Consider the following 227988-nt stretch of genomic DNA (forward strand, 5'->3'; position numbering starts at 1 on the left):
GAAGTCCTCGCCAACCTCGCCGCCAATGGCGACAAGCCGATGATCCCGCGCGCCGTGGACGTCAGCTTCAAGGGCAATGACAAGGATTTCGACCGCGTCCTGGAAATTGCCAGCCAGTTCGGCATGGTCGAACTCGACCGCGAAGAGGATGAGGATGGCGACCTGTTCCTGTTCCTGGAATGCGAACAGGCGGTGGATGAGGCGTCAATCAAGGCGTTGACCAAGAAATGCCTGCAGATCGAGATATTGTGCGGCGTCGAATATGACGGCTGGGGGTGCGAGGCCCGGACGGGGGCGGTGCATTGATGAGCCGGGCGATTCCTTTCGCAGCGCCCATACTTATTGTCGCTTCGGGTTGCAGCGCTGCCTCGAATTCCGTGGAATATATGATTGGGGCGTTCGCAAGTGCCGGTGTCCAGTCAGATGCTGAAGGGGCCATTGTCCCAGATGCTGCTACAAGATTACCTGCTCTTTTGAAAAGGTGCGGGGTGTCGAAATATGAACCTATCGAAGCGTCGGATAGCTTCGTTGGCTTCACGTTTCGGCATTATTCGTCCGATGCACGGACGCTCGACTGCATTAACGCCGCTTTACCAGTGGGCACTACATTGACCGATAACAGGCTGAACTAATGCCTAAACGCACCGAGATCTCAATTATCCGCAGCATCGGCATTGGTCAGATCATCATCGGCCAGGCGTGCGAGATTGATTGTTCGCGCGCGCAGGCGCTCATGGCTCCCAAGGATTGATGATGGCGGCACCTGTCCGGGCGAAGTCTGATACGTTGCGGGTGACGACTGGTATACCGGCTGCAATTGCTTGCGATGCGATCAGCAGGTCCATGTCTGCGATTATCTGTCCGGCGCGTTCCAGTTCGGCCTTCAGGCGTCCCCATACAACGGCTGTTGCCTCATCGGGCTTTATGATCCGGTCGATCAATAGTGTTTCGATCCGGTTTCTGAAGGCGATAAGGCGCGACCGATGCGTGGCGTCGATCGCTTTGGCGATGCCATATTCCATTTCTGCTAATACGATGGTGGATAATGTGCAATTTGCGCGATTGGCGGCCAGAAAGGCGATCACCTTGGGCTCCGGTCTGGGCCGGGCGAGTACGCTCCAGACGTTCGTGTCAATCAGCACCAAAAATCTCGCGATCAGCGGGATGATCTTGCCGAGCCGGCAGTTCCAGCCCTGCGCCGCCTGCAATCGCAATCAGGTCATGAACCCAGTCGTCGCCCGTCAGATCGCGAATTTGCGCGGCATCGGGTGCCGTCGGCGCATAAGTCTGTTCGAGCAAAATTCGCAGTTCGGCTTCCAGCGAACGCCCATTTTTCGCCGCCGACAATCGAGCGCCTTCCTTAACGGCATCATCGATGTTGCGGATCGTAACGCTACCCATCGCCCGTCTCCCATGATTGCATTGCAATCAACCTATTCAATGAGAGCACTCTAAACAATGCCCAAACGCACCGACATCTCCTCCATCCTCATCATCGGCGCTGGCCCGATCATCATCGGCCAGGCGTGCGAGTTCGATTATTCGGGCACGCAGGCGGTCAAGGCGTTGAAGGAGGAGGGCTATCGCATCATCCTCGTCAATTCCAACCCGGCGACGATCATGACCGACCCGGAATTTGCCGACGCGACCTATGTCGAGCCGATCACGCCCGAAATCGTGGCGAAGATCATCGAGAAGGAGCGGCCGGATGCGGTGTTGCCGACGATGGGTGGGCAGACGGCGCTGAACACGGCGCTGGCGCTGTTCAACGACGGGACGCTGGCGAAGTACGGCGTCCAGATGATCGGCGCGGATGCAGAAGCGATCGACAAAGCGGAGGACCGGATCAAGTTCCGCGATGCGATGGACAAGATCGGGCTGGAATCGGCGCGCTCGCGCATTGCGCATACGATGGAAGAGGCGCTGGAAGGGCTGGAATTTACCGGGCTTCCGTCGATCATCCGGCCGAGCTTCACCATGGGCGGCACGGGCGGGGGCATCGCCTATAATCGCGACGAGTTCATGACCATCGTGCGCGGCGGACTGGATGCGTCGCCGACGACCGAAGTGCTGATCGAGGAATCGCTGCTTGGTTGGAAAGAATATGAGATGGAGGTCGTGCGCGACCGCAACGACAATTGCATCATCATCTGTTCGATCGAGAATGTGGACCCGATGGGCGTCCATACCGGCGACAGCATCACCGTCGCCCCGGCGCTGACGCTGACCGACAAGGAATATCAGATCATGCGCAACGCATCCATTGCGGTGCTGCGTGAAATCGGCGTGGAAACAGGCGGTTCCAACGTACAGTTCGCGGTCAATCCCAAGGATGGGCGCCTGGTCGTGATCGAGATGAACCCGCGCGTGTCGCGCTCGTCGGCGCTGGCATCGAAGGCTACTGGCTTCCCGATCGCCAAGGTCGCGGCGAAGCTGGCGGTTGGCTATACGCTCGACGAGATCGAGAATGATATTACCGGGGCGACCCCGGCCTCGTTCGAACCGACGATCGACTATGTCGTGACCAAGATCCCGCGCTTCGCGTTCGAGAAGTTCAAGGGTGCCGAGCCGCTGCTCGGCACCGCGATGAAGTCGGTCGGGGAAGTGATGGCGATCGGCCGCAACATCCATGAATCGATGCAGAAGGCGCTGCGCGGCCTCGAAACCGGGCTGTGCGGCTTCAATGATGTGGATCATCTGGCGGGCGCGCCCAAGGACGACATCGTCGCTGCCCTGGCGCAGCCGACGCCCGACCGGCTGCTGGTCGCGGCGCAGGCGTTGCGCGAAGGGCTGACCGTCGCGGAGATCCACAATATCGCCAAGTTCGATCCCTGGTTCCTGGAACGGATCAAGGAGATCGTCGAGGCCGAAGCGCAGGTGCTGGAGAATGGCCTGCCGCGCGATGCCGATGGCATGCGGCACCTCAAGTCCATGGGCTTTTCCGACAAGCGCCTGGCCTATCTGGCGCTCAAATCCGCCAATCTGCGCGGCATGGAGCGGGGCATTGCGCGTGGGTCGGGCCTGATCCACGAAGCGGTCAAGGCGATGACCGGCGGCGTGACCGAAGCGGAGGTGCGCAAGCTGCGCCATAAGCTCGGCGTGCGACCGGTGTTCAAGCGGATCGACACCTGTGCGGCCGAGTTCGCGGCGAAGACGCCGTACATGTATTCGACCTATGAAGCGCCGATCTTTGGGGAAGCGGAGAATGAATCCGCCCCGACCGATCGCGAGAAGGTCGTGATTCTGGGCGGCGGGCCGAACCGGATCGGGCAGGGGATCGAGTTCGACTATTGCTGCGTCCATGCCTGTTTCGCGCTGTCGGAGGCGGGCTATGAGACGATCATGGTCAACTGCAACCCGGAAACGGTGTCGACCGACTATGACACATCGGACCGCCTCTATTTCGAGCCGCTGACCGCTGAGGATGTGCTGGAAATCTTGGCCATCGAAATGACCAACGGGACGCTCAAGGGCGTGATCGTGCAGTTCGGCGGGCAGACCCCGCTCAAGCTGGCACAGGCGCTGGAGGATGCGGGCATCCCGATCCTGGGCACCTCGCCCGATGCGATCGACCTGGCCGAGGATCGCGAGCGGTTCGCCGCGCTGATCGACAAGCTCAAACTGCGCCAGCCCGCCAACGGCATTGCGCGCAGCCGGGAGGAGGCGATCGCGGTCGCCAACCGCATCGGCTATCCGGTGCTGATGCGGCCGAGCTATGTGCTGGGCGGCCGGGCGATGGAGATTGTCGACGGGCAGGCGCAGCTGGAGGAATATATCACCACCGCCGTCCAGGTCTCGGGCGAATCACCGGTGCTGATCGACCAATATCTGCGCGACGCGATCGAGGTCGATGTCGATGCGCTGTGCGATGGCGAGGATGTCGTCGTCGCTGGCGTGTTGCAGCATATCGAGGAGGCGGGGGTCCATTCGGGCGACAGCGCCTGCTCGCTGCCGCCCTACAGTCTGTCCGACGAGATCATTGCCGAGATCGAACGGCAGACCGAGGTATTGGCCCATGCGCTGTCGGTGCGCGGCCTGATGAACATCCAGTTCGCGGTGAAGGATGGGATGGTCTATCTGATCGAGGTCAACCCGCGCGCCAGCCGCACGGTGCCCTTCGTCGCCAAGGCGATCGGTACGCCGATCGCAAAGATCGCCGCGCGCGTGATGGCGGGCGAGAAGATCCGCGACCTGCCCAAGATCGACCGCAATGCGATCGACCATGTCGCGGTCAAGGAAGCGGTCTTCCCGTTCGGGCGCTTCCCCGGTGTCGATCCCGTCCTGTCGCCGGAAATGAAGAGCACCGGCGAAGTCATGGGAATCGATAGCAATTTTGCTACTGCCTTCGCCAAGGCGCAGATCGGCGCGGGGACGCTGCTGCCGACGAGCGGCACGGTGTTCATCTCGCTCAAGGATAGCGACAAGCCGGTGATCCTGCCCGCCGCGCGCAAGCTGGTCGATATGGGCTTTACGCTCATCGCGACGGGCGGCACGGCCGATTATCTGGCGGACCATGGTATTGCGGTGGAAAAGGTGAACAAGGTCGCCGAGGGGCGTCCGCATATCGTGGACAAGATCACCGATGGCGACGTGCAGTTGATCTTCAACACGACCGAGGGCTGGCAGTCGCTGAAGGACAGCAAGGCGATTCGCACCAGCGCGCTGCGCGGCAAGGTTGCCAGCTTCACCACGGCGGCCGCCAGCGTCGCTGCGGCCGATGCGATCGAGGCTTTGCGGGAGCATCCCCTTGAAGTGCGCTCGCTCCAGTCCTATTATCCCCTGTCGCACGCCTGATCCCCTGCACAAGGAAGCATGCTGCGGGCGGCCCGCTGTTCGGGCCGCCAAAGGGAAGTTTTGACGAAGGATTTGCAAAATGGCGACCGTTGAGAAGATGCCGATGCTGCAGATGGGCTATGACAAGCTCAATGCGCAGCTGCGCGAACTCAAGGCCGAACGGCCCCTCATCGTGGACGCCATCGAGGAAGCGCGCGCCCATGGCGACCTGTCCGAGAATGCGGAATATCACGCCGCCAAGGAACGGCAGGGCCAGGTAGAGGCCACGATCAACGATCTGGAAGACAAGCTGTCGCGCGCGCAGATCATTGATCCCGCGACGCTGTCAGGCAACAAGATCGTGTTCGGCGCGACCGTGACCTTGCTCGATGAAGATGACAAGCCGGTGAAATATCAAATCGTCGGCCAGGCCGAGGCGGATGCCAAGGCGGGCATGATCTCGTACAACAGCCCGCTGGGGCGCGCGCTGATCGGTCGTACCGTCGGCGAAGATGTCGAGGTATCGGTGCCGTCGGGTGACAAATTCTACTCGGTCGAGAAAATCGAGTTCATCTGATCCCGTGAAATTGCCCGCTGGCCCCATGACGAACGGGATCGCGGCGATCAGTTTCGCCGTGTTCCTGATCCTGTATCTGACGGGTCATATCGACAATGCAGCCGTGCTGGGCGGGTTCATCCCCGCGCGCGTGGGCGATCCCGACCTGCTGGCTGGACTGGCGGCGGTGCCGTGGTGGCTAACGCCGCTCACCTGCACGCTCATCCATGCCGGGTGGCTGCATGTCGGCTTCAATATGTTGATGCTCGTCTTTTGCGGGCGGCATGTTGAACATGTGCTGGGCAAGGGACCAACGCTGTTGCTTTATGGCGTGGGCGCTTATGCGGCTTGCGGGGCGCAGTGGCTGATCGATCCGGGTTCGACCGGTCCTATGGTAGGCGCGAGCGGGGCCATTTCGGCTGTCGTGGCGACCTATGCCTTGCTCTATAGCCAGCAACAGGTACGCCGGATCGGGCCGTTTTCGGCCAATATCGTGCGGTTGGCTTGGCTGGCTGGCGGCTGGATCGCGCTGCAACTGATGATCGGATTCGCCACCGCCGGGGGCATGGGCGATCTGGGACAGATTGCGGTCGCCGCGCATATTGGCGGCTTTCTTGCCGGGCTGGCTTTGACTCGGCCGCTGCTCCGCTGGCGCTTCCGCAAAAGGCCGCGCGCGGTTAATTAGTTACTAGAAAATAGCCGTTCCCCGGTTTCATGCGAGGAACGGCTATGGTCAGTTTCAGTCCGCCTTGGGCAGTTCGGGTTCCAGCAGGCGATGCAGATGCACGATCACATAACGCATTTCGGCGTCGTCCACCGTGCGCTGCGCCGCGCCGCGCCAAGCCTTTTCGGCCGAGGCATAGTCGGGAAACACGCCGACCAGGTCGACTTTGCTGAGGTCTTGAAATTCGAGCGTCTGCGGATCGGTTACGCGACCGCCCAGCACCAGATGCATTTTGCTCATGGCGTTTTATTATCTCCCTTGGGTGGGCGGCGACCCTAGCAGCGCCGCACGCCCCATCCAAGGGGGACTAAAGCCGTGTTGGCATGCTTTTCACGTCGTTGCGATTAGCTTTTGGGCAACCGCGCCTTGATCGCATCGCCCAGCGCTTCAATACGGTGCGCCACAAGCGAGGTCACGTCATCGGCTAGCTTCGATGCCTTGGCCGACAGATCGGCCGAAGTGAGATTATCGCGTGCATGCGAAGCGGCGTCGCCCGCGCTGTGCAGGGCATGGGCGGCATTGGTCTTCACCGTTTCAGCGCCCTCGGCTGCCGCCGCGCGGGCGGCGAGCGCCGCTTCGGCAACCCGCGATCCGGCGGTAACGGCAAGACCCGGCAAGGCCTTCATCATCGCGCGGCTCTTGGGGAACATCCACGCCACGACGGCACCAACGGCGATCGCACCAGCAACCGCGGCGACCGGATGGTCCTGCACGATCTGGTTGGCGCGGCTTGCGGCGCGCTGCGTCTTGTCGCGCGCGTCGCCATAGGCCATGCCCGCCTTGTCGCGGCCGGTCTGCACCAGTTCGCCAGCGCCTTCGCGCGCCTTGGCCGTGGTTTCACGGATGCGGTCGGTTGCGGTCGAGGCGGCGTCATTCGCCGCTTCACGGGCACGGTTCACTTGGGCACGAATGTCAGCCATGGTCATTCTCCGGCATATCTGTTGGGGTGTTCCTGAAACGAACGTATAAGCGTTGGAAAAGTGCCGTGATCGGCCCCCGCGCCAGAAAAAGCGCGAACGCGGCAGCGGCTGCTCCAACGGCAACGGGGCGTTGCTGCGCCTTGGCTGCGCCGAGAGCCACCGCGCTCGATACCGCGCCTGAAACGCTGTCGATCGCCTTATCCTTGGCGTCCTGAATCAGAAGTGCAGGCGCGATCCGCGCCTTCGCTTGCGCGGCGCTGATCTTCATCTGCGCGCGGGCCAGGTCGGCGCGGGCGCAGGCCTCTCGATAAGCCAATTCCTGCGTCATGGCGTGATCGCCTTCTTCATGCGGGTGATGCAGCCTTTGGCCATCAGCAGCAGCAGGATCGTCACGAGCAGCCCGCCGCCGGCCACGATCAGCGTCGCCCACAAAGGGTCGAGATGGCGGGACAAGGCCACGACAAGACCGACCAGCAACGCCACGATGCTGGCAAAGGCGAGCATGAGCGCCACTAGTCCCAACACCGCCGCATTGCGAACGCCGACGCCGACGATGCTGAGCCGCAGTTTCTGCTTGTCCGCCTCGGCCGAGGCATAGGCCCGGCCATCGGCGTACAGGCGGGCGAAGGCGTCACGCACGCTTTCGGTGCGTGCGCCCTCTTCCGGACCGCCTGGCTCCAATCCTTCGGCGTGCGGCGTAACCGCCGTTTCCGTTGGCTCTTGTGTCAATAGATCCTCCGCCCCGAAACCGGAGCCTTTCGTTTCAGTGACGGGAAAGCCGGAACGGCAAACCCTCAGGCCTTGTCGTCCGACCCTTTGGCAAGGCGCATCAACACGAAGCCGACAACGGCGGCCGCGCCGATCGCGACAGCCGGGCTCTTACGCACGAAATCGCGCGCTTCGGCCATCAACTGATCGACATCCTTATTGTCGAGGCTGTCTGCTGCACCGGCAACCTGTTCGGCGGCCTGACGGGCATAATCGCCATATTGCGGGCCGAGTTTTGCGTCGACCGTGGCAGCCGTGTCGGCGATCAGCTTGGACAGGCTCTGCATGGCCGTGCCGGTCTTGTCCTTGGCGACGCCCGCGGCGGACTTGGCGGTCTTGCCAGCCTGTTCCTTGATCGGGTCGATATGGGCTTTCCAATCAACCGCGTTCAACTTCTCGGCCGCAGCCTTGGCTGCCTTCTCGGCTTGCTCCTTGATCGGCTTGATCTGTGCGCTCAGACCCTTTGCAGCGCTCTCCACGTCAGCGGCGGCGTCTGAGGCCGCTTCCGTCGCGGCTTTCTTGAGCGGCTCGGCCTTCACGGCGACGGCGCTGGCGGCGGTATCCAGGGTCTTGGCCTTGGGGGGGCGTCCGCGCTTGGCGGCCGGCGTTACCGGGGTATCAACCATCGTCCTCAATCTCCCTCTTGATGCAGCATGGTGCGCCGCGCGAGGCGGCAGGTGGTTATATTCCAAATGCTCCGCAGCGGCATGCAGTTCCGTTGCCGTCACATTTTCGACCATCGGCATTTTTCCGATGCGTGCAAGCCCTGCATTGCCAATAGCCGGGCTGCTGGCTAAGCGGAGCGCGGAAAAACAGGGGAGGGGCCGCCATCAGGGTTGCCCGCCCATTGTCAGTGCAGGGAGCGATCATGACCGCCATTCTCGACATTCACGCCCGCCAGATTTTCGACAGCCGTGGCAACCCCACCGTCGAAGTCGACGTCATGCTGGAGGATGGCAGCTTCGGCCGCGCGGCGGTGCCGTCGGGCGCATCGACTGGTGCCTATGAAGCGGTGGAAAAGCGCGACGGCGACAAGAGCCGCTATATGGGCAAAGGCGTGTTGAAGGCGGTCGATACCGTCAATGACGAGATTGCGGGCGAACTGATCGGCTTCGATGCCGAAGATCAGGGCGAAGTCGATGCCGCGATGATCGCGCTCGACGGCACCGACAATAAGTCGAACCTGGGCGCCAACGCGATCCTGGGCGTCAGCCTGGCGGTGGCAAAAGCCGCTGCCGATGCGCGAGGCCTGCCGTTCTATCGCTATGTCGGCGGCGTGTCGGCGCATGTGCTGCCAGTGCCAATGATGAACATCATCAACGGCGGCGAACATGCCGACAACCCGATCGACTTTCAGGAATTCATGATCATGCCGGTCGGTGCTGAAAGCATCGCCGATGCCGTGCGGATCGGGTCGGAAATCTTCCACACGTTGAAGAAGGGCCTGCACGACAAGGGGCTGGCGACGTCGGTCGGTGATGAAGGCGGCTTCGCGCCCAACATCGCCTCGACCCGCGATGCGCTCGATTTCATCATGCTGTCGGTCGAAAAGGCTGGCTACAAGCCGGGCGACGACGTCATGCTGGCGCTCGATTGCGCCGCGACGGAATTCTTCAAGAACGGCAAGTACGAGATTTCGGGCGAAGGTCTGTCGCTCAGCCCCGTTGAAATGGCCGACTATCTCGCCGCCCTGTGTGCCGACTATCCGATCAAGTCGATCGAGGATGGCATGAGCGAGGATGATTTCGAAGGCTGGAAGGCGCTGACCGACAAGATCGGCGGTTCGGTGCAGCTGGTCGGCGACGACCTGTTCGTAACCAACCCCAAGCGCCTGTCGATGGGCATCGACATGGGCCTGGCCAACTCGCTGCTGGTGAAGGTCAACCAGATCGGCACGCTGACCGAAACGCTGGCGGCCGTCGATATGGCGCACCGCGCCCGCTACACTGCCGTCATGTCGCACCGGTCGGGCGAGACCGAGGACGCGACCATCGCGGACCTCGCCGTCGCCACCAATTGCGGCCAGATCAAGACCGGCTCGCTCGCGCGGTCGGACCGGCTTGCGAAGTATAACCAGCTCATCCGCATCGAGGAAGAACTGGGCGATGTCGCCGTCTATGCCGGACGCTCCATCTTCCGCTGATCGGCTTTCCTTCGGTTGGCCGCAAGTTCGACAAAATTCGCTTGCGGCCGACCTTTTCTTGTGATTCTTGTGGGCGATGGCGCACATCGCGAAGCTACGTCTCCTTTTATTCTCGGCCCTTGGCCCTGCGATCGCGCTGCTTCTGCTGCTGTCCTTCGCGGGCTATGTCGTCGTGGGGTCGAACGGCATCCTCGCCTGGGGCGACTATTCGCGTCAGCTCGGCGCGGCCAACGCTGAACTCAAGCGGGTGCAGCAAGCGCGCGCCGACTTGCGCAACCGGGTCGACCTGCTCAACCCACGCCGTGTCGATCCCGATCTGTCGGACGAACTGATCCGCCGCCAGCTTGGCGTCATTCACCATGATGAAGTGATCGTGCCGCTCAACTGAGCCTTCGCCGCGACCAATATTAGCCCAAGATGATAGCTTTGGCCCGGATTCCGTCGGGTCCGCCGTTGCAATATATGCAACTCTGCCGCTATATCGGGCTTCCTTCCATCCTACCCCACGCAAGAGGATAAGAGCCTTGGCGAAACCAACGACGCCGCGCCCGACCCGCGCAGAGGCCGAGGCGAAAAGCCCGGTCGGCGCGGACCATAACCGGCCTCGCCCCGACACTCCGACCGATTACAAGGCCAGCAAGGAAGAGTTGCTGGAATTCTACCGGCAGATGGTCCTCATCCGCCGCTTCGAAGAGAAAGCGGGCCAGTTGTATGGCCTCGGTCTCATCGGCGGCTTCTGTCACCTCTATATCGGCCAGGAAGCGGTTGCGGTCGGCATCCAGTCGGCACTCGTGCCCGGCAAGGACAGCGTTATCACCGGCTATCGCGACCACGGCCACATGCTGGCCTATGGCATCGATCCCAACGTCATCATGGCCGAACTGACCGGCCGTGGCGCGGGCATTTCGCGCGGCAAGGGCGGTTCGATGCATATGTTCAGCGTCGAACATAAATTTTTCGGCGGCCACGGCATCGTCGGCGCACAGGTATCGCTCGGCGCGGGCCTCGGCTTCGCGCACAAATATAATGGCGATGGCGGCGTGTGCGTCGCCTATTTTGGTGATGGCGCGGCCAACCAGGGCCAGGTCTATGAATCCTTCAACATGGCCGAGCTGTGGAAGCTGCCGATCATTTTCGTTATCGAGAATAATCAATACGCCATGGGCACCAGCGTCAACCGTTCTTCGGCGGAAGACCAGCTCTATCGCCGGGGCGAAAGTTTCCGCATCCCCGGCATCCAGGTCAACGGCATGGACGTGCTGGCCGTGCGCGGCGCAACCGAGGAAGCGTTGAAGTGGGTGCAGGGCGGCAATGGCCCGATCCTGCTGGAAATGAAGACCTACCGCTATCGCGGCCACTCCATGTCCGATCCGGCCAAGTACCGGTCGCGCGAAGAAGTGCAGGCGATGCGCGACAAGTCCGACCCGATCGAGGGCGCCAAGGCCTATCTCGCCGAACATGGCGTGGGTGAGGACGAACTCAAGAAGATCGACCAGGACATCCGCAAGATCGTCAGCGAAGCGGCCGATTTCGCCGAATCTTCGCCTGAGCCGGACATGGCCGAACTCTATACCGACGTGCTGGTGGAGCAATATTAATGGGTATCGAAATCAAGATGCCGGCGCTCTCGCCGACGATGGAAGAGGGCACGTTGGCCAAGTGGCTGGTGAAGGAAGGCGACGAAGTGAAGTCCGGCGATATTTTGGCCGAGATCGAAACCGACAAGGCGACGATGGAATTCGAAGCCGTCGATGAGGGCAAGATCGGCAAGATCATGATCGCCGAAGGGTCCGAAGGCGTGAAGGTCGGCACCGTCATCGCGACGATGGCCGGTGAAGAGGGCGAGGACGAAGCACCCGCGCCCAAGGCGGCGGCTGCGCCTGCCAAGGCTGAAGCCGAAGCGCCCAAAAAGGCCGAAAGCGGCACCGCCAAGCTGGCGTCGGAAGCCAAGGCGACCGTCGCTGACCCGGACCTGCCCGAAGGCACCGAGTTCGTCAAAACGACGGTCCGCGAAGCCCTGCGCGACGCGATGGCCGAAGAAATGCGCGCTGATGAGCGCGTGTTCGTGATCGGCGAGGAAGTGGCCGAATATCAGGGTGCCTACAAAGTAACCCAGGGTCTGCTGGACGAATTTGGTGGCAAGCGCGTCATCGACACGCCGATCACCGAATATGGCTTTGCCGGCATCGGCACGGGCGCGGCTATGGGCGGCCTGCGCCCGATCGTCGAGTTCATGACGTTCAACTTCGCCATGCAGGCGATCGACCACATCATCAACTCGGCGGCCAAGACCAACTATATGTCCGGCGGCCAGATGCGCTGCCCGATCGTGTTCCGTGGTCCCAACGGCGCGGCCAGCCGCGTCGGCGCGCAGCATAGCCAGAATTATGCACCCTGGTATGCCGCCGTCCCCGGCCTGATCGTCATCGCGCCTTATGACGCGGCCGATGCCAAGGGGCTGCTCAAGGCGGCGATTCGCTCGACCGATCCGGTCGTGTTCCTGGAAAACGAACTGCTCTACGGCCGCAGCTTCGACGTGCCCAAGGTCGATGACTATGTCCTGCCGATCGGCAAGGCGCGGATCATGCGGCCGGGCAAGGATGTGACGCTGGTCAGCTATTCGATCGGCGTCGGCCTCGCGCTCGATGCAGCTGAAACGCTGGCCGCAGAGGGTATCGACGCGGAGGTCATCGACCTGCGCACGCTGCGCCCGCTCGACACCGCGACCGTGCTGGAAAGCCTCAAGAAGACCAACCGCATCGTCGTGGTCGAAGAAGGCTGGCCGACCTGCTCGATCGCGTCGGAAATCGCCGCCGTCGTCATGGAAAAGGGCTTCGACGATCTCGACGCCCCGGTGCTGCGCGTCACCAACGAAGACGTGCCGCTCCCCTATGCCGCAAACCTTGAAAAAGCCGCGCTGATCGACGCCGCACGCGTGGTCGAGGCGGCAAAGAAGGTCTGCTATCGCTGAACCAAAATACCTACGCCGCCGTCAGGCGGCGTAGGTAGTGCAGGGCGAATTGGTGCCATTCGTCAATAGATCGTTGGCCGTCCGTTCGCGGACGGCCATAGCGGCATAGGCCGACATTTGCGGCGTGCCGAAGAAAGATGCCGAAATGAGCGGTCGATAGGTATAATAGACCTCGACGAAGATCAGTTCGCTACCCTTCGTGGCGGCGATTTTTCGGTTTTCCGGTCCCATACCGTCGACGCCGATATTGCTGTTCTCTGTGGTCGCGAAGGCCGATGTCTTGACCAACGCCCCGGAACAACGCTGCCAGCGCAGTTTTTGATTGGTGACAGTGTTGGAATTGTCCAGCACCGGCGCGATGCTGGACACGATGATCCGACCATTATTGCGCAGATCGATGCTATCGCCCAATATTTTGATGCCGCCTAGAGCATCGGACACGTCGCCGTTCGAGATGCTGAGCCGAATGCGGGAAATGCTGTCTGCGGTCAGGGTCGCAATGTCGCCTATCTTTTGCGAGGTGTAGGCCATATTCGCCGCCTCGGCACCATAGAGGGTAAGACCCATGAGAACAGGCAGCGCCAGCGCGAACTCAATCGCCGCAACCCCTCTGATATTGCGCCTAATCTCGCGAAAGGACTGGCGAAGCCGCTTGCCGATGGCCATGGTCATGCCTTGCACTTGGGGGTTAGGACGCTCTGCAATTCATAGGGCTGCCGGCGTGTCATTGTAGTCGCTGTCAGCGTGACGCTATTGCCGATCCCGACGAAACGATAGATCGGCACGATGCGATCGTAGGTGACAACGGTGTTGTACCGGACGATGTCGTCCGCGCCGCCGATGCCGGTCTTGCCCTCCGTCACCACATTGCGCTCGCCATTGTCATCGACATCTTCCCAGCAATCGCCGCTGTCGAGCGTGCCATTATTGTTCGAATCCTTGGTCAACCGTTCCATCGCGTTTATCTGGCTATATTGCAGGAAACTGCCCTTGGTCGTGCGGACCGTCGCGTTAGGAGCCAGGCGCTGGACGGTTGCTTTAATGTCGTCCTCAACCGCTGTGCTGTCCACGGTCTGCAATGTCGTGAGGCGGGTCGCGCGCTCCATCGCGCCCAGTAGTACCGACCGCACATAGATTTGATATCCCATGTCCAATCCGCCGAACAGAATCAGGCATAGCGGTATCAGGATGAGCGCGAATTCCGGCACGGACGCGCCCCGCTGATCTTGGGACAGCCTAGGCGAAAGGCGGGAGAAAACGGTCACTGCGCCAACCTCAAAGACCCGATATTTTCGCCGATGTCGCGGAAGACATTGTTCAGATCGGAGGCATTAGCCGCCTCGAACGCATATTCATTTTTTGCGCCGGATGAGCAGTCGATGAGATCCTGACTGAGCGGTGCTCCGGCACCGAAGGAGATGGTATAGATTTTTGTGCTCGCCATATTCTTGATGGCGGCACAGGTGATGAGCATGCGGGCGGTGTGATTAGTGTTGGAAGTCGCTACGGTGCCATTGGCCGCGACCCGCCGCCATGTCGTTTCCTGCGCATATGCACCATAGCCTGTATTACCCGTTTCCATCTGACCATCAGTCATGAAAATGACATAGCGATTCACGGGATAAGTATTGTAGGTGGCTGGATTGTCCGACGCCCAATTGCCATTGCGCGATAGCAGTCGGGCCGCCCACAACAAACCGATGTCGAGATAGGTGCCGCCATTGGCCGCGAAGCCATTTGTCAGACTGAAATAATCGTTGAACTGGGAAGCCGTCATTTGCTGCATTTCGCGCATGGCTTTAGGGCACGCATATTGGGCGGTGCCGACTTTTGAAGGATCGGCAACCGTCCAGCGTGTGGCAGTAGATGTCGGCACCGTATTGTAGTTCATATCGTAGGCCGTCGCAGGAACCGTGCTGGATGTCGATGTGATACTATTGCTGGTGCTTTGTTCTTCGACGCAGCCATCCCAGGTGTCGCGCATCCAAGTGCTGTCGTGGGACACGATATTGTCGGGATAGCTGCAATAATACCAACCGCAGGTGTAGGCGCGATATGTGCCCGTCGTGTTGAACCAACCTGGCTGCCGCGCGTAGAGTGTCGTTCCGGCAGAGCCTTTGCTGAAACCGGGATTGACCATCTGCGAAAAAGGAATGATCGACCAGCGCACGCGTTTGCGCTTGCCCTGTTCGGTCATGTTGAACTGGCTTTCGATCGTTGCCATCTGCGTTTGCAAGTTAGCCAAGGCGGTGCGCAGCGCCTGCATCCGCGAGATATTTGCGCCACTATTCGTTTGTTCGAGGACATAGGTAACGGTCTTGCCGTCCACCGTCATGGTTTTGCCAGCCCGGTTGTTATTGTTGATCCAATTCGAACATTCGGTGGCCGTGAACTCCGGCTTGCACGCCATTGAACCGGTCGTATCCAGCACCAACACGATATCGATGTTCGAATAATCGTTACGCCCGCTACAGGTGGCGGAAACAGCCATGTCGTCCTTGCCGAACAATTTCATGATGACGGTTGGCACGGTGGTGGAAACGGTCAGGACGATCTGATCGTTCGCGCCCAGTGTCGGGACGATATTGGCGTCTTGAAGCGTCGAACCCAGATAGTTGTCAGGATAGTTGAATTTGACATATTTGCGGACTTCATCGGTCACCGCGCTGGTCAACACGCCGCTGGTACCCATCAATTTGCGTCCTGCCAGTACGCCAGCGTCACAAGCTTGTTGCAGGCGGGTCTGGCCCAGATAGCCACGGCTGATATCAAGGCCACCCCCGATCATCCCTGCAAGCGGGATGAGCGCTGCCGCGACGATCGCCAGCGTATTGCCCGCCTGGTTCTTCGCCAGCCGTGCCAACAACCCTACAGGATGTTCGATCTGCTTGCCCATTTGTCCGCCATCACCCATGTCGTGCCCGTCGCCCCCCATTTCGGGCCGGACAGATTATTTTCGCCTATGCAGGCGCACTCGTTAGAATGTGTATGAGGAAGATGGTTAAAGGACCGATAACCCGCCAATCCCGCCTGCTCTGCGGCTGTGCGCACCGATGAGCGGCCTGGCGCAGGAATTGCCGCCGCTGGTCGATGTGCTGGTAGCCCATGCCGGGCCGGGCGCGGAACGGCACCGGGCGCTCTGGGCGTTCGACGCGCGGCTCGCCCATGTTGCGCGCACGACCAGCGAGCCCGCGATCGGGCAGATGCGGCTCGCCTGGTGGAATGACGTCATCGATGACGCCGACGCGCGCAAGGGGCGGGGTGAGCCTGTGGTCGATGCGCTGCGCGCGACGGGCGCGATGGCCGCGCCGGGGCTGGTCGCGATGATCGATGGCTGGGAAATATTGGTGGTCGAACCGGAGATCGATGTGGAAGGTCTGCGCGCCTATGCCGTGGGCCGGGGCGGCGGACTGTTCCGCGCGCTGGCCGATGTCGCCGACGCGCCGGACTGGCTGGACGCGGCGGGGCAGGTCTGGGCCTTGTGGGATATGGCCGGCCATGTCGGTGACGCCGCGCTGGCCGACGCCGCGCTGGCGCTGGCGCGGGAGATCGCGCCACGGATGGACGGCGCGCGCTGGCCGCGTGCGTGGAAGCCGGTGCGGATAGTGGCCACGCTGGCGCATCAGGATGTGCTGGCCGGACGGCGCGCGCCCACCGGCATGCCGCGTTCGCTCGCCTGGCGGCTGCTGCGGATCGCACTTGTCGGGCGATAGGCAGACGCGATAGGCTGCGCACCGCATGGGCTAGGGAGCAGGCATATGGGGCGATTGCTGGCAGGGGGCATGGCGGCATTGCTGCTGATTGCGGGCGGCCTGTTCTGGTGGTCGGGGCAGGCGAGCAGCGATCCCGCGCCGCAACTGGCAATGGCCGCGCCACCGCCGCCTGCTATGGAGAATCTGCCGGAAGGCAACCCCGATGCCGTGGGGGCCGCGCCGCCCATGCCTGCCGAGGCCAGCCCGCAAAGCCGCGAACAGCGACGCTTTGCCCGCTATGACCGCAATCGCGATGAGTTCATCACCCGCATCGAAATGCTGGGCAGCCGGACCAAGGCGTTCAAGGCGCTCGACACAAATGGCGACAATCTGCTGTCCTTCGAGGAATGGGCCGTGGCGACATCCGACCGCTTCGGCGCGGCGGACAAGGATGGCGACGCCAAACTGACCCCCGCCGAATTTGCCACGACCGCGCCCAAACGCGCCGCCAAAGCCAAATGCCGCTGCTGAGCCGTTCAGGCCTCAGGCCGGGTCCATATCCACGTCCCGCCAATCAAAGCGGCGGCGATCGGGATCAGGAACCAGGGAAAGGGGGAGAAGATCAGCGCCAGCACGACGCTGAAGGCAAAAGCGCCCAACGCCGCCTTCTTGCCCCGCCGACTGATCGCTCCGCCTTCGCGCCAGCGGCGGATATGCGCGCCGAAATGCTTGTGGTCGAGCAGCTTGGCCTCCAGCGTTGGGCTGGACCGGGCAAAGCAAAATGCCGCGAGGATCATGAAGGGGACGGTCGGCAGGAGGGGAAGGAACGCGCCGATCGCGCCGAGGCCCAGCGACGCCCAACCAGCGATGAAATAGAGATATCGTCGCATGATCGGTCCTGTGGGAACGGGGGTGTTTCTAGTGTTTCGCAACCGCGACCCGTGGTGGCAAGGAAAAGATCAGGCCGCAGGTAACCGCAAACGCGCCAGCAACCCGCCCAGATCCTCGCTTTCCTCCAATAGCACCGACCCGCCATAGATTTCCGCGACATCGCGCACGATGGCTAGACCAAGACCGGTGCCGGGCTTGCCCGAATCGAGCCGCACACCGCGATCGAAGATGCGGACGCGCTCCTCCAGTGGGATGCCCATGCCATCATCCTCCACCAAGATCTCGACCATGTCGCCCGCGCGTTTCACCGTCGCAAACACCGATCCGCCGCCATATTTCGCCGCGTTCTCGATGAGGTTGCCGAGCATTTCGTCCAGATCCTGCCGCTCGACACGCACCGCCGCGCCCTTGTCGCCATCCATGTCCACCCGCGCCTGCGGATAAAGGCGCTGCACCGCGCGCTCGACGGCGGTCAGGCTCGCCCAGACCTCCGCCCGGCTCTGCGCCGCGCCGCGCCGTCCGACGGCGCGGGCGCGGGCGAGGTGATGGTCGACCTGCCGCCGCATCGTCGTCGCTTCGCGGATGACGGCTTCGCCCAGGTCGGGCGATTGTGCGGTCGCGGCGTTCATGATGACGGTCAGCGGCGTCTTGAGCGCATGGGCAAGGTTGCCCGCATGGGTGCGCGCCTCCTCCGCCTGCCGCTCATTATGGGCGAGCAGGGCGTTCAATTCCTCGACCATCGGCAGCACTTCGGCGGGCATCGGCTCGGTCAGGCGGCTTTTCTGCCCATCGCGCATCCGCACGATTTCCTGCCGCACCTTGCGCAGTGGCCGCAGCCCGTAAAAGGTCTGCAACGTCGCCAGCACGAACAGCCCTAGCGCCAGCAGTGCAAAGCTCTGGAACAGCGTGGCGCGCAGCGTCTTGATCTGCGCATCCAGCCCGGACCGCGCCTGGCCGACCATGAACAGCCAGCGGCTATCGGAGCCAGGCAGCACCACGGTCCGCTCCATGATGCGCAGATCCTCGCCGGGGAATTGCTTGCTGTCATAGACATGCAGGTGCCGGTCGCGATGCTCCTCCGGCACTTTGAGCGCACGGTCCCACAGCGAGCGCGAGCGCCAATCCTCATGCCCCTTGGCACTGACCTGATAATAAAGCCCGCTATTGGGTTCCAGAAACCGCTGATCGGCGAGTTCGCGGTTGAACAACACCTCGCCTTCCGGCCCGATCTCGGCCGCCGCGATCATCGCGGTAAGCACATAATTCATGCCATCGTCGAAATTGCGGGTGATCGCGTCGCTCAACACCCGGTCCAGCGCCACCCCGCCGCCGATCAGCAACAGGCTGATCCACAGCGCGGCGATACCCATCATCCGGCGGCTGATGGACCCGGTGGAGCGGACGGGGGGAGGGGGCGCAGCGCTATCCATTATTTACTCCCCGTTCGGTTCGAGCAGCTTCGAGCGAAGTCGAGAAGCGCCCGTCGAGAACAGGAGCGCCAAGCCCCGTTCTCGACAGGCTCGAACCGAACGGGTGGAAAGGACCGCGACTATTACCGCCCCGGCTCGTCGAGGCTGTAGCCCAAACCACGAATGGTGGTGATCACATCGGCACCCAGCTTCTTGCGGATGCGCGTCACGAACACTTCGATCGTGTTGGAATCGCGGTCGAAATCCTGGTCGTAAATATGTTCGATCAATTCGGTGCGGCTGACCACCTTGCCCTTGTGATGGAGCAGGTAGGACAGCAATTTATATTCCTGCGCAGTGAGTTTGACCGGATCGCCGGCCAGCGTCACCTTGCCCGACCGCGTGTCGAGGCGCACGTCGCCAGCGGTAAGCTCGCTCGACGCATTGCCCGATGCGCGGCGGATGAGCGCGCGCAGCCGGGCGATCAGTTCCTCGCTCTGGAACGGCTTGGCGAGATAATCGTCCGCGCCTGCGTCCAGGCCCGCCACCTTGTCCGACCAGCTGTCGCGCGCGGTCAGCACCAACACTGGAAAGGCACGGCCTTCCTTGCGCCAGCGGTCCAGCACCGTCAGCCCGTCGATCGTCGGCAGGCCAAGGTCCAGCACGACCGCGTCGTAATTTTCAGTGGAGCCGAGAAAATGGCCGTCCTCGCCATCGGTGGCGAGGTCGATGGCATAGCCTGCGCCCTCCAGCGTGTTCCTGAGCTGCTGGCCCAGATTCGGTTCATCCTCGACGATCAGCAGACGCATGGGCTTTCCGTTTCTATTATAAAGCGAGCGCGGTCAGCGCGCCCAGCCGATGATATCGCCTGTCCGGCCGTCGGCATCAACCCATACCACCTTGCCGTCCTTCACATATTTCAGGCGATAGCGGTTGGCACCGGGGTTGAATTCGCTGCCGACATAGGTAGCCCCGCCCATCTGGGCATCGACCCGCCGCTTGATCATGGAAAAGGGCATGACATGCCCGTCCAGCATCGCACGTCGGGCGGCGTCCTGTTCGTCACGGCGACCGCCCGCCTGCGCGACGGGCATCGTTGCCACCAGCGCGAGCGCCGTGCCGATCCCGATCATCATGGAGGCTAGCCGGATTTTCCACTTCATAAGCATGGGCATGGCATAGGCGCAGGGCATTGAACAGGTGGTGAATGATGGGGATTGTTTCGCGGCGTGCCCGTCACGCCTGCGGATGCAGGCATGACGGGATAGACGAAACCTTATTTATCCAATGCATATTGCACGGTCAGCGTCACCGAAGCGCTGACCTGGCCGGGTTCGACCGGAGTCGCGGCGACCGAATCCGCCTTGAAGCGGGCGCTCTGGAGCATCGGCATGGGCGGCTGGCCACCGCTGTTGCTTTCGCTGATCGCAATCAGCCGCGCGGTGCGGAAACCGGCTGCCTGGGCATAGAAATCCGCCTGCGCCTTGGCGCTCTTCAACGCCTGCCCACGGGCCTGCGCCAGCATCGGCGCGGGATCGTCGATCGCAAAGCTCGGACCATTGACGTTGGTCGCTCCCGCCGCGACCATCGCATCGAGCAGCGAGCCGACCTTCTTCACGTCGCGCAGCTTGACGGTCAGCGTGTTGGACGCTTCATAGCCCATGAAGCGCGGGCCGGTGGGTTCGCCATCGCGCTGATTATAGTCATATTGCGCGTTCAGGTTGATGCCGCTCGTCTGGATGTCCTTCTTGGCGATACCCGCACGGGCCAGCGCCGCGATCAGCTTCTCCGTCTTGGCGGCATTGTCCTGCATTGCGGCCTGCGCGGTCGGCGCGCGGGTCTGGACGCCCGTGCCCACGGTCGCGATGTCGGGCGATCCTTCCACGCTTTCGGTGACGTTCAGCGTCACGACCGGCGCGGTCTCGGCGATGGTCACATTGGTCTGGGCGGCCGCGATGGCGGGCAGGGCGGCACTGGCCAGGGCCAGAAGAACAAGGGCGGATTTCATGAAGGGTAACTCTCCAGTGGGGATGCCGGTCTTTTGTATCGGCTGCGATGAATGGACGCTGACATGCGTTGAAAGCCGTGGGACAGCTTCCGGTTCCTTCGCCCTTGCCCCCCGGCGCGCTAACGCCTAGCTGCACGGCCATGGCAGCACCTCTTCTTTCCTATGAAAATCTTGGCCTCTCCCAGGGCTCCCACTGGTTGTTCGAGGGGATCGACATTCATGTCGGTCAGCGCGACCGATTGGCGCTGATCGGGCGCAACGGCGCGGGCAAGACGACCCTGTTGAAACTGGTCGCGGGCCTGATCGAGCCGGACCGTGGCACGCGATCGGTCCAACCGGGCGCGCGGGTCATCATGCTGGAGCAAGATCCCGACGTCACGCCCTTCGCCACGCTGCATGACTTTGCGCTGGCGGGCGAGTTCGCGCCTGCGCCGCATGAAGTAGAGGCGATCGCCGACCAACTCGGCATCGACCTGTCGCGCGAAGCGAAGACGGCAAGCGGCGGCGAACGGCGGCGCGCCGCCATCGCCCGTGCGCTGGCGAGCGAGCCGGACCTGCTGCTGCTGGACGAGCCGACCAACCATTTGGACATCGCCGCGATCGATTGGCTGGAAAATTGGCTGGCGCGCTATAATGGCGCGTTCGTCGTCATCAGCCATGACCGCGCCTTCCTGACCCGGCTTACCCGCCAGACCCTCTGGCTCGACCGGGGCGTCATGCGTCGCAGCGAAATCGGTTTCGGCGGCTTCGAACAATGGATGGAAGCGGTCTATGCCGAAGAGGCGCGGGCGGCCGAAAAGCTGGACGCGAAACTGAAGATCGAGGCGCATTGGCTGGAACGCGGCGTGACCGCGCGTCGCAAGCGCAACCAGGGGCGGCTCGCCAAGCTATGGGAAATGCGCGAAACCCGCGCCGCGATGCAGGGGCCGCAGGGCACCGCGAAGATCGCCGTGGCCAGCGACGACAGCAAGACCAAGAGCGTCATCAAGGCCGAGCATGTCACGAAGCGCTTTCCTAAATCTCCGTTCGCCTCGAGCGAAGTCGAGAAGCGGCAGCGCGAAGGTGTCTCGACTTCGCTCGACACGAACGGAAGTGATGAAAGGGTCATCATCGACGACTTCACCCTGCGCATCCAGCGCGGCGACCGGATCGGCATCGTCGGCGGCAATGGCGCGGGCAAATCGACGCTGCTCAAGCTGCTGACCGGTGAACTCGCGCCTGACAGCGGCAGCGTGACGCTGGCCCAGACGCTCGACATGATCTTCATCGACCAGCAGCGCAGCCTGATGCAGGGCGACAAGACGGTGCGCGACGTGCTGGCCGAGGGCGGCGACTGGATCGACGTGCGCGGGGTGCGCAAGCATGTCCACGGCTATCTCAAGGACTTTCTGTTCGATCCCAGCCTTGCCGAAGCGAAGGTCGCGACCCTCTCCGGCGGCGAACGCTCGCGCCTGTTGTTCGCGCGCGAATTCGCCCGCGAATCGAACCTTTTGGTGCTGGATGAACCGACCAACGATCTCGACCTCGAAACGCTCGACCTGTTGCAGGAAGTGATCGCCGATTATGACGGCACGGTGCTGATCGTCAGCCATGACCGCGACTTTCTCGACCGCACGGTGACGGTCACGCTGGGGCTGGACGGCACCGGCGTCGTCGATGTGATCGTCGGTGGCTATGCCGACTGGATCGCCAAGCGCGACCCGCGCAAGGCCGCCAAGGCCGAGAAGAAAGCCGCCGCCGCGCCCGCACCACCCAAGCCCGTCTCGGCCAAGCTGACCTATAAGGACCAGCGCGACCTGGAACTGCTACCCAAGCGGGTCGAGGAATTGGAAGCGGCCATCACCCGCGACGAAGAGGCGCTGGCCGACCCGGCGCTCTACTCCCGCGACCCCAAGAAATTCGCCGCGCTGACCGGGGCGATCGACAAGGCGAAGGCGGAGAAAGAGGCGGCGGAAATGCGCTGGCTGGAATTGGCGGAAAAGGCCGAAGGGTTGGCGGGCTAAGCCATCTGTTTCCGTTCGGTTCGAGCGCAGTCGAGAACCCATAGCGCAAACGCTTCTCGACTTCGCTCGAAGCGAACGGCAGTTATGGGAAAAGATTGAAACGGGGACGGACCGATGAACGCACAGACCGACATGGCAATCGACCAGCCCCACCACGCCGTCCATTATGTCAACCGCGTCGGCTGGCTGCGCGCCACGGTGCTGGGGGCCAATGACGGCATCGTGTCCACCGCCAGCCTGATGACGGGCATCGCCGCGTCGGGCGCGAGCAGTCAGACGATATTGCTGACCGGCATCGCCGCCTTGGTCGCCGGTGCCATGTCGATGGCGGCGGGCGAATATGTGTCCGTCAGCGCGCAGTCGGACACCGAACGCGCCGATCTCGCCAAGGAACGCAACGCGCTCGCCACCCAGCCGCACGCCGAATGGATCGAACTGCGCGACATCTATGTCGAACGCGGGCTGACCGCTGATCTGGCCGGGCAGGTGGCGGAGCAATTGATGGCGACCGACGCGCTGGGCGCCCATGCCCGCGACGAATTGGGCATTTCGGACATGGCGACCGCGCGCCCGGTACAGGCGGCGCTGGCCTCGGCCGCGAGCTTTGCCGTGGGGGCCACGCCGCCAGTGCTGGTCTCGGCGATCGTCCCGGCTGGCAGCGCGCTGGTCGCGATCGTGGGCCTGTGCCTGCTTTGCCTGGCGCTGCTCGGCTATGTCGGCGCGCGGCTGGGCGGGGCGAGGCCGCTGCGCTCTATCCTGCGCACCCTGTTGTGGGGCGCGCTGGCGATGGCGATGACCGCCGGCGTAGGCCATCTTTTCGGCGCGACCATATAGTGGCAGGGTTCGTGCCAACCATAGGAGACCAAGCATGACCGACATTCAGCAAATCCCGCTCAAGACGATCAAGGGTGCCGACACCAGCCTCGCCGACTATGCGGGCAAGGTGGTTCTGGCCGTCAATGTCGCCTCCAAATGCGGGCTGACCCCGCAATATGAAGGGCTGGAGCAGCTGTACGCCGCCTACAAGGACAAGGGGTTGGTGGTCGCGGGCTTCCCCGCCAATGATTTCGGCGCGCAGGAGCCGGGCAGCAATGACGAAATCGCCACCTTCTGCACCACCAATTTCGGCGTCGATTTTCCCATGTTCGAAAAGATCGTGGTGACCGGCCCGGACAAGCATCCGCTCTACGCCGCCCTGACCAGCGCGGTGCCGGAAGCGCAGGGCGAGGGCGATGCCTTCCGCGAAAAGCTCAAAGGCTATGGCATGACCCCCAATCCGGTGCCGGAAGTGCTGTGGAATTTCGAGAAATTCCTGATCGCCAAGGATGGCAGCGTCGCCGCCCGCTTTGCGCCAACCACCGCGCCCGACGATGCGGCGCTGGTTGCGGCGATCGAAGCGGAACTCGCTAAGTGATGAAGGCAGGCCTGATCGCGGGCGCGCTGCTGCTGGCGGGCACGCCCGCTATGGCGGCGCTGTCGCCCGCCGAACGCGCCATGACGCAAAGCGTCGAGGCGGGCTATGAGCCCGCGATCGGCCTGCTCGAAACCCTGGTGAACCAGAATAGCGGATCGATGAATTTCGCGGGCGTGAAGGCCGTGGCCGACATGCTGCGCCCGCAGTTCGAGGCGCTGGGCTTCACCGTGACCTGGCAGCCGATGGACGCCGCCAAACGCGCCGGGCACCTGATCGCGGTGCATAAGGGCCGCGCCGGGACCACCAAGATGCTGCTCATCGGCCATCTCGACACGGTGTTCGAACCCGACTCGCCCTTCCAGACATTCGAGCGCAAAGGCGATCTGGCCAAGGGACCGGGCGTGGCGGACGACAAGGGCGGCGTCGTCACGATGCTGCTGGCGTTGAAAGCGATGCAGGCGGCGGGCACGCTCAAAAATGCCAATATCGAAGTCGTGCTGACCGGTGACGAGGAAGATTCGGGCGAACCCATCGACATCGCCCGCGCCGACCTGATCCAGGCGGGCAAGCGCGCGGATGTGGCGCTCGATTTCGAAGGGCTGAGCCAGGAAAATGGCAAGGATATGGGGTCGATCGCGCGGCGATCCTCCAACAGCTGGACGCTGACCGCGACCGGCAAGTCTGGCCATAGTTCAGGCATCTTCTCCGCCAGTGCGGGCGATGGCGCGGTCTATGAACTGGCGCGCATCATCGTCGCCTTCCGCAAGGAACTGCCCGAACCCAATCTGACCTTCAATGTGGGCCTGATCGGCGGCGGACAAAGCGCGGACGTGGACAAGGACGGCGTGCGGATCGCGGTGACGGGCAAGACCAACATCATCCCGCCCATCGCTGTCGCCAAAGGCGATTTCCGCACGCTGAGCGAAGAGCAGACCGCCCGCGTGCGCGCCAAGATGCAGGCGATCGTCGGGGCAGGGCATCTGCCCGGCACCTCGGCCAGCATCGCTTTCGACATGGGCTATCCCTCCATGGCCCCGACGGCGGGCAACCGCGCGCTGCTGGCCAAGCTCAACGGCGTCAACACCGATCTGGGGCTGGCGACGATGCCCGAACTCGACCCGCTCAAACGCGGCGCAGGCGATATCAGTTTCGTCTCGCAGGATGTGGACGGCCTGATCGGCCTCGGCGTCACATCGACCGGCGACCACAGCCCGGCGGAACAGGCCGACCTGTCGAGCATGAAACGCCAGGCCAAGCGCGCCGCGATCCTGATGAGCCGCCTCGCGACCGAAAAAGGGCGGAAATAGACTCTCGAAACCGAACCTCGTCATCCCCGCGAAGGCGGGGACCCATCTCCCAACCTCGCGCCTGACGATAGCGTAGGAGATGGGTTCCCGCCTTCGCGGGAATGACGGAAATATGATGAGGTTCGCTCGACACAAGCGGGTGAGCAGCGTTAGATCGCGCTATGCTTCCCCCCGTCGCCTCACTCGCCACCACCATCGGCCCGGTGCTCGAAACATTGAGCATCGTCGGCACCTTCGTGTTCGCCGCATCCGGGGCGCTGGCCGCTGCGCGGTTGCAGCAGACGCTGGTGACCTTCGCCTTCTTCGCGCTGGTCACCGGCGTCGGCGGCGGCACAGTGCGCGATCTGCTGATCGACGCACCGGTCTTCTGGGTCGCTGACCCCATACCCGCCATCGCCTGCATGGTCGCGGCGCTCATGGTCTGGTTCACCCCCCGCAAATTTTGGAGCGAACGCGCGCTCGACTGGCTCGACGCGATCGGGTTGGCGGCCTTCGCCGTGTTCGGCGCGGCCAAGGCGATGAGCTTTGGCGTGCCGCCCTTCGTCGCCGGGATGATGGGCGTCGTCACCGGCTGCGTCGGCGGCATCATGCGCGATCTGCTGGCGGGCGAACCGTCCATCCTGTTGCGCCCCGAACTCTACGTAACCGCAGCCGCCGTCGCCTCCGGCCTGTTCGTGCTGCTGCGCGCCATCGGTCTGGACGTGCCGGTCGCAGGCCTGATCGCCGCGCTGCTGGGCTTCACGCTACGCGCCGTGGCGATCCGCCGCGGGCTGGGATTGCCGGTGTATCGGGATGGGGAGTAGCCCCAATACCCCTCTCCCTTGAGGGAGAGGGCTGCGAAGACTTGGCAGCTTGCTGCCTAGTCGCAGCTGGGTGAGGGGGCAGCGCCCTCACAGAAGCGCGCTACATCAGCGTCGAACCCCCTCATCCAACTTCGCCTAACCTCACTATGTTCGGCAAGGCTTCGTATCCTTCTCCCCATTGGGGAGAAGGGACTGGGCGTTACCCCCACAACCCCGCCAGCATCGCCATCAGCCCGCGTTCTTCCGCCGCATTGCGCGTCCTCGGCGCGCCATAGCCACGGCATTCCAGGCAATCCGCGCGCACGCCCGCGCCCATGACCAGCGCCTTGACGTCCGCAACCGCCTGCATCGCCCAGCCGCGCTGGACCATCGCCTGGCGCGCCAGCATGTCGCGCGGCGCGTTGGCATCGTCGCTATCGCGCTCCGCCATCGCCTCGATCCATTCGGCCCATTTGTCCGGCGCCTTCTCGATACGATAAGCGCGCGCTGTCTTGGGGTCGATCTTCGCCCGGCGCGCCGCTTCGGCGATCGCGTCCTCCAGCCCGCCGAAGCGATCGACCAGGCCGTTCTGGCGCGCGGTGCCGCCGTCCCAGACGCGACCCTGTGCGATGGCGTCGATCTGCTCGGGTGTTTTGCGGCGCGATTGCGCAACCACGCCGACGAAGCGGCGATAAATATCCTCGACCCCCATCTGCATGATCGCGTCGAACTGCGGCGATGTGCCGCCAGCGAGGTCCGGCTGGCCCGACAGCGGCGTCGTCGCCACGCCATCGGTCGTGACCCCCATCTTGGCGAGCGTCCCTTCAAAGCTCGGCAAAATGCCGAACACGCCGATTGATCCGGTTATCGTGTCCGGCTCGGCAAAGATCATGTCCGCCGGGGTCGACACCCAATAGCCACCGCTGGCCGCGACATTGCCCATCGACACGACGACCGGCAGTCCGTCCGCCTTGGCGGTCATGATGGCGTTGCGGATCTTTTCCGACGCCATGACCGAACCGCCCGGCGAATCGACCCGCACGACCAGCGCCTTCAACTCCTTTTCGTTGAGCGCGGTCAGCAGCAGGTCGGAGATGGTATCCCCCGCCGCCGTGCCGGGGCCAGCCTCGCCATCGACGATATTGCCTGCGATCGTCAGCACGCCGATCTGCCCGTCATTGACGGGCTTGCGCGCCTTCACATAAGCGGCCAGGTCGATCTTCGCGAAACTGCCCGCCTTGGCATCGGACGGCTCACCCGCAATCTCGGCCACGCGCGCACCAAAGGCGGTGGCGTCGCCCAGCTTGTCGACCAGCCCCGACGTCAGCGCAGCCTTGGCCATATTGCCTCCTGCCGCGCGGGCCGCAGCGACCGGGTCGGCGGCATAGGCCGCGATCTTCGCCTTGGGCCGTGCCTTGGCGACATCATCCTGCCAGTTGCGCCACAGTATGTCCGCCAACGCCTGATTTGCTTGCTTGGCTTCGGGCGACTGGTCGGCGCGGATATAGGGTTCGACGAAGCTCTTATAGGTGCCGACGCGATAGACATGGGTGTTGACGCCCAGCTTGTCGATCAGCCCCTTATAATAGAGGCTCGACCCGCCCCGTCCCATGATCGCGACGCCGCCCAGCGGATCGCTCCACGCCTCGCTCGCATGGGCGGCAAGCTGATAGCTGTCATCGGTATAGAGGGTGGCATAGGCCAGCACCGGCTTCTTGGCGGCGCGTAACCCGTCCAGCGCCTCGCCGACCCGCGCGATGGCGACCTGACCCCCGCCCATGAAGCCATCCAGGTCCAGCACCACCGCCTTGACCTTATCATCCGTCCTGGCCGCTTCCAGCGCCGTCACGATGTCCGACAGGCGATATTCCTTCATATCGGGACCGGAACCGGACAGCAGCGAGAAGGGATCGACCTCGGCGGGTTGCTCGACGATCGTGCCATCCAGGTCGAGCAGCAGCGCGCCTGCGCTCACGCTGGCGGCGGGCTTGGGCGAGAAGGAGAGGGCGGCATAAAGCGCGCCGAAGAACAGCAGCAGGAACAGCAGCACCAGCCCGTCCTTGATCGCCACCAAGATGCGCCACGCGCCCTTCACAAATGCCAAATGCCGGTTCCTTCTGCCCTGTGCGCCATGGCTACCCCATCGCCCGATCGACTGCAATGTGGGCGCGATGCGGGCGGCTGCAACCTTGCGCGCCCGATTTTGGTCGCTATGGGGATCGTTGCATAATCGCGGCCTACCTTTCCCCGTTCGCCCTGAGCCTGTCGAAGGGCTGCACTTCTTGAAGAGAAGGACAAGGCTTCGACAAGCTCAGCCCGAACGGGTTTAGGGGGGCGATTTATGCGATAATCCCGTCATGGGACTTACATGTTCGCTCTTGTGCAGGAGACGTGCCCGATGCCCACTCTCGTCCTTATCCGCCACGGCCAGTCGTCGTGGAACCTGGAAAACCGCTTCACCGGCTGGTGGGACGTCGACGTGACCGAAAAGGGCGTGGGCGAAGCGCGCGCCGCGGGCCAGTTGATGAAGGAAAAGGGGCTGGATTTCGATCAATGCTACACCTCGCTCCAGACCCGCGCGATCAAGACGCTCAATCTGGCGCTGGAGGAAATGGGGCGGTTGTGGCTGCCAGTCGAAAAGGACTGGCGCCTGAATGAGCGCCATTATGGCGGCCTCACGGGCCTCAACAAGGCGGAGACGGCGGCCAAGCATGGCGACGATCAGGTGAAGATCTGGCGCCGCAGCTTCGACATTCCGCCGCCGCCGCTGGAAGCGGGCAGCGAATTCGACCTCAGTCAGGACCGCCGCTATGCGGGCATCGCCATTCCCGCGACGGAAAGCCTCAAGGACACGATCGCCCGCGTCCTGCCCTATTGGGACGCGACGATCGCCCCGGACCTCAAGGCCGGCAAGCGCGTACTGATTTCCGCCCACGGCAATTCGCTGCGCGCTTTGGTCAAGCATCTCTCCAACATCCCCGATGACGAGATCACCCATCTGGAAATCCCCACCGGCCAGCCCATCGTCTACGAACTGGCCGACGACCTGAGCGCCATCGACCGCTATTATCTGTCGGAACGGTGATTTTTCTCCATCCTCCCCTGGCAGGGGAGGTGGCTGGCCGTAGGCCAGACGGAGGGGGGTCCCGCTATCGATAGGGTAACACCCCTCCACCACTTCGTGGTCCCCCTCCCCTACCAGGGGAGGATTTGCGGTTTGATCAACGTCTCGACTGCCGCTAAGGGGCTTTGCTTTCCGGGCGGCACCGTAACGGCCGCGCCATGAGGGGAACGCACGGGCATGAGCGGGGCAATCGAGGTCGGCATCATCATGGGCTCGCGGTCCGATTGGGACACGATGCGCCACGCCGCCGACACGCTCGCCGCGCTCGGCGTCGCTCATGAATGCAAGGTGGTGTCGGCGCACCGCACCCCCCAGCGTCTCTATGATTATGCAACCAGCGCCGTCGGTCGTGGCCTCAAGGTCATCATCGCCGGAGCGGGCGGCGCGGCGCATCTGCCGGGAATGTGTGCGTCGATGACGCGGGTGCCGGTGCTGGGCGTGCCGGTCGAATCGAAGGCGCTCAAGGGCATGGATTCGCTGCTGTCGATCGTCCAGATGCCGGGCGGCATCCCTGTGGCGACACTGGCGATCGGCAAGCCCGGCGCGATCAATGCCGGGTTGCTCGCCGCCGCCATTCTCGCCACCAACGATCCGGCGCTCGCCGACCGGCTCGACGCCTGGCGCGCCAAACAGACCGACGCGGTCGCCGAAACGGTCGAGGACTGATCGCACCCATGACGACCATCGCGCCCGGTTCGACCATCGGCATCCTCGGCGGCGGCCAACTCGGCCGGATGATCGCCATCGCCGCCGCGCAGCTTGGCTATCGTACCCATATCTTCGCGCCGGAAGACAGCGGCCCCGCCGCCGACGTGTCGCCGCGCTGGACGCGGGGCGAATATGACGATCCGCACGCGCTGGCGGCCTTTGCCGATGGCGTGGACGTCGTCACTTATGAATTCGAGAATATCGCCCCCTCGGCGGTCGAAACGCTGGCGGGCCATGGACTCGTCCGCCCCGGCGCGCAGGCGCTGCGCGTGGCGCAGGACCGGCTCGCCGAAAAGCGCTTCGTCTGCGACCTGGGCGGGCTGACCGCCCCCTTCGCCCCAGTCGACAGCCTGGACGATCTGGAAGCGGCGATCGCGACGATCGGCAGCCGCGCGATCCTCAAGACCAACCGCATGGGCTATGACGGCAAGGGGCAGGCGCGCCTGAACGAGCCGGGCGACGCGGTCGGCGCCTGGAACGCGATCGATCGTCAAAGCGCGATCCTCGAAGGCTTCGTGACCTTCGCGGAGGAATTTTCGGTCATATTGGTGCGCGGCGTCGATGGCGAAGTGCGCTTCTGGGACAGTTCGGCCAACGTCCATGTCGACGGCATTCTCGATACGTCGATCGCGCCCGCCGGGCCGCTGATCGAGGGGCAGGTGCCCGCCGCCCGCGCCCTGGCGCGCCAGATCGCCGATGCGCTCGACTATGTCGGCGTGCTGACCTGCGAATTTTTCGCCAGCGCCGACGGCCCGGTGTTCAACGAAATGGCCCCGCGCGTCCATAATAGCGGCCACGGCACGATCGAGGGTGCTCTGACCAGCCAGTTCGAAAATCACGTCCGCGCGATTTGCGGCCTGCCGCTTGGCGACACCGCGCTCGCCGCGCGCCGGGTGGAGATGTGCAACCTGATCGGCGACGCCGCGCATGACTGGGCCGCCATCCTCTCCGACCCGGCCAATCATCTGCACCTCTATGGCAAGGACGAGGCGCGGCCGGGCCGCAAGATGGGCCATGTGACACGGCTTAGCCTTTAAAGAAAAGTTATCCCCAATTCATCCACAACAAAATCCGGCTGGGTGAAGGGGGAGGGACGTGTGGGCTATCGGGGGCAAGCCAAGTCTCCTACCCTCGTCATAAATTCGGAAAAGGCCATCATGAAGCGTTTGACCTCTATCGTTGCAGTGAATAGCCAAGGCGCGATTGGCTGTAATAATGAACTGCCATGGCGGATAAAGACCGATTTGCGCTTTTTTAGGGACCAGACCCTAGATCAGGTCGTGATCATGGGGCGTAAGACGCTTGATTCTATGGGTAAGGCACTGCCTAAAAGGCACAACATCGTACTATCACATAACTCTGTTTTATTCCAAAAAACGGATAATAGTGAAGTAGCTACGAATGTTGCTGAGGCTTTGATATTTGCTGAAAAATGCAAAGGCAAAGAGGTATTTGTTGTAGGTGGAGCTGCTACCTATAAATTATTCTCGCCACTTGTAGATCGATACCTGATTACGATGGTTGATAAGTTTGTTCCAAATGCAGATGCATATTTCGACCAAGAAATTTTTAGAAACGAAGACGACTGGATTCTTCGTTGCCGTGATGACGTTAAATTCTCTCCTGAAGACGATGAATCTCCATTTCAAGTTTTCGAAATGTTGCATAAGCGTCCGCGCGAGATCAAAGCAGCACGAGATGCCTTGATACTCGAACACAAATCAAAATCGCTCAATCGTGGCAGAAGCAGTACGAATCATTTCGCTGATTTGATGGCGTCCAAAAATCTTCAAATGCAGTATCGATAAGAATGGGCGATTGCGTTGTGGCGCGCTTGATCCCTAATTGCCACACCCATCCCACCCCCCTATAGGCCGCGCCATGGAGCGGTTGACAAGCAGCGCCCCGGTTCCGGCGCATCTGCGCGGGGCCGTCATGGCGCTGGGCAATTTCGATGGATTTCATGCCGGGCATCAGGCCGTGGTCGGCCACGCCATCGCGCGCGCGCGGGCGGAGGGGCGGCCGGTCATCGTCGCGACTTTCGATCCGCACCCGATGCGCCTGTTCCGGCCCGATACGCCCCATTTCCGCCTGACTACGCTGGACCAGCGGCAGGCGCTGTTCGCCGCCGCCGGGGCCGACGCGATGCTGGTCTTCGCCTTCACGCCGGAGCTTGCCGCACTCGACCCGCAGGCCTTCGTCCGCCTCCTGGCCGATGATATGGGCGTGGCGGGCGTCGTCACCGGACAGGATTTCACCTTCGGCCGTGGCCGCGCCGGATCGGTCGCTGTGCTGGCAGAACTCGGCGCAGCTTCGGGCCTATGGACGCAGGCGGTCGCCCCGGTCGCCGACGCCAGCGGCGACATCATCTCCTCCACCCGCATCCGCACCGCATTGCAGGGGGGCGATTGCGCCACCGCGACCCGGCTGCTGACCCGGCCCTTCATCATCGAAGGCGTGGTCCAGCATGGCGACAAGCTTGGCCGCACTATCGGTTTCCCCACCGCCAATATCGACATGGGCGACTATCTGCGCCCGGCCTATGGCATCTACGCGGTGCGCGGGCTGCTGCCGGACGGGCGAGTGCTGGACGGCGCAGCGAACCTTGGCATCCGGCCTATGTTCGACCCGCCCAAATTGCTGCTGGAACCGCATTTCTTCGATTTCGCCGAAAATCTCTATGACCAGCGGATCGCGGTGCAACTGATCGCCTATCTTCATGCCGAACGCGCCTATGACGGGCTGGACGCCCTGATGAACGGCATTGCCCAGGACTGCGTCGATGCACGGCAAATCCTTGCGGGCCAAAACCTTGCGGGAACGCCCCACCTCGCCTAATGCGGCCAGCTATTCCTAACCCCGTTCGCTTCGAGCGAAGTCGAGAAGCGATACGCGCCGTGCCAGCGTTTCTCGACTGCGCTCGAAACGAACGGATGTTTGCAGATACCGGAACCCCATGACCGACGCACCCGACTATAAGTCCACCGTATTCCTGCCGCAGACGGACTTCCCGATGAAGGCGGGCCTCGCGCAAAAGGAACCGGCGATCGCCGCGCACTGGGAGGCGATGGACCTCTATGGCAAGCTGCGCGAAAAGCGCGCCGGGCGCGAACGTTTCATCCTGCATGACGGCCCGCCCTACGCCAATGGCGACATCCATATGGGCCATGCGATGAACAAGGTGTTGAAGGACATCATCGTCCGCAGCCAGTCGCTGCTCGGCAAGGATGCGCCCTATGTGCCCGGCTGGGACTGCCACGGCCTGCCGATCGAATGGAAGATCGAAAAGGAATATCGCAAGAAGAAGCTGAACAAGGACGAGGTGCCCGCCCAGGAATTCCGCGCTCAATGCCGCGCCTATGCCGACCGCTGGGTGGGCGTGCAAAAGGAACAGTTCAAGCGCCTGGGCGTGATGGGCGACTGGGCCGATCCGTACCTGACCATGAAATTCGACGCCGAAGCGACCATCGTCGGCGAGTTGCTGAAGTTCGCGGAAAGCGGGCAATTGTACCGCGGTGCCAAGCCGGTGATGTGGTCGCCCGTGGAGAAGACCGCGCTGGCCGAAGCCGAGGTCGAATATGAGGACGTGACGAGCACCCAGATCGACGTGGCGTTCGAGATCACGCACGCGCCCAATGCTCCAGAATTGGAGGGGGCTTATGCGGTGATCTGGACTACAACGCCTTGGACGATCCCGGTGAACCAGGCGATCGCTTATGGGGAAGAGATTGAATACCTCGCTATGCGGGCAGGTGACCGAGTTATTCTGACAGCTGCAGAGCTTTGGAATGATTTTGCTGAGCGTGCAGGTAAAACGCCTTGGTTATCGGAAGGCTCTGGTTGGACAGTTGTTTGGACTGGCAAAGGAACCGACTTAGCCGGAGCCATCGCGCGCCACCCCATGGCCAATTCCCTCCGTCATCCCGGCGAAAGCCGGGATCCCGCTTCTTCTTCTGCGCCGACGCCAGAAGGCAGCGGGACCCCGGATCAAGTCCGGGGTGACGATAAGGCGAAACTCGGCTTCTTCGATCGCCCACGTCCTTTCCTCCCCGCCGACCACGTCACCACCGACGCGGGCACCGGCCTTGTCCATATGTCCCCCGACCATGGCGAGGAGGATTTCATCGCGTGCAAGAAGCTCGGCATCGACCCTGTCTTCGCGGTCAATGACGCGGGCTTCTACCGCGACGATTGGGAATGGCTGCCGGGCCAGGGCAGCGTCATCAACACCAAGTTCAACGGCGTGGACGGCCCGATCTGCACCGACCTGCGCGCCGCCGGTGCCTTGCTCTCCGCCAGCGACTTCCGCCACAGCTACCCCCATAGCTGGCGGTCGAAGGCGCGGATCATCTACCGCTGCACCCCGCAATGGTTCATCCCCATGGATAAGCCATCCGGCAACACCATGCCCGACTATCCGCTCCCGCCACTGGAGCCGATCACCGGCGCGCTGGCGACGGCTTTGCCGACCAACGGCCCGACCCTGCGCGGCGTCGCCCTCGACGCGATCCAGAACACCCGCTGGGTGCCGGAACGCTCGCGCAACCGCATCAAAGCGATGGTCAGCGATCGTCCCGACTGGGTGATCAGCCGCCAGCGTGCCTGGGGCGTCCCGATCGCCCTCTATGTCCATCGCAAGAGCGGCGAGTATCTTGTTGATCCGGCAGTCAATGCCCGCATCATCGGCGCCTTCAAGGCGGCGGGTGCCGACGCCTGGTTCGGTGCCGATCATCAGGCGCTGCTCGGCCCCGATTATGATCTGGCGGACTATGAGGTCGTGACCGACATTCTCGACGTCTGGTTCGATAGCGGTTCGACCCATAGTTTCGTCGTGGAAGCCCGCTATGGCGAAGGCACTCGCGCCGACCTCTATGTCGAAGGGTCCGATCAGCATCGCGGCTGGTTCCAATCCTCGCTGCTCGAATCGAGCGGAACGCGCGGCCGCGCACCCTATGACGCGGTCCTGACCCATGGCTTCGCGCTCGACGGCACGGGCAAGAAAATGTCCAAGTCGCTCGGCAATGTGGTCGATCCGCTCAAGATCATGGCCGAAAGCGGCGCTGACATCTTGCGCGTCTGGGTCGCCAGCACCGACTATTTCGACGACGTCCGCATCGGCAAGGAAGTGCTGGCCGGTTCGTCCGACGCCTATCGCAAATTGCGCAATACTTTCCGCTACATGCTTGGCGCTCTTGCCGATTATGATGAGGTGAACGAAGCCGTTTCCTACGCCGAAATGCCCGAACTGGAACGCTATATGCTCCACCGGCTGGCGGCGCTGGATGCGGAATTGAAGTCGGTCGTGGACAAGGCGTCGGACAGCGACAATTGGCTCGAATTCAGCCGCTACACCCGCGCCTTGTTCGACTTCGCCAATAGCGACCTGTCGGCCTTCTTCTTCGACATCCGCAAGGACTGCCTCTACTGCGACGCGCCGTCCGACCCCAAGCGGCGCGCCTATCGCACCCTGCTCGACACGCTGTTCCACGCGCTCGTCCGCTACGCCGCGCCGATCATCCCCTTCACCGCCGAGGAAGTGTGGCAAAGCCGCTTTCCAAGTAACGAAGATAGCGTCCATTTCCTGGAATGGCCTGAGATCGACCATCACTGGCTGGACCGCGATCTCGACGACAAATGGCGCGAATTGCGCACCCAGCGCGAACAGGTCAACGAAGCGATCGAGCCGCTGCGCCGCGAAAAGATCGTCCGGTCCAGCCTCGACGCCGACGTCACCATGGGCGAACTGCTCGCGGTCGGCGATGTCGACTTCGCCGAAGTGGCGATCGTCGCGCGCGTGACCATGGGGCAGGGGGATGGCATCACCGTCCAACCCAGCACATGGCATAAATGCGGCCGCTGCTGGCGCAAACTGCCCGAAGTCACCACCGACGGCACGCTCTGCAACCGCTGCGACGCGGTGCTGGCCGGCTGAGCGATGTTTCCCCATGTCGTCATCCTGAAACAAGTTCAGGATGACGACGGTTTTTTAGGCTAGAGAGCGCAGGCATGCCCACCCCCATCAACCACCGCCCGCTGGGCCTGACCGTGGCGATCGTGACGCTCGCGCTCGATCAGCTCATCAAATATACCGTCACCTATCCGCTCGCGCTGAAAAGTCGCGCGGATATCGGCATCGAAATCCTGCCGATCTTCCGCCTGCGCTGGCTGGAAAATCGCGGTGTCTCGATGGGCTTCTTCCACGCCGATACCGACCTGATGCGCTGGGCGCTGGTGGGCATGACCATCCTGATCGCCGGGTTCGTGGCCGTGTGGATGTGGCGCGAAAAGGCGCGGCAGGATGTCGCCGCGCTGGGGCTGGTGCTGGGCGGGGCGATCGGCAACATCGTTGACCGGATGCGGCTCGGCTACGTCATTGATTATGCCGATTTGCACTTTGGCGAATGGCGGCCCTTCCTGATTTTTAACCTGGCCGACGCGGCCATCACCATCGGGGTGCTGATCCTGCTTGCGCGGGCGTTGCTGCTGCGCGACAAGGACGCAAAGACGGAGACTTTGAAGTAATGCGTAAATTGATCCTCGCCGCTGGTCTGCTCACCACCCTGTCCGCCTGTGGCGGCGGCGGTGGCCTGTTCAACCGCGAGCGCCCCGACGAATTCGCCGTGTCGCGCCAGGCGCCTTTGGTAATCCCGCCTGATTTCGCGCTGGTTCCGCCCGCGCCCGGCTCCCCGTCGGCCGCCTCGGTTGATTCGGGCAAGGCCGCGATGGACGCCATGTTTGGCGGCCCCGCCCAGCGCAGCGCTACCGAAACCGCGACACTCGACGCTGCCGGCCGCGCCAATGCGGCAGCGGGCATCCGCTCCTCGGCCGGTGACCCCGCCACCGAAGTCGTGGAAAAGGGCGCCACCACCCGCGACATCATCGCCGCCCCCGAAGGCGACGGCCAGGACGCCAGGGCGGTAACGCCGCAACCGTAAGCGACAAAAAAAGGGGCCAATCGGCCCCTTTTTCATTGCAGCATGGCGCGGGCGTTAAGCCCGCGCTTCCGTGCCAATCCCCGCACTATTATGCCGCAACGCGGTCAACACCGTGTCAATGATCGCATCGGCATCCAGCCGCGCATCGGCATATTGTTTTTCGGGCTTGTCCTGATCCTGGAAAATGTCGGGCAGGCGCAAGGTGCGGATCTTCAGCCCCGCATCGGTCAGCCCCAGGTCGCTCGCCAGCGTCAGCACATGCGCGCCAAGGCCACCGATCGCACCTTCCTCGATCGTCACGGCAACCTCATGGGTCGCCAGCAACCGGCGGATCATCGCTTCATCGAGCGGCTTGGCGAAGCGCAGGTCGGCAACGGTGGTGGACAGCCCCTTGGCCTCCAGCACCTCGGCGGCCTTGAGTGCCTCCTCCAACCGCGTGCCGAGCGACAGGATCGCCACCTGCCGCCCTTCGCGCATGATCCGGCCCTTGCCGATTTCCAGCCGTTCAGGCGTCTGTGGCATCGCCACCCCGGTCCCATTGCCGCGCGGATAGCGCAGCGCGATCGGCCCGCTATCATGCATCGCGGCGGTATGCGTCATATGCACCAATTCGGCCTCATCCGCCGCCGCCATCACCACCATATTGGGCAGGGTGGCGAGGTAAGTGACGTCGAAACTGCCCGCATGGGTCGATCCATCCGCGCCGACCAGCCCGGCCCGGTCGATCGCGAAACGCACCGGCAGGTTTTGGATCGCGACATCATGCACCACCTGGTCATAGGCGCGCTGCAGGAAGGTCGAATAAATGGCGCAGAAGGGCCGCATCCCCTCCGCCGCAAGCCCCGCCGCGAAGGTCACCGCATGTTGCTCGGCAATGCCGACGTCGAAGATGCGATCGGGGAAGGCGAGGGCGAATTTGTCGAGGCCGGTGCCCGACGGCATGGCCGCGGTAATCGCGCACAACTTCGGGTCACGCTGCGCCTCGGCGATCAACGCTTGGGCAAAGACATTGGTGTAGCTTGGCGGGCCGGGCGGGGCTTTTGCCTGCGTGCCCGTCACCACATCGAACTTTTGCACGCCATGATATTTGTCGTCGGCAGCCTCGGCCGGGGCATAGCCCTTGCCCTTCTTGGTCACGACATGGACTAGGCACGGCCCCTCGGCCGCGTCGCGCACATTTTCCAGCACCGGGATCAACTGGTCGAGATTATGACCGTCGACCGGCCCGACATAATAAAAGCCCAGTTCCTCGAACAAGGTGCCGCCCATCGCCATGCCGCGCGCAAACTCGTCGGTCTTGCGCGCCGCATTGTGCAGCGGCCGGGGCAGCTTGCGTGCCAATTTCTTGGCGAGATCGCGCAGCCCCAGAAACTCCCGACTCGACACCAGCCGCGCGAGATAGCCCGAAAGGCCGCCCACCGGCGGCGCGATCGACATGTCATTATCGTTCAGGATGACGACTAGCCGATTGCCCGCCGCCTGCGCATTGTTCATCGCCTCATAGGCCATGCCCGCCGACATCGCGCCGTCGCCGATGACGGCGATGCCCTTGCCGGGCCGGTCCTGCATCTGATTGGCGATGGCAAAGCCCAAGGCGGCGCTGATCGAGGTCGAGCTATGCGCCGCGCCGAACGGATCATAATCGGATTCGGCCCGCTTGGTGAAGCCCGACAGCCCGCCACCCTGGCGCAAGGTGCGGATGCGGTCGCGCCGCCCGGTCAATATCTTGTGCGGATAGCATTGGTGGCCGACATCCCACACCAGCTTGTCGCGCGGCGTGTCGAACACATAATGGATCGCCGTGGTCAGTTCCACCACGCCCAGCCCCGACCCTAGATGGCCGCCCGTCACACCCACGGCGGAAATCACTTCCTGCCGCAATTCATCGGCCAGCTGCCGCAACTGTTCGGGCTTCAGGGTGCGCAGGTCAGAAGGCCAGATAACCTGGTCGAGCAACGGCGTTTGCGGGCGATCATTCATGAAAGGGATAGACTCATATAGGCGCTGGAGCGGGTGGGCGAACGGCGTAAAGCCGCGGTCACGCCGCGCATTTCGCGCAGGTGCCCAATATCTCGATGACCGGTCGTTCGGGCTTGAAGCCTTCCTGCTCGGCGACGGCACGGACCTGGTTGGTCACCTTGTCGTCATCCAGATGCGTCGCCTGCTTGCAATTGCGGCACACCAGGAAGATGCAGTCGTGATGACAGCCCGGATGCGCGTTGGCGATATAGGCGTTGGCGCTTTCCACCCGCATCGCGATATTGTTCGTCACGAACAGGTCGAGGATGCGATAGACGCTGTTGGGCGCCACCCGCTTGCCCCGCGCCTTAGACACCGTATCGGCAATGTCATAGGCGGATGCGGGCTTTTCCTCGGCCGACAGCGCATCGAAAATGGCGGCGCGCATCGGCGTCCACTGTTCGCTCTGGGCTTCCAGCGTGCGGCGCGCGGCGTCGGCCAATTTGGTGCCGGTCGGCTCAATATGATGATGTTTATGGTCGGCCATCGGACCAATCTAGGCCGGGGCGGGGCCGGGGGCAAGGGCAGGCTGTCAGCGCTGCCCGAACTGCCATGCCGCCCATAGCCAGCCGCCGATCATCAGCACGCCGCCGATCGGCGTGATCGCCCCCAGCCAGCGCGGCGCGCCCAGCGCCATGGCATAGAGCGTCAACGCAAAGATTGCCGCGCCGATCAGCAGCAGCACCGCCGCCCCGCGCGCCACGCCCATGATCGCGATCGCCGCGACGGCATGGATCAATTGATAGGTGCCACCGGTGCGCAGCCATTCCACCGCTTTGGGATCGCTCACGCCATGCGCGCCGAACGCGCCCGCGCCAATGGCGAGCGCAGCGGACAGGGCCGCCAGAACAGCAATCATGTCTTTTCTCCATCGCCGCGGGTCAGCAGCCGCATCCCCTTGCCGGGGCGGTAGATCAGATCCTTGGCCGCGATCAGGTCACCATGCTCGATCTGCAACGCCAGCCGCTGTTCGTCATTGGCGCGATATTGGCGCTCGACCTCCTCGACTTCCTCGTCGGGCACGCCCAGCGCCTGCATCGCCTGCACCCCCATGCAGATCGCCGATTCATAGACTTCGCGCACCACCCCGGCCAGGTCCATATTCTGCAGCGCCAGCAATTGCCTGCGGTCGAACGCCCGCACCATCAGCGCGGCCTGCGGAAAGGCCTCGGCGATCGGCTGCAGCGCGCGGCTGTCGAGCGAAGGATCGTCGATGCAGAAGGCGATCAGCCGGGCATCGTCGGCCCCGGCGCGATGGAGCAGGTCGATGCGCGTGCCATCGCCATAATAGACTTTCGTGTCGAACCGCTGCGACACTTCGATCTGGGCGGGCTTCTTGTCGATCGACACGACGGCAAAGCCATGGCCGATCAGCATTTGCGCCACCGTCTGCCCGAATCGGCCATAGCCAACGATGATCGCGGTGCCGCGCGGTGCCTCGTCCGGGCCGGGCAGGTCAGCGCCATCGCGCGACGCGGCGAACTCGAACCGGCGAGCGAACAGCATCAGGAACGGCGTCGTCGCCATGGAGAAGGTGACGATCGCGCTGAACAGGCTCGACGCTTCGGGCGCGATCAGCATCGCGCTCTGCGCCTGCGCAAACAGCACGAATCCAAATTCGCCGCCCTGCGAGAGTAGCAGCCCCGCGCCCAGCGCCGGTCGCCAGTCCATGCCGAACAATCGCGCGAGGCCAGCGATGATCGCCGCCTTGGTCGCCACCAAAATCAGCGCCATGCCGATGACGAACACCGGATTGGCCGCGACGGTCTTGAGGTCCAGCACCATGCCGACCGCCAGGAAGAAAAGGCCGAGCAGGATCGAGCGGAAGGGTTCGACATCGGCTTCAATCTCATGCCGATAGGGCGAATCGGCCAGCATCACGCCCGCCACGAACGCCCCCAGCGCGGTCGAGAGATGCAGGCTGTGCATCAGCGCCGCCGCCGCCAGCACGGTGAACAGCCCCACCACCACGAACAATTCGCGTTCGCCCAGCCGCCCGACCAGCCCCAGCAAGGGCCGCAGGATGAACCGCCCCGCTAGCACGAGGCCCGCAATCGCCGCGACCGTATAGCCCGCCAACACCCATCCCGGCGGCCCGGCCGCATCGGCAGGATTGCGCGACAGCGCGGCGATGATCGTGATCAGCGGCACGATCGACAGATCCTGAAACAGCAGGATCGAAAAGGCTTTCTCACCAAAGGGCGAGTTGATCCGGCCGCTGGATTTCAACCCCGGCAACACCTGCGCCGTGGACGACAGCGCCAGCGGCAGGCCAAGCGCGATCGCCGCGCCCCAGGTGAAGCCGGTGGAATAGAAGATGATCGCCGTCAGTACGCAACCGCACAACACCACCTGCGCCAGCCCCAGCGCAAAAATGTCGCGCTTCAACCGCCACAGCCGCGCCGGATGCAGTTCCAGGCCGACGAGGAAGAGCAGCAGCACGATGCCGATTTCAGCAATCGCCAGCTTCGATTCGCCGCCGCCGACCAGCCCCAGCCCTTGCGGCCCGACCAGCGCACCCGCCACCAGATAGCCCAACACCGCACCCAGCCCGAACCGGCGGAACAGCAGGACGAACAGGACGGCGGCCCCCAGCAGGATGACGCCTTCCGACAACAGCATGTCGGTGGCGCTGACCGGAACGGGCAGGGGGGCAGGCACGCTCTGCATCAGGCGTCCGCCATCCGCGCGGCTTCGGCTATCGCTTCAAAACCCAGCCGAATGGACGCATGGCGCGCCGGATAGCCGCGCGCCGGGGCCAGCACCGCCAGGCCCGGCCAGAAATCCAGATCCTCGCTCGCGCCCGACAGATAAGCGGTCAACTTGTCGCGCGCCTCGGCGAGTTCATCCGCGCTCATCCCGATCGCCTGCGCCGCCATCAGCGACGCCGAAGCCTGCCCCAGCGCGCAGGCCTTTACGTCCAGCCCTATCTGCGCCAACCGCCCATCCGCCATCGCCACATCGACCACGATCCGCGACCCACAGGTCGGCGACCGCTTCTCCACACTCGCCTGCGGTTCGGCCAAGCGGGCATGGTGCGGGATGCTGGCGGCAAGCCGCAATATGTCTTTGTTATACAGGGGAGCGCTCATCCCATCCCATGTAGGACAGGATCGTCGCGGGGTGAAGGCGGGGAATAGGGATGCGGGAAATAAGCCGGCAACACGCAATCCTGATGGCCCCTTCCAATGTAGGAAAATCCCTGATCTAACCCGCCGGTGCATCAGCCGCCCGCCACCTCCGACCCCAGTCAATCCCTGTCGCGTCACCGCCGCGTCAGAGTGACCCAACCGGCGCGTCACAGGCGCGAACCTGTCGCGTCACCGTCGCGTCGCGGCGGCTTCCCCGTCGCAATTCGCCCGAATCCTCCCCAAAAATCACGCCTGCGACATTGTGAACTTCGCCCTGTCGCGTCAGCGGCGCGCCGCGCACATCCCTTCTTGCCGCCCCCCAAGCAAATCCATCGCTTGCCTGCGCGCCGTCACCGCCTATCTCTCCCCTCACCACGAATCGCAGCCGGAAAGCCCCGTTCATGACCGCCACCCACTCGACCCGCATGCTCATCCTTGGTTCCGGCCCCGCCGGTCTGTCCGCCGCCATCTATGGCGCGCGCGCTGGCCTCGCGCCGATCGTGGTGCAGGGGATGCAGCCGGGCGGTCAGCTCACCATCACCACCGATGTCGAAAATTATCCGGGCTTCAAGGATGTGATCCAGGGGCCATGGCTGATGGAACAGATGCAGGCGCAGGCCGAACATGTCGGCGCCAAGATGATGTATGACCAGATCGTCGATGTCGACCTGTCGCAGCGTCCCTTCCGCCTGACCGGGGATGGCGGCATCGTCTATGTCGCCGACACGCTCGTCATCTGCACCGGCGCGCAGGCGAAATGGCTGGGCGTCGAAGGCGAGGAGCATCTGCAGGGCAAGGGCGTGTCCGCCTGCGCCACCTGCGACGGCTTCTTCTATCGCGGCAAGAAGGTCGTGGTGATCGGCGGCGGCAATACCGCGGTCGAAGAAGCGCTCTACCTCACCAACCACAGCCATGACGTCACCCTGATCCACCGCCGCGACACGCTGCGCGCCGAAAAGATCCTGCAGGAACGGCTCTTCGCCCATCCGAGCATCAAGATATTGTGGAACAAGGCGGTCGACAAATTCGTCGGCGGCGGCACGCCCGAGGGGCTGGTCGGCGTCGACCTCATCGACACCGTCACCGGCGAACGGTCGCATGAACCCACCGACGGCGGTTTCGTCGCGATCGGCCATCACCCCGCGACCGAATTGTTCACCGGCAAGCTGCCGATGGACGAAGGCTATCTGCTGGTCGACAAGGGCACCACCCACACCGCCATCCCCGGCGTCTTCGCTGCGGGCGACGTCACCGATAAAATCTACCGCCAGGCCGTAACCGCCGCCGGCATGGGCTGCATGGCCGCGCTCGATGTCGAGAAGTTCCTGGCCGAAGCGGACTTCGAAGCGATGGCGGCCGAATGAAATGATCTCCGTTCGTTTCGAGCGAAGTCGAGAAACGAGGCAGAGCCGAGTTCAGCGACGCTAAACGCTTCTCGACACGCTCGAAGCGAACGGACCTTATTGGGAGACCTTACCCCGCGCAAAGGCCACCAGCGACCCGAATGTCTCGAACGTATCGCCGTCTATATCGTCATCCTCGATCAGGATATCGAAGCGATCCTCCATCTCGGTCAGCAGCCCCGCGACCGCCATGGAATCCAGTTCCGGCAGCGCGCCGAACAACGGCGTGTCCGCCTCGAACGCATCGACCCGCTCCTGGGACAGGCCCAGAACGTCGCGAAGCAATGTCCGCGTCAGACGGTCGATGCTATCGGCCTGATCGACCGGCGAAGGATGATTGGCCCGCATAAGGGCGCTTTCCTAGTCATTCATGCCCTATCCGACAAGCGCGGAAATAGCCGTCCGCGCCGCCGGCAGCCAGCTCGATGCAAAGCGCGGGTTGAAGGCGTCGATCCGGTGCAACGCGATCCGCTCCTCCATCCAGTCGGCCTTATAGCCATTGTCACCAGTGCCATAGTCGATCAGCGCGACCCGATCCTGGTCGATGGCCTGCGCAAACATGGCGTGGCTTAACAAGGTGCCGGGCGACCCGGCATCGTGGGCGCGATCATGGGAGAGTTTGTGAATAAGCGCGACGCCATGCTCCACCGTCCAATATTGCGTCGCCACCGCCCGCCCGTCGAGCCGCGCAAAGCCCAGCCGCAACGTCCCCGCATCGCTCTCCCGTTCCGCAAGCGCGCGCAGGAAGGAAAGCCCCGGTTCCGCCGCCTTCCAGCTACGGTCATGCACATCGACATAGTCCTGCCACAGATCGTCGGTCAGCCGGTCGCTGATGGAGAGCGTATAGGGACTATTGCGCGCCTTGCGCCGCACCAGCGTCCGCAACCGCCCCGGCCGCGCCGCCCAATAGGTCGCGAAATCGCGTCCCGCCGGGCGCAGCAGATAGCGCCCCCCCATCGGCCGCGACAGCGCAAACCAGCCCGCCCGCCGCAAACTGGCGCGCAGTGTGCCACTATCCTCCAGCGGATAAAAATCCATCTGGCCATGCCCTGCCAACAAATGCCGCGACAGCGCATCGAGCAACCGACCCTGTTGCACCGCGTCGGGGTCGCCCAGAAATATCGGCGCCCAGGCAAAACTATACCAATTGGCCAGCGCAGACACGCGCCGCGCTTCCGGCTGCATCAGGACCATCCACGCCTGCACGCCCATATCCTCCGCCACCAGCACGCGCACCGGCGCGGCGGCAAAGCAATGCTGATGCAGCAGCGCATACCAGTCGAACCGGTCGAACAGGGAAGGCATGGCCATCCGATCGGCACGGCCCTGCAGCGCGTGCCCGACTTCGGCCAGGCTGTGATATTCCCTTGTCGTCGGCAACCGACTATCTCCGCAACCAGAAGAGGAACGCTTAGGTGCAAAGTCTGGAAATGGAGTTAAGCCCGACAGGCCCGTCTGCGGGCAGCCTGCCGATCGATCATGTCCTACTGCGTGGCGATTCGCTCCGCCCGGCGCTGGACGGGCGATCGGGCACTTATACTTTCGCCGAACTGGAAGAAACGCTGGGACGGCTGGCGGGCTGGCTGGCCGGGTTCGGGCTGGAACCGGGCGCGCGCGTCGCGAGCTGGATCGCCAAGGGGCCGGTCGCAGCCTTGATGCCGCTCGCCGCGCCCCGCGCGGGCCTCGTCCATGTGCCAATCAACCCGTTGCTCAAACATGCCCAGGTCGCCCATATCCTGTCCGACAGCGGAGCCGCGATGCTGATCGGCACAGCGCCGCGACTCGACAGCCTGTTGCCCAGCGACGTGCCGCCCGATTGCCATCTGCATCGGGAGGAGGACGCCGCCTGCGCCATGAGCGGCGGCGATCCGATCGGCCCGTCCGACGCTGCGCCCGACACGCTGGCCGCCATCCTCTACACCAGCGGATCGACCGGACGGCCCAAGGGCGTGATGCTCAGCCATGCCAATCTCTGGCTGGGCGCGGTCGCTGTGGCCGATTATCTGGGGATGGGCGCGGACGACCGGACCGCCTGTGTCCTGCCGTTCAGCTTCGACTATGGCCAGAACCAGCTCTTCTCGACCTGGACCGCGGGCGGCTGCGTCTATCCGCTCGACTATCTGACCCCGCGCGATGTGATGAAGCTGGTCGACCGACGCGACATCACGACGCTCGCCGGGGTGCCGCCGCTCTGGGTGCAACTGACCGAACTGGACTGGCCGCCGGAGGTCGCCGCCAAGCTCAAGCGCCTGACCAACAGCGGCGGCGCGCTGACCCGGCCGCTGGTGGCGAAGCTGCGCGCCCTGTTCCCCCGCGCTGACCTCTATCCCATGTATGGTCTGACCGAAGCCTTCCGCTCCACCTATCTGCCGCCCGCCCTGGTGGACAGCCACCCTGATTCGATGGGCTGCGCGATCCCCTTTGCCGAAATCCTCGTGCTGCGCCCCGATGGCAGCGTCACGGACGATGACGAGCCGGGCGAGCTTGTCCATTGCGGCCCCTTGGTGGCGCAGGGCTATTGGCGCGACGCCGCCCGCACCGCCGAACGCTTCAAGCCCGCGCCTTCGGCCTCCCGCTATGGCGGCATGGCGGTCTGGTCGGGCGACACGGTGCGGCGCGATGCGCAGGGACTGCTCTATTTCGTCGGTCGCGACGATGCGATGATCAAGTCGGCGGGCAACCGCATCAGCCCGACCGAGATAGAGGAAGCCGCCGTCGCCGTCGCCGGTGTCGCCGAAGCGGTGGCGCTGGGGGTGAAGGATGATCGGTTGGGCCAGGTGGTCCGGCTGCTGCTCCGCGCCGACGATCCGGCGGTCGCGCAGGCGGTCGTCGCCCACCTCAAAAGCGAACTGCCCAATTATATGCAGCCAAGGGACATCCTTGTGCTGAACGAATTTCCCAGCAATCCCAACGGCAAGACCGATCGAGTCGCCCTCACGCACCAACATGGTGCTCCTGCGAAAGCAGGAGCCTAGGGTGAGGCGGGTGACCTATCGCCCTGGACTCCTGCTTTCGCAGGAGCACATATGAAGCTGAGAGGGTTTTACAGATGAAGCCGATGGGACCGATCCCGCCCTGGTTCGCGGGCGAGGAGGGCATGTTGCTGATCGGCGGCTATGGCGCGGCCAGCCTGGTGGATGAGGCAGGCGACACGCCGCTCTTCGCCTATGACATGGCGATCGTTGAGGCGCAGGTCCGGCGCTTCCGTGCCGCGATGCCGTCCGCCTTGCACCTTCATTACGCGATCAAGGCCAACCCCTATGCTCCCTTGCTTGCCCGCATGGCCGAGCAGGTCGACGGCTTCGACATTGCGTCAGGCGGCGAACTCGCCATGGCGCTGGCGGCGGGCATGGACCCGGACCGGATCAGCTTTGCAGGGCCTGGCAAGCGCGACGACGAACTGACCGCTGCTATCTTCGCTGGCGTGACGATCAACCTGGAGTCCGAAGGGGAGGGGCGTCGCGCGCTCGCCATCGGCCAGCGGATCGGCAAGACCCCGCGCGTCGCGGTGCGGGTGAACCCCGACTTCCATCTCAAAGGCTCCGGCATGCGGATGGGCGGCGGGGCCAAGCCGTTCGGCGTCGATGCCGATCGCGCGGCGGCGCTTGCCCACGCGATGATCGACGGCGGAGCCGACTGGCGCGGCTGGCACATTTTCGCGGGCTCGCAAAATCTCGACGCCATGGCGATCATCGAGACGCAGGCCGCCACCCTCGCGCTGGCGGCGCGGCTGTCCGAAGCGGTCGGCGCATCGCCCCCGCTGGTCAATCTGGGCGGCGGCTTTGGCCTTGCCTATTTCCCCGGCGACGTCCCGCTGGACATCCGCCCCATCGGTGTCGCCCTCGACAGCGCGCTCGACACGCTGCCCGATATCCTCAAACCTACCCATTTCGCGATCGAACTGGGCCGGTGGCTGGTCGGGGAGTGCGGCGTCTATCTGACCCGCGTCATCGACGTGAAGGTCAGCCAGGGCGAAACCTTCGTCGTCGTCGATGGCGGCTTGCATCATCAACTTGCCGCCAGCGGCAATTTCGGCACCGTCGTCCGCCGCAACTATCCGATCGCCATCGCCAACCGGTTCGGCGCGGACCCGGCGGCCGATCCCGTGACCGTCGTCGGCTGCCTCTGCACCCCGATCGACCGGCTCGGCGACAAGGTGGCGTTACCCCCGGTACAGGAAGGCGACCTCATTGCCATCTTCCTTGCAGGGGCCTATGGCGCATCGGCCAGTCCAACCGCTTTTCTTGGCCATCCAAGTCCTCGTGAAGTTTTACTTGGCTGAATTACTCTGCACATAACTCCTAACGGTATCTTTACCCTTTGACGGCATGAAGAGGTCCGAAGCCCTGTGCTGAACGGCCTTGCCACCCCTCTTTGGCGGCCGGTCGCGCAAGGCCGCACAAAGAGGTGAGAATATGCGTTTCCTGTCCGTTTCCAGGCTCCTGATCGGTGCATCCTTGCCCGCCGTCGCCCTGTCGGGCTGCGCCACGGTGCCTGCCGGGCCGCAACTGCCCCCGGCATCCTTCGTGTCGACGCAGGAAGGACCGGGCGAGGAATATATCATCGGCCCGCTCGATGACCTCACCATCTTCGTGTGGCGCAATCCTGAACTGGGGGCCAAGGTCCAGGTGCGGCCCGACGGGCGCATCACCACGCCGCTGATCACCGACATGCCGGCCGTGGGCAAGACGCCGCGGATGCTGTCGGACGACATCAAGCTGGCGCTCACCAAATATATCGAAAATCCGCTCGTTTCGGTCATCGTCAACAATTTCAGCGGCACGTTCAGCCAACAGGTGCGGATCGTTGGGGCGACCGACAAGCCCGCTTCCATTCCCTATCGTGCCAACATGACCTTGCTCGACGCGATGATCTCGGTCGGCGGCTTGTCCGAATTTGCCGCAGGCAACCGCGCGCGTCTGGTCCGCTTCGACAAGGATAGCGGCAAGCAAAAGGAATATCAGGTCCGGCTGAACGACCTTCTCAAGAAGGGCGACACGCGCGCCAACGTCATGCTCGCCCCCGGCGACGTCATCATCATCCCTGAAAGCATGTTCTGATATGGCCGGTCTCTACGACGAATTGCTGGTCCTGCTCCATGGCATATGGAGCCGCCGCTGGATCGCGCTGGGCGTCGCTTGGGGCGTGGCCATGCTTGGCTGGCTCGGCGTGGCGCTGATCCCCAACAGCTATGAGTCCAAGGCGCGGGTCTATGTCAGCACCCAGTCGCTGCTTGAGGACAAGGTCGGCATCACCCAGGTCCAGTCGCAGCAAGAACTGGAGCGCGTGCGCAGCACGCTGGCGAGCGCCGAAAATCTCGAAAAGGTCGTGCGCGAAACCGATCTGTCGCAGGGCGTCTCCGGCCCGCGCGATGTCGCCGCCAAGATCACGACGCTGCGGGAAAATATCACCGTGATGGCGCAGGCCGACCCCAGCATGATCGACATCAGCGCCGTATCGGCTGATTCGAGCCTGTCGGACGGTGCGAATGCCCGCATCGCGCAGCAGGTGGCGCAAAAGCTGATCGACATCTTCCAGGAAGAAAATCTCTCCGGCGACCGCACCCAGACCCGGCAGAGCCTCGCCTTCCTCGACCAGCAAATTGCTGCACGCGGCAAGCAGATGGAGGCCGCTGACCAGCGCCGCGTCGAATTTGCCCAGCGTTATGTCGGGCTGTTGCCCGGCGCAGGCTCCATCAGCCAGCGCATGGACGCCGCCCGGACAGAGATCAACCAGATCGATTCGCAGCTGGTGCAGGCGCAAAGCGCTTTGAGTGCGATGAACGGCCAGCTGGCGGGCACCCCGCAAAGCCTGCCGGGCGTCGGCGCGGCGGGCGGCCCCTCGGCGCTTAGCCAGGCCCAGTCGAACCTTGCCGGGATGCGCGCGCGCGGCTGGACCGCGAATCATCCCGACGTGATCGCGGCGCAACGCGAAGTCGATGCCCTGCGCCGTCAGGGTGGCGGCGGCAGCGCGGGCGGCGGCGGTGGCACGCCTAATCCCGCCTATCTGTCGATCAAGTCGATGCAGGCCGAACGCGCCGCCACGGTGCAGGCGCTCTCCACCCGCAAGGCACAGCTCCAGGCCGACCTCAACGCCACGATGGCTAAGCAAGTCGACGAACCCGGCATCGCATCGGAGCAAGAAAAGCTCGACCGCGACTATGAAGTGCTCAAGACCCAATATGACAAGCTGCTCGCCGACCGCGAGGAAATCCGCCTGCGTGGCGAGGTGAAGTCGGAAACCGGATCGGTCCAGTTCCGCGTCATCAACCCGCCCAGCGTCCCCACCGCGCCGACCGCACCCAACCGGCCGCTGCTGCTGCTCGGCGTGCTGATCGTCGGCATCGGCGCGGGTGTCGGCGTCGCCTTCGCCATGGGCCAGCTCAAGGGAACATTCCCCACCGCCGCCCGTCTGGAACGCGCCATCGGCCTGCCGGTCGCCGGATCGATCAGCCAGGCGGTCAGCGCGACGCAGGTCGCCGTCGAAAAGCAGCGGATGAAGTGGTTTGCGGGCGCCAGCGGCGGTCTGGCGGCGGTCTGCCTGCTGCTGATCGTCGTCGAATTTGTCCAGCGCGGCATGGCTTGAGATGTGGGCGTGAAGGAACCAGGAAACATGAACCAGCATAGCCCCATCAAAGGCGGTTCGCTGATCGAGCGCGCCACCGAAATCTATGATTTCAGCGCCGCGCTGCGCGGCCGCGCCGCGCCTGCGGTCGCAATGCCAGCTGATGCCCCGCCGCTGGCCGAGCCGGTCGCCATCGCGCCCGCCGCGCTGGCCCCGGTGCCGACGGGCTTCCGCGCCTTGCCCTGGACCGGCCCCATCCAGCCGATCGACCGCATCGCGCTCGCGGAAGCTGGCCTGCTCCAGCCCGACGGCCCCGTCACTGCGATGAGCGAGGAGTTCCGCCTGCTCAAGCGCGACCTGCTGGCGCAGCTACAGGATAATAAGCGCGGCAACCGCATCCTCGTCTGTTCGCCCCATAGCGGCGATGGCAAGAGCTTCTGCGCGATCAACCTGGCGCTCAGCCTCGCGGCCGAAAAGGACCGTGAAATCCTGCTGATCGACGCCGATTTCGGCAAGCCCGGCATCCCCGCCGCGCTGGGCCTCGATGCTGGCCCTGGCCTCATGGACGCGCTCGCCGATCCGATGGTGGCGATCGAGGATTGCGTGATCCGCACCGATATCCCCTCGCTCTCGATCCTCCCCGCCGGACAGCGCAGCAACGCGGACACCGAATTTCTGTCCTCCGCGCGCACCGAACAATTGCTCGCGCGCCTGACCGAGGGACGGCCCGACCGCATTCTCGTCTTCGATTCGCCGCCGCTGCTCGCGGCCTCGCCCGCTGCCGTACTAGCCAGCCATGTCGCCATTGCCCTGCTGGTGGTGCGCGCCGACAAGACCAGCGAAGCCGCCGTGCGCGATGCCGTCGGCCTGCTCAAAGGCGGGGCGCAGGTCCAGCTTCTGCTAAACGCCGTCCGCTTCACCGGCGGCGGCCGCCGTTTCGGCAGCTATTATGCCAAGGGGGAACCCCGCTCATGACTCGTTTCTGGATTGGCGGCGCATCGCTGGTCGCGCTGGCCACCGCCGCCGCGCCCGCGCTGGCGCAGGATACGGACCGCCGCATGGACGTCACGCCCTATATCGGCATCGATCAGGTCGTGACCGGCCCGCTCAAGGGCGGCGGCGACGTGTTGACCTATACCAATGTCACCGCTGGCCTGACCGCCGAAGTGCAGAACCGCCGGGTTGAGGCGGTGGTCGATGTCCAATATAATCACAGCTTCGGCTGGAGCAGCCAGGCACCCGACCAGGACGTGCTGAGCGGCATCGCCAGCGCGCGCGTCAACCTGGCGCGCGGCCTCTCGCTCAATGCTGGCGGCTTTGCGACGCGGGTGCGGACCGATGGTCTGTCGGGTGCGACCTCGCTCAACGACAATAGCTTCACCAGCCAGGTCTATGCTGGTTATGTCGGCCCGTCCTACACGACGCAGGTCGGCGATTTCACCGTCAACGGCTCCTATCAACTGGGCTATGCGCGGGTCGAAGACAGCGTCAACGCCGATTTCCTGGGCGGGCAGGGCGGCTCCTTCGCCGATAGCTGGACGCACAGCCTGTTGGGGTCGGTCGGCTTTGCCCCCGGCACGCTGCTGCCCGTGGGCCTCACCGCCAGCGCGGGCTATAATCGCGAAGACGCCAGCCAACTCGACCAGCGGTTCGAAAATGCCTGGGGTCGGCTCGACGCCACCCTGCCGGTCTCGCGCACCGTCGCGCTGATCGGCGGCATCGGCTATGAAAAGATCGAGATCAGCCAGCGCTCGCCGCAACGCGCGGACGATGGCACACCGTTCATCCGCAACGGCCGCTATGTCACCGACAAAAGCTCGCCGCGCGCGCTCATCTATAATTTCGACGACATCATCTGGGATGCGGGCGTCCTGTGGCGGCCCAGCCGCCGCACGTCGCTGACCGCGCGGGTCGGCGAACGCTATGGCGGCATGACCTATCAGGGCAGCTTCACCTGGCAGGGTCAGGACAGCAGCTTCGGTGTCATGGTCTTCGACGGCATCGACAGTTTCGGCCGCATGATCATGGCCGATGTCGCCGCCGTTTCGGGCAGCAGCCTCAATGTCGTGCGCAATCCCTTCACCGGCGACCTCACCGGCTGCGCCTTCTCGACCACCGGCGGGGGCCAATGTTTCAACGATTCGCTGTCGGGCATCACTGACGCCAATTTCCGCTATCGCGGTGTCGCGGCGCAATATGCGCTGCGGCGTGGCCCATGGGGCTGGGGCCTTGGCGCTGGCTATTCGCAGCGCAAGTTCATCACGCCGCAGGGCCAGAGCGTGCTGATCAGCGGATCGCGCGACGAAAACTGGTATGGTAACGGTTCGGTCAGCTACATGTTCAACGACAGCGACAGCATGGATCTGGTCACCTACATCAACTATTTCGATGCCAGCGGCGATCGGCCGGACGTGCTGAACTTCGGCGCGTTCACCAGCTATTATAAGAGCCTGACCCGGCGCTTGTCGGCCTCGGCCTCGGTCGGTGTGGACGGCGTTCAAGCGGACGATTTCGAAACCATCATCAGCGCGTTGGGCCAGGTCGGCCTGCGCTACAGCTTCTAACGGGTCGGCCTGGGGAGACGAAGATATGTATGATCAATTCTACGGATTGCAGGGTCGCCCGTTCCAGCTGACGCCGGACCCGCATTATTATTTCGAAAGCGCCACCCATCGCAAGGCGCTGTCCTATCTCGGCTATGGCCTGGCGCAGGGCGAAGGCTTCATCGTCATCACCGGCGACATCGGCGCGGGCAAGACCACGTTGGTCGGCCATCTGATGCAGACGATCGACCCTTCGCGTCTCACCGCGGTCAAGATCGTCTCGACCCAGGTGCAGGGCGACGACATGCTGCGCCTCGCCGCGCAGAGCTTCGGCCTCGCGACCGAAGGCATGACCAAGGCGGCGACGCTGCAACAGGTCGAAGCCTATCTCCACATGCAGGCGCGCGCCGGACGGCGCACCCTGCTGATCGTGGATGAGGCGCAGAATCTCGCCGTCTCGGCGATAGAGGAACTGCGGATGCTGTCCAATTTCCAGTTGGGCGGCCAGTCGCTGCTGCAGATTTTCCTGCTCGGCCAGCCCGAATTTCGCGACCTGCTCAAATCGCCGCAGCTCGAACAATTGCGCCAGCGGGTCATCGCGACCCATCATCTCGAACCGATGATGGCCAATGAAGTCGAACCCTATGTCATTCACCGCCTGACCGTGGCGGGCTGGGACGGTCGCCCGATCTTCAGCCGCGACGCCTTTGCCGCACTCTATGCCGCGACCGGCGGCGTGCCCCGTCGCCTCAACGCACTGGTCAGCCGCGTCCTGCTGATGGGCGCGATCGAGCAGTTGGAAGCGATCGACGCCGATGTGGTGCAGGCGGTCGTCGCCGATATGGGTCTCGACATCGACGTCACGCCAACGGCGATGACGCCCTCCGCGCTGGACGACGTCGAAGATGTCGAGAACGACAGCACCCCAATCGCGCCGGAAGTCGAAGCAGAAGCCGAAGCGGACGTGGCAGACGACATCGCACCGCTCGAATTGGAAACAGTCGAAGAAGCGAACGAGATCGTCGCCGAAGTCGAGGAAGAGCAAGATATGATCGACGCGACTTGGCCCTTGGCCTCCGACCCACAGGATGCCGAGATCGAAGACGCGCCGATCGCGCTCGAAGACAGCCCCGCACAGGATGACGCTACCCTTGGCGACTTCACCTCGCCCTACGACCAGCAGGACTGGTCGATGCAGCGTGCGCCTTTCGCGCCGCCTGTTGGGGTGGAAGCCATCGAAGAGGATGACGATCAGCTCGAAGCCGACGTCGTCGAAGAATTGGCCGACGAACTCGACGCCAAGATCGCCGACCTGCACGAAGCCGAAGCGGAACAGCCCGACACCATCGACGCCCAGGCCGTCGAAACGCTGCGCCACGACATGCTGGGCGAGATCGAAGCGCTGCGCGCCGAAATCGCCTCGCTGCGCGCGGTGCAGGCGCATGTCCCCTTCGTCCCCGCCCAGACCATCGATCCCGAAGCGCTCAAGGATTGCTTCACCCTGATCGAGGAGCGGCTGTCGTCGCTGGAATTCCGCGCAGAAGAACAGGACACCGCACTGCGCCGCGTCCTGACCCTGCTGGTCGATTGGGTCGAACGCGAAGATCGCATGGCGGGGGTGACGCAGGACAGCGTCGCCGCCTGACTGCAAGACGCGCTGGGATCACCGGAATGATGCAGAACGCCCTGTCGGTCGATGTCGAGGACTGGTTCCAGGTCGGGGCGTTCGAGCGCACGATCCGTCGCGCCGATTGGGACGGGCTGACTCACCGGGTCGAGGGCAATACCGACGCCGTGCTGGACCTGTTCGCGCAGGCGGACGTCAGGGCGACCTTCTTCACCCTGGGCTGGGTGGCGGAACGCTATCCAGCTTTGATGCGGCGCATCGCCGACGCGGGGCATGAAGTCGCCAGCCATGGCTATGACCATGCCCGCGTCTTCACCTTCACTCCCGAAGCCTTCCGCGCCGACCTGCGCAAGGCGCGCGCCATATTGGAGGATGCCAGCGGTCAGGCCGTGACCGGCTATCGTGCGCCGAGTTTCTCGATCGACACGCGCACCCCTTGGGCGCATCCCATATTGGCGGAGGAAGGCTATCGCTATTCCTCCAGCGTCGCGCCGATCCGGCATGATCATTATGGCTGGCCGGAATCGCCGCGCTTCGCCTGGAAACCCGTGTCGGGGTCCGATCTGGTCGAACTGCCGGTGACGACGGCTAAACTGGGCAATCGCACACTGGCCGCGGGGGGAGGCGGCTTTTTTCGTCTGCTGCCCTATGGCTTTTCGCGCTGGGCGATCCGGCAAGTCAATCATCAGGCCGGGCGACCTGCGATCATCTATTTCCACCCGTGGGAAATCGACCCGGACCAGCCGCGCGTCGCTGACGCACCGCTGCGCTCTCGCCTACGCCATTACAGCAACCTGTCCGTCATGGCGGCCAAGCTGCGCAGCCTGACGCGCGACTTCGCCTGGACGCGGGTCGATGCGCTGGCCGACGCCGAAGCGGCACGCGCGTCCTGACCATGGGGCAGTCCGCCACCCTCTTCGTCACGATCATGGACCTGGCCGACCCGGCACAGGCGCGGGCGGTTGACGCCTATGTCATGGCTCATGCCGACGGCACCCCCTTTCACCGCCCGGCCTGGTTGCTGGCCGTGCAGGACGGCACCGCCAATCCGGCCCTGCTACTCGCAGCGGTCGGCCCTTCGGGCGGCATCAGCGGGCTCTTGCCGCTGCATCATGTGCGCAGCCGCCTGTTCGGCCAAGCGCTCGTTTCGACCGCCTTCGCCGTCGATGGTGGTATATTGGCTGACAATGATCGCGCCGCCACGGCCCTCGTCAGGGCGGCGGAAGATCTGGCGCGCGATCGCGGCGGCCTGTCGCTGGAACTGCGCGGCGGCCCGGTGCCCGGCGGAGCCTGGGAACAGCGCGCCGACCAGCATGTCGGCTTCGTCCGGCCGATCGCCGCCGACGACGACGCGGAACTGCTCGCCATACCGCGCAAGCATCGCGCCGAACTGCGCAAGGCGCTGGCGAACCCCGCCTTGGCGATCGACATCGGCCGCAGCCGCCAACATCTGCGCGACCATTATCGCGTTTACGCCACCAGCGTCCGCAACCTCGGCACCCCGGTCTTCCCCGCGCGCCTGTTCCGCGCCGTGCTGGAGCGGTTCGGCGAGGATGCGGACATATTGATCGTGCGCAATGGCGACCGGCCGGTATCCGCCGTGCTGACTCTCTATCATCGGGGGCGGGTGATGCCCTATTGGGGCGGTGGCGTCGCCGACGCACGGCGGCTGCGCTCGAACGAAATCATGTATTATCGCCTGATGGGCCATGGCCGCGCACGCGGCATGACGATGTTCGATTTTGGCCGGTCAAAGGTCGGCAGCGGGCAGGCGGCCTGGAAAAAAAGCTTCGGTTTCGCGCCCCATCCTCTGGTCTATCATGAATGGGCACCCGATGGCGCGCGGCGGGACGTGAACCCGCATAGCGAAAAATATCAGCGCCGCATCGCGCTGTGGAAACGGCTGCCGTTGCCGGTCGCCAATCTGGTCGGCCCGCTCATCGCGCGCGGCCTGGGATGATATCTGGGATTTATGCTATGCCGGTCCATGGGGTCGGCTGGGGTCGGGGGGATTAGGACGCCGTGTTCATGCAAGGGATAACCGAGGTCGGCCTCATCGTGGAAGAGGCGCGCCTTACCGACACGGCGGAGGTCGCCGCGATCGACGCCTGGGTGCGCGCGCATCCGGCATCGACGCCGTTCCAGCGCCCCGGCTGGATCATGGGGGTCGAACATGGCACGGGTCAGAAAGCCCGGATGCTGGTCGCACGGCTCGGCAGTCAGATCGTCGGCGTCTTGCCGCTCACCTATATCCGCTCGATGTTGTTCGGCCGCGCCCTCGTCGGCAGCGGCTTCGCGGTCGATGGCGGCATCCTCACCACCCATCGCAAGGCCGGTGAGATGCTGGCCGACGCCGCTTGGACGCTGGCCGAAAAGCTCGGTTGCGCCACGCTCGAACTGCGCGGCGGCGAAGCGCCAGCCGGTCTCGCCTGGCAGGCAAAGGCCGACGCCTATCTCGGCTTCTCGCGTCCGCTCGCTGCCGACGATGAAGCGGAACTCAAGGCTGTCCCCAAGCGCCACCGCGCCGAAATCCGCAAAGGCCTAGCCAACGACCTGACCTTCGAGAGTGGCCGCGACAGGCGGCTGCGCGACATCCATTACCGTCTCTACGCCCATAGCGTTCATCATCTGGGCACCCCGGTCTTTCCCCGCGCCCTGTTCGACGGTGTGCTGGATCGCCTTGGCGATGACGCCGACATCGCCCTCGTGTCGAAGGACGGCACGCCCCTGTCGGCGGTCATCAGCCTCTATCATGGCGGCGCGTGCATGCCCTATTGGCATGGCGCGGCGGAAGGCGCGCGGACGATGCGCTCGAACGAAGCACTCTATTTCCTGCTGATGCGCCAGGCGCGCGAACGCGGCTGCACGACCTTCGATTTCGGCCGGTCAAAGGTCGGCACCGGCCCCGCCGCCTGGAAAAAGACCTGGGGCTTCGAAGGCGAACCGCTCGGTTATCATCTTCGCACCGCGCCGGGCAAGGAGACGCGCGACGTCAATCCGCTCTCGCCCCAATATCGGCGCAAGGTCGAATATTGGAAGAAACTGCCCGAAAGCCTCGCCACGCTCATCGGCCCGCATATCGCGCGGGGCCTTGGATGACGGGCGACATCCTCTTCCTCTGCCATCGCATCCCCTTTCCTCCGGACAGGGGCGACAAGATCCGCTCGTGCAACCTGCTCAAGCGCTTGGCGCAGGTCGCCCCCGTCCATGTCGGCTGCTTCGCCGATGATGATCGCGACATGGGCTTTGCCGGAGAACTAGCCGCCATCGCGCAGAGCCACTGCCTGCTGCGGCGCGACAGGTCCAGGATCGTGGCGGGCCTTACCGGCCTCGCCAAGCGCGAACCCTTGCTCGTGTCGCTGTTCGACCATCCCGGCCTGCACCAATGGGTCGCCCAAACGCTCACCGACCGCCCGATCCGCGCGGTCGTCGCCTATTCGGCGCAGATGGCGCATTTCGTCCCCGCTCTCCCGCCAGGCACCCGCTTCCTGATGGATTTCGTGGATTTCGATTCGGCCAAATATGCCGCCTATGGCGCGCAGGGGTCCGGCCCAATGGGCTGGATCAACCGGCGCGAAGGCCGCGTGCTGCTCGACTTCGAACGCAGCGTCGCCGCCCGCGCCGACATCTCCACCTTCGTCAGCGAAGCAGAGGCAGCGCTGTTCCGCGCCGCCAGCGGCCTTGGCCCCGACCGGATCGTGCCGCTCGAAAATGGCGTCGCACTCGACTATTTCGACCCCGCCGCTGATTTTCCCCCGGTGGATCATGGCGACGGCCCCTTGCTCGTCTTCACCGGCCAAATGGACTATCGCCCCAATGTCGAGGCGGTCGAAAGTTTCGCGCGCCAGACCTTGCCCGCCATCCGCACTGTTCATCCCAACGCCCGCTTCGCCATCGTCGGTCGCAACCCGTCCAAGGCCGTCGAAGCGCTTGCCGCCCTGCCCGGCGTGATCGTCACCGGCGGCGTGCCCGATGTGCGCGGCTGGCTGGCGGCGGCCGATATCGTCGTCGCCCCCTTGCGCATCGCGCGCGGCATCCAGAACAAGGTGCTGGAAGCGATGGCGATGGCCCGCCCGGTCGTCGCCTCGCCTCAAGCCGCCGAAGGAATCGACGCGCAGGATGAAATGCACTTCCTGATCGCCGCCAACCCGGCCGAAGAAGCCGCGAAGATCAACGCCTTGCTCGCCGATCCCGCCCGCGCCGCGCAACTCGGCATCGCCGCCCGCGCCGGGATGGAGGCCCGCTACCGCTGGTCTGCCACGCTCGCGGACCTGCCCGACCTGCTGTTCGGTCCCCAAGCGGACAGCCGCGCCGCATGACCGGACAGACGCTGTCGATGGCGCGCACCCCACTTGTTGATCTGACCGGATGGCGTGGCCATTTGACCGCGCTCGGCGTCGTCGCCTTCGCGATCCTGGCGCTGTTCTTTGACGATGTGCATTCGATGGTGTCGATCTGGTGGCATTCCTCCACCTTCGGCCATTGCCTCTTCATCCCGCCGCTCATCGCCTGGCTGGTCCAGCAACGCCTGCCCGGCCTGCGCCAGATGGAGCCGGTAGCCTGGACGCCGGGCCTCCTCTGGCTGGGCCTTGGCGCGCTCGCCTGGCTGCTAGGTGCGGCGGCGGGCGTGGCGATGGTTCGCCATGGCGCGCTGATCCTGATGCTCCAAGGCGCGACCGTCGCGCTACTTGGCCCAGCGGTGGCGCGCGCACTCATCTTCCCACTCTTCTACGCTTTCTTCATGGTGCCTTTTGGCGAAGAACTCGTGCCGCCGCTGCAATTGGTGACAGCGCAACTCACGATGCTCTTCCTCGACCTGTCCGGCGTGCCCGCGCATATGGAAGGCATCTTCATCACCACGCCGACGGGCTATTTCGAAGTGGCGGAGGCCTGTTCTGGCGCGAAATTCCTCATCGCCATGACCGCCTATGGCGTTCTCGTCTGTAATGTCTGTTTCAAAAGCTGGCCGCGCCGCATCATCTTCTTGGGCGGCGCGCTGCTGCTCTCCATCCTCGCCAACGGCGTGCGCGCCTTCGCCACTATCTTGGTCGCGCATTTGACCACCATCGATGCGGCGGTCGGCTTCGATCATGTCGTCTATGGCTGGGTCTTCTTCGCGATCATCATGGTCGTGGTGATGGCCACCGCCTGGCCCTTTTTCGATCGCAAGCCCGGCGACCCCTGGTTCGACCCGCAGCGCCTGCAAAGCCCCGTCGCTCAAACCGGATCGGCAGGGCGGATTGCGGGCGTTGCACTGGCCCTGATCGTCGCCGCGCCGCTGTGGCTCGCCGCCACCGCCGCCAATGCCGATCCCTTGCCCGCGCGCATCGACCTGCCCTCGGTGCCCGGCTGGACGCGCAGCGCGACGCCGATGGCCTATCCGTGGAAGCCGCGCTTCGACGGCGCGGACCATGCCACCCTAGGCCGCTATCGCAATGCTGACGGCCAGATCGTCGATCTCGCCATCATCGCCTATGAACGGCAGGACGAAGGCCGCGAACTGGTCGGCTTCGGCCAGGGCGCGGCTGATCCCGATGGCCAATGGGTCTGGTCCTCGCCCGCACCTGCGCCACGGGGCGCGCGCGGTGAACAGGTCACCGCCCCCGGCCCGGTCGTGCGTCAGGTGGTGAGCTATTATGTCGTGGGCGGCAATGCGCCGACTGGCAGCCGCCCGCAGGTCAAGATCGCCACGATGAAAGCCCGGCTGATGGGCCAGGACCAGCGCGCCGTCGCCATCCTCATCTCCGCCGAAGAAGGGCAGGGGCGTCCCGCCGATGCGGCAATCCGCGCCTTCCTGACCAATATCGGCGACATACAGCTTTTGGCTGACCGCAGCGCGGGCATCCGCTAGGGAGGTTCGCATGTGCGGCATAGCGGGTATCTTTCATCTGGAAACGGCCAAGCCGGTCGATCCCGCGCGGGTCCGCGCCATGCTCGATGCGATGCCGCATCGTGGCCCGGATGGCAGCGGCATCTGGACCGCGCCAGGCGTAGGTCTGGGCCATCTGCGCCTGTCGATCATCGATCTGGAATCGGGCGCGCAGCCGATGCTGACCGACGACGAGGCGCTGGCGGTCATATTTAACGGCGAAATCTATAATTTCGCCGAAGTGCGCGCCGAACTGGAGGCGAAGGGCCATGTCTTTCGCACCCATAGCGACACGGAAGTCATCCTTCACGGCTATCGCCAATGGGGCGAGGAGTGCGTCCACCGCTTCAACGGCATGTTCGCCTTCGCCCTGTTCGACGCGCGCGCGCAGTCGCTCTGGCTGGTGCGCGACCGGCTGGGGGTCAAGCCGCTCCATTATGCCTTGCTGTCCGATGGCAGCCTGATCTTCGGATCGGAACTCAAAAGCCTGCTCGCCCATCCGCTGCTGCGCCGCGCGCCGGACCTGTCCGCGCTCGAAGATTATATGGCCTATGGCTATGTTCCCGACGATGCCTGCCTGGTCGCGGGCGTGCGCAAGTTGGGCGCTGGCGAAACGCTCCGCCTCGTGCGCGGCCGCCCCTTGCCCCAGCCGCATCGCTATTGGGACGTCAGCTTCGCCGACCGCACCAAATCCTCCCCCCAGGAATCGGAAGAGGAACTGGTCGCCCTGATGCGGCAGGCCGTCCGCTCGCGCATGGTCGCCGACGTGCCGCTGGGTGCCTTCCTGTCGGGTGGCGTGGACAGCAGCAGCGTCGTCGCGTTGATGGCCGAGGCGTCGAGCCAAGCCGTCAAGACCTGCACCATCGGCTTCGATGTCGCCGCGCTCGACGAAACCGCCTATGCCGATCGCATCGCCCGCCGCTTCGCCACCGATCATCGCAGCCGTATCGTCTCGCCCGACGATTATGGCCTGATCGACCGGCTCGCCTTCCATTTCGACGAACCCTTTGCCGATGCCTCCGCGCTGCCGACCTTCCGCGTTTGCGAACTGGCGCGCGAGCAGGTGACCGTCGCGCTGTCGGGCGACGGCGCGGACGAAGCCTTTGCCGGCTATCGCCGCCACCGTTTCCAGATGCAGGGCGAACGCATCCGCGGCCTCATCCCCGCCTCGGTCCGCGAACCGCTGTTCGGGACGCTCGGCAAATATTATCCCAAGGCAGATTGGGCACCGCGCGCGCTGCGGGCCAAATCGACCTTCCTCGAACTGGCGGGCAGCGGCGGCGAAGCCTATGCCGCGTCGGTCGGCATCACCCCCCACGCCCTGCGCCAGCGCCTCTTCACGCAGGAGGTGAAGGGACGGCTCGGCGGCTATCGCGCCGAAGATCGCTATATAAAGGCGATGGCCAACGCGCCCGCGCGCGACGCACTCGACCGCGCCCAATATGCCGACATCAAATATTGGCTACCCGGCGACATCCTGACCAAGACCGACCGGATGAGCATGGCCGTCAGTCTGGAAGCGCGCGAACCCCTGCTCGACCATCGCCTCGTCGAATTTGCCGCGCGCTTGCCGGTCAGCCAGCGCATTCGCGGCAATAGCGGCAAATATTTGCTGAAAAAGGCGATGGAGCCTTATCTGCCGCAGGACATACTCTATCGCCAGAAAATGGGCTTCGTCACGCCCATCAGCGCCTGGTTCCGTGGCGCGCTCGCGGGCGAAGCCACCGCCATCGCGGGCGGATCGGCCCTGGCCCGCACCGAATGGTTCGACAGCGCCATGCTCGCCCGCATCGCCACCGACCACCGCTCCGGCGTCGCCGACCATGGCCGCCTGCTGTGGCAATTGCTCATGCTCGACAAGTCGCTGACGCGCCTGTTCGGGGTGTAAAATTATTTTCTTCCCTGAAGCGGAGTTCCCAGATTTCGTCATCCCCGCGAAGGCGGGGACCCATCTCCCAACCTAAAATCAAGGGGATAAGGCGGGAGATGGATTGCCGCCTTCGCGGCAATGACGTAGTTAAATGAAGTTCGTTCCCCATATGGTCCTCCCCTGCAAGGGGAGGATGAACACAGGCAGACTCCTAACCCACCCCCTTGCAACCCGCGCCGCCCGGTGCCAACGGAGCGCATGGCGATGATCAGGGCGCAACAGTGACAGTTTCCAAGGAAATCGTGCGGTTCCGGCTTTACGCGCTGTGTCTGGGCGGGGACATGGCCGGGCTGTTCTGCGCCTTCCTCGCCGCCAACTGGTTCGTGCTGGGCGCGCTGTGGGGCGAACCAGGCAAGCCGCACGGCCTCGTCATGTTCGCGATGATCGCGCCGCTCTATGCGCTGCTGGCAGTGCAGGGCGGCGGCTATGGCATTCAAAGCATCAACAATGTCCGGCGCGGCATCGTCCGCGCGCTCTGGGCGTTGGTCCAGGCGGCGCTGCTGATGCTGCTGATCGTCTATCTCGGCAAGATGGCCGAACAATTGTCGCGCCTCACCTTCGTAACCGGCCTTGGCCTCGGCGGTCTTGCCGTCGCACTGGTGCGCCTCGCGATCGCGCGGCTGGCGAGCCAGGTGCTGGGCGCCGTGCCCGACCTCACCGTCGTCATCATGGATGGCGTAATGATCGCCACCGGGCCGCACATGACCGTCATCGAAGCCGCCGCCATCGACCTTCGCCCCGAACGCCATGATGCCGACATGGCGGCGCGGCTGGCGAGCGCGGTCGGCATGGCCGAACGGGTGATCGTCGCCTGTCCGCTCGACCGGATGGCCGACTGGTCGGCGGCGCTCAAATCGCTGTCCGCCCGTGGCGAGATTGTCGTGCCCGAACTGCTGCGTTTCGCGCCCGCGCGGGTCGCCGAATTTGACGGCCAGCCGACCATCATCGTCGCGGGCGGCCCGCTGCAATTCCGCGACCGGCTGATCAAGCGGCTGTTCGACCTGATCGTCGCCACCGTTGCCACCATCCTGCTCTCACCCATCCTGATCGGCGCGGCGCTGGCGGTGAAACTGACCAGCCCTGGTCCCATCCTCTTCCGCCAGCCGCGTATCGGCAAGGATGGCCGCTCCTTCTCCATCTACAAATTCCGTTCGATGCGGACAGAGGCCAGCGACGCGAAGGCCGCAACGCTAACCAAGCGGGACGATGACCGCGTGACCCCGATCGGCGCCTTCCTGCGTAGGACGAGCATTGACGAATTACCTCAACTTTTCAATGTGTTAGAAGGTGATATGAGCATCGTTGGCCCGCGCCCCCATGCCGCCGCCGCGCGGGCAGGGGACAGCCTCTATTGGGAAGTCGATCCCCGCTATTGGGCGCGCCACTGCATCAAGCCCGGCATGACCGGTCTCGCCCAGGTGCGCGGCCATCGCGGCTCGACCGACCATCATCAGGATCTGATCGACCGGCTCCAATCGGACCTGGAATATGTCAGCGACTGGTCGGTCTGGCGCGACCTGCGCATCATCGTCGCGACTCTGGGCGTCCTCGTCCACCACAAGGCCTATTGAGCATGACCGACCTGCTGATAGGCGCTCTACTGTCCGCTTCGCTGTTCGCTTTGCTATGGCCCTTCCTCTTCTACCCCCTGATTCTGCGCGCTTTACCGACTTTTCCCGAAGCCCCGGTGGCGACCCAGCCGCCCAGCGCCTCGCTGCTCTTCTGCGCCTATAATGAAGCCCATGCGATGCCGGAAAAGCTCGCCAATATCGCCATGCTCAAGGCGCGCGATACGGACCTTGAATGCCTGGCCTTCGACGATGGCTCGTCGGACGGCACCGGCGACCTGATCGCGGCGCAAGGCGATCTCGTCACCCTGATCCGTGGCCCCGGCCGCAGCGGCAAGGCGCATGGCATGAAGCAACTCGCCGCCCGCGCCACGGGCGACGTGCTGATCTTCACCGACGCCAATGTCCTGCTGGACGGCGACGGGATCGACAATCTGCTCGCCCGCTATGCCGACCCGGATGTCGGCGGCGTGTTGGGGTCGCTCCACTATATAGGCGCGGACGAAAGCGCGACCGCGTCGGTCGGCTCGCTCTACTGGCGGATCGAGGAACGGCTAAAAGACGAAGAGTCGCGCACCGGCAACGTGCTGGGCGCCGACGGCTCGATCTTCTCGATCCGCCGCAGCCTCTATCCCGATTTCCCCGACAGCGTGCTGGATGACCTTACCGTCTCGATGGCCGTGGTGTTCGCGGGTAAGCGCTTGATCAAGGCCAAGGACGTCATCGCCCGCGAACGGCTGGTTACGGCCCGCAAGGATGAATATCGCCGCAAGGTACGGATCGCCGCCCGCGCCTGGCACACCCATGTCCATCTGCGCCCGCAACTGCGCCGAATGCGTGCCATCGACCGCTTCAAATATGCCTCGCGCAAGATCGTTCGCTGGTTTGGCGGCATCTTCATCCTGACCGGCGCGGTCGCGGCGGGGACGCTGGCGATGCGGATTTCCCCCATGCTCTATATGGTCGGCGCACTGGCTGTCGCCCTGACCATCTGGGCCGGGGTCCGCGCGAAAAGCGGCCCGTTCGCGGCGCTGGTCGACATACTGATCGCCTATGCCGCCACCCTGCAGGGCGTGATCAAGGCTATGACCGGCCGCACCGTCACGACCTGGAATCCGGCCAAGTCACGCTGATCAATAAATCTTCCCTCGCCAAGGAGGATATTTGGACGTCGCCACCTCTTCCCAGCAGGCGGAACTACAAAGCGGCGGTTGCCCCCGCGTCGCTTCGTCGCTATGTGCCCGGCAACGCCCTCCTTACCCGGACAGAAACCCGTCGCATGTTCACTTTTCTTCTCGTCGTGCAGGCCATCGTGGCCGCCCTGCTGGTCACCGTCATCCTGATGCAGAAGTCGGAAGGCGGCGGGCTGGGCGTGGGTGGTAGCCCGGCTGGCTTCATGTCGGCGCGCGGCGCGGCGGATTTCCTCACCCGGTCCACCTCCATCCTGGCGACGGTCTTCGTGCTGTTGTCGATCGCCATGGCGGTGATCGCGGCGGTGCGCCATGCCCCGACCGACATCGACACCTCCCTGGTGCGGCAGGCACCGACGAGTCAAGGCGCGCCCGCGACGGGCACCGTCGATCCGTTGACCGGTGCGGCCGATTCGGTCGGCAATGGTGCGGCGGCCAATGGCGCGGTTCCCCTCGCCAACTAAACCGTTCATCGACATCGCTGATCTTTTTTAAGCGCGCGTGGATTCGCGCGCTTGCCCTTTGTTGTTCCGAAAGGCTAACCCTTCTCTCCCATGGCGCGGTATATATTCATCACCGGCGGCGTGGTCTCCTCGCTCGGAAAAGGCCTCATGGCCGCATCCCTTGCAGCGCTGCTGCAAGCGAGGGGCTATCGCGTCCGCATTCGGAAATTCGACCCCTATCTCAACGTCGATCCGGGGACCATGTCCCCCTATCAGCATGGCGAAGTCTATGTGACCGACGATGGTGCGGAAACCGACCTCGATCTTGGCCATTATGAACGCTTTACCGGCGTTTCCGCGCGCCAGTCGGACAATGTCACGCAGGGCCGCGTCTATCAGACGATCATCCAGCGCGAACGGCGCGGCGATTATCTGGGCGCAACCGTACAGGTCATTCCACACGTCACGGACGAGATCAAGGCGTTCGCCCTCGCCGATACCGACGGTCTCGACTTCGTCCTGTGCGAGATCGGCGGCACCGTGGGCGATATCGAATCGCTGCCCTTCATGGAGGCGATTCGCCAGCTGCATAACGACCTTGATCGTGGCCAGTCGATCTTCGTCCATGTGACGCTGGTGCCGTACATCGCGGCGGCCGGCGAACTGAAGACCAAGCCGACCCAGCATAGCGTCCGCGAACTGACGTCGCTCGGCATCCAGCCGGACATCTTGCTGTGCCGCTGCGAACATCCCTTGCCCGAAAGCGAGCGCAAGAAGATCGCGCTGTTCTGCAACGTGCGCCCCGAAGCGGTCATCCCCGCGCTCGACGCCTCCAGCATCTATGCCGTGCCCCAGCAATATCATGCCGAAGGGCTGGACGCCGAAGTCCTGCGCGCCTTTGGCATCGATGAAGCGCCTGAGCCCTCGATGGAGCGGTGGGACGACATCATGGACCGGCAGAAGAACCCGGAAGGCGAAGTGACGATCGGCGTGGTCGGCAAATATGTCGGCCTGCTCGACGCCTATAAATCGCTGCACGAAGCGCTCCACCATGGCGGCCTTGCCAATCGGGTAAAGGTCAACATCAAGTGGATCGACGCGGAACTGTTCGAGGAAGCGGATTCGGACATCACCGCGCGGCTGGAACCGATGCACGGCATCCTGGTCCCCGGCGGCTTCGGCGTGCGCGGGTCGGAAGGCAAGATCGCTTCGGTCCAGTTCGCGCGCGAACGCGGCGTGCCCTTCTTCGGCATCTGCCTCGGCATGCAGATGGCCTGTATCGAAGGCGCGCGGAACACCGCGGGCATCGCCAGTGCTTCGACCACTGAATTTGGCGAAACCAGCGAGCCGGTCGTCGGCCTCATCACCGAATGGATGAGCACCGAAGGCTTGCAGAAGCGCACCGCCGAAACCGACCTTGGCGGCACGATGCGGCTGGGCGCTTATCCCGCCAAACTGACGGGCAACAGCGTTGTCGCAGGCGTCTATGGCACCACCGAAATCAGCGAACGGCACCGCCATCGCTATGAAGTCAACGCCGGCTATCGCGAGCCGCTGGAAAAGGGCGGTCTGCTCTTCTCCGGCATGTCGCCCGACGGCACGCTGCCCGAAATCGTCGAGCGGCCTGACCATCCCTGGTTCGTCGGCGTCCAGTTCCACCCGGAACTGAAATCCAAACCCTTCGACCCGCATCCCTTGTTCGCCAGCTTCATCGAAGCGGCGGTCAAGCAGAGCCGGTTGGTATAAGGAAAAAGGGAGCGCTTCGACGCTCCCTTTTTTTTTGGCGTTCAGGGACGCGCGGCGTCGAACAGGTGGCGATATTGGCGCGGCTGGCACCGCAGATATTGGTTGGGCGCCTTGACGGTCGCACCCAGATGCGCCGCCGCATGCCATGGCCAGCGTGGATCGTAGAGAATCGTCCGCGCGATCGCGATCATATCCGCGTCCCCCGTCCCGACAATCGCCTCGGCCTGCTCGAAATCAGTGATCAGCCCTACGGCGACAACGGGGATCGACACGGCCTGCTTGACGGCACGCGCCAGCGGCACCTGATAGCTCGGCCCGACCGGTATCGCCTGATCGGGATGCAGCCCGCCGCTCGACACATGGATGGCCGCGCAACCCCGCGCCTCCAACGCTTTGGCGAAGGCGATGGTCTGCTCGATATCCCATCCGCCCTCTACCCAGTCCGTGCCGGAGACGCGCATCGTCACCGGCTTATCGGCAGGGAAGGCCGCGCGGACGGCATCGAAGATTTCCAGCGGCAGGCGCATCCGGTTTTCCAGACTTCCCCCATAATCATCGTCCCGCTGGTTGGAGAGGGGCGAGAGAAATTGATGCAGCAGATAACCATGCGCGCCGTGTAATTGGATGGCGTCGATGCCCAGATGATGCGCGCGTTTCGCTGCGCTCACAAACGCCTCGATCAGCTTGGCAATGCCATCGCGATCCAGAGCGCGCGGCGCAACGCTACCGGGCGTGAAGGGCAGGGCTGACGGAGCAACGGTCTGCCAGCCATTGACCGCGTCCGGCGCAATTTGCTTGCCCCCCTGCCAGGGGACGTGCGTCGATGCCTTGCGACCGGCATGGCCCAACTGAATCGCAATCGGCATGTCGGAATGGCGGCGCACGCTGTCCAGCACCTGTTGCATCGCCGCCTGGGTCGCATCATCCCATAACCCGACATCGGCATGGCTGATCCGGCCTTCGGGCAGGACGGCACTGGCCTCGATCGTCAGCAATCCCGCGCCGGACAGCGCCAACTGCCCCAGATGGATTTGATGCCAATCATTCATCTGGCCATCGACGGCCGAATAATGGCACATCGGCGCGATGACGATGCGGTTGTCCAGTGTCAGGCCGCCGACCGTGATCGGCTCGAATAATTTTGGTCCGCTCATGCGCTACCTTTCGAACGGTGAAACCTTCTGGCACGATACCCTCGACCGAAACGCTCGTCGATCAAGGGCACCGCGGCTCTATTCAGCGCTTGGGCGTCAGTTTCAACAACCGGCCTTGTGAGCCATCGCCGCCATCCTCCAGCACCCACAGCGCGCCGTCCGGCCCCTGGTCGACATCGCGGATGCGCGCGCCCATGTCCCATTGATCGCCCTTGGCTGCATTGTCGCCGTCCAGCTTGACCCGGACCAACGCCTTGCTCGACAGGCCGCCGATGAACAGCGATCCCTTCCAGGCCGGGAACATATCGCCCGAATAATAGAGCAGGCCGCCCGGCGAGATGACCGGATTCCAGCTCACCTTGGGCGCTTCAAAGCCATCGCCAGGCTTGTGATCGGGAATGTCGCGGCCGTCATAATGGCTGCCGTTCGACACGGTGGGATAGCCATAGTTGAGGCCCGGCTTGATGAGGTTCACCTCGTCGCCGCCCTTCGGCCCCATTTCCTGCTCCCACAGGCGGCCATCGGCGTCAAAGGCGATGCCGAGCAGATTGCGATGGCCATAGGACCAGATGGCGGGATGAAAACCCTTGGCGGCCAGCGGATTGCCCGCCGCCGGGGTGCCGTCGGGATTGAGGCGCAGCACTTTGCCCAGGGTCGATTTGGGGTCTTGGGCCGGATCGAATTTCTGCCGCTCGCCATTGGTGAAGAACAGATATTTGCCGTCGGGCGAAAAGGCGATGCGCCCGGAATAATGGCCATTGCCCTCGACATAGGGGCTGGCGCGGAAAATCACCTGCACATCGGTCAGGCTGGTCGTCCCGTCGCTCGCTTGGGCAAACGCCCCCTTGGCCAGTGCGACGCCCTTGCCGCCGTCACGGCTTTCGGAAAAGCTGAAATAGACCATCTTGTCCTGCGCGAAGCCGGGCGACAGGACGACGTCCATCAATCCGCCTTGTCCGGCGCTATCGACGGTCGGGATGCCCGCGATCGGGATTTTCGTGCCATTCTTGGGATCGAACAACAGCATTTCGCCCGCCTTTTCCGTCACCAGCGCGCGGCCGTCGGGCAGGAAGGTCATCGCCCATGGCGAATCGAAATCCGCGATCGTGGCGGTGGCAAAGGGCTTGTCGACAGGCGCGGCCGCATTCTGGCCCGTGGCGTTTTCGGCCGAACAGGCCATGAGGATGAGGGGCAGGGCGGTCATGGCTATACGGCGCATCGCGATCTCCGGTTATGAGCGTTCACAGGTGGGTCTTGAGCGATAGAATGAGTGGCGACGATTAATGTTGCAGATTTAATGGTGTCCGCCTATATCGGCATTGCTTCCTTACATCGTCAAACATGTCAGGGTCGCAGGCTACCAGCCTGCGGCAGCGAAAGCGCGCATATATCTGGATTTGGAGATCGCATGGCGGACATCGCCGCACTGACAGCTTTGATCGAACCTGAGGCGAAGGCTTTGGGTTTTGACCTTGTGCGGATCAAGCTGTTCGGATCGGGCGATGATCGCACGCTCCAGATCATGGCCGAACGCCCCGAAACCAAGCAGTTGGTGATCGAGGATTGCGCCGCTTTGTCGCGCCGCCTGTCCGATTTGCTCGACGAGGTCGATCCGATCGAGGAGGCCTATCGCCTCGAAGTCAGTTCGCCCGGCATCGACCGTCCGCTCACCCGCCTGCACGACTTTGTCGAATGGGGCGGGTTCGAAGCGCGCATCACCGTGACCGAGGCGATCGAGGGCCGCAAGACCTTCAAGGGCATCCTTGGCGGGGTCGAGGGCGAGGATATCCAGTTTCGCGATACCAAGGCTGGCGATGTCGTCATCCCCTTCGGCCTGATCGATGGTGCCAAGCTGGTGCTGACCGACGCGCTGATTTCTGCTACCATGCCGCTTTCCTCCGATGGGGCGGATGAATTTGAAACCGAAGAATAAGGGTTCATAAGTCATGGCCAACGCCATTTCCGCCAACCGGGCAGAACTGATCGCCATCGCCAATTCGGTGGCGTCGGAAAAGATGATCGACAAGGCCATCGTCATCGAGGCGATGGAGGATGCGATCCAGCGCGCCGCGCGTGCGCGCTATGGCGCTGAAAACGACATCCGTGCCAAGCTGGACCCGGAAACCGGCGACCTGCGCTTGTGGCGCGTGGTCGAGGTGGTCGACACGGTCGAGGATTATTTCAAGCAGGTCGATCTGAAGGCCGCGCAGAAGCTCAAGGCAGACTCGGTCGTCGGCGACTTCATCGTCGATCCGCTGCCCGCCATCGACTTGGGCCGCATCGATGCCCAGTCGGCCAAGCAGGTGATCTTCCAGAAGGTCCGCGATGCCGAGCGCGAGCGTCAGCATGAAGAATTCAAGGACCGGGTGGGGGAGATCATCACCGGCGTCGTCAAGTCGGTCGAATTCGGCCATGTCGTCGTGAACCTCGGCCGGGCCGAAGGCGTCATCCGCCGCGACCAGCAGATCCCGCGCGAAGTCGTCCGCGTCGGTGACCGCATCCGTTCGGTCGTGCTGAACGTCCGCCGCGAAAATCGCGGACCGCAGATTTTCCTGTCCCGCGCCCATCCCGAATTCATGAAGAAGCTGTTCGCGCAGGAAGTCCCCGAAATCTATGACGGCGTCATCACCATCATGGCCGCCGCCCGCGATCCGGGCAGCCGCGCCAAGATCGGCGTCATCAGCCGCGACAGCAGCATTGATCCGGTCGGTGCCTGCGTCGGCATGAAGGGCAGCCGCGTGCAGGCCGTCGTGCAGGAAATGCAGGGCGAAAAGATCGACATCATCCCCTGGTCGGAAGATACCGCGACCTTCGTCGTCAACGCGCTCCAGCCGGCCCAGGTCAGCCGCGTCGTCATCGATGAGGAAGAAGAGCGGATCGAAGTGGTCGTCCCCGACGATCAGCTCAGCCTCGCCATCGGCCGTCGCGGCCAGAATGTCCGCCTCGCCAGCCAATTGACCGGCAAGGCGATCGACATCATGACCGAAGCCGACGCCAGCGAGAAGCGCCAGAAGGAATTCGTGTCGCGCTCCGAACTGTTCCAGAACGAACTGGACGTGGACGAAACGCTGTCGCAGCTGCTGGTCGCCGAAGGCTTTGGCGAGCTGGAAGAAGTCGCCTATGTCAGCGTCGAGGAACTGGCCGGGATCGAAGGTTTCGACGAAGACCTCGCCGCCGAGCTGCAGAACCGCGCGCAGGAAGCGCTCGATCGTCGCGAAGCCGCCGCGCGCGAAGAGCGTCAGGCACTGGGCGTCGAAGATGCGTTGGCCGACATGCCGCACCTCACCGAAGCCATGCTGGTGACGCTGGGCAAGGCGGGCATCAAGACGCTCGATGATCTGGCCGACCTGGCCACCGACGAGCTGGTGCAGAAGAAGCGCGTTGACCAACGCCGCCGCAAGAGCGAAACGACCGAGGACAAGGGCGGCATCCTGGCCGCCTATGGCCTGTCGGACGAGCAGGGCAATGAGATCATCATGGCCGCCCGTGCGCATTGGTTTGAAGACGAGGAAGCTTAAGCCAAGATGCCATTTGTCGATATCCGTCTGGCCGGCACGGCAACCCGCGCGCAAAAAGCCGCGATCGTTGCCGACGTCACCCAGTCGCTCGTTGAGCGGCTGGGAAAGCCTGCGGCTGCCGTGCAGGTGGTGATTTCGGAGATTTCGACCGAGAATTATGGCGCGGCGGGTCAGCTTCTGGCTGACCGCGCGCCGGTTGTCCCTTTATCAAGGGAGGACGCCAATGTTGCGGACACTCCCCGATGAGCGTTTAGGCCTATCCAATAGCGTTGGGGTTGCCAGTTCATCCGTTTTGGCGGAGGGGCAGGCATGACCGAACGCAAATGCATATTGACCGGCGATCGCGCCGACCCCGACCATCTCATCCGCCTGGCCATCGGCCCGGAGGATCAGTTGCTTCCCGACCTGCGCGCCAAGGCGCCGGGCCGCGGTGCCTGGATCGGGGTATCGCGCGCCGAACTGGAAGTGGCGCTGGCCAAGGGCAAGTTGCGCGGCGCCATCGCCCGCGCTTTCAAGACATGCGAACTGGCGATCCCCGACGATCTGGCGGAGCAAATCGAAACCGGGCTGCGCCGCGCGCTGCTTGACCGGCTGGGGCTGGAATCGCGCGCGTCGATGCTGCTGACCGGATCGGAAAAGATTGACGTCGCCTGCCGCAAGGGCCAGGTGCGGTTGCTGCTCCACGCAATGGATGCGGCGCCCGACGGCAACCGCAAACTGGACCAGGCGCTGCGCGTCGGACAGGAAGCGGAAGGCACGGATCTTGCGGGCATCGTCTTGCCTGTGGACCGCAACGCCCTATCTATGGCAATGGGGCGCGACAATGTCGTCCATATCGCAGTGACCGACTCGCGTGCGGCGTCGCGTCTGCGTGCGGCCATCGGCCGATTGGAAAGCTATCTGGGTTGCGCTGCTGAGGCGCCTGTGCATGGGGAGCCACGCTCCACCGATGCGCCGGGCGTCCAGGCAAACGTATAAATAAGGCGTCGGCGGGCCTATCCGGCCGAAGCGGAAGTGAAGGGTTAAGTTCGATCGTATGAGTGACAGCAAGGAAGACAAGCCGGTTCTGGGCCGCAAGCCACTGGGCATCAAGCGGACCGTGGAATCCGGTCAGGTGCAGCAGCAGTTCAGCCATGGCCGCAAGAATACGGTCGTGGTCGAAGTGAAGCGGCGCCGCGTCCTGGGCAAGCCGGGCGAAAGCACCGGTGGTGCGCCCGCTGCCACGCCGCAGGCCGATCCCGCGCCGACGGCCGCCGCTGCGCCCGCCGCGCCGCGTCCGGCTGCGCCGCCTCCGCCGCGCCAGCAACAGCCGGTGCGCACCGCCCCGCCGCAGAGCCTGATGTCGCGTCAGGAATTGCAGGCCAAGCTGCTGCGTGAAGCCGAAGAAGCCCGTATGAACGCGCAGGAAGATGCGCGTCGTCGTGAAGACGCCGCGCGTCTCGCCGCGATCGAAGCCGAAAAGCGCCGCGCCGAAGAAAATCGCCAGGCCGCCGAAACCGCCGCGTCCGCGCCAGCGGTCGAGGAAGCGCCTGCGCCCGAACCCACGCCCGTCGCCGAAACGCCCGCCGCGCCGCAGGAAGCCGCCGCTCAGCCCGCTGAAGCGCCGGTCGAGGCCGACGCTGGTGCCGCTGCTGCGCCGACCACGGCCGCTCCGCCGCCGCCGCGCCGCTTCACCCCGGTTACGCCGGTCAAGCGTCCCGAACCGACCAAGCCGGAACGGGCGAAGAAGGGCGAGGATAATCGTCGCCAGGCGGGCAAGCTCACCGTCACCAAGGCGCTGGCCGATGACGACAGCGCCCGCGCCCGCAGCCTTGCAGCGCTCAAGCGTGCCCGTGAAAAGGAACGCCGCGCTCATTATGCCGGTGGCTCCAAGACGCGCGAGAAACAGTCGCGCGACGTGATCGTGCCCGAAGTCATCACCGTGCAGGAACTGGCCAACCGTATGGCCGAAAAGGGCGCGGATCTGGTCAAGTCGCTGTTCAAGATGGGGCAGGCGGTCACGCTCAACCAGTCGATCGATCAGGATACCGCCGAATTGCTGGTCGAGGAATTCGGCCACCGCATTCAGCGCGTGTCGGACGCCGACATCGAAATCGGGATCGAGGGTGAGGCCGATGCGGTCGAAGCGCTCAAGCCCCGTGCGCCCGTGGTCACGATCATGGGTCATGTCGATCATGGCAAGACGTCGCTGCTCGACGCTCTGCGCGGCACCAGTGTCGTGTCGGGCGAAAGCGGTGGCATCACCCAGCATATCGGCGCCTATCAGGTGACGACGAAGAAGGGCGATGTCATCACCTTCCTCGACACGCCGGGCCATGAAGCCTTCTCTGAAATGCGCGCCCGTGGCGCAAACGTCACCGATATCGTCATCCTGGTGGTGGCGGCCGACGACGGGCTGATGCCGCAGACGATCGAAGCGATCAACCACACCAAGGCGGCCGGCGTGCCGATGATCGTGGCGATCAACAAGGTCGATAAGCCTGACGCGAACCCGCAAAAGGTGCGTGAGCGCCTGTTGAGCGAAGAAATCGTGGTCGAGGATATGGGCGGCGACGTTCAGGACGTGGAGGTTTCGGCGCTCAAGAAGACCGGCCTTGATGAGCTGATCGAAAAGATCCTGCTCCAGGCCGAACTGATGGAGTTGACCGCCAACCCCGATCGCGCGGCCGAAGGCAATGTGATCGAGGCGCAGCTCGACCGGGGCCGTGGTGCGGTCGCGACCGTGCTGGTGCGCAAGGGCACGCTCAAGGTCGGTGACACCTTCGTCATCGGCGCGGAAAGCGGCAAGGTGCGTGCGCTGATCAACGACAAGGGCCAGCAGGTCAAATCGGCCGGACCATCGACCCCGGTCGAGATATTGGGCCTGTCGGGCGTGCCGATGGCGGGCGACCAGATGACGGTCGTGGAGAATGAGGCGCGTGCCCGTGAGGTCGCCGCCTATCGTCAGGAACAGATCACCCGCAAGCGGACGGCATCGGTGCCGACCAATTTCGAAAATATGTTCTCGGCGCTCAGCACCAAGGTCATCGAATATCCGGTGGTCATCCGCGGCGACGTGCAGGGATCGGTCGAAGCGATCGTCAGTGCGCTGAACCGCATTTCGACCGACGAGATCAAGGTGCGTATCTTGAGTTCTGGCGTCGGTGCGATCACCGAAAGCGATGTCACCCTGGCGTCCGCCAGCCGTGCCCCGCTGATCGGCTTCAACGTCCGTCCCAATGCCAAGGCGCGTCCGCTGGCGATCCGCGAGAAGATCTCGTTGCGCTATTATGATGTGATCTACGATCTGCTCGAAGAAGTGCGCAACGAAATGGCGGGCCAGCTCGCGCCGGAACGCATCGAAACGATCGTCGGTCGCGCCGAAGTCCTGCAGGTCTTCCCGGCCGGCAAGAAGGACAAGGCGGCAGGCCTGCTCGTCATGGAAGGCATCATCCGCAAGGGGCTTAATGCGCGCCTCACCCGCGACGATGTCATCGTGTCGAAAACGGTCATCCACTCGCTGCGGCGCTTCAAGGACGATGTGTCCGAAGTCCGCGCGGGCATGGAATGTGGTGCGGTGTTGCAGGACACCAACGACATCAAGGCCGGCGACACGCTCGAACTGTTCGAGGTCGAGGAACGCGTCCGTACGCTGTGATCATAAGGGGATGCGTGTCAAATGGCGCGCATCCCTGCGGCCGGTAGGTATGGTAATCAGTTTATGGCTCTTTCACAAATCCAGATCATCCAATCTCTCGCAGAGGCGCTGAACTGGTTTGAGAAAGAATTGGATTGGGGTGTTGCGGCAGGCGAACTTAATCACCTTACTGGTCGCATTGGCGAGCTTTATGCAGCGATGATTACCCGTGGCCAGATGGCTTCGATGACAAATCAGCGAGGCTATGACGTAGTCAGCCTAGAAGGTGAACGCATTTCTGTAAAAACGGTTACAACAAGCGTGCGAGCGAGTTTCAACCGGTCCACTTTGGATTTGGTCGACCGTATCATGATTTTGCGTTTGAATGTTGACGACGAGGAAGGCTTGTCAGTCGAAACGCTGCTGGACATAGGAAAGCCGTATTTTGGTGATCATCTCCGTTATCTTGCAAATGGGGATATTGATTATCCCATCAGGGGCAAGCGTGTTGCCATCTCATCGTTGCAAGGCCTGAATGTTCGTGAAGAGGGCCATTTTGGCGAATTTGTCATCCGGGAATATGAAAACGGATCGATCGGGATTACGGAAAATTCTGTTCCAGTGGCAGTCGTCAAGCCGGTTCTGCGCAAGATTGCCGCTGAACTGGGCGTCGATATCTTAAATGGCAGTGGCAAAGCTAAGAACACTAGGCAGTTGGGTGCCGGAATTATCAAGGCGTTGACGAGTATGAGCAGTGAGTAACGATACAGGTAGCGCACCCGTCCGCGCGTTGCGCGTGGGCGAACAGGTGCGGCACATCTTGTCCGAAATCCTGCAGCGCGGCGACGTGCATGACGATGTGCTGGCCAAGCATGTCGTGAGCGTCACCGAAGTCCGCATGTCGCCGGACCTGCGCCACGCCACGGTTTTCATCAAACCGCTGCTGGGCCGGGAAGAGGAGGCGGTGCTAAAGGCGCTGCGCACCAACACCGCCTATTTCCAACGCGAAGTCGCATCGCGCACCCGGCTCAAATATGCCGCCAAGATCAAGTTCCTGGCCGACGACAGCTTCGACGAAGGCAGTCACATCGACAAGCTGCTGCGCGATCCCAAGGTTGCGCAGGATTTGGTCAAGGATGACGCGGACGAGGATTGACTTGGCTAACGGTAAGACGCATCTTACCGCCATGAACGCCAAAACGACTCTTTCGGCCAAGGGCCAGATTGTCATCCCTAAGGATGTGCGGGACCAACTCGGCTTTACGTCGGGGCAGGTGTTCGACGTCGTGCCGATGGGCGGGGGGGTGCTGTTGAATCCCCAGCACAAAAAGTCCGGTCGCAGCTTCGAAGACATCATGGTGGGTATCAAGGCCCGTTACCAGCATCAAGGGCCGCCCGTTTCTATTCAAGACATGGACCAGGCCATCACGCAGATGTTCCGCGACCGCCAGGACTGATGGCAGCGGCGATCGATACAAATGTGCTGGTGCGCTTCCTGACGGGCGACGACTTGGCGCAAGCGGCTGTCGCGGCTGACCGGATCAGGCAGGGGTTTATCTTATTGCCGACCGTATTGGTCGAAACGGAGTGGGTATTGCGCGCGAGCTACGGATGGCCGCGCGAGCGTATCGCGGCAGCCTTGCTTGATGTAATCGATTTACCGGAAGCGTTGGGGCAACCGGCCCGCATAGACTGGGTTCTGGATCGCTTTGCCGCTGGTGCTGATTTTGCTGATATGATGCATTTATCTATGGCTGCCGAGGCGGACATGTTTTTGACATTCGACCGGCGGATAGAGCGGACGGTAGGGGATTCGCCTCCCGTCGCCGTCATGACGTTGACATGATATCGGGGAATCCAACCATGCGGGCGTTGCTGCTGTCCTGTGCACTTCTGTCGTGTGCCTTTGTCCCGACCAACGCCAAAGAACCCGCCATCCACCCCGCCGTCACCAGCGATCCCGCCCCAGACGCAGCGTATCCCGCAGGCATGAGCGCCTTCGTCATCCCTTCGGGCGATGGCGCGATGAACGCGGCTCTCTACACCGCTGCGGGCGGCGGGTTGCACCCCACCTTGCTGCTCCTCCACGGCTTCCCCGGCAACGAACAAAATCTGGATCTCGCCCAAGCCGCGCGCCGGGCCGGGTGGCATGTGCTGACGCTCCATTATCGCGGATCATGGGGCAGTCCCGGCGCATTCTCCTTCGGCGGTGCGTCGGACGACGCCTTCGCCGCGCTCCAATTTCTGCAACAGCCCGCCACAGTCGCGAAATATCGCATCGACACCAGCGCGATCGTGGTGGCCGGGCACAGCATGGGCGGCTTCATGGCCGCCGATGTCGCCGCCGCCGAACCGCGCGTCGCTGGCCTGTTCCTTATCGACCCATGGGACCCTGCGCAAACGGTCGCCTCGCTCGCCACGGCGGAGGGCGCGGCAGCCTGGCAGGCGGAGGTGGCCAGCGACCTGCCGCCACTCCACGGCGCGACCTACGACGGGCTGACGGCCGAAATCCGCGATCGCGGCGACAAGTTCGACCTTGGCCGCCGCATGGCCGCCTATGGCCGCCGCCCGCTCAGCATCATCGGCGCGGAAAAGGGCATCGGCGATCAGGCGCGCAAGGCGGCGGCGGATGCGCAGGGCGCTAATCCGCAGGCACGGCTGACCGTGTGGCCGACCGATCATAGTTTTTCCGACAAGCGGATCGCGCTCGCCGATGCACTGGTGCGCTTCCTGTCGCGCGTCGCTCCGACGATCCGGTAAGCGACCATGGCGAAGCTCTATTTCTATTATAGCTCGATGAATGCGGGCAAATCGACGACGCTGCTGCAATCGGACTTCAACTATCGCGAACGCGGCATGGAAACGATGCTGTGGACCGCCGCGGTGGACGATCGCTATGGCCGAGGGCGGATCGTGTCGCGGATCGGGCTAGAGGCGCAGGCGCATCTGTTCGAGGCTGACACCGATATGTTCGCCGCCATCGCCGCGCGCCATCACGACACGCACCTCTCCTGCGTGCTGGTGGACGAAGCGCAATTTCTAAGCCGCGCGCAGGTCTGGGCATTGGGGCGGGTGTGCGACGAACTGGGCGTGCCCGTGCTGTGCTACGGCCTGCGCACCGATTTCCAGGGTGAATTATTCGAAGGCAGCGCGCAGCTCTTGGGGCTGGCCGACAGTCTGAGCGAGATCAAGACGGTGTGCGATTGCGGGCGCAAGGCGACCATGAACCTGCGCGTGGACGGGGAGGGGCGGCCGATCCGGCGCGGCGAACAGACGCAGATCGGCGGCAATGACCGCTATGTCGCGCTGTGCCGCCGTCACTTCATGGCGCAGATGCGGGGCTGACAGCGCGCGCGCTGCCCTATAGGGGCGCACAATGCACGGCTGGATCATTCTCGACAAACCTCATGGCCTTGGCTCGACGCAGGCCGTCGCCGCGGTCAAGCGCGCCCTGCGCGACAGCGGCGCTGGCAAATGCAAGGTCGGCCATGGCGGCACGCTCGATCCGCTGGCGACCGGCGTGCTGCCGATCGCGATCGGCGAAGCGACCAAACTCGCCGGACGGATGCTCGATAGCGACAAGATCTACGACTTCACGATTACCTTCGGTACGCAGACCGACACGCTCGACCTAGAAGGCGCGGTGATCGCGACCAGCGCCGTGCGGCCGACGCTGGCGCAAGTCGAAGCGGTGCTGCCCCGCTTCACCGGCCCGATCGACCAGGCCCCGCCCGCCTATAGCGCCATCCTGATCGACGGCCAGCGCGCTTATGATCTCGCCCGCAAGGGGGAAGAGGTCGAGATGAAGACGCGGTCGGTGACGATCTATTCAATCCTCCCCGGCACGGGGAGGGGGACCGTCGCCGAAGGCGATGGTGGAGGGGGCGGTCCACTGGACGCCTCCTCGCGTCAAGACGCCAACCCCCTCCACCAGCCTGCGGCTGGTCCCCCTCCCCTGCCAGGGGAGGAACTGGACAGCATCACCCTCCGCGCCCATGTCTCCAAGGGCACCTATATCCGCAGCCTCGCCCGCGACATCGCGCTGGCGCTCGGCACGGTCGGCCATGTCACCATGCTCCGCCGCATCAAGGCCGGTCCCTTCACCCTGGAATCCGCGATTTCGCTGGACAAATTGCGTCATGCTGCTAACGAGCGCGGCATCGGTGGGCTTATGCTGCCGCTGACGGCGGGGCTGGACGACATCCCGGCTCTCCCCGTCTCTCCCGATCAAGCCCTTATGCTCCGCCAGGGGAAGGTATTGACCGGGATCACTGCCACCACCGGCCTGTATCTGGCGACGCAAGGGGACATCCCCGTCGCGCTGGTCCGGTCGGATGATCAAGAGATCATCGTGGTGCGCGGTTTCAACCTGATGTCGAGGGAAGACGATTAGATGACGATTACTGCCGAGCGCAAGGAAGCGCTGATCAAGGAATATGCCCGCGCTGAGGGTGACACGGGTTCGCCAGAGGTCCAGGTTTCGATCCTGACCGAGCGGATCACCAACCTCACCGAGCATTTCAAGGGTCACCACAAGGATAATCACAGCCGTCGTGGTCTGCTGATGATGGTCAACAAGCGTCGTTCGCTGCTGGACTATCTCAAGAAGAAGGATCAGGCGCGTTACACCGACCTGATCGGCAAGCTGGGCCTGCGCAAGTAAGCCTGTTAAAAGTGACGGCCCCCATGCGGGGCCGTTTCTGATTCTGAAACATGGCGTCGGGCAATTCGGCACGGCGCTCATGATATAGGGGACATTTCCCCACACCGTTCGGGCTGAGCTTGTCGAAGCCTTCTACTGAGCGAAGCGAAGTGTACTTCGCCTCCGCTCAGCAAAGCCCTTCGACTTCGCTCAGGGCGAACGGATAGGAGGAGTTCGCTCCTCACCTCATGGGTCGACACGACCCACCAAAGGCCCCGCCCGGCAATAGGGCCGATGCGGGCGAAGGAAAAAATCTATGTTTGACGTCAAGAAAGTATCGATCGAGCTGGCCGGCAAGACGCTGACCCTCGAAACCGGCCGCATCGCGCGCCAGGCTGACGCCGCCGTGCTGGCGACCTATGGCGAAACCGTGGTGCTGTGCGCCGTGACCGCCGCCAAGAGCGTGAAGGAAGGCCAGGACTTTTTCCCGCTGACCGTTCACTATCAGGAAAAATATTCCGCCGCCGGCCGCATCCCCGGTGGCTTCTTCAAGCGTGAGCGCGGTGCGACCGAAAAGGAAACGCTGGTTTCCCGCCTGATCGACCGTCCGCTCCGCCCGCTGTTCCCTGAAGGCTTCTACAACGAAATCAACGTCATCGCCCAGGTGCTGTCGTTCGATGGCGAAAGCGAGCCGGACATGGTGGCGATGATTGCCGCGTCGGCTGCCCTGACCCTGTCGGGCGTGCCCTTCATGGGCCCGATCGGCGCCGCGCGCGTCGGTTACAAGGATGGCGAATATCAGCTCAACCCGTCGCTGGACGAAGTGAAGACCGGCGAACTCGACCTGGTCGTCGCCGCCACCTACGACGCGGTGATGATGGTCGAATCCGAAGCCAAGGAGCTGTCGGAGGAAGTCATGCTGGGCGCCGTCCTGTTCGCGCATGACGCCAGCAAGAAGATCGTCGACGCCATCATCAGCCTCGCTGAAAAGGCCGCCAAGGATCCTTGGGACATGGCCAAGAGCGATGATCTGGGCGACCTGAAGGCCAAGCTCAAGAAGCTGATCGGCAAGGACATCACCGCCGCCTACAAGCTGACCGACAAGTCGGCCCGCTCGAACGCGCTGAACGAAGCCCGCGCCAAGGCGAAGGCACAATTGGCCGCCGATGGCCTGGACGCCCAGACCGTGATGGCCGGCATCAAGCTGACCAAGAAGCTGGAAGCGGAAATCGTGCGCGGCGCCATCCTCAAGGACGGCAAGCGTATCGACGGCCGTACCACCACGCAGATCCGTCCGATCGAAGCGATGGTCGGCTTCCTGCCCCGCACCCATGGTTCGGCGCTGTTCACGCGCGGCGAAACCCAGTCGATCTGCACCACGACGCTGGGCACCAAGGACGCCGAGCAGATGATCGACGGCCTCACTGGCCTGCATTATGAAAACTTCATGCTGCACTATAACTTCCCGCCCTATTCGGTCGGTGAAGTCGGCCGCTTCGGCGCGCCGGGTCGTCGCGAAGTGGGTCATGGCAAGCTCGCATGGCGTGCGCTGCACCCCGTGCTGCCGAGCAAGGACGAGTTCCCCTATACGATCCGCGTTCTTTCGGACATTACCGAATCGAACGGTTCCTCCTCGATGGCGACCGTCTGCGGCGGTTCGCTCTCGATGATGGATGCAGGCGTCCCCCTGAAGCGTCCGGTCTCCGGCATCGCCATGGGCCTGATCCTGGAAGGCAAGAATTTTGCCGTCCTGTCCGATATCCTGGGTGATGAAGATCATCTGGGCGACATGGACTTCAAGGTTGCCGGCACGTCCGAAGGCATCACCACGATGCAGATGGACATCAAGATTGCGGGCATCACCCGCGAAATCTTCGAAGCCGCTCTGCATCAGGCCAAGGAAGGCCGCGCGCACATCCTGGGCGAAATGGCCAAGGCGCTCGACAGCACGCGCAGCGAATTGTCGGCCCATGCCCCGCGCATCGAGACGCTGCAGATCGACAAGTCGAAGATCCGCGAAGTCATCGGCACCGGCGGCAAGGTCATCCGTGAAATCGTCGCCGAAACCGGCGCGAAGGTCGACATTGACGACGAAGGTCTGATCAAGATCAGCTCGTCCGATCCGGCGCAGATCGAGGCCGCGCGCAAGTGGATCCTTGGCATCACGCAGGAAGCGGAAGTCGGCAAGATCTACGACGGCAAGGTCGTCAACATCGTCGACTTCGGTGCTTTCGTGAACTTCATGGGTGGCAAGGACGGTCTCGTCCACGTCTCCGAAATGAAGAATGAGCGCGTCGAAAAGCCGACCGACGTCGTGTCGGAAGGCCAGGAAGTGAAGGTCAAGGTTCTCGAAATCGATCCGCGCGGCAAGGTTCGCTTGTCGATGCGCGTCGTCGATCAGGAAACCGGCGAAGAGCTGGAGGACACCCGTCCTGCCCGTGAAGCGCGCGAACCCCGCGCCGGTGGCGAAGGCCGTGGCGATCGTGGCCGTGGTCCGCGTCGTGATGGCGGCGGTGGCCGTGGTGGCGAACGTAGCGAAGGCCGTGGTGGTGAAGGTCGGGGCGATCGTGGCCCGCGCCGCGACCGTGGCCCGCGCGACGACGCAGCCAAGGACGATGGCAAGGATGATGGCTCGAACGCCGGCCTGCCCGACTTCCTGACCCAGGACTGATCGTCCGCTCTTCGGAGCAACCAAGAAAAAGAAGGCGTCCGGTTTGACCGGGCGCCTTTTTTTATATCAGCGTTCGCCGACTGATTTCGATCAATGCACTGGCATGAAGTTCTGCTAGTGTAACGACATGGATATCGGAACATGGCATGCAGCGTAGCAACGCGCGGTTCGTCGAACGGCTACCGCTCGTTCTTAACCGACCAGTCTATGCCTATATATTGACGCTGTCTTTCTGTGGGCTGGCGCTGCTGTTGCGCTTCGCGGCCGAACCGCTGTTGCCCGACGGCTATCCGTTCGTGACATTCTTTCCCGCGGTCATTCTGGCGTCTTTTCTGTTCGGGGTCCGGCCGGGTCTGTTCGCCGCAATCCTGTGTGCGGCTGCGTCCTGGTATTTCTTCATCGCCCCCCGCAACAGCTTCGTCCTCAATCCGGGCGTGGCCGCAGCGATGATCTTTTACACCGGTGTCGTGCTTGTCGATATCGTGCTGATCCACTTCATGCAGCGCGCCAATTTCCACCTGGCGATCGAGCGGGAACGCAGCGCGGCGCTCGCTGAAAATCGCGAATTGCTGTTCCACGAATTGCAGCATCGTGTGTCCAACAATCTGCAGGTCGTGGCCGCGATGCTCGCGCTGCAACGCCGCCATGTCGACCATGATGTCGCCCGCCGCGCATTGGATGACGCCTCCGAACGATTGGCGCTGATCGGCCGGATCAGCCGGGCGCTCTACGATCCGTCCGGCGCGGGGCAGGGGGTGCGGGCCTTTTTGACGACGCTGACGGCCGATGTCATCGAGGCCAGCGGCCGCACCGACATCGCAATCAGCGTCGATGCGCCCGAAGAGGTGCAGCTCGAACCCGGCATCACCGTGCCTCTGGCGCTGGTTGTGGCCGAAGCGGTCAGCAACGCCATCGAACATGGCCTGCCGCATCGAGGCGGGACTATTGCCGTGGTGTTGGACCATCATGCAGGGGAGCTATGCCTGCGCGTGTCCGACGATGGCGACGGCGTCTCGCCCGATTTCTCGGTGGAACATAGCAAATCCTTAGGGCTCCGCATCGCCAACACGCTGGCGGCGCAGATCGGCGGGCGCTTTACCCTGGCGCCGGGCGCGCATGGCGGTGCCGTCGCACAACTTATCCTGCCGCCACGCGCCGCCTGTTGATCGTGCGACAATTCTGCCGCTTGGCGGCAGCGATCCGCTCGGCTATGACCCGCATCATGCTGACGAAAACACTGACGCGCATCGGCGCGGCCACCACCCCGGTCCTGCTTGCTGCCGTTCTGCTTACGGGCTGCTCGACATCGAAAAACAAGGCCGACACCCAATATGTCGCCCGCGACGTGTCGACGCTGTATAATAGCGGCAAGGACCGGCTTGATCGCGGCCAGTATAAGCTCGCCGCCGCGCTGTTTGACGAGGTTGAGCGCCAGCATCCCTATTCGCCCTGGGCGCGCCGGGCGCAGCTCATGTCGGCGTTCAGCTATTATATGAACACCGACTATGCCGAATCCGTTTCCGCAGCGCAGCGTTTCCTGGCGATCCACACCGGCAACAAGGACGCCCCCTACGCTTATTATCTGATCGCGCTCTGCTATTATGAGCAGATCGCTGACGTCACCCGCGACCAGAAGATCACGCAGCAGGCGCTGGCGGCGCTAGGCGAACTGATCCGTCGCTATCCCGACACCCGCTATGCCGCCGATGCGCGGTTGAAGGTTGATCTGGTGAACGACCATCTGGCGGGCAAGGAAATGGAAGTCGGCCGCTTCTATCAGCGCCGTGGCCAATGGATCGCCGCCACGCTCCGCTTCCGGACCGTGGTCGACAAATATCAGACCACCACCCACACGCCCGAAGCGCTGGAGCGGCTGGTCGAATCCTATCTCTCGCTGGGCGTCCCCGCCGAAGCGCAAAAGGCCGCCGCCGTATTGGGTGCCAACTATCCCGGCTCCGAATGGTATGAACGCTCCTACAAGCTGATGCAGCAACATGGCGGCAAGGCGTAACATTTCTTGTCCCCCTCCCGCCTGCGGGAGGGGCTAGGGGTGGGCTGCGAGCGTAGCGAGCATCCGGCCCCGGCGTTGCCATACGCCGCTGCGCGACGCGCCCACCCCCAACCCCTCCCGCAAGCGGGAGGGGAGAGTCCTTTGATTTGCTAACCGCCCTGTCCATCCGCAATGTCGTGCTGATCGAAGCGCTGGACCTGGAGTTCGGCGCTGGCCTGTCCGTGCTGACCGGCGAAACCGGCGCGGGCAAATCGATCCTGCTCGATTCGCTGGGGCTGACGCTGGGCGCGCGCGCCGATAGCGGCCTCGTCCGCAATGGCGAGGCGCAGGCCAGCGTCATCGCGACCTTCGATCCGCCGACCGGCGACCATCGCGCCGCCGCGCTGCTGGCCGACAATGGCGTGGAGATGGAGCCGGGCGAACCGCTCATCATCCGCCGCATGGTCAAGGCCGACGGCGGCAGTCGCGCTTTCGTCAACGACCAGCCCTGCTCGGCCGCGTTGCTGCGCGAACTGGGCGGCTCGCTGGTCGAAATTCACGGCCAGCATGACGATCGCGGCCTGCTCAACGCGCGCGGCCACCGCGCCTTGCTCGACGCCTATGGCCGCTGTGATACCGGCGCGGTCGGCACGGCGCATGGCGCGTGGCGCAAGGCCGCTGCCGCGCTCGCCGAAGCGCGCGCCACGGTCGAAACTGCCGCGCGCGACCGCGATTATCTCGCCCACGCCGTCGAAGAACTGCGCAGCTTCGCGCCCGAACCCGGCGAGGAAGCGACGCTTGCCGAGGAACGCGCGACGATGCAGAAGGGCGCGCGCCTGACCGATGATCTCACCACCATCAGCGAGTGCCTGACCGGCTCCGATGGCGGCCTCGCGCAATTGCGCCAGGCCGCTCGGCGGCTGGACCGGATCGCGGGCGAGGAGCCGCTGCTGACCGCTGTCCTCGAAGCGCTGGACCGCGCCGTGGTGGAAGCGGGCGAGGCCGAGGATCGGCTGGCCGAAGCCGCCGAAGCATTGAGCTTCGATCCCGCCCGGCTCGACAGCATCGAAACCCGCCTGTTCGACCTGCGCGGCCTCGCCCGCAAGCATCAGGTGCAACCCGATGACTTGGCCGCCCTATGCGAAGAGATGGCGGCAAAGCTGGCCGCGATCGAAGGCGGCGAAGAGCATATCGCGGTGCTGGAAACGGAGGTCGCGACCAAGGCCGCCGCCTATCGCGCCGCGGCGCAGGCGCTGTCGGGCGAACGCCAACTGGCAGCCGGTCGCCTCGACGCGGCGGTGGCGGGCGAGCTTGCGCCCTTGAAACTCGACGCCGCCCGCTTCCGCACCGTGGTCGCGCCGCTGGACGAGGGGCAATGGACCGCGCAGGGCATGGACCGGGTCGAGTTCGAGATTTCGACGAACCCCGGCGCGCCCTTCGCCCCGCTGACCAAGATCGCTTCGGGCGGCGAACTCTCCCGCTTCATCCTCGCGCTCAAGGTCGCGCTGGCAGAACAGGGCGGGGCGGACACGCTGATCTTCGACGAAATCGACCGGGGCGTCGGCGGCGCGGTGGCATCGGCCATCGGCGAACGGCTCGCCCGCCTCGCCCAAAGCAACCAGATCCTGGTCGTCACCCACAGCCCGCAAGTCGCGGCGCGCGGGGCGGGCCATCTGCTGATCGCCAAATCCAGCGACGGCACCGTCACCCGCACCGGCGTCCACGCGCTGGACGACCAGGAACGCCGCGAAGAAATCGCGCGCATGCTCTCCGGCGCGGAAATCACCGCCGAAGCCCGCGCCCAGGCGGATAGGCTGCTCGAAACGCTGTAGAAGCAGATTACGGCCGCGCGTCCCGACGGAATTGGCCGTTGCGCAGGAAATGCACGACCTGATCAACCACCGGACGAGTGTAGATCATCGCCGTATGCGCAACGGGCAAGATCAGGTGATCAGCCTGTCCAGCAAGATGGGTGGCCGCGACGCTGACCTTGCCATCATTGGCCGCGCGAAACACCAGGCCGGGAAGCCAGGCCTGCATCGGCCTGTCACCGGCAATGATGCCCAAGGGATAATCGACGGTGCCAAAGGCCTGGTCCACGCTGGCCTGCCGCCGCGTGCGCAATGCGTCCCCGGCGCGATGCAGGATGGGACCATGGAGGCGCAGCCGATAGAGGAGATCGGCGATTTCGCTGCCACCATTGGGTGTCCCTAACATCACGACGCGACCGAGATTGGGCGGGCGATGGCGCGCCAGATAAGCGCGCAGGACAAGGCCACCCATCGAGTGGCCGATGCAATGGACCGGGCCAGCTTGCGCCTTGGCAAAAGGCGCGATCCGCGCATGGATATGCTCAACGATGCGATCGATCGGCCAACGCCACGAGGGGTAGCCGATATTGCACACGGCAAAACCAGCGCGACGCAGACGACGGGCGAGCAGCGCAGTCTGGACCGGATGGCCACCAAAGCCGTGCAGCAATATGATCGCTTCGGGCGATGACGTGGACTGGGCCATGCTGTCGTTCCATATTAGCGCGAGCAGTATAAGAAAAAGGCGACCCTCGCAGGCCGCCCTTTCCGTCGCACATCTAAGCGCGGTTACTTCGTGCCTTCGGCCGCCTTGGCCCTGCCACCCTTCTTGCCCTTTTTGGGGGCCGCCGGGGTGATCTCGAAGGCGAGTGCCTCGTCCTTCATATGGACATGCACTTCGCCGCCATGGACCAGCTTGCCGAACAGCAGTTCCTCGGCCAGCGGCTGCTTGACCTTTTCCTGCATCAGGCGACCCATCGGACGCGCACCATAGAGCTTGTCATAGCCCTTCTTGGTGAGCCAGGCCTTGGCCTCTTCATCCAGCGTGATGTGGACGTCGCGGTCGGCCAGTTGCAGTTCGAGCTGCAGCACGAACTTGTCGATGACGCGGGCGACCACTTCGGGCGGCAGGTAGCCGAACGGCACGATCGCATCGAGGCGGTTGCGGAATTCAGGCGTGAAGAGCTTCTTCACCGCATCCTCCTGCACATCCTCGCGCGTCAGTTCGCCAAAGCCGATGCTTTCCTTCGCCATGTCCGAAGCACCCGCATTGGTGGTCATGATGAGGATGGTGTTGCGGAAATCGACGGTCTTGCCGTGATGGTCGGTCAGGCGGCCATTATCCATCACCTGCAACAATATGTTGAACAGGTCGGGATGCGCCTTTTCGATTTCGTCGAGCAGCAGGACGCTATGCGGCTGCTGGTCCACGGCATCGGTCAGCAAGCCACCCTGGTCATAGCCGACATAGCCCGGAGGCGCACCGATCAGGCGGCTGACCGAATGACGTTCCATATATTCCGACATGTCGAACCGCTGCAGCGGGATGCCGAGCAACGTCGCCAACTGGCGCGCCACCTCCGTCTTGCCGACGCCGGTGGGGCCGGAGAAGAGATAGTTGCCGATTGGCTTGTCGGGATCGCGCAAGCCCGCCCGCGACAGCTTGATCGCCGACGACAGCGTCTCGATCGCCTTGTCCTGGCCGAACACCACGCGCTTCAAATCGGTGGTCAGGCTTTCCAGCACGCTCTTGTCGTCGGACGACACTGTCTTGGGGGGGATGCGCGCCATGGTCGCGATGACCTGCTCGATCTCCTTGGGCGTGATCACCTTCTTGCGCTTGGATGGCACCACCAGCATCTGCATCGCGCCGACTTCGTCGATCACGTCGATCGCCTTGTCCGGCAGCTTGCGGTCGTTGATGTAGCGCGCCGACAATTCCACCGCCGCCTTGATCGCGTCGGGGGTATATTTGACGTGATGATGATCCTCGAACGCGGAGCGCAGCCCTGCGAGAATCTTGATCGTGTCCTCGATCGTTGGTTCGTTGACGTCGATCTTCTGGAAGCGCCGGAGCAGCGCCCGGTCCTTCTCGAAATGGTTGCGGAATTCCTTGTAGGTGGTCGACCCGATGCAGCGGATCGTCCCGCCCGACAAAGCGGGCTTCAACAGGTTGCTCGCATCCATCGCGCCGCCGCTGGTCGCACCAGCGCCGATGACGGTGTGGATCTCATCGATGAACAGAACGGCATGGGGCAGCTTTTCCAGCTCGGTGACAACCGCCTTCAACCGTTCCTCGAAATCGCCGCGATAGCGGGTGCCGGCCAGCAGCGCGCCCATGTCGAGCGAATAGATGACCGCTTCCTTCAACACGTCGGGCACTTCGCCCTCGACGATTTTGCGCGCCAGCCCTTCGGCGATGGCAGTCTTGCCGACGCCAGGATCGCCGACATAAAGCGGATTGTTCTTCGAGCGGCGGCACAGGATCTGGATCGTCCGGTCCACCTCCGACGCGCGGCCGATCAACGGATCGACCTTGCCGCGTTCCGCTTTCTCATTGAGGTTGACGGTGAACTGATCGAGGGCGCTGTCCTTCTTTCCCTTGCCGTCCTGCACCTTCTTTTCCTCCTCGGCTGACCCCTTGGTCTCCTGACGCTCGGGCGCGGGCGTGCCCTTGCCGACGCCATGGCTGATGAAGCTCACGGCATCGAGGCGGCTCATATCCTGCTGTTGCAGGAAATAGACGGCGTAGCTTTCGCGTTCGGAAAAGAGCGCGACGAGGACATTGGCGCCCGTCACTTCATCCTTGCCGGAGGATTGCACATGGAGGATGGCGCGCTGAACTACGCGCTGGAAGCCGCTGGTGGGGGAGGGGTCGCTTGCCCCCTCGACCTTGAGGCTGTCGAGTTCGGTGTCGAGATATTGGGTGACCACGTCGCCCAGTTCGCCGACTTCCACGCCGCACGCCTGCATCACTTTTGACGCATGTTCGTCATCAATCAGTGCCAGGAGGAGATGCTCCAGCGTGGCATATTCATGTTTGCGCTCCGATGCGTGGGTCAACGCATTGTGCAGCGTGGTTTCCAGAGCGGGCGCGAATGAAGGCATATCTACTCTACTCCTGACCCCAATGAAGGGTGATGGTGAACCCTATGTCGGCATTGCTCGACGGCGGATCAAGGCGCAGCGCCCGATCGCCGGAATTGCCAGACTGTCCATGCCCTAATATGCCCTTGAACGGGGCGCTTGGGGCTTGACGTGGGGTCATCGATTAAATAGCGCCTCGGCACTTGCCTTATGGTTAACGGCGCTTTGCATTTTTGCTCTGGTGCGGGCAATTTCCGCTTCTAGGGCGGACATGCGGGCTTCCAGTTCAATCACGGACAGCGGGCCTAGATCCTGTTGGATAAGCCGGGTCAGAAGATCGTCGCCCTTGCGGGGGAGGTCGTCATCCATGTCCATGGTTGCCAATGTTGACCCTGTTGCTCACGGTGTCAATATGGGTGGATGCTGGATGAGGCAATTTTGATGCATCGCAGCATCTGGGGTTTTTAGGGGGAATCTATGGCGGACGTTGAGGCCTTGCCCAAGGAGATGATGGCGATAGGTATCGCCGCGCCCGGTGGTCCCGACGCGCTGGTGCCGATGCGCCGCCCCTTGCCCGTCCCCGGCGATGACGAGGTGCTGATCCGTGTCGCCGCTGCCGGCGTCAACCGGCCCGATGTATTGCAGCGGCAGGGAAAATATCCGCCACCGCCCGGCGCTTCGGACATTCCGGGGCTGGAAGTCTCCGGCACGATCGTCGCGGCGGGGCGCAGTTCGGACATGCTGGTCGGGCAGCGCGTATGCGCCTTGCTGGCGGGCGGGGGCTATGCCGAATATGCGGTGGCGCCTGCGGGCCAATGCCTGCCGGTCCCGGCGGACTATGACATGGTGGAGGCGGCTGCGCTGCCCGAAACCCTCTTCACCGTATGGACCAACCTGTTCGAGCGCGCCTATGCGGTGGGTGGCGACACGGTGCTGGTCCATGGCGGCACCAGCGGGATCGGCACGATGGCGATCCGCCTGTGCAACCTGTTCGACGTCAAGGTCATCGTGACCTGCGGGTCGGACGAGAAATGCGCTCAGGCGAAGGGCTGGGGCGCGGACGAAGCGATCAACTACCGCACCCAGGATTATGTCGAGCAGGTCCAACGCATAACCGGCGGGCAGGGGGTGCAGGCCGTGCTGGACATGGTCGGCGGCGACTATGTACCGCGTAACCTCGAATGCCTGGCTGAAGACGGACGGCATGTGTCGATCGCCGTGCTGGGCGGCGCGAAGGCCAGCATCTTCATCCCGACCATCATGCAAAAGCGTCTGACCCTCACCGGCTCGACCCTGCGCGCGCGCTCGGTCGGTTTCAAAAGCCTGGTCGCCGACGAACTGGTCCGCAACGTCTGGCCCTTCGTCGACGAAGCCAAGCTCCGCCCGGCCATGGACCAACGCTTCGCCCTGGCGGATGCCGCGAAGGCGCACGCCCGGATGGACGCCGGCGAGCATTTCGGGAAAATCGTGCTGGTGGTGTGAGGGGCTGAACTGAATGAGGCCGAAAGCGGTCCCGACTCACGTCCCGTCATCCTGACGAAAGTCAGGATCCATTGGCTCTGCGTTTAGTTTCGGCACGACATGCCTTCCCCCCGTCATCCCCGCGAAGGCGGGGATCCATCTCCCACCATTTCCCACAGAACAGAGGTCGGGAGATGGGTTCCCGCCTTCGCGGGAATGACGGCGTAAAATGAACGTGCAGCGATCATTCAGTCGCATCGACTAAGCCAAAAACCCCTGCAAAACGTAGCATTTCCGTCATATTCGGTGCGGACTTGTAACAATGGCGCGCTAAGGACTCGGTCCCAAGGATAGACGTCTTTGGGGACCGTACCATGAACGCCATTACGCGCTTGCCCTTCCTGGGTGAGATGGAACAGGGCATTGACGACCCGTTCCACATCCCGGAGCGGGCGGGGCAGCGTCGCCGCTATCGCACCATTTGGATCTCGGACATTCACCTCGGCACGCGCGGCTGTAACGCCAAGATGCTGATCGATTTCCTCGACAGCGTCGACAGCGACACCATCTACCTTGTCGGCGACATCATCGATGGCTGGCGGTTGAAGCGCCGCTTCTACTGGCCCCAGACCCACAATGACGTGGTGTGGCGGCTGATGAAGCGTGCCAAGCGCGGCACGCGCGTCGTCTACATCCCCGGCAATCATGACGAAATGTTCCGCCAGTTCACCGGCATGAGCTTTGGCGGCGTCGAAATCCGGCGCAAGGCGATCCACCAGACCGCCGATGGGCGTAAGCTGCTGGTGTTGCATGGTGACGAGTTCGACACGATCATGCTCGCGCATCGCTGGCTCGCCTTCGTCGGTGACGCCGCCTACACGACGCTGATGCGCCTCAATGTGGTGGTTAATGCGGTGCGGCAGCGCATGGGCCTGCCCTATTGGTCGCTCAGCAAGATGGCCAAGCATAAGGTCAAGAATGCCGTGTCCTTCATTTCCCGTTTCGAGGAAGTGGTGGCCCACGAAGCCGGGTCGCGCGGCGTCGACGGCGTCGTGTGCGGCCATATCCACAATGCCGAAATGCGCGAAATCGACGGCATAGAATATTATAATGACGGCGACTGGGTGGAAGGCTGCACCGCGCTGGTCGAACATGATGACGGACAGATGCAGGTGCTGCACTGGGCCGACGAGATTGCGAAACGCACCGCCGCAGAGGGCGTGCAGCCATCGGCGCGGATGGCGGCCTAAGGGGGCAGGGGACATGCGGATAGCGATCGTCACCGATGCCTGGACCCCGCAGGTCAATGGCGTCGTCCGCACGCTCCAGACGATCCAGGTCGAACTGGAACAGATGGGGCATGAGATCATGGTGATCTCGCCCGATCTCTACGGTTCCATTCCCTGTCCGACCTATCCCGAAATACGCCTCGCGCTGGTGCGTCCCGCCGTCGTGGGCCAGGCGATCGCCGCCTTCCGCCCCGATGCGGTGCATCTGGCGACCGAAGGGCCGCTCTGCGTCGCGGCGCGGCGCTGGTGCCTGCGCAGCGCTGTGCCGTTCACCACCGCCTATCACACCCATTTCCCCGATTATGTCGCCCAGCGCACTGGGCTGCCGGCGGCCTGGTTCTGGCGCTATATCCGCTGGTTCCACGGCCCGGCGCAGGCGGTGCTGGTTTCCACCAAGTCGGTGCGCGATCAGTTGCGCGCGCATGGCGTCGCCAATGTGCGCCCGTGGGGCCGGGGGGTGGACCTCACCGCCTTCACCCCCGACGCGGTGCCGCCCGCCCTGTTCGCGGACCTGCCCCGTCCGATCCAGCTCTATGTCGGCCGGGTCGCGGTGGAAAAGAATATCGAGGCCTTCCTCGCGACCGACCATCCCGGCACCAAGGTCATCGTCGGCGATGGTCCCACCCGCGCGGCGCTCGAACGCGCCTATCCGCAGGCGCGCTTCCTGGGCGCGCTGTTCGGCGCGGACCTCGCCGGGGCCTATGCGGGCGCGGACGTCTTTGTCTTTCCCAGCCGCACTGACACATTCGGCCTGGTGATGATCGAGGCGCTGGCCTGCGGCACGCCGGTCGCGGGCTATCCCGTCACCGGGCCGATCGATATCGTCACGCCCGAAACCGGCGCGCTGTCCGACGATCTGGGCACCGCCATCGCGCAGGCCCTGCCGTGCGACCGCGCGGCCTGCGCCGCTTATGGCCGCAGTTTCAGCTGGGAACGCAGCGCGCAGGAATTTCTCTCTGGCCTGCACGCCATAGACCCGCTGTTGATCGACAGCGCCGCCTGACGCTTTTCCTTGCCGAACGGGGCGGGATGGACTATCTGCCAACGGTCGCGGCCGCCCTGCTTGGGCGGCCCTTATCGTTTTTACGTGCCGGAGAAGCCCCGTGTCCCAGCCTCTTATGCCCCACGCGACCGCCAGTTGGCTGATCGACAATAGCGCTCTGAGCTTTGACCAGATCGCCGAATTTTGCGGGCTGCACATCCTCGAAGTGCAGGCGATCGCCGATGACACCGCCAGCATCAAATATACCGGCCGCGATCCCGTCCGCGCCCATGAAATCACGATGGAAGAAATCCACAAGGGCGAACAGAACCCCGATTATCGCCTCAAGATGCTCAAGGGGCCAGAGCCGGTGCGCCGGACCAAGGGGCCGCGCTACACCCCGGTCAGCAAGCGGCAGGACAAGCCCGATGGCATCGCCTGGATCTTGCGCAACCACCCCGAAATCTCGGACGGCGCGATCGGCAAGCTGATCGGCACCACCCGCACCACCATCGCCGCGATCCGCGACCGCACCCACTGGAACATCTCCAACATCACGCCCAAGGATCCGGTAACGCTGGGCCTGTGTTCGCAACGTGAACTCGACGCGCTGGTGGCCAAGGCGGCGAAGAAGCTCGGCATCGAAGCGCCGACCGATTCGCGCCTGGATGGCGACCGCGAAGCGCTGATCGAAGAGCTGCGCCGTGAACGGAAGGACGCGTTGCAGCGCGCCGAAGACGCGCTCAAGAGCGAGACGGACCTGATTTCGAGCGTCGCCACGATCATCGATCCGTTCAGCAACAACAAGGGCGAGGTGTGATGCCGTAGCGTCACGCGGCGACCTCAGCAGGTCGTTGCAATGCAGCATTTTTTCAGGGTCGCGCCGGGCTTTCGGCGCGGCCCTTTTTGCTGTGCTTGACGCTTGCGTAAAGCGGGCGATGGCCATACACTTTGGGCCATGGAGAACATAGAAAAGCTCTGGAGAGAGAATTACCGCCACCCCGCTTTGTGGGACCAGACCTTCCCGCCATTATCGATGGGGGACATGGTCACCGACAGCGCGCTGGCCCATCCCGACGCCATCATGATTGATTTCATGGGCCGAAAATTCACCTATGCGGAGGTGTTCGGCCAGATCAAGCGCATCGCCTGCGGCCTGCAGGCGATGGGGGTCAAGAAGGGCGACCGGGTCGGCCTGTATCTGCCCAACACGCCTCATTATGTTGCGGCCTATTATGGCGCGCTGATGGCCGGCGCGATCGTCGTCAACTTCTCCCCGCTCTACACCGCCGCCGAACTCGAACATCAGGTCGAAGATAGCGGAACCAAGATCCTCTTCACTTTGTCGGCCAAAGCGCTGCTGCCGACCGCGCTCAAGGTGCTGGACCATAGCAGCCTCGAAAAGCTGGTGGTCGGTTCGGTCGCCGAAATGCTCTCGCCGTTCAAATCGCTGCTGTTCCGCTGGTTCAAGGCAGCGGAGACGGCCACCCTGCCGCATGATCCCCGCGTGCTGCGCTATGACAAGCTCATCGCCAATCCGGGTGCCTGCACCGTGGCGGACATCAACCCGGAGCAGGACATCGCCCTGCTGCAATATACCGGCGGCACGACCGGCACGCCCAAGGGCGCGATGCTGACGCACCAGAATCTGACCGCCAATGCGCGCCAGGCGCAGGTGATCGACCCGCACGCCAACGAGCCGGATCGCATCATCGCAGTGCTGCCCTTTTTCCATGTCTTCGCCAATACCTGTACCTTGAACCGTACAGTGCTGAACGGCGGCGAGATGGTGATGCTGCCGCGCTTCGACGCGGCGCAGGTGCTGGCCGCCGTACAAAGGGTCAAGGCGACCTCGCTGCCCGGCGTGCCGACCATGTTCCAGGCGCTGCTCGATCATCCCGCGATCCGCAACATCGACTTCTCCTCGCTGCGCGCCTGTATTTCGGGCGGCGCGCCGCTGCCGCTGGAAGTGCGGCAACGCTTCGAGGAAGCCACCGGGGCCAAGCTGATCGAAGGCTATGGCCTCACCGAAACCAGTCCGATTGTCTGCACCAACCCCTATGAAGGGCTGAACAAGACCGGCACGGTCGGCCAGCCCGTGCCGGGCACGCGGGTCAAGATCGTCGATCGCGAAGACCCGACCAAGCCGCCGCCGCCGGGCGAGCCGGGCGAATTGCTGTTCGCCGGGCCGCAGGTGATGAAAGGCTATTGGAACCGCCCCGATGCGGACGCCGAAGTGTTCATGGGGGACTTCATCCGCACCGGCGATGTCGGCGAAATCGACGAGGACGGCTATGTCCGCATCGTTGACCGGCTAAAGGACATGATCTCGGTCGGCGGGTTCAAGGTTTTCCCCAGCCAGGTGGAATCGGTCCTCTATCACCACCCCGCGGTCAAGGAGGCGCTGGTGATCGGCGTGCCAGACCATTATCGCGGCGAACAGCCCAAGGCCTTCGTCACCCTCAATGACGGGTTCGATATCGATGACGAAGCGCTCAAGGCCTGGCTCAACCCGCAACTGGGCAAGCATGAGCGGGTGAAGGCCGTCGAAGTGCGGCTGACACTGCCCAAGACGCTGGTGGGCAAATTGTCGCGCAAGGAACTGGTTGCCGAAGAACGGGCGAAGGCGGCTGAATTGGCGACTGGAAGCGGCGCCTGACCCTTCCTATCTATGGCATCGAACATGGATAGGAATGACGATATGACGCAGGAAGTCGCAACGCTGGCCGGTGGATGCTTCTGGTGTACCGAGGCGGTGTACCAGAATTTGAAGGGCGTCAGTGGCGTCGAAAGCGGCTATATCGGCGGCGCGCGCCCGAACCCGACCTATGAACAGGTTTGTTCGGGAACAACCGGCCATGCCGAAGCGATCCGCATCAGCTTCGACCCTTCGGTCATCAGCTATGCCGACCTGCTGGATATCTTCTTCGCCACGCACAATCCGACGACGCTGAACCGCCAGGGCAATGATGTCGGCACCCAATATCGCTCCGCCATCTTCCCCCATTCGCCGCAGCAGGCCGAGGAGGCGCGCGCCGCCATCGACCGCGCCCAGGCCGATCAGACCGACCCGATCGTCACCACGATCGAGGAGGATGCGCCCTGGTATCCGGCGGAGGATTATCATCAGAAATATTGGGAGCGGGTCGGCGAGAGCAATCCCTATTGCGTGGCGGTGATCCCGCCCAAGCTCGCCAAGCTGCGCAAGGGTTTCGCCGAGCGCATCGAAGCGTAATCGGCTCGCGACGGTTCATTGCGCTTTGCTTCGTCCTTAGGCTGCGGTTAATGTGCGCTATGCCATGTCGGCGGCGAAACAAATCGGGGGCTGAAAGATGACGAAGCTATTATGGATCGCCGCGCCGCTGATGCTGGTCGGTTTGACCGGCTGCGTGGCAAAGGCCGCGCTGGACGTCGTGACCCTGCCCGTGCGCGCTGGCGCGCAGGCCGCGGACTGGGCCACGACCAGCCAGGACGAATCCGACCGCAACTACGGCCGCAAGATGCGCGAACAGGAAGCCCGCGAAGGCAAGGCGCGCAAGAAAGCCGACAAGGAACGGCGCAAAAAATGCCGCGAGGCCGGCTACGATAATTGCGGGTAGTGCCAGCAGACCTATAGGTCGCGTTACCCGACCTGTGTCGGGGAATAACGCCCATGGGCCGTTATGTTTGCGCGCTGGTACAGTACGAACGACTCCCCTCCCCGGCGGGGAGGGGTCGGGGGAGGGGGAGCGAGGCGAAGCCGAGCGTCCACGCTGGCGGCGGCGCACCCCCACACAACCTCCCCCTCAAGGGGGAGGAGCCTTATGGGTCGCAATCATTGCATCTCGGTATAAGGCAATGAGCTTGCAGCGCCTCACGCCGCCGCGCGTTTCAACCTGTCGTTGATCGCCGCGCCGATCCCCTCCATCGGGACGGGCGCAACCGCGATCTTCACCGCGGCGCTCGCATCAGCGATGTGAAGCGCCGCGAACAGGCTGGCGGCGGCCTCCCGCACATTGGCGTCGGGGCTTAGGTTGATGTGGCAAGGCATCAGGCCGAAGCCGATCAGATATTCATCCTTCTCCGCCCGCAACGCATTCAATCGCACCGGTTTGGACGGCGCATAATGGCTCTCTAGCTGGCCGGGCGCCTCGATCTTGTGCGCGCCAGTGCCGATGACAACGGGAAGCCCGCTTGCCTCCTCCAGCATCGCGGCGGTGACAGGGCCGGGGCGCAGCAGCCGTACTTGGTCGGCGTCCGGCGCGGCGATGGTCGATTCCACGCCTTCGCTGGTCGGCCCCTCGTCCAATATCATCCGCACCTTGCCATTCAGGCTGGCCAGCACATGCTCGGCGCGCGTCGGGCTGATCGACCCGCTGCGATTGGCGGACGGTGCGGCGAGTGGCCGCCCACTCTCGCGGATCAGCGCGCGCATCGCCGGATGCGCGGGCAGCCGCAGCGCGACGGTGGGCAAGCCTGCCATCACCAACGGCGACAACCCGCTATCCGCCCGCACCGGCAGCACCAATGTCAGCGGCCCCGGCCAGAAACGGTCGGCAAGGCGCATGGCGACCGGGGAGAAATCCGCCAGCCGCTCGGCCATGGCCCGATCAGAAACGTGGACGATCAAGGGGTTGAAGCTAGGCCGACCCTTGGCGCTGTAGATCGCGGCGACGGCATGGCTGTCGGTGGCATCGGCGGCCAAGCCATAGACCGTCTCGGTGGGGACCGCCACGGGTTCCCCCGCACGGATCAATAGCGCTGCCTCCCGCAGCGCTTCGGCACCATAACGGCAGGATTTGGTGGAATAGGCTGGATTGGCGATGGTCACGGCCCCCGCGATATAGACCTCGGTAGCTTCAAGTAAAAGTCCATTGCGACAGGAGAATGACATTGGTGGACCTGCGCTTGCCGCAGCGATCATCGCTGGCTAAGCCCGGCGCATGAACGACGCCCTCCTGACCCGCATCGCCGACGCGCTCGACCGGCTCGCCCCGCCACCAGCCGCTAGCGCCGATCTCGCCGCATCGCCCGCCTATATGTGGGACGGCCACGCCATCCAGGCGGTGGATGCCTTCGCCCCGGTCGATTACGACCTGCTCACCGGCATCGACGCGCAGAAAGGCGCTTTGCTCGAAAACAGCCGCCGCTTGGCCGCTGGCCATGCCGCGCATGACGTGCTGCTGTGGGGCGCGCGCGGCACGGGCAAGTCGGCGGCGGTGGCGTCGGTTGTCGGCCGGTTGCAGCGCGAAGGGCAAGACATCGCCCTGCTGCAATGCGCGACCGATGCGCTGGCCAGCCTGCCTGCGCTGTTCGCGCTGTTGCGCGGCACTGACCGGCCGTTCATCCTGTTCCTCGATGACCTCGGCTTCGACGAGGGCGTGGGCGACGCCCGGACGTTGCGCTCATTGCTGCAGGGCGGGACGGCAGCGCGCCCGGCGCATGTCCGCCTCTATGTTACCTCCAACCGCCGCCACATCGTCCCCCGGCATCTGTCGGAACAGGATGACCCGATCAACCCGCGCGACGTTGTGGACGACCGGATGGCGCTGTCCGACCGCTTCGGCCTCAGCCTCGGCTTCCATGCGCTCGACCAGGACGCCTATGTCGCGATCGTGCGCGGCTATGCAGCCAAGCTGGGCGTCGCATTCGACCCACTGGAAGCGATCCAATGGTCGACCCAGCGCGGCAGCCGATCAGGCCGCGTGGCCTGGCAATATGTCGTCGAACTGGCCGGGCGGCACGGGCTGACAGTCTAGAAGTAAAACCATCCTCCCCTTGTAGGGGAGGTGGCTGGCCGAAGGCCAGACGGAGGGGTGTCACCGCTCTCGATAGGGCGATACCCCTCCGTCATCGCTACGCGCTGACACCTCCCCTGCCAGGGGAGGATGCGGAACCGTGCAGGGCGGTCCATCTTAACGACTGCTGGGCGGCATGGGCTGAAAGTCTGAAGCCGTCAGTTGGCCTTCGTCACCCGCCACACCACGCCGCCGACATCGTCGCTGACCAGCAGCGCGCCCTTGGCGTCGGCGGTCACATCGACTGGACGACCGCGGGCATTGCCATCGGCATCCAGAAAGCCGGTCAACACATCGACCGGCTTGGCCTTGCCCGCTTCGCCATCGGCAAAGCCCACGAACACGACCTTGTAGCCCGCCGCCGGCTTGCGGTTCCAACTGCCATGCAGGCCGACGAATGCGCCCTGGGCATAAGGCGCGCCCAGCGTAACCTTGTCGGCAAAGGTCAACCCCAGCGGCGCGACATGATTGCCCAGCGCATAGTCCGGCCGCTTGGTATATTCGCGCAATTGCGGCCGCTGCGGCTGGACCCGGCGATCCTCATAACCGCCCCAATAATTCCACGGCCAGCCATAAAAGCCGCCAAATTCCACCCGCGTCAGATAATCGGGCACCAGATCGGCACCCAGCATGTCGCGTTCATTGACCACGCCCCACAGCGCGCCGCTGGTGGGTTCGAAAGCGAGGCCGACCGGATTGCGCAGGCCCGACGCGAAGATGCGATAGCTGCCATCCTTGGGATTGACCTCCAGCACCGAAGCGCGGTTGGTCTCGGTCTCCATCCCGTTCTCGCCGATATTGCTGTTGGACCCGACACCGACATAGAGCAGCCCATCAGGTCCAGCCGTCAGGCTGCGGGTCCAGTGCATATTGGGGGCCTGGGCAGGCAGGTTCAGGATTTTCCGGCCCGCGACGCTGATCTTCAGGTCGCCCGGCTTATAGGGAAAGGCCATCAGCGCGTCGCTATTCGCGACATAGAGCATGTCGCCGACCAGTGCCATGCCATAGGGCGAGTTCAGCCCGGTCAGGAACGCCGTCTTCGTTTCCGCGCGGCCATCGCCATCGGCGTCGCGTAACAGGGTGATGCGGTTGGCGGACGGATCGCCCGCGCCCGCCTTCGCCATCAGATAATTCATCACCCGCTGGACGATGCCGTCCTTGGGCCGGGGCGGGCTGTTGGTTTCGGCCACCAATATGTCGCCATTGGGCAGGCGTAGCATGGAGCGGGGATGGACAAGGCCATCGGCAAAGCGCGCCACGGCAAGCCCCTTTGCGGCAACCGGCTGTTCACCGCCGGTCCACGGCTTCACTTCGGCGATGTTGATCGTGGGGATCATTTCGCTGCGCGGCTTGGTGAAGACCGGTTCGCGCCCCGTATCCGCGCCGGGCGGCAGTTGCGACGTGTCTCCCTGCGCAAGGTAGAGGAACGCGCCGCCGGCTACGACGATGGCGATGAGGGGGAGGGCGATGACATGCTTGTTCATGCCATCCCATCTATGTCGCCGTGCCGCGCCGGGCAAGGCGGATGGACGGGCTTATTTGCCGCGTTCACGCAGCCATAGCAGCAGGGCGATGAGGATGCCGAGCGCCAGGCCCGACAGCAGGCCGATGCTGGGCTGTCCCATCAATCCGCCGGTGATCGCGCCGCCCAGGATCAGGAAAGCGATGATGGCGCCCGCGCCGGTGGGGTCTTTCTTGCGCTTCGTCATGCCCCGCCCTTGCCACGGCGTGGCGGCCAATGCCAGCGGCTTTGCGCGGCGATCCCGCCGGGACCGTTTCGGGACAGGCTGTGCCAGAGTGGCGCAGCCTGTCCCGCTCTGGGACTTGGCTAACGGATCGTTCACGCTGCTAACCCGCCTCCCATGGCAAAGCGGGGAAATGGCACGGCAATTGAAGCACTTGCCTGAACAGCCTATCGCTAAAATCGTCGGGGGATCATCATGCAGCTACCATATCTTTCGGATCGAAAGAGCTATGACGATGCGACCGAGCTGATGGCGATATTCGGGGCCGATGCAGGCTATGAAGCCGCCGCGCGAGCCGACCGCAGCCTCGACCTTGGCAATCACATCCATTTTTGCCACTGGCGTCAGATCGAGCGGCTGATCGTCCTGTTGGCGGATGACCAGCCGGTCGGCACCATTCACTGATAGACGGCGTTAGAGGCGCAGGCCCGCCGTTTCGGGCAGGCCCGCCAATATGTTGAGATTCTGCACCGCCGCACCGGCCGCGCCCTTGCCCAGATTATCGAGCGCCGCCACCAGCCGCGCCTGACCACTATCGGCATTGCCGAACACGAACAGCGCCAGCCGGTCGGTCGCGCCGACATGCTCCAGTTCGACCTGCCCCATCGCCGCGCTCTCGCTCAAGGACGCTACGCTGACCAGCGGCGACCCCGCATAGGCGTCCGCCAGAGCAGTATGCACCTTCTCCAGCGACGGCGCACCCGGCATGGCACGCAGTTGCAGCGGCACTTCCACCACCATGCCGCGATAGCCATTGGCGACGGCCGGCGCGAACAGCGGGGGATGGACCAGGCCCGAATAGCGGGTCATTTCCGGCACATGCTTATGCCCCAGGCCAAGGCCATAGGCGCGGAATGCGGTGGGCGCGCCGTCCGCGCCCTCATATTCGGCGATCATCGCCTTGCCGCCGCCCGAATAGCCCGATGCGCCTGACACGGTCACCGGCCAGTCGGCAGGCACCAGTCCCGCGAGCGTCAGCGGCCGGACCAGCGCCAGAAAACCGGTCGGCCAGCAACCCGGATTGGCGACGAAGCGCGAGGCTGCGAGCTTTTCGCGATGGCCCGGCTCCAGTTCGGGGAAGCCATAGGTCCACCCGTCCGCCACGCGATGCGCCGTCGACGCGTCGATCACCCGCGTATGATCATTGTCGATCAGCGCCACGGCCTCGCGCGCGGCGTCGTCGGGCAGGCACAGGATGACGATATCGGCCGCGTTCAGCGCATCGCGCCGCGCCGCCGCATCCTTGCGGTCCTTCTCATCCAGCGTGATCAGCGACAATTCGGGGCGTCCCGCCAACCGGTCGCCGATTTCGATGCCGGTCGTACCGACGCCGCCATCGATGAAGATAGTGTGGCTCATGCGCCGATCCTCCGCCGTGCGATAATGGGTTGGGCATGGTCGTCGGCCAATCGCGCGACGACATCGGCCAGCGGCTCCTTGACCACCGCCATCCAGTGCGCATTGGCGTGCAGCAACGTCTTGCCATCGGTCATGATGCCGACATGGCCCGGAAAGAAAATCAGGTCGCCCCGCCGCAACGCCGCGTCGCTTTCGATCGGCAGGCCGATGCCCTCGCATTGCAGGTCGGTGTCGCGCGGTACGGCGATGCCGCATTGGCCCAGTGCCGCCTGCACCAGCCCCGAACAGTCGATCCCGCGATGACCGCGTCCGCCCCACACATAGGGCTGGCCGAGATAGGCTTCGGCGACCGCGACCCAATCGCTGTCCGCTTCGCTGATCGCTTTGGCATGGCAGCTATGGATATAGCCTTCGGCGCAACTGATGAACGCGCCTTCGACTTCGCCGGTAAACTGCGCGCCCATCGGCCAATAGTCGAGCACCTGCGCCTTGATATCGGGCTTGCGAAACAGCGGCGCGGTCTGCGCGGTGATGCGGTGGGTCACCGTTTCGGCGACGTCCAGCGCCTCGCGCCGGATATAGCCGACATAGCCGTCATGACCGCAAAAGCCCCAGGCCCAGTCGGTCATTACGTCGAGCGCATGGAATGTCTCGCCGCGCAACAATTCGGTCACGGCTTCGGCGCTGGGGGAGGGGGCCGACAGGATTGGCGTGCCCGGCATCACGCAGGTAAAGGGCACCGCGCGCGCATAATGGGCGGAAAAGAGAATACCCGCCAAAGCCAGGTCGGCGAGATCGCCGCGCGCGGCGTGGATACGGCGGTCAAGCGCGACCGAACGGCCATCCAGCTTGAACCGGCTTCTTTCAGGCGGTGCGTTCCGCTTTGCTGTTGTCGTGCCTATCATCGCGCGCGGTTCCTGCGATGAAATGATGAAAGGCGTCAAGGAATTCCGCCCCTTTGGGGGTCCGGGTGATGAAAATATTGCGTCGATCGGCCACATCGCGCTCACGGCGGAGATAGCCCAGCGCCGATAATTTGTTCAACGCGCGGGTGATGACGGGCTTGGACACATGCAGCGCTTCGGCAAGGCCGCGCACCGTATGCGGCCCGGCACCGATATAGACGGTCATCATCAGCGCCATTTGCCGGTTGGTGAGGTCCGGTTTGCCCGACCGGACATAATCCACCAGCGTCCGCATCCATTGGCGAAGCGGCTGAACTCCGGGGCGTTCAATGGCGGCAACCTGATCTTGTGCTGTGTGGACGTTCATGCGGGCTTAACGCACGATGCCCAATCGGGTTGCGTAACGGTCCTGCGGAATGTGACGCTTTACTTAGCGGGCTGGTAACGCTGCTGTAACAGCTTGAATGCCGCGCGCAGCCCCAGCGCCTCGCCGCCTTTGGGACGACCGGGCTTGGCCGACGGCCGCCAGGCAAAGGTGTCGAGATGCAGCCAGGGTGTCCCTTCGGGCACGAAGCGCTGCAGAAACAGAGCGGCGGTGATCGCCCCGGCAAAGCCGCCTTCGCCCGCATTGTTGATATCGGCGATGTCGGACTTCAACATATCGGCATAGCCCTCCCACAAAGGCAGCCGCCAGGTCGGATCATCCACGTCCGTCCCCGCCTGCGCCATATCGGCGGCCAGCCGGTCATCATTGGCGAACAGGGCGGGCAGGTCCGGCCCCACCGCGACTCGCGCAGCGCCCGTCAGCGTCGCGAAATCGACGATCAATTCCGGCTTCTCCTCCGCCGCGCGCGCCAGCGCGTCGCCCAGCACCAGCCGCCCCTCTGCATCGGTATTGCCGATCTCGACCGTCAGCCCCTTGCGGCTGCGCAATATGTCACCGGGACGAAAAGCATTGCCGCTGATCGCATTTTCCGCCGCCGGGATCAGCAGGTGCAACCGCACCGGCAGCCGCGCCGCCATGATAAGCTGCGCCAGCGCCAGCGCATGCGCCGCGCCGCCCATATCCTTTTTCATCAGGCGCATGCCTGACGAGGGTTTGATGTCCAGGCCACCGCTGTCGAAGCTGATGCCCTTGCCGATAATGGCGATGCGCGGCGCAGCCAGATCGCCCCAGGTGAGTTCAATGAGGCGCGGCGCGAAATGCCGGTCGGCGGCGCGCCCGACGGCGTGGATCATCGGATAGCCATGCGCCAGCGCATCGCCGCGCGTCACCACGACCGTCGCGTCAGAGGGCTTGGCGACCGCTTCGGTTGCCGCTTCCAGCTCGGCCGGCCCCATGTCAGCGGCGGGCGTATTGACCAGATCCCGCACCAGTGCGACCGCCCGCGCCAGCTCGACCGCAGGCGCGATCCGCGCAACGTCGCCGGTCAGCAATTGGCGCGTCCCGACCTGAACATCCTCGCGGCGGTAGCGGTCGAACCGATGCTGCCCCAGCATCCATCCCAGCATCGCCGCACCGGGCGATCCTTCCGCCAGGCGATAGCGTCCTTCGGGCAACGTCTCGGCGAGGCGCGCCAGGCACCAGGGACCAAGCGCCGCCTTGTCCGCCACCCCGGCCACGACCATCCAGTCGCCGTCCCGCTCACCCGGCAGGATCGCCGTCTCCTGCGGCTTGGCCCGGAATTTCTGCGCCGCCAGCAGCGCGCGACTCTGTTCCGGGCGGCTCGCGAGCCAAGCGTCCAGCGCCTTGGCCTCGACCAGATGGATCGGATGGGCGGGCTGCCCCGTGTCGGCTTTGATGCAGTAGGCAAAATCGGTCATGGCAGGCATGTAAGGGAAAGCGCCGAGCCAAGGGAAGGCGTAATTTATTCGTCGCCCCAACCGCACGGTCGGCCCTTTCTTCCTTTGCACTATCGCGCGCGCGCGCTTAGTTTCGAAGTCATAACCACAGCCAAGGAGAGAGACGATGCTTCATGCAGACGATCGTGGCCTACAGGCCCTTCGCGCGCGCGCCTACACGCTCGCGGAAACAGGACATTTTGAGAATATCCGCGCCGTCGAACAGGCGCTGATCGCAGAGGGCTGGCCCAATGCCGCCCAGGCGCTGGACAGCGAATATGCGCGCAAGGCGGTCGGCGAACGCTGCCGCATGGCAAAGGCGCATTGATGCGGCGGGCGCACGCACCAAGTGGCCTGATCGCGCTGCTGCTGGTTGCAGCCTGCGCCCCGTCGTCCGACGCCCCCGTCGGCAATGCTGCCGAGAATGAAGCGGCCGCCCGCTATGCCGATCGCATGGCGGGCACGCCGCCCCCCGCGCCACCATCCAAGCCCTTTGCGGTCAAGGAAACGGCAGGCGGCCTGGAATTTTCTTACGCCTACCCGGCAGAGGCCGCCGCCGTCCCCGCGCTGGTCGACAAGTTCGCGCGCGACATGGCCGCGACCAAGGCCGACGCGCTGAAAATGGCGATGGAAGACAGCGCGGCCGCAAAAGAGTCCGGCTATCCCTTCCGCCCGCACAGCCTGGAAACAGAGTGGAGCGTCGCGGCCGACACGCCCCGCTTCCTCGCACTCCAATCGCAAACCTATGTCTATACCGGCGGCGCCCATGGGATGACCGGCTATGACGCCGTGCTGTGGGACAAGGCGCGGAAACAGGAAAGCAGCGTCAAGGCGCTGATGACCGCGCCCGCCGCCTTCTCCACCGCCATCCGCGACCGTTTCTGCGCGATACTCGACCAGCAACGCGCTGAAAAGCGCGGCGCCCCCGTCGTGCGCGGCGACGATGACTTCACCCAATGTATCGACCCGATGGAACAGGTGCTGGTGCCGACATCGAAGGATGGCAAGCTGATCGACGGCCTGACCGTGGTGGTCGGCCCCTATAGCGCCGGTCCCTATGCGGAAGGCAGCTATGAAGTCGCCTTGCCGGTCGACGCTGCGATGCGCGACGCGATCAAACCGGACTATCGCGATGCCTTCGTGGCGGTAGATTAGGCTAGCGCCCTTCCCAATCCTCCCCTGGCAGGGGAGGTGTCAGCGCGTAGCGATGACGGAGGGGTGTTGCCCTCTCGATAGGGTGACACCCCTCCGGCTGGCCTTCGGCCATCCACCTCCCCTTAAAGGGGAGGATTGGCATGGTTGGCTAAACCCTAAACCGGCACGCCATAAAGATCATGCTCGTCGGCATCCTCGATCAGTACGTCAAAGATATCGCCCGCCTTCCGCCCTTCGCCGACATCGCGCAAAAACACATTGCCGTCGATTTCCGGCGCATCGGCCTGGCTCCGCGCGGTGGCGCCAATGCTGCCATCCTCCTCGTCCGCTTCGCCCACTTCATCGACGATCACCGGCAGCACGCGCCCGACCTTGGCCGCCAGCTTGGCGGCGCTGATCGCGGCGGTCTTTTCCATGATCCGCTGATAGCGTTCTTCCTTGACCGCTTCGGGCACCGCGCCCGGCAGGGCGTTGGCCGCAGCCCCCTCGACCGGTTCGAAGCGGAACGCGCCGACGCGGTCGAGCTGCGCTTCATCCAGCCAGTCGAGCAGATATTGAAAATCGGCTTCCGTCTCGCCCGGAAAGCCCACGACGAAGCTCGACCGGATCGTGATGTCGGGGCAGATGGCGCGCCATTTATGGATGCGGTCCAGCACCTTGGCTTCATTGGCCGGGCGCTTCATCGCTTTGAGCACCGACGGCGATGCGTGCTGGAACGGGATGTCGAGATAGGGCGTCAGCAGCCCCTCCGCCATCAACGGAATGACCTGATCCACATGGGGGTAGGGGTAGACATAATGCAGCCGGACCCAGGGGGCTTTCCCATCCGCGTCGCGCAACTGCCCCAGTTCGCGCGCCATGTCTGTCATGTGCGCGCGTACCTCGCGGCCCTTCCACTGGCGCGGCTCATGCCGGGTGTCGACGCCATAGGCCGACGTATCCTGGCTGATGACCAGCAATTCCTTGGTCCCCGCCGACACCAGCTTTTCCGCCTCGCGCAGCACCGCGTCGATCCGCCGCGACACCAGGTCGCCGCGGATCGAGGGGATGATGCAGAAGGAGCAGCGATGGTTGCAGCCTTCGCTGATCTTCAAATAGCTATAATGACGCGGCGTCAGTTTGAGGCCACCTTCGGGCACCAGATCGACAAAGGCGTTGGGGATCGGCGGCGATGCATCATGCACCGCATTGACCACCTGCTCATATTGATGCGCGCCGGTGACGGCCAGAACCTGCGGGAATTTCGCGCGGATCAGGTCCGCCTCGTCGCCCATGCAGCCCGTGACGATGACGCGGCCATTCTCGGCCATCGCCTCGCCGATCGCCTCCAGCGATTCTTCCTTCGCCGAATCGAGAAAGCCGCAGGTGTTGACCAGCACGACATCGGCCCCGGCATAATCCGCCGACATCTGATAGCCGTCCGACCGCAGTTTGGTGAGGATGCGTTCGGAGTCGACCAGGTTTTTCGGACAGCCGAGCGAAACCATGCCGATCTTCGGCGCGTCAGGAAATTTGGTTGCCATGATGGTCGCGCACATAGGGATTTGCGCGCCAAATGTCACGCGCCGCCATCAACCTGCCGGGTTATGGCCGGTCCTGGCCGTCGCCCTCGGCGATTTCGATGATCAGGTCACCACTCTGCAGGCTCTTGGCCTCCGGCTCCCAAAAGCCGATCGGCCGGTCGTCGCGATAGATGCGCACGCCAAGCCCGGTGGTAACGGCGGAGAGCGGCTTGCCGATTTCCTCCGGAAACACCGGCCGTTCGTTCAACCGCACGCGCCCGCCCGATGCCGCCAGATCGGCCATATAATCGGCGATATGCTTGCCGCTGGTGCTGCCCGCCATCAATAGTCCGGCAAAGCTGACCGGGTTGATGACGGTGGTCGCGCCAGCCTGACGCGCGGGCAATTCATTATCCTCGTTGCGCACCACGATGCTGATCGGGATGCGCGGGGCCAGATGCCGCGCCGTCAGCGTGATGAGGATCGACGTATCGTCGCGCCCGGCCGACACGATCATGCTGCGCGCCCGGTGGATCGCCACATCCTTCAACACGCTGTCGCGGGTCGAATCGCCGCACAACACATTGCACCCCTTGGACTCGGCCAGTTCCAGCGCCTTGTCGCTGCCGTCGATCACCACGATCTCGCGCGGATTGGTGCCGCGCGCCAGCAATTCGCGCACCGCTTCTTGGCCACTGGTGCCGAAACCGGTGACGACGATATGATTGTGCAGATCGGCCTGAATACGTGCCATGCGCCACCTGTAGAGGATATTGCGGAGGAAGAGATTATAGGCCGTGCCCAGAAAGATGAGCCAGACGAACAGTCGGATCGGCGTAACGAACAAGGCTTCGAACAGCCGCGCTTCGGGCGTGACCGGGACGATGTCGCCATAGCCAACGGTCGTCACGGTGACCGTCGTGAAATACAGCACGTCGATGAAGCTGATATGATCGTCGAGATTGTCCTTCAACCCATCGCGGCCGATCCAGTGCAGCCCCAGTACGAGCGTGATCAGCCCGAACACCAGCCCGACGCGCCAGCTGATATCGACCCACATCGGCATCGACGAACGCCGTCGCAGGAAACCCTCGGTACTGGGGGAGGCGGCGCGGGGCTTGACGTTCATGGCGTCGGCAACTGGGTGAGGGGGTTCACGGGCACCCGGTCCTTGCGCAATTCGAAATGCAGCTTGGGCTGGCTGGCATAGCCGGTATCGCCGGTCAAGCCGATGACCTGGCCGCGCGTCACCTTCTGCCCGCGCACGACATCGACGCGCGACGCATGGCCATAGGCGCTGACCCAGCCGCTGCCATGGTTGATCAGCACCAGCCCGCCGAACACCGCCACCTTGTCCCCGGCATAGGCGACCACGCCATCGGCGCTCGCCTTGATAGGGGTGCCATCGGCCACGCCGATGTCGATGCCGTTATTCTTTGCGCCACTGGCACCGGGGCCGAAGCGCGAGACGATGCTGCCCTTGACCGGCCAGGCGAAGCGGCCGTTCAGGCGGCTTGGCTGGGCGATCGGCACATTGCTCGGCAGCGGGCGCGGCGCAGCGGACGCCACCGCCACCGGCGCATTCTCCGCCGCCGCAGGCTGGCCCCCGGTCAGCACATCATCAATGTCGATGCGAAAGGCGGCGGCGCGCTGTTCCAGGTCGGGCGCGCTTGCAGGCGTATTGCCGGGCAGCAGCAGGCGGCGTCCGCGCCGCAGCATATAGGGCTCTTCCAGCCCGTTCACCGCGACGATCTGGCTCCACGGCACACCATAGGCAGCGGCGATCGCAATCCCCGTTTCGCCCTCCGCCACCAGATGATAGCGGCCACCGGGAATGGACAAAGCCTGTCCCACGCGCAGGGCGAAGGGCGGAGTCAGCCCATTGACCCGCGCGATCATTTCCGACCCCGCGCCGGTGCGGTTGCCGATGCCGCGCAACGTATCGCCGGGCTGCACGACATAGCGCGATGCCGCAACCGTCTGCGCATTGGCGACCACTTGCTGCGCGGTCCATACCGGTTCCTGCTCGACCAGTTCCACGCTCGACGCATCGGCGTCCAGCCGCGGCGGGAGCGTGTCGCCGCCCGTGCGGGTGCTTTCAGTCGGGATGCAGCCGCTCAGCAGCAAGAGGACAAAAGATAATCGCGCGCGAGACATCGCCGCCTGTCTATCGCAATAGTGCGAACTTGCCACCCCCCTGTTCTGGCCGCGTCCAGTCAGGCGGGGAAGGCGGCCGCCGTCACCGCCATGGCGCTGTCCTGCGTCAGGTCATAATGCAGCGGCGTCACCGTGATATAGCCCTCCGCAATCGCCGCCAGGTCGCTGCCTTCGGGCACCGCGTCGCTGCTGCCCAGCGAGAACCAATAATAGCGATAGCCGCGCGGGTCGGTGCCCTCGACGATCTTGGTGCGATCGACATCATGAAAGCCCTGCCGCACTACGCGGATGCCCTTGATCGCGTCGGGGTCGATCGCCGGGAAATTGACGTTGAACAACATGCGCGGGGTCACGGGCAGCGCGATCAGCGGGCGCAGCACCTTCTCACCCCAGGCTTCCGCCGCGGCGAACGGCACATCGTCGCCCATGCCCGATCGGGCATAGACCTGGCTCAGCGCGATGGATCTTATGCCCGAAATCGTCCCCTCCATCGCGGCGGCGACCGTGCCCGAATAGGTCACGTCCTCGGCCAGATTGGCCCCGCGATTGACGCCCGACAATATGAGGTCGGGCTTGGCATCCTTCATCAGATGCCCCACCGCCATCATCACCGCGTCGGTCGGGGTGCCAGTGACGCTATAATGGCGCTCGCCATGTTTGCGGATGCGCAGCGGCCGGGTCAGCGTCAGGCTATGCCCGGCCCCCGACTGCTCCTCGCTCGGCGCGACGATCCAGATATCATCGGACAGGGTCCGCGCGATTGCCTCTAGCACCTTGAGGCCGGGCGCATGCACGCCATCATCATTGGTCAAAAGGATACGCATAGCCAAAAAAACTCCGTTCGCCCTGAGCCTGTCGAAGGGCATTCCTTCTTGAAGAAAAGAACGGGGCTTCGACAGGCTCAGCCCGAACGGAATCTTATTTCGGGGTAAGCACCGTCACCCCACCCATATACGGCACCAACACCTCCGGCACGATCACGCTGCCATCGGCCTGCTGATAATTTTCCAGCACCGCGACCAGCGTCCGCCCGACCGCCAGCCCCGACCCGTTCAGCGTATGCAGGAAGCGCGTCTGCTTCTCACCCTCCGGCTTGTAGCGCGCATTCATGCGCCGCGCCTGGAAGTCGCCGCAGTTGGAGACGGAGCTGATCTCGCGATAGGTTTCCTGGCTTGGCAGCCAGACTTCCAGATCCCATGTCTTGCGCGCGCCAAAGCCCATGTCGCCGGTGCACAGCAGCATCTTGCGATAGGGCAGGGCAAGCGCCTGGAGGATGCCCTCGGCCGCCGCACACATGCGTTCATGCTCGGCTTCCGACTCGTCGGGCGCGCAGATGGTGACCAGTTCGACCTTCTCGAACTGATGCTGGCGAATAAACCCGCGCGTATCGCGCCCCGCCGAACCCGCTTCGGACCGAAAACAGGGGGTCAGCGCCGTCAGCCGCACCGGCAACTCTGCCAGCGGCACGATCTGGTTCGCGACAAGGTTGGTCAGCGAGACTTCGGCGGTGGGGATCAGCCAGCGTCGGTCCTCTTTGGCTTCCCCACGCATAATCATGAACATTTCTGTGAGGACAGTCGCGGATTGCTCTGGATCATGCACACCCATCGCATGAATGATCTTTAAACAACGAGCACGAACGTCTTCCAACTTTAAAACAATTTCAGTCTGAAAGAGATCATCTTCAAACTTGGGCAATTGCCCGGTGCCGAACAACGCTTGGTCCTTGACCAGCAACGGCGGATTGGTCTCCTCATACCCATTCACGCCGGTTTGCGTGTCGAGCATAAACTGCGCCAATGCCCGATGCAGCCGCGCCATCTGGCCCCGCAACGCGGTGAAGCGCGCGCCCGACAGCTTCGCACCGCCCTCGAAATCCAGCCCCAGCGCCGGGCCGAAATCCGCATGGTCCTGCGGCGCGAACTCGAACACGCGGGGCGTGCCCCAACGGCTCACCTCGACATTGGCGTCCTCGTCCGCCCCCTCCGGCACATCGTCGGCGGGCAGGTTGGGGATCGCCGCCAACATCGCCGTCAGCGCATCGCCCAATTCGCGCTCCTGCGCTTCCAGCGCAGGCGTGCCATCCTTGAGCGCCGCCACTTCGGCTTTCAGCGCCTCGGCCTTGTCTTTGTCGCCAGCCGCCATGGCCTGGCCGATCAGTTTGCTCGCCTCGTTGCGGCGGGCCTGGCCGACCTGCAACTGCGTCTTGATCGCTCGGCTCTGCTCGTCGAGGGCCAAGATTTCGGCGGACAGGGGGGCGGCTCCGCGCCGGGCAAGGCCAGCGTCGAAAGCGGCGGGATTTTCGCGGATGAAACGGATGTCATGCATGGCCAGTCCTATGCCGCCCTGCGATCGGCCACGCAACCCTGCGCGCTGTCATCCGTTACACACCTATCCCCTGAAAAAGAGAGAAGGAAAAGGCGATGCAAATAGATCCAGGCGCACTTGTGCTGGTAGCCGACGGCCGCAAGATGTTGTTTTTCCGTAACAAGGGCGATGCCGCCATTCCGAACCTGGAAACGGAACAGGTCGAAAAGCAGGATAATCCTGCCGATCGCGATCAGGGCACCGACACGCCCGGCCGCGCCTTCAATTCGGTCGGCGGTCATCGCAGCGCCATGTCGGAAACCAATTTCCACGATCTGGAGGAAGACCGGTTCGCCGCGCAGGCCGCCGACATCCTCAAGCATCGCGCTTTTGCCAACGACTATGAAAAGCTGATCATCGTCGCACCACCCGGCACGCTGGGCGAAATGCGCAAACATTATCACAAGGAAGTCCAGGACCGCTTGGCCGGCGAGATCGCCAAGGATCTGGTCAACCATCCGATCGCCGACATCGAAAAGATCATCGCGGACAATTGATCCCGCGCTGACAAAGCACAAACGAAAAGGGCGGCCTCCGATACCGGAAGCCGCCCTTTCTTCGTGACCTGTGTTGAAAGCGTCAGGCGGCGGCCTGCGCCTTGCGATCGGCAAAGCGGCGACGGGCGACCAGCGCCACGGCCGCCGCACCGAACAGCAACACCATCGGCGGGGCTGGGACATCGGTGCCACCCGAACTGCTCGTGCCACCGCTCGATGAAGAACTGCTCGAAGACGCGCTGCTCGACGATGTCGAGGACGACGTGCTGCCGGTGCTGCCGAAGCTGGACGAACCGCCCGACGAGGAGCTGCTCGAAGACCCGCTGCTGCCACCCGTCGAACCGGGATGATCCGGCTTGTCGGGCTTGCCGCCGCTCGAAGACGAGGACGAGCTGGACGAGGAGGAAGACGAGCTGGAACTGGACGAAGACGAGCTGCTGCTGCTGACGCCCGACGAGGTCGAAACATTGCCGCTCGACGTGGACACATTGCCGCTGGACGTCGACACGCCACCGGTGGAGGTTGAAACGCCTCCGGTCGATGTGGACACACCGCCCGTAGACGTAGACACGCCGCCGGTCGTCGAACTGGTCGAGCTACTGATGCCGCCGGTCGAGCTGCTGGTCGAAGAGATCACGACCGAACCCCCGCCGCTGCCGCCACCACCGCCGCCAAAGAAGCCGCCCGCGAAACCGCCGCCAAATCCGCCGCCGCCGCCCATGACGATCGGCACGGCACCACCGCCACCGCCGGACATCATCGGCATTTCCGCCGGTGCCATCGGGATGGGCATGGGCAGGGGGATGGGGGCTTGCTGGCTGGTGACGGTCACCGTCTGGGGCGCGCAGGTCATGGCGGTTTTCACCACCTTGCGCTTCACCGTCCGCACGGCATAGCGCTTCTTGGGCGCAGCCTTGGTGCTTTTGGAGCTATGGACCACTGCCGGGCGCGCGCTTTCGGCCACATGGACGGCACCGCCGCCAATGATCGCGCCGCCGCAGGTGCAGGCGCATAATTTAGCCAATGCCATCCGTACCGACATAGGTTCCACTCTTCTTTTATGTTGCCTTGCCGCCCGCTACCGGCAAATCCGGAAAACAGGCTGGCGGGTATTCCCTATCCGCAACAACGCAAAATAAAGCGTTAACTGCAACGGCGTTAACCCTCAATAGCAGCCGCCTGTCGAGCGGTAATCGATATTTTTCCGAAGCGATATGGTTAACGTCCCACTATGGAACGGCGCTTGAGGGATGGGTAAAGAGCGAGGCGGGGGCGCCCTGCGTCCGCCCATGCGCAAAAATCCGCCCTCCCGCATGCGAGTCTCTGGAATGGCCGCTTGTGTCGCTGCCAGCCGATGGCTATGAGCGCCCGCACTGCATTATCACGGGCGACCGGTCGTTGAAACGCCGGGGCCTTGCGAGTCGGAGAGCCAACATGGCATCGGTCCTAAATTCCGATAAAGACGGTGAAAAACCGCCAAAATCGACTGTAACGCTTCCCGCCGACTATCGTCCTTCGCCCGACGAAGAGTTTATGAATCCACTCCAGCTGGAATATTTCCGCCAGCGGCTGTGGAGTTGGAAGAAGCAGATTTTGGCCGATTCCGAAGGCACGCTCGCCGTCCTTCAGAACGAACCGCTCCGCGAACCCGACCTCAACGACCGCGCATCGAGCGAGACCGACTGGTCGATCGAACTGCGCACCCGCGACCGCCAGCGCAAGCTCATTTCGAAGATCGAAGCGGCGCTCCGCCGGATCGACGATGGCGAATATGGTTACTGCGAAGTCACGGGCGAGCCGATCTCGCTGGGCCGCCTGGAAGCGCGGCCGATCGCGACGATGACGGTCGAAGCGCAGGAACGGCATGAACGCCACGAAAAAATCTCCCGCGACGATTAACGGTTTTTCCATCCCTCGCGCGTAGACATTTGTCATTCTACTGACATTTTACGCGCAGGTTGGATGATGAACGACGAACGGAATATCGCTGATCGGGGGCCGGCACGCACAGCGCCGCGCGACAGCCTGTTCCTGCTCACCAGCTTTGCCACGCCCGAAGGCGCGCCGCTGGGCAAGGCCCGCATCCGCAATCTCTCCGCCACCGGCCTGATGGCCGATTGCGAGCGCGCCATACCGGCCGATGCCAGGGTCGAATTTGAATTGCGCGGCGTCGGCAAGGTCAGCGGCGTGGTCGCCTGGTCGCGCGACGACAAGATCGGCATCGCCTTCGACGCGCCGATCGATCCGCAACTGGCGCGCAAGCCGGTATCGACCAGCAATCAGCAGGGCTTGCCCGACTATCTGCGCACCAACCCGCTCCTGCGCCGTTGACGTCCCCGCGCCCCACGGCGCGCCTGAACATCGCATAAAATAGCCCCGATCATCCTCATGGATGCGGGGCGTTTTGCGTCATAGGCTCGTGGCCTGGGGTGAGGTCGGATCGGCAGTCGGACGCTGCCGGATCCTGACCTCCTCCCTGGCGAAGATGCGGCTTAATGCTTGGCCGACATCTCCTCCTTCAGCCGCAATTTCTGCTTTTTGAGCGAAGCCACCAACGTGGCGTCGGGCATGGGCCGACTCGTTTCGGCCTTGATTCGGGCATCAAGGCCGGCATGCTTTGCCGAAAGAGCGGAAATATGGCTGTTCTCCATGACATTCTCCTTACGAGGGGTGATGGACGTAGAAGTAAATCATGATTCGTCCGCCTTGTCTCGCGTCGATTCGGGCTTTGCGATGGTCGCGCGAAAATTTGCGATGGCCCGCATGGGTTCGCCCCGCTATCAGTCCACCATCTGCCACGTTTTGGATGCAAGGGAGCGCCGTGAGCCGGGAAGACATCATGCGCCGACTGGAACTGTTGCGGGTGGAGCATCGCGATCTCGACACGGCCATCGCCGCGCTGGTCGATAGCGGCGGCGGCGACCAGATGCAGATCGCCCGGCTGAAAAAGCGCAAGCTGCGGCTGCGCGACGAAATCGCCCAACTGGAAGACGAACTGGTGCCCGACATCATCGCCTGACCCGGCGATCATGGTTAACGTCGCGCTAACCGATCTTAAATGGGACAGGACGCCAAAACGGGCGCAATGTCGGGCCTGACAAGGTTGCAAATTCATGTCAGTGATCGCCCATGCCCAGTGCAATATCTCTTGATCGCGGCCTGCATCGCGGCCTCGTTGACGGCCTCTATCTCGAAGCCATGCTGATGGCCGACGAGGCGCGATCCTATTTCGACGGCCGTGACGTAGCGGAAGACGGCATGGACGATCCGCTCCGCCGGGTCGCCTTCGCCTGCGAATCGCTCAAGGTGACGACGCGGCTGATGCACATCATCGCCTGGCTGCTCAGCCAGCGCGCCTGGCAACGCGGTGAAATCAGCGATGCGGACCTCTCCGATGAGAAATATCGGCTGGGCCGGGCCAGCGAAAGCGATCCGCTGCTGGTGGCGACCTTCCCCTTCGCCGCCCGCGCGCTGATCGAGGCGAGCCATGATCTTTACGACCGGGTGGCGCGGTTGCAGGATCGGCTCGACCGCATGACTGGTTCGCTCGCCATGCCGATGATCAACCCCGCGCGCGCCTTGCTGGATCGTCTCAACACCGCCTTCTGACGCCGGCCATCGCTGCGGCCCGATCCCGGCCCGGCGCAATTCGCGATAAATAGCGACGAATCCCCGCTTTATCGGCGCTATGGGACTGGCGCTTGGGCCAGCATCTGGTCTAGACCCGCGCTATGACCCATGGTTTGCGGACCCGACGCCGCTTTGCTGGCCGCCCGCAAGCCGCCCGGCTCCTTCTTGCGCCACTGCTGCTCGCCGCGCCCTGCGGCGTGTGGGCGCAGGATGCGTCGCCGCCGCCCGCCACGCCCGACGGCACCATGTCCGATGTCGATACCCAGCTCGACGCCATGCCCGACATCGGTCTCGACTGGCCGGACATGGGGCAGGCCGATACCGTCGTACCGCTGCCCGCCGACCCCGCCGATGTGCAGACCGCCGCGCCGGACATGCCCGTCCCCATCGTCGCCCCCGATGCCGAACCGGAAGAAGCCGTCGCGGCCTTTGCCGAAATCGGCGAGGAACGCCGCTATACCGTCACACTGAACGGCATCGACGCCATCAGCGACGCGCAGTTCAAGCTGCGCTTCGATGAACTGTCGGTCCTGCGCCAGGGCGAGAACAAGGCCGCCAACCTTGCCCAGATCAACCGCCGCATCAAGGAAGATAGCGACCTGCTCGACCGGCTGTTGCGGGCAAAGGGCTATTATGCCGCGCGCATCCGCGGTGCCGTCTCCGCGCCGCCAGCGGGCAGCGATCGGCTCGCCGTGCGGTTCGCCATCACGCCCGGCACCCAATATCTGCTTGCCTCGGTGGACGTCGCGGGCCTCGCCGAAACCGCCAGCCGCGAACCGACGCTGCGCGCCGCCTTCCCGCCCAAGGTCGGCGACCCGGTCGATGCTGACAAAATCCTCGAAGGGCGCGACGCGCTCGCCACCGCTTTGTCGGAAAGCGGCTATCCCTTCGCCAAGGTGGACGAACCCGAAGTGCGGATCGACCATGAAGAGCGGCAGGGCGACCTCGACCTCATCGTCACGCCCGGCGGCTATCGCACCTTCGGCGCGATCCGCCTGAGCAATGCGGAATTGTTCAGCGCCCGCCATGTCCAGAATATCGCCCGCTTCGATCCGGGCGACCCTTATATGGCCTCCGATGTGGAGGATCTGCGCCGCGCCATCGTCGCGACGGGCCTCGTGTCATCGGTGACGTTGAAGCCAACCGATGCCGGTGATGGCGACCATGTCGACCTGGCGATCGACGTCCGCCCCGCACCGCTGCGCACGATCGCGGGGGAACTGGGCTATGGCACGGGCGAAGGCTATCGCGCCGAAGTCAGCTGGCAGCATCGCAATTTCTTCCCGCCCGAAGGGGCCGTCACGGTGCGCGGGGTCGTTGGCACGCAGGAACAGACCGCCTCCTTCACCTATCGCCGCAATAATTTCCGCCGCCGCGACAATGTGCTGACCGGCCTGCTGTCGGTCAGCAATATCCGCCGCGAAGCCTTTGATGCGCGGACCATCACGCTGGGTGGGGCGCTGGAGCGCACGACCAACATCCTGTTCCAGAAAAATTGGGTCTGGCGCGTCGGCGCGGAAGTCATAGCGTCGGATGAAGCCGATGCCTTTTCGGGCGGTTCCCGCCGCACCTTCCTCATCGGCGCAGTGCCGCTCAGCCTCACCTATGACGGCAGCGACGACTTGCTCAACCCGACCAAGGGCTTTCGCCTCGGCGGCCGGATCAGCCCCGAACTCTCCTTTCAAAACGAAACCTTCGGCTATGCCAAGGTGCAACTCGACGGCAGCGTCTATCAACCAGTGGGCGAAAAGCTGGTGGTCGCCGCGCGCGCGCGCTTCGGCAGCATCCTTGGCTCGACCGTTGAGCAGATCGCGCCGTCGCGCCGTTTCTACGCGGGCGGCGGCGCATCGGTGCGCGGCTATGGCTATCAGGCGATCGGCCCGCGATTTGGCGAGGATGACAACCCCGTCGGCGGCAAGAGCCTCGCCGAATTTTCGCTAGAGGCGCGCGTGCGCTTTGGCAATTTCGGCGTCGTGCCCTTCATCGACGCGGGCAATATCTCAACGAGCTTCCTGCCACGCTTCCGCGACCTGCGCATCGGCACCGGGCTTGGCTTGCGCTATTACAGCAATTTCGGCCCGATCCGCGTCGATGTCGGCACGCCCATCAATCCGCAATCGGGTGATCCCAAGATCGCCGTCTATGTCTCGCTCGGTCAGGCCTTCTGATGACGGACGAAGCTCCCACCCCCATCCCCATCACCGCTGCGCCGATCCGCCGCCGTGCCTGGGACGGGCGCTGGCAACGCTGGGTCGCGGGGCTGCTCGCCGCGCTGCTGCTGATCGTGGCGGGATCGCTCGCCTGGCTCGATACGGGGTCGGGGCACCGCTTCCTCGTGTCGCGCATCGCGACCATCAAGTCCCGGTCGGGCCTGCAGATCAGCGTCGGCCGGATCGACGGCAGCATCTATCGCAAGGCGGTCCTGCATGACCTGGTCCTGTCCGACCCCAAGGGCCGCTTCTTCGACGCGCCCAGGGTCGAACTGGAGTGGTGGCCTTTCGCCTGGCTGTCCAACCGGCTCGATATCGACCGGCTGGTGATCCCGCGCGCCACCCTGCACAAATTGCCCAAACTCAATCCGACCCAGCGGCAGGGACCGATCCTGCCCGGCTTCGACATCCGGCTGATGCAATTTTCGGTCGGCCAGCTGGCGATCGCGCCCGGTATCACGGGCCGCGCCCAGACCGCGACCATCGCGGGCGACGCCGATATTCGCGGCGGCCGCGCGATCATCGATCTGGCCGCGCGCACGCTCGATGGCCGCGACGCGCTCAGTATCGCGCTCGACAGCCGCCCCGACGATGATCGCTTCCGCCTCGACGTCACCGTCAACGCGCCCAAGGGCGGCGTGCTGGCGACGATGGCGGGTCTCACACAGGATGGCAATCTGCGCATCGGCGGCAAGGGCAGCTGGACCCAGTGGGACGGCCGCCTGTCCGCCACGCTGGACGCTGCGCCCGCCGCCGACTTCGTCCTCGCCGCGCGCAGCGGCGCTTATTCGGCGCGTGGCACGGTCGAGGGGTCGGCCATCGCCGGGGGCAGCCTGATCCAGCGCCTGTCCTCGCCCCGCCTGACGGTGCGCGCCAACGGCACTTTGGTTGATCGGGTGATCGACGGCACCGCCTCGCTGCGTTCCGCCGCGATCGACCTGAGCGCCGACGGCGCGATCGACCTGCGCAATAATGCGCTCGACAATATGCGGCTCGACCTCACACTCGCCCGCCCCGAAGCCTTGCTCAAGACGATGCGCGGGCGCGATGTCGTGGCCAAGATCCGCCTCGATGGCCCGCTGTCGCAGCTTGGCTATGAATATCTCCTCACCGCGCGCGAACTGACGTTCGACAAGGCCCGCATCAGCGACGTGCGCGCCGAGGGCAAGGGGCGCACCGCCGGCTCCGGCCCGACCTTGATCCCGCTGCGCCTGCGCGCCCGCCGCCTGGACGGGCAGGGCGATCTGGTCGAAGGCATCGTGCGCAATTTCGCGCTCGACGGCATGCTGCAACTCAACGGGCAGCAGATCGTCAGCAACCCGATGGACCTGCGCTCCGACAAGCTGCGCGGCAAGCTGACCGTCCTCGCTGATCTCAAGACCGGCCGCTATAATATGGGCCTGGATGGCCAGATCGTCGGCCTCGCGATCCGCGGCTTCGGGGTGGTCGATGTCACCTCCAAATTGCGCGCCATGCCACGCGCCGACGGCGGCTTTGGCCTTAGCGGCAGCGCGGCGGCGCGGGTGCGGCGGCTGGACAATGATTTCCTGCGCACATTGGGCGGCGGCCTGCCCACGGCGCGCAGCGACCTGACGCTGCGGCCGGATGGCACGCTGGCGCTCACCAACATGCGCCTCGCCGCGCCATTGCTGACGCTGGCGGGCAATGGCGTGCGCTTCCGCGACGGCACGCTCCATCTGGAGGGCAAGGGGCAGCATAATCAATATGGCCCGCTCACCCTGACGCTCGACGGCAATATCGAACGGCCGACGATCGACCTGATGCTCACCCGGCCGATGGATGCGCTTGGCCTGCGCGATGTCCATGCCCACCTCATTCCCGACGCCAATGGCTATAGCTACACGGCGGAGGGCGGATCGACGCTTGGCCCCTTCACCGGGCGCGGCGTCATCCTGCTGCCCCAGGGGGGGCAGGCGGTGGTGCGCGTCGCCAATCTCGCCGTGTCGGGCGTCACCGCCAGCGGCGACATCCGCCCCGTCACCGGCGGCCTCGATGGCCAATTGGCGGTCAGCGGCCCCGTCACCGGCTATGTCGGCTTCAAGCCGGTGGGCGACATCCAGCAAGTCCAGCTCAAACTGACCGCCAACGGCGCCAGTTTCGAAGGGCCGACGATCATCACCGTGCGGCGCGGCACGCTCGACGCGACGATCCTGCTCGATCCGTCGGGCACCACGCTCAAGGCGACGGCGCAGGCGCGCGGGCTGCGCGTCGGCGGCGTGCTGGTCGGCCGCTTCGCCGCCAATGCCGATCTGGTCGATGGGCGCGGCACCATCCGGGGCAGCCTGTCGGGTCAGCGCGGCCGCCTGTTCGAACTGCAGGGGGAGGCGCAGGTCGATGCCGATCGCATCCGCCTCACCGCTGGCGGCACCATCGACAAGCGGCCCATCCGCCTGACCCGCGCGGCGTTGCTGACCCGCACCGACGATGGCTGGCGCCTGTCGCCCGCGACGATCAGCTATGCGGGCGGATCGTTACAGCTTTCGGGCGAACTGGGCGCGACCGCCAACCATATCGAAGCGCGCATGGACAAGCTGCCGCTCGGCCTGCTCGACATCGCCTATGACAATCTGGGGCTGGGCGGCATCGCCACCGGCTCGCTCAGCTATGCGCAGCCGCGCGGTGGCCTGCCCACCGGCACGGCGGAACTGCGCCTGCGCGGCCTGTCGCGCTCCGGCCTGTCGCTCAGCTCGCGTCCGGTCGATGTCGGCGTCAACGCGGCGCTGGGCGCGGATCGCCTCGCCACCCGCATGGTGTTCGTCGCCGATGGCAAGACGATCGGCCGGGGGCAGGCGCTGCTCACCCCGCTTGGCCGCACCGGCAACCTGGTCGAACGGCTGAACGCCGCGCCCCTGTTCGCGCAGCTACGCTATAGCGGAGCGGCCGATACCCTGTGGCGGCTGACCGGGGTGGAGATTGTCGACATGGGCGGGCCGGTCAACGTCTCCGCCGACATGCGCGGGACGCTTGGCGATCCCCGCATCACCGGCACCTTCGCGACCGACAACAGCACGATCAACAGCCCGGTCACCGGCATGCGCCTCGCCAAGGTCAAGGCGCGCGGCCGCTTCTCCGGCGCGCAGCTCGTCATTTCCAGCTTCGCCGCCGCCTCGCAAAATGGCGGGTCAGTGACCGGCACCGGCCGCTTCACCTTCAACGGCATAGCGGGCGTCGGCATGGATCTGGCGATGCAGGCGGACAATGCCGCACTGCTGGAGCGCGACGATATCGCCGCGACCGTCACCGGCCCCATCACCCTGCGATCCGATGGCACTGGCGGGACGATCGGCGGCGATGTCATCCTCAACAAAAGCCGCTTCACGCTGGGCCGTGCCGCCGCCGTCGCCGCCATCCCCGAATTGCGCGTCGTTGAAATCAACCGGCGCGGCGAGGAAATCGAAACGCTCCGCACTACCGTCCCCTGGGCGTTGGCGATCAAGGCGCGCGCGCGCAACCGCCTGACCGTCACTGGCCTTGGCCTCGACAGCGAATGGCGCGCGGATCTGGACCTGGGCGGCACCGTCACCAACCCGGCCATCGCCGGGCGTGCCGAGCTGGTGCGCGGCAATTATGAATTTGCCGGCCGCCGCTTCGAACTGCGCGAAGGCCGCATCCAGTTCGACGGCAGGACGCCGACCAACCCGACGCTCGACATCGACGCCGTCGCCGATGTCAGCGACCTGACCGCCACCATCCATGTCGGCGGCACCGGCCTCAAACCCGACATCACTTTCAACAGCATCCCCGCTTTGCCGCAGGACGAACTGCTCTCGCGCATCCTGTTCGGCACCTCGATCACCAACCTGTCCGCCCCCGAAGCGCTGCAACTCGCCTCGGCGGTCGGCTCGCTGCAGGGCGGCGGCGGGCTCGACCCGATCAACGCCGTGCGCAAGGCGGCGGGGCTGGACCGCTTGCGCATCATCGCCGCCGATCCGACCCAGGGGCAGGGGACGTCGATCGCGGCGGGCAAATATCTCACGCGCAAAACCTATGTCGAGTTGATTACCGACGGGCAGGGCTATAGCGCCACCCGCATCGAATATCAGGTCACGCGCTGGCTTTCGCTATTGGGAGCCATCTCGACGCTCGGCCGCCAGAGCGCCAACGTCCGCGTGTCGCGGGATTATTAAGCCATGACCAAGTCCCGCATCGACGCTGCCGCTGCGATCAGCGTCATGGACCTGTTCACCATCGGCATCGGCCCGTCCAGCTCGCATACGGTCGGCCCGATGCGCGCCGCGCGCCTGTTCATGGACTCTCTCCCCGCGCAACCGGTGCGGGTGTCGTGCGATCTCTACGGCTCGCTCGCGCTGACCGGGCGCGGCCATGCCACCGACACCGCGATCCTGCTCGGCCTGTCGGGCTACAGCCCCGAAGCGCTCGACCCCGACACCATCCCCGCCATCCTCGCCGCCATCCGCAGCGATGGCCGCATCCGCGCGGGCAGCGCCCATGACCAATGGATCGCGTTCGAGGAAGCGCGCGACCTCATCTTCCACATGGGCGAGTTTCTCGAAGCCCACAGCAACGGCATGCGCTTCACCGCCTGGCTCGACGGGCACAGCGAACCGCTGGTGCGCGACTATTATTCCATCGGCGGCGGCGCGGTGCTGCCCGGCGAGCGCGTCACTGACGACGCCCCGCTCGGCCATAATGTCGTCCAGCCCTATCCCTTCTCGTCGGGCGCAGAGATGCTGGCGCAGGGCGAGGCGACTGGCCTCTCTATCGCCACCCTCGTCCTGCGCAACGAGGGCGCCTGGCGCACCCAGGCGGAAACCGACGCCTTCCTCGACAGCGTGATTGACGCCATGAGCGCCTCGATCGATCGCGGCCTCCAGCAGGAGGGACTACTCCCCGGCGGCCTCAAGGTCCGCCGCCGCGCCCGCGCCATCCATCAACGCTTGCGCCTGCAACAGGACGCGCTTGGCCCGGCGCAGATTTTCGAATGGGTCAGCCTGTTCGCGCTGGCGGTGAATGAGGAAAATGCCGCCGGTGGCCGCGTCGTCACTGCGCCGACCAATGGCGCGGCGGGCGTCATCCCAGCGGTGCTGCATTATTATCGCCACTTCGTCCCCGGCGCGGATCGCGATGGCGAGCGCCGCTTCCTGCTCACCGCCGCCGCCATCGGCTTCCTCTACAAGAAGCGCGCCTCCATCTCCGCCGCCGAAATGGGGTGCCAGGGCGAAGTCGGCGTCGCCTGCTCCATGGCCGCCGCTGGCCTTGCCGCCGTGCTGGGCGGAACCAACGGCCAGGTCGAAAATGCCGCCGAGATCGGCATGGAACATAATCTCGGCCTCACCTGTGATCCCATCGGCGGCCTGGTCCAGATCCCCTGCATCGAACGCAACACCATGGGCGCGGTCAAGGCGATCAACGCCGCCTATCTGGCTCTCCAAGGCGATGGCCATCATATCGTCAGCCTCGACGCCGTCATCGAAACGATGCGCCAGACCGGCGAGGATATGGCCAGCCGCTACAAGGAAACCTCGCTTGGCGGCTTGGCCGTCAACGTCGTGGAGTGCTGAGGCGGTTCCCTTCCATTCGTCGCTTTGCACCGTCAAATCTGCGATGAAACGACAGTATTTGTGTCATATCTGCAACATAAGTCCTTGTTTATCTTAGGTTCATGAAACTTACGGCTCTGCGCGGCTTTCAGCGTCTCTCCCCTGCAGGGGGATGACAATGGAGTTTAGAATATGCGTAAGTTGATGGTCGCAACCCTTCTCGGCAGCGCCGCAGTCGCCGCCCCCGCCATGGCACAGGATGTCGGCCCGACCTTCACCGGTCCCCGCGTCGAAGCGATCCTGGGCTATGACCATGTCGGCGCCGGCAGCGATGTCGACAATAATAACGACCGCGATGACCAGTCGATCGACGGTCTGCTCTACGGCATCGGCGCCGGTTACGACGTGAACCTCGGCAGCGCCGTCGTCGGCGTCGAAGGCGAGTGGACCGATTCCACCGCCAAGTCCGATCGTCGCGATCCCACCGACCAGTTCGGTTTCGGCCGCGTCAGCCAGGGCCGTGACCTCTATGTCGGCGCGCGCGCCGGTATCCTCGCCAACCCCTCGACGCTCGTCTACGTCAAGGGCGGCTATACCAACAGCAAGCTCAACGTGCTGGCTGGCAACACCGACGAAACCACCGACACCGCGTTCAAGCTGGACGGCTGGCGCATCGGTGGCGGCGTGGAACGCGCGATCAACACCAACACCTTTGCCAAGGTGGAATATCGCTATTCCAAATATAGCGATGCCAATATCGAGTTCGCCAATGGCGCGACCACCGAAGATTTCGGCATCGACACCGACCGGCATCAGGTCGTCGCCAGCGTCGGCTGGCGCTTCTAAAGTTCGCTGAGTAGGGGAGGGGGCCGGTTCACAAGACCGGCCCCTTTCACCATTTTACGACACTATCGTTCAGCCCTTCTGCACTATGTCCAGAAACCGCTTGTAGATGGTAATGACCTGATCTTCGATCGGCTTGGTCGGATCGGGCTTCTTCACCCCGGACCGGATCGCCCACGCCTGGGTCAATTGCGCAGCCACCTGGGCCGCCGTGTCGCTCGTGATCGCCATGATGATTCCCTCCATCATTTCGGTCCCGTCAGGATGAAGATTAGCCCGCCCAAGTCAACGCCATTTGCTGCAATGCAGCATAAGCCGGTGAAGCAGGGGGACAATTTCTCAGCGCCGCGCAGCATTGCCGTTCAAAGTTGCATCCCCCTAGCGCGACGGGCGCAAGGATGATATTGACATTAATGTGAGTAACGCGATTCCCCATCAATATCCCATCGGCATCGATGCCGCCGACATCGACTTCATGGGTCATGTCAACAATGCCAGCTACCTTAAATGGGTGCAGGAAGCGGTGCTGGACCATTGGCGCGCCCTGGCCCCGTCGGAAGCCGTCGCCGGGCATCTATGGGTCGCGCTCAAGCATGAAATCACCTATCGCAAACCCACCTTCCTCGACGACGATGTGATCGCCACCGTACTGCTGGAAAAGGTGCAGGGCGCCCGCGCCTTCTACGAAACCATCATCCGCCGCGGTGAAGAAGTGCTGGCCGAAGTCAAATCCAGTTGGTGCTGCATCGACGCCAGCAGCCTGCGCCCCGCGAGACTGACCCGCGACGTCATCGACCACTTCTTCGCCCCGGACGAAAAAGCCGCACAATAGGCACGGGTGTCGGGGAAAGCCAAACGGCGGCGACCCACACCCCCGTCATTCCCCTCGTCATTCCCGCGAAAGCGGGAATGTGGATTCACGTTTGAAGTGCAACGGTTGGACGCGGCTGACCGTGCTCAGGACGGGCGGGGTAGGCGTCCCGCCAACCATAATCGAGCTTTTGTATGAGGACGTCACCGCCAAGGCGAAGTCCATTGCCCTGTCCACCAAGTTCGGCCCGTACTGCGAGGGCGGGATCAAGTTTGTGGAGGATCAGCTTGCTAAGCAAGGCGACGACTTGACGGCCTGCCGTGCCACATTGGCACGCATAATGGGAGCGAACGATCCCAAACGATCCCAATCGCCTCGGCTTCGCCGCGCCGTCTTAATTGCCGCCCCTCTAAGAAGGTGGCCCCAGCATGGGTAAGCAAACCTGTTGAAAATATGGTGGACGCACTTGGGCTCGAACCAAGGACCCGCTGATTAAGAGTTTGGCCCTGACGGCGTTAGCAGAAATTAGCGCGGGTATGCACAGGTGCATAAACCCCTGGAAATTAGCCCTTTGTTGATGCTGGGCTGTTAGTGTAAGCTAGCGTAAGTTTGCGGTGCACTCTTACATGGGTCTTACACAGGGAATTTTATGCCCAAGCTCAAGCTCACCAAGACCAGCATCGACCGGGTTCGCAAGCCTGGCACTGGCACCGTCATCTACTTCGACACCGAGACGAAGGGGTTCGGCCTGCGCGTCACCGCGTCGGGGGCTGCGAGCTTCATCGTGCAGGGCATGGTGTCAGGGCAGAGCAAGGAGGCCCGGCTCACCATCGGCACCTATGGGGCTTGGACGCTGGACGACGCGCGCCGTCGCGCGGAGCAGTACAAGCACCAGTTCGAAGACGGCATCGACCCGCGCGATGTGAAGAAGCAGGACGAGGCAATGCGCGTCACGCTGATGGACGTATGCACCGCCTACACCACTCGCCCCGGCAAGCTGAAAGCCAGCACGGCGGCTGAGTATAAGCGCCACGTCGAGAAGGTGTTTGCGACGTGGAAGGACAAGCCCATCATCAGCATCACCCGCGACATGGTGCAGGAGCGCCACCGGGAACTGGTTGAAAACGGGCTGGAAGGAAAGAAGGGTGCACCCGCTAGCGCCAACGCCGCGTTCGTGACGCTCCGTATCCTCATCAACTTCGCCATGGACGAATATCGCCGCCCGGACGGTGACCCCCTCATTGCCCACAACCCGGTCGCCGCCCTCAAGCGTCATTGGGCGCCCACAGGTGATCGCACCGAACGCTATATCGACAAGAGGAAGGTTGGCGAGGTTTGGAACATGTTGACGGAGGCACGCGCGGACCCGCGGAGCCGTGACGCGCTTGCCGGTATCGACCTGACAATCTTCCTCCTGCTGACCGGTGCGCGCCGTGACGAAGCTGCCGCGTTGACGTGGGACCGCGTGGTTATCGATGACCACGAGCCTGCGAATTCCCGGTGGCATCTGACCGAGCGGAAACGCGGCACGCCCATCTGGCTGCCCTTGTCGTCGCAGGCCGTGGCGCTGCTCAAGCTGCGAATGCCGAAGCCGAAGGTGAACGACGACGATCCCAAGCCTAGTCCGTTCGTATTCCCGTCATGGAGCAAGGCCGGTCGAATTATGGATGCGCGCGCTGCGATGGAGTCGGTCAGCGAGGTAGTTGGTAAGCACCTGTCGCTCCACGATCTGCGCCGCACCTTCTCGAATATCGCCATGCGCGAGTGCCGCGTGGAGAAGTTCAGAACCGACCTGCTCACTGGGCATAAGCCGAGCAAAGAGGACGTGACCGCGACCAATTATCTCGACCTGACAAACCTCGGATGGTTGCACCCCGAGGTGCAGCAGATCGGTGACTGGATCGAGGAGCAGGGGTTGATTGCTGCGGCTGGCAACGTGGTGGCGCTGCCCCAGCGAGCGTGATGCGCGCGACGGGCCGCGCAGCCTCGCGCACAGCCCCGATCGCAGCGCGCCGCCGGGTAAGGGGCGGCAGGGTAGCGATCGCGCCCCACGCCGCCTTACAGCGAGAGCCAGTCTCGCTCGGTCAAATCGAACCATTCCGGTCAAATCGGTGAAGGCTAGCCGATATGCGGTTTGCCCCCTCCCTCGGCTTCGAGAGAGAAAAAAATCTCGGCGCGATTCTGTCGAGCTTTCGCACTCCCGGATCGGCACACCGGACCCAGCATTTTATCCAACATTGGCCTGTTAGCTTGTGCTAACAATGCCGCTACGGTGCCGGAAACGGGGCACTCAAATCTACTGTTTCCGCAGCCGTTGGAGTAAGGCGTAAGCCCCAGGACACGGACACTTTGTCGGAGGGGGTTCCTCTGGCGCTGGTGACCACAGCTCATCGACGCTCTGCTTGACGGTCTAGGACCGTGCAGGGTGATGCTGGAGTCACCGTCATGGCCGCATCGGTCAAAGTCCTGAACAACAACGAAGCCGCCGCTCTGATCGGCATCACGCCCGGAACGCTCAAGTTCTGGCGCTGCAAGGGCAAAGGCCCTCGTTACATAAAACTCGGAAGCTCCCCGCGTGCTGGCGTCGCATACGACCCGGCAGACGTGGATGCATGGGTATCTGCGCGCAAGTTCGACAGCACCAGCGCCGCAACCGTCAGCCACCCCGGCGATGCGTAGTGGTGAAAAGCGGCCGGATGCACCGCACACCCGACCGCCTCATCCGAAAGCTCCCGATCCCTGTCCGAGGACCAGCAACATGCATACTGTGCGACGGGCCGCCGAAGGTCCGCAATCCCCGAGCGTTTTCCCGCAAAATGTCGCGCCGCGTAAAAATTCGCCGGATGCGATGGGCGTTGCGGACAGATTGACTACCGCCCCCACCCTCGGCGGGGAGGCTCGTCATGGCTGACAAATCTGTTGATGGCGTGACCTTTAGCGCAAGCTTCCTCAATGGCGGGGAAGCAGACCGACAGCGAGTACAGGCTGAGGTTGAAGCGGAGCACAGAGCGAACCTCGCTGCGGTGACAGAGCGCGCGCACAATGGTGGCGCGTATGTCGCTGACGGTCCCCCGCTGCCGGTGCAAGGTGCGCTCCCTATGCCTCCGGGCTTCGTCGGGGACATGGCGCGCTTCATTTATCAGAGCGCAATTCTGCCAGTCCCCGAGGTCGCCATCACCGCCGCCCTCGGTCTCATGGCGGGTATCTGCGGGAAAGTCTGGGTGATCCCTAACAGTGGCTTGAACCTGTATTGGACTTGTAACGGTTTTGTGCCGGTCACCTATCTCATTATGCCACCTTGGCTTCGAACGCGAGCGGGCTGATGCCGCCTAGATATGAATGGCGGCGACGGATGTTGTAGAAGCCATTGATGTACTGAAAGATGGCGGCTTCTGCCTGACGCCGCGTCGGCCAGCTCTGCCGCCAGATGAGTTCCGCCTTCAGGGATTTGAAGAAGGTCTCGACGGACGCATTGAGGCTCCTATATTTGTCAAGCGCTGGTCAGAGATGCTTTTGGGCGACATAGGTGGGTAAAGATTTCGCGAACGATGTATCGCTTAAGGCAGCGTATAATCTCCCGGTTGCTCTTTCCCTCCATTTTTCGTTTGCTGACATAGGCAAGTGTCGGCGGATGGTTGCGCATCCGAACGATTGCAACCCGATATAGCGCGGCATTGGCTTGCCGGTTTCCACCACGGTTGAGTCGGAAGCGGTTGGTCTTGCCACTTGATGCGGGGATGGGACACACCCCGCAGAGCTTGGCGAGTGCAGCTTCGGAGCGGATTCGGGTGGGATCATCGCCGACCAGTATAAGCATTTCTGCCGCCGTCATCGTCGCGATCCCGTGCGATGCCAGCAACGTTGGTGCGTTGGCCATGACCAGTTGCTCGAGCGCCTTGTCGTGCGACTGAATTTCTTCGTGTAGAGCCAGCCAGCGTTGTGCCAAGGCCCGCAAGGCGGTTTTGGCCGATGCGATCGTCGAGGTCATTGCGCCGGGCCTGAGTGCAGCAATATATCGGATCAGCGCGATTTTTCCGTTTATCTGATCGAGCGTGTCGCGCAGCGCCGCAGGTGCGTTGATGATCAGGGTTTTCAGGGTCACCATGGCCTGCGACCGGCATTTGACTGCTGTGTCGCGTGCGATTTTGAGATGCCGGATCATCTCGACGGATCCTGTTTGCGTTTTGGGTTGGGCGATCGCCTGTCCGCCCAGCACCGACCGTGCGGCGCCTTCAGCGTCGAGGCTATCGCTTTTGCCATGTTGATAGCGCAACTGTCGATTAGGTCTGGTGACCTCGATGACTTTATGGCCCTGGGCCAGAAGATGGCGAGACAGCCCGGCTCCGTATGATCCAGTCCCCTCGATGCCAAAGGCTGTGATGGTGCCCAACGCACACGCCCAGTCCTCGAGCAATTTATAGCCCTTTGTTGTCGCTGGAGCCGAAAAGGCCGTCAATCGGCTGCCGTTGTTATCGATTGCCACGGCAACATGGATGGATTTATGGGTATCGACACCGATAATGACGCCGCTGATGTTGGTATTGGTCATGTCCTGTCCTTCTCTGAACGGTGCCCGGGCACCGTTCAGAGAAGGACAGGACTGTGAAGGGGCAAACCCGTCAGGCTCCTATCAAGTCACATCTCGCCCGTTGCCAGGGCGACTTGATGGCCGACACGTCAACGCAATGACACGGGGTCAATCGTAGCATGGGTCAGACCATCAAGCCGCAGCAACATAATCACAGTCGTAGCAATTTCCCTTGCCGCTCATTGATGGACGCAGGCCATAGGCCTGCAGCTTTTCTGATAGTCGTAGGAGCAATATTGGCTACCGCGATCCGAATGGAAAAGGCAGCCCTCGGGAGGCTGGCGCAGGCGCACCGCCATATCCAGCGCCCTGATCGCCAGGTCTTTCTTCATCCTGTCGTTGACTGCCCAGCCTACGACGCGACGGCTATGCAGATCGAGAATGACGGCAAGGTAGAGCCAGCCTTCGGACGTCCAGATATAGGTGATGTCGCCGGCCCATTTACGGTTGGGCGCATCTGCGGCAAAATCGCCGTCCAGCCAGTTCGCTGCGACACCCAGGCGATGGTGGCTGTCAGTCGTAACCTTGTGCTTGCGCGTGCGGACTGGCTTGATCCCGTTGATCTTCATCAGCCGCCCGACCCGGCGCTCGCCAACATCGAGCCCTACCTCCTTCAACTCCATCGTCATGCGAGGACGGCCGTAGCTGCCAAGGCTCAGCCTGTACTGTTCCCGGATATGGGCCAGCACTTTCATATCTGTCCGCTCCCGCCTGCTGATCGGGCGCGAGCGCCAGGAACGATAGCCGCGTTCACTGACATCCATGACACGGCAGAGCAGTTCAACGGGCCACCGGTGCCGCCAGCTATGCACAAATGCGAACTTCACGGCCTTTGGCTCGCGAAGAACTGCGTGGCCTTTTTTAGCACTTCCCTCTCCTCCCGCAGCACACGGTTCTCAAGGCGAAGGCGTTCATTCTCACGCGCCAGATCTGCCTGCGGCGCTGAAACCAGATCACTGGGCCGATACTGCGATACCCACTTGCCCAGCGTCGACTTCCCTATCCCCAAATCCGATGCAACCCGATCGCGCGGCAACCCGCTGGTCAGCGCGATCCGTACCGCCTCTTGCTTGAACTCTTCTGTATGCTTGATCATCTCGTCGGTCTCCTGTTGCGAGCTCTAATCGCTCAGGTGACCGGCGCAAAACCGTTACAAGTCCAACATGCTGATCGAAGCCAACGCTCAAGGGATCGAATATGACCATGACCCCCGGCAACTGACCACAGTCACGCGGGACGGGATGCCTCTCAGGACCCTGGCCCGTCGAATCGACGGTGCCTTTCCAACGCCCATCAATCCCATCGCCGTTTGGGAGATCAAAGAATATTACCACACGACAACTTTCGGAAGCCGAGTGGCAGATGGCGTATATGAGACGCTTCTGGACGGTATGGAACTTGAGGAAATGCGTCTCGAGACCGGCGTTGAGGTCGAGCACATTCTCATCGCCGACGCTCACTACACTTGGTGGGAGTGCGGGCGTTCCTACCTGTGCCGCATGATTGACATGCTTCATATGGGGTATGTGGATGAAATCTTGTTCGGCACAGAGATTGAGGATCGCCTTCCGGCTATGGTAACGGAGTGGGTTGAGAAAACGCGAGCGAGGCAGGCCGAGGCAGAGGTTGTTCTGCCGGATGAGACGCCGCTTCTCTGAGGAGGCGGGGTTTCGCTCTGTAGTCGCTTGCATCATGTAGCGGCAGTCAAGCGGATTTAGAACAAAATAGCAACGACGAACCAGCTCTCGTTTGAAATCATCGGTGGCCAATTTTAGGCATTTTTGCCGCGCGCGTAAATTTTCATGGGGCGTTCGGGCCGACGCTCCCGAAATCCCTACATACCCCCACGGCGCGCCCCTAGTCAGCGCATAGGTGCAGGGTAGGGCGCACGCAGCGCACTCTTACACTGCTCTTACACGACCCTCACGGATGACGTGTAAGACCTATCGCTGCGTGTGGTAAGTGGCTGTATTTTCAATGAAAAAATGGTGGACGCACTTGGGCTCGAACCAAGGACCCGCTGATTAAGAGTCCCCAAATGTGAGAATATTGTGCAGTAAATTCAAGCGCTTGATTGCATCCGTTCGGTAGCCGCTGCACAATATTCCACTGCATTTATCGTTACACAACAGGGGCCGATAGCTCAAATTTGGACACAAGCTATTGGCTTTAGCCCAATCCGTGTAACGCAGTACAGCTTCAGGCGGCCTTCCCGAAGCAAAGCCGTGCTCCAGCTGTGTGTGGGGGAGCACAAAAGAGACCAGTGGACGTGCTCGACATCCTTTAATTCAATAAGTTCGCAGCCGTGCTATGAGGACCGCTCTCCAATCTTATTTGCTCGGGCATTTGACGCCCGAACCTGGTGCATCTTTTATGCCCATTTGACTACAACAAACCACAGTCTTTCCGCTGCCATGGCTATGACCTCCATCTGGCCCGAGCCGACCGCGATTTCCGCGGCGGGCGGCACAACATCATCCTGCGATCCATGGATCAGCAGGATCGGCGGCTTGTACCATGTCTCAGACCGCAAGTCCGCCGTGCCGGCGAGTATGTCCGAATAGCTCACGATCGCGGCTACCTGGCCCGGACGTCGAAGGCCCACATGCAGCGCCAACATCGTTCCCTGGCTAAACCCTGTAAGGGCCAGATCAGCCTCGGACAGGCCATATCGGTAAAGCTTTCGATCGATGAATACGTCGATAGCGGGCGCTGCCGATGCTGCACCGGTCGCGAGCGCAGCAGGCGAAAGTCCACCGAGCGGCCACCATTCGCCAGGCCCATGCATTGGGCCGCGCTGTGGCGCATGCGGCGAAAGGAACAATGTCTCCTGCATTGCCTGCTAGGCTGGCGCCAGCGCGATCCTGTCTGCGCCGCTTGACCCAAATCCGTGAAGCAGAAGCACGATCCGCTTGGGCCGCTCCACCGAAAATGGCTGCAGGGGCCGGGCCTCCCCCTGGTGTTCAACCTCGTGTTGGGTCGATCAGAAACTTCTCGCCTGTTGCCTTTCGTTCATAAGCGCGCAGCACGTCCGGTTCGAGCGCTTCGGCCAGGCCTATGATGCGGGTATAGTGGCTGGAGAATGTTGTCGTCAGTTCATCCACCACGCGCTGGCGCATGTTTTGAACGACCTGCGGATCAGTCTTCTGCAGGAACGGAAAGAGCAGCCAGCCCGATGCACTCCACTGGAAACCGAACGCCAGCCGGTTGAGCGTGGTCGGTGACGGATCGAGCGCCCCATAGATGTAGAGCTGTTTGAATTCGGTGGAGCCGTAGCGGTTATAGTCCGCCATGCGCCCAACCGCGGCGCGTTCCATGGCCTGCATGATCTCGCTGCCAATCGTGCCGCCGCCGATCGCGTCGAAAGCAATGGTCGCGCCCGTCTCCTCGACCGCTTTTGTCAGGCTGGCGGTGAAGGCCGCATCCTTGCTGTTGACCAGATGGGTGGCGCCAACGCCGCGTAATATCTCGGCCTGTTCCTGCGACCGGACGATGTTCACGAGAGGGATGCCATCGGCCAAGCAAATCTTCTGGAGCATCTGCCCAAGGTTGGAGGCTGCTGCGGTGTGTACGATCGCTTTGTGGCCTTCCTGCCGCGCCGTCTCGACAAAGCCAAGCGCGGTCAGCGGGTTCACGAACATGGAGGCGCCTTGCGCAGCCGTCGCGCCATCAGGCAGGGGAATTACGTCTCGCGCTCTGATGCGCCGATAATCGGCGTACATGCCGCCTCCGATCATCCCTACGCGCTTGCCGTTCAGGTGAGCGGCGTCCTTGCCTGCGGCCAGGACCAGGCCGGCCCCCTCATTGCCGACGGGCATAGACTGACCTAGCCTGCCGACGACGCTTTGCAATCGGTTCGTTGGCACCCGGAAAGTCAGTCCATGCTCGTCGCGAGATGCCAGCGTCGACAGATCCGCCGGCCCTAGAAGCAGGCCGAGATCGCTCGGATTTATGGGCGCTGCCTCGATACTGACGACTATCTCGTCGTCCGCCGGATCTTCCACTCGGACCCGCTCCAGTGACAGTGAGAGTCTGCCATCGTCGTCGATCTTCGATCTTAGCTCGCGTCCGGTGAAACCCATGATCATCTCCGCTCATTCGGCATAGCTGCAACATGGGGTGCAATAGGCCCAGCGCAAGGAAGATGGCGTACCGTGAATCAATGTCGGTCAGTCCATCATTTGGGCAGTTGGCGACCAATGTGGGTCCTTCCCCACCGCGGACATGAATGTCCACTCCTACCAGAAGCTCCCGATTGGCCGTCTTGAAACGAACGTGCGGCAAGCGCTCTAACCCGTCATTTCGCCGATTGCATACGGTGAACAAAAGCGGGCGTTGCTAACAGAGGGTCGCAGGCATAGTTTATCGCCGAGCGCAGATGGAACATGGCACTCACACAGTCCGACGCGGACATCAGGAGTTGCAGCCTTGTGCATCATCGCCACTCTTGGCAAAGCAGGGCGGCCCCAAGGTTTGCAAGAAGAGACAGAGTGAAAAAAGCGAGCGTTACGTCGCATGCACATAGCGTTGCGAGCAGATGGGCGGTCGTGGGGCTAGTTGTTGGTGTCGCCTTTTTTGTGATTAGTGCAGCCGTGGCGTATCTGAACATCGAGAATGTGCGCGCCAGCGAGCGTGAAATCCGGCGCACGCACGGCGTTCTCACCACGCTCGACGATGTGCTGTCTGCCATGCTCGATGCCGAGACCGGGCAGCGCGGATATCTGCTGACGGGGCGGGACGTCTATCTTGAACCTTATGCCGAGGGGATCGCGCGTGCCGATGACGAATTGCGCAAGCTCGATGGCCTGACACACGCCAATCCCGTTCAGAAGGAAACCTTCGCCGCGCTGGAAAACAGGGTCATGGCCAGAATGCGGATCATGACCGATGTTATCAAGTTGCGTCGAGTCGGCGGTGTCGAGGCTGCAATAGACGCGTTGAACACTGATCGCGGCAAGAATGTCATGGACGATATTCGCGAAGAGATCGCGCGCATGACGCGTGAAGAACAGCGGATTCGCCAAACCCGGCTCGTCGCAATGGCAGCCGCCTCGCAGGCGGCGATTGTCAGTTCCGTCATTGCCAGCCTCAGCGGCATTGGGCTGACGATCGCCATTTTCATCCTGTTCATGCGCAACACGCGCAGTCGCGAACGCAAACAGTGGCTTCAGGCAGCACAGGCCGATCTCGCCAAGGCGATGATGGGCGACAAGACCATCTTGGAGCTCGCCGCAGCCATCCTGTCCCTCCTGCACGAGCGGACCGGCAGTCCAGCGGGCGCTCTGTTCAAGGGGGAAGGCGGCAGCTTCCGGCGCGTCGGCATGCTGGGCGTGCCCGGCGATGCCGAAATCCCTGACCAATTTGCGCTCAACGAGGGGCTGATGGGGCAGGTTGCGGTCGATGGTCGCATCATGGTCCTGAACGATGTCCCTCCGGGCTATCTCACGATCGGCTCGTCGCTGGGGCGCTCCGCACCGCGGCATCTGGTCATCGCGCCGGCAAAGTCCGACGATACGGTCAATGCAGTGATCGAGCTCGGCTTTTTTGAACCCGTTGATCCCTTGGTGCTCGAACTGCTCGATGAGGCGTCCGGCGCCATCGGCATTGCGCTGCGCTCAGCCCGGTTTCGCGAACGCCTGCAGGATGCGCTCGAGGAAACCCAGCATCAGGCCAGCGAGTTGCAGGCGCAGTCCGAAGAACTTCGGGTTTCGAACGAGGAGCTCGAAGAGCAGGGGGCCGCACTGCGCGAATCGCAGGCGCGGTTGGAGTTGCAGCAGGTCGAACTCGAGCAGACCAACAGCCAACTGGAAGAACAGGCACAGGCGCTGGAAACTCAGCGCGACGAGCTAGAGCGGGCCAGCGCCACCTTGCAGCTCAAGGCGCGCGAACTGGAACAGGCGAGCCAGTACAAGACCGACTTCCTAGCGAACATGAGCCACGAGCTGCGCACCCCGCTTAACTCGCTGCTGATCCTGTCGAAGCTGCTCGGCGACAATGTCGATGGCAATCTGTCGCCCGAGCAGGAGCGTTTTGCACAAACGATCCAGTCGTCGGGCAACGACCTGCTCAACCTGATTAACGACATTCTCGACCTTTCCAAGATCGAGGCGGGGCATATCGAAATCCAGCCGGCGGCGGTGCCGGTGGACCGGCTGCTGAACGATCTGCAGAAGGTCTTCCAGCCCATCGCCGACGAGCGGGCTCTGACATTGGCGTTGGAGCTCTCCGACGATTGCCCGCGCACACTCCTCACCGATCGCATGCGCCTGGAACAGATTCTCAAGAACCTGATGTCAAATGCGCTCAAGTTCACCGAGCGTGGCAGCGTGTGCCTGACGGTAGCGTCGGCGGCCGACAACACCGTGACGCTGACGGTCGCGGATACGGGCATCGGCATTACCCAGGAGCAGAAGGACAGCATTTTTGACGCGTTCCGACAGGCCGACGGCTCGATCAGTCGGCGCTATGGCGGGACGGGTTTGGGCCTGTCGATTTCGCGCGAACTTGCCCGGCTACTTGGCGGCGCGATCACGGTTGAAAGCAAGGTCGGCGCGGGCAGCCGGTTCATGTTGACCATTCCTGCGACGTACGATCCGTCCAAGGTTCCCGTGCGCGAACAGGCGCGGGCCGCGTCGCAGGCAGCGGTCGCCAGCCCGCAACCGGCCAAGCGCCGTGCCGCGGCCAATCCTCGCCCTTCCGGGGTCGAGGATGATCGCAACGCACTTGATACCGCCAAGCGGCTGCTGCTGGTGATCGAGGACGATCCCACCTTTGCTTCGATCGTGTGCGATCTGTCGCACGAGCTGGGCTTTCAGTGCATCGTCGCCGGGACTGCGCATGAGGCCATCGATATCGCGCGTGACTACAAGCCCAAGGCGATCGTGCTCGATATTGGTCTGCCCGATCAGTCGGGGCTGACCGTGCTCGACCATCTCAAGCATCAGGACGAGACCCGGCACATCCCGATTCATGTGATCTCCGGCGCCGACCAGAGCCACACCGCGCTGGCGCTGGGGGCGATCGGCTATCTGGAAAAGCCGGTCCAGCGCGAACGGCTGGCCGAGGTATTGGCCGGGCTACAGCAAAAGCTCGCATCCTCGATGCGGCGGGTGCTGATCGTCGAGGACAACGAAGTCCAGCGTGATGCCGTGTCCGAACTGCTCAAGTCGCAGGATGTTGAGACCGTGGGGGTGGGCACGGTGGCCAGCTGCCTCGAACTGCTGCGGAGCGAGCCGTTCGACTGTATGGTGCTCGATCTGGCGCTGCCCGATGCGTCGGGTTTTTCCCTGTTGGAAGAGCTGAGCCAAGACAGAGAACGCGCCTATCCGCCAGTGATCATCTATACCGGGCGCGATCTGACGAGCGAGGAGGAGCAGCGTCTGCGCCGCTATTCCAGCTCCATCATCATCAAGGGCGCAAAGTCGCCCGAACGGTTGCTCGACGAAGTATCGCTGTTCCTTCATCAGGTCGTTGCTGACATGCCGCTCGAGCAGCGTCGGATGCTTGAAAAGGCGCGGCATCGCGATGCCGCGCTGGAGGGGCGGCACGTGCTGATCGTCGAAGATGACGTGAGGAACGTATATTCGCTCACCAGTGTGCTGGAACCGCGCGGCGTGATTGCCAAGATCGCGCGCAACGGCCAAGAGGCCCTTGATATGCTTGGGGCAGACGCCGACGGGACCGAAAATCGCATCGACCTTGTGCTTATGGATGTGATGATGCCCGTAATGGACGGTCTGACTGCGGTGCGCGCGATACGCAGCAACCCTAAATGGGCCAAGCTGCCGGTCATCATGCTCACCGCCAAGGCGATGCCGGATGACCAGCAGAACTGCCTCGATGCCGGTGCCAACGACTATATGGCCAAGCCCATCGACGTAGATAAGCTGCTGTCGCTGGTGCGGGTATGGATGCCGCGCTAGTGGCCGGGTCGATCGAGGACATCGAGATCCAGCTGCTGCTGGAAGCGCTGTACCAGCATTATCATTATGACTTCAGGCACTATGCCCGCGCGTCAATCAAGCGTCGGCTGGTGCAGGCGCGTGTGCAGCTGGGATATGACAGCATCTCCGAAATCCAGGCTGCGGTGCTGCGCGACGCAAATTTGCTGCCTCGGTTGCTCGATTTTCTGACGGTGCAGGTCAGCGAGATGTTCCGCGATCCGTCCTATTTCCGGGCATTGCGCGATAAGGTCATCCCGCATCTGCGGACCTATCCCTCGCTCAAGGTCTGGGTGGCAGGGTGCAGCAATGGCGAGGAACTCTACTCGCTTGCCATCCTGCTCCATGAGGAAGGGCTAGCCAGGAAGACGCTGTTCTATGCCACCGACATCAATCCGTCCGCGCTCAAAACGGCGCAGGCCGGAGTGTATTCGCTCGACCGGATCCGGCTCTTCACTGAAAACCACCAGCAGTCGGGTGGGCGCTCCTCGCTATCGGACTATTACACCGCCAATTACGGGCGTGCAGTGTTCGACAAATCGCTGTGCAGCCAGGTCGTGTTTTCCGATCACAGCCTGGTCACAGATGCGGCGTTTGGCGAGATGCACCTGATCTCCTGTCGCAACGTGCTGATCTATTTCGACCGCGAACTGCAGGACCGCGCTGTCGGGCTGTTTCGCGATTCGCTCGCGCGTCGAGGCTTTCTTGGGCTCGGGTCGAAGGAGAGCCTGCGGTTTTCCTCGCACGCTGCTGCCTTTGGCGACTTCGTGCGCGAGGAAAAAATCTACCAGCGGACCGGGCCATGACGCGGGCGATCGTCATTGGTGCATCCGCAGGCGGGGTGCAGGCGCTGTCGTTGATCCTGACCGCGCTGCCGCCGCATTTCGCCTCCCCGATCCTGATTGTCCTTCATGTACCTCAACGCAATGAAAATCGCCTGGTGGATTTGTTGCGGGCAAGGTGCCTCCTTGATGTCAAGGAAGCTGAGGATAAGGAAACGCTACGCCCAGGAACGGTCTATTTTGCGCCACCGGGCTATCATTTGCTGCTAGAGAAAAACATGTCGATTGCCTTGTCTTCCGATGAACCTGTCAATTATTCGCGCCCTGCGATCGATGTGCTTTTCGAAACGGCCGCCGATGCTCTGGGACAGGATGTGACCGCCATCATCCTCACCGGTGCCAACCATGACGGCGCCCAGGGTCTTCGTGCGATCGGTGCGGCGGGCGGAACGGTGATCGTCCAGGACCCGGCGACCGCTGAAATGCCGACGATGCCGCTGGCCGCGCTGGAGGCCTGCCCGACGGCTCGCTCGCTAAGCATCGACGAGATTGTGCACTATCTTCGGCAAGAGGCGGCGTGATGACGATGACTGACGAAACGGTCCGCATCCTGCTGGTCGATGATCTCGAGGAAAACCTGATCGCGCTCAATGCGCTCCTGCGCCGCGAGGGGCTAAGCTGCGACACTGCGCGCAGCGGTGAGGAGGCGCTCGAGCTGTTGCTGGTCAAGGACTATGCGCTGGCGTTCCTCGACGTCCAGATGCCCGGCATGGATGGCTTCGAACTGGCGGAGTTCATGCGCAACAGCGAACGCTCACGGCACATCCCGATCATCTTCGTCACCGCAGGCGCGGGCGACGGCACGCGGCGCTTCAAGGGCTATGAGGCCGGAGCGGTCGACTTCATCCAAAAGCCGATCGAGGCCGATATCCTGCGGTCCAAGGCGCGGGTGTTTCTCGAGCTCTACACCCAGCGCCGACAGCTGGCAGCACAGCGCGATGAACTCGCCGCATTGACCGAATCGCTCAAACAGGCCGACATCCAGAAGAACCGGTTTCTCGCCGTTCTAGGGCATGAGCTGCGCAACCCTATCATGGCGCTGAACGCCGGGCTGATCATGCTTGAACGAAAGAAAGGGCAACCAGTCGAGGGCGAAATCCGCACCTCTATGAGTCGCTATCTGACGCACATGACACGGCTGGTGGAGGATTTGCTCGATATCGCGCGGATCGAGCAAGGCAAGATATCGCTGCAGCGCGAGCGGGTGGACCTGAACGACATACTGGCGTTTGCGGTCGAAACATCCCGGCCGGCGATCGACGAAGCGGGCCACGCTCTGCACGTCGAGCTTTCGCCCCCGCCCGTGTGGGTGGACGCCGACCATGCCCGCATGGCGCAGATCATCGGCAATCTGGTCAGCAATGCCGCCAAATATACGCCGGCAGGGGGCGAGATCCGGGTGATTGCGCGGGTCGAGGACGGGACAGCCTGGATCGAGGTCAGCGACAATGGCATCGGCATCGCGCCCGATCAGCAGGGCCGGATTTTCGGGATTTTCGAACAGGCCGATGTCAACGGCAAGGTCAAGCAGGACGGCCTCGGGATCGGGCTCGCGCTGGTGAAGCAGCTGGTCGAGCTGCACGGCGGCACCATCCGGCTGAAACACAGCGCGCCGGGGGAAGGCAGCACGTTCGAGGTGTGCCTTCCCACGGTCGAAGTGTGACAGCGATAGGCGTTAGGCTCCCGCGGGCGAGCCTGTATCCTGGTTTTCGGGCACCGCGATCGGGGTAGCCGCGCAACTGGTACGCAGCGCCTGTTTGAACCCTTCCTCGATCGTCGGGTGATAGAAGGGCATTTCGAGCAGCTGCGTCGCGGTCATCTTCTGCTGGATCGCCCACGCCAGCAGATGCCCCAGATGCTCGCCCGCCGGGGCAACCAGATCCGTAACCGTCCGGCCTGACCCGCTTGCCGAAGCGCAGAGGAGTGCGCAGGACGTCCTTAAGGTCGCACATAAGGACGCGCTTAAGGACAGCCATGACGCAGGTGACGGTGTTGACGGGGGCTGCTCGCCGCCGGGATTGGTCGGATGAGGAACGGCTCGAGATTCTTCGTGAGGCGTTTTCGCCTGGTGCCAAGGTCCAGCACGTTGCGCGGCGGTACGACGTCTCTCGTAGCCTGATCTATCAGTGGCGTCGTGCGGCTCTGCGCCGGGTGCAAGAGGCGTTCGTCCCGGCGGTGATCGACAATACGCCGGAGCCGGCCGTGGTCCCCACCGCACCGACCGAGCCGGAAGCGGCGATCGTGCTGGAGCTGACCGATGGTCGGCGGATGCGCATTTCGGCATCGACGCCGCCGGCGTTGGCAGCGGCTGCGCTGAGGGCGGTGCGATGATCCCGTCGGGTGCGCGGGTGTGGATCGCGATGGGCCATACCGATATGCGGCGCGGGATGCAGAGCCTGGCGGCGATGGTCCAGCAGCACTTCACCAGGGACCCGTTCGCCGGCGATCTCTGGGTCTTCCGGGGCCGCTCCGGATCGCTGATAAAGATTATCTGGCATGATGGGATTGCCATGTCGCTGTACACACGGCGGCTCGAGAAGGGTAAGTTCATCTGGCCCTCCGCGAAGGACGGCGTGGTGTCGCTGACGAGTTCGCAATTGGCCTGCCTGCTCGACGGGATCGACTGGCGCAACCCGCAGTATAGCTGGCGTCCGCAGAGTGCCGGATAACTTCACAAGACCGCGCATTTTCGGCTTGCCCTCGGGGCCTGGGGATGATTCACTTCGTTCATGGAAGCCGCCGTTTCGCCCTTTCCGGACGACGCCGATGCGCTCAAGGCGCTCCTCGCAACGGCGCTTCTGAGGGCTGACGAGGCTGAGCAACGCGCCGCAAGCGTCGAGGCCGAGCTGGCCAACGCCCGCGCCCTCGCGAGCGCCACCGAAGCGCTGATCGCACACCTCAAGCTGCAGAACGCCAAGCTGAGGCGTGAGCAGTTCGGCCCCAGTGCCGAACGCACGGAGCGGCTGCTCGCGCAGTTTGAGCTCCGGCTCGAAGACCTCGAAGCCGACGCGGCCGAGGACGAACTCGCCGCCGAAGCCGCCGCGGCAATGACGGCAACCGTTTCCGCTTTCCAGCGCAGGAAGCCGGTCAGGAAGCCATTTCCCGACCACCTGCCGCGCGAGCGCGTCGTCGTGCCCGCGCCGTGCTCGTGCCCGGCTTGTGGGGGCGGGCGCCTGTCGAAGCTCGGCGAAGATATAACCGAGACGCTCGAGGTGATCCCGCGTTCGTGGAAGGTCATCCAGACGGTGCGTGAGAAGTTCGCCTGCCGGGATTGCGAGAAGATCACGCAGCCGCCCGCACCCTTCCACGTCACCCCGCGCGGATGGGCTGGCCCCAGCTTCCTCGCCATGCTGCTGTTCGACAAGTACGGCCAGCATCAGCCGCTCCACCGCCAGGCCGAGCGCTTCGCCAGCGAAGGCGTGCCGCTCAGCGTGTCAACACTGGCTGACCAGATCGGTGCGGCCTGTCAGGCGCTCATGCCAGTCTTCCACCTGATGGAGGGCCACACCTTCGCCGCCGAGCGCCTGCACGGCGACGATACCACCGTGCCGGTCATGGCCAAGGGCAAGACCGTCACCGGTCGATTATGGAACTATGTGCATGACGATCGACCCTTCGGGGGCAATGATCCGCCCTCGGTCGTCTTCTACTATTCCCGCGACCGATGCGGCGACCATCCACGGCGCCACCTCACGGCCTGGTCAGGGATTCTGCAAGCCGACGCCTATAGCGGCTACAATGAGCTCTATGCGCCCAACCGGCAGCCCGGGCCGATCCTCGAGGCGGGATGCTTCGCGCACGCGCGGAGGAAGTTTTTCGAGCTCGCCGACGTCGAGGGCGCGGCACGCAAGAAGAGCCGCGGCAAGAAGGCGCCGATCGTCTATCCGATCGCGCTCGAGGCCGTGCAGAAGCTCGACGCCCTGTTCGCGATCGAGCGCGACATCAATGGCAAGAGCCCGGCCGAGCGCCTCGCCGTCCGTCAGGAACTCAGCGCGCCGTTGATGGCCGAGCTCCACAAATGGCTGAACGCGCAGCTGGCCCGGATCTCGCGCAACCACGACCTCGCCAAGGCCATCAACTATATGCTGCGCCGCTGGGACGCGTTCACCCGCTTCCTCAGCGATGGCAAGGTCTGTCTCTCAAACAACGCCGCCGAGCGTTCACTGCGCTGCGTGCCTCTCGGGCGCAAGTCGTGGCTGTTTTGCGGCTCGGATCGCGGTGGCCAGCGGGCGGCGGTCGCCTATTCGCTGATCCTGACCTGTCGACTCAACAACGTCGATCCGCAGGCATGGCTCGCCTACGTCCTCGCCCGCATCGCCGACCATCCCGTCAGCCGCCTCGACGAACTGCTCCCGTGGAATTGGAAGGCCGCCCAAGTCGCGCTCGCCGCCTGATCCAAACTGCGCCGCGGTACTCGGCGTATGCTTACCCAGATCCGCGCCGATCAGCACGCCGTCGGGTGCGGCCGCGTACAGCGTGAGCGCGCCTTCGTTGCGCGCCTCCACCCGTGCGCGGCCCTGATCGGTGAAATCGGCGGTGCCGCTCCGTGCGCCGTCCTCTTGATTCAACATGGCGAACAGTTGGAGTTTTGCCATGCCGATCCCTCTTCGTCCCGATTTTGACGCCGCCGCGACTAGGGCAGCGGCTCGTAGATCGAAAGATGGGGACCAGGCCCGGCGGTTGCTTGCGCTGGCGTCGATCTATGAGGGAGCGAGCCGAACGGAGGCGGCGCGGATCGGCGGGGTGACGTTGCAGATCATCCGCGACTGGGTTGTGAAGTTCAACGCAACCGGGCCCGACGGATTGATTGACCGCAAAGCCCCTGGGCAGCCGTCGATCCTGAATGCGACCCATCGCGCGGCTCTGGTAGAGGCAATCGAAAGCGGTCCTATCCCGGCGGCTCATGGGGTGGTCCGGTGGCGGATCATCGATCTGGCACAATTGCTTTGGGACGAATTTGGTGTGTCAGTCTCAAGGCCAACATTGAGCCGCGAACTACGAGCGCTTGGCTACCGCAAACTTTCGGCACGGCCCAAACATCATGCTCAGGATCCAGAGGCGATCGAGGCCTTCAAAAGATCCCATGATGAGAGTTGGATAGCGGTCTGAGGGAGCTCAGAGTCGGTTTGCTACCAACCACTCTGAAAGGATTTGCCATGTCAGCAGACCCCATCTCGCAGCTTGCCGCCATCCGAGTTGATCTTGGCGCAATTTTCGTTTCGCTGGAACTGTCGAAATCGACCTGGCTGGTGACCTCGCTGTCGCCGAGCACCGAGAAGATGTCCCGTCACTCCGTGCCAGGCGGCGATATGCCAGCGCTGCTCGCATGTTTGGATGCCTTGCGCGACAAGGCAGAAGCCCGCGAGGGCCAGCGCTACCCGGTGATCGCTATTCAGGAAGCGGGGCTCGATGGCTTTTGGATTCATCGCGCCCTGGCGTCGGAGGATTGGGTCACCAGCCATGTAGTCGACGCCGCTTCGATTGCGGTCTCGCGCCGGCACCGGCGGGCATAGGCCCAGAGTTTGCGAATGTCCTCGCCAGCGAAGGGCTGTTCCGGCATTTCGACAACCGGCGCCAGATCGCAGCTTATGCCGGTCTTGCTCCCTCGCCATGGCGCAGCGGCTCGATCGATCGCGAGCAGGGCGTCTCGAAGTCTGGCAATCCACGCTTGCGCACGACGATGGTTCAAGCCGCATGGCTGTGGCTGCGCTATCAGCCGGACTCGGCTTTGTCCCGCTGGTTCCAGGAACGCGTCAGCCGCAACGGCGGACGCGGCAAGAAGGTCGCCATCATCGCACTGGCACGCAAGCTGCTCGTGGCCTTCTGGAAGTACGCCATGAGCGGTGTCGTGATCGAGGGCGCCGTCATGACGAAGGCCTGATCAACATACTTCATGTGCCCCAATCCCCGGGGCACTGATCAGCCCCGATGGATCCAGGCGAACGGACCGTAAGCCCCCCTGGCCGCAACAGCCGTCTCAAAAGAATGGTCCCGTTCTCCTGAGCCCTGCCCCGAACGCGGGATTATGGTGCTGCCGTCTCGAACGGCGACCGGATGTGAGGTTGTACAGGCGAGGCGTGTTCGCCGGTACTCGTAACTCGGCTCAGCTGGATATCATTGGCAATTGGACGGACTGCTAAAATGCTTTGTCACCCCATTGACCGGAGAAACATCATGTGAGGGGGGCTTCGCCGCCGAGTTGGACAAGGTCAGAGCGTCCCTCCCGCGCGGTACACCTGTAGAAATTTGGTTCACGGACGAGGCCCGTATCGGACAAAAGAACAAGATCACGCGGCGATGGGCGAAACGGGGGACACGCCCCTCGGCGCCACAGGATCAGCGCACGAAAAGGGCGGCCAAGATGCATTCCTTTTCGGATGGAGGAAAACGGAACATTCTGACAGACACCTGTCTCCCGGCGCGCCTAAGTCGCTCTGCAGCGATCAGAAAGTCGCGGCGTCCTGTTGCCTCAGGGTTTGATCACGAGAGACTGGGTTTATGCCTATCGAGCGGATCACTAAGGCAAAGCGAGTCGCCGGAGGCGTTTCAACAACCTTTGCCTGGCAAGCGGAGACATAGACCAGGAGGATCGAACTGCGGCGATCCTCGCATTTGGATGCACGTCAGGCAGGAATATGGGTCGCTTGTCCCTGGGCTTTTGCAATCCGAACGGCATCGGCATCAAAGCTGACGAACATCTGTCCGCCCAGCCAGTTGCCCTCATGCACGATTACGCCGTCGGCAAAGTCACCGCCGGCGTCGAGAAATGCGAGACCAGCATCCGCCGAGGCTTGTTCGAGTTTTACGTTATCGGCAGCGCAGAGACGGCGCAGCATCGCGGCGAGATCGATGCGAGAAATTTTGTAGCTGCGGCTCAGGACCCAGGCAAGTTCACACAGTGTAGGCAACGTGATGGCTACGATCTCAGCCTGGTTGAGCTGCGCCTGCGCCAGCGGGCTCTGCACAGGATGATCGTCAGTAATCGCGCGCACCAGAATGTTGGTGTCGGCGATGATCTTCACAGTGCGCCGGCCCAGCCCTTGGCGATAACCTCATTCATCTCCTCGATAGACACCGGCCGTTGGCCTTGGCGTTTGAGCATGCCGAACACCTCGGAAATCTTGCCCGTAGGCTTTACGGGCCTGATCTCGATGCGCCCGTCGGCAAGTTTTTCTACCGCGACTTTGTCACCCGGATGGATGCCCAGATGCCGCATTATTTCCTTTTTAAGGGTGATCTGGCCTTTTGCCGTGACGGTCAGCGCGTTCATGTGAGCGATCCTTTCGTACGTCATTGTAAGGCATTTTAACCTTACGTTCAAGTCGATTTCAATCTGCCTCACGGCCGGCCTTCCCAGCTTCATATTCCTGGCAGACTCCAGCAGGGCCGCCATCCCAGCCAGCGAAGGGGCAGCAGTCCAACTACCACCGACCTTAAGACGTGGCCTGCCCGAGTACCGCAAACCAAAGCCTTCCCGCCCGATTTCGCAGAGACGCTGCATGGCGGAGCTATGCTTTTCACGCTCGAGATGACGACTGCGCCACAATGCCTTCCCTGCGACGACCTTTGGTCGCGCTTGCTCCGCTTCGCCCGGCTTTATGGCTGGCAGGTCCGCGTTATACCGCAGGGCGAGGCAATGATGCGATCTGGACGACTGGGACTATCATGGATTGGACATCCCGTCCTTTGGATCCGGCCGCGATCTGACGAGAACCACATCGTACCTGCGGCGATCGGGACCGATCATGACGCGAACCTCCAGCGCAACATCTATCTTGGGGTCACGATGCTGGGCGGCGTCCGACCTACCGTCTGCCTTCGAGCCATGTCCAAATTTACAGGCATCGTCGGCGCTCAGCGATGACCGACATCCTCACAGTGGTGGATCGTCCCTCCCGATTGGCAGGGATAAATTCCCTCACCTTGCGCCATCGACCGACGGCGACTGCTCGTTGCGGCCTTTGACCTTCTTGCCAGCATCAAAGCCCGAAATTCCGCCACTTTCCGTGGTCTTCACCGATTGGCTATCGATCACTCCAGCGCTGGGCGGGGCTTCCCGTCCTTCGATTTCCCGCAAGTTCATAACCAACACGGTGTTGATGGCTTCGAACAGACTGGCATTGCGCCAGGCGTAGAAGTAGCGCCGGACAGTCGACACCGGAGGAAAGCATTTCGGTAGAAGTCGCCACGCGCACCCGCTCGCAGCTACATACAACATCGCGTTGAGGACTTCGCGCATGTCTGCCGTTCGAGGTCGGCCTCCACGCCTTGCCGGAGGTACGAACGGCGCTGCCAACGCCCACTCAACATCGGTCATATCCGATGGATATCGCAGTCCCTCCCGGTTATGCTCGCGCCGGGCAATACGGTGCGCAAGCTTCTCTACGAGGCAGCCAACTCGATCCTGTCCCGGTGCCAGCAGACGTTCGCCCTGAAAACATGGGCCATGAAGATCGCTAAGCGCCGTGGCTTCAAGAAGGCCCGCGTTGCGCTTGCCCGTCGGCTCGCAGTCATCATGCACGCCATGCTGCGCGATGGCACTTTGTTCCAGGCATGAGATGAGGTAAAAGCAGTTTGCCAGCGGTGAGGCACCAAAGCTGATCCGAGGGCGGTGTCCCGCGAGGGAACGCAGGGACGAACGATCTGCGAAGTAGTCCGATGGGCCCCATAGCCCGCTTCGAATCAATGCAACGTTCGTTCTTGTGAGACCCGATACAGCACGACCGAACTTGTGTTCGGCCAGTGCGGACAGATCCATGAAACCCTCAAGGGATCACACCGCCAGAGCTCTGCAATTACAGATCGGGCTCTAAAAGACGCATGGCTCAATTACAAGACCCCGCCAGCGGGGGATGCTGGCGGGGTCAATCGGACGGCTTATAAGTGGGGGAAAATTCGCCGTCTGATACTACGATAACACCCTTCTGCTGCTGATGATCCCAGGCTTATCGCTTTCGTGTCGCCCGGCAGTGATTCCCGCTCACCATCAGTCGATCTTGTGGCGCGCTGTCGTCAAATATCGCCACCGCACAAGGAGCTCGTTTGAATGCCGTGGGGCAATACCGTGCCGTCCCATGGCAGAGGCTGTATTCCCGCGCTTTATCTGATCAAGCAGGTTCGGCCACCGCTTGCTCCTTCGGCTTTCTGCCACGCTTGGTAGGCATGTCTGCTTTAGGTGCGGCTGTCGGCGTCCGGCGCTTCTGGCCCAAGCCAATCCGAAGCGCCATATCCTTGCGCTGTTGCGCGTAGTTTGGTGCCACCATTGGATAATCGCTAGGCAAACTCCACTTGGCCCGATACTCCGCTGGCGTCATCTGATAATGTGTCATCAGGTGGCGCTTGAGCAACTTGAGCTTCTTCCCGTCTTCAAGGCAGACGATATAGTCGGGCTTTATTGACGCGCGGACGGCGACGGCAGGCTCCTGTTTCGGGGTCTCCGGCGTGCTGGGTGTACCAAGAGCGAAGAGAGCAGCGTGAACATTGCCAATCAATGCTGCAACGTCACCCACCGACACCGAATTATTGGAAACATGTGCCGCGACAATGTCGGCGGTGAGGGTAACAAGCGTATCTTGTTCGAAGATTGTGCCAGTCATACGACCCATTCTTTCTCGTTTTCAAGCAGGTTATGATGCCTCGATCAAGAGGCTGCGATATCCTATATATAAGATGCATGAGTAAATATTACAAACCAGAAGTGAGTGGAGATTTATGAGTTAACTGAAACGGATGATGTTTCTAGCAATCTTAAATAAATTGCGAATCCGGTAGATGTATAAGTTTTTCTAAAATTAATTTATAATAGTAAATTAAAAAATATAAATTTTTACAAGATGGTAATTAATTTAAAATTGTGAAATAACTATAATGTAAATGTCTAAAATATTTAAATACTGAATATGGTAAAAATTCAAGATCGTAGTTTATGCACTATTTTCACTGTATTATGAATTAATGATATTTTATCGTAGCCATTTTTAATAGCTCATGGTCAAAAGGCGTAGGCGAACCTTCCTGATGGCGCAGCCACCGTCATCCACTAGCGGCTCGGAGGGGAACGGCTCGCACCGAAGGTGACGACCAGGGGTCTGTAAGTGCTATCTGACCTCAAAATAATCAACTGCGGGTGACGCTGCATCGCCCAGGCAAGCTGAGTATCTTGTATGAGCCAATCGCCGCCATGGTCGAGAAGCAGGGCAGGCGGCTGATGCTGGCCGACAGGGATGGCGAGAGGATCTAGGATCGCCCGCGCGGATCGGCCCATACTGCGCACCGACCCGTCTTTCCCTGGTGATGAAATGCCGCCAAGGAACAGCCATGCGTATATTCTCCCTTCTCGCCATCCCATTCCTTGCATGCACACCCGCACAGGCTTGGGGTCCTGTCGGCCACCGCATAACCGGTGCCATCGCCGATGAAAATCTGAGCGGTGTTGCACGCGCTCATGTCCGGCTTTTACTTGGTGCCGAGGATCTAGCCGAGGCGGCGACCTGGCCCGATGACATGAAGTCCGACCCCGCTGAATATTGGCAGAAAAAGGCTGGCCCCTGGCACTATGTAACGGTCAGGCAAGGGAACAGCTATCAAAGCAAGGACGCGCCGCCAGAGGGCGATGCCATGAGCGCGCTGGATGGTTTTACGGCTACATTGCGCAATCACAAATCGTCGATCGAGGACAAGCGGCTTGCCTTGCGCTTCATCATCCACATTATTGGCGATCTCCATCAGCCATTGCACGCGGGCGGTGGGGATGATCGGGGCGGCAATGATGTCAAAGTGACCTGGTTCGGGCGCGCGACCAACCTTCATTCGGTCTGGTACACAGCGATGATCGAGCAACGGTCTTTGTCCTATTCCGAATATGCGCAATGGCTGTCGCGCACGATCTCGCCTGAGCAGATGATCGATTGGAGCGATCCTGCGCCTTCGGTGTGGATTGCGGAGAGCATCGCGCTCCGCAAGACGGTCTACCCCGCCGACCCCGCAATCTCCTGGGACTATGCTTATAAGCATCGCTTGGCGATGGACGATCGGTTGAAACGCGGGGGCATCAGGATTGCCGCCTATCTCAATTGGCTGTTCGAGCCTCGGCGCGGCGCTGTTCCCACCGCGACGCCCAAATGACATAGGCTGGTCAGCACGATCGCACGTTGGACGCCATGACATGGCCTACCGCGATCGCCTGAAGGTCACGCCTTGCCTATTTGAGGTGGCGGCAACACACCGGACGATCAAAGTCATGTTTTAATGCCAGCACATCTTCCTGTTCGAGCCTCATGTTTTGTGGTGGCGGTTCGAGCGCCTGGGCTCTCGCAAATGACTTCCGGGACGCACGACAGCGCATCTATTACCGGTTGTATCGAGAGCAGCATGGACGAAAGGTTCGACCGGTGGCAATCGAGATGACGAATGACGCCGCCCGCATTCATCTCAGCCTGCCGAAAGAACGAGTGTGGAAGCGGCCGTCGACCAGTTTCGAGGATAGGACGCCACATGGAATTAGATGCCCGTGATACGACGATCACTTCGAAAGAACAGGCGATGGTCAAGGCCATTCTCCGACCATTGATGGAGGCAATCGCCGCATCAAACTCAGAGGGGCTGATTGGCACCCGTGATCTCACTAAGCTTCTGGCCTTCGCTACGGCAGCGATCGTCGACAGCGATGAGGAAGTGGTAACGCCGCGCGCCATACGGCAGGCAGGAGAATATTTCGGGAAGCTGGTCGCCCATCATGCCAAGGCATTGCGGGCCGAAAGGACGCAATCGGGATCGGGCTTCATGGCTGAGTTCGTAGCCGGCAGTTGATCGCCCTAGAACGGTGGACGGGCAGCCTAGTCTGATAGGGCTACGGCAAATTACTTATTCTTAGCGGCGTCGGACAGGGCACCTTGCTGAGCGTGTAGCTGGCGAAGGGATTTTCCTTCCCTTTCGCGTCGCGGGCTGTGACCTGCCACGTCAGGCCTCTGGTGGTCGTCCGCCATCGATTGATGAAGGTGCTGTTCTCATACTGATATTTGATGTCGAACCCGCCCACCACGCTTTCGCCGCTTCCGACCCGTGGCCGTGCCACCAAAGCTGTCTGCCCAGAAACCCGTGATGGCGTCTATCGACGCTTCCGCCTGCGTCCCGGCGCCGCCAAAGATCAGGTGGGCGGCATATCGGTCGCGGTGGTTGGCTACAGCAGTGCTTTCGGCGTCCAACGCAAACATCGCGTCGTGCAGGAGTGGTCGCGCAATGATCGTCACGGAGGCGGGTTTCTCCATGACATCGCCGCGTCCCTTCCAGCATCCTTTGAGGGTTGCTAGTGGATTGATTCCAACACTTGGTGCCCGCGCCGCACAGCGGCGATAATGTCGACTGGATCGGCCTTCCAGACGAAGGGGCGCGGGTCCTGATTATGTTCTTTGATGAAGCGATTGATGGCCGCCTGTAGATCGACGACGGAATGAAAGACGCCATTCTTCAGGCGCCGCCTTGTGAGCTTGGCGAAGAAGCCCTCGACGGCGTTGAGCCACGAGCAGGATGTCGGAACAAAGTGAAAGGTCCAGCGCGGATGTCTGGCCAACCAGGCACGGACCTTAGCAGCCCGCTGCCGAAGTCGGTTTTTCGGGACGGCGCTCAGTGCGGCTCCGCAGACATGGTGATAAGCAGGACGCCGGTTTCGGCTGCGACTTGGCCGACGAAGGCGAAGATCAGCGCATTTTCGGTCTGAGCGATCAAGAAATACGCCTGGGAGCCGCTGACGGCCTCCCTCGGCGTCCCGTATCCGAACAATGCGCGCATGACGATGCTCAGATTGAAACCAGCGACATGGATCAGATACCTCTTGTGAAGGTTTTCACGCCCGCGCAGCCACGCGCGGCGCATGCCGCCCCGATCCAGAACGTGCGCAAAGCTGCGTTCCACCATCTCGCCGCGTTTTCGCATGGCCTTGCGCCCGACCCCGGATTTGAGACGGGCTCGGTTGGCGTAGACCGCCTTCTGGGCAGCATCGTCGCCGCGCCAGCGCAAGACGCCTTTTGCCGGCAAGGGCTCGGATAGGCGGGTCTTCCACTCACCGCCTGCAAGCGCCTTGAGCCCCTCGCGAGAATGGTAGCCCTTGTCGGTCACCAGGTCACAGGGGTTTTCCTGTGTTGGCTCCAGGCCGATGGCTGCCAGGTTGCGCGCAGCCGCCTTCAGCGTCGGGTCGAGGGTGTTCGTATCGCCCTTGTCCGCAGGATGGATTGGCGCTGCGACGATTACGCCCGTGTCGAGGTCGACCGCATGCTCGGGCTTGTAGCCAAGCCGGGTGGAACCGTTCTTCATCCGGGTGACCTTGGCGTCGGGATCAGTCGGGCTCTCCCAATCCGCGTTCGACAGCTTCTTGCCCGTGCGCTTGCGATCGAGGCGCACCAAGTCGTCGGCCGAGGGCGTTTCAATGCCGCTTTCCTTGGCCATCCGCGTCAGCATTTCGCGGTACGTCTCGCCGGTGTCGCGCTTTACGATCGTGCGCAGCGCCGCATTGGCTTCCATCGTCGAGCCATCCACGCCGATCCGTTCTGCCTTCACCAGCTCATGATTTGCCACAAGCCCCAGAACCCAGGCAAATATCTGGTCGTGAACCTCGTGCGGCAGCCGGCTGCGGATCTTCGACATCCAGCTATGGTCGGGGACTTTCTCCCGCGTCGTCAGCCGCAGAAACTCGCGCAGCGACAGCGAGTCCGAACACCGCCACACAATCCCGCGCTCGGAGTGAATGCCTTCGAAATAGCCGATCAGCAGCATCCGAAAGTAGCGGCCGGGCGGCACCGATGGCGCCCCCATCCGGGGCGCGTAGTATGCTTGGCAGGCCTCTTCCACAAAGTGGTCGAACCCAGCATCCACCAGCAGCTTCTGAAGCTTGTCGTAAAAGGCGTGCCCGGGAGAGCGCGGTATATCGGACCACGACACGATCAGATCCGGCTGCACATCACCATCACGCCTCATCGCCATCGCTACCGTCCGCTCGCCTCGCCCTGACAAGGCTGAATCAGATCACCCCGACTTCGTCAACGGGCTGATATGGCGGCCGATCTCGTTTTCGGGCGCACATTGTCTTTATCCGCTTTCTTCGCTGCTACCAATGTCGTTGGGTCCTTCACGGCCACGATATTGCTGCGCCGCCTCGACCCACGAGATCTGGCGTTAAGGCGGGTTCATTCCGTGATCCGAATCCTCGCATGCCTGATCCCGGCCTGTTTCGCCGCCGCGATCTGTGGCGCGCTGCTCGTCAGGGTCCAGTTTCATGGGTCAATGAGCCAGGCACTCATGACCTGGTCGGCGAGCGAACTTGTCAACTATCTGATCATGCTTCCCGCCATGCTGACCGTAGGGTGGAAGGACATCGCACGACGCATATCGCAGAGCAATTCGATCAACAGCATCGGCAAGCTCGGCCCGGCAGTTTTCCTCATAGTTTCTTGTGCTGCGGCGACAATCTTTGATGGTCCAGGCAGCATAATTTTCCCGCTGCCAGGCCTGCTGCTTTGCGCTCTTGTCTATTCTCTTCCGGTGACAGCTCTGTTGTCTATGTTCGTTGGTACTGCATTTCTTATGATGCTTGGTCTTGGCGTGATAGATATCGGTCAGAACATGGCGATCCCTTATATGGTCGTCTCGGTCCGTATAGCCGTCGCCTTTTTGGTCATGGTGCCGTTGACCATCAGTAGCGCAATGGCCGTTCGCGACGATTTGTTGGGAGAATTGCGCAAGGCGGCAGATCATGATGGTCTGACAGGGCTTCTTAACCGCCGGGCATTCGAACAACGGCTGGACACGCAACTGGCCGTTCCCCTGCGACAGGGTTCGAGCCTTCTCATTCTTTGGATCGACATCGATTTTTTCAAGTTGATCAATGACCGCCATGGCCATCCGGCAGGCGATGCGGTCTTGCAGGCCTTCGCCGCTACGGCACGTTCCTGTTGTAGGGCGAATGATTTTGTAGGACGATTGGGAGGGGAAGAATTCGCTTTGGTAGCGCAGGTGTCGAGCGCCGATGACGCCCAGGAGATAGCCAATAGGCTACGTGAAGCGTTCGCAGCGCAGACCCTCATATGGGAAGGTGCCGCAATCCGGGCAACCGTCAGTATTGGCGCTTGTTATCTAAATTGCGTGCACCAGGATATGGCGACCCTCATTCGTGATCTCGACACGGCTCTTTATGAGGCAAAGCGCAACGGCCGCAATCGTATCGAGTGGCTTGAACAGGATGTTTCGCGACGGGATAGGGTTATACGGCCAAGACTGGCAAGGGCCTGATGCTTCCGAGTATAGAGCTGGAGATGCTCAGCGATTTACGCGTCCTATCCATTCGGCAAGGCCTGTGGCCTGGTCGTAGCTGCTATCCCCACATGCGTCTGGCTATTTTGAAGCCATTGATCAAGCTCATCATATCCCAGGGTGTGACTGAAATGAAGGCCGGCCTCATTGTCTCTGATCCAGGCCAGTCGGGCTTCCCGGCGACCTAGTCCCTGCAACTCGACGAGCAGCAGATCCCCGATATGAAGCCATGGCGCAACACCGCGGATTTTCATCCCGCCAAGCGATATATCAACACTCAGGCACAAATGGGTCGCGCGGGGGCCGAGAATCTGCACGGGTCTTTCCAATTGCAACCGAACCGACTCCTGTCCGCCATGGGCGCGTTTGCCCGCTTCGACCACATCCGACGGATTGACGGGACGATCGAACAAGACAGGAATGAGAGGGCCAGCAATGTTCCCCACCTGACCTGGTAGAAGATAATTTCCTCGTAAACCTATGCGAACGATCATGCCTGGCTCAAGCAAAAGACGGCTCGCGATCATGACATGACTGGTCGACAATTTGCGCACGATGCATAGAGCTTGCGCATGATCAGTTTGAACGCTGCCAATGTGGAGCAGCGACACGCCGCGATTTACCAGCATAGCTTCATCATTCCTCACCAGCGTCTACCGCTACCATCCTCATTCGATGAGCTTGAGCACGTCACGTTGACTGGCATTGGCCTGCGCGAGCATGGCGGTCGACGCCTGGGAAAGGATCTGGTTCTTGGCGAGATTGGTTGTCTCGGCTGAAAAATCCGCATCCTCAATGCGGGATCGCGCCTCGGTTAGATTGATCATCCCATTCTGCATATGCGCGGAAACAGATTCAAGGCGCCGCTGCATGGCACCAAGTGCGACGCGACCGTTGGAAATCTGCTCGATCGCCGCATCGATCACATCGAGCCCATGGGCGGCCGTGACGCCGATATCGGCATAGCTCTTATAGTCGGAATCGGTGTATTGCACATAGCCTGAAGGATCACCCCAGGCGTGAACCCCGCCACTATCATAGTCGCAGGTCCGGGCAACATCGACATCGGCATCAAGCGTAAGATCGATATTGGCGATTCCGACAAAGCGCATCGTGCCACCGACGGCCGTTTCAGTGCCGAGCAGCGTGAATTGATCTTCGCTGCTCCGGAGCGTCGGCAGTGCGAGCATCACGACGTCAGTCGCATTTGCCCCGGTTTGTATCTTGATTGACTTGCCACCTGCACGGTGGACCGTCTCATCCTGACCCACATGGTAGACCGCCGTATCGCGCAGATCGCCATCGCGATTATGATCGATGGCCAAAATGCCATTGGAGGTATCTGAAAAAAGCTTGGTCCCGTTAAATTGGGCCGTTTCCAACAAATCATCGATCTGGGCGACCGTTTGTACAAATTCGGCCTGAAGTGCGGCGCGATCATTGGCATTATTGGTGCCGTTGGCCCCTAAGAGCGCGAGTTCCCGCAGCCTTTGCAAGCTTGCTTCGACCTGTGCGAGCGTGGATTCAGCCGTCTGAGCCAGCGAAATGCCGTCCAACGCATTGCGCTGACCTACCTCCATTCCCCTGATCTGGCTGGTCATGCCGGTCACAATGGCAAGACCTGCAGCATCGTCCTTGGCAGAATTGATGCGCTTGCCCGTCGAAAGACGCTCGCTCGCCTGCCCCAGCGCGGTGTTGGCGGACTCTATGGCGCGCTGCGCGCGCAAAGCGGCGCTGTTCGTCCCAATGACGGTCATCGACTTGTCTCCTTGGCTATAATCCGGGCGGCACGGGTCGCATAGCGCCGCCCGGACATCGGAGCCTATTGGGGTCCGATCAGAGCGTGATGCCGCCGCAGCGGCGCCAAGCCTATCCGGGCAAATCCCGGACTGGATGCAAAGGCCAGGGAAAATTCCGGCTTGGCTGTGTGGCCCCAGGCGATAGAAGCTGCCCAATGCAGATATGGGCCATTCATCAGCATCTTATCGAACGGGTCAGCCATGTTCGCGGCGAGACCTGGTTGATGCTTCTCATCTATCCGCTTGCGTTCAAAGCCGCGCATATGGCGGCGAGCCCGTGGGGCGGCGCGCATTTCTTCAGTCTCTGGTTTCCCGCAGCCGGCGTCCGATTTGCGCTGTTGTGGCGTGTGGGTGCACGATTTACGCCCCTGATCATGATCGAGGAATGCCTTGTCCAGGTCGCGACAGGCACGGTGGAACTTCATCATCCTGAGTTCCTGAACCATCTGGGTGGTGTTGCTCGCGCCCCTCTGGCCTACGGAGCGATGGTGGCCCTGGTCCGCTTCATTGAAGCCAAGGGTCGGTCGGAACTGGCAATCGCCCCAATGCCTTTTGGCCTGGCTACGGTGCTTTCGCCGACCTTGGCCGCATTCGTGGCCGGCCTGTGGGAATGGATATGGCCAGGCTTATCGACCGACCTTTCCACGCAACCTTTTGCAACAATGATCGCTGCCTTCCTGATCGGTGATCTTCTGGGCGTCCTGCTGCTGGCGCCAGCGCTGCTATGGCTGTTTGCCCCCTCAGACCGCTGGGGTCTGGGGATATTGAGCGGGACCCGCGCGATTGAAGCCGCGATCATTTTTCTCGCTGGATGGCTCCTGGCGGCAGGGCTAGCGTCGGTCCAGCCTCAGATCGCTGTCATGCCGGCGCTGATCGCCGCCATATGGGCCGGGATCAGATGTGGACGCCATGGCGCCTGGGCGGCCATCATTGTGTCGGCAGCCATCATCCTTCCCTGGTCTGCTGCCGTGCAATCTGTTTCCACCAGGCTGGCACTCCATATGACCCTCGCTGCTATGGCCATAGCAGCCTATCTGGCCGGCAGCTTTGCCGAAGCGCAACTCACCGCACGAAGGGATATTGGACGGCGCGATCGCATGTTGTTCCAGGCTGAGCGCCTCAAGACCCTGCGTGCCATGTCGGTGGCCATCATTCATGAAATCAGTCAACCCTTATCGACCCTGGCGATTGAGACGCGACATTTGTCGAAACTGGCCAATGACGGTGACTGGGACCGCGCCGACATGGCCCAAAGTATTGAACTGATTCATCGCAAGACGGCATTGATTGCAGATATGGTCCGCCGCTTGCGAAGCTTTGGCGGGAGAAGCGTTGATGAGCCGTCGACCATTTCGGTGGCGCAGCTTCTGCGCGACTGTGTCACCATTCTCGAACGCGAAGCGCTGGACAAACAGTGTCAGATCAGGCTGGAACGAGTGGACAGCCAGCTTGTCGTGATGGGACACGAAATCGAACTCATGCAGATACTGATCAATCTGTTGCGCAATGCTATCGCAGCCTCTCCTGGAACGAGTATCAGCATTTGCGTGACATGTGCCAAGGGGGAGGTCGCCATTGCGGTGGAAAACAGGCTCGTCCAGCCGGGTCGGGACCCGGGCGGCATGGGCATTGGTCTTATGGTTGCCAGAGCGATAGCCAATGCCCACGGTGGCGACTTGGTACGCGAAAAGGACAGCGACAAGGTGCGGCATACGGTCCAGCTGCCGTTCGAAATGATGTCTCATGGCTGAGCCAGGCCCTGTCACTATAGTCCATGTTGTTGACGATGATCATGATCTGGGACGGGCTGTCGCCCGCCTGCTGACCCGCCTTGGCCACAGAGCTACCGCGTTTGATAATCCGGTTGATATGATGAACCATCAGAGCGTCGAACAGGCCCACTGCTTGGTGACAGACATCATGATGGCAGAGCAGGACGGATTTGCCTTTGCTGAACAGGTCCGGGCACAGGATCCAGCAATCGCCATCATCTTCATGACGGCTTGGCCATCAACGGCGAACGCGGTTGATGCCGTTCGGCTCTATGGCGGCCTGGACTATCTTGAGAAGCCACTTGACGAAGTGCGCTTGGCTGCAGCTGTAGCCGAGGGGGTGGGCTGGAGCTTGAAACGACGCGACGCGCTTGGGCGTATCGGCATGCTGACACCGCGTGAGCGCGAAGTCTTTGCCTGCCTAGGCGAGGGAATGAGTAACAAGTTGGTTGCCTCCACGCTGGGCCTTAGCCCTAAAACGATTGAGGATCATCGGGCTGCGATCATTATGAAAACCGGAGCTGCCAGTCCCGCAGCGCTCATTGCTTTGTTCAGAGCTACTCAAGGCGCATAGGGAAAGGGACAGCACGCGGGCGCAAGAGATCGCGCGATAACGAGCTGTAGGATCTGTCATTCAGACTGCAGTTGCGCCGTGGCGCAACGCGTGACGTCACCTGCTCATTCGCACAGTAGGCCGCGCGACCTAGACATAATGGCGAATTCAACGCAATCGATAATCCCCAATCTCCCTCGACCTGTAGATAATCTTATCAGGCGAGCATAGATGAGATATGCCTATGTTGCATGATTTTGGTGTTACGCCAATCTATAGTTTGAATTTCTGCACGAGAGCCGGTTCAGGCGTCATCGTCTTTTGAGCTCACTTCATCGATCTCATCGGCACCCCTGCTTTTTTAAACATCTCGTTAACCATTAAACCCTATCTTTGCCGCTGCGGAACATGGGGATATGTTTATGCGATCGGATGCTGAAACTCTCCTGGCCCGGCTGGGGCGCACGGACTTTCGTTATAGAGAGTTTAGCGACTCCTTTGCCGACATGGAATTATGGCCTATTTTCGAGGCGTTGTTGAAGGATGAACGCGTGGTGGGCAGGCGGCTTTCGCCACTCGATACGCGCGACGACAGCAATATCATTACAGATGCGCGACAGCGCGCTGCAACGCCGTCGCCACCAGGTACAGGAACAGCAGGCATATTTGGTGCTTATGCACCAGCTCAAGGCGGCCGCGATCAGCGTCCGTCTGTCGATGTACGCAATTTTCTGGCCGGTCTTTCGGCCAACAAAGCAGATCGGCAAGACTGATGGCATTGATCCTATGCCATTCGCCAAAGGGCGGCGTGGGCACCAGCTTCATAGCGGCCCAACTCGCCATCGCCCTAGCCGGGCAGGGGCATGATGTCACAGCCGTTGATTTTACCTATCAGGATGCACTCAAGCTTTTCTTCGGACTGCTGCCAACACAGCCGTTGATGGAAATGGGGCAGGCGACCAGCCAATCGATGGTCGTTTCCGGCGTGGAGTTGCTCAGTGCCCATAGCCTGAGCAGGGATCCGCATTTTCGCGAGCTATTGGCTCGGCCTGGACACTCGCCCTTTGAGAGCGAGAAGCTGTTCATCGCCGACGTTGCTGCTGGCGATCGCGAAACCAAAGAGCTTTTGCTGCCCCACGCGATGTTGCACATCTGCACCTTGCTGCCACGCCCCGGTTCTCTCGCTGCCCTCACCAAGGTACAGCCAGGAACGCCGACGATCGAGTTGCCGCGCACTGTCTTCGTTCTGAACCAGCTTGACGATACCCATCGCCTCTCGCGCCACAGCCATGTCTTCATTCGAGAGCTGTTTGGAGACAAACTCATTGGCACCGTCCGGCGTGATGAAGGCGTCAACGAGGCGGCGGCTATGTTCGAGCCGACCGCCAAGTTCGCTCCGGCGAGTGCGGCTCTCACCGATTTGAAGATGTTGGCATTGGCCGTCGAAGCGCGTTGTGGCTTGGTTCAGACCGATGGGGATCAGCCGTGAGGGCGCTTGGGTCTGGCATCGCAAAATGGGCCTTCATCCTGAGCGTGACCCTTTTGAGCATTCTCTTTGTGGGTGTGCCGCTTGACCTTGGGCCACAATGGATTTGCGCTGGCATCACCATAATGGGTGCCATCATCATCGGGCGCAAGAACACGCGTAAGGCGAACCTGACCCTGGCGATATTGTCGGTTTTGGTTTCATCCCGTTATATGTTCTGGCGTACAACCCAGACGCTGGAATTCGGCTCGGTTCCCGAATTCCTGCTGGGTAGCGGCCTCTATCTGGCCGAACTTTATGCCTGGGTCATTCTCATTTTGGGGTTTCTCCAGACCGGCTGGCCGCTCGATCGACCGGTGGTGGAAATTCAGGGCGAGCCTGAGCAATGGCCAATCGTCGATGTTTATATCCCGACCTATAATGAAAGCCTGGAGATCGTCAGCAACACTGTGTTCGCAGCGATGGACATGGATTATCCGGCAGACAGGTTTCGGGTGTTCATCCTCGACGACGGACGTCGACCGGAATTTCGCGCCTTTGCGCGGCAGGCAGGCTGCGGCTATCTCACGCGCGCCGACAATCTTCATGCCAAGGCCGGCAATCTGAACGCCGCGATGAAGAAGACCGAAGGCAGCCTGATCGCCATTTTCGACTGCGACCATGTGCCGACCCGCGCCTTTCTTCAGATGACGGTGGGCTGGTTCCAGCAGGACGCCAAGCTGGCGATGCTCCAGACCCCGCACCATTTCTACTCTCCCGATCCAGCCCAGCGTAATCTTGGCACGGTGCGCGACCTGCCTGGTGAAGGTGACCTGTTTTACGGCGCGGTGCAGGCCGGCAACGACCTGTGGAACGCGACCTTCTTCTGCGGCTCCTGCGCGGTCATTCGTCGGGAGGCATTGGCGCAGACCAACGGTTTTGCGGGCGAGACCGTTACCGAAGACGCCCATACCGCGCTCAAACTGCAGCGGATGGGCTGGAACACCGCCTATATTGGCGCCCGTCTTTCGGCCGGGCTCGCGACCGAGCGGCTCGTTTTGCATATCGGCCAGCGCATTCGCTGGGCGCGCGGGATGACGCAGATTCTGCGGATCGACAATCCCTTGTTGGGACGCGGGCTGAACTGGCAGCAGCGGCTTTGCTATCTCAATGCGATGCTGCACTTTCAGTTTCCGCTGCCCCGGATCGTGTTCCTGACATCACCACTGGCCTATCTGATCTTTGGCCAGAACATCATTCATGCTTCGGCTTCGCTGATCTTCGCTTATGCTTTGCCACATCTCTATTGCTCGATGGTATCAGGTACGCGAGCCCAGGGTGGCGACCGCCGACCGCTGTGGGGTGAGATCTATGAGACGATCCTTGCTTTCCATCTCGTATCACCAACCGTCCTGACGCTATTTCAGCCGCGCAAAGGCAAGTTCAACGTCACCGATAAAGGCAGCTTGCTTGACCGCACCTATTTCGATCTTGGGACGGTCAAGCCACATCTGATCTGCATTGGATTGATCCTGTTCGGTGTCGCGCTCGCCGTGGTGAAGCGAATATTCTTTTCGCATCTGTTCAACATTCAGACCGATACGTTGTTGCTCAACGCAGCATGGGCGCTGTTCAGCGTCATCATTCTCTTGGCAGCGGTGTCGGTAGCGCGCGAAACCAGGCAGTCGCGCGAGCATATTCGCATCGGCGCACAGCTTCCGGTCACGATCTATATGCAGGACGGCTATGTTATCGATGCCTGCACCACGGACATTTCCATGGGTGGGGCCGGGATCTTGGTCCCGTCAGATTTCACGCTGGCTGGCCGCACGATAACCCATGTGTCCTTGCCCATGGGTGATGAGAAGCTGACTATTCCGGTTGAGACCATCAGGATCGTAGGCGGGCAGGCCTATCTGCGCTTCCAGCCGCTCGACATGACGCTTTCGCGCCAACTGGTTCGCGCCGTCCTTGGCCGCGCCGACGCCTGGCAACCCGCAGCGCCGCGTGCGCCGGTATCGGGTTTACGCTCACTTTGGGACATTATCGTGGTGGATTACACAACGCTCAAACGCTTGTTCCGACTCAACCGCAGCGAGCGTCGAGCGCTCCGTCAGGCACAGGTGCCAGCGCCCTCCAAGGGCAAGCAGGCCATAGCGGCGGTCGCCGTCATGCTGGCGCTTTTACCGGCCGGCTTCTCAGAACGCGCTCAAGCCCAGTCTCCCGTCGCCACCACTGCGGCGTTGGCTCAGAGCGCAGGCGCACGACGCGAGCGGCTGACCTTCCGCGACCTGCAGGTCAAATCACCCATTCGTCTGGCCGGTACGCGCGGTGAGATTGGTATTCCCTTCGGGGTCCGGCGCAACGACGTTGTGACCCAGGCCAATCTCACTCTCAATTTCGCCTGGTCGCCAGCGTTGCTGGGTGACCTCAGCCAATTGGTCGTGCTGCTCAATGGCGAGGTGGTGCAGACCATTGCCCTGCGCCCAACGGAGGCTGCCGGTCAAAATCTTGTCATTCCTGTTAATCCGGCGCTGTTCCTGCCGGGCGACAACAGGTTGAACCTTCGTCTGATCGGCCATTATGCGCGCGATTGCGAAGATCCTTTCCACAGCTCTCTATGGGCAAACATCAGCAATGTGCGGTCCTGGTTCGACATGACCGTCCAGACCCTGCCGCTTGGTCCCGATCTCGCGCGTCTGCCGGGGCCTTTCTTCGACAAGAATGATAACCGGCCGCTACGCCTGCCTTTCGTGTTCGCGGGTCAACCAGGCAACGGCGAATTGGAGGCGGCGGCAAGCATGGCGTCCTGGTTCGGTAGTCTGGCGAGCTATCGCGGCTTTTCGTTCAAGCCGCTCTACAATCAGATCCCGCAGGGCAATGCCATTGTGTTCCTCAAGGCGGGCAGGCCGCTTGCGGGTCTGACGATGGCCGTGACCGGTCCGTCGGTCAGCGTCGTTCGCAATCCCCGCGATGGCTTTGGCGAATTGCTCGTCGTCATGGGGCGCAGCGATCAGGAACTCAAGCTCGCCGCAGGGGCGATCGCAGCAGGGCGAGGCGTGTTGGGCGGATCGCGCATGGCCTTTGATGGTGTGCGCATTCCCACCTATGCCCGCTATGCTGCGCCCCGCTGGCTGCAAACGGATCGGCCCGTCCGCCTTGGCGAAATGATGGACGCCTACGCCCTTCAGGGCATGGGGCTTCCGCCTGGCCCGCTCAGTGCCCGCTTTCGCGTCGCGCCCGACCTCTTCTTCTGGCCGCGGAGCGGCGGCACGCTCAACCTGCACTATCGCTACCCTTCAGCGCCCTGGCTCGACAAGCGGGCATCGCGCCTCGATGTGTCGATCAACAATCAGTATCTTCGCACGTTGCCCTTGTCAGGCGCGGGCTGGTGGTACCAGTTGTTTGGTAGCAGAGGGGCATCGTCGCAGGACGGCAGAGCCTCCGTTGTGCTCCCCCGCTACAATTTGTTCGGCCAGAATGAGCTGACCTTCGATTATAATCTGATCATCGCCGACAAGAAGCGGTGTGAAGGCACGTTGCCGGACAATGTTCGGGTCAGCATCGAACCCACCAGTATGATAGATCTGACCCACGCCTATCATGCCCTGCAAATGCCGGACCTCGCGACCTTTGCCGGTGCAGGCTATCCGTTCACCATACGTCCTGACCTGACGGAAACGACCGTGCTTGTGGGGCAAAGGGCAACGCCGGGCGCGATTGAAGCATTTTTGACGTTGATGGGGCGCTTTGGCGATTCGACCGGCGCGCCCACCACCGGGGTCACAGTGGCCAGTACGATCGATCCTTCGCGGCTGAGTGGCAAGGACATCTTGGTGATCGGTGCCAGCAGCGTTGCGGCATCGGCCCAGTTGTTCGGCGACGCGCCCGTTCATTTTCAAAACGGCCAGTTGCAGGTAAAGGAACGCACGCCTGTTGATCGCGTCTTTGGCATGATGTCCCCCTATAGCCGCGCAAGCCAGGACGATGTCGAACAGGCGCTGTACGCCGCCAACGGCTTCCAGGGCATTGTCGGATTTGAGTCGCCTTTCGAAAAGGGACGCAGCGTCGTTGCGCTGCTCGCGGATGATCCGCGCGCCTTGCCGCAACTGGTGGGGGGGATGGCCGAGCCCAAGATCAATGCCCAGATCCAGGGTGACCTATCCGTTGCCAGCGGCGATGGCATGAACAGCTTTGCCGTTGGCTCTGGCTATTGGGTCGGCTCCATGCCGTTCTGGATGAAGATTGCCTATTGGTTCAGCCAGCGGCCGCTGTTGATGGCCATGGCCGGGCTGCTCATTGCGGTCCTGCTGGCCGGGCCTGCCTATCTCTATTTCAGTCGCCAGGCAAAACGGCGCTTGGGCGAAGGTGACGCGGAATGACCAAGGGCAAAATTCTTTCCCTGCGACTGCTTTTGACCGCAGCAATGGCCACAACCATCGTTCCGACGAGGGCACAGGCCGAGGTGCCCGGTGTGTCTACGCTGATCCAGCAGGGACAATATTGGCAGTCGAAGGGACGGCAGGATCTGGCAAACCAAGCCTTCCGCCGGGCACTGATCCTCGATCCTACCAATGGGGAAGCGCGTCGTGGTCTGGCTGGTCAGGGTGCCCGCACAAATGCCAAGCCTGCGGCTCCAACGCCCGCCATTGTCGCCCGGCCTGCTGCTACGCCGCAGCCAGCGCAGCCGACGCCACGCGTCGCGCAACCAGCGCGGACCGGGAATGACGCCCGCGCAGCGGGATTTCGAGCGCTCGATGATAATCAACTGGATGAAGCCGAGGAGCTGTTCACGCGCGCGATTTCCCGCAATCGCGGCGACGCGGATGCACAAGGGGGTCTTGGACTGGTGCGTTTGCGCCAGGGGCGTTTTGGTGAAGCGCGAGATTTGCTCAATCAGGCCACGCGACTGGGCGGGCCGGCCAAATGGAGCGAGGCGCTGGCGTCGGCTCAATTCTATGGAGGGCTGGCAGATGCCCGCGCGTTGCTGGCTGATGGCCGGATCGACCAATCCCAGGCCCAGGCAGAGGGTCTCGCCCGATCGGGCTTTGCCCAGCGTGGTCCCGCGCTTGAGCTTCTGGCGGAGATTTATGAACGGCAGGGCCGTTATGCCGATGCTGCCGATATTTATCGTCAGGCTAGCGAAGGCAGCCCCGAGGGTGGCAATCGTTTGCGCAGCCGGGCAGCGCGCGATCGGGCCCTTCAGGCGGCCGCTCAGGGGGACGACTTCAGGGCCGAGCAGGAATTTCAAGCGGGCTTATTGCTGGATCAAAATGATCCGTGGATCCGGTACGAATTTGCACGCTATCTGATCTCCAAGGGGCGGCTGCCAGAAACCGAGTCCCAGATCAATTCGCTCACCAACCTGGCAACCCCAGATTCGCTTTACGCAGCCGCGCTGATCAATGCGGATCTGGGCCGTCTGGCAGCAGCCGACAAGCTCATCGGGCGTATTCCGCAAGCGCAGCGTAGCGTCCAGATGCGCAACTTCGCGATCGGCCTGAAAACCGACAGCGCCATCGAGCGTGCCAAGGCGATGGCGAGCCAAGGGCAGCAAGGCGAAGCACTGGCGGTGCTGCGGCAATTGGGCGCGACGCCGGGTATGCCTGCCGTCAAGCAAGCTGCGATCGCCGATGCCCTATATGAACTGGGCGACGGCGAAGCGGCGGCGTCACTGGCGCAGCAAGCGATGGCGGGTGAGATCGGCAGCGCCGAAGGCTATGAACCTATTGTGCGCGTGCTCGCCAAGACCGGGCGTGACGGCTTTGCCAATGCGGCTGTGCAGCGCGCAACGCAGATGGCGGGGTCTTCTGTGGATGGGCAACGCACGGTTGCGCGCCTGAACGGCATTATGGCCGCTTCGCAGGCCGACAGGTTGCGTATGGCCGGCCAATATGCGCCTGCCTTCGATCAGTTGCAGGCAGCCTGGAACGCTGCGCCTGGCAATCAGGAAGTGCTTGCCGCGCTCGCGCGCTTATACCAGTCAGGCGGCTTGCATGTGCAGGCAGCGCAGACATATCAGCTGATTTTGGCACAGTCGCCCGACAATAAGGGCGCGCTCATCGGCCTCATCGAGACCGCCGGTGCGGCGGGCGATAAGGGGCTGGCACGGCAGACGATAGACCGGGCGATCAAGGTTGCACCCGATGATCATGAAATCTACATGGCCGCAGCCCGAATGGAACAGGCCCGCGGCGATGAGGGGGCCGCCGTCAAATATCTCAAGCGCGCCAGGGAGATATATGCGCGCCAATCCAACAGCGGTAGTGGCCAACTGACATCAGCCAACCCCTTTGCGGCAAACATGCAGGGCAATAATCCGTTCCGCAATCAAGCGCCCGCAGCCGCTGCGCCGACCATCAATCCCTTCGCTCTTCAAGGGGGTGCGCGTATGCCGATCGCCGTGCCGACGCCTGCGCCCCTCTATCGCGATCAGGCGTACGAGAGCGCGAACAATACAGGACAGCAGCCTGTTCCCTATCAAGTCACCGCTAGTCCCCCGACAGCCTTTCCCGGACAGGCATGGCAAGGTTCCGGGGCCCAAGAGAGCCGCAGCCCATCAGTCGACAGCTATGGCATGGTGAGCAGCGATCCGGTTCTGGCCTCCATCCAGACCGACATCAATGCTTTGACACGGCGTTCGGGACCGCGGGCCGATGTCCAGACCGGCTATCGCGAGCGGTCGGGCGAAACCGGACTGAGCGCGCTCAAGGAGGTTACCGGTTCGGCCGAAATTTCGACAGGGCTTGGCAATGGCCGCATTGGAGCAAAGGTCGATGCGGTCGTACTCGACAGCGGGCGTCCAACCGGGTCGGCACTCGCGCGCTTTGGTCGCAACGGCACGGCCGAGGCACAGGCTATCGTCGATGAAGAGGAAGCTTCCCTGACGCAGGCTGCGACGCAGCATGCTTCGGGCGTTGCGATCTCGGCCAGCTACACGAGCCCGATCCTGCAACTTGAGGTGGGCGTCACTCCGCTTGGTTTTGAAGATACAGAAGTGACCTGGCGCGCCGCCATCAGTCCGCGTTTCTCGCCTAACGCCACGGCAAGACTATGGGCAGAAAGCAAAGCTGTGACTGACAGCGTCATATCCTATGCCGGTACGCGCGATCCGGTAACGGGGCAATTGTGGGGGCAGGTGATGCGGACGGGCGGCGGACTGTCCTTCTCCTATGATCGTGAGGGAGCGGGGGTTTATGGCGATGCCGCCTATAGTCGCTATGACGGGACGAATGTGCGCCGCAACAGCGGGGTGCAGGTCAATCTGGGCGGCTATATGCCTTTCTATCGAGGCGATCATTCGGTGCTGACCGGGGGCGTGAACGTCAACTATCAAAGCTTCGACAATAACCAGAATTTCTTCACCTTTGGTCATGGCGGCTATTTCAGCCCGCAAAGCTTTCTCAGCGTCAGCTTCCCGGTCCGCTACAGCTATGAAAAGGACAAGCTGCAGATCCGCGCCAATGCCGCGCCGGGCTATCAATCCTTTAGCCAGGACCAGGTGGCGCTCTATCCCACCGATCCGTCCGGTCAGGGTCTTCTCGACAGCTTGAAGGCTCGAAATAGCGACGTCCGATCCTTCTATGATAGCATCAGCAAGACCGGCTTTGCTCTCTCTGCAGATGGATCAATCTATTACCGCGTGTCTCCTGGCACGCGTGTTGGGGGCGAGATTGGGATCAACACGTTCGGGACATATGACGAGTTCAAATCGTTGATCGGCATCAGACAGTCATTAGGGGGCGCAAAATGAGAGAGGACTTCATGGAAACGCCAATCGCAGCGCCGCATGCGCCCGATGTGGCTGGACTGTCTCTCCTGACCGCATTGACGGCCAGCGAGATTTTCAAGAGTGCGACGGCAGCGCAAGCGCGAGGCTTTTATGTTGCTGTGGGAAAAAGGATCGCGTCCCTCGCTCCAGTGGAGGATATCTCTGACCTTGACGCGTTGACGCAACGGATTAATCGGGTCTGGCACGCTATGCATTGGGGAGAAGCGTCGTTATCGATGGATGATGAAGGCATTATCGTTCATCATCATGGTATGCCCCACGCATTGGAAGGCGATCTCGAAGGTCATTGGCCAGACGTCAAAAACGCTATCCTCGAAGGCGCTTATGATGGGTGGTTCCGTACTTTGGGCAGTGGCCCGCAACTAAAGACTTGGATAGTTCACACGCATGAAGGCCAAATCGAGTTGCGTCATGGGCGTTGATCGACGCACCGCCTGCCTGAGCCTTTTGTTCGCGGCCACGGCTGGCTGCGCCCAGGCGGGGGGCAGCAAAATCGTGGCGGGCGCTATCAGTTGGCCAAATTTCAAGGCTGCATTTCTCGATCCCTCGGGACGGATCATCGATAACGGCAATGGCGGGATCAGCCATAGTGAAGGACAGGGCTATGGCATGGCTCTGGCACTGCGGGGAGGGGATCAAGCTGCGTTTGACACCATTTTTCGCTGGTCCGAGGCTAATCTGGCAAATCGCGATACCGGGCTTTATGCGTGGCGATATGATCCGCGCCAGCCAAATCCCGTAGGTGATCAGAATAATGCTTCGGACGGTGATATTTTTATTGCCTGGGCTTTGGCCGACGCCGCACGCAAATGGAAGAACCCTTCCTACGCGTCGCGCTCGGCTGAGATCCGGCGTGCGATAAGGTCGAGCCTTGTTCTCGAACGTTATGGCAGATCGCTGCTGTTGCCCGGGGTACAAGGGTTCGTGAAGCCTGACGCGGTTACACTTAATCCCGCCTATTTTATTTGGCCCGCGCTCGATGCCTTTCGCCTGTTGGATGGCGATGCTGTATGGGGTAAAGTCATCGCTGACAGTGAAGCGATCGCCAGTGCTTCACGTTTTGGGCCATTGCACCTACCGACCGACTGGATAGATATTAGCGGGCCTGCCATCGTGTCGCCCGCTTCTGGACGTCCAGCGCGGTTTGGATTTGATGCCATCCGCGTGCCTCTTTATGCAAAATCGGGCAGGCGCACCAGCTTGCTGGCACCTGTCGCGAACTTTTGGCAAGCTTATGTCGGCAAAGGCAAGCCGATCCCGGCATGGATTGACGTCGAGTCAGGTGAGGAGGCACCTTATGCATTGTCATCGGGTGGCATGGCTGTTGCAAGTCGCACGCTCGGGCTGCAGGAGCCGTTGGACTTAAGCGCAGACTATTATGCTGCAGTGTTGCAGATGCTCGCGCGCTTCCTTCCCTGATTTAAAGTAACGCTATTCATTTATGCATAGCGATCCGGCATTATGCGGGTGATAGTAACAGGTGGTGCGCTACGCGATGTCATCGGTCGAATGGCATGCGTCCGGATGAACGTTACTGGATCGACCCGCTGCTCAAGCAGTACACCGCACTTTTCGCGCCCCAGCCAAATTACTCTCGCGCACAGTTCCAAACCCTCTGCCACCAGCGTCATAGGCGTTCCGATCGGTGGAAAACAGCTGCCGCTAAGCTGTGCACCATAGATTGAGATATTCTTGATTGTTGCAGCTTCGCATTTTCCGTCCCACCAAATGAGGCAGTCGACATCGGTGGCCGAGCGCGGCTGTTGGCGGCGTTCGTTAGAGGGTAAGTCGTCCATTATTTAGCTTTCCTGTCACCACATCCTCTTCAAACATTGGTGATAATCAATAGTGATCAATGAACAGACAGGGTAACTTTTGCGTTCACCCAAAGAAGACAGATGGAAGGCCTGACCAGAAATGGCAGACAAGCTGTAATTCCCACGTTCTGCCGGGCGATCTGCGAAGGCTAATTGGCTCGTGGCCACCGATGCGGCTTATGCTATCGACCCCTGTCTCAAGGATTTCCTAATCGTTCATTCACCGAGATATTTTCTCTGTGATTGACGCCCATTGCGGACGTGCATATCATGGGAACATCCAAAGGTGGTTGGAGCCCAGCTTTGATAAAATTTCTCCGAAATTGTGCATGCACAAGCATATTGCAGGCGGGACTATATTGCTCTTGAAACAGCAAGATAATGGTCCGCGCCTCGAGTGGATTGATGTTGCCAAGGGCGTATGCATTGCGCTCGTGGTCCTGGGACATACCGTCGAATGGTATCTGCGCAATTTCATCGTCGATGAAACCGAAATATGGGATTTCCTTCTGATCGGCATGCGACCACTGCGCATGCCTTTATTCTTCATGATTTCCGGAATGCTCGCCGCGAGCAAGATTGAACGGCCTTTGTCAAACCTGTGGAGCAAAACGGGCGGCCTATATCTTCTTTATTGCCTCTGGACCTTCATCTACTGCTTGAAGTTAGCGCTGCCTGCAGGACGTGAGGGTTTACCTTTTCCCGATGTCGGACAGATCCTTGGAGCATTCATGCTACCAACGATATTGTGGTATATTTGGGCCTTACCCGTCTTCTATCTGATCGCCTGGATCCTCGAAAGGATATTGGGGGCGAACAGCGTCTATGCGCTTTTGCCGATGATCGTCATTTCCGCCATGGCGAGTCAGATCGGCCAGGACACAGAAGACATGCTCGGTACGCCCCTGTTCATTGTGCACGGTCAGTCAATTTCAGCAAATTTATTATGGTTCTATATCGGCCTCAAAGGGAAGAAGAAGATCATAGCGATCGCTGCAGGCGCTCAATGGACGTACCTGATGGCTGCATCAACGGTTGCGGCCGTCATGACCGGGGTGGCGTGGCGGTGGGGCATTGATAGACTGGCGATCATAGCCACGCCGTTCCTCTTATGGGCGGCATTGCAATGGTTGGGGAAAGTCCACGTCGGTTCAACGTGGGCGAGGGCTTTTGCGGCAATCGGTCGTTCGACCCTGCCTATTTACGTACTGCATACATTCGTCCTCACCGCCATGTCATTCGCCGTGGGAGTCCTCCAGCTTCAAACCATATTGCCCTATTCCTGGTTGCCGATGCAGTTGGCAGGGCCCTTGGTGATCGCAGGCTTTCTCACATATGCGTGCATGCTGGCAGGCACAGCATTGGCCATGATAAAGCTCGGCTTCCTGGTAGAGCCAATTCCTTCACCATGCCGTTAGAGCAGACGTCCAGCCCCTGCGGGGAAGCTGTCTGATTAGAGGCACTTACGCGGTTTTGAAGGTAGGGGCAGGGGCATCGAGCGATGCAGGCAGCAGATAGTCCTGCCGGCGGTCTTCCCCCTGAACGAAACGGCCCATACCAAACCTCCCGAAACGCAAGAGAACCATAGCATATTCGGGCGTTTTTACACAGCCTCGGGACTAAGCCGCCGTTTTAGAACGATCTTTCGAGCGGCGGGTACCGTCAGTGGCCGCCATCCAGCCTTTGCCAAACCGGCATCGCCTGAGCGACAGAAGTTGGGCCAATTGCAATCTGGCAGCATTCGGGCGCGGACCGGCGATCCACTATCTGGCCGATTTATGCCTATTGCGATGATGAGTGGACGGAAAAGGATATTCGCCCGACCAACCATCTCATCGCCGACCTGCTCGACGGTCCGGCCAGCAAGCCGGTGGTCAATGCCTTCTCGCGCGGAGCTGTGCTCTGGGAGCCGGTAGATTTCAACCGCCCCGTGAGCCCACGACGATGCCGCGTCTCGCATGTAACCATGGAAACGCGGCATCCGCCCAGAAGCCTGAAAGGCGGCAAGACCGTACAAGCGCGCGCATCGTCTACGAGGACTGAAAGTCGCCCGCTAGATCCGCAGCTCATTCGAGACCTGCGGCACGCAGACCCGGGTCCACAAAGGGTCCTGAGCCACACGCCGCAAGAACGGCGTTGATCCGGGTCCTCGAGGTGGGACCGGACGGGCCGCACAGCGCGAGCGCGACCGGGCCGAGGCCAAGTTCGAAAACTGGGTTGCGCTTGCCGACTGGAGTAGCCGGAATGACTGCTTTTGTCAGATTGCGGCGTTTGCGGCGACAGAACCTAACGTCGCAATCTGGTCGGAGTTTCGCAAATCCGCATTCACGGAACTCGAGTTTCACAACCATGTTGCGTTTATTGCGAATATTCGCTATTGAATAATGCCATCTGCGGAGAAAACCGATTACCTTGCCAGCCAATGCCTTGCCTTTTGGCAACAGGTTGCCCTCTGCCGACGATCGGCAGATCGCTAACCAGCTTCGCCGGATACTCGCCTCGCAGAAGGACGGTGCGGCCAAGCTGCGGGTGCCCGATCCGAAGACTAGGAAACCAGTCGAGATCACACTGACTCCGGCGATGTCGGACCTGTTTCTAGAACTGCTACGTCACATCGGTAGTGGTGATGCCGTCACGCTGGTGCCAATCCAGCAGATGCTGACGACGCAGCAAGCAGCAGACCTGCTCAACATGTCGCGCCCGTACCTTATCAAGCTCATCGAGAAGGGCGATATCCCGCACAGCATGGTGGGGCGGCACCGGCGTCTTAAGGCTGAGGACGTATTCGCCTACAAAACTGCACGCGACAAAATCCGATCGAAGGCGATGGACGAACTGATTGCATACGGCGCAGACCTCTATTGATCTGACTCAACCATGTTCGCCAATCGATACACCGCACTGGTTGATGCCTGCACACTGGTCAGCGCTCCGCGGCGTGACCTGCTCCTCACCTTGGCCGACGCGGAATTCTTTCGTGTGCGATGGTCGCAGCGCATCCTCGATGAAACGCGTTCTGCGCTGGACAAGATCTTTACCGAGCGCAAAATTGAGAGCGCGTCCGCGCGAGCGGGCCGATCAGTCGATGCCATGCATCGCGCGTTCCCCGAAGCTCTGGTAGATGCACATGCATCCGTCGCGGCTATGACATTCGGTCTGCCGGATCCCAAGGACGAGCACGTTCTGACAGCGGCGGTCCAGACCCAGGCACAAGCTGTCGTGACGGAAAACACCAGCGATTTTCCGGCAAGAATTCTCGCACCCCTAAATTTGGAAGCGCGAACTGCAGACGAGTTCATTGCCGATACCATCGCGCTCGACGAAGGCAAGGCGGTGGCAGCGATCCGAGCTCTGCGCGTTCGGCTGAAGCGTCCCGAAATGTCGGCAGAAGATTACCTACGGTCGCTAGAGGCCCATGGGCTGTTCGTCACCGCTTCGATCCTGAGTGGCCACGCCGATTCCATCTGAAGGGTTTTCCCAGCGCGCCGCTAGGTTTGCTGACAGTCCGCTCCCAAGCATCGAAAATTGACAGTTGGATGGCGGAAATGGGTCGGTTTTGCCGGCAGGCGAACGCCGCGTTGTGGGACATTCTTGCCGTTCCCAGCTCGCCACTCGACCGACCGCTTTTGACGACAGCGGACGTTCGTGGCTTACGAGGGAGCCATGGTCGCTTGACCGCCTCTGGGCCGGAAGCGGATGGTCGGCTTATGGATGCCTAGATCGCTAAAGCCGCCGTTCGGCACCGCGACTGCGATCGCCAATGCGATCTATCATGCGACCGGTAAGCGGGTGCGGTCCTTGCCGATCACGATAGACAAAATTCTGGATTGATTAGCCGATGTGAGCATCCGCCGTGCCGGGTCTATAGCCGGTCTCAGCCATTCTCCGGTTCTTGACCCGGCTTGTAGATGGGTTTTGCTGGCGGAACGATATAGCTCAACGTAACGATCCCCGCGACGATAAGTCCAGCACGCCAATCCCAGAAAGCCAAAGCGAAGGAAGCCGAATAGGCTCCGGCAGTGATGCCGAGTTTGAGGGTTGTTCGCCTGAGGTAGGCGTCCGTCAGGCGCGGGTCTGGAAGACCTCTCGCAGTGGCGTATACCCAACGAAGAAACCACCAGGTCGCCGGTGTCGCTGCTACGCCCAGATACCAAAGGGCGGCGGTGGTATTCTCCGCATCTCCGCTGAGGTGTTCGACCAACGGGCGCGCGGGAAATGGAGTGATGCTGACGACAGCCAGAAAGCCAATGCTGAGCAGATTGTAGCCGTGATCGGTCTTCTCCAGCAGCTTGCCGCTGAAATGGCTGTGCGCCCAGTAGAGGCTGATCAAAACCACGCTAAGGGCGTAGGCCGCATATTCCGGTGCCAGCTTTAGGTATGCCCTGCCAGGTCGCCGTCGGTTGGCTCTGGTGCGTGTAGTTCGGTCACCGGGAGGGTGATGGCAATTGCCAGCACCGCGTCCATGAATGCCTCGAGGCGGTCCGATTTGCGTTCGGTTGCTTTGAGAGAGGATGTCGCCATCTGACGCTACAGCATTTCGAGTGGGCGACGGCCCGCTGGCCGGGGAAATGCCGCATCGAGTGTCGCAAGGGCGGCGTCGGAGAGGACGATATCTGCGGCCGCGCGGTTCTCCCGCACATGTGCAATCGAACTCGCTTTCGGGATGGCGATGAGGCCATCGTGGCGCAACGTCCAGGCAAGCGCGACCTGCGCAGGGGTTGCGCCAACCTTGGCCGCTACTTTGTCGAGGGCGGGATGGCTTGTGAGGCGTCCCTGCTCGACGGGACTATACGCCATCACTGGCACTTTGTGCTGGGCGAGCCACGGTAACAGGTCCAACTCGGGGCCTCGACGCACGAGATTGTAGAGGATCTGATCGGTCACGCAGCCATCCCCACCGGCAGCGACAAGCTCGTCCATATCGTCGGTATCGAGGTTGCTGACACCCCAATGCCGAATCTTTCCTGCCGACTTCAGCGCCTCCATTGCCTCTATCGTTTCGGCGAGCGGCACCGATCCCCGCCAGTGGAGCAGGTAGAGGTCGAGCCGATCGGTGCCGAGCCGCTTCAGGCTCGCCTCGCACGCACTGGCAAGGCGGGAGCGCGATGCGTTCTGTGGATACGCCTTGCTGACGAGGAATAACTGGTCGCGACGGTCGCCAAGCGCTTCGCAGATCAGCGTTTCCGCCGCACCATCGCCGTACATTTCAGCGGTATCGACGAGCGTCATGCCCAACTCGACACCGACGCGTAGCGCAGCGATTTCATCGGATCGCCGCTCGGCACGCTCACCCATCTTCCAGGTGCCTTGACCCATTGAAGGAACCACTTCCCCGCCGGGCAATGTCACGTGTTTCATGTGCTTTCGTCCTATGCGATGAGTTCGACTGTTCGGTCGCGGGAGGCGGATTGGCAGATGACGACCATGTAACGATCATATTGCGGCCGGCCATCGATCGAGTGCCATTTTGGCGATGGAGAGCAGTTCGTTGAGCGTAGCGCCGTCGCGCGCTTGAAGGGACATGCCTTCCATGACCGTATTGATGAATTTGCCTAGCACGGCCGGATCGGTGTTGGCCGCAAGCTCGCCCTGCGCGGCGCCGCGTTGCAGACGCTCGACCAGGAGGGCCTCCGCCGCGATACGCTTGTCGCGCAGCAGGCATTCGATGGCGGCGGACGCCGGCGAAACGGCTGCCGCTGCTGAATACATGAAGCAGCCGGCCGGCGTTCCGGGTTCCGAGAATGATGACGCCGCCCGTTCCAGCAGGCCTTTGACGGCCTCGTAGGTGGACAACGCCGGATCGTTGATGGGTGCATAGAGGTGGACGCTGAACGTCGCGGCGTAGCGCTCGATCACCGCCGCAAACAGCCCCGCCTTGTTGTCAAACGCTGCATAGAGACTGGCGGCGGCGACGCCAGTCTCCGCCACCAGATCGGCCATCGATGTCGCCTCGTAGCCGCGCTGCCAGAACAGCCGCACCGCCTTGTCGAGCGCAGCGTCAGTGTCGAACACACGAGGGCGACCTGCGCGGCGACGGGCTTTCGTCTCTGTCATCTCTGATGCACGATATGGAACGATCGATAAATAATATCTTGAAACGGGTGGTCCGCTCCCTTACAGAACGATCATTAAATAATCAAGGAGTCTCCAATGAGCCGCATCGTCCGTATCCACGAATATGGCGACGCCAGCGTCCTCAGGATTGAAGATGTGGCAGTCCCCGCTCCCGCGGCCGACGAAGTGCAGATCGCGGTGAAGGCGATAGGCATAAACCGCGCCGAGGTGATGTTCCGCAACCATGCCTACCTTCAGGAAGCCGAGTTCCCGAGCCGCCTTGGCTATGAGGCTGCCGGCACTGTCGTTACTGTCGGCGCGGACGTGACCGGGTTTGCGGAAGGCGAAGCCGTCAGCGTCATCCCCCCGCTCGATATCGCGCGTTGGGGCACCTATGGCGAGGTCGCCAACGTGCCCGCCCGCCTCGTCGTCAAGCATCCGGCGGCGCTGTCGTTCGAGGAAGCGGCGGCCGTGTGGATGCAGTATGTCACAGCCTGGGGTGCACTGGTGGAGCAGGCGAAACTCGGCGAGGGCGATTTCGTCATCGTCACAGCTGCCTCCAGCAGCGTCGGCCTTGCGGCCTTCCAGATTGCGCGGATGGTCGGCGCGACGGTAATCGCGACGACGCGTACCGGCGCCAAGCGCCAGGCCCTGATCGATGCCGGTGCACATCATGTCGTCGCGACCGGGGAAGAGGACCTGGTAGCGAGGGTGATGGAGATAACCGATGGTCAGGGTGCGCGCGTGGTACTCGATCCGGTCGGAGGCCCGTCGTTCGAGCCGCTGACCGAGAGCATGGCACGCGGCGGCATCCTGCTCGAATATGGCGCGCTCAGCGGCGAACCGACGCCTTTCCCGTTGTTCTCTGTGCTGGGCAAGAGCCTCACGCTCAAGGGGTATCTCTACAGCGAGATCGTCTCGGACGATGCCGCCCTAGATCGCGCCAAGGCGTTCATCGTGGCGGGTCTGGAATCGGGCGCGCTCAAGCCGCGGATCGCGCGCACTTTCCCGCTCGACGCCATCCAGGACGCTCACCGCTTCCTCGAATCGAACGACCAGATCGGCAAGGTCGTCGTTACGGTCTGACCGGTATACCGGGGGGAGTGAGCGATCGCCCCCCCTTCCCCGACAGAGGATCGGACCCTCGGCGCCCATGCCAAGGCTGCTCGTGGCGCAGGCTCGAGGGCATGACCGGAACCTCGCCCGATAAGAAAAACGCCCGGCTCTGTGCAGGATTGAAACTCCCCCCCTGTATAGTATGATGGAGCGATTTCTCGGGAAAACGCGATGCCACATTCATCAGAGGACAAGAAGCGAGCCATCACACGCTTGCGGCGTATCAAGGGTCAGGCGGACGCTCTGGAACGCGCGATCGAAGCGGGGGCCGATTGCGCTCCCCTGCTGCAGCAAATTGTCGCCATGCGTGGTGCGACAAATGGACTGATGGCAGAAGTGATGCAGAGTCATCTCAGGGAAACATTCGGTGCGGGCGCAGATCGGGCCGTCGGAGGCGCAAGTGGCGATCATGATGACGGCGTGGAGGGCGTAATGAAGATTCTGCGTACTTATCTTAAATGACAATTTCAGGCTCATTTTCTTGCCCGTGTTCTCCCGCACTTAGAGCCGTGCCCGGTCACGTAGCGACGGCCAAGTCGGTATCGTAGCCGGCAGCAGCAAGGGAGTTGCGGCACTCATCTGCCGTGAAGCGAGCCAAAGCCTGCCGGATGGCGTGCCACAGATCAGGGACGGTGCGGGCCGCCGCCGTCCGGAGCAGAGCCATCAGCTTGGCGAAGATCTGCTCGATGGGATTGAAGTCCGGGCTGTAGGGCGGGAGGTAGAGCAGCCTCGCCCCGGCGTCCTCGATGGTCTCACGCACACCTGCCACCTTGTGGGCCTGCAGGTTGTCGAGGATGACGGTGTCACCGGGCTTGAGCGCGGGCACAAGCGTGTCGGCGACGTAGGTCCGGAAGCGTGCGCCGTTGGTGGCGCCGTCGAACAGGGAAGTGGCGCACAGGCCATCCCTGCGCAGGGGTATGCATCCGGCAAGACGCGCCTTGTCTTGAGGTAGGGGCCTGCTCTTAAGAACGCTCTCGAGAGCACGCTTAGGAGCAGTGGATGCGGCAGATCACGGTGATGACCGGGCCGGAACGGCGGCGGCGCTGGAGCGACGAGGAACGGCTCCAGATTTTGGCAGAAGCCTTTGCGCCTGGGGCCAGCGTTTTGGCTGTGGCGCGGCGGCACGATATTTCCACGGCGCGCATTTACACGTGGCGCAACAAGCTGCGGCAGCCGCCCGCCCTGACGGAGTTCGCCGAGGCGGTGGTTGACGATGGCGAACAGCAGAATGCGCACCAGGCCGCAATGCCGGTGATCATCGTGGATCTGGGTGGCAAAGGGCGCGTGAGCATATCTGCGTCGGCACCAGCTGCCTTGGTGTCGGCAGCGCTCAAGGCCCTGCGATGATCCCAGCTGGCGCGCGGGTGTGGATTGCGATGGGCCACACAGATATGCGGCGCGGCATGCAGAGCTTGGCAGCAATGGTGCAGCAGAGCTTCTCGCGAGACCCATTTGCCGGCGATCTTTGGGTCTTTCGCGGGCGCAGCGGGGCGCTTGTGAAGATAATCTGGCACGACGGCCTCGGGATGTCGTTATATTCGAAGCGATTGGAACGAGGGAAGTTCATTTGGCCCGCCGCGAAGGACGGCGTGGTGTCGCTGACGAGCTCACAGCTGGCCTGTCTGCTTGACGGAGTGGACTGGCGGAACCCGCAATATAGCTGGCGCCCACAGAGCGCAGGATAGGCGCAGATTTTCTCGGCGGAGGCTGCATTTTCCGCTTCATCCGGGAGGTTTTCTATGATTCCATCCAAGTTGTGGACGCCGCCGTTTCGCCCCTGCCTGACGATATCGAAGCGCTCAAGGCGTTGGTACGGCTCAGTGCGCAGCGCGCCGATGAAGCCGAACAGCGGGCCACGAGCGCTGAAGCCGAACTGGCCAATGCCCGTGCCCGGGAGAGCGCCACCGAGGCGTTGACTACAAGTTGCAGATCGCCAAGCTCAGGCGCGAGCAGTACGGCCCCAGCGCCGAACGCACCCGCCGGCTTCTTGCGCAGATGGAGTTTGAGCTCGAAGATTTGGAGGCCGACGCCGCCGAAGATGATCTGGCCGCCGAGACCGCCGCGACAAAGGCGACGAACGTCACCGCCTTTGAGCGCAAGAGGCCAGTTAAAAAACCGTTCCCCGACCATTTGCCCCGCGACCGCGTCGTCGTTCCGGCGCCCTGTTCCTGTCCGGCCTGCGGCGGCATGCGCCTGTCGAAGCTGGGCGAGGATGTAACCGAGACGCTGGAGGTAATCCCGCGTGCCTAGAAGGTCATCCAGACCGTACGCGAGAAGTTCTCCTGCCGTGACTGCGAGAAGATCACGCAGCCGCCCGCGCCATTCCATGTCGTGCCGCGTGGCTGGGCAGGGCCAAGCTTCCTCGCCATGCTGCTGTTCGAGAAGTATGGGCAGCACCAGCCGCTCAACCGCCAGGCGGAGCGCTTCGCTCGCGAAGGCGTGCCGCTGAGCGTCTCCACGCTTGCCGATCAGGTTGGTGCGGCGTCCTTCGCCTTGATGCCCATCTTTCGGCTGATCGAGGCCCATGTCTTTGCCGCCGAGCGCGTGCATGGCGACGATACCACCGTGCCGGTCATGGCCAAGGGCAAGACCGATACCGGTAGATTATGGGATTATGTCCGGGATGACCGCCCGTTCGGCGGCGCCGATCCGCCGGCGGTGGTTTTCTATTATTCGCGCGACCGGCGCGGGGAACATCCCCAGGCGCACCTCGCGTCCTGGTCCGGGATTCTGCAGGCTGATGCCTATGCGGGCTATTTCGAGCTGTACGCTCCCAACCGCCAGCCTGGTCTCATCCTGGAGGCAGGGTGCTTTGCTCACGCGCGCAGGAAGTTCTTCGAACTTGCTGACGTCGAGGGCGCTGCGCGCAAGAAGAGCCGCGGCGAGCGGACTGGCCCGATCTATCCGATTGCGCTGGAGGCGGTGCAGAAGCTGGACGCCCTATTCGACGTTGAGCGCGGTATCAACGGCAAGACACCAGCGGAGCGGCTTGCCGCCCGTCAGGAGTTGAGCGCGCCACTGATCGCCGAACTGCACGACTGGTTGAACGCCCAACTCGCCAAGCTGTCGCGTAACCATGATCTCGCCAAGGCTATCAACTATATGCTCCGGCGCTGGGACTCCTTCACCCGCTTCCTCGTCGATGGCAGGGTATGCCTCACGAACAACGCAGCGGAACGGGCGCTACGCTGTGTGCCACTCGGGCGGAAAGCATGGCTATTTTGCGGCTCCGATCGCGGCGGTCAGCGCGCCGCCATCATGTTTTCACTCATTCAAAGCTGTCGCCTCAACGACCTCGATCCCCAGGCTTGGCTCGCCGACGTCCTTGCCCGCATCGCCGGTCATCCGGCTAATCGGCTTGGCGATCTGCTCCCATGGAATTGGAAACCAACAGCGTTGAAGCTGGAGCCGTGATCTCATAGCATCACGGCATGGAATTTGACCCGCAACCCGAACTGATTGAATCCTCTCTCTGCCGGTCCATCGAACAGGCGGGCGTACGGCTGACCATCAACATCGTGCGGCTCGCCACCGAACGTGGTTGGTCCCTCGAGGTCGTCAACGAGCACGGCACCTCGACGGTCTGGGACAATCTATTCCCCACCGACCGCGATGCCGATGCTGCATTCCGCGATGTGCTCGCTCAAGAAGGCGTCGAGGCCTTCCTCGGCAAGTAAGATGCCAAAACCCCCAGCAAACCGTCAGTAGCCGCGGTCCTCGCCGGATGCGTACGCGCAGGGCGGCAGTGATCGTGGTGGTCTTGTAGTGCCCGTGCGGGACAGCCAGCCGGCAGCGCTCGCCTCGCGGAGCCCGACCGTAGCGGCGTGCCATGTTGGTGGCCGCGGCAGTCTCGTCGAGGAAAACCAGCCTGTCGGGATCGAGGGCGTCCTGGTTCTCGAACCAAGCCTCGCGGGCTGCCCTTACGTCCTCGCGCGCCTGCTCGGCGGCGTGGATCGCCCCTTTTTACGGGTGATGCCACGCCGGGCGAAGAAGCGGGATAGGCTGCTCGTACTGGTCTGCAGGCCGCGCTCGGCCAAAGCGTCACGCAGTTCGCGCAGAAAGATCGCCGGCCGCGCCTCGTAGATCGTCAGGATCAGGTCGGCCTGCGCCTCGATCCGGTGCGAGGCATGATCGCCGCCCGACGGCTTGGGCGCAAGCTGTCCCTCCTGGCGAAACCGATCCGACCAGCGGCTGGCGCTGGAAACGCTGACCCCAAACCGGGCTGCAGCCTGATGACAGGACGCGACCGCAGCTACGGCCGACACGACACGCTCGCGTAAATCGACGGACAAAGGTGAAGGCATCGCCATCCTCCTTCACCCCTCAACGTCCCGACCCTCCAGCCGTCCCAAACCGCTCGGGCACGGCTCTAATCCTGCACTCCTAAATGGTTCGTCCGGCGAATTTCTGAGGCGGTGCGGCCAGTCTTACGACGTAGCAGAGTGCGGAGAGTGGCTGCATTATCATAGCCGGTGCGGGCTGCGATCTCATCCATTCCCAATTTGGTCGTCCTCAGGAGATAAGCCGCTCGTTCAACGCGCAGGCTCTGGAAATAAGACAATGGAGAGCGGCCCAGCACCATATTGATTCTGCGGGACAGAGTTCGTTCACTTGTCCCGACAAAGGCCGCGGCCTGCTCCAAGGAAAAGCCCGTATCGAGGTTTTCACGCGCCCACTTCTCGAAGAGCATCACCAGGTGGTCGGCGTGGCGCAAATGATCCGGGATGGCATAGGTGGCTTGAGGCGAGCGAGGATCGAGCATTAGGTAGCGAGCGACGGTGTCGGCCAGTTCGGGGCTCCGCTGACGAACGAACCAGAGCGCCAAATCGAAATGTGCAAGCACCGCGCCTGCGGTAACGACCCTGTCGTTACCCACCAGCGCACGGCTGTCATCGAGTGCAACGCTGGGATACCGGGCTCTAAAAAAAGGTGCGAGCCACCAACTGGTGGCGGCCTCTTGTTTGTCTAACAATCCCGTCTCGGCGAGGACGAATGTCCCCGTACAAGCAGCAGCGATAGTCGCACCATTTGCCTGCCAGGTTCGCAATAGTTCGACAGCTCGCTTTACATCGGGATGAGCAAGGGCGTCGGCAATGCCTTCCTCCGTCTTCGCTCCCAATGCCGGCACGAAAACAAAGCCGGGAGTCGGGAGGGCGTCGGCCCGAACCGTAGGGATTGCGAGGCCGTGCGCTGTATGTGTTGCGCGACGAATGCTGGAAACCGACGAGTTCAAACTTTCACGCAAGGCGGGGGGCGCCAAGTCGCGCGCCGTCGCTAAGGTGTCCTGAAACGCCGCAAGCCCAGTATCGAACACCCCATCAAGCGCTAAAATTGTCGTAGCTGTGCTCATGGCGAGAATGGTATCAGGTTTGTCAATTCTGCCAAGCGCTAACGCTCCGCTGCGATGATAGTCTAGCGACGCGGCCGACGATGGCGCGATCAAATTGGGAAGAAAATGAGGACCATTAAAGTGTTCCTGCTCACGGCGGCCCTCGTTGTCGCCACCGGCGCGACAAGCGCAATGGCGGATACGACAGGCAGCTCGAAGTCAACCCAACCACACCCAAAGATGGAGACGATGAAGATGACACATATGGGCTTATTCGTGCGGCTCGACGCCAAGCCTGGCAAAGAAGCGGCTTTGGAAAAGTTTCTGAAGGACGCGCTGCCGTTGGCACAAGCCGAAACGGGTACTCCGGTCTGGTATGCTGTAAAGTTCGGACCAAGCAGTTTCGCGATCTTTGACGCCTTTCAGAATGATGGCGACAGAACCGCACATCTCAACGGTCCGATCGCGGCGGCACTCATGCAGAACGCCGATGAGCTTCTGGCCACGCCGCCGGTCATCGAGCGCTGGGATGTTCTCGCGGTCAAGTAAGCTAGACAGAGCGGTATGTGGCATCGCTGCGACCGCTCTGCCGCCATCGTCGTGGTGAGTTTCTTCTTCCACGTAAGCGATGTCGCGCTAGTCTAGAAGCCAGCCCCTGCTGCCTTCTCTGGTTTGAGATCCTCGTTAGGACACCTCTTGTATACTGGCAGGGAGTATACTAAAGGTACTCCCTGCCAATATGAGAATGTCGACGAATTTGCGCTGACGCAACGGCCTCGCACCAGCAATCAGTTTAACTCAACGAGGGTGTCCCAACATGAAATCTCGCGCCGCTGTAGCCTTCGAGGCGGGCAAGCCACTCGAAATCGTCGAGATCGATGTCGCCCCACCCCGGAAAGGCGAAGTCCTCATACGGGTGACGCACACCGGTGTGTGCCACACCGACGCGTACACGCTGGCGGGGAGTGATCCGGAGGGTGTTTTCCCGGTGGTTCTGGGCCACGAGGGCGCGGGCATCGTTGTCGAGGTCGGTGAAGGCGTCACCAGCGTCGGACCGGGCGATCACGTGATTCCGCTCTACACTGCCGAGTGCGGCAAGTGCGACTTCTGCCTGTCGGGCAAGACCAACCTGTGCGTCGCGGTCCGCGAAACGCAGGGCAAGGGCTTGATGCCCGATGGGACCACCCGCTTCTCGTATAATGGTCAGCCCCTCTATCATTACATGGGCTGTTCAACCTTCAGTGAATATACTGTCGTCGCCGAAGTCTCGCTCGCCAAGATCAATCCCGAGGCAAACCCCGAACATGTCTGCCTGCTCGGCTGCGGCGTCACGACCGGCATCGGCGCAGTCCACAATACCGCCAAGGTCCAGCCCGGAGACTCGGTCGCCGTGTTCGGCCTCGGCGGCATCGGCCTCGCGGCGATTCAGGGTGCGCGCCAGGCGAAGGCGGGTCGCATCATCGCCATCGACACCAATCCATCCAAGTTCGAGCTGGCACGCCAGTTCGGTGCGACCGAGTGCATCAACCCCAAGGACCATGACAAGCCTATCCAGCAAGTGCTGATCGAGATGACGGGCTGGGGCATCGATCATACCTTCGAGTGCATCGGCAACGTCCACGTCATGCGCGCCGCGCTTGAATCAGCGCACCGTGGCTGGGGTCAGTCGATCGTTATTGGCGTTGCCGGCGCGGGCGAGGAAATCTCCACCCGACCATTCCAGCTCGTCACGGGCCGCGTATGGAAGGGGTCCGCTTTCGGTGGCGTCAAGGGACGGACACAGCTTCCCGGCATGGTCGAGGATGCGATGAGAGGCGATATCGATCTGGCCCCATTCGTAACCCACACGATGGGTTTGGAGGAGATCAACGAGGCCTTCGAACTGATGCACGAAGGCAAGTCGATCCGCACGGTCATTCACTACTGACCCGCCGATCCGAAGCGGCGCGAGGCGCTCGGATCGACAACTCGGCCGTCATCATGGCCCGACCCGGGCCATGATGAAGCGCGCTCTGGCAAATGGGCAAAGCGTCGCGATGCGGTAACAAGCGCCGAAGTGCGGTCGTTAAATGCCGATAGCGGCACGGACCAGGGCCGCCTGGCCCAAGCGCTTACCAGCGGAGTGTGTGTGGCCTTGCCGCGCGACCCAACGGGAAAAATGGTTTTGTCGTAACCTTTGTCTGATGCTGGAGAAATATTTCAAAGGTGCCGAACATCGGGCCAGTCTGGCCGTTGGATGTATTGCGTCGGAAATGCATTCATCTGCTACCCGACTGTGATGAACCACGGGCCGCACGGGCGTATAAGGCAGGAAGACTGAATTGAAGAGCAAGGACATTCACGCGACGACGCCGGCCACCGATCATGGGCATTCGGGGCCGCCCGCTTGCGTGCAGGTTCGCGGCGCGCGCCAGAATAACCTCAAGAATATTGACGTCGATGTACCGCGCGACGCCTTCGTGGTGTTCACCGGCATATCGGGCTCGGGCAAGTCATCGCTCGCGTTCGGCACCCTCTATGCCGAAGCCCAGCGGCGTTATCTGGAATCGGTTGCGCCCTATGCCCGTCGCCTGATCGACCAGGCCGGGGTTCCAGAAGTCGACGCGATCGACGGTTTGCCGCCTGCGGTCGCGTTGCAGCAGCAGCGCGGCTCGGCCAACGCGCGATCCTCGGTCGGCAGCGTGACGACGCTCTCCAGCCTGGTGCGGATGCTCTATTCCCGCGTCGGCGATTATCCGCGCCATCAGCCGATGCTCTTTGCGGAGGATTTCTCCCCCAACACGGTCGCCGGCGCCTGTCCGACCTGTCACGGCATCGGGCGCGTCTATGACGCGACCGAAGAGACGATGGTTCCTGACGACAGCCTCACCATTCGCGAGCGAGCGATTGCCGCCTGGCCGACCGCCTGGCATGGGCAGAACCTGCGCGATATCCTCGTTTCGCTCGGCTATGACGTCGATACGCCGTGGCGCGACCTGCCGAAAAAGGATCGCGACTGGATCCTCTTCACTGAAGAGGCGCCGACGGTGCCGGTCTATGCGGGCCTGACGCCCGAACAGACCCGGACGGCGCTCAAGCGCCGCATGGAGCCGAGCTACCAGGGCACCTTCACCGGCGCGCGCCGCTATGTGCTGGAAACCTTCGCCAACACTAAAAGCGCGCTGATGAAGAAGCGCGTCTCGCAATATATCATCGGCCGCGATTGCCCGACCTGCGACGGCAAGCGCCTGAAGCGCGAAGCCTTGTCGGTGAAGTTCGCGGGCCTCGACATCGCCGAGTTCGGCGATCTGACGGTGTTGAAACTCCGGGACTTGCTCACGCCCGTCGCGCATGGCGAATATGGGGGCGCCGCGGCGGTCCCGAAGGGCCATGTCCTCGGCAAGGCGGCCCGCGATGCGGCGGTCGAACGGCGGGTCGCGGCAGGAGGTTCGGCGCACAAGGCTGCGCCCGACGTGCGCCGCACGCCCAATCTTTCCGATGAAAAGCGGGTCGCCGCACAGCGCCTCGCCTGCGAATTGCTCGAACGGCTCGAGCCGCTGATCGATCTTGGCCTTGGCTATATCTCGCTCGACCGCAGCACGCCGACGCTCTCCTCCGGGGAGCTGCAACGCCTGCGCCTCGCCACCCAATTGTCGTCGCAGCTTTTCGGCGTGGTCTATGTGCTGGACGAGCCCTCGGCGGGGCTGCACCCGGCAGACGGCGAAGCCCTGCTGACCATCCTTCAGCGGCTGAAGGCGGCGGGCAACTCGCTGTTCGTCGTCGAACATGATCTCGACGTCATCCGCCATGCCGAATGGCTGGTCGATGTCGGCCCGGGTGCCGGCGAAAAGGGCGGCGAAGTGCTTTACAGCGGGCCGATCGCGGGACTGGCCGATGTCGAGGAATCGATCACCCGCCGCTATCTGTTCGCAGAGCCCGTCGCCCATGATCGGACCCCGCGTAAAGCCAAGGCATGGCTTTGTCTCGAAGGCGTGACGCGCAACAATCTTCACAGCCTCGACGTCGAGCTTCCGATAGGCTGCTTCACCGCCGTCACAGGGGTCTCCGGATCGGGCAAGTCCAGTCTGGTCAGCCAAGCGCTACCGGAGCTTGTCGCGGAACAGCTCGGCAGCTCGGCAGCCGTTGAAGAGGATGAGGTCGATCCGCTGCTCGATGTCGCGCAGGACGATACCGAAGGCCGCATCGTGGCCGGCATGGAGCATGTCCAAAGGCTGGTGCGGGTCGATCAGCGGCCGATCGGCCGCACCCCGCGCTCGAACCTCGCCACCTACAGCGGCCTGTTCGATCATGTCCGCAAGATCTTCGCCGACACGCCGCTTGCCCGCCGGCGCCACTACAGCCCGGGCAGGTTCTCGTTCAACGTCGCACAGGGCCGCTGCCCGGTATGTGACGGCGAGGGCTTCGTCATGGTGGAGCTGCTGTTCCTGCCGAGCGTCTATGCGCCTTGCTCGACCTGCCACGGCAGTCGCTACAATCCGCAAACGCTCGAAGTCGAATGGAACGGCCGCAACATCGCTCAGGTGCTAGAGCTGACGGTGGACGAAGCGTGCGACTTCTTCGCAAGCGAGGCATCCGTCATGCGCTCGCTCGATGTGCTGCGGGAAATCGGTCTTGGCTATCTGCGGCTCGGGCAGCCGGCGACGGAACTGTCAGGCGGCGAGGCGCAGCGCATCAAGCTCGCGACGGAGCTGCAACGCGCGCAGCGGGGGAACACGATCTACATTCTCGACGAGCCGACGTCGGGGCTTCACCCCTCCGATGCGGATCGGCTGATGCGGCACCTGCAGGGTCTTGTCGATGTCGGAAATACGGTCGTGGTGGTCGAACATGACATGCGCGCCATCGCACGGGTCGATTGGGTCATCGATCTGGGGCCGGGGGCCGGGGAAGAGGGTGGCCAAATCATCGCCAGCGGCGTCCCTAGCGATGTTGCGGAGGCGGAAGGCAGCCTGACCGCCCCCTATCTCAAAACGGCCCTGTAGCCGCCTGTAAGCCCGCCACAGGGGAGGGGGTGGACATGATAAGCCTCGTGGGTTGGATCGCCACGATCGCGACGATGATCGCGGCCATGATGACAGCTTCCAATCTCGGCGCGCGCGTGACGGGTTGGGGCTTCGTCGTGTTCAGCGTCAGCTCGGTTTGCTGGACGACGCTCGGCTATGCGACGGGGCAGACGGCCTTGGTCGCCACCAACGGATTTCTGATGGTGACGAACCTCGTCGGTATCTGGCGATGGCTGGGGCAGCAGACCAAATATGAAGATGGCGGCCGATCGGCCGAAACCGCCAGCCAACGATCGGAAACCCCGAACCTGTTCACTGCGACCGGACTGATCGGCATGGCCGTCGACGACAAGGCCGGCATGAACCTGGGCCGGGTCGTCGAGGCGCTGATCGAGTGCGCGACCGGCAGGATCAATTATGTGGTGGTGTCGGACGAGCGCTATGCCGGTCTCGAGGAGACGTTGCGAGCGGTGCCGCTCGATCAGCTCAAGATCGGTTACACCCGCATAACAATGCTGCTCGATGGCCCAAGCTATCTGGCGTTGCCCGGCCTGAAAAATCGCGATTGGCCCGCTTACGCCCCGGTCAATCCGCAATAGGGTTGGGATCACACCAACTGTAGTGCGCGGTAATGATCCTGGCCGGGGCCAAGAAAGCGCAGGACAAGGATGCGCTCGGGCTCTGGACGATAAAGGATGCCATAGCGCCGATAGGAACGGCGCCGGATGCCGTAGCGCTCATATCGCGGCACCAGAGGGAAGCCTTGGGAAAGATCGGCGAGGCGACGGGCTACCTCGCGCAGCTCCTCCACGAAGCTGATCGCGCGTGCGGGATTGTCCGCTTCGATATGCTCGGCGATGCGATCGAGATCGGCCAACGCATCCGGCGTCAGGATGAGGGCATAGCGTGGAAGGTACGCTAAACAACGCTAAGAGCGAACAATCGGCGAACGCTTAGGCGACGCGGCTATCGGGCGGCAGATTGAGGGCCTTTCGACCAGCGGAGGCGGCTGCGCGATCCCAGAGGGAATCGCCGGAAAAAGCAATATGCTCCCAGCCTACCGGGGACGTGTGGGCGAGGAGATCGTCAGGCACCGGGACCGATGTCGATCGTAGGTGCTGGGCGGCGGCGTCCATGTAGATCGTGTTCCAATAGACGATCGCCGCGATGACTAGGTTGAGGCCGGATGCCCGATATTGCTGCGTAAGCGGTGTTTTCCACCCACCTTGCACGGTGTGGTGATTGAGGGAGAGGGTGGGCGTTATGGAAGCCCACAACCTTACGAGTGCACTGGACACCCGCACTGGAGTTGGTCTGGAGCCTGTCCGCCGCCCTGAACGCCTACGCCGGCACACAGAACGTGACGGGCCACAGCGTCGCTCAACTGGCACGATTGAATGCAGTCTGGTCGGCAACGCCCAACCTGCCATTCACGCTGCGGACCGAATATCTGCGCGCCGGCAAGGTCTTGACACGCGCCGGCTACACGGATTCGTTGTTCAACGGAGTGTGGGCGACCTTTTTCGGTTCTGAAAAGTCGCCTTGAGTATCGAGGAGGCCCGAAGCGATCCCTCTCACCACTGATGTGAGCAACTCGCCTATCAGCATCGTCAGCCATGATTTTGCCCGTGATTGACGTGCTCCTTCGCTCCACCTCCGTCCGGATATGGCGGCGATGAGCTTAATGCACTAACAAACCAATCGGTCCACTCGGTGGGGGCAGACCAAGGTGCCACCCTTTCGATAATCGAAGAAACGGGGCACCTCATTCCGTTGGAGCGACCTCAACAGCTATTGAGTGTCTTGAAGGCCAAACTGTTCAACTGATTGGATGCCATGAATCCCTGTCTGACATTAAACGAACTTGCCGAATTTCTCGATGGCGCGTTTCCGAGCGAAACGCGCGCGTCCCTTGGCGCCGTGGTCGATGTTCAAGCTGGGCATGTCCGCATGACCCTTGATCCTAACCCAAGCATGGTTCGGCCCGGAGGGATCGTATCGGGGCCAACGCTCATGGCACTTACCGATGTTGCGGCTTATGCGGTGGTTATCGCTCATCATGGGCGAAAGGAGATGGCAGTAACAAACGGTCTGTCCATCTCCTTCCTCCGCGCCTGCAAAATGGAGACGATCATTGCAGACGCCCGCTTGTTGAGGCTGGGCCGCCGCCTGACCACGGTCGATGTTCGGTTATGGCAACAAGACGAAAATTATCTCGTAGCCCAATCTACCGTCAGTTACTCCCTTCCATAGCCCCTATTTTCCCAAGGATTATCGTTCGAGATCCTTTGCAGTCTTCTCGGCCGCTGCGCGATGCCGATCCTGCGTCTCGCCCCGGCGCTGTTCGACTTCGCGGACGCGCGGTGCGCGGACCTCGCCGCCACGCTCTAGCGTCTGTGCCACCGCCTCGCGCGCTGCTGCCTTCATGCGTGTGAGAACGGCGGAGCAATATTCGGCCACGCTAGCGGCGGGATAGTCCTGCTGCGGGCGGCGTAAAAGTCGTCCACCTTGAAGCCTTTCTGCCAAGTCAGGGAGGTGTGGGGATCTACAGCGTGGAACTTTATCTTCAGGTCCGTTTGTCTTGCGCGGATGGCATGAGCCAGCGGGCTCCGGCGAAGCGTTTCAATGTGTCGCGCGATACGGTGCGCAAGATGCTATCGTTTTCATCGCCGCCGGGTTACCGGCGTCAGTCTGAACCGCAGCGCCCGAAGCTGGACGGGTTTGTGGGGATCATCGATGGATGGTTTGAGAGGGATCGCGGTGTCCCGCGCAAGCAGCGCCATACGGCGAAGCGGGTATCTTCGCCCCACTCCACTATCTCCCGCTGATCGAGCAGAAGATCAACGCATTCGACCAGGCCGCCCCTTTGCAGGGCTGGGATTTGCCCGAAGCGTTCGGGACGCTGCAGCGGTTGATGGAAGGGCGCATGCACAAACATGGCAGGCGCGAATATGTGCAGGTGCTGCGCCTACTGGAAACGTTCACCCTCGCCGATCTCCAGGCGGCGGTGGAACAGGCCATAGCCCTTGGCGCCATCGGCTTCGATGCCGTCAAGCACCTCGTCCTGTGCCGGGTCGAACGCGTACCGCCCAGACTGGACCTGGACGTCTATCGCTTCCTGCCTCGCACCACGGTCGAGAAGACCGTTGCTAGAGCCTATCTGAGCCTGCTCTGCGACAGGCAGGAGGCCGCATGAGCGATCAGGCACCGGAGATTCTTCTCGCTCACCATCTCAAGGCCCTCAAGCTGCCTACGTGCCTGCGAGAGCATCACAGGCTCGCCCGGCAATGTGCCGCTGAAGGCGTCGATCATATCCGCTTCCTCGCCCGTCTCGTCGAGATGGAGATGATCGACAGGGAGCGTCGTATGGTCGAGCGGCGCATCAAGGCCGCGCGCTTCCCCGCCGTCAAAAGCCTCGACAGCTTCGACTTCGCCGTCATCCCCAGGCTCAACAAGATGCAGGTGCTCGAGATGGCGCGCTGCGAGTGGATCGAGCGGCGTGAGAACGCCATCGCTCTGGGGCCATCGGGCACCGGGAAGGCGCACGTAGCTTTGGAGCTCGGACTGGCAGCATGCCAGAAAGGACTGTCGGTGGGCTTCACCACTGCGGCGGCGCTGGTCGAGATGATGGAGGCGCGCGACGAGCGGCGTCTCCTGCGCTTCCAGAAGCAGATGGCCGGATACAAGCTACTCATCATTGACGAACTGGGCTTCGTACCGCTCTCCAAGACCGGTGCCGAACTGTGGACTTGTAACGGTTTTGCGCCGGTCACCTGAGCGATTAGAGCTCGCAACAGGAGACCGACGAGATGATCAAGCATACAGAAGAGTTCAAGCAAGAGGCGGTACGGATCGCGCTGACCAGCGGGTTGCCGCGCGATCGGGTTGCATCGGATTTGGGGATAGGGAAGTCGACGCTGGGCAAGTGGGTATCGCAGTATCGGCCCAGTGATCTGGTTTCAGCGCCGCAGGCAGATCTGGCGCGTGAGAATGAACGCCTTCGCCTTGAGAACCGTGTGCTGCGGGAGGAGAGGGAAGTGCTAAAAAACCGTCGCCGGCTGAGCCCGCCTGTGCGCGGTAGAAACGGGTCGTGCTATGGTGCGGTCGGGAGGGTCGCGGCCGATGGCTTATTGGAGGCATGATACCCCGTTAAAAAACGTGGCCCGTGGGTGTTTGCGTACTTGAGAGTGGTGACGCCGTTCTGCGGTGATCCCGGTTAGGAAGATGACTTTTAGCATCGCCCATACCCTCCTGTTTTAAAGGAGGACTTGGAATGGAACGATCAAAATCCGGCGCGTTGTCTATGGTCAATCCACGCGCCGCTGCCATCGACATCGGATCGACCATGCATATGGCGGCCATAAATCCGAACGCCGATGATAATCCGGTACGAGCGTTCGGGACATTCACCGGCGATCTCCATGATATGGCCCGCTGGTTCAAGGCATATGGCGTCACGACTGTCGCGATGGAATCGACCGGTGTTTACTGGATTCCGGCCTATGAAGTGCTTGAAGGGCACGGCTTTGAGGTGATCCTGGTCAATGCGCGATATGCCAAGAATGTACCGGGTCGCAAAACCGACGTCAGCGACGCTGCATGGTTGCAACGCCTGCACAGCTACGGGCTGCTGCGGGGAAGTTTCCGTCCCGAGGCGGGCGTGGCGACCATGCGTGCCTATCTGCGGCAGCGCGAGCGGCTGATCGAATATGCCGCCTCACATATTCAGCACATGCAGAAGGCGCTGATGGAAATGAATGTGCAACTCCATCACGTCGTCTCCGACATCACCGGCGTGACGGGCATGCGGATCATCAGGGCCATTGTGAGCGGGGAACGTACGCCCAACGCACTGGCGCAAATGCGCGACGTCCGCTGCCACGCGACTATTGAGACCATCTGTGCGGCATTATCGGGGAACTGGCGCGACGAGCATATCTTCGCGCTTGGCCAGTCTCTGGCCTTGTTCGACTTCTACCAAACCAAAGTTCTCGAATGTGATCGAAAGCTTGAGGTTGCACTCAAGGCGCTCGAAATCGACGAGGGACATGACGTTCGCCACCTCCCAAAAGTCCGGACCAAAGGGCGACAGGTGAACACGCCTGACTTCGAGGTCCGGTCAGCGCTCTATCGCGTGCTGGGCGTGGACCTGACGCAGATCCACGGAATCGGCCCGTCGCTCGCACTCAAGCTGGTTGGCGAGTGCGGGACCGATCTTGCCGCATGGCCCAGTTCAAAGCATTTTACGTCCTGGTTGTGCCTGGCACCGGGCAACAAGATATCGGGCGGTAAATTGCTGTCGTCCAAAACCCGACGCTCATCAAGCCGGGCTGCAGCACTCCTGCGTCTGGCCGCAACCACCATCGGTCGAAGTGACACCGCGCTGGGCGCTTTTTACCGAAGGCTGTCGGCGCGCGCTGGAAAAGCAAAAGCGGTCACCGCAACTGCACGCAAAATAGCGGTGCTGTTCTATAACAGCCTGCGCCACGGCATGGCGTATCATGATCCCGGTGCCTCACAATATGAGGAGCGCTATCGCAGCCGGGTGATCGGAAATCTGCAGCGCCGCGCCAAGGCCTTCGGCTTCATCCTGCATGAAAGGCCTGCGGAACCTGATACGGCTGTTTCTTAGGAAGGCCACGCAGTTCTTCGCGAGCCAAAGGCCGTGAAGTTCGCATTTGTGCATAGCTGGCGGCACCGGTGGCCCGTTGAACTGCTCTGCCGTGTCATGGATGTCAGTGAACGCGGCTATCGTTCCTGGCGCTCGCGCCCGATCAGCAGGCGGGAGCGGACAGATATGAAAGTGCTGGCCCATATCCGGGAACAGTACAGGCTGAGCCTTGGCAGCTACGGCCGTCCTCGCATGACGATGGAGTTGAAGGAGGTAGGGCTCGATGTTGGCGAGCGCCGGGTCGGGCGGCTGATGAAGATCAACGGGATCAAGCCAGTCCGCACGCGCAAGCACAAGGTTACGACTGACAGCCACCATCGCCTGGGTGTCGCAGCGAACTGGCTGGACGGCGATTTTGCCGCAGATGCGCCCAACCGTAAATGGGCCGGCGACATCACCTATATCTGGACGTCCGAAGGCTGGCTCTACCTTGCCGTCATTCTCGATCTGCATAGCCGTCGCGTCGTAGGCTGGGCAGTCAGCGACAGGATGAAGAAAGACCTGGCGATCAGGGCGCTGGATATGGCGGTGCGCCTGCGCCAGCCTCCCGAGGGCTGCCTTTTCCATTCGGATCGCGGTAGCCAATATTGCTCCTACGACTATCAGAAAAAGCTGCAGGCCTATGGCCTGCGTCCATCAATGAGCGGCAAGGGAAATTGCTACGACTGTGATTATGTTGCTGCGGCTTGATGGTCTGACCCATGCTACGATTGACCCCGTGTCATTGCGTTGACGTGTCGGCCATCAAGTCGCCCTGGCAACGGGCGAGATGTGACTTGATAGGAGCCTGACGGGTTTGCCCCTTCACAGTCCTGTCCTTCTCTGAACGGTGCCCGGGCACCGTTCAGAGAAGGACAGGACATGACCAATACCAACATCAGCGGCGTCATTATCGGTGTCGATACCCATAAATCCATCCATGTTGCCGTGGCAATCGATAACAACGGCAGCCGATTGACGGCCTTTTCGGCTCCAGCGACAACAAAGGGCTATAAATTGCTCGAGGACTGGGCGTGTGCGTTGGGCACCATCACAGCCTTTGGCATCGAGGGGACTGGATCATACGGAGCCGGGCTGTCTCGCCATCTTCTGGCCCAGGGCCATAAAGTCATCGAGGTCACCAGACCTAATCGACAGTTGCGCTATCAACATGGCAAAAGCGATAGCCTCGACGCTGAAGGCGCCGCACGGTCGGTGCTGGGCGGACAGGCGATCGCCCAACCCAAAACGCAAACAGGATCCGTCGAGATGATCCGGCATCTCAAAATCGCACGCGACACAGCAGTCAAATGCCGGTCGCAGGCCATGGTGACCCTGAAAACCCTGATCATCAACGCACCTGCGGCGCTGCGCGACACGCTCGATCAGATAAACGGAAAAATCGCGCTGATCCGATATATTGCTGCACTCAGGCCCGGCGCAATGACCTCGACGATCGCATCGGCCAAAACCGCCTTGCGGGCCTTGGCACAACGCTGGCTGGCTCTACACGAAGAAATTCAGTCGCACGACAAGGCGCTCGAGCAACTGGTCATGGCCAACGCACCAACGTTGCTGGCATCGCACGGGATCGCGACGATGACGGCGGCAGAAATGCTTATACTGGTCGGCGATGATCCCACCCGAATCCGCTCCGAAGCTGCACTCGCCAAGCTCTGCGGGGTGTGTCCCATCCCCGCATCAAGTGGCAAGACCAACCGCTTCCGACTCAACCGTGGTGGAAACCGGCAAGCCAATGCCGCGCTATATCGGGTTGCAATCGTTCGGATGCGCAACCATCCGCCGACACTTGCCTATGTCAGCAAACGAAAAATGGAGGGAAAGAGCAACCGGGAGATTATACGCTGCCTTAAGCGATACATCGTTCGCGAAATCTTTACCCACCTATGTCGCCCAAAAGCATCTCTGACCAGCGCTTGACAAATATAGGAGCCTCAATGCGTCCGTCGAGACCTTCTTCAAATCCCTGAAGGCGGAACTCATCTGGCGGCAGAGCTGGCCGACGCGGCGTCAGGCAGAAGCCGCCATCTTTCAGTACATCAATGGCTTCTACAACACCCGTCGCCGCCATTCATATCTAGGCGGCATCAGCCCGCTCGCGTTCGAAGCCAAGGTGGCATAATGAGATAGGTGACCGGCACAAAACCGTTACAAGTCCACGATCTCCGGCCCGGAAGTCGGGATGGCTGGATATCTCGACCACCCCGGCGCAGTCGATGCCGGGGATCATGGGAAAGCGTCGCACGACCGGGCTTTTTCCGGTCAAGGCAAGGCCGTCCTTGTAGTTTACCGTCGAATGCGTCACTCGGAGAGTGACATCACCCTCCATCAGGTCGGCTTCGCTGAAATCTTTCAGCGTGACGGTTTGGCCCGTGTCGTTCTTCTCAATCACGACCGCACGAAATAAGCTCATGGTTGGGTTCCTTCCTAATAATTAGACCGATCGACTAGTATTATTCAAAAAAAGGGTCACGTTCGGATCATTGTGAAGAACCCCTCTGCGAATGTTTGAAGCGGGCTGCCGCTGCGTTCGAGTTTGGCTCGCAGCACAGCGCCTTCCCAACCGATCCAGAAGAACGCGGCAAGGTTATCGGCATTGTGAAGAGAGCCGATTTCGCCTGCGGCTTGCGCGGCCCGCAGGCACCCGGCTGTGCGATGCTGCCAGTCGGCGAAAACGTCGCAGAGTTGCTGGCGGAAGGGTTCGGGCAGCGCCCCCATCTCCTGTCCGAGATTGCCGACAAGGCAACCGCGCGAATAGGCAAAGCGTTCCATGGCCGCTTCCGCATCGGCTATGAAGGCTTCAATCCGCGCCAATGGGGAACGGGAATGATCGTTGAAGAACCGTTCCAGCTTGCCGGCGAAATACGCCCCATATCGGTCGATGAGCTCTGTGCCAAAGGCCTCCTTGCTATCGAAATAATGATAGAATGAGCCCTTGGGTACACCAGCCACCTTCAGGATCTCATCCAGCCCAGTGGCGGTGAAGCCTTTCTCGGTCAGCCTGACCAGCCCCGCACGCACCAACGACGCGCGGGTCTCGCTAAAACCTGCCGCAGCTTTCGGGGGTCGTCCACGGCGACGGGGAACATTGGCAACATCCATGTTGATTTAATAGACCGATCGTCTAATAAATGTAAGAGCATGTGATGTCGGAACTATCTCTTTAGGAATCGTAGCTCCAAGTCCTATGGCTTCATTTTATGCCATCGCCAACCTAGGGTCAGGACCCATTGATCAGATCGAGCCGGTTATATCAATGGGTCCTGACCCTAGGGTTTGAGTGCCCGTCAGGTGCGCCGTGTTCGTGTGAGACGCGGCGTGGCGGACGGCCAATCGCTGGCCATCCGCCACGCCCCGTCTTAACAGCCCGTTGACGAAGTCGGGGTGATCTGATTCAGCCTTGTCAGGGCGAGGCGAGCGGACGGTAGCGATGGCGATGAGGCGTGATGGTGATGTGCAGCCGGATCTGATCGTGTCGTGGTCCGATATACCGCGCTCTCCCGGGCACGCCTTTTACGACAAGCTTCAGAAGCTGCTGGTGGATGCTGGGTTCGACCACTTTGTGGAAGAGGCCTGCCAAGCATACTACGCGCCCCGGATGGGGGCGCCATCGGTGCCGCCCGGCCGCTACTTTCGGATGCTGCTGATCGGCTATTTCGAAGGCATTCACTCCGAGCGCGGGATTGTGTGGCGGTGTTCGGACTCGCTGTCGCTGCGCGAGTTTCTGCGGCTGACGACGCGGGAGAAAGTCCCCGACCATAGCTGGATGTCGAAGATCCGCAGCCGGCTGCCGCACGAGGTTCACGACCAGATATTTGCCTGGGTTCTGGGGCTTGTGGCAAATCATGAGCTGGTGAAGGCAGAACGGATCGGCGTGGATGGCTCGACGATGGAAGCCAATGCGGCGCTGCGCACGATCGTAAAGCGCGACACCGGCGAGACGTACCGCGAAATGCTGACGCGGATGGCCAAGGAAAGCGGCATTGAAACGCCCTCGGCCGACGACTTGGTGCGCCTCGATCGCAAGCGCACGGGCAAGAAGCTGTCGAACGCGGATTGGGAGAGCCCGACTGATCCCGACGCCAAGGTCACCCGGATGAAGAACGGTTCCACCCGGCTTGGCTACAAGCCCGAGCATGCGGTCGACCTCGACACGGGCGTAATCGTCGCAGCGCCAATCCATCCTGCGGACAAGGGCGATACGAACACCCTCGACCCGACGCTGAAGGCGGCTGCGCGCAACCTGGCAGCCATCGGCCTGGAGCCAACACAGGAAAACCCCTGTGACCTGGTGACCGACAAGGGCTACCATTCTCGCGAGGGGCTCAAGGCGCTTGCAGGCGGTGAGTGGAAGACCCGCCTATCCGAGCCCTTGCCGGCAAAAGGCGTCTTGCGCTGGCGCGGCGACGATGCTGCCCAGAAGGCGGTCTACGCCAACCGAGCCCGTCTCAAATCCGGGGTCGGGCGCAAGGCCATGCGAAAACGCGGCGAGATGGTGGAACGCAGCTTTGCGCACGTTCTGGATCGGGGCGGCATGCGCCGCGCGTGGCTGCGCGGGCGTGAAAACCTTCACAAGAGGTATCTGATCCATGTCGCTGGTTTCAATCTGAGCATCGTCATGCGCGCATTGTTCGGATACGGGACGCCGAGGGAGGCCGTCAGCGGCTCCCAGGCGTATTTCTTGATCGCTCAGACCGAAAATGCGCTGATCTTCGCCTTCGTCGGCCAAGTCGCAGCCGAAACCGGCGTCCTGCTTATCACCATGTCTGCGGAGCCGCACTGAGCGCCGTCCCGAAAAACCGACTTCGGCAGCGGGCTGTTAACAGCCCGTTGACGAAGTCGGGGTGATCTGATTCAGCCTTGTCAGGGCGAGGCGAGCGGACGGTAGCGATGGCGATGAGGCGTGATGGTGATGTGCAGCCGGATCTGATCGTGTCGTGGTCCGATATACCGCGCTCTCCCGGGCACGCCTTTTACGACAAGCTTCAGAAGCTGCTGGTGGATGCTGGGTTCGACCACTTTGTGGAAGAGGCCTGCCAAGCATACTACGCGCCCCGGATGGGGGCGCCATCGGTGCCGCCCGGCCGCTACTTTCGGATGCTGCTGATCGGCTATTTCGAAGGCATTCACTCCGAGCGCGGGATTGTGTGGCGGTGTTCGGACTCGCTGTCGCTGCGCGAGTTTCTGCGGCTGACGACGCGGGAGAAAGTCCCCGACCATAGCTGGATGTCGAAGATCCGCAGCCGGCTGCCGCACGAGGTTCACGACCAGATATTTGCCTGGGTTCTGGGGCTTGTGGCAAATCATGAGCTGGTGAAGGCAGAACGGATCGGCGTGGATGGCTCGACGATGGAAGCCAATGCGGCGCTGCGCACGATCGTAAAGCGCGACACCGGCGAGACGTACCGCGAAATGCTGACGCGGATGGCCAAGGAAAGCGGCATTGAAACGCCCTCGGCCGACGACTTGGTGCGCCTCGATCGCAAGCGCACGGGCAAGAAGCTGTCGAACGCGGATTGGGAGAGCCCGACTGATCCCGACGCCAAGGTCACCCGGATGAAGAACGGTTCCACCCGGCTTGGCTACAAGCCCGAGCATGCGGTCGACCTCGACACGGGCGTAATCGTCGCAGCGCCAATCCATCCTGCGGACAAGGGCGATACGAACACCCTCGACCCGACGCTGAAGGCGGCTGCGCGCAACCTGGCAGCCATCGGCCTGGAGCCAACACAGGAAAACCCCTGTGACCTGGTGACCGACAAGGGCTACCATTCTCGCGAGGGGCTCAAGGCGCTTGCAGGCGGTGAGTGGAAGACCCGCCTATCCGAGCCCTTGCCGGCAAAAGGCGTCTTGCGCTGGCGCGGCGACGATGCTGCCCAGAAGGCGGTCTACGCCAACCGAGCCCGTCTCAAATCCGGGGTCGGGCGCAAGGCCATGCGAAAACGCGGCGAGATGGTGGAACGCAGCTTTGCGCACGTTCTGGATCGGGGCGGCATGCGCCGCGCGTGGCTGCGCGGGCGTGAAAACCTTCACAAGAGGTATCTGATCCATGTCGCTGGTTTCAATCTGAGCATCGTCATGCGCGCATTGTTCGGATACGGGACGCCGAGGGAGGCCGTCAGCGGCTCCCAGGCGTATTTCTTGATCGCTCAGACCGAAAATGCGCTGATCTTCGCCTTCGTCGGCCAAGTCGCAGCCGAAACCGGCGTCCTGCTTATCACCATGTCTGCGGAGCCGCACTGAGCGCCGTCCCGAAAAACCGACTTCGGCAGCGGGCTGTTAATTCCCTGCTGCGATTTACTCGACGAGTTTGGCACAGAAGGCGGGCAAATCATTGGGATCGCGGCTGGTAACAAGGCCGTTGTCGACCACGACTTCCTCATTGGTCCATGCACCGCCGGCGTTCTCGATATCGACCTTCAGCGTCGGGTAGGACGTCAAGGTGCGGCCCTCAAGCACGCCCGCCTCGATCAATGTCCAAGGTGCATGGCATATAGCCGCAACAGGTTTTTTCTGATCGAAGAAAGCCCGGATGAAAGCAATTGCCTCGACGCTGCCGCGCAGCTTGTCGGCACCGACAGTCCCTCCGGGCACAACAAGTCCGTCAAAATCGTCGGCTTTCACCTCGGAAAACGTCTTGTCGATAGTATAGCTGGCGCCCTCGTCAAGATCGCCATTGACTGTGCGAGCCTTGCCCGGTTCAAAACTGACCACGGTCACTTTGCCACCAGCGTCCTCGACAGCTTGCGTGGGCTTCGAGAATTCTGGTTCTTCCGTCCCACGGGGTGCGATCAGAATGGCAACCGATTTGCCTTCCAAAGTCATAATTTATTTCCTATTCCGTCGAAGACTAAGGTCAGGTGCCCGGCTTGAGCACGACCTTCGTCCAGCCAGCGTCGCGATCGTCAAAATGCTTGTAGGCGTCTGGTGCCTGATCAAGCGGCAGTCGGTGCGAGATGATTTGGGCAGGATTGGCCCGGCCTTGCTCGATAAGCTTCATCAGTCGCCGGTTGTAGTGCTTTACATTGCACTGGCCGGTGCCGATCTTCTGGCCCTTGAACCAGAAGTTGCCGAAGTCGAACGCCATCTTGCCTTCCTTCTGGAGATCGTCGGGCGCGTTCGGGTCTTCCGGAATGAACACGCCGACGACGCCGATTCCGCCGGTGGCCTTCGTGCTTTTGACGAGGCAGTTCATCGTGTAATTGCTGCGCTCCTTGCCGTGGCGATCGCAACACTGATACCCGACCGCCTCGACCCCGCGGTCGGTCCCGAGGCCGCCGGTCGCGTCAAGGATCTGCTGGGCGGGATCGCCCTTGCGCATGTCGATCGGAATAGCGCCCATCGCCTCGGCCAGTTTCAGGCGGTCATCGTGAGAATCGACCACGAAGATCTGAGAGGCACCGCGGATCTCGGCTGAGTGCGCGGCCATCAAACCGACCGGACCGGCGCCGTAGATCGCGATGCTTTCGCCAGGCAGGAAACCCGACAGTTCAACGCCATGCCAACCGGTGGGGAAGATGTCGGAGAGCATGACATAGTCATCCTCCTTCTCCTCAGCGTCCTCAGGCAGCTTCAGACAATTGAAGTCCGCGTAAGGAACGCGCATCAACTCGGCCTGACCACCTTGCCACGGACCCATCTCGGCAAAGCCATACGCTGCGCCGGCGGTTCCAGGGTTGGTCGTGAGGCAGAAACCCGTCAAACCGCGTTCGCAATTTTCGCAGAAACCGCAACCGACATTGAACGGCATGCACACGCGATCGCCCTTCTTGATACGATCTACGGCAGCGCCGACTTCGATGACCTCGCCAAGGTTTTCGTGACCGAAGACCCTGCCCTTCTCGAAGCTGGTACGGCCCTCATACATGTGAAGGTCCGACCCGCAGATATTGGTGGTGGTCAGCCGGATGATAACATCGGTCTGCTTTTCGATCTTGGGATCATCGATGGTATTGACAGAAACATCTTTGGGCCCGTTGTACACGACAGCTTTCACGGATCTTTTCCTTTCGCAGCTCTTCTCAACGCGTCATCAAATCGACAGCTTGGTGATCCGGTCCATCGCAACGGCGGACGATATCGCACCCTTCCAAGTGATCTCAGTTTCCTGAACCTTCTCCTACCTGAGGGGGTCCTTCCCGCAGGGACATCCTGGGATCGATTCACGGCGGTTTTCTGAATGACTGGGCCAGAACGGCCGAATAACGCGCCAAATTGATGTGCTCAAGAACCTCCCGCGAACCAATGGTGCCGTTACTTCGCGACCCATCGATGGCTTTATCAGTAATTTCAAAGCTGTGATAAGCGCAAAAGACAAGGTCATCCACTATCGCGGATGACCTTTCGTATTCATTTATTCATTTCCCGATTCGGCCGGGCCATCCATTCCGGATGGAAACGCGAGCCTTACCCTGCAGTCAAACGGCAGTTTAGGGTGCCGACCGCTCCGCTATTTCGCGGCGAGCAGGGTGAACTTGTGAATCTGCGGCGGTTCAGAAAACAGTTCTTCTGCCTTCTCCATCAGTGCGGCGGCAACCTTGCCGTCAAGATGGGCCTGCCGATCCTCCTCCGTGTCGAACGTATCGAAGATCGCGTACGCACCGGGGCCTTCCTCGATCGCATACCAGGTCAGAGTGCCCGGCTCAGCTTGAACGAGCGGCAATGCCGAGGTCAGAAAATCGGCGACATCGCGCTCTTTTCCGGGCTTGGCCTTCAGTGGTACATACAGGGCAAGTTTGGGCATTGATGACTCCTCAAATGAAACGGGCAGATATCATTCCGCAAAGTAACGGACGAACGGGCCGGTCGTTCCCCTAGAGGCGGAGCACATGCGGCCCCGCCTCCTCGTCGAAATCAGAACTGCTGTGCGGTCGGCCGGATGACGATCGCGTTGACGTCGACGTCATCAGGTTGTTCGACAGCGAACGCGATAGCACGAGCCACGGATGCCGCCGGGATGGCCTGCTTGTAGAAGTCGAGCACCGTCTCGGCAGCAGTGCCCGACGTCGTGAACTTCAAATCGCTTTCGACAGCTCCAGGCTCGATTGACGTGACCCGAACCTTTTCACCCACCTCGTGGCGCAAGCCCTCGCTGATCGCGCTGACCGCGAACTTGGTGCCGGAGTAAACCGTGCCGCCCGGTGCGAAGACCTTGATGCCCGCAACCGAGCTCAAGTTGATGATGTGACCGCTGCCCTGCTCGAGGAAGCCGGGAAGGGCCGCCGCGATGCCGTAGAGCGTACCCTTCAGATTGACGTCGATCATCTGGTCCCACTCGTCGGTGTTGACCTCGGCCATCGGACGGATCGGCATCAGCCCGGCGTTGTTGATCAGCACGTCGAGGCGGCCGAAGTCGGCAATGATTGCGGCGACGACGGACTGGACCGCCGACTTGTCGGTCACGTCCAGCGCGTAGCTACGTGCGGTGCCGCCCGTTGCGGCAATGTCCGCGACGACCTCGTCGAGCCTGTCCTTGCGCCGCGCGGCGATGGCCACCTTGGCGCCGCGTTCCGCGAGAAGACGAGCGGTTTCCGCGCCGATGCCGGTGCTGCCGCCGGTAATGAGAACGACCTTGCCTTCGATACCCTTGGTCATGACTGTATTCCTTCAAGTTAGTTGTTGATTTTTCGCCGGATCGCGGCCCCGCGCGAGCCCGCCCGGCCTGATGGGGTCACCGCGAGCGCAACAGGACGGGAGCGGCGCCCACCTTGATGCGGAGCAACTCGTAGGGCTTGCGGCGCAAGTCCCGCCCGCCGTGGAAGCCTGGCTGGCGGTGAAGCTGGTTGGCAGTGAAGTAGAGATAGCCGTCGGTGCCGATCGACAGCGTGTCGGGCCAGCTGATGCGCGGGTCGCTGACCACCGTCGTCCAGCGGCCTTGGTCGAGCACGCGGATCGCGTTGTTCTCGTAATCGCCGGCGAACACGCGGCCCCGGTCGTCTTCGGCAATCCCGTCCGAGGCGCCTTTGCGCCCCAGGCTGCGGACCGCGCGGCTCAACTCCTCCTCGGACACCGCGGGATCGCGCAGCATCGCCGTGGGCACCGCGTGCAGCGTGCGGCCCGACAGTGGACCGTAATACAGCAGGCTGCCGTCGGCGCTGAGCGCAATCGCGTCGCTTGCGATCGTGACCGGCGTCGCGGGGCCGTCAGCCGGGCGGTTCATGAGCACCGCGCCGTCGACAACCGGGGTGAAGCCGGGCTCGGGGTTGGTCGTCGCATGGTTCGACAGGCGCCGGATCGCACGCCCGCTGGCGATATCGACGACGATGATGCCGCCGATCCCCTCGTTGCTGCTGTCGGTGATGTAGGCGACGCCCTCGGCGCCCTGACGCAGATCGAAGCGCACGTCGTTGAGGTAGGTCGTGGGCAGCACCACGCTAGGCGGCAGGACGATCGTCTTCACCACCCGGTCGGTCGCAAGGTCGATTGCCACCAGCTTTGCACCGCCGGCCTGTGGTTGAGAGAAATTGGGCGCAGCCGTGTCGAGCACCCAGAGGCGATTGGCGCCGTCTGCCACCACGCTCTGCACCGAGATGAAATGCCCCGCCGGGTCGGCCGGATCGGGCCGGTTGGTCGTGGCGTCGGGATAAGGCACCGCCTTGCCGTCGACCAACTCGGCCACGGTGAACGGCGCGTTGTCGCCCCATTGCGGGAAGTTGACGAAGATGCGCCCGTTGGGGGCGACGGTCACGCCCGTCGGCATCGCGCCATCGAAGGTAGCGATCTGTTCGATCTGGGGCGCGGATGCACCCTCGCGGGTCGTCGCGCAGGCGGCGAGCGAGAGGGCAGCGCTAGCGGCCAGAAGCAGTTTGACGGAGATTTTCATGACGTCATCTCCTTGAGAATGCGGCCCGCTTCGTGGGGCTCGGACCGGAGATATTGCGGGGGCGCCTTTACCGATGCGCCAAGCGCGGCGGCGGCGTGCCAGGGCCAACGCGGATCCCACAGCGCAGCGCGGGCAATCGCTATGGCGTCGGCATGCCCGTCTTCGAGGATGCGCTCTGCCTGCTGCGGATCGGTGATCATTCCGACCGCCACGACAGGCATGGCGACCGCGTCCTTGACCGTTCGCGCCAGCGACACCTGATAGCCGGGGCCGACCGGGATCTGCTGGCGCGGGTCGAGCCCGCCGCTGGAAACGTGGATCGCCGCGCAACCGCGCCGCTCCAGTTCCTGCGCAAACCTTGCGGTTTCTTCCGCTGTCCAGCCGCCTTCAACCCAGTCGGTCCCGGAAACGCGAACGGTCGCCGGGCGGTCGGCCGGAAACGCTTCGCGCACGGCATCGAACACTTCGAGCGGGAACCGCATCCGGTTGTCGAGGCTGCCGCCGTATTCGTCGCCGCGCCGGTTGGAGATCGGCGAAAGAAACTCGTGGAGCAGATAGCCATGCGCGACGTGGATCTGGATGGCTTCGATGCCGAGCCTGCCGGCGCGCCGGGCGGCATCCGCGAACGCCTGCCGGATGCGGGCAAGCCCTGACTTGTCCAGTTCGACAGGGGGATGGTCGTCCGGAGCGAAGGGAATGGCGCTGGGTGCCACGGTCTGCCAGCCATTCTCCGCATCGGGGGCGATCTGCGTGTCGCCTTGCCACGGCTTGGCGCAGCTCGCCTTGCGGCCGGCATGGGCCAGCTGGATGATCAGCGGCATGTCCGACCAACGGCGCACGCTTTCGAGCACGCTTCGCATCGCCGCTTCGGTACGGTCATCGTACAGGCCGACGTCACCGTAGGTGATGCGCCCTTCCGGGCTGACCGCGGTCGCCTCTATCGTCAGCGCGCCCGCGCCCGAGAGCGCCAACTGGCCGAGATGCATCTGGTGCCAGTCGGTCATCGCGCCGTCGACTGCCGAATACTGGCACATCGGCGCGATGACGATGCGGTTGGCGAGCCGCAGCCCGCCAACCTCAATGGGTTCGAACAATTTCGCCATCACCATTCGCCCGTGTTGGGCATGGAGGCCCAGGGTTCGGCCGGAGCCTTGTGTTCGCCCTTCTGCAGCAGTTCGATCGAGATCCCGTCCGGCGAGCGGACGAACGCCATGTATCCGTCACGCGGGGGGCGATTGATCGTCACGCCGCCCGCCTGCAGCCGCGCGCACGTTTCGTAGATGTCGTCGACCCCGTAGGCGAGGTGGCCGAAGTTGCGGCCCCCGGTATAAGTCTCGGCAGGGCTGCCGTCCTCGGGCGGCCAGTTGTACGTCAGCTCGACCTCGGCATCGCCCTGCTCGCCGTCGCCGCGGAAATCCTCGTCGGCGGCAAGGTAGATCAGCGTGTAACGCCCGGCTTGGTTCTCCATGCGCCGGGTCTCCTTGAGACCCAGCAGCGTGAAGAAACGGATCGCCGCCTCGGGATCGGCGACGCGCAGCATGGTGTGGAGATAGCGCATGATCAGGCGACCTTGTCCTTGAGGGCTTCCATTACGAGCTCCGCGGTGCGGGTAGCGCTGGCGGGGTTCTGGCCGGTCACCAGATTGCCGTCGCGCAGGGCGAAGGGGGCAAAATCGGGGCCGCCCTCGTGCTTGCCCCCAAGTTCCTTGAGGCGCGTTTCGAGCAGGAACGGCACCGCCTGATCGAGGCCGACCGCGCGTTCCTCGCTGTCGGTGAAGCCCGCGACACGGCGGCCAGCCACGAGGGGCGTGCCATCGGCCTTCTTCGCCGAGACCAGCCCTGCCGGTCCATGGCAGACGGCGGCGACGATCTTGCCTTCGCGGTCGAAGCGTTCGACCAGGCGGGCCAGTTCGTCGCTGCCGGGGTAATCGAACATGGTGCCGTGGCCGCCGGGCAGGAACAGCGCGTCGTAGCTGGCGGGATCGATGCTTGTGAATACAGGGGTGCTGGCAACCTCGGCCTTCAGGGCCTCGTCCTTCAGATAGCGTTCGACCGAAGCGTCGTTCTCGCCGTCGGCGTTGACGCTGCGCTGGTCGACGGGGATGGCGCCGCCCTTGATCGAGGCCAGCGTCACCTCGGCGCCCGCATCGCGGAAGGCATAATACGGGGTGGTAAGTTCCTCGAGCCAGACACCCGTCGGTTCGGTGCCGGGGGTCATGCGGTCGGCGGAGGTGGTCACCATAAGTATGCGGCTCATCGTCAATTGTCCTTTTCCATTAATGCTGGGAGCACGAGCGAACACACCCGATGCAGCCGAAACTGCCGCAATTGTGGCGGTGAGTGTCTGCAGCAGTTGGCGGCGATTTTGCATTCGATCATTCTTTTCGGCGACCTAAATACGCATGGAACGGCATCATGAAATCCAAAGGGAATGGCGGGCCGCCATAAATCTGCTTATGGAACCGGAATGTCCCTCCTGCAGTTGCGCACTTTCGTCGAAGTCTACCGCCGTCGTTCATTGAGCGAAGCGGCACGGGCGATCGGCATCACCCAGCCTGCGGCCTCGCAACACATCGCCTCGCTCGAGGCGCAACTGGGCCATCCCTTGTTCGATCGACATTCGCGGGGTGTTCGACCAACGGCGATTGCCGACGATCTAGCGGCTTCGGTCGGAAGCAGCCTCGACACAGCGGAATCGGCGCTGGCCAGCGCGCGGGCCCGATCGTCCCGCCTTTCCGGCACGGTCCACATCGCCGCGCCGTCCGACCTGCTGGGCGAAATGATCACGCCCCGGCTGGCCCCGCTGCTGGATGCGGGGCTAGACCTGCGCCTGCATATCGGCGGGCGCGAGGCGCTCTACGCCCTGCTGCTCGAGGACAAGGTGCACCTGGCCGTCACCGCCTCGCAACCCGAAGAACCGCGGCTGGCCTTCCATGCGCTGGGCGAAGAAGAGCTGCGCGCCGTCGCCTCGCCCGCCATGGCGAGGCGGATTGCCGAATTGCCGCTTGCCGACGGGCTCAACCGGACGGCCCACCTCGCCTACGACCTCGACCGGCCGCTGCTGCGAACCTGGCTCCATGCAAACCAGATCGAGCTGACGAGCCAGCCCGCGTTGACCGCGCCCGATTTGAGAGTATTGCGATCGGGATTGTGCGCGGGTCTCGGCTGGACGGTGATGCCCGGCTATCTCACCCGCAGCGAACGCGCTGCCTGCACGCTGATCGAGATACCCGCCCCGGTCACGGTGCCGCGCAACGCTTACTACCTCGTCTGGGCACGCTCATCGCTGCGACACCCGCGCGTGGCGATGGCTCGGGACGCCCTGATTGCTGCACTCCGAACATAATTATGGCCACGCCTGTTGGGCCGTGAGCGCAATGTCGGGTCTGAACCAGTTGAGCGCTGGCGGAACGAATGGCGGCTTTCGGGCTCGTCGGCGACAAGGCCGAACGACCGAATTTGGGGCGCGTACCTGCTCGACCGCTGTATGGCCCTCTGATGACCGGTTCTGGCGTGACCCGACACTCCGAGGCTTCTCCGGAACGACTTGAAGTGGTCGTAGGCCGCCAGGCGGAGTCTAGCGACCGTGCAGGAGCAAGTCAGTTTGCTCGCCCCCGCCAGCCTGGAGGCCTCAGCGTTTCTCCGTAAGGCGACGGATCCACCTTCTGTGAGATTAAAGCGATCCGACGCCGAAGGCTCCTTGATGGCCCAGTTTGAAGCGGTCCGCTCTGGCAGGGCATCAATTAGGTCGAAGGAGCATATGTTTGGAGATCGATATTCACATATAGTCGTCGATAGTGATTGAAATTCACAGCCAGTGATCCATATTCGCAGTTGGTCTAGACCGCAGTGAGCGGTTTTTACGGGATCGTTTATGGGTGAGTGGCCTTCGCAAGCAGTGATGGATTTTCGCGGACGGCGCTTGCCTGAGTCCGCGATCCCGCAGGGCTATGCTGCGCTCATAGCGAGATATGATCTGTCGCTGCCCCTGCCGCCGCACCTTGCTGCCATCGCCGAGCGCCATCATCCCGCCTCAACCGACGACTGGACGCTCCTGACGCCGAGACATTTTGCCGAAGCGACTCTCGCGGGTCAGTTGGTATTTGCCCTCAAATGGGAGGGTGTCGACCTTAGCGTCCTTGCACGCCTCTTTGCGACCATTGGCGCGCAGACCATAAGTGACTTCATTCTCGCGACGCCAACGGGCGCGTTCGCCCGTCGTATCTGGTTCCTCTACGAATGGATCACCGGCGAGGCGCTTGATCTTCCCGACCCCGGCAAGGTCAAGGCCGTTCCGATCATCGACGACAAGCTACAGTTTGCGTTGGCGAAAGGCCGGGTGTCATCGCGCCACAAGGTCATCGACAACCTCCCTGGAACGCCTGCCTTCTGTCCGATGGTCCGGCGTACCAATGCCCTCGAAACCGTCGCAGCCAAGCAGCTCGACCAACTCGCCCGCGCGGAGATTGGCAGGGTCCGTGGCGACGTCATCGCCCGGGCTGCCGCCTTTCTCCTTCTCAATGATTCCAAATCATCCTTCGCCATCGAGGGCGAACGCCCCTCCGGAACACGCGCGGCGCGCTGGGGGCAGGCAATCGCGCAGGCAGGGACGCACCCGCTCACGATCGCCGAGTTCGAACGCCTTCAGCGCGTCGTCATCGGCGAGGATACCCGCTTTGTTCGGCTCGGCCTGCGAACCGAGGGCGGCTTCGTCGGCGTCCATGATCGCGAGACAGGGGAACCGCTGCCCGATCACATCAGCGCCCGCCATGAAGACATCGAAAGCCTGCTGACGGGTCTTGTCGCTTATGCCGAACGGACCTTGGATGGTGGCCTTGATGCCGTCGTTACCGCGGCCGCCATGGCCTTTGGCTTCGTCTATATCCACCCCTTCGTGGACGGGAACGGCCGCATCCATCGCTGGCTGATCCACCACGCACTGGCCTCGGCTCACTACAATCCGACAGGGCTCGTGTTTCCCATCAGCGCCGCGATCCTGCGTCAGCTCGACGGCTATCGCTCCGTTCTCGAGACTTATTCGCGTCCCCTCCTTCCTGAGATCGAATGGCAGCGAACCAAGGAAGGCAATGTCGAGGTACTCAACCAGACGATCGACTTCTACCGCTATTTCGATGCCACCGCGCATACCGAGTTTCTCTATGCGTGCGTGGAACAGACCATCGTGGAAGACCTTCCGCGCGAGGTCCGCTTCCTAGAAGCATTCGACCAGTTCAGCGATGCTGTGCAGGAGATCGTCGATATGCCTGCGGCCCGTATCGAGCTGCTGCAGAAGTTTCTTGAGCAAAATGCCGGCCGCTTCTCCCAGCGGGCGCGGACCCGAGAGTTCGGTGCCCTGACCGACGAGGAATCCAGCCAGATCGAGCAATTCTACGCAGAAGCCTTCGGAGAGGTCGAATGACGTTTTCCCTCCTCGACCAACGCCGCTTGGCGATTGAAATCCTCGCCACGCTCGTGAACATCAAACGCACAGCCGCAGACCAGCTCTTGCGGCGTGCGAATGTTCCGGAACCCCTGATCGGTCGCTTTCTGAGTGCCCGCGACCCGGCAACCGGCACAAAGCTGTCGAAACGCGTGGTGGGCGCGATGGTGCTCGACGCACATGCTACCGAAGGTCGCGAAGCCACGGTCATCGACGCGCTCAGCAGCATTGCCGCCAATTGGGGTGCCTACCATCTCGCTGCCGACCAATATCAGGCCGCGACGGTTCAGAAAGCGCGCGAGGTCAGACCTGAGCTTGCTGAGCAGCGCGAACAGGAAGACGATCAGGCCGCACTGTGTCCTGAACGGCGTGTGTGGGCGACGACGATGCGTTCACGCCCGGCTTCCTTTGCGCGAAGCAGGGCGGCATCTGCCGTTTTGACGAGCGTGTCGAACGGGCAATGGAGCGGCGCGCAGGCCATGCCAATCGAGACGGTGATCGGTCCCAGTTCGCGTCCGTCATGCTGCAGCCGCAACGCATTGACGCGGGCGCGGATGTCTTCAGCGCGTTGGCTGGCTTGCTCGACGTCGAGTTCCGGCATCAGCAGCAAGAACTCCTCGCCGCCAAAGCGGAAGGCAAGCCCGTGCTCGCGCGTCAAGGTCAGCAGGATCTTGCCAAGAGCGCGGAGCACGGCGTCGCCCGCGTCGTGGCCGAACTGATCGTTGAACCGCTTGAAATGGTCGACATCAAGCATCAGGCAGCTGATCGGTCGTCCGAGCCGATCAGCCTCTGCCAGTTGAACTTCGAGTACCATGTCGAGCTGGCGGCGGTTGGCGAGACCCGTCAGCGGATCGGCCATCGCCATCTCGCGAAGCGCATCGCGCAAGCGCAGGTTTCCAAGAGCCAGGCCGATATTTTCCGCAAGCACCCTCAGATAGGTTTCGCCGACCTCTCTCGCGGGTTCAGGAAGGTCCGTCCGGGGCTCCAGATAGAGCAGGCCGAGCGTGACGCGCTGGGCGATTAGCGGCAGGCAGAGCGAAGCCACGCGAGTGTCGCCTTGAGGATCGACATGGTCGCAGGGGATATCGATCAATTGTCCGCATGGCCGATGCAGATCGCTTCGCTGCAAAGCCCAGCAAGCCATCGGCGAAAACTCGGCTCGTGAATGAGTCGGTGCCAGCCACGCGCATCGTTCGACCATGACGTTGCGTGATTCGTCGAGGCGATAGAGACGGCCGGCGTGCCCAGGCGCGATCTCGGGCACGAACCCCGAGACGACCCGTTCGAGATCGTACAAAGTATCGCAGCCCTGCATCCGCTGGGTCATCCGCGACAGCAAGGCACGCATGGTTTGATCCCCGGCGCGCTCGGCCTCGAGCCGTTGGCGTTCGAGCCCGTTTTCGCGAAATATGCGGATGGCCTGGGCCATGTCGCCGATCTCGTCGATCTGGTCGTAATCCGGGGCTTCGACGGCATAGTCCTGCCTGGCGAGCCGGCTGACGACGTCGCTCAGCCGCACCACCGGATGCAACACCCGCCGCTTGAAGATGAAGTAGAGCACGCACAGCGACAGGAAGCCGGTAAGCCCCAGCACGATCTCCGAACTTGTCTTCCAGATCTGAGCTATCGTCGTTGCGGCCGCGACCTCGGCATCGGTACGCTGGTCGAGGCGATACTGGAAGCGCTCGATATTGCCAGCGACGCGGTCGAGGCCCCTTGAATATTCGGCACCGAACAGGATTTCACGGGCAAGGTCATCTTCGCCACGCTGGCGGGCAGCGATCGCGTCAACCTGCTCGTCCTGAAGGCTATCGGCCAAACGTATCGCTTCGGTGAGCGCCGTCAACTCGTCCGCCGAGGCGCCATTGTCCTTCAGGTGACGAACGCGGTTCTCAACCGACCGCAGGGCTTCGACCTCGCGACGGTAGGCGGCAAGGTGGGCCTCTTGGCCAGTGATGACGAAATCCCGCGCCTGGTCACTCGATGCGGATACTTCGGCAGCAATCTTCGAGGTGGCTTGATCAAGCTGATAGCGCTGCGCGACCGCCGCACGCTCCTTCTCCTGCGCGCCGGACGCCAGCAGCATCGTCGTTGCCGAGGCGAGCGTCAGCAGGACGGTCGCGCCGTAGGCCCAGTTCGTGATCGTCGCTAATCGCATAGTGCGCGTGATAGGAACAAGTCTGCTATAATTCGTTAACCTAGCGGGGCGTGAGCAAGCACAAGTCCCGTAACTCGCCATTTCCGACGCGAGGCGAGGGGCATGCCATTCACGCTTCGTGGCTTGCGAACCGCCACGGGTTCGCTGAGGAGGTGGGCGAGATGACATTTCGACAGCCCCTGCCGTCTGGCGCGGCTGCCTTCTGCGCCATTTTGGATATCTTGAACTTGCAGCTGCCATCGGTCAGGTGAAGCGGCTTCTTAATATTTTGTCCCTAGGCTTGAGATAGTTGCACGACGGCCTGTCGTTTAACGCGCGCTGATATGGCCCCGGTCATGCTTGTTTCGCGAAAGCTTAGGGCCAGTTCGCGCGCGTAACATATATCGCTCCTTTGGTTTTAGATGGAAGCCAGTCATGCCATTCGAAACGCCCGCGTTCCAAACCCCTGCAACGACAAGGCTGCAACGGCGCATGGTGCAGCATTTGCTGGGTGCCGCGAGCCTGGGTGCCATAGCTTTCGTCGCGACCGCCACTGAGGCGCGAGCGCAGGTGGTCGTCAATTACGGCAACCCCGCCTATCTCGAAGGGCAGCACGGTGCCGATGGCGCTGCGGGCAAGGACAACCGGCAGAACAACAGCTGTGGCACAGGCCCCGGCGGCGATGGTGCCACCGGTCCGATCGCCAATCACGGCGGTAACCCGCTGACCTATGCACCGGCGAGCCCGACCGCAACCCGCAACGGATCAATCGCGATTGTCGGCAGTCGCGGCGGCGCGGGCGGGCACGGCGGCAACGACATCTACGATGACGGTTGCGTTTATGACGGCGGCAATGGCGGTAAAGGCGGCAATGGCGGCACTGTGAACCTGACCATCAATCCGGGCGCGAACCAGCCGGCCGGTGGTTATACGGCGAGCAATACGGGTATTCTGGTATATAATTATGGCGGCAATGGCGGGACGGGCGGCAATACTCGGCGCAAGACATTTTCCGGGGGTGACGGCGGCCTGGGCGGCAATGCGGGCTTCATTTCGCTCGTCAACAATGTCAGCCTCAATATCGTAGGCGGGCCGACGGCGTTCGGCATCGTCGCGCAAAGTGGCGGCGGCCTAGGCGGCGAAGGCGGCTATGCCGATAACGGCAACAAGAATTCATCCGGCGGCAACGGTCTGCCCGGTGGTTCGGGCGGTGATATCTATATCACGAACAATGGGGCCATCCGAACCAATGGCGGCATGGGCATCGTCGCGCAGAGCATCGGCGGCTTTGGCGGCAATGCGGGCACCAGCGTCAGTGGTTATGGCGGCGGCGGGGGCTATGGCGGCCATGCGGGCGTCGTCGGTATCGCCAACTATGGCGCGATCACCATCGGCAGCGCATCGGTTCGTGATTGCGAAAGTTCGGGCCTTAGTGGTTGCAATCCGGTCAGCATCGCGGCGATCGCCGGCCAGTCGGTCGGCGGCGGCGGCGGCGATGCGGGCGGCGACGCCGGACGACATGCGCTGGGTGCCGATGGCGGGAAGGCGGGCAATGGCAACATCGTCAACATCACTAATACGGGCACGGTCAGCATCTTCGGTTCGTCGTCTGTCGGCGTATTCGCGCAATCGGTCGGCGGCGGCGGAGGCAAGGCAGGTTTTGCCACGGCTAGCGGGCGCCGGTCAGTGGCGGTTGGCGGCAGCGGCGGCGATGGCGGCGTGGGCGGCGGCGTCTTCCTGTTTAACAGCGGAGACATTTGCACCGGCAATGCGTGCCTTGCAGGCCTGAGCACGACGCCGAACAATGACGACAGCGCTGGCGGGGCGTTCGGCCTGTTCGCCCAGTCGATTGGCGGCGGTGGCGGCAGCGGTGGCTATGCCAAGGCGAAGTCGAAGACGATCTTTGGCGGGTCGGCACATGCCACGGGCGGCAGCGGCGGCGGCGGCGGCAATGGCGGCGAGATCGCGCTACTTAACGGCGGCTCGATCCACACCGTAGAGATCAGTTCGGCGGCTATCTTCACCCAGTCGGTGGGCGGCGGCGGCGGCAATGCCGGCGGCGCGATGGCGATGGCGACGTCATTCCTAGGCGAGGCAACCTCGGTTGCGCACGGCGGAACGGGCGGCGGAGGCGGCAATGGCAACATCATCACCGTCAACTGCAACACCTTCAGCACGAACTCGTACCGGCCTGCAATCTGCGGCAACAGCGGACGCGGCAGCCTGACCACGCCGGCGACCGGCAAGATCCTGTCGACGGCGGGCCTGTCGTCGCAGGGTATTCTCGCCCAGTCGGTCGGCGGGGGCGGTGGCAGCGGCGGTTATGCCGTAGCGCTGTCGGCGGGCTTTTTCGGCGCGTTTTCCGTGGCGCTGGGCGGATCCGGCGGCAACGGCGGCACTGGCGCTGAGGTGTTTGCCAGCACTGGCGGCGCCTCCATCGCGACCCGCGGGTTGAGCTCGCAGGGCATATTGGCGCAGTCGATCGGCGGCGGCGGCGGTAGCGGCGGAACGGCGATCGATGCTGCGCTGGCAGGAACCGTAGCCATCGGCATCGGCATTGGCGGCACGGGCGGATTGGGCGGATCGGCAGCGGCGGTCACGGTGGAAAATCAGGGTGGGCTGATAACGACACAGGGCGATTTTTCCCAAGGCCTGATGGCGCAGTCGATCGGCGGCGGCGGCGGTGCGGGCGGATCGGCAATCAGCGGCGCGGCAGGTATCGGCGGGTTGGCCGTAACGCTGTCGGTCGGTGGCAAGGGGGGTACCGGCGGCGTCGGCGGCGGGGCATTGGTCTATAACCTGACCGATGCTGGCGCGGCTTCTATCACCACCAGCGGCTATGGCTCGAACGCGATCCTGGCGCAGTCGATCGGCGGCGGCGGCGGCAATGGCGGCTATGCGACGGCAACCTCAGTCTCGATGGGCGTCGGCAGTTCCAACAGCATCGGCGGCGGCGGTGGTGGTGGTGGCCTGTCCAGCGCAGTCAGCGTGGTGAATGGCGGCGCGCTGGCGACGACGGGCGGTGGCGCTGCGGCATTGCAGGCGCAGTCCATCGGCGGTGGCGGCGGCAGCGGCGGCTTTGCGGTGGCGGGCAGCTATGGCGGCACGCTTGCGGCCAGCATCGGGCTTGGCGGTTCGGGCGGCATCGGTGGCGGAGCCGGCACCGTCGATGTCTGGAGTTCGGGGGACATCACCACGAAGGCCGCGACGACCGGTAATGCCGGCGGCATACTGGCGCAATCGATCGGCGGATCGGGCGGCAGCGGCGGCTTCGCCATTGCGGGCGGCTACAGCCCCGTCGTTGCGGGGTCGCTCTCGCTCGGCGGCAATGGGGGCTTTGGTGGGCGTGCGAGCGCCGTCACCGTCGCCCAATCCGGCAGCACGACGATCACCGGCGACATGTCCTCGGCCATCGTGGCGCAAAGCCTGGGCGGGCATGGCGGCAATGGCGGCTTTGCGATCGCCGGCGGCTTTAGCGGCACGCTGGGCCTGAGCGCCGCGATCGGCGGCGATGGCGGCGTTGGCGGCTTTGCAGGCAATGTCATGCTGTCGCTGGCAGAGCGCAGCCGCGCGGTCGTCACCACGGGCAATCAGTCCAACGGCGCGGTCGCCCAGTCTATCGGCGGCAATGGTGGCAATGGCGGCTGGGCGTTCTCCGGCGCGATCGGCGCATTGAGTGCGGTGTCGGTCTCGCTCGGCGGGTCGGGTGGCGCAGGCGGGCGTGCCGGGAACGTCAAGCTGATCTCGGACCAGTCGGTTACCACCAATGGATCGCTCTCGGTTGGCCTGTTGGCGCAATCGATCGGCGGCAATGGCGGCAGCGGCGGGTTCAGCGCTGCGCTCGCCGGGGCGGCCGTTGTCGCGCCCGCGATCTCGGTCGGTGGAGCAGGCGGCAACGGCAGCATCGCCGGGTCGGTCAGCCTGATCAGCAATGGCAAGATCGTCACCAAGGGGGATCTTTCGACCGGCATTCTCGCGCAATCGATCGGCGGCAGCGGCGGCAATGGCGGATCGGCGCTCTCGGGCGCGATCGCCACGGGCTTTCCGCGTGTCCCGCTGTCGGTCGGCGCAGCCGGAGCGACCGGCGGCAGCGGCGGCACGGGTCAGGCGGCAAAGGCGGTTGCCGTCCAAAGCACCGGCGACATCGTCACATCGGGTCTGTCCTCGATCGGGATTATCGCGCAATCGATCGGCGGCGGCGGCGGCAATGGCGGCAACGCCGCGGCCTTCAGCGTCACTGCGGGCGGCGGCAACAGCAAGAACACATCGGTTTCGGCCTCGGTCGCGATCGGCGGCGCGGGCGCGGCAGGCGGCGATGCTGCCAGTGTCACGGTCAACCAGTTCGGCAACATCGTGACGGGCGCGCCGGTCACGCCGGGCAGCATCAGCAGCGGCGACCAGTCGATCGGCATCCTGGCGCAATCGATCGGCGGCAGCGGCGGCAATGGCGGATCGGCCTATGCCAATTCGATTGCGGGCACCGGATCTGTTTCAGTGTCGGTGGGCGGCGGCGGCGGCGTGGGCGGCAATGGCGGCACGGTCGCGGTCAATTTCAACCCGTATGAATATATCGCGTCGTGGAGCGACCTGGTCCGCAATATCGGCGACAATCCGACTTATGGATTCGAGCATTTCCTCACCAGCAGCATCCGTGAGGGAAGAAACGCAAACGGCTTCAACGTCCGCCAATATCTGGCGAACTATTCCGACGTGAGCGCGAAGTTCGGCGATGACCTCACCGCTGCCGCGAGGGATTATGTGACATCTGGCTATGCGGCAGGCCGCACCGACAAGCCGCTGGCCGGCGTGGCCTCGATTGCGATGCCCAATTCGGGCTCGATCACCACTTATGGCAACGCAGCGTCCGCGATTTATGCGCAGTCGGTCGGCGGCGGCGGCGGCAATGGCGGCTGGTCCGATGCGAGCGCGTCGAGCAACAAATATGCTGTAGCGGTCGCGATCGGCGGCTATGGCGGCGGTGGCGGCCACGGCAGCGATGTGATCGTGACGCAGACCGGCGGCACACTCACAACGCACGGCGCCCAATCGAATGGCATCTTCGCGCAATCGGTGGGCGGCGGCGGCGGCAATGGCGGCGCGGCCAGCGCATCGGCGACGGGCGAAGCAGGCGGCGCGCTCAATGGCGGTGCGGCTTCGTACAGCGGCAGCGGCTTTGCCCAGCAGACCAACAGCGGTGCATCCGTCTCGACCGCAGCGCAGCTTGCGACCTCCGGCCCGCCCGCTTCGGACGAGAAGGCCGATAACGGCGCTGGCGCATCGCTCAGTATCGGCGGCAGTGGTGGGACGGGTGGCCAGGGTGGCCGGGTGCTCGTCAACAATGCGGCCCGCATCGCGACCAGTGGCGACCTGTCCAATGGCGTGTTCGCGCAGTCGGTCGGCGGCGGCGGCGGCAATGGCGGATCAAGCACAGCCAATGCGTCCGGCGGCAACTATTCCGGCGCGATCAGCCTGGGCGGCGCAGGCGGCGTCGGCGGCAATAGCGGCGACGTGTCCGTGGTCAGCACCCACGCGATCAGCACTGGCGGCAATGTTTCGTCCGGTATCTTCGCCCAGTCGGTGGGCGGCGGTGGCGGCAATGGCGGCTCGACATCGACTTCGGCAACCTCTGGCGGCGCTGCAGCGCTCAGCTTCGCGCTGGGCGGTTCGGGCGGTGGCGGTGGCACCACCGGGGCCGTGCTGGTCAAGAATAGCGGCGCGATCACCACGCTGGCGAGCAATTCGGCGGGCATCTTCGCCCAGTCGGTCGGCGGCGGCGGCGGCAATGGCGGCGCGGCCTATAGCTCGGCCGAAGCGGCTCCCGCCAGCAGCGGGTCGTCCAGCTCGACCCAGGCGAGCGTTCGCACGGGCGGGACGGCCTATACCTCCGCCAATAACGCCACATCCTCGTCCGCTGGCCACAATAGCAGCGGCGGCCAGGGCGGCGCGGGCGGCGACGGCGGCTATGCGGTTGGCATGAGCCTGGGCGGCGCTGGCGGTTCTGGAAGCGCGGGCAACGCGGTGTCCGTGGCGAACAGCGGTTCGATCACCACCGGCAGCGCGTCCACGGCATTCCTCGCGTCGGGATCGGCGGCGATCTTCGCCCAGTCGGTCGGCGGCGGTGGCGGCAATGGCGGGTCGAGCAGCACCAATGCCAATGCGGGGAAGGCTAGCGTCTCGATGTCGATGGGCGGCAACGGCGCGGGCGCGGGCGCAGGCGGCGCGGTGCAGGTGACGCAAAGTGGCGGCCTGCTCACCACCTATGCGGCGGGCAGCAGCGCGATCTTCGCGCAATCCGTCGGCGGTGGCGGCGGCAATGGTGGCTCGACCAGCTCGACAACCGGTTCGGGCGGTTCCGCGTCGGTGGCGATCGGCCTGTCCGGTACGGGTGCCGGCGGCGGCGCGGGCGGCGCTGTGCTGGTCTGCGGCACGACCAGCGGTGGCCACTGCGCCACGGCGACCAGTGGACAGGGCATCGTTACCTTCGGCACTGGCTCCTACGGCATCTTCGCACAGTCAGTCGGTGGCGGTGGCGGCAACGGCGGCGCGTTCAGTGCGGCGGCAACCGCCGGATCGGGCAGCGGCGGCGGCAGCGCTTCAAGCAACACGACCTATGCTGGCAATGCCGACGCGAACACGGCCAGCGGCATGGCAGTGGCAATGGGCCTTGGCGGCAATGGCGGCGCGGGCGGCGGCGGTTCCGCCGTCGAAGTGGCCAATCAGCTCGCGATCACCACCGCAGGCGATCAAGCGACGGCGATTCAGGCGCAATCGGTTGGCGGCGGCGGCGGCAATGGTGGATCGGCGACCAGCAACGCCAATGGCGGTTCCTATGCGATTGCAGCGGTACTCGGTGGATCGGGCGGTGTCGGAGGTTTGGGTGGCGCGGTATCGCTCACCAATGCGGGCGCGATCAAGACATCGGGTGCGCTGGCTTACGGGATGTTCGCGCAATCGGTGGGTGGCGGCGGCGGTTCGGCCTCGACCTCCAGCGCGACCAGCGCGGGCGGCGGTACGGCCAATGTCGGTCTGACGCTCGGCGGTTCGGCGGGCAGCGGCCAGCATGGCAGCGCAGTCACGCTGACCAGCTATGGTCAGGTCGCCACCAGCGGCGCAGGCGCGTTCAGCCTTATCGCGCAGTCGATCGGCGGCGGCGGCGGCATCGGCGGCGCCAGCAGGCTCAGCGGATCGACCGGCGGGATCACCGCATCGTTGAACCTGGGCGCGACAGGCAATATCAGCGGCGATGGTGGCGCGGTTGCGGCGAGCTATTCGGCTAGCCTCTCCACCACCGGCGCCAATGCCGTCGCACTGCTGGCGCAGTCGGTCGGCGGCGGTGGCGGTGTCGCCAGCTTCACCGATCAATCCACGGGCACCAACAGCGGGAGCGCCAACGGGCGGCTCGGCCAGCTAAACGGCTCCGGCGCCGCAGGCAATGTAGCGGTAACCGGCACGTCCAACATCACAACGAGCGGCGCGCAGGCAGTGGGCATCCTTGCCCAAAGCGTATCAGGTGGCGGCGGTCTGGCAAGCTTGTCCGCGTCGCCGGCGAGCAGCTTTTCCGGGACCATGACCCTTGGCTCCGCCGGCACCTCCGCCGGGACGAGCGGCACCGTGAATGTTTCGGCTACCAGCGGCGCCATCGCTACACGCGGCAATTTCGCCCATGCTATTGTCGCGCAATCGATTGCGGGCGGCGGCGGCATGAGCCAGGTGATTGCCAGCAATGCCGTGCTCGGCGGCAAGCCCGGCGGCACTGCAACGGATGTCGCCATATCCTCAAATGCTACTATCACCACCAGCGGTGTGGGCGCGATCGGCATCGTTGCACAGAGCATCGGCGGCGGCGGCGGTCTCGCCATCTCGTCGGGAAGCGCAAGTCTTGGCGGGTCGATGGCTTCGCCATTCGTCACCACATACGTTCCGGCTTCCGTTTCGCGGACTGGGTCGGGGTATGTCTACACGCCCGCAACATTCGTCACCACCGGGACTGGCTCCAATGCCAACAGCGCCAACGTTACCATCGCCAGCAATGCAGCGATCTCCACCACTGGCGTCAACGCGATCGGCATCCTTGCCCAAAGCGTGGGCGGTGGCGGCGGCGCGGTCCTCTCCAGCGGCAATGCCGTATCGGCGACCCCCATCGCCGGCACGTCTGCCAATTCCGGCAACGTCACCGTCAATGTGAATGCCTCGATCTCCACCACGGGCGCGGGTGCTTACGGCGTCGTGGCCCAATCGGTCGCAGGCGGTGGCGGATTGGTGATGAACGGTAACTCTGCGCGTCTGATCAGCGCAGGCGCAGGCGGCGTATCCGGTGTCGTCACGGTGAACCTGCGCAGCGGTGTGTCGATCAAGGCCACGGGTGCCGGGGCGAGCGCCATCTATGCCTTCTCCTCGACTGACCCCATCCTCAATATCGAAGAAGGGGCAAGCGTCTTGGGCGGCGCAGGCGGCCATGCAGCGCTGCTAGATTCGCCCATCAACCTCATCAACAACAGCGGCACCATGTCCACCATGGACGGCGATGCGGGAATGGCCATCAAGAGCCTGTCCGGCGACACCACCATCGCCAACTACGGCACCATGCTGGGGAGCATCGCGCTGAAGGACGGTGGGACGAACCTTCTCCACAATCTGGCGGGAGGCACGATCCAGTCGGGGTCATCGATTGATCTGGGTAGTGTCGGCCACTTCCGCAATGACGGCGTCCTTGGCAATGCATCAGGCGTCGGCAGCGTCCTTATCAACGGTGCGTTCACGCAATCTGCGACCGGATCGATCCAGATCGGGGTCGATCATCATAGCGGGCGTTCCGATACTTTCCATATCCTTGGCGCTGCGCAACTGGACGGCACGCTGGCGATCAAGACGCTCAACGCCGGGTCGGTCCGGCCGGGCAGCTTCAAGCTCGGCGGGGTCGTTTCGGCCGTCGGCGGGCTGGCTGCGCAGGGCATGACGCTCAGCACCGCCAGGAGCGCGATCCTCAGCTATGCGCTCACGAACGAGAGCGGCGTGCTGAGCCTTGTATCGACCGCGAATTTTGCCCCCGAAGGCCTTAGTGATGCCGGGGTTGAGATCGGCAATGCGTTCGGCGCGATTCAGGATCGGGGCGGATCGGCACTGTCACGCCTGTTGACGGCACGACTGGTCGGACTCGATAGCACCCACAAGCTGGAAAGCGCCTATAAGACGCTCGGTGCTGGCGGGGTGACGATCGTGCCCAGGCAAGTCCTGTCCGCAGCACAGCGATCTGTCCAGTCGGTTACCGATCGCCTTGATGGTTGGCGTGTCGAACCCATGCAACCCGGCGCAAACCGGTTCTGGCTGACGCCCACCGCATCTGCGGGGAGCGGGGCAGGACTGTCCAGCCAGCTACGCGGCGTAACCGTCGGCATCGATGGTGAAACGGGAGCAGACCCCATCCTGCTCGGCGCCGCGTTCACCTATATGGATGCGTCCTCGAGCCTGGTGGCGCCCCATTCGAACGCGCAGGGCGACCATTATTCGCTGAGCCTATACGGCATCGGCCATATCGGTTCGGCTTATGTGTCGGCACTGGCCCAGGTCGGCACCGGCACCACCCGTTTTACCCGCCGACTGGATGCGCTGGGTGTCAGCGTGGCAGGTTCGCTCAAGCTGAACACCAAAACCGTCGGCGCGCGGTTCGAAACCGGCTATGCGTTCGACCTTGGCGGACCGGCAGCGCATATCGTGCCGTTCGTTTCTATCGAGCCGATGCGATTGTATCAGGGTTCCGCGACGGAGAACCTGTCCAACGCCCGTGAAAGCGCGATCACTTTCCACAAAAAGACGATCACCGCCCTGCCGATGTCGCTTGGCGTGCGGGTCGATGGCCGGTGGAGCACTTCTGGCGGCGGCAGCTTCTCGCCACTGTTGCAACTGGCCTGGATTCACGACTTCCAGACCGATCGCAGCGTGGCACGCAGCTTTGCGGAGCTTCCGTCGATTCAGATCAGCCGGACGACTCTGCCGGCCGACGCCAACGCCGCATTGGTTCGGTTCGGCGGGCAGTGGAGTGCAGCGCGGTCATGGTCGGTGAGCGCATCCGGCGATGCCCGGCTATCGCGCAACTACAGCACTATCGGGGGAACCATCAGCCTGCGCTATGCCTGGTAAGGCTCGGCGCGAACGGCCAGACTGCAATAGGGCGGCCCGGTCTGGTCGCTGCGGTCGGTAACGCGGGTCATGGCAATTGCATGCCAACCGTAAGCCGCGGCGCGAGACGGTATCTGCTGTTCCACATGTTCCCATTTCGAACGGATGTCATTTTGCAGCCGTTTGTGCAGGATCTGTTGAACTGCTTGGTCGAGCGATGTTGGGGGGAGGGTGATCGTCCCGGTTCACGGCCAGATCGGCACCCTTTGAAAGAGCCGCAAATTCATCGCGTCCTATGGTGAAGACCAGCTCGGGTCGGAAGCAGGGCAGGGAGGATTGAATGCTGACATTGATGTTAGCTGGGGAAAGACATAGTCGCAGAAAATGAGACCGTTACAATAAGCGTCTGATGTTTCAGTTTTGCCGTCTGCCCAGCAGCCCTGCGCCCTCAAAATCCGAACATGCTGATGCAAACCAGCCAGGCATAGGTCTGAGGGTCAGCCGAAGTTTGCCGCCGTCCCAGCTGGCCACTGGTCGGTAGGGTTCATAGGCTAGGCTATTATCATAGATCTCGGCCTCGTCGGAGATGACGATCGCCGCAGATAGATTTTCCAAGCTTTTGTAGTAGCGACGTCGGGACTGTCAGGATTTCCGTGTGTGGCCGGGCATAATGGGTAACAAGGAGTCCCACTATGTCACGACGCAAAGAACCCGTTATTCCCAATGCGCTTCTCGACCAGCTTTTGGCCGGAGGCGCTGCCAGTGCCGCATTTGAACAAGGTGGCTTGCTGGATTCGCTGAAGAAGGCGCTGACGGAGCGCGCGTTAAACGCGGAGATGGATCACCATCTTGCGACAGGCGAAGGTGCCGGCAACACGCGCAACGGCTATGGCCGGAAGACCGTAATGACCGAGACCGGCAAGCTGGAGATTGATGTCCCGCGCGACCGCCAGTCCAGCTTCGACCCGCAGCTGATAGCCAAGTATCAGCGCCGCTTTCCGGGCTTCGATGAGAAGATTGTGTCGATGTATGCGCGGGGCATGAGCACGCGGGAGATCACCGGGCACCTGCGCGATCTGTACGGTATCGACGTATCGTCGGATCTGATCAGCACGGTGACCGATGCTGTCCTCGACGAAGTTGCCACCTGGCAGCAAAGGCCGCTCGGCCCGGTTTATCCGTTGGTTTTCTTCGACGCGATCCGGGTCAAGATCCGCGATGAAGGCATGGTCCGCAACAAGGCGATCCATATCGCGCTGGGCGTCCGTGCTGATGGCGCCAAGGAGGTTCTGGGTCTGTGGCTGGAGCAAAACGAAGGCGCCAAGTTCTGGCTGCGGGTGATGAACGAACTGCGGAACCGCGGCGTCGAAGATATCCTTCTCGCTGTCGTCGATGGCTTGAAGGGCTTCCCTGATGCGATCACCGCCGTGTTCCCGGAGGCAATTGTTCAAACGTGCATTGTCCATCTGCTGCGCAACTCCATGGACTTCGTATCCTGGAAAGACCGCAAAGGGCTGGCAACCGCGCTCAAGGAGATTTACCGCGCCACAGATGCTGACGCTGCCGAAAAGGCGCTGACGGCGTTCGAGGCCAGTCCCTGGGGCCAGCGCTATCCCGCGATCGGCCAGAGCTGGCGGCGTGCCTGGGGTGAGGTCATCCCGTTCTTCGCCTTCCCAGACGACGTGCGGCGCATCATTTACACGACGAACGCGATCGAGGCGCTGAACTCGAAGCTCAGGCGCGCGGTCCGGGCCAGGGGCCACTTCCCCAGCGACGATGCCGCTACAAAACTGCTCTATCTGATCTTGAACCGATCGGAAAAAGAGTGGAAAATGCCGCCGCGTGAGTGGACCATGGCCAAGACCCAGTTCGCCGTAATCTTCGGCGAGCGCTTCATCAGGGCCATGGCGGCGTAATGTTCAACCGCCCGGCCGCACACGGAAATCCTGACAGTCCCCGACTCAAATTGTCGCAAACATAGATGCGCGTTGCCGATGACACTGCGTGGCACCCAGGTCGTTTCATCGCTTGGGATGAAGAGGTGAAACTTTATCTCTTTCTGGCTCCGGTATCTCTCAAGGTAAAAGCTGCGCTCCTTATCGTAGTTGACGGTATGCGCCGTCGCGCAAAGTGTGGAAGGCAGATATGGGGTTTTGACAAAGCCCGCTTCAGTGACAAAGATCTCACCGAAAATCCCTTGGCTTCACCTTGATGCCTTCGGTCGGCCGCCCTGGAATGATGCCCGATCCCAGCCTCAGGTCAGGGATGTATATCTCGCGTGCCTTACGACCGAGCAATTTGCTGTCCGGGTCCCGAGGATCAGGTCCGCCCCCGTTGTTTGCGCCGTCACCGCGCGCCGGGCGGAAGACGTTGGCAAGATCGCTCCGTTCGCCCACGCTTGCCAGCAACCCCGACAGATTTTCTAGCCGTTGGGCAATGACGTGAATGACCTCGCCTTCTTTCTGAACCTGACCGCGCACGCCCAGCATGGATGCGCCAAGGACAGTCCCGCGATTGGCTTCGAATATTTTGGTCCAGACGACAAGATTTGCGATCCCGGTTTCATCCTCGATAGTGATGAACATGATGCCCTTGGCAGAGCCGGGGCGCTGCCGCACCATGATGATCCCTGCAAGATTGACCCAGCGACCATCGCGGATGTCAGAAAGCGCCGCGCACGGGACCATCTTCCTCGCTGCCAAATCCTCCCTGAGAAAGGTTACCGGATGGGCGCGGAGCGATAGCGCGAAGCTGCGATAGTCTTCCACTACCTCCTGGCCTTCCGCCATCGGCGAGAGCGCGACCTCGGGTTCGACCGCTTCAGCGCGGAGCTTCCCCTCGCGCTCGTCTGCTGCGGCAAAAAGGGGTAGGGGGCTGTCTCGCAACCCTTTCACATCCCACAGGCCAGTGCGACGGCTGTGCCGGAGCGACCCGAAGCCATCAGCATCGCCGATCCGATCGAGCGCACCAGCACCCACGCCGGCTCTGCGCTGGATTTCTTCCACTGAAGCATAGGGCTCTGCGCCACGGGCCGAGACGATCGCCGCGCCGTCCAGATTGGCAAGATCGCGGACCATGCGCAGCCCAAGGCGCACGGCCTTGTACCGCCGGTTCCCCTCTTCAAGCGTGCAGTCCCAGCGACTATGGTTCACATCGACCGGACGGACCTCAACGCCATGTTCGCGTGCGTCGCGGACGATTTGGGCTGGCGCATAGAAGCCCATGGGCTGAGCGTTCAGCAACGCCGCACAGAATACATCTGGATGATGGCATTTGAGCCAGGAGGAGGCATAGGCGATGAGCGCGAAGCTGGCCGCATGGCTTTCGGGGAATCCATAGGAGCCAAAGCCTTCGATCTGCTTGAAGGTCTGTTCGGCAAAAGCCTGCTCATAGCCGCGCTCGACCATGCCGCCGATGAGCTTGTTGCGAAAATGGCTGACCCCGCCGGTCAGCTTGAACGTCGCCATCGCCCGCCGCAAAAGATCCGCCTCGCTAGCGGTAAAACCGGCGCACTCAATTGCGACCCGCATCGCCTGCTCCTGAAAGAGCGGGACGCCGAGCGTCTTTTCGAGGACCCGGCGCAGCTCCGGCTTGGGATAGCTGACCTCTTCCTTGCCTTCGCGGCGCCTGAGATAAGGGTGGACCATGTCGCCCTGGATGGGGCCAGGCCGCACGATGGCGACCTCGACGACCAGGTCATAGAATGTCCTTGGCTTGATCCGCGGCAGCATCGCCATTTGCGCCCGGCTCTCGATCTGGAAGACGCCAAGCGTGTCAGCCTTGCGGATCATCGCATAGGTTGCAGGATCTTCTGCCGGTATCGTGGCGAGGTCGAGATGGATGCCCTTCTCCGCGCGCAGAATATCGAAGCCGCGTCGCATGCAGCTGAGCATCCCCAGCGCCAGCACATCGACCTTCATAAACCCCATGAGGTCGATATCATCCTTGTCCCATTCGATGATCTGGCGATCATCCATGCGGGCAGGTTCGATCGGCACCAACTCGTCGAGCCGATCGCGCGTCAGCACAAAGCCGCCAGGATGCTGCGAGGAATGGCGCGGCGTATCTATGAGCAGACGCGACAGGTCGAGCGTCAGCGCAAGACGGCGATCGGACATATCAAGATTGAGCTCGGCGACATGGCGGTCTTGCACACCCTCGCGGCTCCACCCCCAGACCTGCCCTGACAGTGCATCGGTGACGTCGGTCGAAAGCCCGAGCGCCTTGCCCACCTCGCGGATCGCGCCTTTGGTGCGGAAGCGGGAGATGACGGCAGTCAGCGCGCTATGGTTGCGGCCATAGGTCTCGTAGATCCACTGGATCACTTCCTCTCGCCGCTCATGCTCAAAATCGACATCGATATCGGGGGGCTCGCGTCGCTCAGCGCTCACGAACCGTTCGAACAGCAGTTCGGTGCGCACCGGATCGATCGAGGTGATGCCAAGGCAGTAGCAGACCGCCGAGTTCGCGGCCGATCCCCGGCCCTGGCACAAAATGTCTTTCGAGCGCGCAAAATTGACGATCGCGTGGACCGTCAGAAAATAGGGTGCGTAATCGAGCTGGGCGATGAGACGCAGCTCATGCTCCAGCTGGGCTCTTGTCTTGTCGTCAATGCCGTCTGGATAGCGGGCAGGGGCTTTTGCCCAGGTAAGGCGCTCCAGTTCCTGCTGCGGTGTACGCCCGCTTTTACCGATTTCATCAGGATATTGATAACGCAACTCCTCAAGGGAGAAGCGGCATTGCTCGGCGATAGCGACACTTCGCCGAACTGGCTCTGTGTCCCCAAGATAGCGCTCGAACAGCCGGTCCAGCTCGTCGGCGTCCTTGAGGTGCCGGTCTGCGATCTGCTCGCGTCGCTCGCCCAGATCGTCGATCGTGCATTTCTCGCGGATACAGGTCAGGACATCCTGCAGCATTCGGCGCTCGGGGGTGTGGTAGAGGACATTGCCGGTGGCGACGGTCGCGACGTGCGCCTGCTGTGCCATCTGTGTCAGGCGCCGCAACCGTAACGCGTCGCCGGGCTGCCGCTGCAGGGTCAGCGCGAGATAGCTGCGTTCCTGAAAGATGGATGAGAGGCTGACGAGGTTCGCTTGCGTTTTTGCGTCGTCGCTATCGGGGATAAGGATGGCGATCAGTCCCTCGCTCCATGTCGCGACATCATCCCAATGGAGTGCGCAGCCCCCTTTGCCGGCGCGTGATTTGCCGAGCGTCAGCAGACGACAAAGGCGACCATAGGCAGCGCGGTCTGTGGGATAGACAAGCAGACCAGTGCCACAGTAAAGATCCAGCCTGCAGCCGTTGATGACGCGCACGCCCGTCGAACGGCCAGCGTCCCAGGCGCGCACCAATCCCGCCAGACTGTTGCGGTCCACGATGCCGATCGCCGGCAGGCCCAGCATGGCGGCGGCGGTCAGGAGTTCCTCAGGCGAGGATGCACCCCGCAGGAAGCTGAAATGGCTCGTCACCTGCAACTCGACATAGCGCTGATCGGCAAGGCTCATGCGAAGGCGCCATGGATGAACCAGGCCATCGGCCCGGTCGACGACCATTGGCCGTCGCCCAAGCGAAACAGCCAGTAGCGCCCGCCGCCCTCGACCTCGACCTGGAAATAGTCGCGCACGAGATAGGGGGTATCGGCTTCCAGCCCCTTGTCGCGCCACCATTCGCCCTGGAGGCGTTCGGGGCCATCGGCCTGGACGACTTTGCGCCGCTTGCCCCGCCAGACGAACTGGGCAGGCGGATGGTCGGGCATCATCGCGATCACCTGGATTGGCTCGGGCGGTTCTATCATGCGGCCCGGGCGCGGCAGGACAGCGTTCCAGCGCCGATCCGCGCCCTCGCGCAGCGCCATTGTGCGCTTGACCGTTCGTTCGGGCATGGCGGACGAGCAGGGCGTCGTGCCGTACAGCCGGTCTCGGCCGAAACGGTTCGCCAGCGCGTCGATAAGGGCACCAAGGTCCGGGCCGCGACGCGCATCGCCTGCAAGATCAGCCTGTGCGCTGCGGAGCGGTTCAACGATCGGCGCGATCAGGATCATGGTCTCGATTCCAAGGCCTGGATTAATCCGCTCGATCCTGGGAACCAGGAGCTTTGTCAGATGGCGAGCATCCCTTGTAGGAGACGCCATCCCGATCCTGACAGACTGATATCGGCCATCGACCCGTTCGCAATGGAGGTCGAGGCGCCGCGCGCCGGTGCCGTCCCGCATCAACGCAGCGCAAATGTCCTCGGTGAGATCGCTGATGACCTTCGCGATGGCGTCGGCCGTACCGATGGGTTCAAGAAGCCCGCGGCGCGCCTGGGGCAGTGATGGCGGGAAGATCGGCGCCATCGCCTCTGGCGCATGGCCAAGCGCCTGGTCGAGGCGGCAGTAGAGTTCATGTCCGTAGCGGCGCGCAATGGGACCGCGCGGCTCGGCAATGAGTTGCTCGATCCGGGTGAAGCCCATCTTGTGCAGATCGCTTGCCACTTTTGCCGGGATGCGCAGGGCGGCAAGGGGTAGAAGGCCGACCGCCTTCTTCTGGTCTCCAGGAACAATGATAACCGGGCGACCGGCAGGGACATGGCGAGCGACCGCATGCGCGCAGCCCGCCGTGTCAGCAACAGCGATCTGTGCTGTAAGGCCCGAGCCGTTCACCCGGCGGAACAGGTCCTTGACCAGCGCTTCCTCGCCGCCGAACAGTTCGCCGCATCCGCTGATGTCGAGCCATAGGCCATCGGGGTAATCGA

199 protein-coding genes and 18 pseudogenes (2 of these 217 running past the window's edge) are annotated in these 227988 nt (G+C 62.7%); 136 read left to right on the top strand and 81 right to left on the bottom strand.

Features of this window, described 5'->3' with window-relative positions; all coding sequences use genetic code 11:
* Window positions 1–306: the 3' portion of a ribonuclease E inhibitor RraB gene (locus ACZ2HM_RS01900; protein ID WP_037473487.1), read on the top strand. The gene continues 63 nt to the left of window position 1, outside the view; 306 of the gene's 369 nt are visible here — the last part of the coding sequence; its start codon lies beyond the left edge, outside the window; its stop codon occupies window positions 304–306.
* A 425-nt stretch (window positions 307–731) separates the two neighbouring features.
* Here ACZ2HM_RS01900 and ACZ2HM_RS01905 read toward each other — a convergent pair whose 3' ends face one another.
* Together ACZ2HM_RS01905 and ACZ2HM_RS01910 are read right to left on the bottom strand one after the other, a co-directional pair.
* A complete protein-coding gene (locus ACZ2HM_RS01905; protein WP_409593725.1) occupies window positions 732–1085 on the bottom strand; it encodes a type II toxin-antitoxin system VapC family toxin in 354 nt (117 codons plus the stop codon).
* A 46-nt stretch (window positions 1086–1131) separates the two neighbouring features.
* The gene (locus tag ACZ2HM_RS01910; protein WP_176482735.1) at window positions 1132–1401 is read right to left on the bottom strand and encodes a FitA-like ribbon-helix-helix domain-containing protein; all 270 of its coding nucleotides are present in this window, start codon (window positions 1399–1401) and stop codon (window positions 1132–1134) included.
* 57 nt (window positions 1402–1458) lie between these two features.
* Between ACZ2HM_RS01910 and carB the strand changes: the two genes are divergently transcribed.
* The 3 genes from carB (at window position 1459) to ACZ2HM_RS01925 (ending at window position 6014) form a co-directional block, all read left to right on the top strand.
* Window positions 1459–4794, top strand: coding sequence for a carbamoyl-phosphate synthase large subunit (gene carB / locus ACZ2HM_RS01915; protein ID WP_470426083.1), 3336 nt, complete (start codon window positions 1459–1461; stop codon window positions 4792–4794).
* A gap of 79 nt (window positions 4795–4873) precedes the next feature.
* Entirely contained in the window at window positions 4874–5350 is a 477-nt protein-coding gene (gene greA, locus ACZ2HM_RS01920) for a transcription elongation factor GreA (protein WP_349634382.1), read from the top strand.
* 25 nt (window positions 5351–5375) lie between these two features.
* Entirely contained in the window at window positions 5376–6014 is a 639-nt protein-coding gene (locus tag ACZ2HM_RS01925) for a rhomboid family intramembrane serine protease (RefSeq protein ID WP_037473494.1), read from the top strand.
* 54 nt (window positions 6015–6068) lie between these two features.
* Here ACZ2HM_RS01925 and ACZ2HM_RS01930 read toward each other — a convergent pair whose 3' ends face one another.
* From ACZ2HM_RS01930 to ACZ2HM_RS01950, 5 genes are all read right to left on the bottom strand, one after another.
* On the bottom strand, window positions 6069–6293 hold the full coding sequence (locus ACZ2HM_RS01930) for a DUF4170 domain-containing protein (protein ID WP_037473495.1): 225 nt from the start codon (window positions 6291–6293) through the stop codon (window positions 6069–6071).
* 104 nt (window positions 6294–6397) lie between these two features.
* Window positions 6398–6973 (bottom strand): DUF883 family protein, encoded by a 576-nt coding sequence (locus ACZ2HM_RS01935; RefSeq protein ID WP_037477789.1) that lies wholly within the window; start codon window positions 6971–6973, stop codon window positions 6398–6400.
* Window positions 6966–7301 carry a hypothetical protein gene (locus ACZ2HM_RS01940; RefSeq protein WP_470426084.1) on the bottom strand — a complete coding sequence of 112 codons (336 nt, stop codon included), beginning with the start codon at window positions 7299–7301 and terminating at the stop codon, window positions 6966–6968. The genes ACZ2HM_RS01935 and ACZ2HM_RS01940 overlap by 8 nt, the downstream gene beginning before the upstream one ends.
* On the bottom strand, window positions 7298–7702 hold the full coding sequence (locus tag ACZ2HM_RS01945) for a phage holin family protein (RefSeq protein ID WP_470426085.1): 405 nt from the start codon (window positions 7700–7702) through the stop codon (window positions 7298–7300). Before ACZ2HM_RS01945 ends, ACZ2HM_RS01940 begins: the two co-directional genes overlap by 4 nt.
* A 65-nt stretch (window positions 7703–7767) precedes the next feature.
* On the bottom strand, window positions 7768–8367 hold the full coding sequence (locus ACZ2HM_RS01950; RefSeq protein ID WP_037473374.1) for a hypothetical protein: 600 nt from the start codon (window positions 8365–8367) through the stop codon (window positions 7768–7770).
* A 242-nt stretch (window positions 8368–8609) separates the two neighbouring features.
* Here ACZ2HM_RS01950 and eno point away from each other — a divergent pair, with 242 nt between their 5' ends.
* The 4 genes from eno (at window position 8610) to ACZ2HM_RS01970 (ending at window position 12855) form a co-directional block, all read left to right on the top strand.
* Window positions 8610–9884: a phosphopyruvate hydratase gene (gene eno / locus ACZ2HM_RS01955; protein WP_470426086.1), complete on the top strand. Its 1275-nt coding sequence runs from the start codon at window positions 8610–8612 to the stop codon at window positions 9882–9884.
* 76 nt (window positions 9885–9960) lie between these two features.
* Window positions 9961–10272: an FtsB family cell division protein gene (locus ACZ2HM_RS01960; protein ID WP_470426087.1), complete on the top strand. Its 312-nt coding sequence runs from the start codon at window positions 9961–9963 to the stop codon at window positions 10270–10272.
* A 136-nt stretch (window positions 10273–10408) separates the two neighbouring features.
* Window positions 10409–11482 carry a pyruvate dehydrogenase (acetyl-transferring) E1 component subunit alpha gene (pdhA, locus tag ACZ2HM_RS01965; RefSeq protein WP_470426088.1) on the top strand — a complete coding sequence of 358 codons (1074 nt, stop codon included), beginning with the start codon at window positions 10409–10411 and terminating at the stop codon, window positions 11480–11482.
* Complete coding sequence (locus ACZ2HM_RS01970; protein WP_037473381.1) at window positions 11482–12855, top strand: pyruvate dehydrogenase complex E1 component subunit beta; 1374 nt, start codon at window positions 11482–11484, stop codon at window positions 12853–12855. The genes pdhA and ACZ2HM_RS01970 overlap by 1 nt, the downstream gene beginning before the upstream one ends.
* A 21-nt stretch (window positions 12856–12876) precedes the next feature.
* On the opposite strand, the gene ACZ2HM_RS01975 is transcribed toward ACZ2HM_RS01970, so the two are convergent.
* The 4 genes and pseudogenes from ACZ2HM_RS01975 to ACZ2HM_RS01990 all read right to left on the bottom strand — a co-directional run bounded on the left by ACZ2HM_RS01975 (window position 12877) and on the right by ACZ2HM_RS01990 (window position 15751).
* Window positions 12877–13527 carry a TadE/TadG family type IV pilus assembly protein gene (locus tag ACZ2HM_RS01975; RefSeq protein WP_470426089.1) on the bottom strand — a complete coding sequence of 217 codons (651 nt, stop codon included), beginning with the start codon at window positions 13525–13527 and terminating at the stop codon, window positions 12877–12879.
* On the bottom strand, window positions 13524–14003 hold the full coding sequence (locus ACZ2HM_RS01980) for a hypothetical protein (protein ID WP_470426896.1): 480 nt from the start codon (window positions 14001–14003) through the stop codon (window positions 13524–13526). Before ACZ2HM_RS01980 ends, ACZ2HM_RS01975 begins: the two co-directional genes overlap by 4 nt.
* Window positions 14004–14120 (bottom strand): annotated as a pseudogene (locus tag ACZ2HM_RS01985) (TadE/TadG family type IV pilus assembly protein); the annotation flags it as partial.
* Window positions 14117–15751, bottom strand: a complete 1635-nt coding sequence (locus tag ACZ2HM_RS01990; RefSeq protein ID WP_470426090.1) for a TadE/TadG family type IV pilus assembly protein — start codon at window positions 15749–15751, stop codon at window positions 14117–14119. The gene ACZ2HM_RS01990 and the pseudogene ACZ2HM_RS01985, both read right to left, overlap by 4 nt.
* Before the next feature lie 157 nt (window positions 15752–15908).
* Here ACZ2HM_RS01990 and ACZ2HM_RS01995 point away from each other — a divergent pair, with 157 nt between their 5' ends.
* Both ACZ2HM_RS01995 and ACZ2HM_RS02000 read left to right on the top strand, forming a co-directional pair.
* Entirely contained in the window at window positions 15909–16568 is a 660-nt protein-coding gene (locus ACZ2HM_RS01995; protein WP_470426091.1) for a squalene/phytoene synthase family protein, read from the top strand.
* Window positions 16569–16613: 45 nt separating this feature from the next.
* Window positions 16614–17078 (top strand): EF-hand domain-containing protein, encoded by a 465-nt coding sequence (locus ACZ2HM_RS02000; RefSeq protein ID WP_470426092.1) that lies wholly within the window; start codon window positions 16614–16616, stop codon window positions 17076–17078.
* A gap of 5 nt (window positions 17079–17083) precedes the next feature.
* On the opposite strand, the gene ACZ2HM_RS02005 is transcribed toward ACZ2HM_RS02000, so the two are convergent.
* The 5 genes from ACZ2HM_RS02005 to ACZ2HM_RS02025 all read right to left on the bottom strand — a co-directional run bounded on the left by ACZ2HM_RS02005 (window position 17084) and on the right by ACZ2HM_RS02025 (window position 20855).
* A complete protein-coding gene (locus ACZ2HM_RS02005; RefSeq protein WP_470426093.1) occupies window positions 17084–17437 on the bottom strand; it encodes a YbaN family protein in 354 nt (117 codons plus the stop codon).
* Window positions 17438–17506: 69 nt separating this feature from the next.
* Window positions 17507–18811, bottom strand: coding sequence for a sensor histidine kinase (locus ACZ2HM_RS02010; RefSeq protein ID WP_037473391.1), 1305 nt, complete (start codon window positions 18809–18811; stop codon window positions 17507–17509).
* A 179-nt stretch (window positions 18812–18990) separates the two neighbouring features.
* Window positions 18991–19656, bottom strand: coding sequence for a response regulator transcription factor (locus ACZ2HM_RS02015; RefSeq protein WP_037473392.1), 666 nt, complete (start codon window positions 19654–19656; stop codon window positions 18991–18993).
* Between the two features lie 33 nt (window positions 19657–19689).
* The gene (locus ACZ2HM_RS02020) at window positions 19690–20040 is read right to left on the bottom strand and encodes a hypothetical protein (RefSeq protein ID WP_037473394.1); all 351 of its coding nucleotides are present in this window, start codon (window positions 20038–20040) and stop codon (window positions 19690–19692) included.
* 83 nt (window positions 20041–20123) lie between these two features.
* Window positions 20124–20855, bottom strand: a complete 732-nt coding sequence (locus tag ACZ2HM_RS02025; protein WP_037473396.1) for an SIMPL domain-containing protein — start codon at window positions 20853–20855, stop codon at window positions 20124–20126.
* 140 nt (window positions 20856–20995) lie between these two features.
* Here ACZ2HM_RS02025 and ACZ2HM_RS02030 point away from each other — a divergent pair, with 140 nt between their 5' ends.
* From ACZ2HM_RS02030 to ACZ2HM_RS02050, 5 genes are all read left to right on the top strand, one after another.
* Window positions 20996–22858 carry an ABC-F family ATP-binding cassette domain-containing protein gene (locus ACZ2HM_RS02030; RefSeq protein WP_470426094.1) on the top strand — a complete coding sequence of 621 codons (1863 nt, stop codon included), beginning with the start codon at window positions 20996–20998 and terminating at the stop codon, window positions 22856–22858.
* Window positions 22859–22972: 114 nt separating this feature from the next.
* Window positions 22973–23692, top strand: a complete 720-nt coding sequence (locus tag ACZ2HM_RS02035) for a VIT1/CCC1 transporter family protein (RefSeq protein ID WP_037473399.1) — start codon at window positions 22973–22975, stop codon at window positions 23690–23692.
* A 34-nt stretch (window positions 23693–23726) separates the two neighbouring features.
* A complete protein-coding gene (locus ACZ2HM_RS02040) occupies window positions 23727–24272 on the top strand; it encodes a glutathione peroxidase (RefSeq protein WP_470426095.1) in 546 nt (181 codons plus the stop codon).
* On the top strand, window positions 24272–25579 hold the full coding sequence (locus tag ACZ2HM_RS02045; RefSeq protein WP_470426096.1) for a M20/M25/M40 family metallo-hydrolase: 1308 nt from the start codon (window positions 24272–24274) through the stop codon (window positions 25577–25579). The genes ACZ2HM_RS02040 and ACZ2HM_RS02045 overlap by 1 nt, the downstream gene beginning before the upstream one ends.
* A gap of 161 nt (window positions 25580–25740) precedes the next feature.
* On the top strand, window positions 25741–26382 hold the full coding sequence (locus ACZ2HM_RS02050; protein ID WP_037475208.1) for a trimeric intracellular cation channel family protein: 642 nt from the start codon (window positions 25741–25743) through the stop codon (window positions 26380–26382).
* 199 nt (window positions 26383–26581) lie between these two features.
* Here the strand turns inward: ACZ2HM_RS02050 and sppA are convergent, their stop codons facing one another.
* Complete coding sequence (sppA, locus tag ACZ2HM_RS02055; protein ID WP_470426097.1) at window positions 26582–28465, bottom strand: signal peptide peptidase SppA; 1884 nt, start codon at window positions 28463–28465, stop codon at window positions 26582–26584.
* Between the two features lie 294 nt (window positions 28466–28759).
* Here sppA and gpmA point away from each other — a divergent pair, with 294 nt between their 5' ends.
* The 8 genes from gpmA (at window position 28760) to ACZ2HM_RS02095 (ending at window position 37128) form a co-directional block, all read left to right on the top strand.
* Complete coding sequence (gene gpmA / locus ACZ2HM_RS02060) at window positions 28760–29446, top strand: 2,3-diphosphoglycerate-dependent phosphoglycerate mutase (RefSeq protein ID WP_470426098.1); 687 nt, start codon at window positions 28760–28762, stop codon at window positions 29444–29446.
* Window positions 29447–29662: 216 nt separating this feature from the next.
* On the top strand, window positions 29663–30151 hold the full coding sequence (gene purE / locus ACZ2HM_RS02065; RefSeq protein WP_470426099.1) for a 5-(carboxyamino)imidazole ribonucleotide mutase: 489 nt from the start codon (window positions 29663–29665) through the stop codon (window positions 30149–30151).
* Between the two features lie 8 nt (window positions 30152–30159).
* Window positions 30160–31230, top strand: coding sequence for a 5-(carboxyamino)imidazole ribonucleotide synthase (locus ACZ2HM_RS02070; RefSeq protein WP_470426100.1), 1071 nt, complete (start codon window positions 30160–30162; stop codon window positions 31228–31230).
* A gap of 120 nt (window positions 31231–31350) precedes the next feature.
* Window positions 31351–32001: a dihydrofolate reductase gene (locus tag ACZ2HM_RS02075; RefSeq protein ID WP_156106183.1), complete on the top strand. Its 651-nt coding sequence runs from the start codon at window positions 31351–31353 to the stop codon at window positions 31999–32001.
* 73 nt (window positions 32002–32074) lie between these two features.
* The gene (locus ACZ2HM_RS02080) at window positions 32075–33031 is read left to right on the top strand and encodes a bifunctional riboflavin kinase/FAD synthetase (protein WP_037475194.1); all 957 of its coding nucleotides are present in this window, start codon (window positions 32075–32077) and stop codon (window positions 33029–33031) included.
* Window positions 33032–33149: 118 nt separating this feature from the next.
* Window positions 33150–36125: an isoleucine--tRNA ligase gene (gene ileS, locus ACZ2HM_RS02085; RefSeq protein ID WP_470426101.1), complete on the top strand. Its 2976-nt coding sequence runs from the start codon at window positions 33150–33152 to the stop codon at window positions 36123–36125.
* A 74-nt stretch (window positions 36126–36199) separates the two neighbouring features.
* The gene (gene lspA / locus ACZ2HM_RS02090) at window positions 36200–36715 is read left to right on the top strand and encodes a signal peptidase II (protein ID WP_037475189.1); all 516 of its coding nucleotides are present in this window, start codon (window positions 36200–36202) and stop codon (window positions 36713–36715) included.
* Window positions 36715–37128: a DUF3035 domain-containing protein gene (locus ACZ2HM_RS02095; RefSeq protein WP_037475187.1), complete on the top strand. Its 414-nt coding sequence runs from the start codon at window positions 36715–36717 to the stop codon at window positions 37126–37128. Before lspA ends, ACZ2HM_RS02095 begins: the two co-directional genes overlap by 1 nt.
* A 54-nt stretch (window positions 37129–37182) precedes the next feature.
* Here ACZ2HM_RS02095 and dxs read toward each other — a convergent pair whose 3' ends face one another.
* The 5 genes from dxs to ACZ2HM_RS02120 are packed head-to-tail and all read right to left on the bottom strand — an operon-like array spanning window position 37183 to window position 42239.
* Window positions 37183–39108 carry a 1-deoxy-D-xylulose-5-phosphate synthase gene (dxs, locus tag ACZ2HM_RS02100; protein WP_069064879.1) on the bottom strand — a complete coding sequence of 642 codons (1926 nt, stop codon included), beginning with the start codon at window positions 39106–39108 and terminating at the stop codon, window positions 37183–37185.
* Between the two features lie 58 nt (window positions 39109–39166).
* Window positions 39167–39634, bottom strand: coding sequence for a Fur family transcriptional regulator (locus ACZ2HM_RS02105; protein WP_037475183.1), 468 nt, complete (start codon window positions 39632–39634; stop codon window positions 39167–39169).
* A 45-nt stretch (window positions 39635–39679) separates the two neighbouring features.
* The gene (locus ACZ2HM_RS02110; protein ID WP_069064878.1) at window positions 39680–40006 is read right to left on the bottom strand and encodes a DUF423 domain-containing protein; all 327 of its coding nucleotides are present in this window, start codon (window positions 40004–40006) and stop codon (window positions 39680–39682) included.
* Window positions 40003–41817, bottom strand: a complete 1815-nt coding sequence (locus tag ACZ2HM_RS02115; RefSeq protein ID WP_069064877.1) for a cation:proton antiporter domain-containing protein — start codon at window positions 41815–41817, stop codon at window positions 40003–40005. The genes ACZ2HM_RS02110 and ACZ2HM_RS02115 overlap by 4 nt, the downstream gene beginning before the upstream one ends.
* Window positions 41817–42239 (bottom strand): iron-sulfur cluster assembly scaffold protein, encoded by a 423-nt coding sequence (locus ACZ2HM_RS02120; RefSeq protein WP_470426102.1) that lies wholly within the window; start codon window positions 42237–42239, stop codon window positions 41817–41819. Before ACZ2HM_RS02120 ends, ACZ2HM_RS02115 begins: the two co-directional genes overlap by 1 nt.
* Window positions 42240–42679: 440 nt before the next feature.
* On the opposite strand from ACZ2HM_RS02120, the gene trxB reads away from it, so the two are divergent.
* Window positions 42680–43642: a thioredoxin-disulfide reductase gene (gene trxB / locus ACZ2HM_RS02125; protein ID WP_037475172.1), complete on the top strand. Its 963-nt coding sequence runs from the start codon at window positions 42680–42682 to the stop codon at window positions 43640–43642.
* 96 nt (window positions 43643–43738) lie between these two features.
* Here the strand turns inward: trxB and ACZ2HM_RS02130 are convergent, their stop codons facing one another.
* Together ACZ2HM_RS02130 and ACZ2HM_RS02135 are read right to left on the bottom strand one after the other, a co-directional pair.
* Window positions 43739–44029, bottom strand: coding sequence for a phosphopantetheine-binding protein (locus ACZ2HM_RS02130; protein WP_470426103.1), 291 nt, complete (start codon window positions 44027–44029; stop codon window positions 43739–43741).
* A 27-nt stretch (window positions 44030–44056) separates the two neighbouring features.
* The gene (locus tag ACZ2HM_RS02135) at window positions 44057–45061 is read right to left on the bottom strand and encodes a GNAT family N-acetyltransferase (protein WP_470426104.1); all 1005 of its coding nucleotides are present in this window, start codon (window positions 45059–45061) and stop codon (window positions 44057–44059) included.
* A 50-nt stretch (window positions 45062–45111) separates the two neighbouring features.
* Between ACZ2HM_RS02135 and ACZ2HM_RS02140 the strand changes: the two genes are divergently transcribed.
* The 17 genes from ACZ2HM_RS02140 (at window position 45112) to ACZ2HM_RS02220 (ending at window position 67161) form a co-directional block, all read left to right on the top strand.
* Window positions 45112–46656 (top strand): acyl-CoA ligase (AMP-forming), exosortase A system-associated, encoded by a 1545-nt coding sequence (locus tag ACZ2HM_RS02140; protein WP_470426780.1) that lies wholly within the window; start codon window positions 45112–45114, stop codon window positions 46654–46656.
* A gap of 74 nt (window positions 46657–46730) precedes the next feature.
* The gene (locus ACZ2HM_RS02145; RefSeq protein WP_470426105.1) at window positions 46731–47963 is read left to right on the top strand and encodes a pyridoxal-dependent decarboxylase, exosortase A system-associated; all 1233 of its coding nucleotides are present in this window, start codon (window positions 46731–46733) and stop codon (window positions 47961–47963) included.
* A 133-nt stretch (window positions 47964–48096) separates the two neighbouring features.
* Complete coding sequence (locus ACZ2HM_RS02150) at window positions 48097–48741, top strand: XrtA/PEP-CTERM system exopolysaccharide export protein (RefSeq protein WP_069064870.1); 645 nt, start codon at window positions 48097–48099, stop codon at window positions 48739–48741.
* 1 nt (window position 48742) lies between these two features.
* Complete coding sequence (locus ACZ2HM_RS02155) at window positions 48743–50266, top strand: XrtA system polysaccharide chain length determinant (RefSeq protein ID WP_470426106.1); 1524 nt, start codon at window positions 48743–48745, stop codon at window positions 50264–50266.
* Window positions 50267–50293: 27 nt separating this feature from the next.
* On the top strand, window positions 50294–51220 hold the full coding sequence (locus ACZ2HM_RS02160) for a P-loop NTPase (RefSeq protein WP_470426107.1): 927 nt from the start codon (window positions 50294–50296) through the stop codon (window positions 51218–51220).
* Window positions 51217–52809 carry a hypothetical protein gene (locus ACZ2HM_RS02165; RefSeq protein WP_470426108.1) on the top strand — a complete coding sequence of 531 codons (1593 nt, stop codon included), beginning with the start codon at window positions 51217–51219 and terminating at the stop codon, window positions 52807–52809. The genes ACZ2HM_RS02160 and ACZ2HM_RS02165 overlap by 4 nt, the downstream gene beginning before the upstream one ends.
* 25 nt (window positions 52810–52834) lie before the next feature.
* Window positions 52835–54433, top strand: coding sequence for an XrtA/PEP-CTERM system-associated ATPase (locus ACZ2HM_RS02170; RefSeq protein WP_470426109.1), 1599 nt, complete (start codon window positions 52835–52837; stop codon window positions 54431–54433).
* Window positions 54434–54459: 26 nt separating this feature from the next.
* A complete protein-coding gene (locus tag ACZ2HM_RS02175; protein WP_470426110.1) occupies window positions 54460–55308 on the top strand; it encodes an XrtA system polysaccharide deacetylase in 849 nt (282 codons plus the stop codon).
* Window positions 55309–55310: 2 nt separating this feature from the next.
* Complete coding sequence (locus ACZ2HM_RS02180) at window positions 55311–56375, top strand: FemAB family XrtA/PEP-CTERM system-associated protein (RefSeq protein ID WP_470426111.1); 1065 nt, start codon at window positions 55311–55313, stop codon at window positions 56373–56375.
* Window positions 56376–56443: 68 nt separating this feature from the next.
* Window positions 56444–57514, top strand: coding sequence for a FemAB family XrtA/PEP-CTERM system-associated protein (locus ACZ2HM_RS02185; protein ID WP_470426112.1), 1071 nt, complete (start codon window positions 56444–56446; stop codon window positions 57512–57514).
* Window positions 57511–58734, top strand: a complete 1224-nt coding sequence (locus ACZ2HM_RS02190) for a TIGR03087 family PEP-CTERM/XrtA system glycosyltransferase (RefSeq protein ID WP_470426113.1) — start codon at window positions 57511–57513, stop codon at window positions 58732–58734. The genes ACZ2HM_RS02185 and ACZ2HM_RS02190 overlap by 4 nt, the downstream gene beginning before the upstream one ends.
* Window positions 58731–60266, top strand: a complete 1536-nt coding sequence (gene xrtA, locus ACZ2HM_RS02195; RefSeq protein ID WP_470426114.1) for an exosortase A — start codon at window positions 58731–58733, stop codon at window positions 60264–60266. Before ACZ2HM_RS02190 ends, xrtA begins: the two co-directional genes overlap by 4 nt.
* A gap of 10 nt (window positions 60267–60276) precedes the next feature.
* Entirely contained in the window at window positions 60277–62172 is a 1896-nt protein-coding gene (locus ACZ2HM_RS02200; protein WP_037473788.1) for an XrtA/PEP-CTERM system amidotransferase, read from the top strand.
* A gap of 263 nt (window positions 62173–62435) precedes the next feature.
* Window positions 62436–63785 carry a sugar transferase gene (locus tag ACZ2HM_RS02205; protein ID WP_037477873.1) on the top strand — a complete coding sequence of 450 codons (1350 nt, stop codon included), beginning with the start codon at window positions 62436–62438 and terminating at the stop codon, window positions 63783–63785.
* A 2-nt stretch (window positions 63786–63787) separates the two neighbouring features.
* On the top strand, window positions 63788–64915 hold the full coding sequence (locus ACZ2HM_RS02210; RefSeq protein ID WP_037473785.1) for a glycosyltransferase family 2 protein: 1128 nt from the start codon (window positions 63788–63790) through the stop codon (window positions 64913–64915).
* 146 nt (window positions 64916–65061) lie between these two features.
* Window positions 65062–65436 (top strand): preprotein translocase subunit SecG, encoded by a 375-nt coding sequence (secG, locus tag ACZ2HM_RS02215; RefSeq protein ID WP_096061969.1) that lies wholly within the window; start codon window positions 65062–65064, stop codon window positions 65434–65436.
* Between the two features lie 90 nt (window positions 65437–65526).
* Window positions 65527–67161, top strand: a complete 1635-nt coding sequence (locus tag ACZ2HM_RS02220) for a CTP synthase (protein ID WP_470426115.1) — start codon at window positions 65527–65529, stop codon at window positions 67159–67161.
* 41 nt (window positions 67162–67202) lie between these two features.
* Here the strand turns inward: ACZ2HM_RS02220 and ACZ2HM_RS02225 are convergent, their stop codons facing one another.
* Both ACZ2HM_RS02225 and ACZ2HM_RS02230 read right to left on the bottom strand, forming a co-directional pair.
* The gene (locus ACZ2HM_RS02225; RefSeq protein ID WP_470426116.1) at window positions 67203–68315 is read right to left on the bottom strand and encodes an NADH:flavin oxidoreductase/NADH oxidase; all 1113 of its coding nucleotides are present in this window, start codon (window positions 68313–68315) and stop codon (window positions 67203–67205) included.
* A gap of 82 nt (window positions 68316–68397) precedes the next feature.
* The gene (locus tag ACZ2HM_RS02230) at window positions 68398–69534 is read right to left on the bottom strand and encodes a PQQ-dependent sugar dehydrogenase (RefSeq protein WP_470426117.1); all 1137 of its coding nucleotides are present in this window, start codon (window positions 69532–69534) and stop codon (window positions 68398–68400) included.
* Between the two features lie 189 nt (window positions 69535–69723).
* On the opposite strand from ACZ2HM_RS02230, the gene rimP reads away from it, so the two are divergent.
* The 17 genes from rimP to recN all read left to right on the top strand — a co-directional run bounded on the left by rimP (window position 69724) and on the right by recN (window position 86584).
* Window positions 69724–70248: a ribosome maturation protein RimP gene (gene rimP, locus ACZ2HM_RS02235; RefSeq protein WP_069064856.1), complete on the top strand. Its 525-nt coding sequence runs from the start codon at window positions 69724–69726 to the stop codon at window positions 70246–70248.
* Window positions 70249–70261: 13 nt separating this feature from the next.
* The gene (nusA, locus tag ACZ2HM_RS02240) at window positions 70262–71833 is read left to right on the top strand and encodes a transcription termination factor NusA (RefSeq protein ID WP_037473774.1); all 1572 of its coding nucleotides are present in this window, start codon (window positions 70262–70264) and stop codon (window positions 71831–71833) included.
* A gap of 6 nt (window positions 71834–71839) precedes the next feature.
* Window positions 71840–72079 carry a tautomerase family protein gene (locus ACZ2HM_RS02245; protein ID WP_470426118.1) on the top strand — a complete coding sequence of 80 codons (240 nt, stop codon included), beginning with the start codon at window positions 71840–71842 and terminating at the stop codon, window positions 72077–72079.
* A 63-nt stretch (window positions 72080–72142) separates the two neighbouring features.
* The gene (locus tag ACZ2HM_RS02250) at window positions 72143–72811 is read left to right on the top strand and encodes a DUF448 domain-containing protein (RefSeq protein ID WP_470426119.1); all 669 of its coding nucleotides are present in this window, start codon (window positions 72143–72145) and stop codon (window positions 72809–72811) included.
* Between the two features lie 58 nt (window positions 72812–72869).
* On the top strand, window positions 72870–75470 hold the full coding sequence (infB, locus tag ACZ2HM_RS02255) for a translation initiation factor IF-2 (RefSeq protein ID WP_470426120.1): 2601 nt from the start codon (window positions 72870–72872) through the stop codon (window positions 75468–75470).
* A gap of 21 nt (window positions 75471–75491) precedes the next feature.
* The gene (locus ACZ2HM_RS02260) at window positions 75492–76211 is read left to right on the top strand and encodes a DUF6998 domain-containing protein (RefSeq protein ID WP_470426121.1); all 720 of its coding nucleotides are present in this window, start codon (window positions 75492–75494) and stop codon (window positions 76209–76211) included.
* Window positions 76204–76605, top strand: a complete 402-nt coding sequence (rbfA, locus tag ACZ2HM_RS02265; RefSeq protein ID WP_470426122.1) for a 30S ribosome-binding factor RbfA — start codon at window positions 76204–76206, stop codon at window positions 76603–76605. The genes ACZ2HM_RS02260 and rbfA overlap by 8 nt, the downstream gene beginning before the upstream one ends.
* A 31-nt stretch (window positions 76606–76636) precedes the next feature.
* Complete coding sequence (locus ACZ2HM_RS02270) at window positions 76637–76906, top strand: AbrB/MazE/SpoVT family DNA-binding domain-containing protein (protein ID WP_470426123.1); 270 nt, start codon at window positions 76637–76639, stop codon at window positions 76904–76906.
* On the top strand, window positions 76906–77295 hold the full coding sequence (locus ACZ2HM_RS02275; protein ID WP_470426124.1) for a type II toxin-antitoxin system VapC family toxin: 390 nt from the start codon (window positions 76906–76908) through the stop codon (window positions 77293–77295). Before ACZ2HM_RS02270 ends, ACZ2HM_RS02275 begins: the two co-directional genes overlap by 1 nt.
* Before the next feature lie 17 nt (window positions 77296–77312).
* A complete protein-coding gene (locus ACZ2HM_RS02280; RefSeq protein WP_470426125.1) occupies window positions 77313–78209 on the top strand; it encodes an alpha/beta hydrolase family protein in 897 nt (298 codons plus the stop codon).
* Between the two features lie 6 nt (window positions 78210–78215).
* On the top strand, window positions 78216–78794 hold the full coding sequence (locus ACZ2HM_RS02285; protein ID WP_069064854.1) for a thymidine kinase: 579 nt from the start codon (window positions 78216–78218) through the stop codon (window positions 78792–78794).
* A gap of 31 nt (window positions 78795–78825) precedes the next feature.
* Entirely contained in the window at window positions 78826–79842 is a 1017-nt protein-coding gene (gene truB / locus ACZ2HM_RS02290) for a tRNA pseudouridine(55) synthase TruB (RefSeq protein ID WP_470426126.1), read from the top strand.
* Entirely contained in the window at window positions 79843–80112 is a 270-nt protein-coding gene (rpsO, locus tag ACZ2HM_RS02295; protein ID WP_037473756.1) for a 30S ribosomal protein S15, read from the top strand.
* 295 nt (window positions 80113–80407) lie between these two features.
* On the top strand, window positions 80408–82762 hold the full coding sequence (gene pnp / locus ACZ2HM_RS02300; RefSeq protein WP_310222645.1) for a polyribonucleotide nucleotidyltransferase: 2355 nt from the start codon (window positions 80408–80410) through the stop codon (window positions 82760–82762).
* A gap of 146 nt (window positions 82763–82908) precedes the next feature.
* Complete coding sequence (locus ACZ2HM_RS02305) at window positions 82909–83928, top strand: sensor histidine kinase (RefSeq protein WP_470426127.1); 1020 nt, start codon at window positions 82909–82911, stop codon at window positions 83926–83928.
* Window positions 83929–83984: 56 nt separating this feature from the next.
* Window positions 83985–84773 carry an outer membrane protein assembly factor BamD gene (locus ACZ2HM_RS02310; protein ID WP_069066821.1) on the top strand — a complete coding sequence of 263 codons (789 nt, stop codon included), beginning with the start codon at window positions 83985–83987 and terminating at the stop codon, window positions 84771–84773.
* Window positions 84774–84919: 146 nt separating this feature from the next.
* Window positions 84920–86584, top strand: a complete 1665-nt coding sequence (gene recN, locus ACZ2HM_RS02315; RefSeq protein ID WP_470426128.1) for a DNA repair protein RecN — start codon at window positions 84920–84922, stop codon at window positions 86582–86584.
* A 7-nt stretch (window positions 86585–86591) separates the two neighbouring features.
* Here the strand turns inward: recN and ACZ2HM_RS02320 are convergent, their stop codons facing one another.
* From ACZ2HM_RS02320 to ACZ2HM_RS02330, 3 genes are all read right to left on the bottom strand, one after another.
* A complete protein-coding gene (locus tag ACZ2HM_RS02320) occupies window positions 86592–87269 on the bottom strand; it encodes an esterase/lipase family protein (RefSeq protein WP_470426129.1) in 678 nt (225 codons plus the stop codon).
* 83 nt (window positions 87270–87352) lie between these two features.
* Window positions 87353–89671, bottom strand: coding sequence for an ATP-dependent Clp protease ATP-binding subunit ClpA (gene clpA / locus ACZ2HM_RS02325; RefSeq protein ID WP_470426130.1), 2319 nt, complete (start codon window positions 89669–89671; stop codon window positions 87353–87355).
* A 156-nt stretch (window positions 89672–89827) separates the two neighbouring features.
* Window positions 89828–90025, bottom strand: coding sequence for a DUF1192 domain-containing protein (locus ACZ2HM_RS02330; protein ID WP_470426781.1), 198 nt, complete (start codon window positions 90023–90025; stop codon window positions 89828–89830).
* A 102-nt stretch (window positions 90026–90127) separates the two neighbouring features.
* Here ACZ2HM_RS02330 and ACZ2HM_RS02335 point away from each other — a divergent pair, with 102 nt between their 5' ends.
* From ACZ2HM_RS02335 to ACZ2HM_RS02365, 7 genes are all read left to right on the top strand, one after another.
* Window positions 90128–91132 (top strand): NAD(P)H-quinone oxidoreductase, encoded by a 1005-nt coding sequence (locus tag ACZ2HM_RS02335; RefSeq protein ID WP_470426131.1) that lies wholly within the window; start codon window positions 90128–90130, stop codon window positions 91130–91132.
* Between the two features lie 353 nt (window positions 91133–91485).
* A complete protein-coding gene (locus tag ACZ2HM_RS02340; protein WP_069064845.1) occupies window positions 91486–92361 on the top strand; it encodes a UDP-2,3-diacylglucosamine diphosphatase in 876 nt (291 codons plus the stop codon).
* Window positions 92362–92374: 13 nt separating this feature from the next.
* Complete coding sequence (locus ACZ2HM_RS02345) at window positions 92375–93403, top strand: glycosyltransferase family 4 protein (protein WP_037476887.1); 1029 nt, start codon at window positions 92375–92377, stop codon at window positions 93401–93403.
* A 115-nt stretch (window positions 93404–93518) separates the two neighbouring features.
* Window positions 93519–94202 (top strand): DUF1013 domain-containing protein, encoded by a 684-nt coding sequence (locus ACZ2HM_RS02350; RefSeq protein ID WP_037476890.1) that lies wholly within the window; start codon window positions 93519–93521, stop codon window positions 94200–94202.
* A 138-nt stretch (window positions 94203–94340) separates the two neighbouring features.
* Complete coding sequence (locus ACZ2HM_RS02355) at window positions 94341–96041, top strand: long-chain-fatty-acid--CoA ligase (RefSeq protein WP_037476892.1); 1701 nt, start codon at window positions 94341–94343, stop codon at window positions 96039–96041.
* A 42-nt stretch (window positions 96042–96083) separates the two neighbouring features.
* Window positions 96084–96617: a peptide-methionine (S)-S-oxide reductase MsrA gene (msrA, locus tag ACZ2HM_RS02360; RefSeq protein WP_037478931.1), complete on the top strand. Its 534-nt coding sequence runs from the start codon at window positions 96084–96086 to the stop codon at window positions 96615–96617.
* A gap of 97 nt (window positions 96618–96714) precedes the next feature.
* Window positions 96715–96981 carry a hypothetical protein gene (locus ACZ2HM_RS02365; RefSeq protein ID WP_037476894.1) on the top strand — a complete coding sequence of 89 codons (267 nt, stop codon included), beginning with the start codon at window positions 96715–96717 and terminating at the stop codon, window positions 96979–96981.
* Between the two features lie 254 nt (window positions 96982–97235).
* Here the strand turns inward: ACZ2HM_RS02365 and ACZ2HM_RS02370 are convergent, their stop codons facing one another.
* On the bottom strand, window positions 97236–98192 hold the full coding sequence (locus ACZ2HM_RS02370) for an L-threonylcarbamoyladenylate synthase (RefSeq protein WP_037479596.1): 957 nt from the start codon (window positions 98190–98192) through the stop codon (window positions 97236–97238).
* Window positions 98193–98304: 112 nt separating this feature from the next.
* Between ACZ2HM_RS02370 and ACZ2HM_RS02375 the strand changes: the two genes are divergently transcribed.
* Window positions 98305–99120, top strand: a complete 816-nt coding sequence (locus ACZ2HM_RS02375; protein ID WP_470426132.1) for an ATP-binding protein — start codon at window positions 98305–98307, stop codon at window positions 99118–99120.
* A 197-nt stretch (window positions 99121–99317) separates the two neighbouring features.
* Here ACZ2HM_RS02375 and ACZ2HM_RS02380 read toward each other — a convergent pair whose 3' ends face one another.
* Entirely contained in the window at window positions 99318–100643 is a 1326-nt protein-coding gene (locus ACZ2HM_RS02380; protein ID WP_470426133.1) for a PQQ-dependent sugar dehydrogenase, read from the bottom strand.
* Between the two features lie 51 nt (window positions 100644–100694).
* Window positions 100695–100868 carry a hypothetical protein gene (locus tag ACZ2HM_RS02385; RefSeq protein ID WP_171899197.1) on the bottom strand — a complete coding sequence of 58 codons (174 nt, stop codon included), beginning with the start codon at window positions 100866–100868 and terminating at the stop codon, window positions 100695–100697.
* Between the two features lie 231 nt (window positions 100869–101099).
* Between ACZ2HM_RS02385 and ACZ2HM_RS02390 the strand changes: the two genes are divergently transcribed.
* Window positions 101100–101309: a hypothetical protein gene (locus ACZ2HM_RS02390; RefSeq protein WP_333974222.1), complete on the top strand. Its 210-nt coding sequence runs from the start codon at window positions 101100–101102 to the stop codon at window positions 101307–101309.
* A gap of 9 nt (window positions 101310–101318) precedes the next feature.
* Here the strand turns inward: ACZ2HM_RS02390 and argC are convergent, their stop codons facing one another.
* From argC to ACZ2HM_RS02410, 4 genes are read right to left on the bottom strand one after another with little or no spacing between them, the layout of a single operon-like run.
* Entirely contained in the window at window positions 101319–102263 is a 945-nt protein-coding gene (gene argC / locus ACZ2HM_RS02395; RefSeq protein WP_037479846.1) for an N-acetyl-gamma-glutamyl-phosphate reductase, read from the bottom strand.
* Window positions 102260–103168 (bottom strand): C40 family peptidase, encoded by a 909-nt coding sequence (locus ACZ2HM_RS02400; protein ID WP_470426134.1) that lies wholly within the window; start codon window positions 103166–103168, stop codon window positions 102260–102262. The genes argC and ACZ2HM_RS02400 overlap by 4 nt, the downstream gene beginning before the upstream one ends.
* On the bottom strand, window positions 103128–103535 hold the full coding sequence (locus ACZ2HM_RS02405) for a MarR family transcriptional regulator (RefSeq protein WP_069064834.1): 408 nt from the start codon (window positions 103533–103535) through the stop codon (window positions 103128–103130). Before ACZ2HM_RS02405 ends, ACZ2HM_RS02400 begins: the two co-directional genes overlap by 41 nt.
* A gap of 59 nt (window positions 103536–103594) precedes the next feature.
* Window positions 103595–104992: a leucyl aminopeptidase family protein gene (locus tag ACZ2HM_RS02410; RefSeq protein ID WP_470426135.1), complete on the bottom strand. Its 1398-nt coding sequence runs from the start codon at window positions 104990–104992 to the stop codon at window positions 103595–103597.
* Window positions 104993–105137: 145 nt separating this feature from the next.
* Between ACZ2HM_RS02410 and ACZ2HM_RS02415 the strand changes: the two genes are divergently transcribed.
* Together ACZ2HM_RS02415 and ACZ2HM_RS02420 are read left to right on the top strand one after the other, a co-directional pair.
* The gene (locus tag ACZ2HM_RS02415; RefSeq protein ID WP_313924338.1) at window positions 105138–105338 is read left to right on the top strand and encodes a hypothetical protein; all 201 of its coding nucleotides are present in this window, start codon (window positions 105138–105140) and stop codon (window positions 105336–105338) included.
* Complete coding sequence (locus tag ACZ2HM_RS02420; protein ID WP_470426136.1) at window positions 105338–106165, top strand: DUF4163 domain-containing protein; 828 nt, start codon at window positions 105338–105340, stop codon at window positions 106163–106165. The genes ACZ2HM_RS02415 and ACZ2HM_RS02420 overlap by 1 nt, the downstream gene beginning before the upstream one ends.
* Before the next feature lie 155 nt (window positions 106166–106320).
* Here ACZ2HM_RS02420 and rimO read toward each other — a convergent pair whose 3' ends face one another.
* The 5 genes from rimO to serS all read right to left on the bottom strand — a co-directional run bounded on the left by rimO (window position 106321) and on the right by serS (window position 112152).
* Window positions 106321–107703, bottom strand: a complete 1383-nt coding sequence (gene rimO / locus ACZ2HM_RS02425) for a 30S ribosomal protein S12 methylthiotransferase RimO (protein WP_470426137.1) — start codon at window positions 107701–107703, stop codon at window positions 106321–106323.
* A gap of 46 nt (window positions 107704–107749) precedes the next feature.
* Window positions 107750–108796 (bottom strand): potassium channel family protein, encoded by a 1047-nt coding sequence (locus tag ACZ2HM_RS02430; protein WP_470426138.1) that lies wholly within the window; start codon window positions 108794–108796, stop codon window positions 107750–107752.
* Window positions 108793–109824, bottom strand: coding sequence for a peptidoglycan DD-metalloendopeptidase family protein (locus ACZ2HM_RS02435; RefSeq protein ID WP_470426139.1), 1032 nt, complete (start codon window positions 109822–109824; stop codon window positions 108793–108795). The genes ACZ2HM_RS02430 and ACZ2HM_RS02435 overlap by 4 nt, the downstream gene beginning before the upstream one ends.
* A gap of 59 nt (window positions 109825–109883) precedes the next feature.
* Window positions 109884–110648, bottom strand: coding sequence for a 5'/3'-nucleotidase SurE (surE, locus tag ACZ2HM_RS02440; protein ID WP_470426140.1), 765 nt, complete (start codon window positions 110646–110648; stop codon window positions 109884–109886).
* 94 nt (window positions 110649–110742) lie between these two features.
* Window positions 110743–112152 (bottom strand): serine--tRNA ligase, encoded by a 1410-nt coding sequence (gene serS / locus ACZ2HM_RS02445; RefSeq protein WP_470426141.1) that lies wholly within the window; start codon window positions 112150–112152, stop codon window positions 110743–110745.
* Between the two features lie 95 nt (window positions 112153–112247).
* On the opposite strand from serS, the gene ACZ2HM_RS02450 reads away from it, so the two are divergent.
* From ACZ2HM_RS02450 to ACZ2HM_RS02470, 5 genes are all read left to right on the top strand, one after another.
* Window positions 112248–112688 (top strand): host attachment family protein, encoded by a 441-nt coding sequence (locus tag ACZ2HM_RS02450; protein ID WP_037479872.1) that lies wholly within the window; start codon window positions 112248–112250, stop codon window positions 112686–112688.
* A 101-nt stretch (window positions 112689–112789) separates the two neighbouring features.
* On the top strand, window positions 112790–113038 hold the full coding sequence (locus ACZ2HM_RS02455) for a hypothetical protein (RefSeq protein WP_470426142.1): 249 nt from the start codon (window positions 112790–112792) through the stop codon (window positions 113036–113038).
* Window positions 113039–113044: 6 nt separating this feature from the next.
* Window positions 113045–113584, top strand: a complete 540-nt coding sequence (locus tag ACZ2HM_RS02460; protein ID WP_470426143.1) for a hypothetical protein — start codon at window positions 113045–113047, stop codon at window positions 113582–113584.
* Window positions 113585–114122: 538 nt separating this feature from the next.
* Entirely contained in the window at window positions 114123–114587 is a 465-nt protein-coding gene (gene dksA / locus ACZ2HM_RS02465; protein WP_069064824.1) for an RNA polymerase-binding protein DksA, read from the top strand.
* Window positions 114588–114653: 66 nt separating this feature from the next.
* Window positions 114654–115019: a PilZ domain-containing protein gene (locus ACZ2HM_RS02470; protein ID WP_096061976.1), complete on the top strand. Its 366-nt coding sequence runs from the start codon at window positions 114654–114656 to the stop codon at window positions 115017–115019.
* Between the two features lie 161 nt (window positions 115020–115180).
* Here ACZ2HM_RS02470 and ACZ2HM_RS02475 read toward each other — a convergent pair whose 3' ends face one another.
* On the bottom strand, window positions 115181–115339 hold the full coding sequence (locus ACZ2HM_RS02475) for a YdcH family protein (protein WP_069064823.1): 159 nt from the start codon (window positions 115337–115339) through the stop codon (window positions 115181–115183).
* A 188-nt stretch (window positions 115340–115527) separates the two neighbouring features.
* Between ACZ2HM_RS02475 and ACZ2HM_RS02480 the strand changes: the two genes are divergently transcribed.
* From ACZ2HM_RS02480 to ACZ2HM_RS02505, 6 genes are all read left to right on the top strand, one after another.
* Window positions 115528–115707, top strand: coding sequence for a YdcH family protein (locus ACZ2HM_RS02480; RefSeq protein ID WP_043151224.1), 180 nt, complete (start codon window positions 115528–115530; stop codon window positions 115705–115707).
* Window positions 115708–115817: 110 nt separating this feature from the next.
* Complete coding sequence (locus tag ACZ2HM_RS02485; RefSeq protein ID WP_470426144.1) at window positions 115818–116297, top strand: DUF1465 family protein; 480 nt, start codon at window positions 115818–115820, stop codon at window positions 116295–116297.
* A 122-nt stretch (window positions 116298–116419) separates the two neighbouring features.
* Window positions 116420–118486 (top strand): autotransporter assembly complex protein TamA, encoded by a 2067-nt coding sequence (locus ACZ2HM_RS02490; protein ID WP_470426145.1) that lies wholly within the window; start codon window positions 116420–116422, stop codon window positions 118484–118486.
* Window positions 118486–122676: a translocation/assembly module TamB domain-containing protein gene (locus ACZ2HM_RS02495; protein WP_470426146.1), complete on the top strand. Its 4191-nt coding sequence runs from the start codon at window positions 118486–118488 to the stop codon at window positions 122674–122676. The genes ACZ2HM_RS02490 and ACZ2HM_RS02495 overlap by 1 nt, the downstream gene beginning before the upstream one ends.
* A gap of 3 nt (window positions 122677–122679) precedes the next feature.
* Window positions 122680–124071 carry an L-serine ammonia-lyase gene (locus ACZ2HM_RS02500; RefSeq protein ID WP_470426147.1) on the top strand — a complete coding sequence of 464 codons (1392 nt, stop codon included), beginning with the start codon at window positions 122680–122682 and terminating at the stop codon, window positions 124069–124071.
* Window positions 124072–124242: 171 nt separating this feature from the next.
* Window positions 124243–124896, top strand: a complete 654-nt coding sequence (locus ACZ2HM_RS02505) for an outer membrane protein (RefSeq protein WP_096061954.1) — start codon at window positions 124243–124245, stop codon at window positions 124894–124896.
* A gap of 69 nt (window positions 124897–124965) precedes the next feature.
* Here ACZ2HM_RS02505 and ACZ2HM_RS02510 read toward each other — a convergent pair whose 3' ends face one another.
* The gene (locus tag ACZ2HM_RS02510; RefSeq protein WP_156106348.1) at window positions 124966–125124 is read right to left on the bottom strand and encodes a hypothetical protein; all 159 of its coding nucleotides are present in this window, start codon (window positions 125122–125124) and stop codon (window positions 124966–124968) included.
* 184 nt (window positions 125125–125308) lie between these two features.
* On the opposite strand from ACZ2HM_RS02510, the gene ACZ2HM_RS02515 reads away from it, so the two are divergent.
* From ACZ2HM_RS02515 to ACZ2HM_RS02530, 4 genes are all read left to right on the top strand, one after another.
* On the top strand, window positions 125309–125725 hold the full coding sequence (locus ACZ2HM_RS02515; RefSeq protein ID WP_470426148.1) for an acyl-CoA thioesterase: 417 nt from the start codon (window positions 125309–125311) through the stop codon (window positions 125723–125725).
* A 628-nt stretch (window positions 125726–126353) separates the two neighbouring features.
* A complete protein-coding gene (locus ACZ2HM_RS02520) occupies window positions 126354–127667 on the top strand; it encodes a tyrosine-type recombinase/integrase (protein WP_470426149.1) in 1314 nt (437 codons plus the stop codon).
* A gap of 482 nt (window positions 127668–128149) precedes the next feature.
* Window positions 128150–128383, top strand: a complete 234-nt coding sequence (locus ACZ2HM_RS02525) for a helix-turn-helix transcriptional regulator (RefSeq protein WP_470426150.1) — start codon at window positions 128150–128152, stop codon at window positions 128381–128383.
* A gap of 224 nt (window positions 128384–128607) precedes the next feature.
* Entirely contained in the window at window positions 128608–129027 is a 420-nt protein-coding gene (locus tag ACZ2HM_RS02530; RefSeq protein ID WP_470426151.1) for a hypothetical protein, read from the top strand.
* Here the strand turns inward: ACZ2HM_RS02530 and ACZ2HM_RS02535 are convergent.
* The 3 genes and pseudogenes from ACZ2HM_RS02535 to ACZ2HM_RS02545 form a co-directional block, all read right to left on the bottom strand.
* Window positions 128993–129178: pseudogene (locus tag ACZ2HM_RS02535) on the bottom strand (IS3 family transposase); the annotation flags it as partial. The gene ACZ2HM_RS02530 and the pseudogene ACZ2HM_RS02535 overlap by 35 nt on opposite strands.
* 16 nt (window positions 129179–129194) lie before the next feature.
* On the bottom strand, window positions 129195–130253 hold the full coding sequence (locus ACZ2HM_RS02540; protein WP_470425396.1) for an IS110 family RNA-guided transposase: 1059 nt from the start codon (window positions 130251–130253) through the stop codon (window positions 129195–129197).
* A 195-nt stretch (window positions 130254–130448) separates the two neighbouring features.
* Window positions 130449–131388, bottom strand: a pseudogene (locus ACZ2HM_RS02545) (IS3 family transposase); the annotation flags it as partial.
* Window positions 131389–131455: 67 nt separating this feature from the next.
* Between ACZ2HM_RS02545 and ACZ2HM_RS02550 the strand changes: the two are divergent.
* Window positions 131456–131950: a DUF7687 domain-containing protein gene (locus tag ACZ2HM_RS02550; protein ID WP_470426152.1), complete on the top strand. Its 495-nt coding sequence runs from the start codon at window positions 131456–131458 to the stop codon at window positions 131948–131950.
* A gap of 713 nt (window positions 131951–132663) precedes the next feature.
* Here the strand turns inward: ACZ2HM_RS02550 and ACZ2HM_RS02555 are convergent.
* Entirely contained in the window at window positions 132664–133116 is a 453-nt protein-coding gene (locus ACZ2HM_RS02555) for an alpha/beta hydrolase (protein WP_470426153.1), read from the bottom strand.
* Window positions 133117–133255: 139 nt separating this feature from the next.
* Window positions 133256–134374, bottom strand: a complete 1119-nt coding sequence (locus ACZ2HM_RS02560; protein ID WP_313924842.1) for a zinc-binding dehydrogenase — start codon at window positions 134372–134374, stop codon at window positions 133256–133258.
* Window positions 134375–134839: 465 nt separating this feature from the next.
* Between ACZ2HM_RS02560 and ACZ2HM_RS02565 the strand changes: the two genes are divergently transcribed.
* From ACZ2HM_RS02565 to ACZ2HM_RS02580, 4 genes are read left to right on the top strand one after another with little or no spacing between them, the layout of a single operon-like run.
* On the top strand, window positions 134840–138214 hold the full coding sequence (locus tag ACZ2HM_RS02565) for a response regulator (RefSeq protein WP_470426782.1): 3375 nt from the start codon (window positions 134840–134842) through the stop codon (window positions 138212–138214).
* A complete protein-coding gene (locus tag ACZ2HM_RS02570; protein WP_313923914.1) occupies window positions 138199–139038 on the top strand; it encodes a CheR family methyltransferase in 840 nt (279 codons plus the stop codon). The genes ACZ2HM_RS02565 and ACZ2HM_RS02570 overlap by 16 nt, the downstream gene beginning before the upstream one ends.
* Window positions 139035–139595: a chemotaxis protein CheB gene (locus tag ACZ2HM_RS02575; protein WP_313923916.1), complete on the top strand. Its 561-nt coding sequence runs from the start codon at window positions 139035–139037 to the stop codon at window positions 139593–139595. Before ACZ2HM_RS02570 ends, ACZ2HM_RS02575 begins: the two co-directional genes overlap by 4 nt.
* On the top strand, window positions 139595–140737 hold the full coding sequence (locus ACZ2HM_RS02580) for a hybrid sensor histidine kinase/response regulator (RefSeq protein WP_313923917.1): 1143 nt from the start codon (window positions 139595–139597) through the stop codon (window positions 140735–140737). Before ACZ2HM_RS02575 ends, ACZ2HM_RS02580 begins: the two co-directional genes overlap by 1 nt.
* Window positions 140738–140749: 12 nt before the next feature.
* Here the strand turns inward: ACZ2HM_RS02580 and ACZ2HM_RS02585 are convergent, their stop codons facing one another.
* Window positions 140750–140893, bottom strand: a complete 144-nt coding sequence (locus ACZ2HM_RS02585; RefSeq protein ID WP_470426154.1) for a hypothetical protein — start codon at window positions 140891–140893, stop codon at window positions 140750–140752.
* 155 nt (window positions 140894–141048) lie between these two features.
* Here ACZ2HM_RS02585 and tnpA (ACZ2HM_RS02590) point away from each other — a divergent pair, with 155 nt between their 5' ends.
* From tnpA (ACZ2HM_RS02590) to ACZ2HM_RS02615, 6 genes and pseudogenes are all read left to right on the top strand, one after another.
* The gene (gene tnpA, locus ACZ2HM_RS02590) at window positions 141049–141405 is read left to right on the top strand and encodes an IS66-like element accessory protein TnpA (RefSeq protein WP_145204632.1); all 357 of its coding nucleotides are present in this window, start codon (window positions 141049–141051) and stop codon (window positions 141403–141405) included.
* Window positions 141402–141743 (top strand): IS66 family insertion sequence element accessory protein TnpB, encoded by a 342-nt coding sequence (gene tnpB, locus ACZ2HM_RS02595; protein WP_145204634.1) that lies wholly within the window; start codon window positions 141402–141404, stop codon window positions 141741–141743. The genes tnpA (ACZ2HM_RS02590) and tnpB (ACZ2HM_RS02595) overlap by 4 nt, the downstream gene beginning before the upstream one ends.
* Window positions 141744–141803: 60 nt before the next feature.
* Complete coding sequence (gene tnpC, locus ACZ2HM_RS02600) at window positions 141804–143468, top strand: IS66 family transposase (protein ID WP_145204637.1); 1665 nt, start codon at window positions 141804–141806, stop codon at window positions 143466–143468.
* Between the two features lie 175 nt (window positions 143469–143643).
* Window positions 143644–144180: pseudogene (locus tag ACZ2HM_RS02605) on the top strand (helix-turn-helix domain-containing protein); the annotation flags it as partial.
* A 50-nt stretch (window positions 144181–144230) separates the two neighbouring features.
* Window positions 144231–144955: pseudogene (locus tag ACZ2HM_RS02610) on the top strand (transposase).
* Window positions 144956–145303: 348 nt separating this feature from the next.
* Window positions 145304–145429 (top strand): annotated as a pseudogene (locus tag ACZ2HM_RS02615) (IS630 family transposase); the annotation flags it as partial.
* Between the two features lie 268 nt (window positions 145430–145697).
* Here the strand turns inward: ACZ2HM_RS02615 and ACZ2HM_RS02620 are convergent.
* From ACZ2HM_RS02620 to ACZ2HM_RS02630, 3 genes and pseudogenes are all read right to left on the bottom strand, one after another.
* Window positions 145698–146096 carry a type II toxin-antitoxin system VapC family toxin gene (locus ACZ2HM_RS02620; protein ID WP_313923919.1) on the bottom strand — a complete coding sequence of 133 codons (399 nt, stop codon included), beginning with the start codon at window positions 146094–146096 and terminating at the stop codon, window positions 145698–145700.
* Window positions 146093–146344, bottom strand: coding sequence for an AbrB/MazE/SpoVT family DNA-binding domain-containing protein (locus tag ACZ2HM_RS02625; RefSeq protein ID WP_096062095.1), 252 nt, complete (start codon window positions 146342–146344; stop codon window positions 146093–146095). Before ACZ2HM_RS02625 ends, ACZ2HM_RS02620 begins: the two co-directional genes overlap by 4 nt.
* Window positions 146345–147028: 684 nt before the next feature.
* A pseudogene (locus ACZ2HM_RS02630) lies at window positions 147029–147439 on the bottom strand (IS5 family transposase); the annotation flags it as partial.
* A gap of 3 nt (window positions 147440–147442) precedes the next feature.
* Here ACZ2HM_RS02630 and ACZ2HM_RS02635 point away from each other — a divergent pair.
* Window positions 147443–147631, top strand: a pseudogene (locus ACZ2HM_RS02635) (IS110 family transposase); the annotation flags it as partial.
* A 550-nt stretch (window positions 147632–148181) separates the two neighbouring features.
* On the opposite strand, the gene ACZ2HM_RS02640 reads toward ACZ2HM_RS02635, so the two are convergent.
* A complete protein-coding gene (locus ACZ2HM_RS02640; RefSeq protein WP_470426155.1) occupies window positions 148182–148670 on the bottom strand; it encodes a Ros/MucR family transcriptional regulator in 489 nt (162 codons plus the stop codon).
* Between the two features lie 721 nt (window positions 148671–149391).
* Here ACZ2HM_RS02640 and ACZ2HM_RS02645 point away from each other — a divergent pair.
* The 3 genes from ACZ2HM_RS02645 (at window position 149392) to ACZ2HM_RS02655 (ending at window position 151382) form a co-directional block, all read left to right on the top strand.
* Complete coding sequence (locus ACZ2HM_RS02645) at window positions 149392–150198, top strand: S1/P1 nuclease (RefSeq protein WP_470426156.1); 807 nt, start codon at window positions 149392–149394, stop codon at window positions 150196–150198.
* 369 nt (window positions 150199–150567) lie between these two features.
* Entirely contained in the window at window positions 150568–150882 is a 315-nt protein-coding gene (locus ACZ2HM_RS02650) for a hypothetical protein (RefSeq protein WP_333976667.1), read from the top strand.
* A gap of 212 nt (window positions 150883–151094) precedes the next feature.
* Window positions 151095–151382, top strand: a complete 288-nt coding sequence (locus ACZ2HM_RS02655; RefSeq protein WP_470426157.1) for a hypothetical protein — start codon at window positions 151095–151097, stop codon at window positions 151380–151382.
* Here the strand turns inward: ACZ2HM_RS02655 and ACZ2HM_RS02660 are convergent.
* Together ACZ2HM_RS02660 and ACZ2HM_RS02665 are read right to left on the bottom strand one after the other, a co-directional pair.
* Window positions 151379–151660 (bottom strand): annotated as a pseudogene (locus ACZ2HM_RS02660) (IS630 family transposase); the annotation flags it as partial. The gene ACZ2HM_RS02655 and the pseudogene ACZ2HM_RS02660 sit on opposite strands and share 4 nt — an antisense overlap.
* A 35-nt stretch (window positions 151661–151695) precedes the next feature.
* A complete protein-coding gene (locus ACZ2HM_RS02665) occupies window positions 151696–153048 on the bottom strand; it encodes a transposase (protein WP_470426158.1) in 1353 nt (450 codons plus the stop codon).
* 69 nt (window positions 153049–153117) lie between these two features.
* On the opposite strand from ACZ2HM_RS02665, the gene ACZ2HM_RS02670 reads away from it, so the two are divergent.
* Window positions 153118–154353 (top strand): GGDEF domain-containing protein, encoded by a 1236-nt coding sequence (locus ACZ2HM_RS02670; protein ID WP_470426159.1) that lies wholly within the window; start codon window positions 153118–153120, stop codon window positions 154351–154353.
* 44 nt (window positions 154354–154397) lie between these two features.
* Here ACZ2HM_RS02670 and ACZ2HM_RS02675 read toward each other — a convergent pair whose 3' ends face one another.
* Window positions 154398–155003: a PilZ domain-containing protein gene (locus ACZ2HM_RS02675; protein ID WP_470426160.1), complete on the bottom strand. Its 606-nt coding sequence runs from the start codon at window positions 155001–155003 to the stop codon at window positions 154398–154400.
* Between the two features lie 39 nt (window positions 155004–155042).
* Window positions 155043–156131, bottom strand: a complete 1089-nt coding sequence (locus ACZ2HM_RS02680) for a flagellin N-terminal helical domain-containing protein (RefSeq protein ID WP_470426161.1) — start codon at window positions 156129–156131, stop codon at window positions 155043–155045.
* A 197-nt stretch (window positions 156132–156328) separates the two neighbouring features.
* Between ACZ2HM_RS02680 and ACZ2HM_RS02685 the strand changes: the two genes are divergently transcribed.
* The 8 genes from ACZ2HM_RS02685 (at window position 156329) to ACZ2HM_RS02720 (ending at window position 169174) form a co-directional block, all read left to right on the top strand.
* Complete coding sequence (locus ACZ2HM_RS02685; RefSeq protein ID WP_470426162.1) at window positions 156329–157924, top strand: sensor histidine kinase; 1596 nt, start codon at window positions 156329–156331, stop codon at window positions 157922–157924.
* Complete coding sequence (locus ACZ2HM_RS02690; protein ID WP_470426163.1) at window positions 157917–158519, top strand: response regulator transcription factor; 603 nt, start codon at window positions 157917–157919, stop codon at window positions 158517–158519. Before ACZ2HM_RS02685 ends, ACZ2HM_RS02690 begins: the two co-directional genes overlap by 8 nt.
* Before the next feature lie 401 nt (window positions 158520–158920).
* Window positions 158921–159271, top strand: coding sequence for a hypothetical protein (locus ACZ2HM_RS02695; RefSeq protein WP_333975126.1), 351 nt, complete (start codon window positions 158921–158923; stop codon window positions 159269–159271).
* Window positions 159271–159987 carry a cellulose synthase operon protein YhjQ/BcsQ gene (locus ACZ2HM_RS02700; protein ID WP_470426164.1) on the top strand — a complete coding sequence of 239 codons (717 nt, stop codon included), beginning with the start codon at window positions 159271–159273 and terminating at the stop codon, window positions 159985–159987. Before ACZ2HM_RS02695 ends, ACZ2HM_RS02700 begins: the two co-directional genes overlap by 1 nt.
* A 44-nt stretch (window positions 159988–160031) precedes the next feature.
* A complete protein-coding gene (gene bcsA, locus ACZ2HM_RS02705) occupies window positions 160032–164345 on the top strand; it encodes a UDP-forming cellulose synthase catalytic subunit (protein WP_470426783.1) in 4314 nt (1437 codons plus the stop codon).
* Window positions 164342–167716 carry a cellulose synthase subunit BcsC-related outer membrane protein gene (locus tag ACZ2HM_RS02710; protein ID WP_470426165.1) on the top strand — a complete coding sequence of 1125 codons (3375 nt, stop codon included), beginning with the start codon at window positions 164342–164344 and terminating at the stop codon, window positions 167714–167716. The genes bcsA and ACZ2HM_RS02710 overlap by 4 nt, the downstream gene beginning before the upstream one ends.
* Before the next feature lie 11 nt (window positions 167717–167727).
* Window positions 167728–168177 (top strand): cellulose biosynthesis protein BcsD, encoded by a 450-nt coding sequence (gene bcsD, locus ACZ2HM_RS02715; protein ID WP_470426166.1) that lies wholly within the window; start codon window positions 167728–167730, stop codon window positions 168175–168177.
* Entirely contained in the window at window positions 168167–169174 is a 1008-nt protein-coding gene (locus ACZ2HM_RS02720; RefSeq protein WP_096063542.1) for a family 8 glycosyl hydrolase, read from the top strand. The genes bcsD and ACZ2HM_RS02720 overlap by 11 nt, the downstream gene beginning before the upstream one ends.
* 20 nt (window positions 169175–169194) lie before the next feature.
* Here ACZ2HM_RS02720 and ACZ2HM_RS02725 read toward each other — a convergent pair whose 3' ends face one another.
* Window positions 169195–169551 carry a hypothetical protein gene (locus ACZ2HM_RS02725; protein ID WP_470426167.1) on the bottom strand — a complete coding sequence of 119 codons (357 nt, stop codon included), beginning with the start codon at window positions 169549–169551 and terminating at the stop codon, window positions 169195–169197.
* 350 nt (window positions 169552–169901) lie between these two features.
* On the opposite strand from ACZ2HM_RS02725, the gene ACZ2HM_RS02730 reads away from it, so the two are divergent.
* The 3 genes from ACZ2HM_RS02730 (at window position 169902) to ACZ2HM_RS02740 (ending at window position 173040) form a co-directional block, all read left to right on the top strand.
* On the top strand, window positions 169902–170990 hold the full coding sequence (locus tag ACZ2HM_RS02730) for an acyltransferase family protein (RefSeq protein WP_470426168.1): 1089 nt from the start codon (window positions 169902–169904) through the stop codon (window positions 170988–170990).
* Window positions 170991–171984: 994 nt separating this feature from the next.
* Entirely contained in the window at window positions 171985–172437 is a 453-nt protein-coding gene (locus ACZ2HM_RS02735) for a helix-turn-helix domain-containing protein (protein WP_470426169.1), read from the top strand.
* 12 nt (window positions 172438–172449) lie between these two features.
* Window positions 172450–173040, top strand: a complete 591-nt coding sequence (locus ACZ2HM_RS02740) for a PIN domain-containing protein (protein ID WP_470426170.1) — start codon at window positions 172450–172452, stop codon at window positions 173038–173040.
* A 406-nt stretch (window positions 173041–173446) separates the two neighbouring features.
* On the opposite strand, the gene ACZ2HM_RS02745 is transcribed toward ACZ2HM_RS02740, so the two are convergent.
* The 4 genes from ACZ2HM_RS02745 to ACZ2HM_RS02760 all read right to left on the bottom strand — a co-directional run bounded on the left by ACZ2HM_RS02745 (window position 173447) and on the right by ACZ2HM_RS02760 (window position 175584).
* Window positions 173447–173902 carry a hypothetical protein gene (locus ACZ2HM_RS02745; RefSeq protein WP_470426171.1) on the bottom strand — a complete coding sequence of 152 codons (456 nt, stop codon included), beginning with the start codon at window positions 173900–173902 and terminating at the stop codon, window positions 173447–173449.
* 41 nt (window positions 173903–173943) lie between these two features.
* Window positions 173944–174093 (bottom strand): TMEM175 family protein, encoded by a 150-nt coding sequence (locus ACZ2HM_RS02750; protein ID WP_470426172.1) that lies wholly within the window; start codon window positions 174091–174093, stop codon window positions 173944–173946.
* Window positions 174094–174099: 6 nt separating this feature from the next.
* Window positions 174100–174930 carry an aldo/keto reductase gene (locus ACZ2HM_RS02755; protein WP_470426173.1) on the bottom strand — a complete coding sequence of 277 codons (831 nt, stop codon included), beginning with the start codon at window positions 174928–174930 and terminating at the stop codon, window positions 174100–174102.
* Between the two features lie 75 nt (window positions 174931–175005).
* Window positions 175006–175584, bottom strand: a complete 579-nt coding sequence (locus tag ACZ2HM_RS02760; RefSeq protein WP_470426174.1) for a TetR/AcrR family transcriptional regulator — start codon at window positions 175582–175584, stop codon at window positions 175006–175008.
* Between the two features lie 138 nt (window positions 175585–175722).
* Here ACZ2HM_RS02760 and ACZ2HM_RS02765 point away from each other — a divergent pair, with 138 nt between their 5' ends.
* Both ACZ2HM_RS02765 and ACZ2HM_RS02770 read left to right on the top strand, forming a co-directional pair.
* Window positions 175723–176712: a zinc-dependent alcohol dehydrogenase family protein gene (locus tag ACZ2HM_RS02765; protein ID WP_009823890.1), complete on the top strand. Its 990-nt coding sequence runs from the start codon at window positions 175723–175725 to the stop codon at window positions 176710–176712.
* Between the two features lie 201 nt (window positions 176713–176913).
* A complete protein-coding gene (locus ACZ2HM_RS02770) occupies window positions 176914–177204 on the top strand; it encodes a metal/formaldehyde-sensitive transcriptional repressor (protein ID WP_470426175.1) in 291 nt (96 codons plus the stop codon).
* A gap of 55 nt (window positions 177205–177259) precedes the next feature.
* Here ACZ2HM_RS02770 and ACZ2HM_RS02775 read toward each other — a convergent pair.
* Window positions 177260–177655, bottom strand: a pseudogene (locus ACZ2HM_RS02775) (transposase); the annotation flags it as partial.
* A gap of 86 nt (window positions 177656–177741) precedes the next feature.
* Here ACZ2HM_RS02775 and tnpA (ACZ2HM_RS02780) point away from each other — a divergent pair.
* The 4 genes and pseudogenes from tnpA (ACZ2HM_RS02780) to ACZ2HM_RS02795 all read left to right on the top strand — a co-directional run bounded on the left by tnpA (ACZ2HM_RS02780) (window position 177742) and on the right by ACZ2HM_RS02795 (window position 180419).
* Window positions 177742–178089, top strand: a complete 348-nt coding sequence (tnpA, locus tag ACZ2HM_RS02780; protein WP_062788688.1) for an IS66-like element accessory protein TnpA — start codon at window positions 177742–177744, stop codon at window positions 178087–178089.
* A 74-nt stretch (window positions 178090–178163) separates the two neighbouring features.
* On the top strand, window positions 178164–178427 hold the full coding sequence (gene tnpB, locus ACZ2HM_RS02785; protein WP_233423678.1) for an IS66 family insertion sequence element accessory protein TnpB: 264 nt from the start codon (window positions 178164–178166) through the stop codon (window positions 178425–178427).
* A 71-nt stretch (window positions 178428–178498) separates the two neighbouring features.
* Window positions 178499–180156, top strand: a pseudogene (gene tnpC, locus ACZ2HM_RS02790) (IS66 family transposase).
* A 17-nt stretch (window positions 180157–180173) separates the two neighbouring features.
* The gene (locus ACZ2HM_RS02795) at window positions 180174–180419 is read left to right on the top strand and encodes a hypothetical protein (RefSeq protein ID WP_019052496.1); all 246 of its coding nucleotides are present in this window, start codon (window positions 180174–180176) and stop codon (window positions 180417–180419) included.
* A 55-nt stretch (window positions 180420–180474) separates the two neighbouring features.
* Here the strand turns inward: ACZ2HM_RS02795 and ACZ2HM_RS02800 are convergent.
* Window positions 180475–181046, bottom strand: a pseudogene (locus ACZ2HM_RS02800) (IS630 family transposase); the annotation flags it as partial.
* A gap of 65 nt (window positions 181047–181111) precedes the next feature.
* Window positions 181112–182092: a GlxA family transcriptional regulator gene (locus ACZ2HM_RS02805; RefSeq protein WP_120252783.1), complete on the bottom strand. Its 981-nt coding sequence runs from the start codon at window positions 182090–182092 to the stop codon at window positions 181112–181114.
* Between the two features lie 120 nt (window positions 182093–182212).
* Between ACZ2HM_RS02805 and ACZ2HM_RS02810 the strand changes: the two genes are divergently transcribed.
* The 4 genes from ACZ2HM_RS02810 to ACZ2HM_RS02825 all read left to right on the top strand — a co-directional run bounded on the left by ACZ2HM_RS02810 (window position 182213) and on the right by ACZ2HM_RS02825 (window position 187673).
* On the top strand, window positions 182213–182620 hold the full coding sequence (locus ACZ2HM_RS02810) for a putative quinol monooxygenase (protein ID WP_243695625.1): 408 nt from the start codon (window positions 182213–182215) through the stop codon (window positions 182618–182620).
* A gap of 268 nt (window positions 182621–182888) precedes the next feature.
* Window positions 182889–183998: an S-(hydroxymethyl)glutathione dehydrogenase/class III alcohol dehydrogenase gene (locus tag ACZ2HM_RS02815; protein WP_043061438.1), complete on the top strand. Its 1110-nt coding sequence runs from the start codon at window positions 182889–182891 to the stop codon at window positions 183996–183998.
* Window positions 183999–184392: 394 nt separating this feature from the next.
* The gene (locus ACZ2HM_RS02820) at window positions 184393–187053 is read left to right on the top strand and encodes an excinuclease ABC subunit UvrA (protein WP_470426176.1); all 2661 of its coding nucleotides are present in this window, start codon (window positions 184393–184395) and stop codon (window positions 187051–187053) included.
* A gap of 35 nt (window positions 187054–187088) precedes the next feature.
* On the top strand, window positions 187089–187673 hold the full coding sequence (locus tag ACZ2HM_RS02825; RefSeq protein ID WP_470426177.1) for a PRC-barrel domain-containing protein: 585 nt from the start codon (window positions 187089–187091) through the stop codon (window positions 187671–187673).
* An 8-nt stretch (window positions 187674–187681) separates the two neighbouring features.
* On the opposite strand, the gene ACZ2HM_RS02830 is transcribed toward ACZ2HM_RS02825, so the two are convergent.
* Both ACZ2HM_RS02830 and ACZ2HM_RS02835 read right to left on the bottom strand, forming a co-directional pair.
* A complete protein-coding gene (locus ACZ2HM_RS02830; RefSeq protein ID WP_470426178.1) occupies window positions 187682–187951 on the bottom strand; it encodes a type II toxin-antitoxin system RelE/ParE family toxin in 270 nt (89 codons plus the stop codon).
* 76 nt (window positions 187952–188027) lie between these two features.
* Window positions 188028–188276: pseudogene (locus ACZ2HM_RS02835) on the bottom strand (Tn3 family transposase); the annotation flags it as partial.
* A gap of 107 nt (window positions 188277–188383) precedes the next feature.
* Between ACZ2HM_RS02835 and ACZ2HM_RS02840 the strand changes: the two are divergent.
* A complete protein-coding gene (locus ACZ2HM_RS02840) occupies window positions 188384–188620 on the top strand; it encodes a hypothetical protein (protein WP_470426179.1) in 237 nt (78 codons plus the stop codon).
* Between the two features lie 290 nt (window positions 188621–188910).
* The gene (locus ACZ2HM_RS02845) at window positions 188911–189327 is read left to right on the top strand and encodes a PaaI family thioesterase (RefSeq protein ID WP_120253502.1); all 417 of its coding nucleotides are present in this window, start codon (window positions 188911–188913) and stop codon (window positions 189325–189327) included.
* Window positions 189328–189345: 18 nt separating this feature from the next.
* Here the strand turns inward: ACZ2HM_RS02845 and ACZ2HM_RS02850 are convergent, their stop codons facing one another.
* The gene (locus ACZ2HM_RS02850) at window positions 189346–189477 is read right to left on the bottom strand and encodes a hypothetical protein (RefSeq protein ID WP_470426180.1); all 132 of its coding nucleotides are present in this window, start codon (window positions 189475–189477) and stop codon (window positions 189346–189348) included.
* Between the two features lie 149 nt (window positions 189478–189626).
* Between ACZ2HM_RS02850 and ACZ2HM_RS02855 the strand changes: the two are divergent.
* The 7 genes and pseudogenes from ACZ2HM_RS02855 to ACZ2HM_RS02885 form a co-directional block, all read left to right on the top strand.
* A pseudogene (locus tag ACZ2HM_RS02855) lies at window positions 189627–190270 on the top strand (hypothetical protein).
* Window positions 190267–190818: pseudogene (gene istB, locus ACZ2HM_RS02860) on the top strand (IS21-like element ISSsp5 family helper ATPase IstB); the annotation flags it as partial. The pseudogenes ACZ2HM_RS02855 and istB, both read left to right, overlap by 4 nt.
* A gap of 65 nt (window positions 190819–190883) precedes the next feature.
* A pseudogene (locus ACZ2HM_RS02865) lies at window positions 190884–191120 on the top strand (transposase); the annotation flags it as partial.
* A 227-nt stretch (window positions 191121–191347) separates the two neighbouring features.
* Window positions 191348–192706, top strand: a complete 1359-nt coding sequence (locus tag ACZ2HM_RS02870) for an IS110 family RNA-guided transposase (protein WP_470426181.1) — start codon at window positions 191348–191350, stop codon at window positions 192704–192706.
* Window positions 192707–193411 (top strand): annotated as a pseudogene (locus ACZ2HM_RS02875) (IS3 family transposase); the annotation flags it as partial. It abuts the gene before it with no gap.
* A 195-nt stretch (window positions 193412–193606) separates the two neighbouring features.
* Window positions 193607–194665, top strand: a complete 1059-nt coding sequence (locus ACZ2HM_RS02880; RefSeq protein ID WP_470425396.1) for an IS110 family RNA-guided transposase — start codon at window positions 193607–193609, stop codon at window positions 194663–194665.
* Between the two features lie 16 nt (window positions 194666–194681).
* A pseudogene (locus ACZ2HM_RS02885) lies at window positions 194682–194867 on the top strand (IS3 family transposase); the annotation flags it as partial.
* On the opposite strand, the gene ACZ2HM_RS02890 reads toward ACZ2HM_RS02885, so the two are convergent.
* Both ACZ2HM_RS02890 and acuR read right to left on the bottom strand, forming a co-directional pair.
* Complete coding sequence (locus ACZ2HM_RS02890) at window positions 194823–195158, bottom strand: alcohol dehydrogenase catalytic domain-containing protein (RefSeq protein WP_470426182.1); 336 nt, start codon at window positions 195156–195158, stop codon at window positions 194823–194825. The pseudogene ACZ2HM_RS02885 and the gene ACZ2HM_RS02890 overlap by 45 nt on opposite strands.
* 56 nt (window positions 195159–195214) lie before the next feature.
* Complete coding sequence (gene acuR / locus ACZ2HM_RS02895; RefSeq protein ID WP_470426183.1) at window positions 195215–195847, bottom strand: acrylate utilization transcriptional regulator AcuR; 633 nt, start codon at window positions 195845–195847, stop codon at window positions 195215–195217.
* Window positions 195848–196175: 328 nt separating this feature from the next.
* On the opposite strand from acuR, the gene ACZ2HM_RS02900 reads away from it, so the two are divergent.
* Both ACZ2HM_RS02900 and ACZ2HM_RS02905 read left to right on the top strand, forming a co-directional pair.
* Entirely contained in the window at window positions 196176–197528 is a 1353-nt protein-coding gene (locus tag ACZ2HM_RS02900) for a transposase (protein ID WP_470426158.1), read from the top strand.
* Between the two features lie 107 nt (window positions 197529–197635).
* Complete coding sequence (locus ACZ2HM_RS02905) at window positions 197636–198988, top strand: transposase (RefSeq protein ID WP_470426158.1); 1353 nt, start codon at window positions 197636–197638, stop codon at window positions 198986–198988.
* A 54-nt stretch (window positions 198989–199042) separates the two neighbouring features.
* On the opposite strand, the gene ACZ2HM_RS02910 is transcribed toward ACZ2HM_RS02905, so the two are convergent.
* From ACZ2HM_RS02910 to ACZ2HM_RS02945, 8 genes are all read right to left on the bottom strand, one after another.
* Entirely contained in the window at window positions 199043–199570 is a 528-nt protein-coding gene (locus tag ACZ2HM_RS02910) for a type 1 glutamine amidotransferase domain-containing protein (RefSeq protein ID WP_470426184.1), read from the bottom strand.
* A 31-nt stretch (window positions 199571–199601) separates the two neighbouring features.
* Window positions 199602–200741, bottom strand: a complete 1140-nt coding sequence (locus ACZ2HM_RS02915) for a glutathione-independent formaldehyde dehydrogenase (RefSeq protein WP_470426185.1) — start codon at window positions 200739–200741, stop codon at window positions 199602–199604.
* A gap of 453 nt (window positions 200742–201194) precedes the next feature.
* A complete protein-coding gene (locus tag ACZ2HM_RS02920) occupies window positions 201195–201488 on the bottom strand; it encodes a putative quinol monooxygenase (protein WP_160659407.1) in 294 nt (97 codons plus the stop codon).
* 110 nt (window positions 201489–201598) lie between these two features.
* Complete coding sequence (locus ACZ2HM_RS02925) at window positions 201599–202339, bottom strand: SDR family oxidoreductase (RefSeq protein ID WP_095687338.1); 741 nt, start codon at window positions 202337–202339, stop codon at window positions 201599–201601.
* 76 nt (window positions 202340–202415) lie between these two features.
* The gene (locus tag ACZ2HM_RS02930; protein WP_413020925.1) at window positions 202416–203567 is read right to left on the bottom strand and encodes an L-dopachrome tautomerase-related protein; all 1152 of its coding nucleotides are present in this window, start codon (window positions 203565–203567) and stop codon (window positions 202416–202418) included.
* A complete protein-coding gene (locus tag ACZ2HM_RS02935) occupies window positions 203564–204670 on the bottom strand; it encodes an NADH:flavin oxidoreductase/NADH oxidase (RefSeq protein WP_470426186.1) in 1107 nt (368 codons plus the stop codon). Before ACZ2HM_RS02935 ends, ACZ2HM_RS02930 begins: the two co-directional genes overlap by 4 nt.
* Window positions 204670–205125 carry a VOC family protein gene (locus tag ACZ2HM_RS02940; protein WP_022673533.1) on the bottom strand — a complete coding sequence of 152 codons (456 nt, stop codon included), beginning with the start codon at window positions 205123–205125 and terminating at the stop codon, window positions 204670–204672. Before ACZ2HM_RS02940 ends, ACZ2HM_RS02935 begins: the two co-directional genes overlap by 1 nt.
* Before the next feature lie 2 nt (window positions 205126–205127).
* Window positions 205128–205823: a type 1 glutamine amidotransferase domain-containing protein gene (locus ACZ2HM_RS02945; protein ID WP_470426187.1), complete on the bottom strand. Its 696-nt coding sequence runs from the start codon at window positions 205821–205823 to the stop codon at window positions 205128–205130.
* A gap of 210 nt (window positions 205824–206033) precedes the next feature.
* Here ACZ2HM_RS02945 and ACZ2HM_RS02950 point away from each other — a divergent pair, with 210 nt between their 5' ends.
* A complete protein-coding gene (locus tag ACZ2HM_RS02950) occupies window positions 206034–206912 on the top strand; it encodes a LysR family transcriptional regulator (protein ID WP_086493978.1) in 879 nt (292 codons plus the stop codon).
* Between the two features lie 528 nt (window positions 206913–207440).
* Window positions 207441–208985, top strand: coding sequence for a Fic family protein (locus tag ACZ2HM_RS02955; RefSeq protein ID WP_470426188.1), 1545 nt, complete (start codon window positions 207441–207443; stop codon window positions 208983–208985).
* 364 nt (window positions 208986–209349) lie between these two features.
* On the opposite strand, the gene ACZ2HM_RS02960 is transcribed toward ACZ2HM_RS02955, so the two are convergent.
* On the bottom strand, window positions 209350–211164 hold the full coding sequence (locus ACZ2HM_RS02960; RefSeq protein ID WP_470426189.1) for a diguanylate cyclase: 1815 nt from the start codon (window positions 211162–211164) through the stop codon (window positions 209350–209352).
* 414 nt (window positions 211165–211578) lie between these two features.
* Here ACZ2HM_RS02960 and ACZ2HM_RS02965 point away from each other — a divergent pair, with 414 nt between their 5' ends.
* Window positions 211579–221280, top strand: coding sequence for a hypothetical protein (locus tag ACZ2HM_RS02965; protein WP_470426190.1), 9702 nt, complete (start codon window positions 211579–211581; stop codon window positions 221278–221280).
* 671 nt (window positions 221281–221951) lie between these two features.
* Window positions 221952–223175 carry an IS256 family transposase gene (locus tag ACZ2HM_RS02970; RefSeq protein ID WP_470426191.1) on the top strand — a complete coding sequence of 408 codons (1224 nt, stop codon included), beginning with the start codon at window positions 221952–221954 and terminating at the stop codon, window positions 223173–223175.
* 267 nt (window positions 223176–223442) lie between these two features.
* Here the strand turns inward: ACZ2HM_RS02970 and ACZ2HM_RS02975 are convergent, their stop codons facing one another.
* Window positions 223443–226760, bottom strand: a complete 3318-nt coding sequence (locus tag ACZ2HM_RS02975; RefSeq protein WP_470426192.1) for an error-prone DNA polymerase — start codon at window positions 226758–226760, stop codon at window positions 223443–223445.
* On the bottom strand, window positions 226757–227988 hold the 3' portion of the coding sequence (locus tag ACZ2HM_RS02980; protein ID WP_470426193.1) for a Y-family DNA polymerase. It continues 322 nt past the right edge of the window; only the last 1232 of its 1554 coding nucleotides appear in the window; its start codon lies beyond the right edge, outside the window — the gene reads right to left on this strand; its stop codon occupies window positions 226757–226759. Before ACZ2HM_RS02980 ends, ACZ2HM_RS02975 begins: the two co-directional genes overlap by 4 nt.

This window comes from Sphingobium sp. KKT206 (genome assembly GCF_055640555.1).

Bases quoted from the DNA above. Each gene is read 5' to 3' on its own strand.
- ACZ2HM_RS01910 (WP_176482735.1), bottom strand. From the start codon at position 1,401: ATGGGTAGCGTTACGATCCGCAACATCGATGATGCCGTTAAGGAAGGC.
- carB (WP_470426083.1), top strand. From the start codon at position 1,459: ATGCCCAAACGCACCGACATCTCCTCCATCCTCATCATCGGCGCTGGC.
- greA (WP_349634382.1), top strand. From the start codon at position 4,874: ATGGCGACCGTTGAGAAGATGCCGATGCTGCAGATGGGCTATGACAAG.
- ACZ2HM_RS01925 (WP_037473494.1), top strand. From the start codon at position 5,376: ATGACGAACGGGATCGCGGCGATCAGTTTCGCCGTGTTCCTGATCCTG.
- ACZ2HM_RS01930 (WP_037473495.1), bottom strand. From the start codon at position 6,293: ATGAGCAAAATGCATCTGGTGCTGGGCGGTCGCGTAACCGATCCGCAG.
- ACZ2HM_RS01935 (WP_037477789.1), bottom strand. From the start codon at position 6,973: ATGGCTGACATTCGTGCCCAAGTGAACCGTGCCCGTGAAGCGGCGAAT.
- ACZ2HM_RS01940 (WP_470426084.1), bottom strand. From the start codon at position 7,301: ATGACGCAGGAATTGGCTTATCGAGAGGCCTGCGCCCGCGCCGACCTG.
- ACZ2HM_RS01950 (WP_037473374.1), bottom strand. From the start codon at position 8,367: ATGGTTGATACCCCGGTAACGCCGGCCGCCAAGCGCGGACGCCCCCCC.
- eno (WP_470426086.1), top strand. From the start codon at position 8,610: ATGACCGCCATTCTCGACATTCACGCCCGCCAGATTTTCGACAGCCGT.
- ACZ2HM_RS01960 (WP_470426087.1), top strand. From the start codon at position 9,961: ATGGCGCACATCGCGAAGCTACGTCTCCTTTTATTCTCGGCCCTTGGC.
- ACZ2HM_RS01970 (WP_037473381.1), top strand. From the start codon at position 11,482: ATGGGTATCGAAATCAAGATGCCGGCGCTCTCGCCGACGATGGAAGAG.
- ACZ2HM_RS01975 (WP_470426089.1), bottom strand. From the start codon at position 13,527: ATGACCATGGCCATCGGCAAGCGGCTTCGCCAGTCCTTTCGCGAGATT.
- ACZ2HM_RS01980 (WP_470426896.1), bottom strand. From the start codon at position 14,003: ATGGGATATCAAATCTATGTGCGGTCGGTACTACTGGGCGCGATGGAG.
- ACZ2HM_RS01990 (WP_470426090.1), bottom strand. From the start codon at position 15,751: ATGGGCAAGCAGATCGAACATCCTGTAGGGTTGTTGGCACGGCTGGCG.
- ACZ2HM_RS01995 (WP_470426091.1), top strand. From the start codon at position 15,909: ATGAGCGGCCTGGCGCAGGAATTGCCGCCGCTGGTCGATGTGCTGGTA.
- ACZ2HM_RS02000 (WP_470426092.1), top strand. From the start codon at position 16,614: ATGGGGCGATTGCTGGCAGGGGGCATGGCGGCATTGCTGCTGATTGCG.
- ACZ2HM_RS02005 (WP_470426093.1), bottom strand. From the start codon at position 17,437: ATGCGACGATATCTCTATTTCATCGCTGGTTGGGCGTCGCTGGGCCTC.
- ACZ2HM_RS02010 (WP_037473391.1), bottom strand. From the start codon at position 18,811: ATGATGGGTATCGCCGCGCTGTGGATCAGCCTGTTGCTGATCGGCGGC.
- ACZ2HM_RS02015 (WP_037473392.1), bottom strand. From the start codon at position 19,656: ATGCGTCTGCTGATCGTCGAGGATGAACCGAATCTGGGCCAGCAGCTC.
- ACZ2HM_RS02020 (WP_037473394.1), bottom strand. From the start codon at position 20,040: ATGCCCTGCGCCTATGCCATGCCCATGCTTATGAAGTGGAAAATCCGG.
- ACZ2HM_RS02025 (WP_037473396.1), bottom strand. From the start codon at position 20,855: ATGAAATCCGCCCTTGTTCTTCTGGCCCTGGCCAGTGCCGCCCTGCCC.
- ACZ2HM_RS02030 (WP_470426094.1), top strand. From the start codon at position 20,996: ATGGCAGCACCTCTTCTTTCCTATGAAAATCTTGGCCTCTCCCAGGGC.
- ACZ2HM_RS02035 (WP_037473399.1), top strand. From the start codon at position 22,973: ATGAACGCACAGACCGACATGGCAATCGACCAGCCCCACCACGCCGTC.
- ACZ2HM_RS02040 (WP_470426095.1), top strand. From the start codon at position 23,727: ATGACCGACATTCAGCAAATCCCGCTCAAGACGATCAAGGGTGCCGAC.
- ACZ2HM_RS02045 (WP_470426096.1), top strand. From the start codon at position 24,272: ATGAAGGCAGGCCTGATCGCGGGCGCGCTGCTGCTGGCGGGCACGCCC.
- ACZ2HM_RS02050 (WP_037475208.1), top strand. From the start codon at position 25,741: ATGCTTCCCCCCGTCGCCTCACTCGCCACCACCATCGGCCCGGTGCTC.
- gpmA (WP_470426098.1), top strand. From the start codon at position 28,760: ATGCCCACTCTCGTCCTTATCCGCCACGGCCAGTCGTCGTGGAACCTG.
- purE (WP_470426099.1), top strand. From the start codon at position 29,663: ATGAGCGGGGCAATCGAGGTCGGCATCATCATGGGCTCGCGGTCCGAT.
- ACZ2HM_RS02070 (WP_470426100.1), top strand. From the start codon at position 30,160: ATGACGACCATCGCGCCCGGTTCGACCATCGGCATCCTCGGCGGCGGC.
- ACZ2HM_RS02075 (WP_156106183.1), top strand. From the start codon at position 31,351: ATGAAGCGTTTGACCTCTATCGTTGCAGTGAATAGCCAAGGCGCGATT.
- ACZ2HM_RS02080 (WP_037475194.1), top strand. From the start codon at position 32,075: ATGGAGCGGTTGACAAGCAGCGCCCCGGTTCCGGCGCATCTGCGCGGG.
- ileS (WP_470426101.1), top strand. From the start codon at position 33,150: ATGACCGACGCACCCGACTATAAGTCCACCGTATTCCTGCCGCAGACG.
- lspA (WP_037475189.1), top strand. From the start codon at position 36,200: ATGCCCACCCCCATCAACCACCGCCCGCTGGGCCTGACCGTGGCGATC.
- ACZ2HM_RS02095 (WP_037475187.1), top strand. From the start codon at position 36,715: ATGCGTAAATTGATCCTCGCCGCTGGTCTGCTCACCACCCTGTCCGCC.
- dxs (WP_069064879.1), bottom strand. From the start codon at position 39,108: ATGAATGATCGCCCGCAAACGCCGTTGCTCGACCAGGTTATCTGGCCT.
- ACZ2HM_RS02105 (WP_037475183.1), bottom strand. From the start codon at position 39,634: ATGGCCGACCATAAACATCATCATATTGAGCCGACCGGCACCAAATTG.
- ACZ2HM_RS02110 (WP_069064878.1), bottom strand. From the start codon at position 40,006: ATGATTGCTGTTCTGGCGGCCCTGTCCGCTGCGCTCGCCATTGGCGCG.
- ACZ2HM_RS02115 (WP_069064877.1), bottom strand. From the start codon at position 41,817: ATGCAGAGCGTGCCTGCCCCCCTGCCCGTTCCGGTCAGCGCCACCGAC.
- ACZ2HM_RS02120 (WP_470426102.1), bottom strand. From the start codon at position 42,239: ATGAGCGCTCCCCTGTATAACAAAGACATATTGCGGCTTGCCGCCAGC.
- trxB (WP_037475172.1), top strand. From the start codon at position 42,680: ATGACCGCCACCCACTCGACCCGCATGCTCATCCTTGGTTCCGGCCCC.
- ACZ2HM_RS02130 (WP_470426103.1), bottom strand. From the start codon at position 44,029: ATGCGGGCCAATCATCCTTCGCCGGTCGATCAGGCCGATAGCATCGAC.
- ACZ2HM_RS02140 (WP_470426780.1), top strand. From the start codon at position 45,112: ATGGAGTTAAGCCCGACAGGCCCGTCTGCGGGCAGCCTGCCGATCGAT.
- ACZ2HM_RS02145 (WP_470426105.1), top strand. From the start codon at position 46,731: ATGAAGCCGATGGGACCGATCCCGCCCTGGTTCGCGGGCGAGGAGGGC.
- ACZ2HM_RS02150 (WP_069064870.1), top strand. From the start codon at position 48,097: ATGCGTTTCCTGTCCGTTTCCAGGCTCCTGATCGGTGCATCCTTGCCC.
- ACZ2HM_RS02155 (WP_470426106.1), top strand. From the start codon at position 48,743: ATGGCCGGTCTCTACGACGAATTGCTGGTCCTGCTCCATGGCATATGG.
- ACZ2HM_RS02160 (WP_470426107.1), top strand. From the start codon at position 50,294: ATGAACCAGCATAGCCCCATCAAAGGCGGTTCGCTGATCGAGCGCGCC.
- ACZ2HM_RS02165 (WP_470426108.1), top strand. From the start codon at position 51,217: ATGACTCGTTTCTGGATTGGCGGCGCATCGCTGGTCGCGCTGGCCACC.
- ACZ2HM_RS02170 (WP_470426109.1), top strand. From the start codon at position 52,835: ATGTATGATCAATTCTACGGATTGCAGGGTCGCCCGTTCCAGCTGACG.
- ACZ2HM_RS02175 (WP_470426110.1), top strand. From the start codon at position 54,460: ATGATGCAGAACGCCCTGTCGGTCGATGTCGAGGACTGGTTCCAGGTC.
- ACZ2HM_RS02180 (WP_470426111.1), top strand. From the start codon at position 55,311: ATGGGGCAGTCCGCCACCCTCTTCGTCACGATCATGGACCTGGCCGAC.
- ACZ2HM_RS02185 (WP_470426112.1), top strand. From the start codon at position 56,444: ATGCAAGGGATAACCGAGGTCGGCCTCATCGTGGAAGAGGCGCGCCTT.
- ACZ2HM_RS02190 (WP_470426113.1), top strand. From the start codon at position 57,511: ATGACGGGCGACATCCTCTTCCTCTGCCATCGCATCCCCTTTCCTCCG.
- xrtA (WP_470426114.1), top strand. From the start codon at position 58,731: ATGACCGGACAGACGCTGTCGATGGCGCGCACCCCACTTGTTGATCTG.
- ACZ2HM_RS02200 (WP_037473788.1), top strand. From the start codon at position 60,277: ATGTGCGGCATAGCGGGTATCTTTCATCTGGAAACGGCCAAGCCGGTC.
- ACZ2HM_RS02210 (WP_037473785.1), top strand. From the start codon at position 63,788: ATGACCGACCTGCTGATAGGCGCTCTACTGTCCGCTTCGCTGTTCGCT.
- secG (WP_096061969.1), top strand. From the start codon at position 65,062: ATGTTCACTTTTCTTCTCGTCGTGCAGGCCATCGTGGCCGCCCTGCTG.
- ACZ2HM_RS02220 (WP_470426115.1), top strand. From the start codon at position 65,527: ATGGCGCGGTATATATTCATCACCGGCGGCGTGGTCTCCTCGCTCGGA.
- ACZ2HM_RS02225 (WP_470426116.1), bottom strand. From the start codon at position 68,315: ATGAGCGGACCAAAATTATTCGAGCCGATCACGGTCGGCGGCCTGACA.
- ACZ2HM_RS02230 (WP_470426117.1), bottom strand. From the start codon at position 69,534: ATGCGCCGTATAGCCATGACCGCCCTGCCCCTCATCCTCATGGCCTGT.
- rimP (WP_069064856.1), top strand. From the start codon at position 69,724: ATGGCGGACATCGCCGCACTGACAGCTTTGATCGAACCTGAGGCGAAG.
- nusA (WP_037473774.1), top strand. From the start codon at position 70,262: ATGGCCAACGCCATTTCCGCCAACCGGGCAGAACTGATCGCCATCGCC.
- ACZ2HM_RS02245 (WP_470426118.1), top strand. From the start codon at position 71,840: ATGCCATTTGTCGATATCCGTCTGGCCGGCACGGCAACCCGCGCGCAA.
- ACZ2HM_RS02250 (WP_470426119.1), top strand. From the start codon at position 72,143: ATGACCGAACGCAAATGCATATTGACCGGCGATCGCGCCGACCCCGAC.
- infB (WP_470426120.1), top strand. From the start codon at position 72,870: ATGAGTGACAGCAAGGAAGACAAGCCGGTTCTGGGCCGCAAGCCACTG.
- ACZ2HM_RS02260 (WP_470426121.1), top strand. From the start codon at position 75,492: ATGGCGCGCATCCCTGCGGCCGGTAGGTATGGTAATCAGTTTATGGCT.
- ACZ2HM_RS02270 (WP_470426123.1), top strand. From the start codon at position 76,637: ATGAACGCCAAAACGACTCTTTCGGCCAAGGGCCAGATTGTCATCCCT.
- ACZ2HM_RS02275 (WP_470426124.1), top strand. From the start codon at position 76,906: ATGGCAGCGGCGATCGATACAAATGTGCTGGTGCGCTTCCTGACGGGC.
- ACZ2HM_RS02280 (WP_470426125.1), top strand. From the start codon at position 77,313: ATGCGGGCGTTGCTGCTGTCCTGTGCACTTCTGTCGTGTGCCTTTGTC.
- ACZ2HM_RS02285 (WP_069064854.1), top strand. From the start codon at position 78,216: ATGGCGAAGCTCTATTTCTATTATAGCTCGATGAATGCGGGCAAATCG.
- truB (WP_470426126.1), top strand. From the start codon at position 78,826: ATGCACGGCTGGATCATTCTCGACAAACCTCATGGCCTTGGCTCGACG.
- rpsO (WP_037473756.1), top strand. From the start codon at position 79,843: ATGACGATTACTGCCGAGCGCAAGGAAGCGCTGATCAAGGAATATGCC.
- pnp (WP_310222645.1), top strand. From the start codon at position 80,408: ATGTTTGACGTCAAGAAAGTATCGATCGAGCTGGCCGGCAAGACGCTG.
- ACZ2HM_RS02305 (WP_470426127.1), top strand. From the start codon at position 82,909: ATGCAGCGTAGCAACGCGCGGTTCGTCGAACGGCTACCGCTCGTTCTT.
- ACZ2HM_RS02310 (WP_069066821.1), top strand. From the start codon at position 83,985: ATGCTGACGAAAACACTGACGCGCATCGGCGCGGCCACCACCCCGGTC.
- ACZ2HM_RS02320 (WP_470426129.1), bottom strand. From the start codon at position 87,269: ATGGCCCAGTCCACGTCATCGCCCGAAGCGATCATATTGCTGCACGGC.
- clpA (WP_470426130.1), bottom strand. From the start codon at position 89,671: ATGCCTTCATTCGCGCCCGCTCTGGAAACCACGCTGCACAATGCGTTG.
- ACZ2HM_RS02330 (WP_470426781.1), bottom strand. From the start codon at position 90,025: ATGGACATGGATGACGACCTCCCCCGCAAGGGCGACGATCTTCTGACC.
- ACZ2HM_RS02335 (WP_470426131.1), top strand. From the start codon at position 90,128: ATGGCGGACGTTGAGGCCTTGCCCAAGGAGATGATGGCGATAGGTATC.
- ACZ2HM_RS02340 (WP_069064845.1), top strand. From the start codon at position 91,486: ATGAACGCCATTACGCGCTTGCCCTTCCTGGGTGAGATGGAACAGGGC.
- ACZ2HM_RS02345 (WP_037476887.1), top strand. From the start codon at position 92,375: ATGCGGATAGCGATCGTCACCGATGCCTGGACCCCGCAGGTCAATGGC.
- ACZ2HM_RS02350 (WP_037476890.1), top strand. From the start codon at position 93,519: ATGCCCCACGCGACCGCCAGTTGGCTGATCGACAATAGCGCTCTGAGC.
- ACZ2HM_RS02355 (WP_037476892.1), top strand. From the start codon at position 94,341: ATGGAGAACATAGAAAAGCTCTGGAGAGAGAATTACCGCCACCCCGCT.
- msrA (WP_037478931.1), top strand. From the start codon at position 96,084: ATGACGCAGGAAGTCGCAACGCTGGCCGGTGGATGCTTCTGGTGTACC.
- ACZ2HM_RS02365 (WP_037476894.1), top strand. From the start codon at position 96,715: ATGACGAAGCTATTATGGATCGCCGCGCCGCTGATGCTGGTCGGTTTG.
- ACZ2HM_RS02375 (WP_470426132.1), top strand. From the start codon at position 98,305: ATGAACGACGCCCTCCTGACCCGCATCGCCGACGCGCTCGACCGGCTC.
- ACZ2HM_RS02380 (WP_470426133.1), bottom strand. From the start codon at position 100,643: ATGAACAAGCATGTCATCGCCCTCCCCCTCATCGCCATCGTCGTAGCC.
- ACZ2HM_RS02385 (WP_171899197.1), bottom strand. From the start codon at position 100,868: ATGACGAAGCGCAAGAAAGACCCCACCGGCGCGGGCGCCATCATCGCT.
- ACZ2HM_RS02390 (WP_333974222.1), top strand. From the start codon at position 101,100: ATGCAGCTACCATATCTTTCGGATCGAAAGAGCTATGACGATGCGACC.
- argC (WP_037479846.1), bottom strand. From the start codon at position 102,263: ATGAGCCACACTATCTTCATCGATGGCGGCGTCGGTACGACCGGCATC.
- ACZ2HM_RS02400 (WP_470426134.1), bottom strand. From the start codon at position 103,168: ATGATAGGCACGACAACAGCAAAGCGGAACGCACCGCCTGAAAGAAGC.
- ACZ2HM_RS02405 (WP_069064834.1), bottom strand. From the start codon at position 103,535: ATGAACGTCCACACAGCACAAGATCAGGTTGCCGCCATTGAACGCCCC.
- ACZ2HM_RS02410 (WP_470426135.1), bottom strand. From the start codon at position 104,992: ATGACCGATTTTGCCTACTGCATCAAAGCCGACACGGGGCAGCCCGCC.
- ACZ2HM_RS02415 (WP_313924338.1), top strand. From the start codon at position 105,138: ATGCTTCATGCAGACGATCGTGGCCTACAGGCCCTTCGCGCGCGCGCC.
- ACZ2HM_RS02420 (WP_470426136.1), top strand. From the start codon at position 105,338: ATGCGGCGGGCGCACGCACCAAGTGGCCTGATCGCGCTGCTGCTGGTT.
- rimO (WP_470426137.1), bottom strand. From the start codon at position 107,703: ATGTGCGCGACCATCATGGCAACCAAATTTCCTGACGCGCCGAAGATC.
- ACZ2HM_RS02430 (WP_470426138.1), bottom strand. From the start codon at position 108,796: ATGAACGTCAAGCCCCGCGCCGCCTCCCCCAGTACCGAGGGTTTCCTG.
- ACZ2HM_RS02435 (WP_470426139.1), bottom strand. From the start codon at position 109,824: ATGTCTCGCGCGCGATTATCTTTTGTCCTCTTGCTGCTGAGCGGCTGC.
- surE (WP_470426140.1), bottom strand. From the start codon at position 110,648: ATGCGTATCCTTTTGACCAATGATGATGGCGTGCATGCGCCCGGCCTC.
- serS (WP_470426141.1), bottom strand. From the start codon at position 112,152: ATGCATGACATCCGTTTCATCCGCGAAAATCCCGCCGCTTTCGACGCT.
- ACZ2HM_RS02450 (WP_037479872.1), top strand. From the start codon at position 112,248: ATGCAAATAGATCCAGGCGCACTTGTGCTGGTAGCCGACGGCCGCAAG.
- dksA (WP_069064824.1), top strand. From the start codon at position 114,123: ATGGCATCGGTCCTAAATTCCGATAAAGACGGTGAAAAACCGCCAAAA.
- ACZ2HM_RS02470 (WP_096061976.1), top strand. From the start codon at position 114,654: ATGAACGACGAACGGAATATCGCTGATCGGGGGCCGGCACGCACAGCG.
- ACZ2HM_RS02475 (WP_069064823.1), bottom strand. From the start codon at position 115,339: ATGGAGAACAGCCATATTTCCGCTCTTTCGGCAAAGCATGCCGGCCTT.
- ACZ2HM_RS02480 (WP_043151224.1), top strand. From the start codon at position 115,528: ATGCGCCGACTGGAACTGTTGCGGGTGGAGCATCGCGATCTCGACACG.
- ACZ2HM_RS02485 (WP_470426144.1), top strand. From the start codon at position 115,818: ATGCCCAGTGCAATATCTCTTGATCGCGGCCTGCATCGCGGCCTCGTT.
- ACZ2HM_RS02490 (WP_470426145.1), top strand. From the start codon at position 116,420: ATGACCCATGGTTTGCGGACCCGACGCCGCTTTGCTGGCCGCCCGCAA.
- ACZ2HM_RS02495 (WP_470426146.1), top strand. From the start codon at position 118,486: ATGACGGACGAAGCTCCCACCCCCATCCCCATCACCGCTGCGCCGATC.
- ACZ2HM_RS02500 (WP_470426147.1), top strand. From the start codon at position 122,680: ATGACCAAGTCCCGCATCGACGCTGCCGCTGCGATCAGCGTCATGGAC.
- ACZ2HM_RS02505 (WP_096061954.1), top strand. From the start codon at position 124,243: ATGCGTAAGTTGATGGTCGCAACCCTTCTCGGCAGCGCCGCAGTCGCC.
- ACZ2HM_RS02510 (WP_156106348.1), bottom strand. From the start codon at position 125,124: ATGGCGATCACGAGCGACACGGCGGCCCAGGTGGCTGCGCAATTGACC.
- ACZ2HM_RS02520 (WP_470426149.1), top strand. From the start codon at position 126,354: ATGCCCAAGCTCAAGCTCACCAAGACCAGCATCGACCGGGTTCGCAAG.
- ACZ2HM_RS02525 (WP_470426150.1), top strand. From the start codon at position 128,150: ATGGCCGCATCGGTCAAAGTCCTGAACAACAACGAAGCCGCCGCTCTG.
- ACZ2HM_RS02530 (WP_470426151.1), top strand. From the start codon at position 128,608: ATGGCTGACAAATCTGTTGATGGCGTGACCTTTAGCGCAAGCTTCCTC.
- ACZ2HM_RS02540 (WP_470425396.1), bottom strand. From the start codon at position 130,253: ATGACCAATACCAACATCAGCGGCGTCATTATCGGTGTCGATACCCAT.
- ACZ2HM_RS02550 (WP_470426152.1), top strand. From the start codon at position 131,456: ATGCTGATCGAAGCCAACGCTCAAGGGATCGAATATGACCATGACCCC.
- ACZ2HM_RS02560 (WP_313924842.1), bottom strand. From the start codon at position 134,374: ATGGGTTTCACCGGACGCGAGCTAAGATCGAAGATCGACGACGATGGC.
- ACZ2HM_RS02570 (WP_313923914.1), top strand. From the start codon at position 138,199: ATGGATGCCGCGCTAGTGGCCGGGTCGATCGAGGACATCGAGATCCAG.
- ACZ2HM_RS02575 (WP_313923916.1), top strand. From the start codon at position 139,035: ATGACGCGGGCGATCGTCATTGGTGCATCCGCAGGCGGGGTGCAGGCG.
- ACZ2HM_RS02580 (WP_313923917.1), top strand. From the start codon at position 139,595: ATGACGATGACTGACGAAACGGTCCGCATCCTGCTGGTCGATGATCTC.
- ACZ2HM_RS02585 (WP_470426154.1), bottom strand. From the start codon at position 140,893: ATGACCGCGACGCAGCTGCTCGAAATGCCCTTCTATCACCCGACGATC.
- tnpA (WP_145204632.1), top strand. From the start codon at position 141,049: ATGACGCAGGTGACGGTGTTGACGGGGGCTGCTCGCCGCCGGGATTGG.
- tnpB (WP_145204634.1), top strand. From the start codon at position 141,402: ATGATCCCGTCGGGTGCGCGGGTGTGGATCGCGATGGGCCATACCGAT.
- tnpC (WP_145204637.1), top strand. From the start codon at position 141,804: ATGGAAGCCGCCGTTTCGCCCTTTCCGGACGACGCCGATGCGCTCAAG.
- ACZ2HM_RS02625 (WP_096062095.1), bottom strand. From the start codon at position 146,344: ATGAACGCGCTGACCGTCACGGCAAAAGGCCAGATCACCCTTAAAAAG.
- ACZ2HM_RS02640 (WP_470426155.1), bottom strand. From the start codon at position 148,670: ATGACTGGCACAATCTTCGAACAAGATACGCTTGTTACCCTCACCGCC.
- ACZ2HM_RS02645 (WP_470426156.1), top strand. From the start codon at position 149,392: ATGCGTATATTCTCCCTTCTCGCCATCCCATTCCTTGCATGCACACCC.
- ACZ2HM_RS02650 (WP_333976667.1), top strand. From the start codon at position 150,568: ATGGAATTAGATGCCCGTGATACGACGATCACTTCGAAAGAACAGGCG.
- ACZ2HM_RS02655 (WP_470426157.1), top strand. From the start codon at position 151,095: ATGTCGAACCCGCCCACCACGCTTTCGCCGCTTCCGACCCGTGGCCGT.
- ACZ2HM_RS02665 (WP_470426158.1), bottom strand. From the start codon at position 153,048: ATGGCGATGAGGCGTGATGGTGATGTGCAGCCGGATCTGATCGTGTCG.
- ACZ2HM_RS02670 (WP_470426159.1), top strand. From the start codon at position 153,118: ATGGCGGCCGATCTCGTTTTCGGGCGCACATTGTCTTTATCCGCTTTC.
- ACZ2HM_RS02675 (WP_470426160.1), bottom strand. From the start codon at position 155,003: ATGCTGGTAAATCGCGGCGTGTCGCTGCTCCACATTGGCAGCGTTCAA.
- ACZ2HM_RS02680 (WP_470426161.1), bottom strand. From the start codon at position 156,131: ATGACCGTCATTGGGACGAACAGCGCCGCTTTGCGCGCGCAGCGCGCC.
- ACZ2HM_RS02685 (WP_470426162.1), top strand. From the start codon at position 156,329: ATGCAGATATGGGCCATTCATCAGCATCTTATCGAACGGGTCAGCCAT.
- ACZ2HM_RS02690 (WP_470426163.1), top strand. From the start codon at position 157,917: ATGGCTGAGCCAGGCCCTGTCACTATAGTCCATGTTGTTGACGATGAT.
- ACZ2HM_RS02695 (WP_333975126.1), top strand. From the start codon at position 158,921: ATGCGATCGGATGCTGAAACTCTCCTGGCCCGGCTGGGGCGCACGGAC.
- ACZ2HM_RS02700 (WP_470426164.1), top strand. From the start codon at position 159,271: ATGGCATTGATCCTATGCCATTCGCCAAAGGGCGGCGTGGGCACCAGC.
- ACZ2HM_RS02710 (WP_470426165.1), top strand. From the start codon at position 164,342: ATGACCAAGGGCAAAATTCTTTCCCTGCGACTGCTTTTGACCGCAGCA.
- bcsD (WP_470426166.1), top strand. From the start codon at position 167,728: ATGGAAACGCCAATCGCAGCGCCGCATGCGCCCGATGTGGCTGGACTG.
- ACZ2HM_RS02720 (WP_096063542.1), top strand. From the start codon at position 168,167: ATGGGCGTTGATCGACGCACCGCCTGCCTGAGCCTTTTGTTCGCGGCC.
- ACZ2HM_RS02725 (WP_470426167.1), bottom strand. From the start codon at position 169,551: ATGGACGACTTACCCTCTAACGAACGCCGCCAACAGCCGCGCTCGGCC.
- ACZ2HM_RS02730 (WP_470426168.1), top strand. From the start codon at position 169,902: ATGCACAAGCATATTGCAGGCGGGACTATATTGCTCTTGAAACAGCAA.
- ACZ2HM_RS02740 (WP_470426170.1), top strand. From the start codon at position 172,450: ATGTTCGCCAATCGATACACCGCACTGGTTGATGCCTGCACACTGGTC.
- ACZ2HM_RS02750 (WP_470426172.1), bottom strand. From the start codon at position 174,093: ATGGCGACATCCTCTCTCAAAGCAACCGAACGCAAATCGGACCGCCTC.
- ACZ2HM_RS02755 (WP_470426173.1), bottom strand. From the start codon at position 174,930: ATGAAACACGTGACATTGCCCGGCGGGGAAGTGGTTCCTTCAATGGGT.
- ACZ2HM_RS02765 (WP_009823890.1), top strand. From the start codon at position 175,723: ATGAGCCGCATCGTCCGTATCCACGAATATGGCGACGCCAGCGTCCTC.
- ACZ2HM_RS02770 (WP_470426175.1), top strand. From the start codon at position 176,914: ATGCCACATTCATCAGAGGACAAGAAGCGAGCCATCACACGCTTGCGG.
- tnpA (WP_062788688.1), top strand. From the start codon at position 177,742: ATGCGGCAGATCACGGTGATGACCGGGCCGGAACGGCGGCGGCGCTGG.
- tnpB (WP_233423678.1), top strand. From the start codon at position 178,164: ATGGTGCAGCAGAGCTTCTCGCGAGACCCATTTGCCGGCGATCTTTGG.
- ACZ2HM_RS02795 (WP_019052496.1), top strand. From the start codon at position 180,174: ATGGAATTTGACCCGCAACCCGAACTGATTGAATCCTCTCTCTGCCGG.
- ACZ2HM_RS02805 (WP_120252783.1), bottom strand. From the start codon at position 182,092: ATGAGCACAGCTACGACAATTTTAGCGCTTGATGGGGTGTTCGATACT.
- ACZ2HM_RS02815 (WP_043061438.1), top strand. From the start codon at position 182,889: ATGAAATCTCGCGCCGCTGTAGCCTTCGAGGCGGGCAAGCCACTCGAA.
- ACZ2HM_RS02825 (WP_470426177.1), top strand. From the start codon at position 187,089: ATGATAAGCCTCGTGGGTTGGATCGCCACGATCGCGACGATGATCGCG.
- ACZ2HM_RS02845 (WP_120253502.1), top strand. From the start codon at position 188,911: ATGAATCCCTGTCTGACATTAAACGAACTTGCCGAATTTCTCGATGGC.
- ACZ2HM_RS02870 (WP_470426181.1), top strand. From the start codon at position 191,348: ATGGAACGATCAAAATCCGGCGCGTTGTCTATGGTCAATCCACGCGCC.
- ACZ2HM_RS02880 (WP_470425396.1), top strand. From the start codon at position 193,607: ATGACCAATACCAACATCAGCGGCGTCATTATCGGTGTCGATACCCAT.
- ACZ2HM_RS02890 (WP_470426182.1), bottom strand. From the start codon at position 195,158: ATGAGCTTATTTCGTGCGGTCGTGATTGAGAAGAACGACACGGGCCAA.
- acuR (WP_470426183.1), bottom strand. From the start codon at position 195,847: ATGGATGTTGCCAATGTTCCCCGTCGCCGTGGACGACCCCCGAAAGCT.
- ACZ2HM_RS02900 (WP_470426158.1), top strand. From the start codon at position 196,176: ATGGCGATGAGGCGTGATGGTGATGTGCAGCCGGATCTGATCGTGTCG.
- ACZ2HM_RS02905 (WP_470426158.1), top strand. From the start codon at position 197,636: ATGGCGATGAGGCGTGATGGTGATGTGCAGCCGGATCTGATCGTGTCG.
- ACZ2HM_RS02910 (WP_470426184.1), bottom strand. From the start codon at position 199,570: ATGACTTTGGAAGGCAAATCGGTTGCCATTCTGATCGCACCCCGTGGG.
- ACZ2HM_RS02920 (WP_160659407.1), bottom strand. From the start codon at position 201,488: ATGCCCAAACTTGCCCTGTATGTACCACTGAAGGCCAAGCCCGGAAAA.
- ACZ2HM_RS02925 (WP_095687338.1), bottom strand. From the start codon at position 202,339: ATGACCAAGGGTATCGAAGGCAAGGTCGTTCTCATTACCGGCGGCAGC.
- ACZ2HM_RS02930 (WP_413020925.1), bottom strand. From the start codon at position 203,567: ATGAAAATCTCCGTCAAACTGCTTCTGGCCGCTAGCGCTGCCCTCTCG.
- ACZ2HM_RS02935 (WP_470426186.1), bottom strand. From the start codon at position 204,670: ATGGCGAAATTGTTCGAACCCATTGAGGTTGGCGGGCTGCGGCTCGCC.
- ACZ2HM_RS02940 (WP_022673533.1), bottom strand. From the start codon at position 205,125: ATGCGCTATCTCCACACCATGCTGCGCGTCGCCGATCCCGAGGCGGCG.
- ACZ2HM_RS02945 (WP_470426187.1), bottom strand. From the start codon at position 205,823: ATGAGCCGCATACTTATGGTGACCACCTCCGCCGACCGCATGACCCCC.
- ACZ2HM_RS02950 (WP_086493978.1), top strand. From the start codon at position 206,034: ATGTCCCTCCTGCAGTTGCGCACTTTCGTCGAAGTCTACCGCCGTCGT.
- ACZ2HM_RS02955 (WP_470426188.1), top strand. From the start codon at position 207,441: ATGGGTGAGTGGCCTTCGCAAGCAGTGATGGATTTTCGCGGACGGCGC.
- ACZ2HM_RS02960 (WP_470426189.1), bottom strand. From the start codon at position 211,164: ATGCGATTAGCGACGATCACGAACTGGGCCTACGGCGCGACCGTCCTG.
- ACZ2HM_RS02965 (WP_470426190.1), top strand. From the start codon at position 211,579: ATGCCATTCGAAACGCCCGCGTTCCAAACCCCTGCAACGACAAGGCTG.
- ACZ2HM_RS02970 (WP_470426191.1), top strand. From the start codon at position 221,952: ATGTCACGACGCAAAGAACCCGTTATTCCCAATGCGCTTCTCGACCAG.
- ACZ2HM_RS02975 (WP_470426192.1), bottom strand. From the start codon at position 226,760: ATGAGCCTTGCCGATCAGCGCTATGTCGAGTTGCAGGTGACGAGCCAT.